The following is a 230,686-nucleotide window of genomic DNA, read 5'->3' on the forward strand; positions in this document are numbered from 1 at the left end:
CAAGCTGTCTTTTTTATTTCTATACCAGCATACTTTTCATACCACTACCAAAAAAACTACTTCTCAATGAAACCCAGTAAAAACAGTTAAATTTAAAAAAAACGTATTTTTTTGAATTTTTTTTGCAAAAATGCTTGACGCCGTATCAAAAATCCTTATAATACGCATCCACAACGACGCAACAAACATTCAAAATTGCTAGTTGACCACCTAATGCGGGAATAGCTCAGTTGGTAGAGCACGACCTTGCCAAGGTCGGGGTCGCGAGTTCGAATCTCGTTTCCCGCTCCAAATTCAAAAAAGCCACTTTACATTGAAGTGGCTTTTTTATTGCCTAAAAATCAATGACTTACCATTCATACTTCAAGATTTTTTCATTAATTTCAATGACCACTTTTCCTCAATTTGTCACACAAAAAAATCTGTGTGACAAAATTGTGCCAAATTTGTGCCAAGCCTAAAATTTTACTTTGAAATTTGTGACCCCGACCGTGAAATTATTGTTTAGTACTACTTTAAAAGGTACTAAACTGCTTTTTTATATGTGAACTAATTAGTCACAGCCTTAAATTATTAAAAAAACTATAGGTTATCTAAAAGTTTCTAAAACATTAGACAGTCTTTAAATAATTTGCTAGCTTAAAATCAAGCTATCAACTCCGAATTCTTCTATGACCATCAACAACCTCCTTGCCGAACTTAACCCAGCCCAGCGCAAAGCTGCCACCACCAATGCCCAAAACACCTTGGTATTAGCAGGGGCGGGTAGTGGTAAGACCAAGACTATTGTGGCTCGGGCTGCCTATCTCATTAGTCAAGGCGCCCCTGCCAACGAGATTCAGATTGTCACCTTTACTCGCCGAGCCGCATCTGAGATTGTTAGCCGTGTTGAAAACCATCTAGGCGCACAAGCCGAAGGACTACGAGCCTCCACTTTCCACACCTTTTGTTTAACTATTCTACGTCGCTATTCAAAAGTGTTTGGCTTACAAGGCTTTAACGTCATCGACCGTGATGACCAAGTTATGATGTTCAAGCTACTTCGTGGTAAACTCGAAGACAAACGTAATAGCCAAATCACGTCAACGGGTAAAACCATTACCTTTCAAAACAATCGTCAGCAACCCGTCGGTGAGAAGCTACCAAAGGCTAAAGAACTGGCTGACTTATACTCCTATGCCCGCAATACCCAAACCAAATTTGAAGATGCACTGTATAAGCAGCTACCTGACTATCAGCCAGTGATGGATGAGATAAAACTTATCATGGCAGGCTATCAAAAACAAAAGCAAGAACGTCACTATCTTGATTATGACGATATCCTAGAATATGTCGCTAAATACTTAAATGCTGATGAATGGTTATTAGAAAAAGTAACCCAAACGACCAAATATCTATTGGTTGATGAAATGCAAGATACCAACCCGTTGCAGTGGTTACTATTGCAACCTTTTATCGGACGCAGTCAATTATTCTGTGTCGGTGATGATGCCCAATCCATTTATGGCTTTCGCGGTGCCGACTTTCAAAACATCCATAGCTTCAAACAGCGGGTACCCGATGCCCAAGTGCTTACGCTTGACTTAAATTACCGTTCGACCCAAGAGATTTTAGACTTATCTAACTGGCTGCTTGATAGAAGTGAGCTACAGTATGAAAAGCGTCTGACCGCGCATCGCGGTAATGGCATTAAACCCGTGCTCTACAGCTTTGGCAATGAGTTTGATGAAGCACGATGGGTAGTAAAAGATTTACAGCACCGTTATAACAAAGGCACACCGTGGCATCATCATATGATTCTACTGCGTTCAGCCTTTTCAGGTAGACAATTAGAAAGTGCCCTGATTGAAGCGGATATCCCTTATATCTTTATCGGGGGTACTAAGTTACTGGAAGCCGCTCACGTCAAAGACTTAATCAGTATGCTACGAGTCAGCGTGAACTATTTAGATGAACTGGCTTGGATACGCTTTTTAACACTTTGGGATGGTATCGGTGATGCCGGCGCAGGAAAGCTCGTTAATGAGTTTTTAACCCAGCCTGATTTAACCGCTTGTATCGACATTCTAGATAAAAAAAGCAAAGTACCCAAACCTGCCATTGACGCGTTAAAGCAACTAAGCGAGGCACAACACTTACCTGAGAAAAGTATTGATATCGCCTTTGCGGCGTTACATGACCAATTGCAAAAGAACTATGAAAAACGCGATTGGGAAGCACGGGTACGGGACTTTGATTTGGTCAAACAACTGGCTAGACGCCATGATACGTTAGCGGATTTTATCGAAGCTTATATCTTAGAGCCCATTTCCCACAGTGAAGTCACTAGCCAAGACAATGAAGACATGGTGACACTCATTACCATCCATTCCGCCAAAGGGGCAGAGCGGGAAGTATGCTACATCATTAATGCGTCTGTTGGACAGTATCCCCATATGCGAGCGCAAGACAGCTTTGAAGAAGTGGAAGAAGAACGCCGTGTGCTATATGTGGCGATGACCCGCGCCAAAGATGAACTGATTATCACACGGCAAAACTTAAATACCTGGGCGACGAGTCGTGTGGATAGTCAAAACCGTACCATTGAAAGTTACTTCTTAAGTGAAGTACCAACTGATTTGCTACCTGATGATGCAGGAATGCGTTCGTTTACAAATAGAAGGGATAGCTTTGACAGTCATAGACCGCTAACAAATCGACCAATCATTGGGCTAGATTTAGGGGATGATTTTGATGGTATACCTTTTTAAAATATAACTTTATCTTAAATAAATTTAAAACCTAGTAAGTTAGATGCTATGAAGCTTATCGATAATATTAACAATTTATTTGGCAATGACATTAAATCACAATTAAATAATGGCTCAGAAAATCGCATTAAGATTGCTGCGTCTTACTTTTCTATTTATGCGTTTGCTGCTCTGAAAAATGAACTTGAAAAAGTTGAAAGCTTGCAGTTTATTTTTACATCACCTACTTTCGTCGCTGGCAATTCCATAGCAAAAAACCCAATAGAAAGTATGGTTGATAAAATTAAAAAGGAAAAGCGAGAGTATGTTATCCATGAATCGCTAGATGAAGATTTGCGCTCAAGAATCCGCCGAGAAAATAGCCTTTATGGTACTGCCTTTGAACTACATCTCAAAAATAAACTAACCCAAAAAGCGATTGCCAAAGAATGTGCCGACTGGATACGACGAAAAGCCATATTTAAGTCAAATCGCAGTAATGCGCCTATGCAAGAATTTTTGTATATTGGTAATAGTCTAGACAAATTTGCCTATATGCCTATTCAAGGCTTTACACCTGTTGGATTGGGCTATGAAAAAGGCAATGCCATCTCCAATATTGTCAATCGACTAGAAACCCCGTTTGCCGAGCAATATCTTAATTTATTTAACCAAATCTGGAGTGATACCAGCAAGGTAGAAGATATCACTGAATCTATTATTCGACATATCGCTTCGGTGTATCAAGAGAACTCACCAGAACGCATTTATTTTTTGATGCTGTATCATATCTTTAAGGATTTTTTGCAAGATATTAATGAAGATGTCTTACCCAATGATTTAACAGGTTTTCAAGAAACGCTCGTTTGGCAAAAACTGTTTAATTTCCAAAAAGATGCGGCAAAGGGTATTATCAACAAATTAGAAACTTATAACGGCTGTATTCTCGCGGATAGTGTCGGCTTGGGTAAAACTTTTACCGCTCTGGCTGTCATCAAATATTATGAACTACGCAATAAAAGCGTATTGGTGCTTTGCCCCAAAAAACTGGCTGAAAACTGGACAAATTATAATAGCAATGTGGTAACCAATTTATTTGCTAAAGATAGATTTAGTTATGATGTTCTATACCACACGGATTTATCCCGCACACGTGGCGAGACACTAGGTATTGATTTGTCACGAGTCAATTGGGGAAATTATGACTTGGTAGTGATTGATGAGTCACATAATTTTCGCAATCGAGAGTTTTTTAAGGATAAACAAACTCGCTATGACCGCTTGATGAATCAAGTGATTCGGCAGGGGGTCAAGACCAAAGTATTGATGCTATCGGCTACCCCAGTTAATAACCGTTTTAATGATTTAAAAAATCAACTCGCCCTAGCCTATGAAGGCGATAGCCAAAACCTTGATGCCAAATTAGATACTGAACGAGATATCGAGACGATTTTTAGGCGAGCTCAAGCCAGCTTTAACGTATGGGCAAAACTATCACCACAAGAACGCACCACATCGGCAATTTTAAACTTACTTGATTTTGATTTTTTTAAGTTATTAGATAGCGTCACCATTGCTCGTTCTCGCAAACATATCCAAAGTTTTTATGACACCAAGGATATTGGGCAGTTCCCACAGCGTCTCAAGCCATTATCGTTTAGAACTCACATTTCTACTTATCCAGAAGGCGATGAAAAAGCCGTCTCACTTAATGAGCTTTATCAAGATTTATCGCTTATTCGTATGGCGGTTTATGCCCCTGTTGGCTATATTTTGGATAGCAAGATTGCTAAGTATGAAGCGATTTTTGATACCCAAACGCAAGGTGGTGGTAAGTTCCGCCAAATTGACCGTGAAAAAAGCTTGCAAGCTTTGATGACGGTTAATTTGTTAAAACGCCTAGAAAGCTCTATTCATGCGTTTCGGCTGACTTTAACGGTGTTACAGACCAATATCAAAAATGTGTTATCTCAAATAGATGATTTTAAACAACGTAAATCCAGCCAACAAAAAAACAGCGATGAAGTTAGTATTTCCCTAGACTCAAGCTATAATTGGGGCTATGACGAAGATGAAAATGGCGAAAATCTGTATCCAGAAGATTTAATCGGTTCAAAACTTAAAATTCATCTTGAAGATATGGATTTACTGCGTTGGCAAGCGGATTTGTCCAGTGATTTGGTGATTATTGAAGGGATATTACGTTCTATTCTCCCGATTGATGAACAAGCCGATGCCAAACTCCAGCATTTACTTGAGCATATTACCCAAAAAATCGAAACACCTATCAATAATAATAACCGCAAAGTTATCATTTTTACTGCATTTGCTGATACCGCAGACTATTTATACAAGTATATTGCTCCCATGATGCTTGAGCGGTTTGGTATTCATACCGCTCTGATTACAGGTACTCATAATAAGTCCACTATTAAATCTATGCCAAATCGCCGTCACGGCTATGATATGCAAGGGCTTTTGACGTTATTTTCTCCCATTTCTAAGCAAAAACAAGCCATTTTCCCTGATGAAAGCCGTCAGATTGATTTATTAATTGCAACGGACAGTATCTCTGAAGGTCAGAACCTGCAAGATTGTGACTATCTGATTAATTATGATATTCATTGGAATCCTGTGCGTATCATTCAACGTTTTGGGCGGATTGACCGTATTGGCTCACCCAACCAAGTCATACAACTTGCCAATTATTGGCCTGACATTAGCCTTGATGACTATATCAATTTGCGTGAGCGCGTGGAAAATCGCATGGTGATTGTGGATATGACCAGTACAGGCGATGATAATATTTTGTCCGCCAAAGCCAATGATATCGCCTACCGCCGTGAACAACTGCAAAAATTGCAAAACGAAGTACTAGACCTTGAAGATGCTAATACAGGCGTTGCGATTACCGATTTGGGGCTCAATGATTTTCGCATGGATTTGCTTGCTTACTTGGAGCAAAATCCAGAAATAACCCGTTTACCAAAAGGCTTACACGCTGTTGTACCTGCTAGAGCGGACGATGGTCTGCCTGCAGGTGTGATATTTGTCCTTGAGTCACGACAAGGATTCAGCAAAGAACTTTCAAGTGATATAACCGCTAACCGTCTTTATCCCTATTTTTTGGTTTATATCACTGAAACAGGCGAGATTATTAACGACTATACCCAAGCCAAAAAGCTACTTGATAGAGCCCGCCTTGCTAGTCGTCATCTTGATAAACCATTACCTAGTGCCTATGAGGTTTTTAACGCACGAACCGATGATGGTCGCAATATGGCACATTATTCTAAGCTACTTGACCAAGCGGTCGCCAGTATCCAAACCGTGAAGGCGGAAAAGGATATTGACAGCTTGTTTAGCGGTATCACGACCAGTGCGTTAGTCGATGATGTGTCGGGAATTAATGATTTTGAGTTGATTGGGTTTATTGCGCTAATTGATGATACACCATAAGGAATGTTATTGTGTTATATCGTTATCCTGCTACTGCCAAAGTGGATAAAGTCATTGCCAAAAATAAATTCTATCAACAAGGCAATGCCACCCACCGTATCGAACGCTTATTTGTCGAGCAAGTCGAGACTATCCGCTGGGCGTACAAGTTATCCAGCCAAACGATTAACTTGTCCGATAGCGACACGGTCAAAGAAATCCAAATTTTTCAGATTCATAGCCGTGTAGCTGAGTTTGATACCGATATTTGTGAATTTATTGATAAGACCATCCCATCGCCGATTATTTTTGAGGTGCATTTTAGTCATCAAGTCAAGGTGATTGCCACTTATAAAAGAGTAAACCAAGCCGATAGCCAAAAAGTGGTATTGGGTAAGTATTATTCATCCGACTGGCTAGAAGTTAATGAGCGTCAAGATTTGCCTTTGGTGTTTAGCATTGCGGATTTGTACGAGTGGTTGATTGAGCGGTTATTGGCAGTGGATTTGCCCAAGGATTTGGACTTATCACCCATTGCACCCCAAGCTATCGCTCAGGCAAGCGTATCGCATGATACAATAGCGGATAAAATTGCGTATGCCGAAAAAGTAGCGTTGTTGAATAAACAAATTGGGGTGTTGCAAAAACGCATTGATAAAGAAAAGCAGTTTAATCGACAAGTTGAGATGAACTTGCAGTTGCAAGGGTTGCAGAAACAGTTAAACGAGTTCTTAAAATAATTTTGGAAAGCCCATGAGTATTAGTCAGATTATTCAGCAAATTACAGAGAATAGCCTTTCAGAACTGCAAGAAAGTGTTGATATTGAATGTAAACTTGCTGGGGGAAAAGATGGTAAAGGAGAGTTACCTAATAGTTTTTGGGATAGCTATAGTGCATTTGCCAATACAAATGGCGGTGTTGTGATACTTGGGGTCAAGGAAATTAAGCAAAACAACACTTTTGAAGTATCAGGTATTGAGCGAGTTCATCAAATCAAAAACGATATTTTTAAGACAGTTAATAACAAGAATAAAGTTAGCTATAATTTACTCACGGATAGTAATATTTTTGAATGGGATATTGAAGGAAAAACCGTTTTATTAGTTTCTGTTCCAAGGGCAACACGTAAACAACAGCCTATATTTTTAGATGGAAATCCTTTTGGTAATACATTTATTCGACAGCATGAAGGTGATTTTCGGCTACCTGATGAACAAGTCAAACGCCTAATTGCTGAACAAGTCAAAGACAGCCTAGATAGTGATATTCTGCCCAATTTTTCGTTATCAGATTTAGATTTAACATCACTACAAACCTATCGTCAACGCTTTACTAACTTTAATCCTACTTCGCCTTGGAATGATGATGATAACCAAAGTTTTTTGACTAAAATTGGTGGCTATTGCAAAAATCGTGAGACAGGAGAACAAGGTCTAACAAAAGCAGGACTTTTGATGTTTGGTCAACAGCAAGCTATTTCTGAAGTTTTTCCTGACTATATGCTTGATTATCAAGAGCGTGAATCTGATGATGTAGCTATTCGATGGATTGATAGACTTGTACCAGATGGTAACTGGAGTGGTAATTTATTCGATTTTTATCGCAGAGTATCTATTAAACTTACTCAAGATATCAAGATACCGTTTAAACTCAAAAATGGTGAGAGGCAAGACGATACGCCTATTCATATCGCTATTCGAGAAGCATTAGTCAATTCATTAGTACATGCTGATTATAGTGACAGAGCATCTGTTAAGATTGTTAAATACCCTAATAGTTTCTATTTTCGTAATCCTGGCTTGATGCGTGTACCTATTGAGATATCACTTCAAGGCGGAGAGTCTGATTGCCGAAATCGTAACCTACATAAAATGTTTCGTTTTATCAAAGCTGGTGAGCAAGCGGGTTCTGGTATTCCCAATATTTTAGCAGGTTGGCGAGCTTGTCATTGGCAATTACCATCCTTGTATGAGAAACGAGAGCCGAATTATCAGACAGTTCTTGAGTTAAGCATGAATGACTTATTTCCAAACGATGTCATGCAATATTTAGAAAATGAGTATGGTAAAGAATTTTTGGCTTTAAGCACTGATGAGCAAGCTATCTTAGCAACAATCTATCTTGAAAGTGAAGCAAATCATCAACGTCTAAAAACCTTACTACCTAATCATCCTGCTGATATCACCAAAATGTTACAGCACCTTGTAAAACAGGGTATGCTGGTATCTACAGGCGGAAGATGGGCAATTTATAGTTTGGCGAGTGATAATAGCTTAGCAGGTAGTGAAATAAGTTTGGCAGGTAACAACCCGAGCTACCCTAATAACGACCCGAGCTACCCTAATAACGACCCGAGCTACCCTAATAACGAATCAAGCTACCCTAATAACGACGCTAAAATTTTAGAAGATACTGACCTTATCAGTGTCGCTAACCCTGCTAGACGAAAAAAAAGACTATCTAACGAACAGCTTAGGGCAATTATCTTGCAACTTTGCCAGCATGAGTTTTTAAGCCTTGCCACTGTGTCAGATTTGATTTTAAGAACGAATCAAACCACACAAAACCATTTAACTGCTTTGGTAAAAGAAGAAAAAATTGCTAAAAAATACCCACAAAATACTCACCCAAGCCAAGCCTATCGCACGACTGATGAGGGGCTAGCATATTTAAAAACGCTAGAAAACAACCCACAACAAGACTTACTCATTTAATCCAAATAATACAATCAAAACCTTAAGGACTTACCATGACTGCTCTAAAAATGCACTCAACCAATTTAGTCGATAGCAACATCGCCCATTTAGCCAAGCTATTCCCCAACTGTGTGACGGAAAAGCCCAAAACCGATGATAATGGCAATGTGTTACGGGATAAAGATGGGCAAGTGGTGCTTGAGTTGGGCGTGGATTTTGAGTTGTTAAAGCAGGAGTTGTCGCATTCGGTCATTGATGGCAGTCAGGAGCGTTACCGCCTAGATTGGGTGGGCAAGCGTGAGGCTATTGTGACGGCGAACAGTCCGATTGCCAAGACGTTACGCCCTGTGCGTGGTGAGAGTGTGGATTTTGATACGACGCAGAATTTGTTTATTGAGGGGGATAATCTTGAGGCGTTGAAGCTATTGCAAGAAAGCTACTTGGGCAAGGTGAAGATGATTTATATCGATCCGCCGTACAATACCGGCAATGATTTTATTTATAACGATGATTTTGCGGAGGATACGCAGGCGTTTTTTGAGCGGTCGGGGCAGGTGGATGCGGATGGTAATAGGCTCGTGGCGAATACGGAGAGTAATGGGCGGTTTCATAGTGATTGGTTGTCGATGATGTATAGTCGGTTGAAGCTTGCTAGAAATTTGCTCGCTGATGATGGGGTTATTTTTATTTCGATTGATGACAATGAACAAGCTAATTTAAAAAAAATTTGTGATGAAATATTTTCTGAAAAAAACTTTATTGCAGATTTAACAGTTGTTAATAATCTCAAAGGCAGAAATGACAAAAAGTATATTGCAAGGGCTAATGAACGCTTACTAATGTTTGTAAAAAGTCAAAATTTTAGTGAGTATGGATTAGATTTAAGTGAGGATTTGAAAAAAGACTACAACGAACATGATGAAAAATTTGGTGCTTACAGATTGATTGAATTACGCAAAAGAGGTGGAGCGGATACTAGGGAAGAAAGACCTAATATGTATTATCCTTTTTATACAAACCCAAAAACTGGCGAAGTAAGCCTAACTATGGATGAAACTTTTAATATAGAAGTTTTACCCTATAAATCTAATGGAGTTGCTGGACGTTGGCGTTGGGGAAAATCCACAGCAAGTGATAATTTAAAAAGCTTAATTGCCAAGCCAGTTAGAAATGCAGACAAGTATAATGTTTATGAAAAAGACTATTTATTTGATAATGGAGAAGTTAAAAGAATTAAGCCTAAATCTGTAATGTTTGGAGCAGACTATTCAACAGATTCAGCAACCAAAATTTATAGAGCTTTAATGGGTAAAATTGATTTTACAAATCCAAAGCCAATTCCATTTTTGAAAGATATAATATTATATAGTACAGAGCCAAAAGAAAACGCTTTAATTTTGGATTTTTTTGCAGGTAGCTCAACTACAGCCCATGCCGTCATGCAACTGAACGCCGAAGACGGGGGCAACCGTAAATTTATCATGGTACAAATCCCAGAGGCAACCGACCCAAAATCCGAAGCCTACAAAGCAGGCTACCCAACTATCGCCGAAATATCCAAAGAACGCATCCGCCGAGCAGGGGTCAAAATCCGTGAGGATAACAGCGACAAGGACTTAACCCACCTTGACACAGGCTTTCGAGTTCTCAAAATCGACACCACCAACATGGCAGACATCTACTACCGCCCAGAAGACTACAGCCAAGACCTACTAGGCTCACTAGAAAACAACATCAAAGCCGACCGCACCGACGAAGACCTACTATTCCAGTTCATGCTAGAAACAGGCGTACCGCTCTCGCTACCGATTGAACGTAGCAACGTAGGCGGACACACCATTTACCAAGTCGGCGGAAACTCACTCATCGCAAGCCTAGACCACATCGACGCTAACATGATAAGCGAAATTGCAAAAATGAATCCGCTCAAATTCATCACCAGCGAACGAGCCATTGCCACCGACAGCGACAAAACCAACATCGTCGAACGCTTCAAGCAACTCTCACCAAAAACCGACGTGCGGTTTATTTGAAGGGGGAAAAAACATGAAAATCACCTTTAAACCCCTACCGTACCAGCTTGATGCCGTCAAAGCCGTCGTGGACGTATTCGCAGGACAGCAACAACTAGGTGGACACACTCGCTACACCCTAGACTTGGGCAATCAGCCGAAGTTAGCAAAAAATGCCCAAATGGGTTTTGACTTGTCCGACCCTGACCACACAAACGACCAAAAAGACGATAACGACGACATCAGCGTGGGATTTGCCAATAGCCCGCTTTTTGACATGGACGAAATCCTCAAAAATAGCCAAACCGTGCAAATCAACCAAGGCTTACCAAAATCCACCGAACTTATCACCGCCGATAACCGCCAAGGCAAAAACCTCACCCAAAGCCCTTTAAACCTTAATGTCGAAATGGAAACAGGCACGGGCAAAACCTACACCTATTTACGCACCATTTTTGAACTAAACAAACACTATGGCTGGTCAAAATTTATCATCGTCGTACCCAGTATCGCCATCCGTGAAGGCGTGAACAAAAGCATTAGCATGATGGCGGACGACCTACTGGCAGAATACGGCAAAAAACCCAGAGCCTTTATCTACGACTCCAAAGCCTTGCACCACCTAGAGAGCTTTAGCTCAGACGGTGGTATTAATATCATGATTATCAACGTGCAAGCCTTTAACACCATCAAAGAAGGGGCGAATAACGAAGCGTCACGCAAAATCTACGCACAGCTAGACGAATTTGGCTCACGCCGACCGATTGATGTCATCCGCCGTAACCGCCCTATTATCATCCTAGACGAACCACAAAAAATGGGAGCGGAGAAAACCTTACAGTCATTAGCAAACTTTAATCCGCTGTTTATCCTACGTTATTCTGCTACCCACAAACGTGACTACAACCTAGTCTATCGCCTAGACGCACTCGACGCTTACAACCAAAAACTGGTCAAAAAAATCACCGTCAAAGGCATCGAAGTCAAAGGCTTGACAGGCACACATGGCTATCTATACCTACAAGACATCATCATCTCAAACAAAGCCCCTGTCGCACGATTAGAAATGGAAATCAAATCCAAAAAAGGCGAGTTTCGCCGAGAAATCCGTAATGTGGAAAAAGGCAGAGATTTATTTGTTATTTCTAACGAAGCCGAACAATATAACGACCGCTACACCGTCACCAACATCACCGCCGACAGTATCGAATTTGCCAATGGTATCCGCCTGACTATCGGACAAGGCAACAGTAAACAAGGCACAGGCGAAGACAAGGATTTACGCCAAATCCAAATCCGAGAAACTATCCGCTCGCATTTAGATATCGAACAGCGACTGTTTCACAAAGGCATTAAAGTCTTGAGCCTATTTTTTATCGACGAAGTCGCCAAATACCGCCAATACGACAGCGAAGGCAACATGGTCAATGGCGACTATGCCAATATGTTCGTCCAAGCCTACAAGGACGAAATCGCACAGCGGATTGATTTGAACCTACAAAATGACCCTTACCAAGACTACCTCAAAGCCATCGATGCCGACAGCACCCACAACGGCTATTTTAGCCTTGATAAAAACCGCCACATGATAGACCCAAAAACCAAACTGGAAAAAGACGAAGAACTGGGCGAAAAAGTGCTAGTCGCTGACGACATCGATGCCTATGACTTGATTTTAAAGGACAAAGAATCGCTACTGGCATTCCCCGAACCGCTAGACAGCGACGAACAAAAGGCACGCAAAAACGTCCGCTTTATCTTTTCGCATTCCGCCCTGCGTGAAGGCTGGGACAATCCCAATGTCTTTGTCATCTGTACGCTTAAACATTCAGACAACGTCATCTCACGCCGTCAAGAAGTGGGGCGTGGTCTGCGGTTAGCGGTGGATAAATTTGGCAATCGCATGGACAGCGGTTATCTACCATTGGGCGAAGTGCAACGGCTTAATAACCTAACCGTCATTACCAATGAAAGCTATACTCAGTTTGTCGGCGAACTTCAAAAAGAAATGCTTGCCACCCTTGCCAATCGCCCAAGCAAAGCCAATCCGCAATACTTCACGGGTAAAACCTTGGTGAGCGAGCTTGGCGGACAGATGACGATTGACAGCACGACCGCCAATCAGATTTATAAATACTTGGTCAAGCATGATTATCTTGATGATGAGGATAATCTATTGGCAAAATTCCATGAAGATAAAGACAACGACCGCTTGCCAAAACTGCCAGACGATTTGCAACCGTTTGCCAATTCAATTCACAAAATCATCAGCAATGTGGTCAATCCACACGCCCTTGACGGTATGGTCAATAATGGTAATAAACCCAAAAACACCATCAACCAAGAAAACCTAAACCGCAAAGAATTCCAAGCCTTGTGGCGACGCATTAACCAAAAATCGATTTATCAAATCGGACTTGATAGCGACAAACTCATCGCCGAGAGCATTAGCGAAATTGACAAAGTCAGCCGTGAACGCAACAACCAGTTTGTCCGCTCACTTACCTATACTATCAAAACTGCAGGGCAACAGGATAATATCGACTACGAGAGCCTAAAACAAGGCGATAGCTTTGGGCAAGTACGCTCGAACCGTGAGCAGTACAACGTCAATGTCCAAACCCCTATCAAATACGACCTTATCGGACAAGTCGCTACTCGTACCCACTTGACCCGCCGTAGCGTGGTGGCGATATTAAGTAAAATTAACTCGGCGGTGTTCTCGCAGTTTAAATACAACCCCGAAGCCTTTATCAGCGAAGTCAGCCGTATCATCAACGAACAACAAGCCAAGCTAATCGTGCAAAACATCGCCTATGAACTGACCACCGAGCGATACGACAGCAATGATATCTTTGTCAGTAATTTGCCACTGTCGGACAAGGCGATTAAAGCCACTCGCCATGTGTGGGACTATGTCGAGACCGATTCGGATATTGAACGAAAATTTTTGGACGAACTCGAACAGCATATTGACGAAGTCGTGGTGTATGCCAAACTGCCCAAAAACTTTGAAATCCCCACACCGTTTGGGGGCTATAACCCTGACTGGGCAATCGCTTTTAATCAAGACAAAGTCCGTCATGTGTACTTTGTTGCCGAAACCAAAGGTAGCATGAGTGATGCCGATTTGCGAGACAGCGAAAAACACAAAATTGAGAGTGCCAAACTGTTTTTTGCCAAATTGCAACAAGCCCACCAAAACAATGGTGAGCTTGAACAAACCGATACCTTGGCAGGCGTAGCACAAATGCCCATCAGCTACCAAGTCGTGGATAGCTTTGACAGTCTCATGCAAATCGTTGGTAAAAAATAACAAATAGTAAATAACAATGAGGTGTAGGGGCGTATCGCATACGCCCTTAAAAAAATAGATAAAGACTGTGATAAAAAAAACAGCATAAAAAAGGATAAACGATGAGTTTTTTGGCAAAATCGGCAAATTTTGGGCGACATTTCAAAGAATCAGACGCTTGGCGACTGTTGCGAGCCGATAATGCTCCGTTTATCTTAGCCTTTATCGCCACCGCCTTTGAGACAGACAGCGAAATCAGCTATGCCCAAGCCAAGACTTTATTAGACAACTTTCTCACCGAAGCTCGTCTGGACGGCACTTGGCAGACCGAATCCAATGCCAGCAGTTATCTTAATGACTGGATAAACAAAGGTTGGCTCAGAGAAATGGATAACCGCATTACCGTCACCGATTCGACCGATAGGGTATTGCGGTTTTGCCAAAGTTTTGACGAGCGGATGATTAGCACATCGGCATCGCATCTGAGAATTGTCCAAGAGTCGGTGCGAGATTTGGCAGTCATGATGAGTGAAAACACCGCTGAACGTATCGCCATTTTAGAAAAACAAAAAGCCCAACTAGAGCGTCAAATTTCCGATTTGAACGCTGGCAATGTCGTCTATCTCAACGACTATGAAAAAAAGGAACGCATTCGAGAGATTTATCAACTAGCGTTTGGCTTGACAGGGGACTTTCGCTTACTCGAAGAAGAAATCCGCAAAATGGACAAAGACCTGCGAGTGCAAATGATTGACGACAATATGAGCAAAGGCGAATTGCTCCAAAAAGTCTTTGAGCAAGAAGACCTACTTGCTAAGACCGATGCTGGCAGTGCTTTTGACGGATTTTTTCAGTTGTTATCCGATGACCACCGCTTGACTGAGTTTACCGAGCAGATGCGAAGTGTGCTAAAAACCTTGGATAAATCTCAACTTGCCCCCCATCATCAGCAGTTTTTAAGCACCATTATCCCAGAGCTGACCCGTGAAAGTGACCGAGTTTTTCGCATTCGCCGCCGTACCGAAGAACAGCTAAAGTCCTACATCGAAAGCGGAGCGATGAGTGAAAATCATGCCGTTGATAGACTGATTGGACAACTTGAAAAACGTGCCATTCATTTCAAACAAACTCCAAAAATATTCGATACTGACACAAGACTTAGCTTAAAAGTCGGCAAAATGCCTTATTCTTCGCCTGACAGTATTCGACTAAAAGTCGCCGAAGAAAAACTCAGTTTAAGCGATATCAAAGAGCAACAAAACAACCGTGTATTGAGTCAAAAAACCCTTGAAAATCTAGATGCCGTGCAAACCACCGAAGTCGCCAAAAAACTGTATTCTGTTTTAAATCAACATGGAGCGATGAGCCTTGCCAATATCAGTAGTTATCTGCCCATCCAGTCAGGGCTAGAAGAACTAGTCGCCTTTATCCGTATCGCCAAAGCCGTGCAAGCCACCGACATGGGGCAAACCGAACCCATTCAAGTAACCGATAAATTGGGCAATCAACTACAAGCCACCATTCCCAAACTTATCTTGAGCAAAGACCACTTTCCCCATGACTTTGTCGATAATCCCATGAGCTTAAATTTATAACCCAAACCGATTAAAAAACAACCTTAAAAAATACGGAAATTCACACGGAAAATAGCAATGACAAACAGCTTTTTTAATATGGTCACTGGCAATAATAACCAGCCGTCCGATAATCAACCTATTTCTGTAACACAGCCAAATGATAGCCAATCTGATACCCTGATTGATAATAGCGTGATTGAAAATACGATAGAAAATAGCGGAAATATTGATACCGACACAAATACGAGCCAAAATAGCCAAGACAGTAGTGATATGCCCCATGATGCACGCCGAGCCTTGGTGTATCTATCGCAACAAGGCGTGGTACTCGCCAGTCAAAAACCGCAACTTTTTAATAACATCGTCCGCCATCAGAGCCGTATCCGCCGTCATTTATCTGAGCTGTATTGTAGTCTAATCATTGATGAGCATAGTGGCGTGGCATTTGTGGCACGTTCAGACTTTACCGCCGACAATCACGAGCATATAGCAGGGCTTGAAGACTTAGAGAGCGAAAGCGAACAACAAGAACTGGCAGATGAAGATGTTAGTTCCTTGATTCAAAAACGCACCTTAACCGTATATGACACCCTATTGCTACTGACTTTGAGAAAATACTACCAAGAAAGGCAAAATTTGGGCGAAACCGAAATTATCATCGATATCGAAAAATTAGAAAGCCTAATGTCGCCGTTTTTGCCCTTGACCGACCACGGCTCAAAAGACAAGAAAAAATTATCCAATCGGCTAGACCATTTTACCAAACAACACAAATTGCTAATTGCCAAACGTGCAACAAAGCACGACAGCAGTCAAGAACGCTATGAAATCACGCCCATGATACGCTATGTGGTCAATGCCAGTCTGTTACAGGCCATGTTGAATGAATATAAAGCCTTGGTCGGTGAAGATATGGCAGAAGAATCTCATGAAGCAATGAATGAAGATTTTGAACAAGAAAATCATATATCAAAGCAAGCTATTTTAACTCAAAAAAGTGAATCGATACCGCTATCAGACAAACAAGACAAACAAGAAAATATTCAAGAAAGCTTGTTCTAAATCAAGGGAATGGATAAAACCATAAAGAGAAAACCATGACAAACAATCTATTCGACTCATCACAGGCAGGGCAAATCAAACTTCGAGAAATATCCATGTTTAATTGGGGCTCATTTGCAGGGCTACACACCGCCCACATCGACCCAAACGGCACGCTGATTACAGGCGATAATGGGGCAGGAAAATCCACCCTTGTTGATGCTTTAATGGCATTACTCATGCCACCCCGTCAAGCCAACTTTAATATTGCCGCCGCCCAAAATGACAAATCCGACCGCACCATTTTGTCCTATATGCGGGGCAGTTATGGCCAAACGCATGACGGTGCGACCACAGCGACCAAATCCAAGCGTAATAAAAAAGTCATCACAGGGCTTAGGGCGTTATATCATCAAGGCGATAACGATGATAAGAAAAAAGATAAAAACAAGGGCAATGATATTACCTTGATTGGACTGTTTTGGGCGGACAGCAATGCCACCAGTGTGAGTGATGTCAGACGTATTTATTTGGTTGCCAATCATGATGTCACTTTACCAGACGTTTTAGCCGAATTTAACGAAAATTATGACCGTCATTTTCGCTCATGGCTAGACAACCAAAACATCAGCCATACCCAAACCTTTGATGCGTATCAGACCCTGTATCAACAAGTGCTGTGTTTGGGTAACAAAAATGCCCCCGCCCTGCTCTCTCGTGCCTTGGGGCTAAAAAAGATTGATAATCTCACCGACTTAATCCGTACTTTGGTGCTAGAGCCAAGCAACCTTAAAGATGACGCCCAAGGGATTGTAAAAGAGTTTGACACCCTAAAAAAAGAACATGATATCTTGCTTGATGCTCGTGAACAAGCCAAAAAACTTGAGCCATTACCCAATCTTGCCAAAAAATTGGAGCAACTCAAAAGCGATATCGCTCAACTTGAAACACTCGGAAAAGCCGTCCCCATTTATCACGCCAAACACGAACAGCGACAACTTGAGCAAGATTTAGCCGTTTTACAAAGCGACTATCATACCATTAAAAATAATATCGACGAAAATCAAACCCAATTACAGCAGATGCAAGAAAGCTCACAAAAGTACTATACCGAGTACATGAATTTGGGTGGGAATCGCATCGAAGAACTACAAAAAGAAATAGGCTATACCCAAAGAGAATTAGCTCGTATTAGCAAAAACGCATCAGCTTACCAGTCGTTATGCGAAAAATTAACGATAGCTAAAGATTTACAGCAAACTATCTTTGAACATCATCAACAGCAAGCGGTCAATGAGCAACAAAACCTTGAACATCAGCTAACAGAAGCACAAAGCGACTTTGGCGTGGTTAGTGGGCAATTTAGCTTGATTCAACAAGAATTTACCCATATCCAAGCCGAAGTCCAAGAAATTAAAGCCCGACCCAATTCCAACATTCCGCTTCAATTACAACAATGGCGAGATACACTTTGCCATGATTTAAATCTTTCTTTGGATAATACCAAATTTATCGGCGAAATGTTGGATATCAAAGGCGACCAAACCACTTGGCAAGGGGCGATAGAGCGAGCGTTGGGCGGACTGAGAACCACGCTATTAGTCGATAAAGCTGTGTATTCAAGCGTGACAAGCTACATCAACAGCCAACGCCACACAGGGCTACATCTGCGAGTGCAAGTCGTTGATAGCGATAACCGTCAATCAGCTGAATTTTTGCCAAATGGCTTTTTAAGAAAACTGGCATGGCGAGAGCATCCGTACCGAGAGTGGCTCAAAGGTTTTTTGAAAAAACACGATTTAACCTGTGTCGAAAGTACGCAAGTTTTGGACAATACGCCTTTTTCGATGACTATCAACGGCTTAATTCACAAAGAAAAAGGACGTTTTGAAAAAAAAGATATCAGCAAAATCGATGACAAACGCCAATGGCAACTGGGTTTTAATAACCAAGTGTTGTTAAATTCATTATTAGAGCAACAAGCGGATTTAAGAAATCAGCTATTAGGGCAAGAAAAACGGCTTAACCAATCTCGCCAAACCATGGAAAACATCAGAAAGCTAAAAGAAAATTGGCAAAAAATCCAAGACTTCACTTGGCGTGAGATTGATGTACCAAGCTGGCAACAGCAACTCGAACAGCAACAACAGCAACTGGCGATTATCGAAAATGCCCAAGGCGATATTGCCAAATTCAAACAACTTTATCAAGAAAGCAAAGACAGCATCGTCACTTTGACCCAACAAAGCCAAACATTAAACCGTCAAGAAGGCAAAATCCAAGAAAAACTCAATTATATCGAAACTAAAATTAGCCAGAACGCCCATTTGGCTAATCAAGCCATTAGCGAAGACACCCTTGCACAACTCGATAAACACAGCCAAAATCTAGCCGATAAATTCCAACTGGCAAGCACAATTCAAGCGAGTCTAGACAGTAAAACCAAACGTCTAAGCGAAGAAACCAACACCGCAGGGCGGATTATGGCAGGCTTTAAAGCCAATCCAAAATGGCAACCCATTAGTGCCGACTGGACGGATAATGAGCAAGGCATGGCGGATTTTATTGGTTATTATGACAAACTGGTCAAAGAAGGCTTGGGCAAACTCACCGAAAAATTTGAAAGCCGAATGAATAACAATCTCACCCAATCATTGGTCAATTTTAGAACCAAAATGAACACTGAGAAAGAACAAATCAAACAAGGCATTGAACAGGTCAATCAAGTGTTGCAAAAAACCGAGTTTCGCCCCAATACCTTTTTACGCCTAAAAATCAAATCCGAAAACTATGCCCATGTGGTTGATTTTAATAAACAATTAACGAATTTAATGGGATTGATGACCACCGAAGAACATGAAAAACGCTTTAAGCTATTAAGTGATATTAATGTGATTTTGGACAAAGCATCGAGCGGTACGACCGCCAACAATGTCGAGAGCCTAAGACTGCTAGACCCACGCTATCAGATGAGTTTTAATGCCGAAGAGTTTAAAACCGACCTTGACACAGGCGAAGAGCAAGTCATCGATGTTTTGAGTTCATCGAGTGGCAAATCGGGTGGCGAAAAAGAATCCTTTGCAGGCATTATCGTCGCTGCTAGTCTTGCCTATGTACTGACGCCAACAGGTGGCGATAAGCCCATTTACAGTACCGTGTTTTTGGATGAAGCATTCTCTAATACACAAGAATCCGTCAGCCGCCGTGTGCTTAATGTCTTTAACAAACTTAATATTCACATCAACCTAATTACGCCCTACAAAAATCTGAACCTAGCACGAGAAGCTGCTAATAGTTTGATTATCTGTGAACGTAATATCAACGAACATGAAAGCCAGATGACCGAAGTAACATGGGAAGAATATGACCAACAAAAAAACCAAACTAATCATCTAAAAAATCAGCTTGAAAACATGAATATACAAATACAAAGTATGACAACCTAGGATGGTAAAACATGACGGCATGGGGGAAGTTGCCAAAAGAAGTCGTTGATGAATTGAACCGACGTTATTGGCAAAATATTGGCAAATTTAAACAATTGTTAAAAGGAAATATGCCACAAAAAACTATTTTTCCAATCGTTGTACCTTTAAAACCGCCAACTTCTGGCAAAGTCATTGCTCAAGATACACAATCTTTTCAAGCGTTTGTCAAAGCTTGGCAGGCGTTTGAAGGTGATTATCCCAATCTTAAAATCCAATGGCAGACAAAAAATTTGGGATTTTTGGGCGAGCAGAAAATTCCCACAAAATTGATTATCAATGATTTACCTAAGCTAACAGAGATGTTGGGTCAATCAGCGACGCAGCGAATCAGCAGTTTGCAAGAAAAATTTCAACAATTGGTGCAATTAGGCAAGACTACTGACGTTCAAAAACGTATTTTTAATAACTTGATTAGCTATCTTGAAATGATAGAACCGCTATCAGATTTGCAAGTTATCAAGCTTACAAAACTTTTGCCACAACTAAAAGTCGCCATGGGTAAAGGAAATTACCTTAGGGCAATTAACATTGAAGGAATTGATACCAAATTTATCGAAAACAATTTAAAAGTGATAGAAATTCTAGCAGAAAGCTTATATTCCCCCACTCAGCAAACTATCGATAACGCATCGATTGCAGAATTTGATTTGCTCAACTGGTTAAGGTGTGAGATAAAGCCAAAAGATTGGCTATTCGTGCGACCGCTTTGTGAGCAATCAAAAACTGCATTGGCTAACTTACCGATTCTAAAGTTATCATCACAAACTTTATTGTCATATGAATTACCTGCCAAAAACATCCTTGTCATTGAAAATGAAATGCCTTGTTTTATGTTACCACATTTACCTAATACAATTGCTGTAGCTGGTGGTGGTAAAAACCTAACATGGTTAAAAGCAGAATGGTTAAAAACTAAAAAAGTCGCCTATTGGGGTGATATTGATTCTGAAGGCTTGGCGATGCTATCAGATGCACGTAGAAAATGTCCGAATATTCACTCCATTATGATGGATAAAACCACTTATGATTTGTATGAGAACAGTCGAGGAGATGAACCCATTTTTACCAAAAGTGTACCTGAGTTTTTGCGAAAAGAAGAAACCGAATTATTTGATTTTATCGCTCAACAAGAGATAAACCAAAGAAGGTTAGAACAAGAATTTATCGCTCAAGATTATATGATAGCTGAACTTCATAAATGGTTACTTACTAATATTTAAGCCATAAGCAAATTTCAACATTGCTATGAATAAAGATACTTCAAAATTTTTTTATTGGTATTATCTTTATTATATCTATTATAGACATTCTCAATTCCGGTCTATCAGCGGATTCGATAATCTAAAGATGTACAGATAGGAGAATTAAAATGTACAAATAGGATAAATAAAGACGTCAAATAGGTGAGTTAAAATGTACGGATAGGTGAAACCGGTGTACAGATAGGTGAAATGTATAATGATAAAGATTTAGCCGAAATATCATCAGAAATTCGGTACGATAATCAAGAAAATTGTTAGGCTTTGTAACCGATGCATTTTAAGATAGTTTATGATTTTATCCATAACGCTTTAGACTTCTATACTCTCACTAAATAGTTTTATAGCGAGTCAAGAAGTGGGGAATGAGCATAATTTTTATAAAAAAGGTGCAAACGAAGTTATGATTATTAAATCAAATACTTTGGTTGAAGCAGGATATGACCTGACTGAAGCTGAACAAGATTTAATGACATTAGCAGTCAATAAATTGCATCGTCTCAAGTCAGGTAGTCGGCGAGTAATGATTAGTGCTCAAGAGTTCGCTGCGGCTAATCGTGTCAATGAAGTTTATGCCTATCGTGCTTTAAAAGATACCGCTAAAATTTTAGGCGATAGAAAACTCAGATTTACCTTGTATATTGACAAGAATATTCAAGCAGAACATGATACAGATAAATTGACAGTGATTAAGCCTAATCACGATAACTACACCACCTTGCGTTCGGAATACAGTTGGTTGCAAGGTGTGATGTACCAGGACCAACAAGGCTTTATCATCTTAGATTTTTCTGATCCATTGAAGTTTTTGATTGAGAACACCAGCAAATCCTACACTCGTTACGATTTTATCAAAACAGTTGAATTTACAGGTTCTAGTAGTAAAAGATTATATGAGCTAATCAGCAAATGGAAAGATATTGGGAAAATTCCACCGATGACTGTTGAGGCGTGGAAAGATATTTTTGGTGTGTCAGATAAATACCCGAAAATTGCCGAGTTTCGTAGAAGAGTGTTAGATCCAGCCATAGAGCAAATTAATAAACAGGGAGATTATCACTTAACGCTTGAATCTCAACGAACGGGTCGAAGTATTTCTCATCTAGAACTAATAATTAAACAAAAGCGAAAAACAAATAAAGAAGAAAAGGCTGATTCAAAATGCATCAAACTACTAACAACTTCTCAAGCTCAAACATTTGCTAAAAAGTTAGCTAATGATAGCGGATTTGGTAGTAACTTTGCTCGTATAGGCGAATCATCTAATGATTTTTTAAGGCGTTTAATAGATGAATTACAGAGGGATAAAAATAGAGTATCTGACTATATGCCTTATTTAATCAAGCTTGGATTTAAATAATAAAAAAAGTACGATGATTACATCGTACTTTTTTTATGAGTTTAACAATCAAACCGTCTTAAAATCATTACCAATAAAGATTACCTGTCCAATGACTGAAAAATACCCATTTTCATCAATTTTAGTTTGTGGAACATCAAACAATGGGTATTTACTATTATCACTTATTAAACGAAGCCCATTAGGCAAACGTTGCACTCGACGTATAAATAACTCGGAGTTAATTAGCAGAGCATATATGCCACCATCAATCAATTGATTTTCCGATTTATTTACAACAACAATCGCATCGCTAGCAATTGTAGGTGACATCGTATCACCTTTATAAACATAGCCAACCAACTGCGAAATCTCCAAATCTCGCCCATCTAACCACCATTTAGGTAAAGGGAAATCTAAGTTTATAGGTTGATTTGCATTATTCAATAGATTAAGACTATTAATAGCCAAAGCATCAACGGTATTAATTTGAGCTAAAGATTCCCCACTTAATAGCGTCCATGGATGAACGTTATAAATTCTTGCTAAGTCAAACAAGTACTCAATTTTAGGTTCTCGAGTATTATCCTCTTGTTCCCAATCTTGTAATGAGCTTCTTGAAAAACCAGATGTATGTGCCGCTAATTGGACAACCTCATCACGTGTCAAACGAGCATTTTTTCTAGCTTGCTCTAAGCGAAGTGATAAATTTTTCATAAAAATAACCCTAAATAAGGTATTTTTATATAAAAAAATAACTTATTTTCGAATAAAAAAATGTTTGATATCAATAATTAAGTACCTAAATATAAAAAAATACCTAAAAATATTTAAAAATAGGTTGATTATATAACTGTATATAGGTATTATATCTACATCGGCAGTTGTTTAAGGATTTGATCTAGAAAAACAACCCGATATTAAGTAGAACAATCTAAGTTTAACCCAAAAAAACCTTTTTTTACAAGGAGTCTTTATGACCTTTACATATTTAACCACTGAGGAGCTAGCAGCACGTATTAAATATGACACTGCTACCATTCGAAATCAACTTAAAGATAGCGTACTGATTGAAGGCATTCATTATATACGCCCTTTCGGAGGCCGCAAAATACTTTATGTCTGGGAACAAATTGAGAAAGATATGAAAAAATCTTTTGCCAGTAATATCAATGCGATGACGTTGCAATAGGAGTAAGTATGGCAAATATACGCACGAGAAAAGGCAGCAAGTTTTTATTAGTCGACTTCATGTATATGGGTCAGCGTTGCCGAGAAACGACAAATTTAGAAGATAATCCTGCTAATCGTAAACGACTAGAAAAAGTTGTCCAAAAAATGCAAGCCGAAATTACGCTTGGTATATTTGATTATAAATCATATTTCCCAAAAAGTAATAGAGCTGAACTGATGCAATCGCTAAAAGAACGAGCAGATACCTTGGTTTCTGATACGCCGTTGTTCGGAGAGTTTGCAGAATTATGGTTTGAAGAAAAGAAGTTGGAGTGGCGCAAAGGCTACCAATACAAAATTCGAGTGATTTTAGATAAATACTTGATTAAGTATTTCGGTCAACGAGCAATTTCAGGCATACAAAGAGCAGATGCGTTAGCTTTCCGTACATCCCTCGCCAAAGTGATTTTCGGCAAAGCTAACAACACCTTATCTGCCGCCAGAATCAACTCGATTATGATGACGCTTAATATGATACTCGATGAAGCAGCAAAACGCTACAAATTCGAGAATACGATAGGTGATATCAAAAAACTTAAAAATACTAAGCCCGATATTATGCCGTTTTCGCTCAATGAGGCTTGGTTATTTATTGAGAACGTGCGCAAGGATTACAAAAATTACTATACCGTACGGTTTTTTACAGGTATGCGTACGAGTGAGATTGATGGCTTGCAGTGGCAAGACGTGGATTTTGATAAGCGTGAAATTCGCATTAGACGCGCTTTGGTAAATGGTGAATTAGGCGAAACAAAGACAGCAGATTCAAATCGTGAAATAGCTATGTCTCAATGGGTATATGAAGCCTTAAAAGCACAGCATGAAGTAACATTTGGGCGATCTCAATTTGTTTTCTGTGACAAAAAAGGTAATCCACTGGATTATCACAGCGTGAATCGAAGAGTTTGGGCTCCAACTTTGAAAATTCTTGGTTTGAAACATCGCAGAGCCTATGAAACACGGCATACAGCAGCAACACTTTGGCTAGCCGCGGGTGAAGATCCTACTTGGATTGCTCGTCAGCTAGGCCATGCTAACACAATGATGCTTTTTAAGGTGTACAGCCGTTATGTGCCAAATAATACAAGACGTGATGGTAGCGCATTTGAAGCACTTGTTGCGACAAGCAAACCCATGCAATCAACTAATCAAACAAATAACTGAGGGCATAATGATGGAATTTATTGATTTTCAAAACTTAATACACCAAGCTAATGAAAAAACTCGTAAGCATTTTATCACTGCTGAAGCGCGCGATTTAGGGAATAAACTTATTTTTGAATTTGGTATTACCGAGCATGATGATTTGGCAGACTTTTTAAAGGTTAATTCAAGTCTAAACGGTCAACGGGCAGTGAGAGCATGGGCACAGACCCAACTCTCACTACTAGACAGTGATGAAACAGAATATGAACGGTATCGTCAGCTACGTCGTTTATTTCAACAAACATTACAAGATTTTATATAAGGAGGCAGTATGCGTATCCATTTAGTTTCAAACTCAATGCTCAACGGTAGGTCACTACAAATGTGCCAAGATTATTGGAAACCATCTCAATATATGCAGTTAACGCCATATGAATCGCCTTTAAAACAGCATATTTATTATATCTGTCAGCATTATCAAGTGAGTTTTGAAGAGTTATATCACAAATTATCTTTGATAAAAGCTTACGCCCTAGATATACAATGTGATTGCTGTGGCAAAATGTATGAATTAGAAAATCCCTGCGATTTACCAAACCCTACATCATTGATAGGTTGGAGATGCACGGAATGCACATTGTTTAAAAATACAGGCGTTATACATTTAGATGAATTTCTAAGCCGTTTAGAGCCATATGACGATATTCCATTCTAAGATACTATTTATGTCAAAAATACCGTCAAACTTGACGGTATTTTTTTATTTCTAGATTAGAATTATCGGCAACATAAAATAACCAAACTTATTAAAAAAGATTTTTATACTCTTTTTGCTTTATTAAGAGATTTCACTATAATGTTAAAAATAACTTTAGTATCTGTTCACTCGTGGCTGCTATTACTTCTCATAAATTACGTCAATATTATTTATCATTACCACAAGATATAGGGCCATGGTATCAAATATATCATCAATATATTGTTATTAACTTGTTGCATACAGATTTAGAAAGCGAAATTCTTTCACTACTAAAAACGCCAATAATCTTTTATGTCGATGAATCAAAGAATTACTTTATACAAAATAATATTTTGTTTTATTATCTATTATATAGCCCAGAGTTTGGGATCATAATCCCGCAAAATTTGTTAATTAAACGATCTAAAGAAATCCATTTTGATTTAACTGAGATTTTCAAAGAACTAATAACAATAATCAAAAATCATCAAAAAAAATTACCCATAAAATCTATCTATACAGCAATTAAAAGCTTACTCCCACCAAATATATGCCAAAAAATGTTTCATAAAAATGTCTTTACTATTGAGCAGTATTGCCAGTTAATTGATATCTCAACAGCCACCTATAAAAGAGCAAGTTAATGTCTGCTAAAAGAACTAAACTGTCTCATAGCCTCGGTTTTAAAATTCTGAACGAAGAAGAAGTTCAATTATTAATTGAACAGATTTTTTTAAATGAAGGCTTGGTGATAGAGGCATTGCCGAAACCAACTATTGATAACCAAGGCTATATTATTTCACCGCAAAGCTGTCAAGACTTATTAAATATAATAATGATTGGGCAGAAAGCATTAACTCAATTTCCTTTGACAAAAGAAACATTAGAGCAGTTATCAGAGCCTGTAGCGATGCCTCCTCATTTGGCAAAAAGCCTAAAAAATAATAAAAACTTAAATAAGCAAATGGTCTTTTTGCAATTGCCGATACTACTTGAGCGAGAAAAATCTAATCCTAAACAATTAGCATGGCTAAAAATCGCTATTTATTTAACCTTAATGATGTATCGATTGGATAAGCCCAGTTATTACAAAGCGTTGAGTGTTCGTTTTAAGTTACCAATAACACGCTCACAGTCTGTTTATACTTGGCTCAAAGAAAAATTACCTGATATAAATGAAGGGTCAGATTTACACTTTGATACATTAATCGAGCATTTTAAAGTCCTATCAGAAACCATTACCGCTTCAGAAAAAAGCAAAAATCCCCAAAAAGACCAAAAGCAGAAACGCAACCAAGTGGGCCATATTGCCTTATATCTTGAGCTGATTACAGGCAAAAAAACCAAAAAAGCGGTCGATAAAGAAATAAAGGCATCTGAAGAACCTGTCCTATTCCCAAATAATGATAAGCCAGTTGCTTTTAGCTTGCCTTCTTTTATCAATAATGGAACGAAAGGCAATAATACCAATAATTTAGAAGTAAATATCCCAATAGATACCAATTTAGTCAAATACGAACCGCTAGATACAGAAAATAGTTCTCAATCTATTAAGCTGACGGCTTTTTCAGCCATACCTATCGAGTTGAATAATATTCGTCAGCCGATGTTTATTGAAGAGCTAGTAGACAATTTAGAGCCACCCATTGTTACCAGTATTTATACTTCAAATGATTTGGTCAAAAACTCTGCTCCCTTACAAATTAAAGATTTAAACTTAGCCCAGCATAGCATTAGTGCTAAAGAACAACACTTAGTCACTCATCCTTCGACCCTTACTCCAGCCAGTTACCAAGAAGTATTCGCCCGATTTGTTATTGATGCAGATATTTATCATAAAAACAAACAGCTAAAAAAATCAGAAACTGATGAAAAGAGCCTAGAAAAGTTACGACTGATTAAAAACTGTGCAAGTGTTTTTTTATTATCCATGCTAACGGCGACTTCTGTAAATTGGCTTATTCAGCCGAAAATTCTAAAAAAATCAAAGTTATTTGAGTTCGGTAAAAGACATGCAAGATTAGAGTTTGTGTTGGGTATTACCCGTCAAAAACTTGTCTTTCGCCAAAATAAATATGAAAATCAATATGATATTATCAAACTGCCATTGCCACAACAATTGCTCAATTACCTTGTCACGCTTAAGAAGTTTCCCACATCTGAAGAACTGCAAGTTTATTTATCATCGGTAAGGCAAGATTTGGGCATTACTTATCTGTCAAAGCAACGCATAGAGTCCAGCCTGCAAATCATTTTGAAAAACTATGTGCAAGGCTGTAATAGTCATATTGCGGATATACTCAGTCGTGTTCCACTCAATCAAGCTCCTGCGATGTACTACAGTAGCCATACCAATGAAGAACTCGTAGCATTTTACCGTCAAGCAGTGGTGTGGCTAAATAAATATGAAGCTTTGGATACGGGCTATATCAAGAAACAAGAAGATTTTACGACAGGTTCGGGCTTTGCTCTAAAAATTGAGTACGTCAAAGAGATTTTTGAAGATTTACAAAATTTAGTTTTAAAGGCACCAAGCACAATTGAGCTATTTAACCGCTATAGTGTCTATGTTTGGCTAATCTTTTGTGTATTGACAGGGGTACGACCCAATAATGCGATTAGTCATATTCACGACATCGATTTAACTGTTGGTTGGCTGATGATTGATGATAAGCCGAATAGAGCTGTAAAAAGCCATCGATTAATTCCGCTCTGCCAAGCACTGACACAGCATTTAAGGCTTTATCGCCAGTTTCTATCAGATTTTCGTCATCAGCATATTCATCAATCTAAGGTATCAAGAAAAATTGAAACCATTCTGTTTGAGTTACAACGAAGCGGGGATAAAGCAGAACATCATTTGCTAAATCTGATGGCAGAAAATGCTGATAAAGTTAGCTCAATACAACGCGGACAAGTGGCACAGCTTTTAAAAAATATCATAGAGTTATCGCCATACTGGACACGCCATTTTGTCAGAACACAACTTGAAAAACGCCAAATGCCGATGACTATTATCAATGAAATTATTGGACATGAACGTCATTTGCAACAAGCTTTGGGCGAATACTCAAGCATCAGTAAATCTCAAATAAAGCAGCAAGCCAAAATTTTTGATGATATAGCGACTGAGCTTGGTTTAACGTTAAGCGATAAAGATTTTGCAAATAAAGTTACTGAGCGATTGCGAGCGTTAAGTTTATGAAATTATCAGCCTTAACTTTTACCCCACGACTGCAATCCAGTCAAGAGAGTAGAAATCGTGTACCAGTTGTGAGTTTGCAAGAGTTGTTATTTGCCGACTTATGGCAACTTTGGGATAAACTTCAATTCAAAGACGGTTTCCGTGATAGCGGTGAAAGAAGTCAGAAAATTAATAAAAAAGAAATAGCCAAACAAAGACAAAAACTTGAAGACACACCCCAAGCTAAGCAAGCCTTTAACCGTAAAATATCTGAACTAACTGAGATTTATATTGGCTTGAACAAAAGAGGATATAAAGAATTTGTCAAACAAAGCTATGCACTCATTGATAAAAAATACAGCCAAAATTCAACCGTATATATAAAGGCTACCCAAATATTAACCGAGTTTGTCGTCAATAAAAATAAAAAAACACGGCTAAAAAATGGTTATTACCCACCACCTTTGACCATCAAAACAGGTACGAAACAAAATCCTTACCGAATTAATCCAGATTGGATTCGTCAAGGCAAAAAAATATCTCAAATTATCGCTTTGATTCTAACGCATTGGCAACATACCAATTTTCATCAAACCATTAATGACAGTCAGAAAAACCAACAAGTAGCTATGGGCTGGCTGGCTGTTTCAGGTATCATATTTGGCGGTATTAACGATAAAGAAATGCTGATAGGTTGGCTTCAGACACTATCGCAAGCTGAATGTTTATCTTTTATCGATTATCGAGTAATTGCTAATATTCGCTATTGCAATGAAAAATACGGCAATGAACGTGTTAGTGATATTAATAGCAAAAAATCGCTTATCTATAATTCACAGCAGATTTGTGTCGATTTGGTCAGTCAAATGTGGTTATTGACCGTGAGGAAAATACCAATTGAAGTTCGAAACAGATTGATAGAAATTGAACTTGAGCAATTGGTATTGCAAGCTTTACAGTCTGTACTACCTGAGTATTTATTTGAAGGGATAAAATTAAAATTTTTGTTGGATAATGCCAGTTATTATTGGGAGTTATTAGAGAATGTCAACATTGACCAAACTATGGTTGGTGTTTTGCAAGGTACAGAAAATACCGCAGGGTTATTAACATCACAGTTTAACGACTTGTTTTTCGATGCTTTTGAGTGTAGAAAGTTAGAGAAACTGTATAATTTGACGGATTTGGTAAGCTTAACTGCCAAAAAACAAAAAGTGCTGAGTGATGCTTCCATTGCTTTATCAGCCCAAATTCGTCATTCCGATTTAATTGATGAGATACGCCATATTTTTCGCAAAAAATATGATAAAAAAAGAACAGAATTAAAAGTTGGTGAAAAACTAACCCAACAACGTAAACTGGCATTGTATATTGAGGATTTAAACAGTTTGCTTATAAGATTTGACCACATAAGCGAACAGATCTTGATTAAATGGATAATTTCTTTATTTTCTGGCAAAAAACCAGTTAAAACAGATACAGCAGAAAAGTATCTTTCTTCAATAGGTTATGATTGGTTGTATTATACGCTTGGAGAAAACTTGCTCGATTGGGAGGAAGATGATTTCGAGGCTATTTATGAGCAAATACTAGACTTTAAACGCATAGGACTAGGCAATGAAGCGATTAACTATCCTGCGGGACGCTTGCAACAATTGCATGGTTTTACTCATAAAAACTTTGGTATTGTCAAGGTAGTTATCCCAGAAGCAACATCCGAGAAGAAGGTAAGGGCAGAATGGATTTCTTTCGCTCTCTATCAAGCGATTTTACAGCAAATACGCCTAAACATAGATTCATTAGAAGCAGATATGTTGTTATCGCTGTTTATCTTGCTGTATCGCACAGGTATGCGAAAGTTTGAACTGTTGGGACTCAAGTACAGCGATATCGAAAATTTGGACGGCGGACAGCCGTCAATCATTGTACGTCCTAACCAGCATCGACGGTTGAAAACAGATGTGAGTAACCGAAGAATTCCACTATATACGCTTTTGATGCCTGAAGAATTGCAGTTTGTTTTAGACTTTTTACAGTCAAATCGTAGTAATGATAAACATCAATTGGTATTCACCTTATCAAACAGTAAAGAACGACTGCCTAGCACCTTTATAAATAAGCTATTAGCCAACATTTTAGCTGATATAGACCCAAGAAAAATCGGTCATGTTGTCCACGGCTTTCGCCATACCGCCATTAGCAATATTAGCCTAATTCTCAATAGTGATAGTCAGCTGGCATCTACAGTGACAGGGGTTGATGAGCCACAAATCGGACAGATCAAATCAGAGTTACTTGGGCAAAATGAGTATAATCAATTTGGCTGGTATCTAGTGGCAGGTATTGCGGGGCATTTTTCGCCAGAACGTGGGCTAGAATACTATAATCACTTTGCAATGTTGTCGGCAACGTTTGAGATAACTAAAGCCAATCCCGCTATGCCAAGGACACTTATCAGTAATTTAACAGGTTTGAGTATTCAAAACTTTAAAGACAATGCGATTAACATTACCGATGAATATATCCACCTATCTCACTTAAGAAAATTATTGTATCGGCATTCATTGGGCTTAAAACACAGTCAACAACCCAAAAATATGGCTTTTAAAAATATACTAGCCGATATTTTTGATAATACAGCGAATTCATCGGCGGATTTATTCCGTCGATATAGTCTCAACAAGCTGATGACCATGCTACAGGATTTTAACAATGGGTTATCGAATTTAGAAATTAGTAGCAAAATCAAAATACCGCTGGATGATATTAAGTTGTTTAAGCAACGAGCCGAAGCTATTGCCAATATAAAAACGACAAAAAGGAGAAAAGCTAACAACAATGGTAGAAAAGTACGGCAATCTAAGCCCCGCTTTGTCGATACAAATAATCCCTATCTTCCCATGCAAAATTCGTTTCATATCGAACTTCGAATGTTGCATGAGATTATGAAGCGAGCGACAAAATTTCGCTTAAATTTTCCGCAAGACTGGCAATGGTTTATCACAGTGATAACGAATAGGGCCACCACTAGTCATGCAACGATAGCTTTTAAAGCTTCAAGTCAAGATTTGGTGGATTTTCTGCGTTTTATCATTATCGCCGAACAAATATTTACGCTAGAATGGTGTATGTATGCCCACAAACAGTCTTTATGGCCAAGTATCGCAAAAGGCTTTGAAGAATCAGAGCTTGGTCAAAACGATAATCAGCTAGACGCAGATAATCAGACTTTTGAAGATAGGGCAAAACTACTTCATCATAAATTAGATGATACACAATCAACAATTATCTTTGGGATTAAAGTCAAAAATCCTAGAATTAGCGAACCAAACAATGCTAATGAGATAAAAGCACCCTATAAATATATGTTTTCTCCATTATTGCGGTTTTTTACCCATATGATGCTCTTGCAGGATGAAACGAATTTTAGCTTAGAAGACTTAGATAAAATAGGTAAAAAATAAGGTAGCCAATTCTGAGAGTCAGTTAGTATGTCTTTCTCATAAGTACGTTAAACCAAACCTGTGAATTTTGACTGCGATTATCTTTTGTTAGCCATAAATTAAGGGTAGAAAGACCTAAATATTGAATAAGTAGTTGCCAACGAATTTCATTCATATGACAAAAAAAACGCTCATTATCATAGCGTTCACTGTCACCATATTTGAAAGAAGCGTATAAAACGCCATTCTTGTTGAGACAGTTTGATAGCTTGGCAAGTAGAGTAGTCAGCTCATTAAAAGGACAATGAAGTAGGGAGGCACATGCCCAAATTCCATCAAATTTTCCCTGCCAATCTGATGTAAGTAAATCTTCAAAGGTTAAACATTGCCACTCAACTAAGTTTGTTGAATCATGTGTTTTTGCCCACTCGATAAGCGGTTGACTGGCATCAATCGCCGTCACTCGATAGCCTAATTTGGCAAAATGAATTGCATCTCGTCCAGAACCACACCCTATATCTAATATTTTTTGACTGTCATTTGGCAATGCTTGTAGAAAAGGCATATACACCTTTGACATATCGACATTGAATGTTTGATCCACAAACGATTTTGCATGATGTTGATAATAGTCTAGAGTACTTGATGAAGCGGACATATTAGAAGTTTGGATTAAAAGTTAAATCAATGGATTCGAGTTTCTTGGGAGGTAGCCAAATCAGATCATTATTTTCAATCGCCATTTGATAAGCCCAAGCACCTACGTTCTGTGTTTGCGGTAAATTGGTAAAGAAATTGTGCGTCATTGCGTAATCGTGTATTTGAGAGCCGTGGGTGTGATTACGATCATTCCATTTTTCGAAAAAATCAGTGTGTGCCAAGTAGTCTCTTTTGGCATTGTTGCATTTGTGATCCGCTAGTACAAAATTATGAGCAGTGTCGTTGGGATATTTTGACCAAGGAATAAAGTGATCAACTTCGGCAGTTTTGGTAAAGTCGGTTAATTTACTGCCACAATAAAAACATCGATTATCTTGCAAGTCTGATAATAAAGGTAAAAATATACTTAAATTCTGACGCGACTCACCAAATAAAAACTGTTGTAAATCTATAATATCTGAAAATAAGGACTGATTATTCTTTCGAATAAATTCAGTCCAATATTGTTGGCATAATTTATTAATAATTACGCTGTAATGGGCAAAACAATAAGCAATACCCTGTTTTAATTCAATGCCATTCGTATGGGCGTGATAGTCATATAAAAACGTCGAGTGAATATTCTTCTCAGGCGTTTGCAAGTATTGAGCTGGATTTCGCTTGATGTTACTTGCTACCTTTTTTCTTAAGCCGTGCCACTGACTAGCCAATTTTACTTTAGCTTTATTGATATTGGGCTCGATGGTTCTTAACTCTATAATGTCTTTAATAACGGATGCTTGACCACCTGTTAACTGCTTTAAAATCTCACCATCTTGAACCTGTTTTGGTGCATAAGGTAAGCTTTGTGACCAGTATAATTGGATAAAATGATCAGCAAGATGGTGATAAGAAATAAAAAGGCAACGATCATCATTAACTGCTGATTCAATCGAAGAATTGACTAAAGACATGAGTAATGCAAACTTATAAGTCGCAGTGTAGCTACTCATTTCTAATAACCATTGGATGTATTTCAAAAACTGAATTTGAAAATCAAAACTGGGTATAGCGTTCATTTTTAAAGTTACGCTTGTATATAATTAATAGTTATATTTTTCACATCCTAATATATACATGAGAAATCTAAAAATGTAAATTTTATAATCAATGTAATTCATAAAATTGCACTAATATAAAACTATTTTAGTTCTAAATTAATTATCTTTTAATGCCAACTGTTTAAGTGCATAACGAATAATGCCGCTATGAGTTTGTCCATATTTATCCGCAAGCTCAACCAACAAATTATATTCATATTCATTTAAAGGTAGCGTATGTGATTTAAATTTGCGTGGTGCTTTTGGATTGATGGGAGAAGCGTTGTCTGAAGTCTGATTAGCATTATCAATGCCATTGATAAAATCATCTTCAGAAATGGGTGTGTCACTGGTACGACGTTTAATCATAATTTTAACTCCTGCATTAATGTTTTAAACTCAGTTGCCGCTTTGGCATTATTGGCTTCAATCACCCCTTTACCATCAGCTAAAACATCACGATAAATCTTTCTATCATGAATCACCGTAGATAAAGGTTTTAGTATAGGGAAGTCTGCTAAGTATTCATTGGCTTGTCCAATTTCTTTATTGGCTTTATTAGTTGGTGCAAGCGTTAATAAGCCATACGATTTTAACTTGTCATTAAAACTTATCGCTTGATCAATCACTTCCGTCAAATGGGGCAGGGTATCTAAATCAAGCTGAGATGGTCTAAATGGCACAATCAACATATCTGCTACTAACATCGCCGTGCGTAGTTCTTTGCTATCATGCCCTGCCACATCAACGACCACATATTCATAACGCTCATTTAAATCCTTGAGCGTACTTTTGATATCACCATAACGCTGAATACAGTGTACTTTTGGCAAAGTTGTTTCATCGCGATCGCGAACCCAATTGGCAGCGTTTTGCTGAGGGTCGGCATCCACCAATATGACATCACAGCCTTTTTGTGCTAAACCGCAAGCCAAGTTAATAGCAATGGTGGATTTGCCACAGCCACCTTTCTGACTGCCTAATAAAATAATCATAATAAATTAATCCACTAAAAAATATTTAATTTAGAACTAAATTAATATCATATCAATAGTTAAATAATGTTGTAATGCAACTGATTATATACTGCTTATAAAGTTAATCAAACATTTTTATAAACTTGGTGAGATAGAAATTATTTTTCTAGGTTATCTTCTATAATGACATAAGAAGGCTAATAAAAGGAATATTCATGCCACCATTATCTGCCCAACTTTGTGCGATGAGCTTTCAAGGCAATGCCAATAACGGTTTGCAGCAAGATGCGTTTTTCTTTCTTAATGACTGTTATCAAACGTCATTAGGGATTACTGAAGTTCAGACGTCTGAAGAGGCGTTTTGTGTGGCAGTTGCCGATGGGGTAGCGCATTCCAGTCTTTCTCAGTATGCAAGTCTTATTGCGGTCAAGGCAGTTAAAAGGCTTTGGAAAAGCTATCAGAATGGGCAAAATCAGTCGGTTGTAGTATCGATGCAATCAATCTATGAGCAAATTGCTAATGCACCAATCAAATATCGAGGTGCAATGACAACATTGGTATTGGCTTATCGGTTAAAGGATAGTGATGAAATTGTGATAAAACATGTAGGTGATAGTCGGGTTTATTTACAGCGATCTGATGCTATAACTAACAACGGCTGGCGATGTATTACCCGTGACCATAACCTACTGAATCAACTGGTTGACGACAAGGCTGAAGCGGAAGGTCGAACTACCGATTTTAGTGAATATAATAAACAAGGTATGGCAACGGCTTTATATACCATCACCGATTATTTAACCATTGATAGTGATGAGATTAGTAATCCAATGCCAAGCTATGATAGCCAAATGTTACAAGTTAAAGCCGGGGATTGCTTAACAGTGTGTAGTGATGGGGTGCATGACTTAGTGTCATGTGAAGAATGGTCCACGATTGATGGGCAGACAGACTTACAGGATTGGCTAAAAAATCTTCGCAAGCAAATCTATGTCTCACAAGGTCGGGCTTATGATAATGTCACAGTTATTGTCATAAGATTCTGTTAATAAAAGATGATAAATCGATGAGTCAGATTACCCAATTTTTACAGAGAAAAGTGTCTGATAATAAAGGACGCCAATTGGCCGATATTTGGGCATTTAGCGATTTTCAGTTGGAACACACACACAACTACATTCAATGGTTATTCCCGATTGATAAACCCAGTGCCAATAACCGTTATGCACCTGTATTAACAGAAAATGATATAGAACTTTGTCGTCAAGATATGAGGATACAAGAAAATTTAATTTTTTCCTTCAATATGATGCTTAAGTTTTGGGGCATTGAGCGACAAGACTGTCAGTTTATCTTGATAGCTAATCAACCTCAAAATCATAAATTATGGCTAACTCGCTATAACCATAATCAACTACGAATCAGCCGTGTGATTAGAAGTTTAGGACTACTTGGACAAATTCAACTGGCGAAAGACTTTCAGTATTTTGTGATTAAAACCGCTTACGATTCGCAAAAAGTCAGCGAAGAAACGATGCAAAATTGGTTGATAGCCTTTGATGCCAGTAGTGTTTAAAGAGGATTAAAATATGTTAGGCGCAATTATTGGTGATATAGCAGGCTGTGTCTATGAGCGAAGACCGCCTAAAACACCTGAATTTCCACTGATGCATCCATTTAGTCGCTATACCGATGATACAGTATTAACGATAGCAATTGCTACGGCTCTACTCGATAATACTTCTTACAATCAAGCGCTTTATCAGTTTGCAAGAGCTTATCCAAATCGAGGTTATGGCAGTACTTTTATTCGGTGGTTTACATCATCAAATCCCCAAAGCTATAACAGTTTTGGCAATGGTTCGGCGATGAGAGTTAGCCCAATTGGTTTTATGGCACAATCAAGGGAATGGGCATTATCAGAAGCTGAAAAGTCGGCCAGTGTTACCCATAATCATCCAGAAGGGATTAAGGGGGCGCAAGCCGTTGCATTGGCGATTTATTTGGCAAGGCAAGGAGCATCCAAGGATGAAATTCGTGAGCAACTTACCTTACAGATTGGCTATGATTTATCAAGAAGCTATGAAGATATTCAACCCACTTATACGTTTGATGTGACTTGTCAGGGGTCAGTGCCTGAAAGCATTATCGCGTTTTTAGCATCAGAAAACTATGAAGATGCGATTCGAAAAGCTATTTGGCTTGGTGGGGATGCGGATACGATGGCTTGTATCGCAGGGGGTATCGCTGAAGCTTATTATGGAGAGATACCTGAGTATTTGATGGATGAAGCGATGAAAAAGCTACCACAGCAATTTAAAGATATTATTACCGCTTTTTACCAAGCGATTTAAAAACAGATAATGTCATGTAAAAAGATAAGACAAAGAATCTTTTCAGATTAACCTGCGATATCACGATTCATTTCAATAAAGGAAGAAGAAACAATGCAGAATAAATATACGATTATGAGTGATATCTTTGTTGGGGAAAGTTTAAGCATTGCCAAATATGAGCCAAATAAAGTTGCTAATGGTTTAAACCATGCGACATTTTTTGTTGCTAGCAATGATATTGATGTGGTGGATTTACAGCGATATCGAGAACAAACTAAAACTGAATACCTCATTGCTATTAAAACTTCGAATAAATATTTCAATTGTTTAAACATTGCCGATAATATCATCGAATGCTTACCAAATGAAATTGAAATGGCAATATATGGTTTAGCATCTATATCGAGTAAATGTGCCTTTATCGGCATAGATTGGAATGATTTTGAAAAAGAAATATCTGGCGGGGGTGGTATTCAATTTATTCAAAGTCACGCTAATGGTGAGAACTGTGTTAATAAGGCTTGTAATGCATTAGCTTTAAGAATGCACCAAATCAAATCAGATAAACGATTAAAAAGTGTAATGATTAATATCTTTGCTGATACAAGTTTTGATTTTGAGAAGCAAGAAATTATTAACAAAATGACGATGCAAAATTTAGATGTTGACCAAGCTACTATTTATTATCAAATTAATTTTTTTGATGAGTTTGATTGGTGGCATAAGGGTGAACAAGGCTGTTTCATTTGTGAGTATCTGATATATTCAGATGAAGATGCTGATGCAAAAAGTTCCACTAATTCAACCCAAAAGGACAATTTAATGCAAGAGTATGTAAAAAGCCAATTTAGTAAAAACTAAAAGACGGAACGAGATATGAATAATCTAGAGCAATTAGCCCAATTTGCCGAGCATCTTAAACAAGCCGATGGATTACTGATTACAGCAGGGGCAGGGATGGGTGTGGATTCAGGTCTGCCTGATTTTCGGGGTAATCAAGGCTTTTGGAAAGCATATCCACCCCTAAAACACCTTGGTAAAAGCTTTGTGGATATGGCAACACCACAGCTATTTCATACTGACCCAAAATTGGCTTGGGGATTTTATGGTTTAAGGCTTAATACCTATCGTGCGGTTGAGCCACATCAGGGTTTTTATTTACTTAAAGAATGGTCAGAAACCTTACCGAACCTAACGCATGGCGCATTCGTGTTTACCAGTAATGTTGATGGTGAGTTTCAAAAAGTTGGCTTTGACGATGAAAAAGTGTTTGAGTGTCACGGCTCAATTCATTGGCTTCAATGCGTTGATAACTGTAAGCAAGATATTTGGTCAGTTGATGGTTATACGCCTGTGGTTGATGAAGAATATTGTCAATTAACCAATGATTTTCCACTTTGCCCACACTGTGGCGGTATAGCTCGTCCTAATATTTTGATGTTTGATGACTGGAAATGGCAAGCTCAACACCAATTACCTAAAGAATATCAACTTGAACAATGGCTGTTTAATGTCAAAAATTTGGCGATTATCGAACTGGGCGCAGGAACAGCTATTCCTACAGTACGCAAGTTTGCTGAAAGATTGGTTAGCTATCCGATTAATGAATCGGTAAGTTTTCTGCGTATCAATATGCGTGAATACCAAGTACCCAATAATTCAAATTGCTATGGCGTGGATATGGGAGCTTTGGAGGCTTTGCAAGTTTTAAATGAATTGAACACAAAATAAATTAATTGAGAAAGTTTATGAGCCAAGAAAAAGCTACTGTCAAAAAGATTAATGAGATCTTTGCATTAAATCCTAGAGTTCCCGAATATCAACGCCCTTATAAATGGCAAATTCGTCATGTTCAACAGTTGTTAAACGACCTGCTTATTCATTTTAAAGACAATAAAACATATCGGATTGGGACAGTTGTTATTCATGCAGAACAAGGTATGAATAATATTGTTGATGGACAGCAACGTCTTGTAAGCTTGTCATTATTTCTACATATTGTTGGTTGTCCACAAAAACTTTTATACGAAAAATTTACCCATAGTATTAGCCAGGTTAATATTCAAGAAAATTACTCATATTTAAAAAGTTATGTGATTGAAAATCTTTCCGAAGAAAATCAAGCAAAATTTGCTGATTATCTTTTAAATACTTGTGAGATGGTATGCGTAACATTAGAAGATTTAGATGAAGCCTTTCAGTTTTTTGATTCACAAAACGCTCGTGGTAAACCATTAGAGGCTTATGACCTATTAAAAGCCTATCATCTGCGAGAAATGCAAGATAAGCCAGAAAGTATCATTCATCAAAGCGTATCACAATGGGAAAAATCAGCACTCGCATTAGAAAATAGCCCAAATCTCGATAAAATTATTAACCAGTTACTTTTTAGGTTGCGACGTTGGCAATATGGACTTGAAAGCGAGGTGTTTACTAGTGAAAAGTTGGATACCTTTAAAGGAATTTCAGAACTAGACAGCAAAAAATTTCCATACTTATATGCCACGCTTTCCGCTACTGCATTATCTGAATTTGCCAAATCAAATCCGTTATTATTCCAATCCCATTTTTTGACCCAAGGATTCCAAACTAATCAGCCGATTATCAATGGAGAATGGTTTTTTACCTATATTGAGTATTACCGCAAAATTTATTTTGAACTCTTTAATGCTAAAACAGGTAAATTGTGCCAAATTAAAAAAATTAATCAGATTGATTTAGGCAAAAACCTTATTGATTTCTTGGATAACTATCATGGTAATTCACGAACGGGTGACCGTTATTTAAGAACACTATTTGAAAATATAGTATTCGCTTATTACGATAAATTTGGCGATAACCAACTTGAGAGCTTTATCAATAAAGCCTTTTGGTGGGTATATCGTTTACGCTTAAATTATTCAAGAATTGGTTACGTCACCATGGAAAATGAAGCTATTTCAACTAATAGCCTATTTAAGACGATAGAAAGAGCCTATAAGCCAAATATTGTTTTGCAGGTTGGTCGTGAGGGTTTTGAAAATAAATTTGACAATATAGATAATAAATTTAAAGAAATTTTTGGCATGGGAGCAAATAATGGGTCAAACTAAAACACTAAAAATCGGTGAGTTACTTAAAAGCGACCAGTACATAATTCCCATTTATCAACGTAACTATGCGTGGGGTGATACCGAAATCGAACTTTTATTGACGGATATTTATAATGCCATGTTACGAGCAGGTAATAAAAGCTATTATATTGGTAGTTTAGTAGTATCCAAACGTGAAGAAGGTGTGTTTGAAGTCATTGATGGTCAGCAACGTTTAACGACTTTGACGATACTTGCTAGTTTTTTAAAACAGAAGAATTATTCTTTCATGCCCTTTAATCAGAAAAACGTCAGTTTTGAATACCGCCAAGATTCTGATAACGCTTTAAATGACTTGTTCGCTGCATATTCATTAAAGGATGCCCTATTGTCTGCGAATTTTTTGCAAGCTAAAAAATCTATTGAAAAATATTGGCAAAATGATAAAGGCGAAGCCTTAACAAAATTTATCTTCAACCAAGTTGAAATTATTCGTACTGAAGTACCGGCCCAAACGGATTTAAATCATTACTTTGAAATTATGAACACCCGTGGTGAACAGCTTGAAAAGCATGAGGTACTAAAAGCTCGTCTTATGGGACATCTTAATAAAGAGGAACAAATACCCTTCGCCAAGATTTGGGACGCTTGCTCGGATATGAGCCGTTATGTAGCGATGGGTTTTGATAAAGGATTACGAGACCAGATTTTTGGGACTGATTGGCAGGTTATTCCCAATAATTTTTCTGTTATCCGTGATTTTTACATTTTAAAAGAACAGGCGGAAAAAAAGAGCCTTATTACTAATGAGCAAGAAGAGTTACAGCCAACAATTTATAATATTATCAATGGTAAATTTAAAGGTGATAAAGTACAAAGTCATGAAAAATCTGAACGCTTTAATTCAGTCATTGATTTTCCAAATTTTTTAATGCACGTTTTACGAATTTATCGAGAAAAAACAGCAGAAACCAAAGACAAAATACAAGCTATTCCACTCGATGAAAAACGACTTTTAGAGAATTTTAACTTTTTAGACCAAGCCAATCAGCAAGAAAACATTAAAGCTTTTGTGATGGTGTTATTGCAATGTCGATATCTATTCGACCGTTTTGTGATAAAAAGTGATACCACAAAATCTGAAGATGACCATTGGTCTTTACTAACTATTTATCCAAACAACTTGAGTGGAAAAAATACATTCGACTCTCACAATGATAATATCGTAATGCTTTTATCAATGTTTCATGTTTCAAATCCTTCAAGAATTTATAAAAACTGGCTATACGCAGTTTTGCGATGGCTATTTAAATATGAATTAAAATCATTTAACGCTATTGAATATATTCAATTTTTAGAAAATCTAAGTGATGGATATTATTTTGACTATTATGGTAAGGCAGAGCGTAATGCTGAGGACTTCTTTGATTTAATTTATGATAATGACTTTTCTACTGAGTCATTTAAATTAAACGAAACTAATACCGAAACTTTAAACTCTTTATTAAATTTAGGTACAGCCATACCAAACTTTATTTTTAACCGTTTGGATTATTTGTTGTGGAAAAATAAAAAGGGAAATTATCAAAAATTTCGTTTTACGTTCCGTAGTTCAGTAGAGCATTTTTACCCACAAAATCCCGATATTAAAAATAGGGATGAAGATATTCAAGGAGTCTTACATAGTATAGGTAACTTATGTCTCATTACTTCAAACATGAATTCCAAATTCACAAACAATATGCCGTTAGCAAAAAAAGCAAATTTTAGTAAAAGCGATTATAACAGTCTTAAATTATCACTAATGATGGAAGAAGCAGAAAGTTGGGATAGAAATACTATTGAAAGTCATGGTGGTGAAATGATTAACATTCTTAATTTAAAAAGTGAGCTTCAAGAGAGAGCTAAAGCATGATTGACATCATGGAACATCCAAGAGGTGAACGACTCATTTCCCTTTATCAGTATTTACCACGAGGTGAGCAAAATGCCAAAAGCTTAAGTGAACTCATCATGCAATTCAATCCAACTGGCGAAAAGACCAAAAGCCGAACTAAGTTGCTTGAAAATGATTTGCTTGCCTTATTCTCATTGCTAGGGGAAGCAGCCATTGTCCGTATTCCAAGTTGGTCCGCAGGCACAATTTCAGGTAAAACCCCAAAATATTACATCAATCCCAATCATGCCCTTGGCAACTTTGACAATGAGAATCTATTTTTTTGGGAAATGCTCGATAAATTCACTGCCAACTTTTTACCCAAAACCATTCATCAAACCCTTGAACAAAAAATTAGCACCGTTCGAGAGCAGCACCAAAAGCAATATCAAGCGAGTGAACTTGGCAAATGGAAGAATCATCTCATTACCCTACCAAGCATCTTACAAGCACCGCATTACGATAGCCAAATCCTAGCTGTTATTCATCAAGCCATCTTAAGCCAAAAAGTTTTGCAATTTGACTATCGAAAAAAATGGGAAAGTGACATAGAAACCAAAACACTGTATCCCGTAGGGCTAGTATTCATCGACAACATGGTTTATTTAACAGGGTTTTACACCATTGGTGATAGCCCAACGTTAAGTGAGAAAAAACAATTAGCCAATCACCGTAATTTTGCCTTAACTCGCATCTATGCTGCACAAGTCACTGATGAAACCATCCCAAACTGGGTAGAAAATTATAGTTTGGACAAACTTCAAAAGATGGGAAAACTTGAAATTCATGTGAATGACAAACCAGAATTGATACAACTGAAGCTAAAAATTAATGCCTATGCCTGTGACCATCTGCGAGAACGTCCGTTATCTGATGACCAAATTATTGAGCCGTTTGACGCTAATAATAAATTATTGACCGCAAAAGTAATGAACACTGGAAGACTAGAAGAATGGTTGATTGCAATGTCGCAATTGTCGGAAGTTATCGAACCTAGCTATATCCGCGAAAATGTCATTGAGCGTTTACAAGCAGGCTTAGGGCAATATGCATAAAAATGAACGCTTGTGACTATATACAACCCTGTATCAAGCAATTGAATCTTCTTCACCCTTACCACCTGTACCCAATGGGCTAGAAGATGAATTTGCTTATAACAGTATGACTTTTAGAAGTCAATAAATGAGCAAGTACTGTAATCAGCTAATCGAATCACGGTGATGACATGGATATGGGTAGAAATAACTTTCAAAACAATGCTAGACTTCGCAATAATAACACCCGTGAAAATAATGGTTGGTTAGTATTGTTCGGCATTATTGGCTTTATCATTCTGTTGTCTACTTGCTCATCAAAAGATGATAGTGATGCTTCACAATCTGATAGCAGCTATTCATCTCAAACTAATACAGAATCAGCTACCCCTGTTGTCGCTACAGAAAGCTATAATTGTAGAGTGGTGGGCGTTAGCGATGGTGATACCTTTACCTGTCTAGCAAACGGCACTAAACAAATAAAGGTACGACTTAATCAAATAGATGCGCCTGAGAAAAAACAGGCTTTTGGTACTGCGGCTAAAAATGCATTAGCAGGTTACATATTTGGTAAAACTGTTTTATTAAAGACATCGGGTAAAGACAAGTACGGACGTACAATCGCTGAAGTCTATATCAATAACAACAATATTAATAAAGCGATGGTAGCGGATGGCTATGCTTGGGCATACCGCGAGTATTTAAGAGATCAAGATTACCTACGTATAGAAGCACAGGCTAAATCACATACCGTTGGCTTATGGTCACAGCCCAATCCAACCTATCCAAGTGATTTTAGGCATAAAAAAACGTCAGTGAGCGCAGTACCACAGTCTATCCAAAAAACACAACGGTATGAAACGCCCAACATTCAAGAAAGGACTATTCAAAGCTCTCCTAGAAATGGCAGAAGCTGTGGTAATAAACGCTATTGCAAGGAGATGAATGATTGTGCAGAGGCTAATTTTTATTTAACACAGTGCGGTGTGAGTCGATTAGATGGTGATAGTGATGGTGTCCCTTGTGAGAGTATTTGTAATTAAAAGAGCGTTTTTCAGAAACTGTGTAACTGCCATTAGGGTTAAAGATACGGCTAAACTCTATCACCAAGCTCAATCGTAAACCGATTCAACGCTGAAGTCCAGTCGCGAATCGACATTGCCCACTTTTTAGACACATTGAGTACTGCCCAAAATTATTCTCTTTTAATATTAAATAAGCCTATCGAAAGGAAATCAGGAATAGTCACAGCTCACCAAACAACAAATTTAATAAGTTACTATTTGAATTTCAGCCCTGAAATTTTTTTATTTCATCAACCGTAAAAACTGTGGATTATCCACTTGGATTTGCAAATTGTTCTTATACTCTTCAATTGTGCCACGAGCACAGAAACGTTTGCCAATATGACCATCAATTTTACCGAAACGCTCTTCAAACCAACGATAATCGTTATCCCATACTAGTAGGGTTAAAGATTGATTCGGATAAGGCTTATCCAAATTTAGATAATGGCGATTCGATAAATGCTTAGTTTCTTTTAAAATACCGCAAGCCATCACAGGTTTACTGACATAGAAAGGGGCTTTAACCGCTTCAATTTTGGGTTCTTCAGCATGGGCTTGTAAGGTACCACCAATCAGCAATGTAGTACCTAGTAGTAGATGTTTTATCATTGTTTATTCCTTAATAAATAATCATTTTTCTAATATCATTTAGTTATTAATCTGGGATGGGCTTTTCATCTCAATTTGTGGCACACCCTTATAAGTATTAATCATTCCATCCACGCAGATGGGGCTACCTTCAAATGAAGTTAAATTATCAAACTTATCCACATTCGATGACCACACTAATACAGTCGCATCTTGATGCGGATAAGTATTACCTAGATTTAGATAGTAACCTTTGCTAAATTCTTTGACTTGAGCAACTTGACCACAAACAGTGGCACGTTCACCAATATGCTGTGAAGCCTGTTTCGCATTAATTTGACCATTACTTGATAGAGTAGGAGCGACTGATTTTTCGACGACTGGCTTAGGCTTCCCTATCACCACTTCAGATTTCGGCTCAGGGATAGTCTTGGTCACATTTTTAACTGCAGCTGATTTTTTAATATCCTTATTAATTAAATCTGTTTCAGGTTTTTCATTCATATGCAAATCTAATGTACTAGCATCTCCCTTATATTCACTATTTTGATTTTTTGACTTCGTAGATGAGTAACTTACATTCTTTGAGACTTGTTTAGTTATCTCGGAAGTATTATTAAAGTAGGTATTTGAGTGAGTTGACTCACTTACATTATTTTGTTTGAAAAGAGTATAAATAATAGTCCCTAAAACCAAGACTGTAATCAAACTAACAATAGCTAACTTAAGTTGATTTGATTTTTGTCTAGCTCGCAAATCAGCTTGTCTTTTTTCTTCCTCAGCTTTTTGTCTGGCCCGCAAATCGGCTTGCCTTTTTTCTTCTTCAGCTTTTTGTCTAGCTCGCAAATCAGCTTGTCTTTTTTCTTCCTCAGCTTTTTGTTTGGCCCGCAAATCGGCTTGCCTTTTTTCTTCTTCAGCTTTTTGTTTGGCTCGCAAGTCAGCTTGTCTTTTTTCTTCTTGAATTCTTCTTAATTCAGCTAAAATATTAGTGTTATTATCTTTGGGTTTTGTAGGTTCTGGGGTTGCAATAACCTCTTCGAAAGACGGGCGAGATTGATAAGCATTCAAACGTAGTGTTGCTTCTTGTTTATCAATGACATTCATTTGCCCCTTTTTAGAAACAGTTATTGAAATATTTGTATAAAGTGAACCATCTTGTTTTTTACCAGTATAAGGTTTATCCATTAGACCTTTAATACTTACCCATTTACCTTTCCATCTATAATTAGGCTTTTCATTAAGTGTATTAATTCCTTCACCCCAAATTGCCACCTTAAATATTTTCTTCCTCCAGTCTCCAAAATTAATAAATATATACGGTGAGCCGTTGGTTGCAGTCCCTTCTTTAACATAGGTAATTTGACCAATTACCTCCACTAGATTACCAATTTGGTCTACACATGCAGCAAAATTGGTAGCATCAATAACAGGGTAAGGACTGATGTAGCTAGTAACATCAATTGTGCCAGTAAATTCTCTAGTTGTAATAGTCGTTGGAACAAAACTACTATTACCTTGCACAAAGTTAAATAATGAAGGTATTTGGTCTAAGTTATTACTATTACAAATAGAAGCAAAATCTGCTATAAACTTTTTTAATCTAGGATAACTAGTTAATAAGCCAAAGGTTTGTGAGCTTGCTGGCGAAATAAAATCATTGGCTCTAAATACAAAGTTATCAAAGTCAGATTTTGTTTTTTTCCAAAGATTACTATCTTCAATTAAAGAAATAGTGGCTAACCAAACAACAATTAAAGAAAATCTATCGATACGCTCATTATATGGGTTGAGCTTCTGACGTAAAGGATGCTGGAAGTTAACATGCCCTGTTTCTGAACTTCCTAAGTTTTTTAGCGATTCCAAGTAAAGACCATCATAGTCTATTAATTTTATCATTTTACCATCATTAGATACCATGACGTTTCCTGTTTGAATATCGCCATGAGCTATCTTATTTTTCTCAAGATACTGTGATAAATTTAGAAGACTAATCGATAAATTAGTTAAGGATGCATTGTTGTTGAAATTATTTTCAAAAAACTCTCCTAGTGTGACACCTTCAGCCCATTCCATTTTTACAATAGGATAATGTTTACCATTGATACATATACCCTGCGCTTGGTAGTCAAAATCAACAAAAAATTCTTTTGATAATTTCTTTAATTGTGATGAAATTTTAGTATATTTTTCTTCGATATTAGGGGCTGGTCTGTGGAAACAGCGAACGGCATATTTTTTGGTAGAGCATTCAACTGTATAAGTAAGCGCAAATCCACCAGTAACAGGAATTGGGATGCCATATCCGGATTTTTTAACTATGCCATTTTTAAGTTCATTATCAGATAAACTGAGATGTGGGTACTGCATTACCTCAGTATATTCTTCCATTTTTGGATATATCATATCTATATTAGAGCCTTAAAACTGCAAATGTAGTATCATCAATATTCATAACTTTTAAGATACGACAAAATATCACGAAAAGTTTGAATTGCTCTTCTGTTACTGATATAAGAAACCTGCAAAGTAAATCTTCTTTAATGATTTGATTTTCAATCACTTTACTTATCCATGCAGCTAAAGCATCAGTTGCACAAATAGCTATCATTCGGTCTTTTTTATAAAATTTGACTTCTTTTAGTCTGCTTGATCCCAAATTATTAAAATCTAATTTTTTATTCCATTCAATATTCGATGATACGAGATAAGGGTCTTCGTTAAAATTTGGTATGTCAAATAATGGCTTATAACGATAATTCCCTAGATAATTTTTTTTAAAAAGAAAAATGAAACTATCTCCGATTAAAAAAAATCTATAGAATCTTTTTTGAGGTTTTGCATTTAAAATGATTTGTTGTATACCAACAAATGTTGCGAAGCTACCTTTTTCGAATCCTTCGGTCTGTAACCAGCTCATAGTTGCGAAATCATGTCTTGAAATATAACTTTTAATGCAAGAAAGTAGCCAATTTTCAGAAATATTTGTTTGTTCTTTAGTAAAAGATTTAACAAGTATTTGTGCCCACAACTTGGAGTTATATGAATTGCTTGCTCCATCACTTAAAGCGTAAGAATGAATAGGTGGCATTAAGTTAAAATACTGAAAGTCTTCATTACTATCAGCGTAGTTAAACTCTTTTGGTAAAGATAGGCTATTAAGTTTTTCAATCATCTTAAATTTGATGCTGTGCTCGTTCCAATATTAAAGAATTTAACAATATTTTCTGCATCTGCATTAAACATAAATCCTTTAGGATCATTTTCTACTTCATAGCCATAATCTTTTGCAAATCCAACAACTCTAATAGGAAGATTACTGGACATCCTAAATAACATTTTTGAATATGTATTGGAAACTTCAGTCTCTGATGATGGAAAAGAAATGGCTTTGCCCTGTAAAGTGCTTACATGTAAGTTAAATACGAGTACACTGCCGTCGTCAGTGCTAACATTTTTTAATAATTCTGTAATCACTTCAGGATTACCATCAGTAGATTCACCATCAGTAATATGTAAAACAGTAGGCGGATAACTGTCTCGATGATTATCACACCAAGTCGCTAACTCCTGAACGGCCAAAGTCAGAGCTCTAGTCATAGGTGTGCGACCATTTGCCTTAGGTTCAAACCAAACTGGAAATTTTACTGGTACTTCAATAATTCCACCTGCACCATCAGCAATTTTTTTCTTTCTATCTTCTATGCGTAAAGGGTTTTCATAAATTTTAGAAATGGGCTGAAGTACTTTATCTTGTAAATTAGGGGATAATGAATTACCAACAAAATCATGCCCATATCCTATAACCCCAATTTCAAAATAATCTCTCACACCTTCAGATTTTTGACATTTTTGTAGTAATCCTGAAAGTGTATTATTGAGAACGTCAGCTACGAATTGTGCTTTTGAAACTCCTGAAGCCATTGTATCTGACATAGATGATGATTGATCAACGATAAATAAAAAGGCTGAAGGAATATTACGAGAAATTGATTGTTGATATGCCATTTTAAATCCATCTAAAACTTAAGTTGAAAAAAGTTAACTTTAAAAATAGATTAAAATTTATATAAATTTTGCAATTTATTTTTGTAACAGAATGTTTGACTCATTTTAAAGCTTAGATTTCTAGATATTGGATAATACCTAAAAGAATTAAAATATATAAATTAATAGATTGATAAAACTCATACAATTACTAAAAATAAAATCATTTTATATTTTAAATTCTTGTAAATTACTGTTATTCTAATAAAAAATTGAAAACATTACAGCAATAATTTTAACTAAATTTATTATATAAATTTATAAGGTGGAAATAAATGAGACGTTTACCAGTTTACTTATTGTTAGATACTTCAGGGTCGATGCATGGCGAACCAATTGAATCAGTTAAAAATGGCGTGCAAACCTTATTATCAACATTACGTCAAGATCCATATGCATTAGAAACTGCTTATTTATCGATCATTACTTTCGACTCATCTGCTGACCAAATAGTTCCTCTAACAGAATTAGCTAGTTTCCAAGTCCCTAGCCTTACAGCATCAGGAACAACAAGCTTGGGAGATGCGCTTAGTTTATTAGCTAAATGTATTGATCAAGAAGTTCAAAAAACAACTCCAGAAGTTAAGGGAGATTGGAAGCCCCTCGTATTTTTGATGACAGATGGTTCACCAACAGATAATTGGCAAAGAGGCTTTGAAAGTTTAAAAGCAGTTAAAGCACCGATGATTATCGCATGTGCAGCAGGACATGGTGCAGATACTAGCGTACTTAAACAAATTACAGAGATAGTTGTATCCTTAGATACTGCTGATGCTAATACTATTAAAGCATTCTTTAAATGGGTCTCTGCTAGTGTTTCTATCGGAAGTCAAAAAGTAGATGCTGAATTTAAAGAAGTAGCTGGATTAAGCGATTTACCACCGCCGCCACCTGAAGTCAATATCGTACTTTAATTTAAAAAATATAATTACTTGGTATAGGGGAAATCCTAATGGCTGTTAGTCTAGCAAAAGGGCAAGGTTTATCACTTGAAAAAAGTAAATATGACTTGTCGAAAGTTACAATCGGTTTGGGATGGGATATTAAGCAAAAAAAAGGCTTTTTCGCGAATTTTTTAAACAAAGAAGATGATTATGATTTAGATGTAGTAGCCTTTTTATGCGACTCAAATGGCTTAGTTAGGAATTTGGGCTATGATGCAACAGGTAGTGCAACTTTAGCCGGTGGAGATGTTGTATTTTTTAATAATTTGCGACATCCTTCTGGCCAGATTTGGTTAACAGGTGATAACCGGACTGGTGAAGGTGATGGTGATGATGAGCAGATTATTGTAAACCTTAATCAATTACCGAATTCTTATCAAAAAATAGTATTTATTGTTCAAATATATAATGGAAGAGCGAAAAATCAACATTTTGGGATGGTTGAAAATGCTTTTATTAGAGCCGTTGATGCTCGAGGAGTAGAAATTTTACGATTTGATTTAAATATGACTCAATATGCAAATCAGCGTTCGATGCTTTTTGCTGAATTAATTCGTGAAAATAGTAGCTGGCGATTTAATGCTATAGGTCAACCAGATGCAACAGATAATTTTGTGGATTGGTTAAAACGATTTGTAGCATACTAAATTTTAAAATATAAGTAAAAATGTAAGGTGGATGAATGCGTCGTTTACCAGTCTATATATTACTAGACACATCTGGTTCTATGCGGGGTGAACCTATTCACTCTGTTAATGTAGGATTGCAGACATTGCTTAGTGCCTTGCGTCAGGACCCATATGCATTGGAAAGTGTTTATTTAAGCATTATTACATTTGATATTGAAGCAAGAGAACACTTACCGCTGACAGCACTTGCAGATGTGCAGTTAGGTGAACTTCAATCACCTAGCTCAGGGGCAACTTTTATGGGTGCTGCCTTAGAATTGCTAGTAAACAAGTTAAAAACTGAAATTATATATAATAATACTGATCAAAAAGGTGATTGGAGACCAATGCTATTTGTTATGACAGATGGTTCTCCTTCCGATGTATATGCGTTCGGACAAATGTGCTCAGAAATCAAACAATATAATTTTGCTAGTATTGTAGCTTGTGCTGCTGGTACAAAGGCAAAAACTGAGTTTCTGAAACAGCTCACTAATAAAATTGTTTTACTTGATAATATGGATGCCAATGCCTTCGCAACATTTTTCAAGTGGGTCTCTGCGAGCGTAACATCAGGAAGTATTAGTGCGGGGATCTCACAGCAGCTAGATCTACCCCCACCACCGGCTGAGATACAATTCGTTCTATAAAAAAATACTTAAAAAAAGGACAAACTCATGCGTCGATTGCCTGTGTTTTTTTTGCTTGATTGCTCAGAGTCTATGGTGGGCGAAAATATAGAAGAAATGCAAAAAGGCATGGATTCAGTTATAAAGTATTTGCGTACTGATCCTCATGCACTCGAAACTGTATTTGTTTCCGTTATTGGTTTTGCTGGTATTGTTAGAACCTTACTTCCTCTTATTGAGGTCTTTGCCTATTATCCGCTGACATTACCCATTGGTGGTGGTACGAATTTTGGTAAAGCATTAGAACATCTGATGTTTGAAATTGACAGGAATATTGTAAAGAGTACTGTGGAGAGTAAAGGGGATTGGAAGCCGATAGTATATATTTTCACAGACGGTAGACCAACGGATGACTGTGAAAATGCACTACAAAAATGGAATAAAAACTATAAAGACAAAGCAACACTAATAGCAATTGCCATGGGTGAAGGAGTAGACTTGACATTACTTCGAGCACTAACTGAACATGTTATGATTGCTAAAGACTTATCTGAGCCTGAGTTCAAAAAAATTTTTAAATGGATTAGTGCCTCAGTTTTAGCCCAAAGTCAAAGTCTTGGTACTGAGATGAGTACATTATTACCAAAGCTTGAAGAAGGACTTAGCTATTTAACTAAAGAATATAACAGACCTGTTGTGAAAGTAGATGACTTTAATCTAACTTTGACTGGTCGCTGTTCAAAGAAACACTCACCCTATCTTATTAAATACCAAAAGAACATGCTATATGATTTAGATGATGTGGGACTAAGCATGGCCAACTATCAATTAAAAGGCTGTTACCCGATTTCCGAAGATTATTTTAGTTGGTCAGATAACACTGTTATCGAAAATCAAGTCAATACAAATCTACTGCAGGGTACACCAATTTGTCCACACTGTCATGCCGACTCAGCATTTGCAGTTTGTGGATGTGGGAAGTTGATGTGTTATGACGGATTTTCAGAGTATGTGACTTGTCCATGGTGCCAAAGTTTTGTCAGTTTTTCACAAGGTGAGTCTGTTGGTTTTGATATCTCACGTGGTAAAGGTTAATTATTTGAAGTTAATTACAGCGAATTAATTATGTCACTTACTTTACAAAAAACGAATGCTGTTCCGCTGCATATACCATGTTCAATTGTTGAGTGGTTTAGTCTATTATTTTGTCAAACTAGCTCTAGCAATATTCAAATTTCTCCAAATGATGCAGAAAGCCTTAAAACATTAATAAATGATCCACTTGTATGGAATCAGCTACAAAACTTACTTCAATTAGTTATTCGGCAAGGCGAGTCAATTAATCTAAACATCTCTTCAGATAGCTTATTAGCAAAGACCGTCGCTAAAGGTTTTCAAAATACAGAAACTTTTTTTCATGTTTTTAATGATCAAATGAATATTGAATTTAATTCAGCAAACATAACTGAACCATTAAAAGATGCTGAACAATCAAAAAACTGCGTCAAAATAACAGTGCCCGTTACTCATAGTTCTGACAGAAAACAAATTTTTAGCTACTATCCCGTACACACTTCATTAGAGAGTATTAACGCGTTCCCAAACACAGATTGTTCGACTAAAAACCATTCACAATCTGCTAATAATAATAATGAGATTACAGATATTCAGCCTAAGACAAATAATGAAAGTATTTTAATTGATGTAAATAAACTTGAGTCAATCAATGCTAGTTTAACTGGCGAAACAGTCAGCCAGCAATCATCTACTTCAACAGAGACTAAAATTAAAAAAATGCCAAACTTTCAATTACCGAATGCTAAGGAAAAACAACCCTATAGCGCCACAATTAAATCTACAAACCCCTTAATAGAAACTTTAAAAATTTCAGATGTTAAGATTCCCGAAAGTTTAGGATTAATATTTGATAATAAAAATTTAACTATCAATGGTATACCAAAAGTTGCTGGGGAGTTTCCAATTCCTTTCCAGTATTTCACTTCTACAAACGAAATAAAATCAGATGTTTGCCTGTTAATTGTCAATCCTAATCCTCAGTCATTGTGGCAAAAAAATGAACCCAGTATTGATTTACCTTTTAGAAAAAATCATGAAGATAAAAAATATCTTTTACAGGCTAACTACTCATTGATTGGTTGTAGTAGACGTGGTCGTTCACATGAACATAATGGTACTTTTAGAGACGATGATTTTTTTGTAAGTCCTGTCGAAGATTTCAATGAATGGTCGATTATGATTGTTTGTGATGGAGCAGGTAGCGCTAAGTATTCTAGGGAAGGCTCAAGAATTGTTGTAAGAAAGGTAGGAGAAATACTGCAAGATCAATTAAAAACTTTAATTCCTAAAATAGATGAAGCTTTAGATACAATTAAGCCTCTACAATATGATGAAATTAGTCAAAAAGTTTATGAAGAAATTAACTTGCTATTAAATCCCTTACTACAACAAGCAATTAATGCTGCCATCGATGATATTGAATTAGAAGCAAAAAGGATTCAAGGGGAGTTTAAAGATTTTTCAACTACTTTACTAATCGGTATTAATCGACAACGTCCAAATCAAACGTTTATCACAAGTTTTTGGATGGGTGATGGTGCAATTGCTGTCTATTCAAAAGATAAAATTCGACTTATGGGTAAACCAGATGGTGGACAATATGCAGGGCAGACGAGTTTCTTAAGTCGTAATTTTGCCAACAACATGAACGATCGTATGCGTTGTGGTTTTTATGACAATGTAGAAGCAGTGATCATAATGACCGATGGTATATCTGATCCTAAGTTTGAAACTGATAATGGTTTAGCGAACCTTGAGTTATGGAACGATTTGTGGCGAGAAATACAACCAATGCTAGAAGAAACAGATGCTGATCAAAAGTTGTTGGATTGGATGCATTTCTTTACTCCAGGTCATCATGATGATCGCACTATAGCGATAATGAAACCCAAATCAAATACCACAAAAGGCTGTTCGACAGATGTATCAAAATCACAAGATTTAGTAGAACCAACAGTTACTACGAAAATCACAGAAGAAATAGAAAATAAAGAAAATCTGAATAATAGTTTAGAACATTTAGTCACAACTCCCAACCTTGAAACTGTTGAAAAAATAGATGAAACTCAGCAAGAAGTTCAAATTATAAATAGTGAAATTAGTGTAAAAGGAGACAACTAATGGCAGAAATTGTCACTTGTCAAACTTTTGACGGCAAAACAGTTCAATATGTTGATGAAATAATCGGTTCAGGTGCAATGAAGGATGTATATTTTTCACCTGACAAATCTTATGTTGTATGTTTTTTCAACAAAGAAAAAAATAATTTTTATAAAAATACAGCTGACTTTGAGCGCCAAAAAGACCGTTTGAAAGCCATTGTAGGCAATAAGTGGCAAAGTATTTTTGAAGGTATGGGTGGCGACTATTGGAAGAATATTTTCTGCTGGCCAAATGCTATGCTTGAGCATGGTGGGTTGCTTGGCATAGTTGCACCTACCTATCAACCTTATTTTTTCTTTGAGTATGGTTCGAAAAACAATGACTTTTTAGGTATTCAAGGCAAAGAAAAAGAGGGTAGATGGTTTGCCAGTGCCAGTAATCAAAATCGTTTTCTAGATATTAGAGAAAAAGGCAACTGGCTAAACTATGTCAAAATTTGCATTCTGATAGCTCGTGCTGTTAGACGCATGCATGCTGCTGGTTTAGCACATTCAGACTTATCTTACAAAAATATTCTTATTGATCCTGTGAAGGGTCAGGCATGTGTCATCGATGTGGATGGTTTAGTGGTGCCAGGAAAATATCCACCAGATGTTGTAGGTACACCCGATTTCATCGCGCCTGAAGTTGTTGCTACTTCTCATCTTAGTAAAGACGATCCAAATAGAATTCTTCCTTCGATTGCAACGGATAGGCATGCGTTAGCGGTATTGATTTACATGTATTTACTATATCGCCATCCACTACGAGGGAAAAAAGTACATGACTTAGATGACCCTCAGCGTGATGAAATGTTGAGTATGGGTGAGAAAGCTTTATTTATTGAACACCCAACCGATAAAAGTAACACGGTTAATTTCGATCAGCTAAAGAAAAGTGAGTTACCATGGGGTGACCCAAAATTGATACCGTTTACTGTTACTGGCCCCTATTTAAAAGAGTTGTTTTTGAAAAGCTTCGTAAATGCATTGCATGATCCTTCACAGCGTCCATCTGCCAACGATTGGGAGACTGCACTAGTGAAGACTGTGGATCTCATGCAACCTTGCCAAAATAAAGATTGCTCTCAGCAATGGTATGTATTTGATAATAGTATAAAACCCAAATGTCCATTCTGTGGAACTCCCTTTATAGGCAAATTGCCAATCCTTAATCTTTATTCATCTAAACGTGAAGGTAGCTTTAGACCAGATAATCACAGACTTATGGTGTGGACTGGGCAGTCTTTATTTCTATGGCATGTAAGCAGTCTAATTGCACCTAATGAAAGATTAGCAAGTAATCACACCAAAAGAGTCGGGTACTTCATTTTGCATGAAAATAGATGGTGGTTAGTTAATGAAAATATGCCAGAGCTTTATGATGTCACCAACAAGCGAGCTATTATAATAGGTGGAAAAGTAGAGTTAGTTGACGGTAAACAAATTCTTTTATCTAAACAAGATGGTGGCAGGCTTATTGTTGTACAGATGGTTGAAAATACCTAATTATTTCGAGGAATTGAAAAATGACACAAGTTCTAGTTGCAGGTGCTAATACTGGGTTACCAACAGATAATATTACAATCCGAATAATCAGTAGCAATCCAATCGATTGTGTAGCTTATCGTTTAACTAATAATAACAAAGTTCGTGGCGATGGCGATATGATTTTTTATGGTCAAATGCAAAGTGATGATAGAAGTGTTAATTATCGTGGTCATGAAACAGATTGTTTCTTTGACTTAGATTTACCCAAGCAACCATTCTCAATCGAAAAAATTGCAATCGCATTTTCAAGTAATATGTCAGTTGCACAGCTAGGGAATATTCAACTTCAAGTCATTCAAGGTAGTCAAGTTATTATTGAAAGTGAAGTATTGAGTCAAGGACGTTTAGAAAAGGCCTTAATTCTTGCTGAGTGTTATCGCAGGCAAGGTGCATGGAAATTTCGATTTGTATCGCAAGGATTTGATGGGGGATTAAAACCTTTGTCAGAACATTTTGGCGTTGAAATTGCTGAAGAGAGTTCTGCCAGGTCTTCTAATGCCAGTACAAGTTTGTCAACACCACCGGTTCCTCCAATCCCTAAACCAAGTGCAACTCTAACAACTGAGGTAAACAAATCTAGCCTCAATTTGAATAAGATTACTTTAACTAAAAATCAGTCAACTATCAATTTGGCCAAAAAGGATGATTTTGGCAAAATCTCAATCAATTTAAACTGGAATCAAAGATCAATATCCGATAAATCCAGTCTATTAGGTGGCATATTTGGTTCACAAAATTCTGGGATTGATCTAGATCTCGGTGCCTTTATTGAACTTTCAGATGGTGGTATGCAAGTAATACAAGCATTAGGCAAAAATTTTGGTAAATTTGATCAGTATCCATTTTTAAAGTTAAGAGCCGATGATCGTACTGGTTCTTCTATGGATGGTGAGTGGATAGATATTAATGGTAAGTACTGGCAAAATATTCGTGAAGTGTTGATTTATGCATTTATCTACGATGGTGTCCCTAATTGGAATCAGACAGATGGTGTTGTCACAATTCATGTACCAAATCAGCCACCGATTGAAACTCATTTGACCGAAGGTACAAATAGATTAGGGATGTGTGCGATTGCTAGATTGGTGAATGAAGCTGGCAGCATTAAGGTAGAGCGCATTAATCAATATTTTAGTGGCCATAAAGAAATGGATAAGGCTATGGGGTGGGGCTTTTCTTGGCGTGCAGGTAGTAAATAAGTTTTCATTTGTTGCGTTTAAATAGAAAGTGACCTTGAACAATGGTCACATAAAAAATTGTTCATCATTTTAATCATTATCAATAGTAATTAATAGGAAGATTATATGGCTATTTCACTAAATAAAGGTGGTAACTTATCACTTTCAAAAACGGATCCAAGCTTGAAAAAACTTTTAATTGGGCTTGGTTGGGATGAGCGTGCAACGTCTGGTGCTGAATTCGACTTAGATGCTAGCGTATTTTTAGTTACAGCAAGTGGTAAAGTTCGTGGTGACCATGATTTTATTTTTTATAACCAATTAAAATCTGCTGATGGAGCAGTGGAACATACAGGTGATAACCGTAGTGGTGCAGGTGATGGTGATGATGAGGCTGTCAAAGTCAATTTATCAATGGTTTCACCTGAAATTGATAAAATTGTTATCACTGTTACAATTCATGATGCTCAAGCGCGTGGTCAAAATTTTGGTATGGTAACTAATGCATTTATTCGTGTTGTTAATGATGAAACAGGTGCTGAGGTCGTACGTTTTGATTTGGCCGAAGATTATTCAGTTGAAACCGCTATGGTATTTGGTGAAGTATATCGTCACAGTGGTGAGTGGAAATTCCGTGCCGTGGGTCAAGGCTATTCAGGCGGACTAGCAGCTATGTGTAGACAATATGGCATTAATATTGGTTAAAGATATAAATACAGATAAGAAAGTGGTGTTTATCGCCACTTTTTTTATAAGTCTAATTTAATAGATAAGGTTAGGTTATGAGGCATTTTTATTTTGACATTATTTTTACGCTGGTCGCATTAAGTATTTCAGCATGGTGGGGATTTTCACATGGCGGTATGACCGCGATGTTTTCAGCTTTATTTATTACTTTAATATTAGCAGTGATGGAAGTTTCACTGTCATTCGATAATGCAGTTGTAAATGCTTCTGTACTAAAAAATTGGAATCAATTTTGGAAGACGATTTTTCTTACAGTGGGTATCTTAGTTGCAGTTTTCGGTATGAGACTGTTATTCCCAATTGTCATTGTCGCTTTAACTGCCGATATGAGTATGTCTGACGTAATCAATATGGCATTGAACCAACCAAAACTCTATTCAGAAAAGCTTATAGCGCATCATGCAGAAATATCTGCTTTTGGTGGCATGTTTTTACTTTTAGTTTTTCTAAATTTTATTTTTGACGAGCAGGAAGTTAATTGGTTTGGCTGGTTGGAAAGAAGTCTAGCGCGTTTTGGTAAAATTGATGCAATGAGCGTTTTTGTTGCTTTACTTCTACTAGTATTATCTCTTTTATTAGTAGAATCATCTAACAAGTATGCGGTACTTATTGCCGGAGTTATGGGTATTCTTGTGTACTTGGGTACTAATGTCCTATCTAGTTTGTTAGAAGGGGCAGACGATGATGATGAGTCTACACCAGAAGTTGAAGGAGAAGCTGTCGCTGGTGCAATTATGAAAGGTGGTATTGCAGGGTTTCTATACCTAGAAGTATTGGATGCCTCATTTAGCTTTGATGGAGTAATCGGCGCGTTTGCTATCACAAATGATGTAATTATTATCATGTTAGGTCTAGCTATTGGGGCTATGTTTGTTCGTTCACTAACGCTTTTTCTAGTCGATAAAGGTACTTTAGATGAATTTGTTTATTTAGAACATGGTGCTCACTATGCGATTGGTGCATTAGCGGTGATAATGTTACTTTCAATGAAGTTTCATATTCCAGAAATTGTTACTGGTTTAATTGGAATAGCATTTATTGTTTGGGCGGTATTAAGCTCAATTAAATATAAGAAAGAAAATCCTGAGGCTTAAATTGATATTGGGTACATTATAATTTAATACAGGTATGACATAGGCTTGGTAAAATATTAATCAAATGTCATGCTTGTCTTTAAAGTTATAAATTACAAGATATTAGATTTATATTCTAGATGCATATATATGCTTTCGATAGTATCACAGGGGCTATTAAAGTGACCTTACTTAGTGGAATAAAAGATAAATTTAATAATGTTAGGCAGGATAGAGCAAATAAGGCTGACTTTAAAAGGATGCTAATAGCTGCAGTGTCTGACGGTAAACTGACTGATAGTGAACTTAATACCATTAATCAATTAGCACAGCAATATAACATTGAAGAAGAAGACTTTCTCAAAATTAACGTCGAAGTCTATAAAGCTGCTTTTCAAGCAGTTGTCAGTGATGGAATTATTACTGAGGAGGAAGAACGCAATATTCAAGAAATCCAGAACGTTCTCATGGTTGATGTAAATCAAATTCCACAAGAGTTACAAATTATCGACTATCATCGCCAATTACGCCAAATTCAACAAGGTTATTTGCCAACATTATCTATAAACGGACTTATTTTAAAATCCAATGAAGTAACACACTTTTTAATTGAAGCAGGTTTACTAGAAGAGCGGGTAGTTCGACGTGGATATCAGGGTGGATCTGCTGGAGTCAATATTCGTGTCGCTAAAGGTGTGAACTTTCGAGTTGGTCAGCAAAAGGGCAGAATGATTAGTGAAACTGGAATCGTTGAGATAGATACTGGTAGTTTTGTGGTAACCAATCAGCGTGTCATGTTTGTCGGTAGTAAAAAATCATTTAGCTATCCATTTAATCAACTAATCGGCTATCAAGTATTTACCAATGGAATTGATATTAGTACCGCTAAAGGTGTCACCCGTAATTTGACATTTAAACGTAGCTACGACTCTGATGTTCTTCAACTCATTTTAATGCACGTAACTAGCAACTAAGTTAAATCTCTCAATATGTTACCTAAAAACAATGATGACATGAAATAATAACAAGGATAATTCTCATGCAATTGATTCGTGGTCAAAAGCTTAAACTATCAGACGTTTTAAACCCTCAGCAAAATTTTAGCTTAGAGGTTGAAACGCTAGCAGGACTAACACTGGATATCGCGTTATTTGGTTTAAATCATCAGGCAAAACTCAGTGATGAAGCCTACATGATTTTTTATAATCAACCTCAAAGTCCTTGCAGTAGCATTAAGCTAACCCAGAACAGTTCAAACCAAGTTTATTTTGATGTTAATCTTAGGACTTTACCTAACAGTATTGAGAAATTAGTTCTCACCATTACCATTGATGGCAATCAAGTCATGTCACAATTGCCAGTAACACCCATTAAGATTAACCAGCAATCAATCACAGTCGCAAGTTTTATCATTGATGGTAGTATGTTTCAGCAAGAGAAAGCCATCATGGTATTAGAGCTTTATAAGAAAGACGCCATTTGGCGAATGAGCGCGGTCGGTCAAGGTTTTAATGGTGGTTTAGCGGCATTGATTCAATATTTCGGCGGTGAAGTGGCTAATGAGCTACCTGTAACTATACCGCAAATTACTCCTACCGCAACTCAGCCATCTAAAATCGACCTAAAGAAAAAGCTATCCATACAAAAAGCAGAAAAAACTGGTAACGCGAGTATCATTGATTTAACTAAAAAATCATTAGTACAACTTGAAAAGAAAAATCTATTGGATCTACAAGCTCGAGTTGCATTGGTGCTTGATGCCTCAGGCTCCATGAATTGGCAATATAAAAATGGAGATGTACAGCAAGTGGTTAACCGACTGATGCCGTTAGCGATTAGCTTCGATAATGACGGTAGCTTTGAATGCTGGGCATTTGCACAATACACTACTCGACTTGATGATGTGAATTTAGACAATGTTACTGATTTTATCAACCAGACTCGACGAGGTTGGAAAAATTGGTTAGTTGGCTCAAGGATCAATGAGGAAATCCCCGCAATAGAGGCCGTCATCAATTATTATCAGCAGTTTAATGATGGCATCCCTGTTTACGTGTTATTTATTTCTGATGGTGGTGTAGGTAGTGGTAGACAAATGCAAAAGCTACTAACAGAAGCGGCAAAATTGCCTATATTTTGGCAATTTGTTGGTATTGGTGGACACAATTATGGCGTATTAGAGAAGCTAGATGATATGACAGGACGTATTGTTGATAATTGCAATTTTTTTGATTTAGACAGCCTTAATAGTATTAGTGATGATCACATATATGAACTACTCTTAGAAGAGTTTCCAATGTGGTTAACTGAAGCTAAGGAAAAACAAGTGATTCGATGACTGTTAACCGTTTAAAAAGTTTTAAAAGGTCATACTATTCCACGCGATGATTGTAGGGGCATCATAATCGCTAGAGTTTAGAAATCAGTTAGGGATATGAAAATAGAATTCAACTATAAAAATAGGAAAGCAAACAGTAATTTTAGTATAGCCAATGCAAATATCAGTTATCCTGATTATGCCAACTTTATTAATATTAGCTAAATCTAAGAAACTAAAAAGTAAGTAGAATTAAGTTAGAATTATTTTGGTTCTACTTGAAAACTATTTAAGAATTAAATTAGTGCATGAAGAAATTTTCAGAGATAGGTTGTTAAAAATGTTAAGTTAATAAATTCCCTACCTGAGCAAGGACGGATAGTTGTCTTACTAATGGGTGGAATAAAAGGTAAGACCTTATCGAAACAAAATCTTGAAAATGCGGATGTCATTATTGCTACAGGTAAATTTATCAGTGAGGGATTTGATTTACCGAGTTTAGATACCTTGTTTATCACACTGCCGATTTCTTGGAAAGGAATTGCCACGCAATATCTTGGTCGCATTGAGCGAAACTTTAATGGAAAAAAGCTGTTGCAAGTGTATGATTATGTGGATATCACTCACCCTGTACTCAATAAAATGTACCAACGTAGAGCAACCGCTTATAAAAAACTGGGCTACTTAAATAATATTAAAATGTAATTATTTTAGTTCTATTTATAAACCATTTTAATTTCAAATTAGTTAAATATTTTCTTAACTATATTCTGATTATTTACAATTTTTTTGCTTCAATTTATGATATGTCGATTTTTAAGGCAAATTTCGACATATTGTGATTTAGTGTCGATGGCGTCGACATAAAAATGTCTCGTGTCGATTTTTGGTACTATTTTCGACATCATATCGATATCTTGCTTAAAGATTGTATCAGAGCATTTAAAAAATCCTACCAGATAGGTAGCTAAACAATGGGGTAAGGAGCGTTTTAATACTCAAACCTTTATCATTCATCATCATTTAACTCTGTATCGCCTAGCAATGATTGCTGAGAGTCTAGAAACCTTTCTATGGTGATTAAGTTTAGAAATTATTTATTTTCATTCAACTTACTAGGCAGTGTCCCTAATTCAAAAACAGGATAAAAAATGTCAAAATGAGCTCACAGCAAAGCATTTTGGGTAGGTTCATTCGATGTTTGAATAACCCTCATCAAATTCATATTTTCTAAAAGTTGACTCGTTGAGAGAGATTGTTCATCCACACTTTCACCGTATTCTTTTTCAAAGAATTGGGAAAAAGCAGCCATATCCACATCTTTAACCGATGAAAATGGAACGGGCAGTTCATCGGTATGAATTAAAGCTGTCTGTTGAAAAATCCGTTGCAACTCTACTCTAGCGGTGACTTTTCGCTTATCTGAACCACTTTTAACATAGACATGCAAGTTTTTATCCATATATGGTTTACTCACACCCTCTGGGATGTGAACAAGCATAACCATGCCGTTAGGTAAATTAAAATTTTGAGTGGTAGGTGTAATAGGAGGACGCATATGGTCAGTGCTAGCATTTGAAACCAATTGGTTGATTCGACCAATATCCTCAATAGTCAATCCGGCAAGCGTGCCATTGTCATTGACACCAATTAATAGATAACCGCCTGCGCTATTGCTAAAAGCGACCATCTCTTGAGCAAGAGAATCAGAACGAGTGACATCAGATTTAAATTGATGTTGGCTATCTTCACCTAAGGCAATCAAATTTAATAAATCGCTAGTTTGTATCTAAGACCATCCAAAATGGAGTAGGGGAATCCACTCACATCTTATCAATTAACAAATATAGGCGTAAGACTTTTTTATAGAAGCTAAAATAAATAAGATAAATTTAAATTACAATTTAATAAAAATAAAATATATGAAGGAAATATAAGTAAGCTTTAGCCATAAACTATTTAAAAATAATTAAATATCTTAAAAAAATGGTAGAATAGTCATACAAAAAATTAGCTCATTTTCAGTGCCAATTTTAAGATTTCAAAAAATAATATATCTTAAATAATGTTAAAGTACAGACAATAAAAAAAGGCTAAAAGCCTTTTTTTATAATGCATAGCGTATAATATGATATAACGTAGATTGAAGCATTTTACGTTCCGCAACTTTGCCAAAGTCGGGTTTTTTTTTATCACTATGTGGCTAAATACTAACGGTTTAATTGTTGACCCAATTGCATCGCCATCGCGATATTATAGGCAGTTTTTTCAACATTCTGTTTTGCTAAAGCAAGTGCTTCATCAAGCGAGCCTAAAGTTTGAATACTGGGAATCGCTATTGTAAAACCATCGTCTTTCCAATGGCTGTGTGGGTCATCGACTACGCCACAAATGGCGATAACGGGCACATTAACTGCTTTGGCAAGTGATAGCACGCCTGATGCCACTTTGCCCATGGACGTTTGAAAATCCATTTTCCCTTCACCGGTTATGACCAAATCTGCTTGCTGAATCATTTGCTCAAGATTACTAAATTCACTTACCAACTGAAACCCGCCAGTCATTGTTGCCGATAAAAACGTCATTAACGCAAACCCCAAACCGCCTGCCGCACCTGCGCCTGCTTCATTACGATTATCGGGGAAATTTTGACGGCTAGCAATATTGGCAAAATGGCTAAGGGCATTATCTAAAATAACGATATCGTCTAGCGTCGCCCCTTTTTGCGGGGCATACACATGGCTAGCACCGAGTTTGCCACATAATGGATTGGTCACATCACAGGCGACGGTAATACTAATATCAGCGATTTTATCGTTAACTGCATGGTTATCAATGAACGCCAATGCCGCTAAAGCTTTACCACCTTGCACAAGCTCATGATGCTGTGAATCCAAGAAACGATAGCCCAAGGCCTTTAGCATACCTGTACCTGCATCATTGGTGGCACTGCCACCGATACCCAGGATAATATGTTTTGCGCCTTTATCAATCGCATCAAGTAGCATTTCACCCACGCCATAAGTGGTAGCGATACTTGGGTCTCGCTCTGCCTGTGTCAGTAGGTGCAAGCCAGCACAGCTTGCCATCTCAATAATGGCAGTTTGATTGGGCAGTAGCACATAGCTTGCCTCAATCGGGCGCATCAAAGGGTCATGTGCAATGATACTTTGCCATTCGCCAGACAGCGTTTCTTTAAGCGCCGCAGCCGTGCCTTCACCACCATCTGCCATCGGTATTTTAATCATGTCAGCTTCTTTAAAAACAGTGGTAAATCCTGTCTCAATGGCATCACATACTTCACTGGCAGTGAGACTTTCTTTAAATGAATCTGGGGCAATAACAATTTTCACGGTACTTTTCCTAAAGTTATTTTATGACAGGCTATGACTTAAAGTAGAATAATCGATAATAACCAGATAAACACCATACTGACGACACCTTGGATACCTGTAGCGACAGTATGGGCTTTATAGGCTTGTGGCACACTCATACGACTAAACTGACTGACAACCCAAAAATAGCTGTCGTTGGCATGTGATACGGTCATCGCACCTGCCCCAATTGCCATGACACAAAGCACTCGGCCCATATCACTGTCCATACCAATTTGCCCTAACATCGGTGCGACTAAGGCAGAGGTGGTTACCAATGCCACCGTGGTTGATCCTTGAGCGGTTTTGAGTGCCGCCGAAACGATAAAAGGCATTAAAATACCTAGACCTAAACTACTTAGCGTTTCGCCCAAATAAGTACCTACCGATGTGGCTTTTAACATAGCACCAAAAGCGCCCCCAGCCCCGGTAATCAACAGAATTGGCGCCGCTACCGTTAAGCCCTCAGCGATACTATCGCTAATTAGTTGACTTTTATTATTGCCTTTAATGAGTAAAAACGATAAAAACAGACCGATAAGTAAAGCAGAAAGTGGATGACCAACAAAGCCTAATAGTTGAGCCAATAATCCACTGCCCAATGGTTTAGAAGGAAATGCTACGATAGACGCCAGACATATCAATATAATGGGTACAATAATCGGTAAAAATGCCATCGTGGCTGATGGCAGCTGACCATATTGCTCACGCGCTTGCATCACTGCGGCTTTGTCAGTTGACATGAATGGATTGTCTGATTCAGGAATGGCCGTTAAAAAACGCTGGGACCATAACCAACCTGCGGTTACCGCCACTACCGAAACCAATAGACCCATACCGATGACTAAGCCAAGATTGGCTTCCAGACCAAGATTACCTGCGGCAGCAATAGGGCCGGGGGTTGGAGGTACAAAAGTATGCGTGGAATAAAGACCCGTTGCTAACGCAACACTCATAGCGACGTTGGAAACTTTTAAGCGGTTCGCCAATGATTCTTTTAGTGAATTTAAAATCACAAATCCCGAGTCGCAAAATACAGGAATCGATACCACAGCACCGACAATTGACATGGTTAGCGTTGGGAATCGTTCGCCAAGTAGCTTAATTACGGTTTCTGCCATCACGATTGCAGCACCCGTCTTTTCTAAAATAAGTCCAATAATTGTGCCAAATACGATGACCAAGCCAATATAACCTAAAATATTCCCAAAGCCCTCGGCAATCGTCTTAGGCACAGTGGCAATAGGAACTTGATAAAACAGTGCGACTAAAAATGCTGAAAGAATCAACACCAAAAACGGGTGCCATTTTAATTTTGCAGTGGCAACAATAATAAAGATAATAACAATAGCAAGCCAAAGTACAATCATCGGAACATCCTTTTTCCCATAGTTTCATGAGTTAACTGAGTTTATCCATCACATCAGCTAACTGTAGCAAATATGTACGAAACAATACCAGAACTTTTGACTGACATACCGTATTATTTCTAGAGGCAATTTTGGCGTATTGCGATAATTAATTTAACCGTGAAAAGGACTTTGACACGATGAACCAGCAAATAAAAAATCAGCACGACCTTAAACAGTATGAACAAAATTTTCCTTTAAACCTGCCTAGCAGCACCTATCAGATGCTATGTGAGAGCGAAGCTCAGTTTGGTGATAAAAAAGCCCTTACCTTTGTTTTGAATGCTACGCAATATCAAAACAGCACAAGCTATAGCTATCGGGAACTATTGGCATATATACGTCAAACGGCTAATATGCTTTATTCGTTGGGCGCCGATAAAGATACGGTCATCGCGATATTGTTACCAAATTTACCCGAAACTCACTTTTGTATCTGGGGCGGTGAGGCAACGGGTATTATTTTTCCGATTAACCCATTGCTTGAACCGTCTGTGATTGCTGGCTTATTAAATGAAGTCAAAGCAACGTTTCTGATCACGCTTGCGCCAATACCAAGCCAAGATAACAAGCCGCAGCTTTGGGACAAGGCCGTAGCGGTTGCCAAGCTTACCCCAAGTTTGCAGCATATCATTGGGGTGACAATTGCTCATCATGTTGCGCATCAACTTAATATAACCTTGCCAGATACAAGTAAAGAATTTGTACAGCAGTTACCACAGACGATCACCTATCATGATTTTTACACGGGAATGGCAAACCAGCCTAAAGATAGATTAATTAACCCCCGTACCATTGTGGCTGAGGAGCTATCTTCATTCTTTGGAACCGGTGGTACAACTGGCACGCCCAAAATTGCCATGCGCAATCATAAAAATGAAGTCGCCAATGTCTTGCAAGCACGGGCATTGTTTGGTGAAGACATGCTAAATCAAGGCAATGTCGTGCTGTGTGGACTGCCGCTATTTCACGTCAATGCCGTCATGGTCACAGGATCATTACCGTTATCGATGGGGGGTGAAATCTTACTGGTTTCCCCAGAGGGTTATCGCGGTGAGGGGGTGATGGCAAATTTTTGGTCAATTATTGCGCATTATCGCGTGAGTTTTTTTAGTGGTGTGCCCACGCTTTTTGCTGGATTATTAAATCTACCAGTTGGCGACCATGATATTGCTAGTTTAAAGCACTGTTTGTGTGGGGCAGCCCCGATGCCGATAGAAGTATTTAAGCAATTTGAAAAACAAACAGGGGTACAAATCATTGAAGCGTATGGTATGACGGAAGGCAATTGTGGTAGTTCAGCCAACCCAAGATTTGGGGAGAAGAAAATTGGTTCAATAGGGCTACGTTTCCCGTATCAGCCTATGCAAGTGATGATGCTTGATGATCATGGCAAGTTTGTGCGAGTTGCCAACACAGGCGAGGTGGGCAATATTTGTATTCGCGGCGATAATGTGTTTGTCGGCTATTATTTGGCGCAGCAAAATCAAGGGATTTGGGTAACTGACTCTGACAATCAAACTTGGTTTAATTCAGGCGATTTGGGCTATCAAGATGCAGATGGCTACTTTTTCTTGACGGGCAGAAAAAAAGAGTTAATTATCCGAGGTGGACACAACATTGACCCAAAAATGATCGAAGAGGTGGTTTATCAATATGACGGGGTAGCTGGCTGTGCTGCCATTGGTAAGCCTGATAGCTATACAGGCGAGTTACCTGTTTTATTCGTTGCCCCTAAGCCGGGTGTCAACTTAGATACGGATAAACTCATGCAATTTTGCCAACAAAACATTGGTGAAAAAGCGGCGATTCCTAAAGCCATCTACGTGATTGATGCATTACCCTTAACCGCCGTGGGTAAAGTATTTAAACCTGCACTAAAACGTCAAGCGACGGTAATGGCTGTCAGTGAATTACTACTACAACATCATATTAATGCTACCGTCAGCAGCAAAGACGACCCTACTTATGGGTTTATTGTGCTAGTCAAACTAGATGGCGATGCGTCGCATCAACCACAAGCCAAAACAGTGCTAGACCAGTTAGCCATTCATTGGCAGTGGGATGAATAGGTTTTTAACTGATCAAAGCAATAACCTGATTAAGCGATGGTACAAGACAAGCGGTAATATGTATGATTCATAGAAAATGTTAAGAAAACGTTAAATTGAAACGATTTCTATGAATCATACCCATCAACACATATCCTAAAAACTTGTCAAACAACCCTAGCCACTCATCTTCACTCAGCTTGATATTGCCTTCATGGTCGGTGCTTACAATAGATTGAGCAAGTTTGGCGGCAGGGTTCCACCAAGGGTTATAATGAATCACCGTGTCGGCGGCGGTCAGGTTTAGTCTCACGCCGCCTGCTTTTAGGCTAATCAAAAATACAGGCACTTGCCCCGATTGGAATGTCTCAATCGCCTCGCTACGTTTTTGGCTGACATATTATACCAAACCCAATAATTACAGTATTGCTCACGACGAGCAGTGAGGAGTATGGCAGGGGCAGGCGGTTATCGTGAACATGATATTTTGGTTTTAACTGAAACAGGCGCTGACAATATCACAGGCTTCGCCTATGGTCCTGCGCATAACATTATCAGTTAGCTTACTTTAGCATGACTTACTACCAACCAAGGGGAAACTAAATGACAACTTTTGCACTTTCACCCACTGCCGTAGCAATGCAACAACCAGCTGCCGAGCCGTATGTTAAAGATCCTGTGTTACTCAAAAAAGCCGCCAAAGCCAGTTTTATTGGTAACTTTGTCGAGTGGTTTGATTACGCATCGTATGGCTACTTTGCCACTGTCATCGCTAGCGTATTTTTTGCTAAAACCGATCCAACCGTCGCATTGATGTCAACTTATGCAATTTTTGCGCTATCCTTTATTGTCCGTCCGTTTGGGGGTATTTTTTGGGGACATATTGGCGATAAATACGGTCGTAAAACCATGCTGATCATCGCATCTGTGTTGTTTATCGCGTTGACAGTGCCTTTGTTTCATATGCTAAGCCTGGGTGGGTTTTTAACCATTGTGTTGATTCAACTGGTGTTCTCGCTGTTATTATCCGTCAATGACGGTACACTACCGGCATTTTTAAGTGAGATTTTCCCAGTCGAGGTGCGTTATTCAGGTTTTGCTTTCACCTTTAACTCAGCCAATGCGCTACTCGGTGGCACAACCCCCTTGATGGCAACTTGGTTAATGAGTAAAACAGGCAGTCAAATCGCGCCAGCTTGGTTATTGGTGATAGCAAGCGTAATTGCGCTGGCAGCAACGGTGATGTATAAAAAATCCGATAGTGTGTCTATTTTAGAAAAACGTTAGAAAAATAATCGATTAACCACGGTTATCAATAACCCCATCAAGTTTATTTAAGTTTTTTCCCAAAGTGGTTTTAGCCAACCTTGTTTGCTAGAATCACTTTTTTTATCCCCCATTTTTTAGGAATTGCCAGTGACTTGTAAATCTGCTTTCGCTACCAACCAATCCCCTAACACGCGCAATCATGCGACGATGGGTGGCTTGCAAGTCATTGCGGCGGCTATCTGTTGGGGCACGCTGGGTATCTTTACCACTTATCTACATCAACTGGGTTTTGATAGTGTGCAAATTGCCATTTTAAGAGTGGTGACCGCTGCTATGATGCTACTGATGTTATTGCCATCGTTGTGGACATCTATTAGGCAGTTGTCATTTGGCGAGATATTACAGTTGAGCTTGCAATCGTTGATTGGCGTGCTAGGCATGACGGTTTGCTATTTTATCGCGGTCAATTTTGTGGGGGCGGGCATTGCGGTATCGTTACTGTATACGGCGCCGATTTTTAGTTTGGTATTGGCATTTTTTTTATTAAAAGAACCGATAACAAAAAAATCATTTACCTTAGCTTGCATCGCGGTATTGGGCGTGGCATTGACAACGCTCAGTGAGAACTTTACGTTGAGTTGGGGGATGGTGTTTGGTCTATTGTCTGGGGTGTGCTATTCACTGTATGGCATTTTAGGAAAAAAAGCCTTACACAAACGCTATCCACCGACCTTGGTGTTTTTTAGCTCAGTGGTGATTAGTGCCCTAGCTTTATTATTCCTACCGATGACCTATCAAACCTATGCCAAAGCCTTCACCATGCCTGCCATCACTTGGTTGTGGGTGATGGGGCTCAGCCTAGTGGGTACCGTTATTCCGTTTTTCTTGTATATGTCAGCCTTGCACAAACTCCCTGCAACCAAAGCTTCGGTATTCACCGTGTTTGAGCCGTTTACCGCGATTGTATTGTCGATCGTATTACTGCACCAATCGCTCAATGGCATGCAGTACTTAGGGATGATATTAATCCTTTTAGCCACCCTCCTAAACTCTATCAAATTGCCCATGCAGCGTCATCGGCAATTGACAGAAGTCGATACTCAAGTCTAATAATAGCCTAACACTGTGTAAACATCCCTGATTTGGGCTTCACAATGATGATATCAATGCTCAATATCCTAATGTGGCACAGCCCTTGCATTCTATAAAACCATATATTTTTCATATAGTTAGATAGATATGGCTTGGCACTCAGTCCTTACCTTAGCTTTTGACACCCAACATGCGGGTGAGCATGCTCGCACCAATTTGGTACAACGCCACCACCAAGGCGCCTTGCGGGTACAAAAAGCCTTGTATCCTGAAAGCGGTGAGCAGCAAGGTATTTGTCATGTCATCATGCTGTATCCGCCCGCTGGCATCGCCTTAGGCGATAAGCTCGATATTGACATTGGCGTAAAACATCACGCCCACGCCGTGATTACCACGCCCGGGGCAAACAAATGGTACGGTAATTTACCAAGTTACACCCCTAACAAGCAAACCGATGATAGCCCATCAGCCAAAAAGAACCAAGAAACCAAAAAAAACCAAGAAACTCAAGAAAATTCAAATAGTTATGCTGTACAAAATGTCACGGTTTATCTGCAAGATGACAGCCGTTTTGAATGGCTACCGCAAGAAAACTGTTTTTATAACGCAAGTTTTGCCCATGCCACCAATCAGTTTTTTATCAGCCCAGCTGCCAGTGTTATCGCTTGGGAAATTAACCTGTTAGGGCGAGAGCATTATGGCGAGCGCTATAGTACAGGCGAGATGCGGTTATCAAATCTATTTTGGCGCGTGGATGAGCAGCCCAAATTGCTGCTTGCTGATACCTTACATCACTGTGCTGACCACGATTGGTTTGGCTCACCCGTGGGGCTAAATAACCATAGCGTCTTTGCTAGCTTATGGGTTGTGCCAAGCGTTGATGCGCAAAAACAGCTGATTGAATGGGTCAAGCAATTACGTTTATTTATCGACCACCATAGCTTGCCTGTCTCTTGCACCCAAACAGGGGAGGTGATGATTATTCGCTATTTGGGTGATGACGTTCGCCAATGTTTTGACAGTTTTGGTGCAGTCCGTGGTGAAATTCGCACTTTAATGTGGCAAAAAGCCAGTCATTTGCCCCGAATTTGGGCAACCTAGTGGCAGTGAAGGTCTAATTTTTAACACTAAAAAAATAATTGGAGTAACCCATGCATTTAACCCCCGCCGAAAAAGATAAATTACTCATTTTTACCGCAGGACTGGTTGCCGAGCGCCGCAAACAACGTGGCTTAAAACTTAACTATCCAGAAGCAATAGCCTATATCAGTATGTTGGTACTCGAAGGGGCAAGAGAGGGCAAAACAGTGGCACAGTTGATGGGAGAAGGCAGCACGTGGCTGACGGGCGAGGATGTGATGGATGGCATCGCCGAGATGATTGACGATGTACAAGTAGAAGCCACCTTTCCCGATGGTACCAAACTGGTGACTATTCACCAACCGATTGTGTAATTTAAACAGTATAAGGGGTAAACCATGAAAGTTGGCGAATATAAGCTAAAAGACCAAGCCATTATCCTTAATGAAGGGCGCGCCGTCCAAACTATTTTGGTCAAAAACACCGGCGACAGACCGATTCAAATCGGCTCTCACTATCATTTTGCCGAAGCCAATGACGCACTGGCGTTTGACCGTGACAAGGCGCTTGGGTTTCGCTTAAATATCTTATCAGGTACAGCAGTGCGTTTTGAGCCCGGGCAAGCGCGATCAGTTGAACTGGTCGAGTTTGGTGGCAACAAGGCGATTTTTGGGTTTGCTGGGCGGGTGATGGGGCAAGCCACCGCATCTGTGGATACCGCAAGTTTACCAAAATCACAAAAATCCGTACCCCGCCAAATGTATGCCGAGCATTTTGGCTTAACCGTGGGGGATAAACTGCGTCTTGCTGATACCGAGCTGTGGCTCGAAGTGGAAAAAGACTTTACCAGCTATGGTGAAGAGGTCAAATTTGGTGGTGGAAAAGTGATTCGTGATGGCATGGGGCAAGGGCAGCTCCCATTTGCTGAGGTGGCTGATACCGTGATTACCAACGCGCTTATTTTGGATTATACCGGGATTTATAAAGCCGATGTGGCAATAAAAGACAGCCGAATTTGGGCGATTGGCAAGGCGGGCAACCCCGATGTTCAATCCAATGTCACCATCGCCATTGGCGCAAGCACCGAGATTATTGCAGGTGAAGGCAAAATTTTGACCGCGGGCGGGATTGACACCCATATTCACTTTATCGCGCCACAGCAAGCGGAGGTTGCCTTAATGTCTGGGGTAACCACCATGATTGGCGGTGGTTCAGGGCCTGCCCAAGGCACGCTTGCCACCACCTGCACCAACGGCAAATACCATATCGAAACCATGCTCAAAGCCCTTGATGATATGCCCATGAACATTGGGCTACTAGGCAAAGGCAATGTCAGCTTGCCGCAGCCGATTATCGAGCAAATCGAAGCGGGCGTGGTCGGGCTAAAACTGCATGAAGACTGGGGCACCACGCCGCAAGCGATTGATAACTGCTTGAGCGTTGCCGAAGAGTATGATGTGCAAGTGGCGATTCATACCGATACGCTCAACGAAAGTGGCTATCTAGAAAGCACGCTAAATGCCTTTAAAGACCGCTGTATTCACACCTTTCACACCGAAGGCGCAGGCGGCGGGCACGCCCCTGATATTTTGCGGGCGATTGGCGAGCCGCATGTATTACCGTCTTCGACCAACCCCACGCGTCCGTTTACCATCAACACCATCGATGAGCATCTCGACATGCTGATGGTCTGTCACCATTTGAGCCCTGCGATTGCCGAAGATATCGCCTTTGCTGAGAGCCGTATCCGTCAAGAAACCATCGCCGCTGAAGATATTTTGCACGATTTGGGGGCAATCTCCATGATGAGTAGCGACTCGCAAGCGATGGGACGGGTGGGCGAGGTGATTATCCGCACTTGGCAAACGGCGGATAAAATGAAACGCCAACGCGGATTTTTAGCGCCCGATACAGTGAGCCAAAATGCGTCTAACATTGAGCTTCATGACGTCGACCCAGTGACCGAAGATACAGTGACAGAAAATGACAATTTTCGCATCAAACGCTATATCGCCAAATACACCATTAATCCTGCCATTACCCACGGAATTGCCGAGGAAGTCGGTTCGGTAGAAGTCGGTAAATGGGCGGATTTGGTGCTATGGTCACCCAAATTCTTTGGGGTCAAACCTGACACGATTTTAAAAGGTGGTAGCATCGCCGCTTATCCGATGGGCGATATCAATGCCTCCATTCCAACCCCGCAGCCGGTGCATTATCGTCCGATGTTCGCAAGCCTTGGCAAAGCCACCCACCAAACCAGTATCACCTTTGTATCCAAAATTGCCTTTGACAACAATATCCAACACAAGCTCGGCTTGCAAAAAGTGATTCGCCCTGTGCAGGGGATTCGTAACATTCGCAAAAAAGATATGCGGTTTAATAGCTATTGCCCCGAGATGTCGATTAACCCAGAAACCTATGAAGTGCGGGCGGATGGTCAGCTGCTCACTTGTGAGCCGTCAGCTGTGTTGCCAATGGCACAGCGGTATTTCTTATTTTAACCATTTGAATGTAGAGGCGTATCGCATATTCCCAATGCAAAGTTAGGCATTAAATGTATGGTAAAACAAAATATAACTATCAAAACTTGCGATGAATGCGGTAGTGAATTTTTTGAACAAGTTTCACCGATGTCAAATTTATGTCCTAACGGTTCACATCAACTTTATGGGTATGAAAAGTGCGTGCATGAATTAAAAAATGGTCGTTGTCAAAAGTGTGGTTGGAATGGCAACATTTCTGAGTATCTAGAGAAATTAGAAAAGAGTAACAATGGAAATTTATAACAAGCGAATCAATCCATCAGATTTAACCCAAAATCAGATTGAAAAATTAAAGCATCAAAAAGAAAAAGGAAATTATCTACAAATCGACTTTGACACGCGCCAGCGGTCACGCTTTCGTGCAACCCTGCAAAATGGTGAAGCGGTCGGTATCGACCTACCACGCACAGGTACGCTCAAAGACGGTGATGTGGTACAAAATGCGTCAGGCGACATCATACAAATTTTTGCCAAACCACAAACCCTCACCAAAGTCACCGCTGACAATGCTTTTGAACTGATGCGCGGGGCGTACCATTTGGGCAATCGTCATGTACCTTTGATGTTGGTTCAGCATGACAATGATTACGCCCTGTATTTTGAGCCCGATTATGTGCTTGCCGATATGCTGGTGAAGTTGGGCTTAACCGTGAGCGAAGTGGAACACGCTTTTGAACCCGAAACAGGGGCATATGGGCATGGCGGGCATTCACATGGGCATGATAATCGGTTAAGCCATGCATCAGACACGCAAAGTGCAATCATCGGCGATTTAACTAAAGCCACGTTTTTTTCATGAAAACGATGACAACAACATCGCACCTTACACAGACGGCGCCGCCACAACAATTGCTTAAGCTGATGATGCTGGCGTCGAGCAATTTGCCGATTGGTAGTTATACCTATTCCCAAGGCGTGGAGTCTGCCATTGAGCAAGGTTTTATCCATGATGAAGCCAGTAGTTTGGCGTTTTTGCAGGCGTATCAACAAGAGGTTTTACTCAATTTTGAACTGCCGCTGATGGCAAGTATGATGCAGCTGTCAGCGCAAACAACTCACCACAGCTTGGTGGATAGTCTAGCCAATTTTTATGGGGCAAGCCGTGATAGCCATGAGTTTTTATTAGAGAGTCAACAATTGGCGCAGGCATTTTGTGCCTGGCTCGATGGCGTGCTCGACCTTGCGATGCCACAAGATTGGATAGCGCAAGGCTATTTACCGTTATTCGCTCGCTTGGCGTATTTTTGGCAACTGCCGATAGCCGATAGCCTGACGACCTATGCGTTTGCTCAAATGGAAAATCTGACCTTAGCGATTGTCAAAACCTTGCCGCTGGGACAAATGGCGGGGCAACGTATTATTTGGCAATTGGGGCAAGTGATGGATGAACCGATTGCCAAGCTTTGCCAAACGCAAGCCAGCAAAGTCAAAACGGCATTAACAGCCATCAATCATCGGCAAGCGGTTGTGGGTAAGCTACAAGACATTGCGCCACAATTTTTACAAGCACAGCAGCATGCCCAAACATTACTGATTTTAATCAACCACTTGCAACTATCAGCGTCTGTACCGTCGTTGGCAGAATTGTCCTGTCATCATGAACAACAATATAGTCGTCTCTTTCGTTCCTAAAACCCCTGTTTTTAATACTACTCACAAGGAAACCCCATGACTGGCTTTACCCAAAAAACCCCAACCCAAGAGCCTCGCTTATCCCCGTTACGCCTTGGCATTGGCGGGCCTGTTGGCTCTGGCAAAACCGCTTTGACCTTGAGTCTGTGTCGCCGTCTCAAAGACGTGTACAACATGGCGGTGATTACCAACGATATTTATACCAAAGAAGATTCGGAGTTTTTGACCCGCCACGATGCCATGCCCGCTGAGCGGATTATTGGCGTGGAAACGGGCGGCTGTCCGCACACGGCGATTCGTGAAGATGCGTCGATTAATCTTAATGCCGTGGCCACCTTGCAAAACCGCTTTGACGGTCTTGAGCTGATTATCATTGAGTCGGGCGGTGATAACTTGGCGGCGACTTTTAGCCCAGAGTTGTCGGATTTGACTATTTATGTGATTGATGTGAGTGCAGGCGACAAAATCCCCCGCAAAGGTGGACCCGGGATTACCAAATCAGATTTGCTCATTATCAATAAAACCGACCTTGCGCCACTCGTGGGCGCGGATTTGTCGATTATGGACAAAGACGCCAAAAAAATGCGCGGCGATAAGCCGTTTGTGTTTAGCAACATGAAAACTCAAGACGGTTTGGATGACATTATCAAATTTATCCAACAACAGGGCATGCTAAGAGCGCTAGAGATTCCGTCACAGCCGGTACAACATTTACCAAGCTCAAGCGAAAATATGTAACAAATGCGATAAAATCAAGGAGACATAATGAAAACTTTAACCCAAAAAACAACCCAAAAAACGGCGTTGGCAACCGCGCTTTTTAGTCTTTCAAGTGTGGCAGTAGCGCATGTCGGTCATGGTTTAACCCATCATGTAGGTGCAAGTTCGGTGGATTTAATGGCTGCCGTCACCGCAGGGCTCATGCATCCTATCTCGGGTCTTGACCACGTGGTGCTTGCAGTTGGCATGGGCATGGTGTTTGCCCGTTACAAAAAACTGGGTTTGGGCTTGTTGGTGACAAGCTTATTGTTAGGATTTGCTTTGGTGCAACTAGCTCATGTGGCGATTGGCTCATCGATTATTGAAGGTGCGATTTTGCTATCGGTGGTGTTGACAGCGGTCGCAGTTTTGGCGCAGCGCACCAAGATAGCACAAGCCAATCAGAAAAGCTTTTCGCTCATGATGGCGATCAGCTTATTTGGTTTGACGCTATTTCATGGTATGGCGCATGCCGTGGAGATGCCAGTCAGTAGCGTGAGTCAAGGGTTTGGCTTAGGCATGATAACCGCGATGTCTGCCTTGTTTGCTGTGGGTGCAGGGGTGATGAATTGGGTAAAAGCACAAGCTCATGCGCATCCCAAGTTGTCTTGGCTACCTTCAATCATGGCGGCATTGGGCATGGCACTGGTATTGGCTAACTAGCGATTAACAACATTTTTGATAAAAAGTGCAAGCTGTCGGGCTTGCACTTTTTTTATGCAATAAATTGGATAATGTCATAAAGACATTGTCGATAAAGCGTTGTTTAGCATCAATCAATGCTAGGTGAATGCTAGAGCAATGCCAGATAAATGCCAGATGAATGGTAATAGTGCAAAAAACCATTACAGTTCATCAGATTGGTGAAATCGCTAAGGTCGCCAAAGTTTGCCCATTTTTTACCCAGGAGCAGCATTTAGCCAATGGGTGATTGTTTAAAATAAATTTTTTCAACTATACCAATTCAACCTTTTGATTTAATTGAAAAAATTTTCAAAAATAGCTTTAAATATGCAGATTGGCACACTAATTGAATTGTCACTATAGTCAGTTAAGACAACCAGCAACCGATAGCCAAAGCCTATCCGTTACGCTCTACCTTAAAACGGCAATCCAACTATTTTAGGAGTGACACATGTTAGACAAAAAAACCACCGAGCTAACCACGACTGAGCGTCAATTAAGCCGTCGTGCATTTGGCAGATCCTTGGTTGCCCTAGCGGTAACGGGCAGTATGATGTTGACAGGTTGTTCAAAACCGCAATCATCAAGTGATGCCAAACCAGCCAGTGGCACGTCAACCACTGCTGCCACCGGTAGTGCACCTGCCCCTAGCAATGGTGATACCATCAAAGTGGGTATCTTGCATTCACTCTCAGGTACCATGGCAATCTCTGAAACATCGCTCAAAGACACCGCGTTGATGGCGATTGACGAAATCAATGCCAAAGGTGGGGTGATGGGCAAAAAACTTGAGCCTGTGGTTGTCGACCCTGCGTCAGACTGGCCATTGTTCGCCGAAAAAACGCGCCAGCTGCTGACACAAGACAAAGTTGCGGTTATCTTTGGTTGCTGGACATCGGTTTCTCGTAAATCTGTGTTGCCTGTGGTTGAAGAATTAAACGGCTTATTATTCTACCCTGTGCAGTACGAAGGACAAGAGCAGTCCAAAAACATCTTTTATACTGGCGCCGCGCCCAACCAACAAGCCATTCCTGCAGTTGAATACTTGATGTCACCAGAAGGCGGCGGTGCCAAACGCTTTGTGCTATTGGGTACTGACTATGTGTACCCCCGTACCACCAATAAGATTTTACGGGCGTTCTTAAAGTCTAAAGGCGTGGCAGATAGCGACATTATGGAAGAATATACCCCATTTGGCTTTAACAACTACCAAACCATCGTGGGTAATATCAAAAAATTCTCAGCGGGTAAAAAGACCGCCGTTATCTCCACCATCAATGGTGACTCAAACGTCCCCTTCTACCGTGAGCTTGGTAACCAAGGCATCAAAGCGGCGGATATTCCTGTGATGGCGTTCTCTGTGGGCGAAGAAGAACTTCGCGGTATCGACACCACCCCATTAGTCGGACACTTGGCAGCATGGAACTACTTTGAATCGGTCAAAAACCCTGTAAACATCAAGTTTGTGAATGCTTATAAAAAATACGCCATTGACCACAAACTACCAAATGCCGATAAAGTAGTGACCAATGACCCCATGGAAGCCACCTATGTGGGTATCAATATGTGGAAGCAAGCGGTTGAAAAAGCGGGCTCCACCGACGTGGATAAAGTCCGTGCTGCCATGGCAGGTCAAAGCTTTGCCGCGCCATCGGGCTACACGCTAACCATGGATGCCGAAAATCACCACTTACACAAACCTGTGATGATTGGGCAAATCCGTGCCGATGGTCAGTTTGATGTGGTTTACAAAACCAAAGATGCCATTAAAGCGGAACCTTGGAGTCCTTATATCCCAAAATAAGTATTCCAAAATAAGCATCCCAAAATAAGCCTTTCCAATAAGCTTGAATGAAGTTAGCAATCGATGTTGTGACAGCCATACCGCGCATCAATACCCCAGCTGGTATGGCTTATTTTTTTGCCAAAATTTTACGATTTCACCTTTTATTGATTTAAACATTGATCCGTCACCCCACCAAACAGATGGACTAATCATAAAGACTAATCATACAAACTAAGGAGCGACCATCATGCTCAATGGTAATCATTCTCTCGGGCAGTTTTTGCAAAAAAGTAAAAAAATTGTGCTCGGCATGTCGCTAGCGACCACGATGGGCATTGCATTGCCAAGCGTGAGTAATGCACAGGCAAGTACCGCTTCGACCACTACGATAACCCCTACAGTAACCACAGCAGCGCCAACTAGCGCAGCCACAAGCACTACAGCCAGCGCAGGCGATGATATTCAAAAATTCGTAGCCGCCGATTTTGCGGGGCGTCAAGCCATGCTCAACAACTGGACAGGCACCAGCCAATCTTATGACAAACTGGTCGAACTGATTAACAAAGACGAGCTGTACCGTGATGATGCCGGCAATGTCTATACCCTAGAAAACACCGACCAACTCTACAGTTATCCTGCGCATACCTTGGTAAGCAATTGGCCAAGCGACCTAAACCAAGTCACGCTCAATAACGCGCTGCGTTCGGCGTTGACCTTAGGGCAAACCAAAGCCAAACTCAAATCCGACGATGCCAGCGAGCGTCTTAAAGCGGTGGATATCCTAGCTGACAATATCGCCACGCTCGATAAAAAAACCGTTGCCGATATTTATGCCAATGAAAAAGACAGTACGGTAAAAGCAGCATTGGCGCAACTGCAAGCGCGTATGGATTTGCAATCGGGCGATGAGATGACCCAGATTGCGGCATTAAAAACCTTGGCATCCAGTAACAGTCCCGATGTGTTAGCCGATATCGAAGCGATGGCAAAACAAACCAGCCATTCCCCTGAGCTCAAACAAGCCTTACAAACAACCCAAGACAAAGTCAAATCGCGTATCAAAGCCAGTGAGTGGACAGGACACGTGTTTTCTGGCTTCAGCACCGCCAGTATTTTGTTGTTAGCGGCATTGGGACTTGCTATCACTTACGGTCTATTGGGTGTCATTAACATGGCGCATGGTGAGCTCATTATGATTGGTGCCTATACCACCTATGTGGTGCAAAGTTTTTTTAAAAGCCATTTGGCAGGCTATGTCGATTGGTACATGCTTGCCGCGATTCCGCTGGCGTTTTTGGTGAGCGCCGTCATTGGCATGATTATTGAGCGGGTGGTGATACGTCCATTATATGGCAGACAGCTAGAAACCTTGCTTGCCACGTTTGGCGTGAGTTTGATTCTGATGCAGTTAGTTCGCATGATTTTTGGGGCACAAAACGTCGAGGTCTCCAATATTTCATGGCTAAGCGGCGCTGTCGCTTTGACCCCAAGCTTGATGTTGCCATACAACCGTATTGCGATTATCGGTTTTACCATTATCGTACTGTCATTACTGGTGTTTTTACTCAAATACACCCGCTTTGGTCTGTTTGTACGTGCTGTGACCCAAAACCGGCAAATGGCGCGTGCGGTGGGTATTCGCTCGGCGCGTGTCGATATGATGGCGTTTGGGCTTGGCTCTGGCTTGGCAGGTTTGGCAGGCTGTGCTTTGGCGCAAGTGGGCAACGTCGGTCCTGATTTGGGGCAAAACTACATCATCGATGCTTTCTTGGTGGTGGTGGTCGGCGGTGTCGGTCAAATTTGGGGGGCAGTATTGGCCGCCTTGGGTCTAGGCGTGAGTGGCACCGTGCTTGAGATTGGCATGGGTGCGGTGATTGCCAAAATTATTTTGTTGGTGCTGGTGGTGCTATTTATCCAAAAACGCCCACAAGGTCTGTTTGCCCTTAAAGGTCGCTTTGTCGAGTAATCATTGGAGAGTTAAAAAATGCGTATTTTACAATTATTTGCAGATAAACCAGTGAGTCGCTTGGCAATTATGGGCTGTTTTGCGGTGTTGATGGTGTTGCCTTGGTTGCATTTGCTGCCTGCTGATTCGGCGCTGCATTTATCCGCTTATTGGGTCACTTTGATTGGCAAAATCATGTGTCTGGCGATGGTTGCTTTGGCACTGGATTTGGTATGGGGCTATGCGGGGATTTTGAGCCTTGGGCATGGCTTGTACTTTGCCCTTGGTGGATATGCGATGGGTATGTATCTGATGCGCCAAGCATCAGGCAACAGCTTGCCGGAGTTTATGCGGTTTTTGAGCTGGGATAAAATGCCTTGGTTTTGGGCAGGCACAGACAACTTTGCTTGGGCGGCGATATTGGTGGTGCTGGTGCCGGCAGTGGTGGCTTTTATATTTGGGTTTTTTGCCTTTCGCTCAAAAATCAAAGACGTGTATTTCTCGATTATCACCCAAGCCATGGTGTTTGCCGCATCACTCCTATTTTTCCGTAACGAAACTGGGTTTGGCGGTAACAACGGTTTTACCGGGTTTAAAACCATCTTGGGCATGGACATTGCTGCTCCCATGACGCGCACCTTGCTATGTTTTGCCACGGCATTCGTGCTGATGCTTGCCTACCTTGGCTTACGTTATTTGATGCACAAGCCGTATGGTCGCGTATTGGGCGCCGTGCGTGATAGCGAAAACCGTTTGCAATACCTTGGCTACCGTACCCTATGGTACAAGCTATCTGCGTGGGTGTTATCGGCGATTATCGCAGGGATTGCTGGCGCGTTGTATGTGCCACAAGTGGGCATTATCAACCCCAGTGAGATGAACCCTGTCAACTCGATTGAAATGGCGGTCTGGGTCGCCACAGGTGGACGCGGCACGCTGATTGGGGCGATATTGGGCGCAGGTGTGGTAAATGCGGTGAAAACTTACTTTACCGTGGCATATCCCGAAGCTTGGCTATTGATTTTGGGCGGGTTGTTTGTGGTCGTCACCTTGTTTTTACCCAAAGGCATTATTGGTCTATTGGACAACATCACGCATGGCAAAAAAACGGTCGAGCCAAGCGTAAAAAATATGGAAACAAACCAAGAAATAAACATAGAAGCAAAAAAAGAATCTTAGGCGGCAGGGGCTTCAGGGGCGGCAGCGTCATGCTGACCGCCTGCAACCCAGTAGTTAGTTTGATTATACCTGATGACTAATACCCCATTAATAACACATCAAAGAGTCTGTTATGAATACAAATGATAATAATATCAATGACTTTGCTGAGACCAACTACGGACGGCTAAAGTCACAAGAAGCGGATTTTAGCAAAGGCATTGCCCTATATATGGAAGATGTCAGCGTGTGGTTTGATAAATTTCGCGCCTTAAACAGCTTATCTTTGTACATCAAAGAAGGCGAGCTGCGTTGTATTATCGGACCTAACGGTGCGGGTAAAACCACGCTGATGGACGTGATTACCGGTAAAACTCGCCCCACGGAAGGGTCAGTATATTTTGGACAAACCCACAATCTTGCCAGCATGACCACCGAGCAAATTGCCGAAGCTGGCATTGGGCGAAAATTTCAAAAACCCACGGTGTTTGAAAATTTTACCGTCATGGAAAACCTATTGCTTGCCGCACCCAAAGATAAGCGGGTCAAAAAAAGCCTGTTTAGCAAACTTGACCCAGATGCCCAAAATGCCCTTGATCAGACTTTAGCGACGATTCGCTTGGGCGAGTTTGTCAATAAACCTGCTGGATTGTTGTCGCACGGGCAAAAACAATGGCTGGAGATTGGGATGCTACTGATGCAGCGCCCCAAGCTGATTTTGCTCGATGAGCCAGTCGCAGGCATGACCGATGCCGAAACCGAACGCACCGCTGAGCTATGTTTGGAGCTCAAAAAAGACCATACCTTGGTGGTGGTTGAGCATGACATGAGCTTTATTGACACCATCAGTGAGCAAGTGACGGTATTGGCACAAGGGGCGATTTTGGCAGAAGGAACGCTTGCTGAAGTACAAGCCAACGACGATGTCATCGAAAAATATCTAGGGCGATAGGGGATAGCGATGTTAGAAGTAAACACAATCAATCAATATTATGGCGGTAGTCATATTCTGCGCGATGTCAGTTTGACCGCACCTGTGGGTGAGTGTTCTGTGGTACTCGGTCGCAATGGCGTGGGTAAAACCACACTGTTAAAGTGCCTGATGGGGGTTTTACCGATTAAATCGGGTCAAATTTTGCTCGATGGCAAAGACATCAGCAAATTATCGCCCGAAAACCGCGTGCGCGCAGGCATGGCGTATGTGCCACAGGGGCGAGATATTTTTTCAACCTTAACCGTAGAAGAAAATATCTTGATTGGCATGGCAAAGTTTAAAGGCAGCAAAGCCAAAAAAGTCCCAAACCATTTGTACGAGATTTTTCCTGTGCTCGATGAAATGAGCCAGCGCCGGGGCGGTGACTTGTCAGGCGGTCAACAACAACAACTAGCGATAGCAAGGGCCTTGGCCTCTGAGCCACGGGTGCTGATTTTGGACGAGCCGACCGAAGGGATTCAGCCATCGATTATCAAAGATATCGGACGGGTGATTCGTCGCTTGGCTGACCAAGGCGATATGGCGATTATTTTGGTCGAGCAGTTTTATGACTTTGCCGAAGAACTTGCCGACAACTATACGGTTATGGCACGGGGGCAAGTCATTGCCCAAGGCATGGGCGGTGATATGCCAGAAAAAGGCATCAGAGAGCTAGTGGCGATTTAGTAAATAGCCAACGATACGTGAGTTAGCTTTTAGCCAGATGGCTGTCATCTGGCTAAAAATTTGCTGATAAAAATTGATTTATCAAAATTGATTCATCAAAAAATGGGGATTACGCCCCATTAACGCTTATATCACTTTGGACTAATCATTTTTGATTAGTTACTTTTGATTAATCACTTTGGACTAATCATGGCTTTAGGTTTGACCCACTCATCAAATTGGGCGTCAGTCAATAAACCCAGTTCAACGGCAACTTGTTTTAAGGTTTTATTTTCTTTATAAGCAGTTTTGGCAATTTTTGCTGCATTTTCATAGCCGACATGGCGATTGAGCGCGGTGACTAACATCAACGAGTTATGTAGGAAATAATCAATTTTTTCTGTCACAGGCTCGATACCTATCGCGCAATGGTCATTGAAGCTGTCACAAGTATCGGCCAGTAAGCGAATCGATTGCAGCAGGTTGTAGCCGATGACTGGCATAAACACATTGAGTTCAAAATTACCCGAAGCCCCCGCCATATTGATGGTGACATCGTTACCCATCACTTGCGCGACGACCATTGTCATGGCTTCAGACTGGGTTGGATTGACTTTACCTGGCATGATGGAGGAGCCTGGCTCATTTTCAGGGATTCTAAGCTCACCTATCCCACATCTAGGACCAGAAGCCAGCCAGCGTACATCATTGGCAATTTTATTGAGGCTCGCTGCCAAGGTTTTTAGGGCACCTGAAGCAAAAACTTCAGCGTCTCTGGCTGCTAACGCTTCAAATTTATTGGGCGCGGTGACAAAAGGCACATCAGTCAACGCAGCTAGGGTTTGCGCGACCTGCTCGGCATAGTCAGGGTGCGCATTGAGTCCTGTACCGACTGCCGTACCGCCTAAAGGCAGTTCATACAGACCTTGTAGCGCGGCATTCAGACGAATGAGCGCATGATCTAACTGACTGACATAGCCGCTAAACTCTTGTCCTAGCGTCAAAGGGGTGGCGTCTTGCAGATGGGTACGTCCGATTTTTACAATGCCAGCAAACTGCTCGGCTTTGCTTGCTAAGGTATCACGCAGTTTTTGCACCGCAGGGATAAGCAGATAGGTAATCTGACGCGCCGCCGCTACCCGAATCGCGGTGGGAAAGCTGTCATTGGTAGATTGGGCATGATTGACATCGTCATTGGGATGAATCGGCTGATAACTACCTTTGCCTTGACCGACAAGTTCATTGGCGCGGTTGGCAATCACTTCATTCATATTCATGTTTGACTGGGTGCCAGAGCCTGTCTGCCAAACCACCAAAGGAAATTGGTCACGCAGTGCCCCGTTGATGATTTCATCGGCGGCCTGCACGATAAGGTCACGTTTGTCATCGCTGATACGCCCTAATTTGGCATTGGTGATGGCGGCGGCTTTTTTGACCAGTGCCATGGCTTCAATCAGCGGCTGTGGTAAGGTTTCGCCACCGATTTTAAAGTTATTGCGGCTGCGCTCGGTTTGCGCGCCCCAGTAAGCATCTATAGGGACGTTGACGGCGCCCATGGTGTCTTTTTCGCTGCGAAATTGCTGGGTATCGGTTTGGTTGTCGGTTGTCATTATTGTTCTCTTTTTTAGTGAATTTTTTGATTCTCTCATTATCAAAGTGGCTGGTTATCGCCACTTATGCACCAAAGCACAGGGTAAAGTTTAACAGAGTTATCGGCCATAAAAGTTTGACAATATGTGTCGTTTGTTATCTTTGTTAAAGTAAGCGGTAAAATGACGGGTGATAACGAAAGATAGTTAACATTTTATTGCGATATGTTGTTGAGCAATCGTTTACTATGAACGAAATTTTGCCAGCGTCGGTAGATTTTTGGCCTTTCGATACGCTTTGGGTTGACATCTAACATTGTATAAAACTTACCTAGCGGGTAGGTAGTAAAAAAATAATTAAATTAGCCATCGTTATCATTATTATTAAGATTATTAAGTAAATTTGACGGTATGAAAAAATCACAACAACTTCCAGATTTTAGTTCGGTTGGCACGCTATGGCGACCGTTTTTGTTTTTCTTGTTGCCTTTACTGCTGACCAACATCTTGCAATCGCTGTCAGGGACGATTAATACCATTTTTGTTGGGCAGATGCTAGGGGTACAGGCGATTGCCGCCGTGTCGGTGTTTGCCCCAGTGCTGTTTTTTTTGATGGCATTTATTATCGGTATCGCTTCAGGCTCATCAATTTTGGTAGGGCAGGCTTGGGGTGCCAAAGAGTTGGATTTGGTCAAACGAATTACGGGCAATAGTTTTGCAATTATTTTGATATTAGGGGTAATGATTGCGATTGCGGGCAGCTTGCTCAGTCAATTGATTATTGTGCAGATGGGCGTCCCTACTGAGATTCAAGTCTTGGCAAACCGTTATGCCAAATTGATGTTGGCAGGAAGTCCGCTACTGTTTTTATTTATCGCTTATACTTCGTTATTGCGCGGGGTTGGTGATTCGGTGACGCCCTTGTTTGCCGTGGGTATTTCCATTGTGATTGGTATTGTGGTTACGCCTGCGCTCATTCAAGGTTGGTTTGGGTTACCCAAGCTAGATATCCAAGCCCCTGCGATTGCGACTTTATTGTCACAGTTGTTGGTATTGCTGTTTTTGTTTTTTTATACCCGTGCCAAAAATCACCCCTTACAAATTGATACTCAATTACTCAAATATATACGCATTCAACCTGATATCGCGCGTAAAGTGATTCGGTTGGGGTTACCTACCGCGTTTCAGATGGTCACGGGTGCGATATCTGGCTTGGTAATTATTGGACTAGTCAATGGCTTTGGTACCAATGCCACCGCAGCTTATGGCGCAGTCAACCAAGTGTTGAGCTATGTGCAATTTCCTGCCATTTCGATTGCGATAGCGGCATCAATTTATGCCTCGCAAGCGATTGGCGCAGGTAAAGCGAGTGCGTTAAACTGCGTCACTCGCACTGCCATGGTGACCAATCTCATTATTACGGGTGGGTTGATTGTTTTGGCGTATCTTTTTTCCCGTTATTTGATGGCGATGTTTATCACGGTGGAAGGCGTGATTGTACTGGCGCAGCAGTTATTGCACATTGTGTTATGGAGTTTGCTTTTCTTTAGCAGTGGCATGATTTTTAGTGGCATGATGCGTGCGACGGGCATGGTGTGGCAGCCCATGTTTATCAGTATCGGCACTATCTTATTGGTAGAGATTCCCAGTGCGATTTTACTCAGTCGTCATTTTGGACTGCAAGGCATTTGGTGGGCGTATGTGGCGAATTTTATAGTGATGAGCGTTTTACAAGGCTTGTATTACCAATTTGTTTGGAAGAAAAAAGCGGTCGAGCGATTGGTGTAAGCAGTATTTATTTCAATCTGGCAAAAGTAAGCCATCTAGATACCGACAGCGACTATTGTCCAAAACCGCCGCATACGCTAAGCTTAGATAATGATATAGCGAGATTTTGCTGTATCATTATCTTGCGGCTGCAGCGCTTGACATCCCAACAAACAATCATACCAACAGGCAATCATGCGTATCTGACTTACCAGCTTGACGTCATCAAATGCGAGCATCGGTATTATTCGCTTGATTTAGCCGCTTGATAAAGCCTTGAATTCATTAACGGATTGCCGCAGTCAAGCCACATCCGATGACTGACAAATCTGATAGCTACCTAATCTATTGCCTAAGAGGCGCTTTTTTTCCAACCGGGTAAATGATAATTAAACGCCAGCGCGGCAATACGCAGCCCTGTGGTAGTGACGGTACTGATGAACATAATCACCCAAGCGGCAAGCGAGCTGTAAACCGCCAAAATCGCATACACCCAGCCGCCAACCAAGGCACACATGGCATACGGACGATGATCAAAAAACGCGGTGGGCATCTCACCGCAGGCAATATCACGCATCACCCCGCCAAATACCCCAGTAATAATCCCCATAATGACTGATACCGCCATCGGCATACCGCTTGCCAGTGATGCTTGTACCCCAGAGGCGACAAACAAGCCCAAACCTAACGCATCTGCCAATTGAATCGCCGCAGGGGTGATACGAAACGGACGGCGGCTATTGACTAGCATCACCACAATACAAAGCGCAAACACTAGCCATAACATCAGCTCTTGGGACACCCAAAAAAACGGTCGCCGCTCTAGCAAAATATCACGCAGCGTGCCACCCCCATACGCCGATAAAAATCCCAGCACCGCTACCCCAAACATATCCATACGTTTGCGCACGCCTGCCAAGATACCTGACAAGGCAAAAGCAATCGTGCCGATGACTTCTACGGCGATTCTGAGTGATTCACCCCAAGGTGCCAAATCAGTTAGCTGCATAGCATAAAAACCAAACAATTATAAAAAATCACATGATAGCATACCCACAAAAATTACCGCCTAGCAAAAACCCAAGGTATTTGCATTATCTTTGGTAAGACAATTGAACTATAGCAAAGCAATTGCCTAGGACTGGTCGATATAGACGGGAACGGATTATATGTCAAGAGCGGTATATGCCAAAAACGCTACAACCAAAAGCACGATATAAATGGACAGGGGATGATACAGTGAAGAACCTGCTAGATGGTTTGAGGTGGGTTGATTTTTAACTGTATGACAGTTGCTATTGCCAATAGCTCACCGGTGAGTCTTCAAGTTCAGCCAGAATTTTTCTCAGCCCATCTGACCAGTGTTGGCGGATGCTGGCAAAGTATTCATCGTTTTCATCAATGCGATACCCTTGTGGCATCTGTAGGCTGTCATTGTGATAGACCAACACATCAATCGGCATACCGACGGATAAGTTGGAGCGGATGGTTGAATCAAAAGAAATCAAAATGGCTCGCATCGCTGATTTGAGTGATGAATTATAATTCATGGAACGGTCTAAAATAGGCTTGCCATATTTACTTTCACCTAACTGGAAAAAAGGCGTATCGGTTGTTGCTCTGATGCAATTGCCTTCAGGGTAGATAAAATAAATTTCGGGGGATTGCCCCTTGATTTGTCCCCCCAAAATAAAACTGCTTCTAAACTTGGTATCCGTTTCTTGTGCGATGGTTTGGGCATGGATAGTGGTTTCTCGCAAGCACTCACCCACCAATTGCGCAGCATCATACAGGGTAGGGACGGTATGCAAATTACGCTCTTGCGCAAGTTTGATGGCGTTATCTAGTTTGGTAAATACCGCTTGTGACGTTGCCAAGTTGCCGGCGGTTTGTAGCACCAAAAACCGCTCGCCTTCAATGCCGTATTGATACATTTTGCGAAACATCGATATTTGGTCGACGCCCGCGTTGGTGCGAGTATCACTGGCGAAAATCATCCCGTCTTTAAGTCTGATACCCACACAATAGGTCATAGTTGTTCCTTTTTAGCAAATACTGGTTTAGCAAATATTGGTGAATCAATAGTGGCAAATTATTGCTGCGCTGCAAACTGCGCGTTAAGCTGCGGTATGTACTGGGGGCTTGTAGATACCATGACTTGACTATACAGTCGCTCGTCACCGCCCCCTGTTCGCACCCCGCGCACTGGCGCCGCATCGGCATAGTCACGCCCAAAGGCGATGTAGACATGAGAATTAGGGGTAAAATGTTGGTTAGAGATATCAAAGGTGTACCAATTACCTGCAAGCCAGACCTCTGCCCAGGCATGGCTTGCCATATGCGCTTGGGTTGCCTCATAAATATAACCTGATACATAGCGCGCTGCAATGCCTTTATCCCGTAGCAGTGCCAAAAATACATGGGTATGGTCTTGGCACACCCCAGCCGCCATCGCAAACGCTTGCTCTGCTGTGGTGCCGACATGGGTCACGCTTTTGGTATAGGGCATTTTATCGAGCAAGTCTTTTGCCAATGACTTGAGGATGGCTAACTGCGCATCAATGTCCTCACTTTGCAAAAACTGCTCAAGCGCGTCATGGGCAAATTCACGCATGGCTTCGGAGCATTGGGTCAGCTTGGTGGGTACGGCAAAAATCTGATACGGCACTTGCTGATTGTCAGGGATAAATAAGGTATCAGCGTTAATTTCTACTTCCCCAAAGGCTTGAATTTGCAAGTTGTTGTGCGGTTCGTGACGGCTTAGGGTGAGCCATTGGTTGCCAAAGCCGTCCGTTTGCATTTGTGCGACTTTAGGCAGCATCACTTGCCAGTTATGGATGGTTTGGTGGGGTAGTGTCATCGGCGTCATGCGGATGTATTGCACACTGCGTAAGGCAAGTTGCTCATAAAAATAATTGGTTTGGTGGCTGATTATAAGTCTCATTGTGCTCTCACTAACTGCTTATTTTTGTCAAAATGATGGTAGTCATCTAATAGATTTGGCTTATACACCTTGCTGTAAAATATTTGAAAACGCGCCCGATAGTGACTGAAAATCTTTGGGTTGATTAGACTTTAACAGTTGATTGACCAATCTATCCAGCTCACGCCAGCGTGTGTTCTCTGGCAAGGTATTAACAACTTCTTTAAGTTTTTGCACGCACTCACGGCAATCTTTTTTCATCAATATATGACAGTCGAGCGATTCAAAACACTGTCCAAGTTGCCAAAACGTGACCACAATCGGGTTTTCTTGTTGCATCGATGCATTGCAGGCATAGAGCTGTAGGCTGGCAGCGCGGTAGGCGCCTGTATTAGCTAACCGTTTGATGAGGTTATAGAGTTCAGCCGTATCTTTGCCAATAACGCCTTTGACGTCTTGGACATTTTGCTCGATAAAGCCAATGGTTTCAGGCACCTTTTTGTTGGCAAGATAGTCATATAGGGCATCGGCATCGGCTGAAATCGGCAAGCCAAGATTGTGCACGATTGCATCGACGTCTGTTTGGCTGCACTGGTCATTTGACAGCCGTGTAATGATTTGTTCATAGTAGCGTAAGCGCTCACTGTATCGACCTAGCCATACTAAATAGCTCGCTGTTGATAACAGTAAAATTAAGCGATTATGGTTGATATTTTCATACGCCAATAAAGTCAACGATTGCGATTTTCGTTCGTGGTTGGTTTGAATGGTGCCCAAATGAGCGGGACCTTGTTTGCCGCTGAGTTTGCCATTGACGGTATCGACCACCCAAGTGTCTTTTACCCCACCGCCTTGGGATGAGTTGACCACCAATGAGCCTTCGGTCATTGCCACTCGCGTCAATCCGCCTGGCACAATATCCACTGTGCCATCGCCATGTGACAATACAAAAGGACGCAAATCAATATGGCGCGGTGCGATGCCACTGGCAACCGCGGTTGGGTTGGTGGACAAGCTAATGGTCGGCTGGGCGATAAACCCTGCTGGATTGTCTAGTAAACGTTTGCGGTAAGCGGCAATTTGCTCTTTGCTTGACGTCGGTCCTATCAGCATCCCATATCCCCCCGAGCCCTGTGTTTCTTTAATCACCAACTCTGGCATATGGTCGAGCACATATGCCAATTCATCGGCATCACTGCATTGATAAGTTTGCACATTGGGTAAAATCGGTTTTTCACCCAAATAATATTCAATCATCTTGGGTACAAATGGATACAGGCTTTTATCGTCAGCAATCCCTGTGCCTGGGGCGTTGGTTATCACCACATTGCCTGCACGATACGCACTCATTAGCCCTGACACCCCCAAGATTGAATCGGGTAAAAACGCCAACGGGTCCAAAAATGGGTCGTCAATACGGCGATAAATCACATCCACTTGTACCTTGCCGCGTACCCCTTGGATGTAGACATGGTTGTTTTCTACAATCAAATCATAGCCATGCACCAAGGGCACATTCATTTCACGCGCCAAAAACGCATGTTCATAATAGGCACTGTTAAAACGTCCTGGGGTGAGCACCACGATTTGTGGGTCGTATTTGTTGGTGGTGCTTGATAGACACGCCTTTAACCGTTTTGGATAGTCCGCCACCGGCAACACCGATTGAGATTGGTAGAGTTTACTCAGTAGGGTTTGCGACACATTGCGGCTCTCGAGCATATAAGAGACGCCAGAAGGGGTGCGCAAGTTGTCCTCGAGCACACAATATTGTCCGTGCTGGTCGCGAATCAAATCAATGCCGCTGATATGGGCATAGACGGGTTTATCCAAGTTGATACCCAGCATCCACGGCTCGTAGCCACTGTTTTTAAACACAAACTCGCTTGGCACAATGCCTTCTTTGACAATCGTCTGTTCGTGATAAATATCATGGATAAATTGATTGAGCGCGCGAATACGTTGTTGGCAGCCTTTTTCCATCACTTGCCATTCTTGGATGTCAATGATGCGCGGGATGATATCAAAGGGTATCATGCGCTCAATGTTGCTGGCATCGCTATACACAGTGAAGGTCACGCCGCGGCGATAAAAAATATCCGATGCTTGGTTATTCAAACTAATTAACGTGTCTGAATTCATCTCTTGAAGCCAAGCACCTACCTGTTGTGCCGAGTGTCTATATTGCCCATCGGCGAGTTGCAGTTCATCAAATGCTTTGGCAATTGGCATTATTGGCTCCTTATTCATGACAAAAGATGAAATAGTTTTTGCCTCACGATGGCAGTCCTTTTCTTGACAGATTATTCTATAAATAACTTATTAAATAATTCATCAAGTTTCATGCCAAAAAAAACAAAGCGAAAGGCAGTTAAATAGTTGAAAAATAGATTAAAAATCGCTCAATTTTGCACCAAAATTAATCGAATTATTGAAGTTGGTGCAGTGTAAAACAAAAAATCTATGCCATAGGCGCATAAAAATCATGAAATGAACCAAATTAATGCAAGAGAAATATTTTGGTGAAAAATTAAACGGATATTTTTCTACTAAATTGTTGTTATATGAAAAATTTTTTTATTAAAAATTATTGCAATACATAATCAGATAATGAGCATACTAATAGCAATAGTCAATACCCAACTTGTACAATTCAAACAACCTGAAATAGTCGAATGCCGGCTTCGTTGCCCAATCGACGCTAAGGCTAGTGACTTAAAATATAGAAACAGTTAACACGCTAATCGTTTTTTATTAAGTTCTCCCCCAAAAAATCAATGAATAAGCGTATTTTTAAATTTAAAAATGCCCGATTCATGTAGACCGCATAGATTGATACGCTGCTAAATGGCTGCTCAAACAATTTGACCAGTCGTCCTTGCGCAATCTCATCCTCAATCAGCCATTCGGGCAATATCGCAGCGCCCATGCCTGTCAGCGCCATTTGTGCCATCATCACGGTGTTATTACTACTATTATAAGGTTTGAGTGTGGTTGCCATGTGCGTATAGTTGGGTAAAATCCCTGGCACGTCACTGAGCGTGTCTGCAGACGTAGGCGGTTCGTGCTGCGCAAGAAAACGCGGACTTGCGACATAATAAAAATCTATTTTACCGAGCGGTTTGACAATCAAATTATCTTGTGGCGTGTTGACCACCCGCAGGGCTAGGTCATAGCCTGCAGCAATCAAATCGGTGAAGCGATTTTCCAAATCAACTGTTAGCGCAATTTTGGGGTAATCTTGCTGGAATTTGGCAAGCAGATTGACAAAATAGGGCGTGGCAAACCATACCGGTGCAATGATTCGCAGTTTTCCTTCCGGCAATAAACTGCCATCATGCGCTTTGGTTTTTGCCTGCTGCAAAATATCTAGGGCGTGTACCGCTTCTGCGTAGTATTGTTGACCGACTTCAGTGAGGCTCAAATTACGGTTGTTGCGATGTAATAGCTTGGCTTGCACATAGGCTTCAAGGTGTTGTAAGTGTTTGCTGGTCATGGCAAGCGACATATCGAGTGCATCAGCGGCTTTGGTAAAACTGCCTTTTTCTACGATGGTGCGAAACACTTGCAAGCTTTTGAGCGTATCCATGCGTATCCTTAAGTGAGTTAATGCTTCAAGTGAATTAATGCTTGAATGCGTCATCTCAATTATCAACTGATAAGAAATAATATATCAATATTTTATGTGTTTTTCTCTTAATAAGATATCAATATAATGGCGTCATCACATATATTCATGACCGTAATTTTAGACTAATAGGAAACAACAATGAACAATGTTTCTCGATACAAACCTTATGTACTTGGCGTGCTTCGTATCGTACTGGGCTACACTTTTATGCTACATGGCATGGCAAAATTATTTGGGGTGCCGCATGTGGCCATGTTTGATGGCTTGCAATTGTTTTCGCTGATGGGCTTAGCAGGCGTGTTAGAATTGGTCGGTGGCGTGTTACTGATTTTGGGCTGGTTCACGCGTCCTGTCGCTTTTATTCTGTCAGGTCAAATGGCAGTGGCATACTTTATGATGCACGCGGGCATCGATAATTTTTGGTTGCCACTGCTGAACCAAGGGGAAGCCGCTGTGCTGTATAGTTTTGCTTTCTTATATTTATCTGTCGCAGGCGCGGGTGCTTTCTCGATTGATAATCGTGGACAAACTGTCAGTGCCTAGCCTAGTTAATAAAATTTTAGGTGATAAAAGTTTTAGGTGATAACAATAGGAGGTCGCCATGAAGGGTTTAACATTAACTGATGTATTCGGCGCAAGCATTGATACCCCAACGCTGCCGAGTTTATTTATCTCGCATGGGGCACCGACGATTGCGATTGAAGATACGCCATTTACTCAGGCACTGCATCAGCTCGGTGCAGCTTTACCAAAGCCAAAGCTTATCCTTATCATGTCGGCGCACTGGGAAAGTGGCGAGTGGCTGATCAACGCCAATCCAGCCCCTAGCACTTTACATGATTTTGGGGGCTTTCCTAAAGCGTTATTTCAAATCCAGTACCCCGCAGCCGGCCATACCGCGGCTGCGCAAAGTATCGCTAAGCAGCTAGCGCAAATGCAAGTGGCGGTTAAAGTGGTCGACAATCAACCATTTGATCATGGTGTCTGGACACCGCTGCTACACATGTACCCAAATGCCGATGTGCCAATCGTGCAGGTGTCATTGCCACACGGGTTTAGCCCCAGTCAGTTGTATCAGCTTGGGCAGTTGTTTGCGCCGCTACGGCAACAAGGCGTGTTGATTGTGGCATCGGGCAGTATTACCCATAACTTATACAATGTGCGTTTTAACAGCCAACAGATTGAGCCGCAAGCCAAAACCTTTAAATACTGGATAATAGATCAGCTAAAAGCCAATGACGAAACGATGTTTGATTGGCAGACGCATAGCTTGGCGCGCCACAATCACCCAACGCCCGAGCATTTACTGCCTGTATTTTTTGCGCGGGGCGCAGGGGATGTGATGTCGGTAGTGCATGAAAGCTTTGCTCACTACAATCTGGGTATGGATATTTATCGGTTTGATTAGTGGATAAAAAAGGCGAATTAACCGCAGTGAATTTGCCTTATTATCAATCTATCGCAAAATAAATCTGGCGCAAAATGAATCTAGCGCAAAAATGTATCAAACAAGCTTTATAAGGCTTCATAAGAATGTCATTTGTATGGCTTATAATTTTAGCACTTTTACCCAATATTGTAGCGGCTAAACAAACCTCAAAAAAAGCCATTATTCTAGGATAATGGCTTTTTTATGGCGATAAAAAAGTTTTGATAACTACGCCTTAGGGATTAAGTTGAAAATTGTTTACTTGTATGTAAAGGATTGTAGCTCGCCGTCAGCAACCCTGCTATCAATCCTCAATATCTGCTAAAATAACACAGATAATTTTAAACTACTGATAATCAATTATGGGTTTATTTCGTTTTTTTGAAAATCGTCTGGAAGTCTATCCAGAAGACAATTACAACCTACCAACGGATAATTTTTTGAAGTTTCTGTGGGCGTGTACCAAGGGTTTGCGGGGTTGGATTTTTGCCTTCATGTTCTTGACAGGCTTGATAGGCGTGTATGAGTCGCTACTTTATAAGTGGATTGGCGATATCGTCAACTGGCTGGGTGCTTATACGCCCGCTAATCTGTGGGCAGAAAAAGGCGATAGTTTGCTAATGATGGCGGCCGTGTTGGTGGTCAGCCCGATTTTGGTTGGGTTAAGTTCGCTGATTCATTTTCAGACCTTGCAAGGCGTGTTTCCGATGCAGATGCGCTGGCGTTTTCACCGTCAAATGCTCGGTCAATCCATGCAGTTTTATCAAGACGAGTTTTCCGGGCGGGTATCTGCCAAGGTGATGCAAACCGCGCTTGCGGTGCGCGATACCATTATGACCATTGCCGATATGCTGGTGTATGTATTGGTGTATTTTGTCAGTAGTGGCATTATTTTATTTCACCTTGATGGTTGGTTACTCATCCCATTTCTGTTATGGATGGTGATGTTCTTTGCCACTGTGGCGTATTTTATCCCCAAGCTTAAAAACTCTGCCAGTCGCCAAGCCGATGCGCGTGCCTTGATGACCGGGCGGATTACGGATGCGTATGCCAATATCACGACGGTAAAATTATTTAGCCACTCTCGCCGTGAGCTAACTTATGCCAAAGATGCGATGAGCCAGTTTTTGGATACGGTGCATGACCAAATGCGCTGGGTGTCCCGCCTTGAACTGGTCAATCATTTGATTAATGTGGTGTTGGTCGGTACTACGGTAGCCCTCGGTTTGTACCTGTGGTATTACAACGGCTTGAGCGTGGGAGCGATTGCGGCAGCGACTGCGATGGCGATGCGTCTTAACGGCTTGACCCACTGGATAATGTGGCAAACGGCGGCATTGTTTGAGAATATCGGTACCGTGCAGGACGGCATGAAAACCTTGTCAAAACCGCATACCGTGGTAGATAAGCCGAATGCTAGGGATTTACTCATCACCCAAGGCGAAATCAACTTTAGCCATGTCGATTTTAATTATGGTCGCAGTGGCAATAAAACCAATGACACCGATGCCAAGCAAAAACTACTCGATGATTTTAACCTTGAAATTAAGGCAGGTGAAAAAATCGGTCTAGTGGGACGCTCTGGGGCAGGTAAATCAACCTTGGTGAATTTGCTACTGCGTTTTTATGATGTCGATGGCGGCGCGATTTTGATTGATAATCAAAACATCAGCGATGTCACCCAGGAAAGCTTACGCCAACAAATCGGCATGGTCACCCAAGACACCTCACTACTGCACCGCACCGTGCGAGAAAATATTGCCTATGGTCGCCCAGATGCCACCGATGAGCAAATTATCAGCGCCGCCAAACAAGCGCATGCGTGGGAGTTTATCCAACATTTAAGCGATGCCAAAGGCAATGTCGGCTTGGATACCCAAGTCGGTGAACGAGGGGTCAAACTCTCGGGTGGACAACGCCAGCGCATCGCCATCGCCCGTGTGATGCTCAAAAATGCCCCGATTTTGCTGCTCGATGAAGCAACCTCAGCACTCGATAGCGAAGTGGAGTACGCCATCACTGACAGTCTTAACGATATGATGGCAGGCAAGACCGTGATTGCGATTGCTCACCGATTATCGACAATTGCGTCGATGGATAGATTGGTGGTGATGGATAGAGGGCAAATTGTCGAGCAAGGTAGCCATGCCCAGCTTTTAGCTCAAAATGGTGTATATGCCAAATTATGGGCAAGACAAAGTGGCGGGTTCTTGGGGGAAGATGATTAAATAAAGGTACGGCTAACTTACGCTAGATTTGATACCGCCCAACGGCAAGGGTGAATGGCAAGTCACAAAAGGGGTAGTTATAACTTTTCACTGGGTCTTATAATCAAGTGACTAAGTGATTAATTAGGACAATTGGCATGGAAGAACAACGCATCAATCTAAACGGCAAAAATGCCAAATACTATAACATCAAAAACCCCACCGCCAGCCAGACTGCCCATTTTTACGGCGGCAACGGCTTTGCCCTAGGCGTGTACGAGCCACTCTTGAGCGACTTAGCGCAACATCTTAATATCACCGCGCTAACCATGCGGGGGGAATGGTACGATAAACCGACCGCGGACAAAATGACTCGTGAAGAAGATGCGGATGTCTTAATCGAATTTTTGCAAAAAACACAGGACAAACCAATCATCGGTATTGGGCATTCACAAGGGGCAACTGCCACCACTATCGCAGCCGCCAAACGCCCAGATTTGTTTAGCGCGCTTTATTTGCTTGAGCCTGTCACCTTTACCAATCAGCAAGGTAAGCTTTATAGCCTGGTGCCACGTATGGTGAAAATGACCCGAGAACCCTTTAAAAGTACCCAAGTCAAACAAGCTGACTGGCACAGTGTGGATGCGTATTATCAATTTCTTCGCCGTCATAAAGCGTACAAACGTATCACCGATGAACACCTTTTAACCTATGCCACAAATAGTTTAGAGGCAGGTGAGCAGGCTGAACTCACGCTACGTTTTTCACCCAAGCAAGAACTCGCCAATTATTTTGGTACACCGCTGATTATGAAGCCATTACAACAGCTTATTGCCGACAACAAAGTGCCTGTGCAGTTAATCATCGGTAAGCCGTCAATGTTTATCAGTCAACAAGTGCGCCAAATGTGGGATACATTCGTGCCCAAGGAGCAAATGACGGTGCTCAATGACTATGGACATTTACTGCCACTTGAAGCCCCAGAATTATGCGCCAAGCTCATTTTTCAAAAGTTTAAGTTGACAAGCTAACATGACATTATTTGCCGCCAATCCCAACGAGAATTTGTTGCCATACGATGGCATTGTCAATGATTTTGGGCAGGTTTTTGACAACCCCGCTGATGAGCCCAATGCGCTTTATCAGCATTTTTTAACGCAGTTACCTTGGCAGCATGACGTTGTCACAATTTTTGGCAAAACCCATATCACCCACCGCCAAATCGTATGGATGAGTGAAAACGACTATCACTATTCTGGACAACGTAAGACGGCAACGCCTTGGACCGCGGATGTTTTGGCATTAAAACAGCACATAGAATTGCTAATGGTCGAGCAACATATGAGCGCAAATTTTAACGCCTGTTTGTTTAATTATTACCCCACAGGCGATGATGGTATGGGCTACCATGCTGATAATGAAAGCGAACTGGGCAATGAGCCCATTATCGCGTCTGTCTCATTAGGGGCAACCCGTAAATTTGTATTCAAGCACCGCATCACCAAGGAAAAAGTCGAGATTCCCTTGCAAAATGGACAGCTAATTGTCATGCGCGGGCAAACCCAACGTCATTGGCTGCACAGCCTGCCTAAGACCAAAAAAGTAACGGAAGGTAGAATTAATCTGACCTTCCGTCATATAGCGAATTAAATATCATTTAGCTATCGAGAAGCGCCTGCTAGCTATCGAGAAGCGCCTGCGCCGCAGCAATATCTAGAGTACCTTCATAAATAGCACGGCCTGTAATGATACCTTCAAGATAATCACTGTAGGGTTTTAGATTTTCGATGTCTTGTAAGTCCGTCACCCCACCTGAGGCAATCACCGGAATACCGCCTTCTTTTGCCAAGTTGACCGTTTGCTCGACATTGACGCCTTGCATCATGCCATCACGCGCAATATCGGTATAGACGATAGAAGATACGCCTGCATCGGCAAAGCGTTTTGCCAAATCCACCGCTTTGACATCGGTGACATTTGCCCAGCCATGTGTCGCTACCATGCCGTCTTTAGCATCAATACCCACAATGATATGACCGGCGAATTCTTGACACGCCTGTTCAACAAATTCAGGTTGTTCGACTGCTTTGGTACCGATAATAATATAGCTCAAACCCGCTTCTAGATAATGACGGATGGTGTCAAGGCTACGGATACCGCCACCGAGTTGAATGGGTAAATTTGGGTAGGCTTTGGCAATCGCGGTGACGACGTCTTTATGCACCGGCACGCCATCGAAAGCACCGTTTAAATCCACCAAATGCAGGCGTCGAGCGCCTTCTTTTACCCAGCGGCTTGCCATTGCAACAGGGTCGTCACTAAATACGGTATCGTCTTCCATACGCCCTTGTTTTAGGCGGACACATTTGCCGTCTTTGAGGTCAATGGCAGGGATAATTAAAGTTGGCGTAATTGATAACGTCGTCATGGGGCTGTCCTGTTGTCAGTTGGCGCAAATTGAGCAAGGTTGGTCAAAATGCGTGTCGCTAGAATTTGGCGATAATTTTACCGTATAATGCCAACTAAGGTTAAGATATTTTGCATGTGGGTATTAGCATCACAGGGGGAGGGGTAATGTTATACGTGGTGATAGCAGGGATTTTTATATTAGGGTATATGGCGATTGCCTTTGAGCATAACATCCATGTCAACAAAGCTGCCAGCGCGCTACTGACTGCGATTGCGTTATGGGTACTGCTGACCTTTGGTATCGATACGCTTGTTGCCAACCATTCGGTGACCGCCAGTCTTGCCAATCATCAAGATTCTTTGCATTTTGTCGGCGAGCAGTTACGTGAGCATTTGGCAGAAATCGCCGAGATTTTGTTCTTCTTGATGGGCGCGATGGCGATTGTTGAGCTGATTGATGCGCATGATGGCTTTCGAGTGATTACCGATAAAATCCATACCAAAAATGCCAGTAAACTACTCGCCATTATTACGATTATCACCTTTTTTCTCTCATCGTTACTCGATAACTTAACCACCACCATTGTGATGGTATCACTGGTATCAAAAATCATCGATGACCAAAAAATGCGATGGTATTTTGCAGGTCTTATTGTGATTGCGGCCAATGCAGGCGGCGCTTGGTCACCTGTGGGTGATGTCACCACCACCATGCTATGGATTGGTGGGCAGATTACCGCAACGGGCATTATGGCAAATGTGTTTATCCCAAGTATCGTATGTACGTTAATCCCCATGGGTTTGGTGATGATGCAGCTAAAGGGTCAAACCGTGACCGCGCCTGTACTGCCAAGCGGACAAGAATCTGACAGTGAATTGGCTAGCATGCCTATAGAGCAGCGTATCGAAAGCCTACGTGCTACCATCAAATCAAATGCCCAAGACAGTATCAGTCAAAAAACGCGCATGACAGTGTTACTGCTAGGCTTGGGTGCATTGGCATTTGTGCCAATTTTTAAAACCCTTACCCATTTGCCCCCTTATGTGGGCGTGTTGTTTGGCTTGGCAGTACTGTGGATGGTCACTGAAATCATGCACCGTCACCAAGATCATTATATCCGTGAGCGTATCGGGGTTGAAGGCGTATTAAGCCGGATTGATATTCCCAGTATTTTATTTTTCCTCGGTATTTTATTGGCGGTGGCAGCACTTGCGACTGCGGGCATACTCGGTGATGTAGCAAAATGGCTGGATGCTACTTTTGGCAATGTGTATGTCATCAATGTCATGATTGGCTTGTTATCCTCAATCGTGGACAACGTGCCTTTGGTGGCAGGGGCAATGAATATGTATCCGCTGACCACCGATGCCAGTATCGCGCAAGCGGCGGCAGCGGAAGCGGCGCGCCTTGAGCTGTTTCGTCAAGATGGCATGTTTTGGGAGTTTTTGGCTTATTGTGCCGGGACAGGCGGTAGCTGTTTGATTATCGGCTCGGCGGCAGGCGTGGCAGCGATGGGTATGGAGAAAATCCCCTTTATGTGGTACATGAAAAAAATCACTTGGCTTGCACTGATTGGCTATCTGGTCGGGGCAGGGGTGTATGTGCTGATTGAAACCATGATTCGATAATACGATAATTGGCTGCTATTGACATAATAGGCTATTCAATCATTAAACAAGGCGCAGATAAGCGCCTTTTTTTATGGACTGGTTTTATGGACTGGTGAGCGATGCTATCGCTTCAATGTAATTAGACTTGTGCTAAATATAAAAAGTCAAAATTTACCCCAAAAAGCTATTGATTTTGATAAAAATATGCTAAACTATTGCCCTTTTTGGTGTACCTAAACTTTGCTAAAACTGTATTTATACCGTTTTTTCAACTGTTTGGGTCTTTTAGGCTCTAACCACTGAACTAGATTCAATTGATTGCATTCACAGAGAGAACATTATGGTAGTTATCCGTTTACAACGCGGTGGTGCGAAAAAACGCCCATTTTATCAAATCGTGGTAACCGACTCACGCAATGCCCGTGACGGTCGTTACATCGAAAACATCGGGTTCTTTAACCCACTAGCGCAAGGTCAAGAAGTGCCACTACGCATCAACGCTGACGCTTACCAAGCATGGATCAACAAAGGCGCACAACCTTCTGACCGTGTTGCCGCTTTATTTAAAGCAGCTAGCAAAGCACAAGCAACTGCTTAATTTTTTATAAAAATTAAGTAGAGCGGACTTTAATATGGCAAAACAACCGACAGACTTGCATACCAATGAGGCTAACACATCGCTGTTTAAAATCGGCGAGCTAAAAAAGCCTTATGGCATTCATGGCTGGCTATGGGTATTTAGCTTTACTGAAGACCGTGAAGCGATATTTCATATGCAGCCTTGGGTCATCAATACTGCCATGGGTCAAAAGACCTTAACGGTAAAAAACTGGCGACAACAAGGTAAAGGCTACGTGGTACAACTTAACGAAGTACCCGACCGCAATATCGCAGAAACCATGTTTGGCGTGAGCCTGTGGGCAGAAAAAAACAATCTGTCTGAGCTTGCAGAAGACGAATATTATTGGTCAGATTTGATTGGTTTGACGGTGATTAGCCAGTCAGAAAATGTCATTTTAGGACGTGTAAAAGAGCTGTTTGAAACAGGGGCACATGCCATCATGGTAGTCGAGCCGACTGCCGATAGTGTAGATGGCGAAGAACGATTGATTCCTTGGCACAAACAGACCATTGGCGAGGTAAATTTAGCCAAGCAAACCCTGATGGTCGATTGGGGCAGTGATTATTAAACATTGATAAGTAGCATTGATGATTAACATTTGCGTATTCATCCTTGATGGGTGCCTAACGTTTATTCGATGTGAGTTGTCAATCAACAAGGCGTTGTTAATGCCAAGCTAAAGTGAGTGTAGCGTATGTTTTTTGCGGTAATAACCATTTTGCCCGAAATGTTTGCTAGTATTACTGATTTTGGCATCACTGGGCGAGCGCTGGCTCGCAAGCAAGCGGAAATCTTGCTGATTAACCCAAGAGACTTTACCACGGACAATTATCGGCGTATCGATGAGCGTCCGTTTGGTGGGGGTCCTGGCATGGTGATGATGGCAGAGCCGTTACAAAAAGCCATCGACTACGCCAAAACGCAAGCCAATGCGCGTGGTAAAACCTGTCCTGTGGTGTATTTATCGCCACAAGGCAAGACACTGAGCGAAAGCAGGGTGCTTGATTTTTGCCAATATGACGGCTTGATTTTGTTATGCGGTCGTTATGAAGGCATCGATGAAAGACTACTAAGTCAGTCTGTCGATATCGAGTGCTCAATTGGTGATTACGTGCTGACAGGCGGTGAATTGCCCGCGATGGTATTGATGGATAGTGTGATACGCCGATTGCCCAATGTAATGGGCGATGATTTATCGGCGCAGCAAGACTCCTTCGTGGATGGCTTGCTCGATTGTCCACAATATACCAAACCGACTGAATTTCAAGGGATGAAAGTGCCTGACGTGCTGTTGTCAGGGCATCATGCCAACATCGCCAAGTGGCGATTTATTCAGCAGGCAACACGCACCCAGTTAAGACGTCCTGATTTGTGGCAAGCCTTTGTGCCAACCAAACAGCAACAAAAATGGCTGACAGAAGCAGCGCAATCTGCTAAAGACAGCAACCCAGATTCATCCACTTGACGGATGCCCTAATCGTGTCGATTGCTATCAAGGCACATAAAATTAGCGGGGAGTATGCGCATTTGCTGACACCAACTAACTTTAGTCAGCTTAGCCTCTGTCCCCAGTGAGAGGAGAAAATCTCATGAGTAACAAACATCCTTTGGTTCAACAAATCGAAAATAGCCAGCTTAAGCAAGACGTACCAAGTTTTGGTCCTGGTGACACTGTTGTCGTACAAGTAAAAGTGCGTGAAGGCGACCGTGAGCGTCTACAAGCATTTGAAGGTGTTGTTATCGCTAAACGTAACCGCGGCTTAAACTCTGCGTTTACCGTACGTAAAATCTCTAGTGGTGTAGGTGTTGAACGTGCGTTCCAAACTCATTCACCACAAATTGCAAAAATTGAAGTAAAACGTCGTGGTGATGTACGCCGTGCCAAACTTTACTACCTACGTGACCGTTCTGGTAAATCAGCACGTATCCGTGAAAAACTGTCAGTGCGTAAAGAAGAAGCGCAAGCTTAAGGCTTTAACTGCGTTATTTATTATCTGCCTAAATGGGTTAGACTTTGATTGTCATGGTTTAATCAACACCAAAAAAGCAAAAACCCCAAATAAATCTATTTGGGGTTTTTTGTTGGCTAGCTTTATTCTTTTATTAATGGGCTAGTCATGATTAATTAAGCTATGCTCTTTGGTATCTTTCATACGAGTATAAACAATCAATGAAATCCCAATCATAATCGTCACATACAAGAAAAACCATTCTTCATGGCCTGCTTGCTTGAAGGACAATGCCACATACTCGGCTGTACCGCCAAACAAAGTATTAGCAATGGCATAGGGTAACGCCACGCCCAACGCACGAATATGCGCAGGGAACATTTCAGCTTTAACGACCGCATTAATTGACGTATAGCCTGTGACAATTATCAAACCAAACAAACATAACGCAAACGCCATCCACGGGTCTGTCGTGCCTGCCAAGGTGCTAAAAATAAAGTAAGTAAATAACACACCCATCACACCAAATCCCATCATCAGCGGTTTACGCCCGATTCTATCGGATAATGCCCCAGCGACAGGTTGCAAGAGCATAAAAATAAATAACGCAATAGCAGTGATTTGGGTCGCTGACTCTTTACTAAAGCCTGACGTGTTGACCAAGAATTTTTGCAAATAAGTGGTATAAGCATAAAATGCCAACGTACCGCCTGCGGTCAATCCAATAACCGTAAATGCCGCTTTTGGGTGTTCTTTAAATAAAGCCAATGCGCCGGATTTTTTTTGCGAACTACTGGTATCAACTTTATTAAAGGATTCTGTCTCAAGCAAGCCACGGCGAATATAAAATACAAAAAACGCCAACAAAGCCCCAATGACAAACGGAATCCGCCAGCCCCAAGCTTTGAGCTCAGCAGGGGTTAAAACTTGCTGTAGAATAATCAGAAGCACTAGCGCAATTAACTGCCCAGAAATCAGCGTAACATATTGAAAACTAGAGAAAAATCCGCGCTTGTCTTTACCCGCCATCTCGCTGAGGTAAGTGGCACTTGCCCCATATTCACCGCCTACACTGATACCTTGAATTAAACGAGCAGTCACCAACATAATTGGGGCAAAAATTCCAATACTGTCATAACTTGGGGTAACCGCAATCATCAATGAGCCTAAGCACATTAATGTTACCGATAGCGTAAGACCTGCTTTACGACCTTTCTTGTCCGCATAAACGCCCATTATCCATGCACCGATCGGTCGCATGACAAAACCCACCGCAAAAATCGCTGCGGCACTCAGTAATTGAGCCGTTTGGTTGCCTTTTGGAAAAAATACAGGGGCAAAATATAAGGTAAAAGCTGCATACGCATACCAGTCGTACCATTCGACCATATTACCTGCTGAACCGCCTAAAATAGATTTTAACCGTGTTTTTTGGTCAATAGTTTCAATCGATTGAGACATTGAAAATCCTTGTCATAGACTTGTTGAATACATGCTAAAGGTTATTTTTGCGCTGTCCAGCCTTTGGGGCGTTCATAGTCTTCATTATCCAAAAATTTATTGCGCTGCTCGGTAATAAATTTTTTGGCTTCTGGGTCAATCATACTTAAGTGATTTTCATTGATGAGCATGGTTTGGTGCTCTAGCCATTCGTTCCACGCTTTGGCAGACACGGTGTTTTGCAGTTCTTCACCCAGCTTGTTAGGGAACGGCGGTTTTGGCATTTTGGGTAGCTTTTGTTTGTATTTACGGCACATGACCATGTGGTCAGCGGGGTTATAAGTTTCCATTTGTTATCCTTTTAATAGTTGCTAGTCTAAATCGCTTGCATCGGCATAAATCCAAGCGGTAGCGCCACTGTCAAAGTGACCTTCCACTCGTGCGTAGGCATCGACTTCGTAGCGGTCGGCTTGGGCAAGCTCATCATCGGTAATGTCAAAAATCACACCTGCCACTTTGTCGGTTAGGTTATTGGTTTTAAGTAGTATCGGATGAAAACGTTTGCCACTTTTGGCGAGCACATCGTCATCAGTGATTTCGATTTCACCCAACTGGTAGCCAATGAGTTGGTCTTTACTACCTACCAGTGTACGCCCAAAGGTGGCAAGCTGTACATTTTCTTGTTGTAATGTGCCATACGAGAACAGTTTTGGCATATTAATGACCTAATTGTTCGATACGCTGACGCCCACGTTCAATCGCCATTTTGACTTGATTAGGCGCTGTACCGCCGATGTGGTTACGGGCATTGAGCGAGCCTTCAAGGGTCAAATATTCAAACACGTCCTCACCAATCAAGTCGCTAAAGCTTTGAAGCTCATCGAGTGATAATTCACTCAAATCCACGCCTTTTTGCACACCTAACGCTACTGCTTTACCCACTACTTCATGCGCGTCGCGGAAGGCTAAGCCTTTACGCACTAGATAATCCGCCAAATCGGTGGCGGTCGCATAACCTTTCATGGTCGCGGCACGCATATTTTCTTTGTTTGGAATCAAATTAGGCAGCATATCAGCAAAGGCAAGTAGGGAGCCGGTTACAGTATCTACCACGTCAAATAGCGGCTCTTTATCTTCTTGGTTGTCTTTGTTGTAAGCCAGCGGTTGGTTTTTCATCAAGGTCAATAGGGTAATCATATCACCAAACACGCGTGCCGCTTTACCCCGTACCAGCTCTGGCACATCGGGATTTTTCTTCTGTGGCATAATCGATGAGCCCGTGCAAAAACGATCGGGGACGACCACAAACCCAAATTGCGCTGACATCCACAAGATGATTTCTTCACTCATACGTGACAAGTGCATCATTAGCAGGCTTGCGCTACTGGCAAATTCAATGGCAAAATCACGGTCGGATACGGCATCCAGCGAGTTTTGGCAAATCCCTTCAAAGCCTAATAGCTGTGCGGTAAATTCCCGCTCAATCGGATAAGTCGTACCTGCCAACGCTGCGGCGCCTAGGGGCATTTGGTTGATACGTTTTCGACCATCAATCAAGCGCTCGCTATCACGCATTAGCATCTCAAACCATGCCATCACATGATGACCAAAACTGACAGGCTGCGCGGTCTGCAGATGGGTAAAGCCTGGCATGATAGTGTCGGTATGCTGGCTTGCCAAATCAAGTAAGCCCGTTTGTAGACGTTTTAACAATCCTAAAATAATATCGGTTTGGTCACGCAGATATAAACGGATATCGGTTGCAACTTGGTCATTACGGCTACGCCCTGTATGCAGTTTTTTGCCGACATCGCCAATAATAGCGGTCAGACGAGACTCCACATTCATGTGCACGTCTTCAAGCGCCACTGACCACACAAATTTGCCATCGGCGATTTCTTGTTTGATTTGGGTCAAACCGCCAACGATTTGGTCTTTTTCCGCCTCGGTGATAATCCCCGCTTTGGCAAGCATAGTGGCATGAGCAATCGAGCCTGCGATGTCTTGATTGGCAAAACGTTGGTCAAATCCGACAGACGCGGTAAATTCAGCGACAAAACTGTCGGTGGCTTCGCTAAAACGTCCACCCCACATACTAGATGTGCTAGAATCAGCGGAAATTTGATTGCTCATAATACGTCCATTTTTTGTGTAAGTGTGAAAGGAATAAAAACAATGAGATTGCTGGAGCTGTTATTTCCCTCTGCAAAATCTAGGGCTAGTATAGCAAAAACTGAGGATGCCTCACAAATTTCACTCAAGCGGATTAAAGAGCCGCTCACCAGCACCTTTTTCCTGCCCAATCTGAGCGAAAAACAGACCATCAAACTGTGGGCAAGCTATATCGCGTTTTATTCACTGGTTTCGATTGTAACGCTGTTAACTTTTACCCATGATATCAGTTTGATTATCCGTCATAGCATTGAAACGGTGGTGATTACTAGCTTAGTTGTGACGGGTGAAATGGTTTTTTTGGCGAATTCTGCCAAAAAATTCAAAGAATTTAATTGGCGTTCAAAACAAATCACCGCCTATCTGCTATCGACTTCGTTTATTATCGTGCCGGTACTGAGTTTGCTAGGTCGGTTGCTGTTATTTTTCACACTGGGCTATGAAGTCAGTTTAAATACGCTGATACTAGAAACCCTGGTGAATACTTTATGTGCCTTTTTGATGATAGCGGTGCTGCTCACTTTTTTTGAGATACAGTACCAAAATATTCGCCGCGCTGAATTGCGTAACCAACAAAAGCTCATCGAGCAAAACGAGCAGTTAAAGGCGCGTATCACCCCGCATTTTTTCTTTAATCTACTCAATACTATGCAATATCTGATAGAAACCGATGCGTATGAAGCCGAGAGAATGATTTGTCATATCTCAAATCTGTATCGGGTGAGCTTTGATGAGACACGTGAGATTGCGCTACTTGATGAGATGGAGCTATGCGAAAGCTATTTGAGTATCGAAAAATACCGTTTTGATAAAAAGCTGAAGGTAACCTGGCATTTGCCCGATGAAGATTTGCTCTATGACATGGTGATTACCTCGTTATCGCTACAAATAGTGATTGAAAAACTGATCGTACTGATTGTTGAAAACAGCACCGACTCCATTCACATTATTATTAGTATCGATTGGCAAAACGATGTCGCCAAAATTGATATCGAAATTGAGCTTCCGGCAACAACGTATCAGCTGATTTGTCAAGATATTCGCCAAAAACTGCAGTTTAATAGCCAAGTGGCAATTTTGCGTCAGTATTTTGGTCATGAAGCCAGTATTCACTTTGAATTATCTGGTCAATTGTTAATCACTCAAATTCGCTATCCCCTCAAAGATGTCGCAGCTTTTTAGCCCATTTATGTTGTTAGTCGGAATTGGCATAAAAAAGTCACCAATCTAACGCGGCATTTTACATTTTATTTAACAAACTATGATATATTAATTTGCATCTACTTAATAAAATGCGTTTATTAGTTTATCTAATCAGTTAAGCGCTATTTTATAAGGGTTTGATTGCTCATAAAGAGGTTGTGTTGGATTTGGCATAAGATTTTGAAGTACGTAAGATTTGTAGGGTTAAAGGCATGTGTTTTTGACCTCAAAGGAGCAAAGGAGTAAACAGTGAGAATTGTGATCTGTGACGATGAGCCACTAGCCCGAGAGAGGTTGGCACGTATCGTAAGAGAAGAGGGACATGAGGTAATTGCCCTGGCAGCCACAGGTATTGAGGCCATTGCAAAAGTCAAAGAACTCGCACCCGATGTAATTTTGTTAGACATTCGGATGCCAGGAATGGATGGTATCCGCTGCGCCCAAGAGCTCAATGAGCTTAATAATGCGCCCGCCATTATTTTTGTGACCGCGTATGACCATTACGCGATTGCCGCATTCAAAGCACACGCGGTGGGCTATTTGTTAAAGCCTGCCAACAAAGAAGAAGTGTTACAGGCGCTAGCGAGAGCGTCAACGCTTAGTAATGCACAGCTCAATGAAATCAGTCGATTGGAAGATCCGCTAGCACAGTCAAATCGTCAGCATATCGCGGCGCGTACCCATCGTGGTGTGGAGTTGATTGCGCTGCAAGATATTTATTACTTTACGGCTGACCAAAAATACGTGCAAATCCGTCATAAAGGTGGCACGGTTTTAATTGATGAAACGCTCAAAGAGCTTGAACAAGAATTTGGTGATGCGTTCTTTCGTATCCATCGCAATGCATTAATCAATCTTAACTACCTAGAAATGCTTGAAGCGATTGACCAAGGCCAGTACCAAGTGTGTTTCAAAGGTTTACCTGACAAGCTTGCCATCAGCCGCCGTCATTTGCCATTACTACGGGATAAAATCCAATCAATGTAGCGTAGGCTTTCGTATGTTTGCGTCTACTTCAATGAGCCGTAAGAGTAATTAGCCTGACATTTTGCTATACTGTTGCCTAACTCGCTGAATTACTGACAGATACCCATCTGACAAATGCCTAGCTTAGAGAGTTAGGCATTTTTATCGAATGCTAAAAAAGACACTGCTATGACTACGTTAACGACTTTAAATATCGCCACTCGCCAAAGCCCGCTTGCATTGTGGCAAGCCGAACACATCCAAGCGCGTTTGCAAGCGCTGTACCCAAGCCTGACCGTCAATCTAGTACCAATGGTCACTAAAGGCGACAAAATCCTAGATACCCCGCTGGCCAAAATCGGCGGCAAAGGGCTGTTTGTCAAAGAGCTTGAGCAAGCCTTATATGAAAAACGTGCCGATATCGCCGTGCATTCGCTCAAAGACGTACCCATGGTGCTCCCTGAAGGTCTGACGCTTGGCGCATATTGTGAGCGTGAGCAGCCAACCGATGCCTTTATATCAAATCACTATGAGAGTATAGATGCGTTGCCACAAGGCGCTAAACTTGGTACATCAAGTTTACGCCGTCAATGCCAAATCCAGCAATATCGTCCTGACTTAGAGATTATCAGCCTACGCGGCAATGTAGGCACGCGCTTATCCAAGCTAGATGCAGGTGAGTATGATGCCATTATTTTGGCAACCAGTGGTTTAACCCGTTTGGGGCTTACCGATCGTATTCGCCATGAAATTGATACGCATATCAGTTTGCCCGCGGTCGGACAAGGTGCGCTTGCCATTGAATGCCGAAGTGATGATACCGATGTGCTTGCATTACTAAAACCGCTCAATGACGAGACAAGCCGTCTATGCGTGATGGCAGAACGCGCCATGAATCGTCATTTGCAGGGTGGTTGCCAAGTGCCGATTGCAGGCTTTGCTACTATTCAAGATGGACAAATTCATTTACAGGGTCGGGTCGGCAGTGTGGATGGTAAAACCTTGTTAAAAGCCGAGCATCATAACGCGTTAGTTGATGACGTACGGGAGCCTGAGCAAATTGCCGAAGCCGTGGGCGTGGTGGTGGCTGAAGCGCTCATTGCACAAGGTGCGGACAAAATCTTGGCGCAGATTTATCAAGACCACTGATATTGAATGATACGCATAGCCATGCAATTTATCAATACCAGACCCGATCAGCGAGCCAAGGCACTAAGTCTATTTTTGCGCCAGCATGGCGTTACAGTGATTGAGCTGCCGCTGTTGGCATTGGTAGAAAAGCCGTTGACAGTGGCAGAGCGGGCAGTTTTACAAACGATTGACCGTTATCAAGTGGTGGTGCTAGTCAGTGAAGCGGCAGTAAAGTATGGCTTAGCAAGGCTTGCCACCTTGGTCAAGCTAACGGAATTGTCCAAAAAGATTACATGGGTTGCGGTGGGTGACAAAACCGCAAATTACTTTAACCAAACCTGGCAGCAGCTCACAGAGTTGCCACCACCTACCATTATTTTTCCTGATGAAAAACGCGCGCAAAACAATGAAGGGCTATTGAATTTGCCTATAATACAAGCGCTTGGCAAAGGCGATCATTTGCAGGTATGGCGCGGCATCGGCGGACGAGAATTATTGGCAGATACATTGGCGGCAAAAGGTGTGCAAGTACATTTGCTAAACTTGTACCAACGGGTTTTACCAAGCGCAACCACCCAAGCATTCGCGGTTTGGCAACAAACGCAGAGCCACAACCAACCCATCGTTGTACTCATCTCAAGTTTGACCGCCTGGCAAAACTGGCAACAACTAACAGCAAACACTAAAATGGCTGCCAGCTGTTATTATTTGGTATTGCAGTCGCGTATTGCAGAGCAAATGTTATTACAGCAGGCTAATCTTAACATAACTATCATCCCTGATTTAATGCCTGCGACAATTTTACACGCATTAACCCTTTGTCAATAGCTGCATGGCTTTCGGTTTAGCTAAGCTGTTTTGCGCTGAATCATCTACCCATGACAGCGTTTGCAGCGCTTGTTGCAGTGTTTGCGTCAGCCGCATACCCTGCTCAATCGTCAGCGTCATGGTGAGTGGGGTCAAAAACCAATGAAAATGGGTAAGGCTATGTTTGACAGTATCAGGGCTATCTAAGTTAACGTGCTGGATATTTAGCAGTTGCTCAGCTTGTAAGAAATCAAAGATAATCTGCTCAGCGATATTATATTCTGCTTCAAACGTCGTTTCTTGCTGCCAGGTTGCCAGCAGCGGCGCCCCTGTGTTTTTTGCCCCCTGTTGTTTTTTGACAAAGGCCAATGGTAAACACCACAGTCCACCCCAAATCCCAGTTTCAGGACGTTGTAGCCACAAGGTTTTGTCATCGCAAACCAGCTTTAACGCTAGCGAAAACTTAGACGGATTGGGCGATTTTTTACTTTTTACCGGATAAAAACTTTGCTTACCTTGGGCATTTGCCACGCAGTCGGCTTGCACGGGACACAGTAGGCAGGCAGGTTTGGCTTTGGTGCATAGCGTTGCCCCCATATCCATCATCGCTTGGGCGTAGTGCCCGCTATCACGGTTCGGTGTTAGGCGCTCGGCAAGTTGCCAAAGCGCTTTGGTTGTGGCAGTTTTGGTGATATCGCCGTCAATGCCAGCCCAACGGGTCAGCACACGTTTGACATTACCATCGCAAATCACCCCTCTGTCACCGCCATATTGGTCAGCTCTGACACCCATCGCCACAATCGCGCCTGCCGTAGATTGACCCACCCCTGAAATCTGCTCCCAGTGGGCAACCGTTTGCGGAAATTTACCAGTTCGCTCGATGATATCCACCAGCTGCTTGGCACCTTTATGCAGGTTGCGCGCACGCGCATAGTAACCCAGTCCTGCCCAATGCTCAGCGACTTGCTCCCAAGATGCGTTTGCCAAATCCTGCACCGTGGGAAAACTTGCCATAAATCGCTCAAAATAAGGAATTACCGTCGCCACTTGGGTCTGCTGTAGCATGATTTCAGATAACCAGACCGGATAGGGGTTTGGCGTGTCAAGCTGATGCTGCTGCCATGGCAAATCATGACGCCCGCTATGGTCAAACCAGGTCAAAATACGCGGTGCAAAGCTATTAAGCTCCGCTTCGGTATGCGCTTCGGTATGCGCTTCGGCATGATTGTGGCTTAAGTGCTGATTGGGACTTGGCATTGTTGAGGAGTTTGTATTCGGATGTGTGTTCAAAATTCACCATCGGGTTACTATCGTGATAGCTATATAAGACTTTCTAGTTGGGATTCAATAGTGACTGACAACAGACTTAATAAAGCTGCACTCAAACTGAGACGTAGGCATAAAAAAAGCAATATCATGATGGATATTGCTTTTGGGGCTAACGATGCAGCGGCTGTATGTTATACAAGATTGTCTTGCATAAACGCAATCATTTCATCCCAGCTAGCTTTTGCGGCATCGGCATCATAGCCCAAGTCGACGCCATTTTCTTCGGCGCGTTTGTCAGCATTAGGATTGGTAAAGCCGTGTTTGGCGCCTTCGTATACATCGACTGTGTATTCAACATCGGCGTTATCCAGCTCTTTTTTTAGCCCTTCAATCGCGTCCATGGACACCATGCTATCGGCTTCACCATGTGCCACCAACACTTTGGCGGTGAACTTGCCTTTTTGTGCCGGTTGTTTTGGGGTAGGGTTGCCGTGGAAAGTCGCCACTGCTTTAAGCGGGAAACCTTCACGCGCCATGTCTAAGGCAATTTTGCCGCCAAAGCAAAAACCAATTGCGCCCAGGCGGTTTGTGTCAACAGCTTCAAGGTCAGTAAAGTCATCCATAATGAGTTTACAGCGCGCCATCAACATGTCTTGGTCAGCGAGCATTTGGCTCATCCATTCATTGGCTTGGGCGGCATCTGTGGTCAGTTTACCTTCGCCATACACATCCATGGCGACAGCAGCAAAACCCGCTTCGGCTAAACGCTCAGTGACTTTTTGTGGGTGCTCAACGACACCCCACCATTCGGGCGCCACCAAAATCGCTGGGGCAGGGTTGTCGTGGCTCGCTGATTCTGGTAGACAGACATAGCTTTTGAGCTCCACGCCATCGGTGGTGGTAGATTCGAGTTGTAAAATTTGAATTGGCATCATGGATCCTTATGTTATGTTATCTTAAATGAGATTATTGATTTGCTATTGTTATAAAAGCGCTGGTTCACCTACTAATAGTGTGGCAAGTCAGTGCAACGGTTAATACAGGCACTACTGTATACTGAAATCATCGCATTTTCCGTTATAATACTGTCACTGTTTTATACAAGCCAAAAGTTGAAAACATAATGAGCCAATCTGTTACCTTACGCCCGCAATTTTGGGAGCAATTTTCGTTAGAACAATTGACCCAAGCTGAATGGGAAGCCTTGTGCGATGGCTGTGGGGCGTGTTGTTTGATTAAATTTAAAGATGATGACACCGATGAAGTTGAATACAGTGATGTCGCCTGTCGACTGCTTGATTGTGCCACAGGGGCTTGCCAGCATTACCCAACAAGGCGCGACTATGTGCCCGATTGCATCAGCCTAACCATTGATAACATTGGCGAGATGTACTGGCTACCGGCAAGCTGCGCCTACAAGCGCTTGTACTACGGGCAACCACTACCAAGCTGGCATTTATTACTTACTCAGGATGCCGCCGTGACACAAGCCATGATGCGCCAAAAAAATGTCAGCGTGGCGGGACGCTGTCAGTCTGAAACAGAGGTTTCTGAACTAGAGCAAGAAGAACGGGTGATTCATTGGATTCGCCAATAGCGCTTGGCTATTCAAGGCTTTACTAGCACTGAACAAGCTGATGGGTGAGTAAAATCAGCCAAAAAATACAATAAAATTAAGAAAAATACCATTGCAATCATCATGGGGTTAAGGTAAGGTAAAAAAATCTTTCGCCATATGAGGGTCTCGTCGGCTATGTCAGACGACAATTCGAGTTCACACCTGTCAAACAAACAGCAAGGCAGTAGCTGGTCACGCGGTCTGAAACGCTGGCTATCCACCGCCCCTGAAACCCGTGATGAACTAGTCAAATTGGTACATGATTCGCGTCGATTTTTGGCGCCCGACACTGTCGATATGTTAGAGGGAGTCTTAGATTTACCTGCTATTCAAGTGCGAGAAATCATGACCCCTGTCAGCCACGTTGCAGGCATCACCCAGCACCAAAACTTGCAAGATATCATGTCGCTCTATATGGAAACCGCCCACTCGCGTTATCCTGTATTTATCGATGACAACAAAGACACAGTGATGGGTATCTTACTTGCCAAAGATTTGATTCCGTTTTTGGTCGCCAAGGCGCAAGGTCAAAACATTGACCATTTCAATCTTGAGGCAATTGTACGTCAGCCAATTTATATCAGTGAAACTGCGCGTTCTGACAACCTGCTGCGTCTATTTCAAAAAAATCAAATTCATATGGCAATCGTCATCGATGAGTTTGGGGTGGCATCAGGCGTGGTGACGATGGAAGACTTACTCGAAGAAATTGTCGGTGATATCATCGATGAGCATGACGATATCGAAGAAGATACCGATATCAATCATATAGTGCCTGTGCCCAACCAGCTTGACACATGGATTGTGCAATCCATCACCTCAGTCTCAGACTGTAATGAACAGCTAGGTACCCATTTTGATAGTGAGGATGTCACTAGTATGGGTGGACTGGTCATGCAAGAGCTTGGCGAAGTCAATGAGGTATTGGGTCAAACCGTCTTTATTGACGATTGTCGTTTGACGGTATTGTCAGCAGATGGTCGATTTATCCAAGAAATTGAACTGGTTAAAGGGTATAATCAGCTCGACGATTAGTCCAATTACTTATGTTTGCAAAACCGTTTAACCCTAAAGGCAATACTCGCCAATGCGTCTTACTACCCAGTCCCTAAAAAAGCAACTTTCTGTACAATCTCATTACGATAGTGCCAAATCTGCAAATACCAAACAACCCCTGTTACCCAAACTGGTGCTGGCTTGGCTTGCGGGTGCGGCATTTGTCTTTGCGTTAGCGCCTTACGATTTTTGGCTAGTGGCACTGTTGTCGCCACTGGTACTGTATTGGCTATTATTGCCCCCCATGTCAAATTGGCGGGCGTTTTGGCTCGGTGAAATGTATGGCATGGGATTGTGGAGCGTAGGCGCGTTTTGGTTGTTTACCTCGATTCATACCTATGGTGATACCCCTACCTTGTTAGCCTTGCTGATGATTGGTTTTGTGGGCTTAGGAATGGGATTATTTCATGGCGCCTTGGCGGTCATTTTTAACCGCTTTGTGGCAAAACAGCCGCTAAGCTTTGCGTCATTATGGGTGGTACAAGAGTGGTTAAAAACCTGGCTATTTACAGGTTTTCCTTGGCTATTTGTGGGCTATGCTTATACAGCGCAACCTTGGCTGACGAGCCTTGCGCCAATTTTTGGGGTGTTGGCGCTGAGCTTTGTATCCGTGTTCTTCTCAGCCAGTCTGGTGGAAGCAGCGCGAAAAAAATACCGTTTTTTAATTCCCTCGTCTGTGATGTTACTGGCAAGCGTGGCGCTGTGGCTTATTGCCCCGCAATGGACGACCCCTAAAGGCACACCAAATCTGAAAGTTTCGTTAGTACAAGGCAATATTCCGCAGGACTTAAAATGGCTGCAAGAGTACCAAATCCAAACACTGGGTATCTATGCAGGCTTAAGTAAAACGGAATGGGGGCAGGACATCATCTTATGGCCAGAGTCGTCAATTCCGATGTTTCAAACCGACGCCATGCCCTTTATCAGCCAAATTGCTGCCCAAGCCCGCGAAAGCAATACCGCATGGCTCACCGGTATTCCGTATGTGGATGTCAATGAATACGACCCAAAAGTTGATAAGTACGAGCCATTTTACAACAGTGTGATTGCTTTGGGCGCCGATGCCAAAGGCTTATACAAGAAACAAAATTTGGTACCCGTGGGCGAATATATCCCGTTTGAAGGAATGTTAGATTGGGCATTACCAAACTTGATGGGCGGTACCATGAGTTTTCGCAGTGGCTCTGCGCACCAAGCACCCTTGCAAGTCAAAAACCACCCAGTTGGGGTGGCAATTTGTTATGAAGTCGCCTATCCTGATACCACCCGCCGCAATGCCAAAAATACCGACTTTTTATTGACTGTATCCAATGATGCCTGGTTTGGCACATCGGCAGGTCCATTACAGCATCTACAAATGGTGCAAATGCGCTCGATTGAAACCGGTCGCTGGTTTATGCGCGCGACCAATACAGGCGTGACCGCAATCATCAATGATAAAGGCAATATTGTTGCCAAAGCGCCAGCCTTTGAGCGCACGGTGTTACGGGGTGAAATTCAATCACGCGTTGGTAATACGCCATTTATGCGCTGGGGTAGTTATCCTATCTTGGCACTGGCAGCGCTATTGCTACTGATTAGTTGGCTGGTTCGTAAAACACGTTAAAAACCTTAGGTACAGTAAGGTTTTGTCACCAATTGCAAAAATTTAGTATATAATGGTTACAAAGTTCCGTATAATAGTTAAAAATTAGATTTGAATTCATTTAGATTCAACAACTCTTGCCCCAATGATTTACAGTGAGGTTTACGATGGCTCATCATGAAGTCGTGGAAAACAATGTCAAAAAAGAACTTAGTTACTCTTTAATTGGCGTTTTAGCGTTTCTAGGCGTGGTTTTATTAATCCTTATTTCAGCAATTGTTCGCCCCGCTGGTAACCACGTTGACGTTGCAAAACTCAATGCTGAAGTAGAAGCCAAAGCCGCCGCATCTGCTGCTGCCGCTGCCAAACCAGCAGGTTCGACGCCTGCGGCAACCTCACCTGCGGCGGGTGAAACCACCACCGCCACTGCCAATGCAGACACTGCAACAGGTCCAAATACCACGGTTGCCAGCCCAGACAATGCCTCTATGACGCCATCTTCTGCACCAAAGGCTACTGCAAAAACATCGACCATTGAAGCGCGTAATGCCTCAACGGCTGAAGCCAAAGCAGAGATTAAAGCCAAAACAGGTGACACCCCAAATATTGCACCACCTGTTGCCTCAGCGGTCAAATCTCAAGAACAATCAAAATAAGACATCGATACCTACATAAAAAAACCACGTTAGATGACGTGGTTTTTTTGTGCGCTAAGTCGTCACTGTCAAGCTTAAGCTTTTTGGTAAGTGACAAACTGATAACTCAACCCACTTTGCTCATCCGTGAATGTTTCACTTTCTGATGTTTTGACAAAATCACTGGTAATCTCTGGATAAAACGCCGCTGCGTTGTCAATCACAGTGTCGACCTGGGTGATTTCTAATCGATCACTAAACAGCAGGGCTTGTTGGAAGACTTTTTCGCCACCAATCACCCAAATCGTTTGCAAACCTTTACCATGCGCCAGCGATGAGGCTTGGGTCAGTGCGTCATCTAGGTTGTGCATCACAATGACGGCATCATCATCCACTTGGTAATCCAAGTTGGTGGTAATCACAAAATTGGTACGGTTGGGCAAGGGTTTTGCACCCATAGATTCAAAGGTCTTGCGACCCATAATCACGATACCGCCATTGGTATGTTTTTTAAAATGTTTCAAGTCCTCAGAGATGTGCCAAGGCAATTGATTATCTTTGCCAATGGCGCGGTTTTGGCTCATCGCCACGATTTGGGCAACTTCCACATTAGAATAACTCATGATTTATCCTTATTGTTGTGAGTTTTGGCATTGGGTTATAAGCTTATACAGAGACTTCAGCCTTAATTGTGGCATGGCTTTGATAATTTTCAATTTTTATATCGTTAAAATCAAAGGCAAAAATGTCAGTAATGTCAGGGTTGAGCCAAAGTTTGGGTAGGGCAAACGGCTCGCGACCAAGCTGCTCATGCACTTGCTGTAGATGATTGTTATAAATATGACAATCACCGCCCGTCCACACAAACTCACCGACGCCAAGCCCTGTCACATGGGCTATCATATGGGTAAGCAAGGCATAGCTGGCAATGTTAAACGGTACACCCAAAAACAAATCCGCCGAGCGTTGGTACAACTGACAAGATAATTTGCCATCGGCGACAAAAAACTGAAACAGGGTATGACAAGGGGGCAAGGCCACTTCATTGGCTTCTTTGGGATTCCAGCCAGAGACAATCAAACGGCGCGAGTTTGGGTTGTTTTTGATTTCATTCACCACCCAACTGATTTGGTCAAAACCATCTGAATGGTAGCTGCCGTCCGCTTTTTTGCTTGCCCCGAAGTTGCGCCACTGGTGTCCGTACACCGCGCCAAGTTCGCCCTCAGGCTTGCCAAAGCGGGCAGTTTGCTCGGCGGTTGCCCATTCATTCCAAATGCGTACCCCATTGTCCTGCAAGTATTGGACATGGGTATCGCCTTTTAAAAACCAAAGCAGCTCATAAATCACGCTTTTGGTATGGATTTTTTTGGTGGTCAGTAGTGGAAAACCCTCATTCAAATCAAACCGCATCTGCGCGCCAAAATAGCTGATAGTACCCGTGCCCGTACGGTCGCCTTTTTGTATGCCGTTATCTAGCACCAGTTTAAGTAAATCCAAATAGGCTTGTTCGTTTTTTGACGTAATCATGCGTGATGAGTTCCTTGGTTAGTTTTCTTTGTTAGTCCACATTCTTTTGACTGCCCCAATCGTAAATTTGGTTTTTATACGCCCAAATCAATAAAACCAAACCACCGATAATCATCGGTAGGCTTAAGATTTGCCCTTTTGTCATCCACCCTAATAAAATAAAACCTTGGTCAGCATCAGGTTGGCGGAAGAATTCGGTAATAAAACGTGCAATACCGTAGCCCATCACGAATAAGCCACTAACTGCCATACGCGGACGCGGCCGGCTGGCAAACCACCAAACCAAAACAAACAGTACCACCCCTTCAGTAAAAGCCTGATACAGCTGTGACGGATGGCGGGGGAGTAACAAATAATTGTTACCATCAATCATAAAGGTTTGCGCAAGACTTTGCAGGGCAGGGGATTGTTTGAGCAGTTCATTGTCTTCATTGACCGCTTGCGGGAACAGCATCAACCAGTTGTAACCACCATCAGACACGCGACCCCACAATTCGCCATTGATAAAATTGCCAATACGACCAAACAGTAGTCCGGTTGGCACGCAGGGAATAATAAAATCTAGCACATTCCAAATGTTCTTTTGGTATTTGCGGGCAAAAAATAGCATTGCGATAGCGACACCCAAAAATCCCCCATGAAACGACATGCCGCCTTGGTTGATTTTGAACAGATACATCGGATTGGCTAAAAATTCGCTTAATTGATAAAACAGCACATAGCCGATACGGCCGCCTAGAATCACGCCCATCGCCCCGTAAAACACCAGGTCAGCGACCATGTCGGCATTCCAGTCTGGGCGTGATTTAGTGCGATACCAAGCCAACGCATAAGCGGCAGCAAAAGCCAGTAAATACATCAGCCCGTACCAGTGGGCTTGGACAGGTCCCAAATGCAGAGCGACAGGATCCCATTGCGGGTGAGTTAAAATTAGTGGAAACATGGCAATTTAGTCATTATCGAAAATGCCAATATCATAGCAGTTTTGGCTTGCTTGGGCTATTTTTTGCTGTGCCCTTTTAGTTATTACCAGCGGCTATCGTTCTCACAAGGCTCGCCATTACAAGCGCATTTCAATGCCTTGCTGTGCCATAAACTGCTTGGCTTCCCCCACGGTATATTCGCCAAAATGGAAAATACTCGCCGCTAGTACCGCATCAACACCGCCTTGCAGCACCCCATCTGCCAAGTGTTGCAAATTACCGACGCCACCTGACGCAATCACTGGCACATTCACGCTATCTGTAATGCGCTTCATCAAGGCGATATCATAGCCGTTTTTGGTACCATCTGAATCCATTGAGGTCACAAGCAGTTCACCCGCCCCAAAACCTGCCATTTTGACCGCCCATGCCACCGCATCAATCCCAGTCGCTTTGCGCCCCCCATGGGTAAAGATTTCCCATTGATTATCCCCCACTTTTTTGGCATCAATCGCTACCACGATACACTGACTGCCAAAACGCGCTGCCGCTTCACCGACAAATTCAGGGTTAAAAATTGCCGCTGAATTAATCGATACTTTATCCGCGCCGGCGTTTAGCAAGTGACGAATGTCATCGACTTTACGCACCCCGCCGCCCACGGTCAGCGGTACAAATACGGTTTCTGCCATGCGTTCAACCGTGTGATAGGTGGTGTCGCGTCCATGATGGGTAGCGGTGATATCCAAAAAAGTGATTTCATCCGCGCCTTGTTCGTTGTAGCGCTGCGCCACTTCAACAGGGTCGCCCGCGTCTTTGATGTCGACAAACTGCACACCTTTGACCACCCGACCATTGTCAACATCAAGGCAAGGGATAATTCGTTTTGCTAACATATTCGATTTCCTTCTATAATAGCCGTAAGTTTATCAAATTTACTTTGCCATTACCGCAGTTTTATCGGTGTGCTGCGCTTCAAGGATGCCTTATGTCTGTATATACCCAGTTGACTGACCAACAATTTAGTGATTTTTGCCAACAATTTGGTGTGGATTTTGCCAAAGCCATACCTATCACACAGGGTATCAAAAACAGTAATTGGTTTATTGAAACAACCGCAGACAAAGCCGGCGAGCCGTCTTATGTATTTACCTTGTTTGAAGAACGCAAACCGCATGAAATTCAAAAAATGGCGATTATCCTAAATCGCCTAAAAGACCAGCTACCTGTAGCAGCACCGCTAGCCGCCAAAAACGGCGAGTTTTTGCTGTATTTTGACAACAAAGCCATTGTGGTGTCACCAAAACTCTCGGGCGGTCACCCGAAAGCAACCACACCTGATATGTGCCGTCAAATGGGCGAGGCTTTAGCCGTTCTTCACCAAACCTTGCAAACCTTGACCCCTGCACAAAACTATGGCGTTGAGTTATATCCTTGGCATCTGGTGCGTGACCGTGAAACCAAGTTTATGCCAAGCGATGAAGCCAAACTGATGAATGATATTTGGCAAGCGTACGAAACTGTAGCGAGCAAAAATTTGCCAACAGGTTTATGTCATTTAGATATGTTTGCCGATAACACGCTGTGGGATTTTAGTGATGAAACCCAGCCAACACTCACAGGATTGCTTGATTTTACCGAAGTCAGTGTTGAACATTTTGTGATGGATGTGGCGATTACCATGAATGATTTTTGCACCACTTGGGGTAACGCCAATGATGGCGAAGCGGTGAATTTTGATGACGCCAAGATGCAAGCGTTTTTACAAGGCTACGAGAGCAAACGCGCTTTGAGCGATGATGAGAAAAAGGCATTGCCAGTTATGCTTGCTATGGCGGGCGTGACGTTTTGGCTGCTGCGTTTGAATGTGATTTATTATAACCGTCAGCAAGGTCGTACGGGCGATAATATTATGGTGAAAAATCCTGATTTGATGAAACGCCTAGCCAGCTTTCATTGGGGGAAGGTTAAATAAGGCATTGCGGTGTTCTTATCGCATGGCATAATTTACCAAATCGTCAATAGGCACATTGGTAAAACAAATAGATTGGTAAAACAAGGACAAAAGAAAGCCCCGATTACGTTTGTCCTAAAAAGAATAACGCAGGGTTGGGGCGTATTCACTCTAATTGTTATACTATCTTCACTGTCAAATCCATGCTTACAGGACAATAGAAATGAACGATAGCAATCACTGGCAAAAACTTGCCCAATACCCGACCAACTTATTGGCAGAAACCCACGCCATCTATTTACAAAACAACGGCATCAACGTACAGACCCAGCTCGTTGATTTGATGGGATTGAACACAGGCGGTGTGCTATGGGTTGCCCCTGAAGATGTTGAGCAAGCCAAAGCTTTGCTTGATAATATCGATCACACCTCGCAACTAGCGGATGACGACTTGGTAGACAATAACTACTCAGCAAAATTGCAGTAGAAAGGAACCCTAATCACCATGTGCCAACTTCTGGGTATGAATTGCAACACACCCACCGATATTCATTTTAGCTTTGCGGGGTTTCGTCAGCGGGGCGGGCAGACTGATATCCATACCGATGGGTTTGGTATTGTATTTTTTGAAAAAAACCCCGACCCATCGCAGGGTAATCGTAAAGCTGGGATACGTCAATTTCACGATGACAAGCCAAGTTTCTGCTCACCGGTGGCGGATTTAGTCAACAGTTATCCGATTAAGGCGATGAATGTGATTTGCCATATTCGCAAAGCCACGCAAGGCACAAATTGCTTGGCTAACACTCACCCATTTGTCCGTGAGGTATGGGGCGAGGAATGGGCGTTTGCACATAATGGGCAATTACAGATGGATTTTATTGACCAGCTTAGCCCTGTGCCCACCCACTATCAGCCTGTAGGTACAACCGATTCGGAGATGGCATTTTGTTATCTGCTCAATCGACTCAAATCACAATTTAGTGAGCCGCCCAGTGACAAGGTGCTATTCCAGTCTTTGACCACGATTTGTCGTGAGTTATCGGCGTTGGGCTTGTTTAATTGTCTCATTAGCAATGGCGATTGGCAGTTGGCGTATGCAGGGAGTTTGCTATTTTTTATCACCCGTAAAGCGCCATTTGGTGAGGCAAAACTCGCTGACAGTGAGCTGGCGATTGATTTTAGTGAAGTGACTTCGCAGACCGATAAAGTGACCTTGATTACTACCATTCCTTTGACTTACAACGAACACTGGCAACAGCTGTATGTGGATGAATGTTTGATGTTTCGGGATGGTGATATTTTATTTAAAGATACCCCTGATAATCCGACCTGCTTAACCATTGAAGAAGGCATTGCCATCGCCCGCAAAGTAGGGGCGAGCTTATAATATGATAAAAGTCGCTTATTCTGATATTTTTAAATATGACGTTCCTGAGCGTCACCGTTTCCCTATGCAAAAATATCCGATGATTGCCGAGCGGTTATTGGCGGAGGGTACATTCACACCAGCCAATTTTTTTGCCCCGCAGCGATTGAGCGAAGACGAAATTCTCACCACACATACACAAACGTACTGGCAGCATCTAAAACACCAAACATTGCCCGCCAAGGACGCGCGTGCCATCGGCTTTGAGATGACGCCAAGGCTGGTTGAACGGGAACGTGTGATTGCCCACGGCACTTATGAATGTGCGTTATTCGCCAAACAATTCGGTGTCGCGCTCAATATCGCAGGCGGCACCCACCATGCGTTTGCTGATCATGGCGAAGGGTTTTGCGTGTTTAACGATGTGGCGGTGGCGAGTAATTTATTGTTGGCACGTGGACAGGCGACCCAAATTCTGACCGTGGATTTGGATGTCCATCAAGGCAACGGTACAGCGCATTTGATGGCAAATGAACCCCGGGTATTCACCTTTAGCATGCATGGCGCAAAAAACTACCCGTTTCGCAAGCAAGCATCCGATTTGGATATTGATTTGCCAAACGAGACAGGCGATGAGGCGTATTTAGCCATATTAATGGAGACGCTGCCCAGACTTATTGCAAAAGTGAAACCCGATATGCTTTTTTACCAGTCAGCCGTGGATGTGCTCGCCACCGATAAGCTCGGTAAACTTGCGCTCACCCGTGACGGCTGTGCCAAGCGTGATGCGTTTGTATTTAGCCAAGCCAAAGCCCATGGGATCCCAGTGGCGGTGGTGATGGGTGGCGGCTACTCAGAAAACATTGACGATGTGGTAGAAGCCCATTGCAATACCTTTCGCACGGCAAAAAGGCTGTATAAGTAATTTTAAAGCAATAAAAAGCCCTGTTACACAGAGCTTTTAAACTTACAAAGTTTTTAAAATACACCGTGGTTATGCTAATAAATGCACCAACACGTACGTTGATAATTAGGCTAATACTTTCTCAAGCGCTTGCTCAAAACGGCTGACGGTACCGTCAATATCCGTCAATTTATCCAGACCAAACAGACCTAAACGGAATGTTTTAAAGCTGTCGGGTTCGCCAACTTTCAGTGGGACGCCGCCTGCAATTTGTAAACCTTGGGCTGCAAATGCTGCACCTTTGTGCATATCATCACGGTCAGTGTAGACCACAATCACGCCGGGCGCTTGGTAGCCTTCAGCTGCGACGCTGATAATATTATGTTGATTGAGGACAGAGAGCATTTTTTGACCTAATTCAAATTGGGCGCTTTTGAGTTTATCAAGTCCAATCGCTTCGGCTTCTTTGACGGTATCGCGGAATTTGGTCAGCCCATCGGTTGGCATTGTCGCATGATACGCATGACCGCCATTTTCATAAGCGCGCATGATAGTGAGCCACTGTTTGAGATCGAGCCCAAAACTGGTCGATTCGGTGGCTTCCACTTTGGCAACCGCTTGTTCATTCATCATCACTAGCCCCGCACATGGCGTGCTTGACCAGCCTTTTTGTGGGGCAGAGATGAGCACGTCAATGCCCAACGCTTTCATATCAAGCCATGCACAGCCTGAGGCGATACAGTCAATGACCAGTAAACCACCGACACTATGTACCGCATCGGCAAGTTGTTTGATGTAGTCATCAGGCAGCATCAAGCCTGCCGCGGTTTCGACATGGGGGGCAAATACCACCGCAGGCTTTTTGGATTGAATCTCAGCGACAGCCGCCTCGATTGCCACTGGCTCAAACTGCTGTTGTTGCCCCATTGAATCGCTGTTGTCATCGATGTGTGCGGTCAGGACAGTCACATCATCCGTGATACGACCTTTTTCAAGGATTTGCGTCCAGCGAAAACTAAAAAACCCGTTACGGATGATGAGCACTGTTTGGTCAGTGGCAAGCTGGCGCGCAACCGCTTCCATACCGTAAGTCCCTGTACCCGGCACGATTGCCACCGCATCGGCGTTATACACGTTTTTTAAACTTGTGGACAAATCATTCATCACGGTTTGGAATTTTTTGGACATGTGATTGAGCGAGCGGTCGGTGTAGACCACAGAGTATTCTAATAAACCGTCTGGATCAATATCTTGGCGTAGCGCTGGCATGGGACTCTCCTTTAATATCGTTGTCTTTATCGCAAAATCGCAAATAAAATTAGTCTAGCAAAAAAGCCCTTTTAAAAAACAAAAAAATTGTAGAGCGGTTGTTAAAGTTTTTGTTATCAATGGCGCAGCATTAATGCAAAAACTGTCCGCAGCAGCGTTTGTATTTCTCACCACTACCACAGGGGCAAGGCTGCTTTTGGGTGACAGGCATGACCACTGTCGGATCCAAAAAATACCAACGGCTGGTACCATGGGTGGGAATATTCACAAAGGTGGATAGCTCATGATGGACGCCTTTGCTGTCTAAACCTTTGTTGTCTAAAGCAGCTAAATCCAAACCAGCGGAATGCACAGCTGATGCAGGCAAGTGAAAGTAGGCTTTAAACTCCACTTGTGCATGGCGTTTGCCAAGTTTTGCTAGATGGTTGATGACTTCAAGTCCTGCCCAGTCGGTCTGCTGTGCCCAGTCGCTAATTGCTTGTGTGTCGAGTAGCGGCTGCTGAAAAGGTGCGGTAGTGGCAACGATATACTCGACATGTTGAAGCACAAATGCCGCGTACCGAGCGCGCATTAGCTGTGCTGCGGTATCGGCGGTTTTTTGCCCCACATGCAGGGGCGCACAGCAATCAGCATAAGACAGTGTAGAGCCGCACGGGCAAGGTGACGTATGTATCATGTTAATGAATGTTCGGTAGGTTGATGGCGGTAGGCAAGATATTTTTCTTTAAAATAAGCCAACTAATCGGGTCTTGTAGCGTCTGCCAAAATACTTTAAACGGCGGGGCAAACACAATCAGGGCAGCCAACACGGCATATAAGCCCAAATACCAGCCTATTTGATCGAATTTAAACACTTTAAACGCAGTACCAAAAGATTTTTTGACACTCAGCCCTAACAGGTTGACGCTAAACATCTCATCTAACAGCAGATGAACAATGGCGCCAAACATCAAAAACAGTCCCAAAAACCAACTGATAACAGCGCCTTGCTTAAACCCATAAAAGCTGGCGTACACGAGGGTCATCGCCATAATCCCCAGATAGGGAATCGAGTGCACGATACCACGATGCACCGTCAATTTGCTATATAAATTAAACACACCGTAGCGCATTAGCAAATAAGATGCTAACCACAATCCTGCCAATGCCACCAACGAAAACTGCCCGACACACAAGATAACAATAAAAAATGCGCTCAACAGCGATACGACATTAAATCCTACGGTCGCGGGTACCGAGTGATCCAAATCAATATCGGGCAGCAAGCCACCAATGGTACCAGCCACTACACACATCAAATATTCAGGCGCGGTCAGCATCCCTGCTTTATAAATCACCAAGCCAGTGACGCCACTTGCGACAAAAGCGACGCTTATGTGGGTGTTAAAATTTGCCATAGTCTTCGCCCAGTTATCAAATAGCTTAAAATCAGCGAGTCAAAACTCAAGTGGTAAAATCCCGAGTGGTAAAATTTAGTGGCTAAAATCATGTAGCTCAAAACAGATAGCCAAAAATTATTTATCACATACGCAATTGCGCGCTTAATTATATGCTAATTTTGATGACAAAGCGTGAACTGAGCGCAAGGAAAATTGATTTTGTGGGGTGGGGCATGGGAAAAGCAAAACACTGTAACCTATGTAACCTAGGATGTGGCAAAGCAACATTACATACCAAAAACGCCGACTAGAAACAGACAGCAAAAACAAAAAAGCCATCGTCCGTCAGACAATGGCTTTTTTAAAATAAGTGGCGTCCCCACGGGGATTCGAACCCCGGTTACCGCCGTGAAAGGGCGATGTCCTAGGCCTCTAGACGATGGGGACGCAATCGCACGAGGTGCTCTAAGCAGACTTAATAGTGGTGGAGCTAAGCGGAGTCGAACCGCTGACCCCTTGCATGCCATGCAAGTGCTCTACCAACTGAGCTATAGCCCCATTTTTGGGAATTATTTAGACTGCTTTGCCTAAGAGTGCGCGTATTTTATTGAAAACTGATTTTGCTGTCAAGATGATTTTTGCCTAAAAACACAAAATTTTTACCCATTCTTGCTATAATGATGCCTGCTTAATGTTGCCTTCATATAACGACTGTAGATTAGTTATATTTTGTTGTTTTGTCTAAAATTATAAGGATAGCCCATGTGGTTGGTAAATTTTATTTTGCATATCGGTGATCATTTACAAGAGCTGGTCAACAACTATGGTAATTGGATTTATGCGATTTTGTTTGCCATTGTGTTTTGCGAGACGGGTCTGGTGGTGTTGCCATTTTTGCCCGGGGATTCGATGTTGTTTGCCGCAGGCACCATTGCCGCAGTGGGCGATATGAATATCTTTGTGCTGATTGGTTTATTGATTGTGGCGGCAGTATTGGGCGATTTTGTCAATTTTGAGATTGGCAAACACTTTGGGCAAAAGTTATTTTCCAATCCCAATTCCAAGATTTTTAAGCAAAGCTATTTGCAAAAAACCCACGATTATTATGAAAGATACGGCGGACGCACCATTATTATTGCCCGTTTTATTCCCATTGTGCGCACTTTCGCGCCGTTTGTAGGCGGTATGGGTAACATGAATTATGCCCAGTTTGCTCGCTATAACATCGTTGGCGCGGTATTATGGGTCGTATCTTTTACCACGCTAGGCTATTTTTTTGGTCAATTACCTTTTGTCAAAGAACATTTTTCGTGGATTATGATTGCCATTATTGTGTTTTCGGTGGTACCTATGGTGATTGAAATTATTCGCCATCGCAAGGATAAATAATTGAATGAGTCTTCAAAAATAACGCTAAATGCCAAAGTCAATCTAGCATTTAGCGTTGCCTTCCAAATTTATATTTTATCAGCCACCTATCATCGCTAGGATTCAATTTATAAAAATTTGATAGTCGGCTATAATAGCCGCTAATTTGAAATTTTTGTAAAATTGAGAAATCCATGACAAAAGTCCGTACCCGTATTGCCCCAAGCCCCACAGGCTTTCCCCACGTTGGCACCGCCTATATCGCGCTATTTAACCTTGCCTTTGCCAAAGCGCATGGCGGCGATTTTATTCTACGCATTGAAGACACCGACCAAACGCGCTCCACCGCGCAATCTGAACAAATGATTTTGGACGCCCTGCGCTGGGTCGGTCTTGACTGGTCAGAAGGTCCAGACGTCGGCGGTCCACATGCACCGTACCGCCAAAGCGAGCGTAAAGACATCTACAAACAATACGCCGAAGAACTACTGGACAAAGGCCATGCATTTCGCTGTTTTGCCACAGCCGAAGAGTTAGATCAAATGCGAGCCGAACAAATGGCGCGGGGTGAAACGCCAAAATATGACGGTCGCTATGCGAGCCTTTCCCGTGAACAATCGGACAAGCTCGCCGCCGAAGGCAAACCATTTGTCATTCGTATGCGTGTGCCAGACGAGGGTGTATGTAAATTTGACGATATGCTACGTGGGGAGGTCGAGATTCCTTGGTCACAAGTGGATATGCAAGTGCTACTCAAAACCGACGGTCTACCAACCTACCATTTGGCGAACGTGGTCGATGACCATTTGATGCAGATTACCCACGTCATCCGTGGCGAAGAGTGGATTAACTCTGCCCCAAAACATCAACTGTTGTATAAATATTTTGGTTGGGATATGCCAGTACTCTGTCATATGCCACTGCTCAGAAACCCCGACAAATCCAAACTATCCAAACGCAAAAACCCAACATCTATCACTTATTACCGTGATGCAGGTGTGTTGCCAGAAGCCTTGCTCAACTACTTGGGACGGATGGGCTACTCCATGCCAAATGAAGCCGAAAAATTCACCTTGGATGAAATGATTGCCAGTTTTGACATCAAACGGGTGTCGCTTGGCGGTCCGATTTTTGACGTGGAAAAACTCACTTGGCTCAATGGCGAATGGTTGCGTTCACTGTCACCCGAAGCCTTAAAAACCAAAATTCTCGATTGGGCAAACGACAGCGACAAACTTACCGCGATTGCCAAAGCCATTCAGCCACGCATTAACTTGTTGTCGGATGCGGTGAATTGGTCGGGCTTTTATTTCCAAAACTTGCCAACGATTAGTGATGTGGATTTTGAGCATAAAGTGTTATCCACTGAGCAAACCGTGGAGATTCTACAACTTGCGCAATGGCAGTTAGAAACCCTGCCTGTATGGACGGAGGAGCATATCCAAGCGGTATTGTCTGGTTTGGCAGGCGAGATGGGCATTAAGTTGCGTGATTTTATGTCACCATTTTTTATTGCCATCGCAGGTAGCAAGTCAAGCACGCCTGTGATGAATTCAATGTATTTGATTGGGGCGGATATGACATTGCAGCGCCTGCGTCATGCCATTGAGGTATTGGGCGGTGTCAGTAAGAAAAAAGCGAAAGAATTGGAAAAACGTCATAAAGCATTACCAAGCTTTTTGACCCAATAAGCTTAATTGTTTTGTATAAAAGTCCGTCGCTATGGCGGATTTTTTATTTTAAGGGAAGTAACCTAGGGTCATGCTAAATAACATGAATAAACCTAACAAAAATGGTATCATACCTAGCAAAATCAGATTCTAATTTTTACAATTTAAAGGTAATCATCATGGCAAATCTTCAAAACGAACTCGCCCAAGTACAGCATATCAGCGGTGAATTACACACCAATGCCCACGCCAAAATCGGTATGGTGGTAGGACGTTTTAACAGCTTTGTGGTAGAAAGTTTGGTCAGCGGCGCGATTGATACCTTACTGCGTCATGGTATCGCAGGTAGCAATATTACTGTCGTGCGTGTACCGGGTGCTTGGGAAATTCCACTGGCGGTTGCCCGTATGGCACAAACCGATAAATTTGACGCTATCATCGGTTTAGGCGCGGTGATTCGTGGTAGCACGCCGCACTTTGATTTTGTCGCTGGTGAATCTGCCAAAGGTTTGGGCGCGATTGGGTTGGATTATGACGTGCCTGTTATTAATGCGATTTTGACCACGGACAGCATTGAACAAGCCATTGAGCGCTCTGGCACCAAAGCAGGTAACAAAGGCTCAGAAGCAGCCATGGTCGCGCTTGAGATGATTAACGTATTGGGTCAAATTGACGCACAAATGGCTGGTGAATAAGGTAGCAATATGACTGACAATTCAACCCACACCTCACCAGAGCAGGCGAGTCAAGACAACGCCGTCAATTATAAAACCAGCCTGACCGCGATTCGTAAAGCACGCCGTTTTGTGGTGCAAGGGTTATATGAATGGCTGTTGACAGGCAATCCATCGCACGAAATCGAAGCGCATACCCGCAGTGAGAATGCCATGCACACCGTGCATTTGGGCTATTATCACGAGCTGCTGAGCAAAATCATTGAGCAAAGCGATGACTTAATCGCCTATATCGACAGCTTACTTGATCGTCCTTGGACACGTCTAGATAAAGTTGAGCAAGCGGTATTACTTGTCGGTGCGTATGAGATGAAGCAGCACTTGGAAGTGCCTTACAAAGTAGTGATTGATGAAGCGATTCAGCTCAACACCCATTTTGGCTCATCAGATGGTTATAAAATGATTCATGTGGTAATGGATAAAATCGCCAAAGACGCGCGTATGCCTGAAGTAGAGGCAGATGCCAAAAAAGCCAAAACAGAGGATGCGCCGCAGCCGCTATCGCAAGCGACCACTGAAGAAGAAAAATAATACCGTAAAGGGCGTACTCGCTACGTCCTTTTATGCTCGATACGGATGGCTAAGATGTCCGAATTTTCTTTGATTTATCAACATTTTCAACACTGTACGCGCAACAATCCTTTGACCCAAGTGGGTATCGGGGATGATTGCGCGATAAGCAGTATGCCAAGCGATTGCGAACTGGTGAGCTGTATTGACACGCTGGTTGCAGGTCGGCATTTTCCCTTATCAACATCCGCTTATGCCATCGGCTATAAATCGGTCGCGGTCAATTTATCCGATTTGGCAGCGATGGGGGCGACGCCCTATGCGATATTGCTGGGTATTAGCTTGCCCGCTAAGCTTGCACAGGATGACTGGCTCAAACCATTCGCCCAAGGTATCGCGGACATTTGCAACCGATTTGATGTCGAGCTCATCGGTGGCGATACCACCCAATCTAACACCTTAACCATCTCTGTCACTGCACTGGGTTTTGTGCCAACTGGGCAAGCTATTACCAGAGGGGGCACAAAAGTCGATGATATCATCTGTGTGAGCGGTGAGATTGGCTCAGCAAGTTTTGCCTTACAGCAGATTTTAAACGCTGAAAAATCTGAGCAGCACAATATCGCTTTACAACCAATCGCTTTACAGTCAGCACTCGATTTACCTGTTCCGCAAGTTGAGCTAGGGCAAAAATTACGTGGGTTTGCCCATAGCATGATTGATATTTCAGACGGGCTAGGGCAGGATTTGGGTCATATTCTAACCGCATCACAGGTGGGTGCGGTGGTCGATTTAGCCAATATTCCAACGCATCCACGATTACAAGCCTTACCAAATACTGAAAAGTGGCAACATCAGCTCAATGGCGGCGATGATTATCAGCTCTGCTTTACTATGAGCGAGCAAAATTTTGTCAAATTTAATCAACAGTTTTCGGATAAAATTTTTGCCATTGGCAAAATTGTCACAGAAAACGGCTTGAGGCTGACTTATAATAACCAACCAATTGAATTTTCGATCACTGGCTATCAGCATTTTTAGCCAAAGAACTCCCTATGACTCAACTGCATAAACCCGACGTCCGTAAAGCCAATGTTTGCCCGCCTTGTCCGCCAACCGCGAGCGTTTGGGAAAAGCTGATTTATTGGCTCGGTATCGGCTTAGGCTCAGGATTGCCAAAGCGCGCTGCTGGGACGTGGGGCACAGTGGGCGGGCTGGTGGTTGCCATTCCGATGTTATGGCTGGGTTTTTGGGGATTTTTGGCGGTTACAGTGGTGGGCGCTCTAGTCGGTAGTTATATCTGCGGTAAAACGTCTGATTTGATGGGTGTACACGATGACCCGCATATCGTATGGGATGAATGGGTCGGTATGTGGGTGTCACTTTTGCCAATTTTATGGCTGCATTTCTACGATGATGATTTATTGCAAGGTCATCAGTTAAGTTTACTGTTATTATATTTTGCTGCATTTGTCGCGTTTCGTTTTTTTGATATTCTAAAACCCTTTCCGATTAAATGGGTGGATAAAAATGTGAGCGGCGGTTTTGGTATTTTGATTGATGACATTTTGGCGGGGCTGATGGCAGGGGTTGTGCTAATAGTCTTTGTAAGTGTGCTCGTTACTTATGTTTAACCTGTTGTATCATTAAAATTAGTTTAAAAAAGAATAAGGAATTCCCATGACCAACTTAACCACCATCATCATGGCAGCCGGCAAAGGCACTCGCATGAAATCAAGCAAGCCAAAAGTCCTACAACCCTTAGCAGGCAAGCCTTTGCTACATCACGTACTCGCCACTGCCAAACAATTGGGTAGCCAAAAAAATATCATTATCTATGGTTTTGAAGGTCAACAAGTCAAAGATGCCTTTGCCGATGAACAAATTGATTGGGTCGAGCAAGCTGAGCAATTGGGCACGGGTCACGCGGTGCAAATGACTTTGCCGGTGTTGCCTACGGATGGGAAAAGCTTGATTTTATCAGGGGATGTGCCACTTATTGGCGTCGATACCTTAGAGAAATTGGCAAATACAGACAGCCGTTTTGCCATGCTGACCCTAAACTTAGCCAACCCGTTTGGCTTGGGTCGTATTGTGCGTGACAACAACCAAGTAATCGCGATTGTTGAAGAAAAAGATGCCAACGATGAGCAAAGAGAAATCACTGAAATCAATAGCGGTGTGTACTGTGTCGCCAATGATATTTTGCACAAGTACCTCAATAACTTAACCAATAACAATGCCCAAGGCGAATACTATCTTACCGATATCGTCAAAATGGCGGTAGATGACGGCATCGAAATCGCTACCGTATCGCCGACCCATCAGTTTGAAATCGAAGGCGTGAATGACCGTCTGCAGTTGGCAAATCTAGAGCGTACTTGGCAAACGCATCAAGCCCAAGCGCTAATGCAACAAGGCGTACATTTGATTGACCCAAGCCGTTTTGACTTACGCGGTTCGCTCAAAGTTGGCAAAGATGTGCAAATTGATATTAATGTCATCATTGAAGGTGACTGTGAGCTAGGTGATAACGTCAAAATCGGCGCAGGTTGTATCATCAAAAACAGCAAAATCGCCAGTGGCACTGTGGTGCAACCTTACAGTCTATTTGACAATGCGGTAGTGGGTGAAGACAACCAAATCGGACCATTTGCTCGGCTGCGCCCCAATGTGGTCACTGACAAAGAGGTGCATATCGGTAACTTTGTGGAGCTTAAAAACACCCAAATGGCAAGCGGTGCCAAAGCCAATCATTTGGCGTATTTGGGCGATGCCACCATTGGACAAAAGACCAATATCGGCGCAGGCACTATCACTGCCAATTATGATGGCGTCAATAAGTTTAAAACCGAAATCGGTGATGAGGTCAGAATTGGCTCAAATGCGGTGCTGATTGCCCCTGTGACCATTGGCGACCGTGCCACCATTGGCGCTGGTAGTGCCATCAGTAAAGCCTGCCCTGCCGAAAAACTGTCTATCGCCCGTGGCAAACAAGTCACGATTGAGGGTTGGCAACGTCCTGAAAAAAAATCTTGATATTTGAATTTTTGCCTAAATTTAACATATTCTTGCTTAATACCATAGACTTGCTTTATACGATAAAGCCGTTTGGTTAAGCAACAATAAAACAATCTAACGACTGTGTAAACGGGGGGATTGTTTTTCACAGCAGTCAAATTTGATTGCTCACACCAAAAACTGGATACTAAGGAACAGTTATGTGCGGTATCGTTGGCGCCATTCGTGCGCAAGACAATGTGGTAGATTTTTTAACCGATGGCTTAAAACGCCTAGAATATCGGGGTTATGACTCATCGGGTATTGCGGTGCAAACCAATGAAGGACTCAAACGCGTGCGCCGAGTGGGGCGTGTTGCCTTAATGGAAGCCGCTGCCAAAGAGCGCGGCGTGTATGGTCACACTGGCATTGGTCACACTCGCTGGGCAACCCACGGCGGTGTCACTGAGCCAAACGCGCATCCGCATATCTCGGGTGATTTGATTTCGGTGGTACATAACGGCATCATCGAAAACTTTGAAGCCGAGCGCGCCCGCCTTCAGCAAAATGGCTATCATTTTGAGTCACAAACCGACACCGAGGTCATCGCCCATGCAGTGCACCAGCACTACGTACAAAACGGCGGCGATTTATTCAAAGCGGTGCAAGCGGCGACCCAGCAATTTCATGGTGCCTATGCAATTGCGGTGATTGCCAACGATATGCCACAAAACATGGTGGTGGCGCGTATGGGCTGTCCATTACTCATCGGCTTAGGTGAGCATGAAACCTTTATCGCATCGGATGTCTCAGCAGTTGTCGCCTTTACCCGTCAAATTATGTATCTTGAAGATGGTGATATTGCCCAGTTGACGGCAGATGGCGTGGCACAAATGATTGACAAACAAGGCAATCCAGCGACCCGCAAAGCTACTACTTCGCAAGTGTCATTAGCGTCTCTTGAACTAGGGGCTTATAGTCACTTTATGCAAAAAGAAATCTACGAGCAGCCAAAAGCAGTGTCAGATACCGCCGAAATCTTTTTGGATGCCGGGTTTATCGCCAACAACTTTGGTGAAAATGCTGAAGCCGTTTTCAATGATATCGACAGTATTAAGATTCTTGCCTGTGGCACATCGTATTATGCTGCATCGACCGCCAAATATTGGTTGGAAAGTATTGCCAAAATTGCCACCGATGTCGAAATCGCCAGTGAATACCGTTATCGTGAGGTGATCGCCAATCCAAAACAATTGATTATCACCATCTCGCAATCAGGGGAAACGCTAGATACCATGGAGGCGCTAAAATACGCACAAGCCTTGGGTCACAAACATAGTCTATCCATCTGTAACGTGATGGAATCCGCCTTGCCTCGTGCCAGTGAGCTAGTAGTCTATACCCGAGCCGGTGCAGAGATTGGGGTCGCCTCAACCAAAGCCTTTACTACCCAGTTAGTCGCTTTATTTGGTTTAGCGGTGACACTCGGTCGTGTGCGTGGCTATGTGGATGACACTAAACTGGTCGAATACACCAATGCACTGCGTAGCTTGCCCAATGATATTCAATATGCGCTCAATCTTGAGCCACAGATTAGCAGCTGGTCAAGCAAATTTGCTGATAAGCCAAGCGCGCTATTTTTGGGACGTGGTATTCATTACCCGATTGCATTAGAAGGCGCATTGAAACTCAAAGAAATCACTTACATCCATGCAGAAGCCTATCCCGCTGGCGAGTTGAAACACGGTCCACTGGCATTGGTTGATGAAAACATGCCTGTAGTGGTGATAGCGCCAAATGACAGCCTACTTGATAAAGTCAAAGCCAATATGCAAGAAGTCTCGGCGCGTGGCGGTGAGTTGTTTGTATTTACCGATCTTGACAGTGATTTTTCCGATAGTGAAGGCGTACACGTGATTCGCACCCCACGTCATATTGGCGTGTTATCGCCTATTGTACACACCATTCCCGTACAATTGTTGTCTTACCATGTTGCGCTTGCCAAAGGTACAGACGTTGATAAACCCCGTAATTTGGCCAAGAGCGTCACGGTGGAATAAGCTAAGCTGACACAAAAAAACCGCTAATCGTTAGCGGTTTTTTTGTGGACAAAGTATTATGAAGGGTCATCATCATAGGTATAGTAGCTATTTGCGGTTTCATCAAAGCTGTCGATACGCTCAGGATAATTGCCTTCATTAAAGCGCTTTTCGTTATGGTCATGGGCGTGACGCACATCGTGATTGTAAGCAATTAACGCCTCGTTATTTGCCAAAAAACTATCAGGATTTGCCATGACCCACATTTGGTTAAAAACATCTGAGCGCGCCGATAAATTCAGTAACACGCCAGGTTCCGTAAAATAATAAAACTTGGATAATAGCTTAATCTGCCCATTTTCCAGTCGTCTGGCGATATGATACGCTTGTAAATCTTTTGGGTGTTTTAAACCCACCGCACCGACAATCGCTGCCAATGATTTAAGCGTATTTTTATGAAAATTATAGACCCGCTGTGCCTTATCAGGAATATGTAATGCCCGCTGACGATACGGGTCTTGGGTGGCAACCCCAGTTGGGCATTTGTTGGTGTGGCACGCACGTGATTGGATACAGCCTACCGCAAACATAAAGCCACGCGCGGAGTTACACCAATCTGCACCCAGTGCTAGCATGCGAGCGATATCAAAGGCAGAGATGATTTTACCACTGACACCGATTTTGATTTTGTCACGCACCCCCGCACCCACCAGCGTGTTGTGCACAAGCAAAAAGCCATCGAGTAGCGGCATGCCAACATTATCCATAAACTCAACAGGCGCAGCCCCTGTACCGCCTTCTGCACCATCAACCACGATAAAATCAGGGTAATTATCTGCTTCAATCATGGCTTTGACAATCGCCATAAACTGCCAAGGCTGCCCGACACACAGCTTAAAACCGACCGGCTTGCCCCCTGACAATTCACGCAGCTGTTGCCAAAACTGCACCATCTCACGGGGGGTAGTAAAGGCTGAGTGGCTGGCTGGGGAAACGCAGTCTGCATCCATCGGCACATCACGGGTTTCGGCAATTTCGGGGGTGATTTTTTCTTTGGGCAACACCCCGCCTTTACCAGGTTTTGCCCCTTGCGACAGCTTTATTTCAATCATTTTGACTTGCTCAATGCGCGAGCGTTCAGCAAATTTCTCGGGACTAAACGTGCCATCGTGATTACGGCATCCAAAATACCCGGTACCCAGCTCCCAAATCAAATCGCCGCCGTGTTTTTTATGGTACGGACTAATCGCACCTTCACCTGTATCATGAGCAAATCCACCGAGTTTTGCGCCCTGATTGAGCGCTTCGATTGCCGCGGCTGAAAGACTGCCAAAACTCATGGCAGAAATATTAAACACCGACATCGAGTAGGGCTGTAGGCATCGTTCACCGCCCACCAGAATACGAAAATTGGTTTCTTTGAGGGGATAGCTAAGGGTGGATTGTAAAAACCATTCTTTGCCAGACTGGTATAGATTTTCTAACGTACCAAAGGCATTGGTATCACTGACGTTTTTGGCACGTTGATAGGCAAGCGCACGCTGCTGGCGCGAAAACGGCACGGCGGCTTGGTCATCTTCAATCAAATACTGGCGCAGTTCAGGTCGGAACTCTTCCAATAGATAACGAATATGTCCCGAGATTGGATAGTTACGCAAGACGGCATGGTGTACTTGCATCAAATCATAAATGCCCACCACAAAGCCCACCAGACCAATCACTATCAGCCACCACTTGAGTAGCACAATCCCCAGGGCAAGGATAGCAAAGGCAATGACAAACACGCTGTAGCGAAACACAACGCCTTGCAAATAGGGCTCTTTATGGGTAGGGGTTACCGTGATATCAGTGCGCTTGTCAACCATGACAATCTTCCTTATCAGATAGGATCGCGGACAAAATGATCATCGCAAATTTGTTGTTATTTTAAATGTCGGAGGGGGTAATGCGATGGCAAAATGGTCAATCACTTGTCAGCAAGGTAGTGTGACAAGTGATTGTGTGATTAAAATTGTATGATTAAGCTTGAAGAGCAGCGGCGTGGTGCGCAAAATGGTCAGCGATAAAACTACTGATAAAATAGTAGCTATGGTCATAACCGTCCTGCATACGTAGCGTCATCGGATAATTGGCATCTTTGGCAGCTTGCGCAAAGAGCTCAGGTTTGAGCTGCTCAGCCAAAAACTCATCCCCGCTACCTTGGTCAATCAATAGCGGTAATTTTTTACCATGCGCAGACTGTTTCATCCACACTAAGCTATCGTAGTTTGCCCAGGTGCTTTGGTCATCGCCCAAATAAGCGCTAAAGGCTTTTTGTCCCCAAGGCACTTGTGACGGTGCGACGATGGGGGAAAAAGCCGATACGCTGGCATAGCGCTGGGGATTGCGTAGGGCAATCATCAGCGCGCCATGCCCACCCATACTATGACCAAAAATACTGCGCTGGTCACTGGCAGGGAAGTGCTGTTCGATGAGATTAGGCAACTCATCGACGATATAATCATACATCTGAAAATGCGTTGCCCAAGGCGCTTGGGTGGCATTGACATAAAAGCCTGCCCCTTGCCCCAAATCATAAGCGCTGTCGTCAGGCACATCGTTACCGCTCAAATCGACACCCCTAGGACTGGTATCGGGTGCCACCACAATCACGTTGTGACGACTGGCATACTCAGCAAACCCAGATTTTTGAATAAAGTTTTGCTCAGTACAAGTCAGCCCTGATAGCCAATATAGCACCGCACATTTTTGACCTGTTGTTTCAGTGGCTTCATGGGCGATAGCTTTGGGTGGCAAATAGATGGCAAATTTCATCTCCGTGTGTGTGGTCGCACTGGTATGCTGCCACACTTGTAGGTCACCACCGTGCAATTTATGCGATTCAATTTTTTTCATGGTGAATTTCCCATTCTTTATAATGCCAAGTTTGGTAATGGTTTAGTAATGCAATACTGAACGAATGGACTCACCTTTATGCATCAAATCAAATGCGGTATTGACATCTTCAAGACCCATGGTATGGGTGACAAAAGGTGCCAGTTGGATATCACCGTGCATGGCTTGCTCCACCATACCTGGCAGTTGTGAGCGACCTTTCACCCCACCAAATGCAGAGCCTAACCAGCGGCGACCTGTCACTAGTTGGAACGGGCGAGTGGCAATCTCTTGACCTGCAGCCGCGACACCAATAATCACGCTTTGACCCCAGCCACGATGCGCGCATTCAAGTGCCGAGCGCATGACATTGACGTTACCGATACATTCAAAACTGTGATCCACACCCCAACCTGTCATCTCAACAATCACTTGTTGAATGGGTTGGTCATAATCTTTTGGATTCACAAAATCGGTCGCGCCAAACTGACGGGCTAACTCAAATTTTTCAGGGTTGGTATCAACCGCGATAATGCGTCCTGCTTTGGCAAGTTTGGCACCTTGAATCACAGCAAGCCCAATACCACCAAGCCCAAACACCGCGACGCTATCGCCTTCTTGTACTTTAGCGGTATTTTTTACCGCACCTAGTCCTGTGGTCACGCCACAACCTAATAGACAGACTTGCTCAGGATTGGCTTCAGGATTGATTTTGGCAAGCGATACATCAGCAACGACAGTATATTCACTAAATGTCGAACAGCCCATGTAGTGATAAATTGGTTGACCTTGATAGCTAAAACGGGTAGTGCCATCAGGCATCACGCCTTTACCTTGGGTGGCACGCACCGCGACGCATAAGTTGGTTTTGTCACTTTTACAAAATAAACATTCACCACATTCAGCCGTATATAGCGGAATGACATGATCACCAGGTTGTACACTGGTTACTCCTTCACCGACTGCCATCACAATACCTGCGCCTTCATGACCTAAAACCGCTGGAAAAACCCCTTCAGGGTCATCGCCACTTAAGGTGAATGCGTCCGTGTGGCAAACGCCGGTATGGGTAATTTTGACGAGTACTTCACCTTTACGCGGTGGCTCAACGTCGATTTCGACGATTTGTAATGGTTGTCCCGCAGCGAAAGCTACCGCAGCACGCGATTTGATGGGTTTGCTAAAATCTAATGGCGCTGTGGCCGCAGTCATATCAGTCATCGGTTTATCCTTGTTATATTGGTTTTATTAAAAATGCCTTTGGTCGGCATTATAATATAACCAATTATCGCATGATTAAGCTCAAAATTGTAAGCAATTGGGTTTAATTAAATCATCATTAAAATTAAAAATTTGAATTGGATTTTTAAAAATATTTAACAATTGAAAAACGATGAAAAAAACGCCTATAGCTATAGACGTTTTTTCAATTTTGGTAAGCCATTAAGCAGGTTGTTTATCAGCTTTAACCACATTGATGAGGTTATCAACCACCTCTGGTTCTGCCAAGGTTGAAGTATCGCCTAAACCTTCAAATTCATGCGCGGCAAGTTTACGCAAAATACGGCGCATGATTTTACCGGAGCGCGTTTTCGGTAAGGCTTCGACCAGATAGAGCGAGTCTAAGTTGGCGATTGGACCAATCTCACCACGGACATGACGGTTGATTTCACCTTTGAGCATCTCGCTTGGCTCTTCGCCTGATTTTAAGATGACGTAAGCGGCAACGCCTTGACCTTTAAGCTCATGTGGCATACCGACAATAGCCGCTTCAGCGACGGAAGGATGCGATACTAACGCACTTTCAATCTCTGCCGTACCTAGGCGGTGACCAGAGACGTTTAAGACATCATCCACACGACCTGTGATCCAATAATGACCGTCTTCATCGCGCAGAGCACCATCACCTGTGAAGTAAGCGCCTGGATAGGTGCTAAAGTAAGTTTCTAAGAAGCGTTTATGGTCTCCCCAAATGGTACGCATTTGACCTGGCCAACTGTCTTTGATGATTAAGTTGCCTTCGGCAGCGCCCGTTAATTCAGCACCTTCGGCATCGACAATCGCTGGCTTGACGCCATACAGTGGATTCATCGCGGAGCCTGGTTTGAGATCAACCGTATTGGGGATTGGCGTCATCAAAATCCCCCCTGTTTCAGTTTGCCACCAAGTATCAACAATCGGACAACGACCTTCGCCCACCACGTTATAGTACCAGTTCCAAGCTTCAGGATTGATAGGTTCACCCACCGAGCCCAACAGACGTAAGCTAGAGCGGTTTGATTTACGGACGTAATCATCGCCTTCTTTCATCATCGCGCGAATGGCGGTTGGCGCAGTATACAAGATGGTAACGTCATGCTTGTCAACAATATGACCGATACGCGCCCAATCTGGGTACTGCGGCACCCCTTCAAACATCACGGTCGTTGTGCCATTAGCAAGCGGTCCATATACAACATAGGTGTGACCGGTGACCCAGCCCACATCGGCGGTACACCAAAATACGTCATTGTCTTTGATATCAAACACGTCACGGAAGGTGGATAGCGCATAGGTCAAATAACCACCGGTGGTATGTAACACGCCTTTAGGCTTGCCAGTTGAGCCTGAAGTGTAAAGTAAAAATAGCGGGTCTTCGGCATTCATTGGCTCTGGTGGACAGTCTTCAGAGGCATTGTCGATTAAGTTGTGATACCAAATGTCGCGGCGACCGCTCATTGGGATGGATTCACCGGTACGGTACACCACAATGACATTTTCAACACATTCGGTGCCGTCATAGTCTAGCGCACGATCCACATTTTGTTTAAGCGGCGTATGTTTACCACCACGCACAGATTCATCAGCGGTGATTACAATTTTTGATTGGCTATCGATGATACGGCTGGCTAGACTGTCCGTTGAAAACCCGCCGAATACCAATGAGTGAACCGCGCCAATCCGCGCACAAGCCAGCATCGCAACAGCCGCTTCAGGAATCATCGGTAAATAAATAGTGACGCGGTCGCCTTTTTTGACGCCTTTACGACGCAGTGCGCTACCAAGGCGGCATACTTCTGAATGTAGCTCTTTGTAGGAGATAATTTTATGAAGTGAGGGGTGGTCGCCTTCCCAAATAATCGCAGGCTTGTAAGGGTTTTCAGCAACGTGACGGTCAAGACAGTTGACCGATAGATTAAGCTCACCATCTTCAAACCATTTAATGCTAAAATTGTTTAGGTCATAATTGACGTTTTTGATTTTGGTGGGTTTTTTTATCCAATCAATCCATTCAGCGCGTTTTGCCCAAAACGCTTCATTGTTTTCCACAGATTCTTGATAGGTTTCGGCGTATTTTTGGGGAGTGGTATTGGCTTTAGCAGCAAATTCAGCGCTATGAGGGTAGCTCTTCATAAAACATTCCTTGTTATGACTCGTAGGTTGGTGGGGTAATACTCTAAATGGCTACGAACTGACAAACGGCTCAAATAGGTAGTGGGCTTAACTTCAAAAACAACATTTTCACGTTGATAAGCTAACATTGACAAGTTGGCAGTAACACGGGCTAGCAACACAGCGATAAAACGAGCCATCAATAAACGTCCGCTCACTATGAAAATGCAATACAATCTAATCCTTGATTCTAGAGTGCCTTTTCCTTAGTTTGGCAAAAAATCACAAATTTTGCAATGTTACTCAAGATATTTTAGGGATATTTTTTCCGATCTTGGGCAAATATCTTTATTGTAAGCAGATTCTCATTTGGTCTTTTACTTGATAAATAGCGGTCATCATGCAGCAACAACATATTTCACCAAATACTTCACCAAAGATTGACACGGTTCAAAATCACGCTGGGTCAACAAACGCACCGTCCACGTTTGCGTATGATGTCATCATCATCGGGGCAGGGGCATCAGGACTATTTTGTGCATTGACGGCGGGCAAGCGTGGACGGCGGGTACTGGTGCTAGATCATGCCAATAAAGCGGGCAAGAAAATCCTTATGAGCGGCGGTGGGCGCTGTAATTTTACCAACTATGACATTGAGCCTAAGCATTATTTAAGTAACAATCCGCACTTTTGCAAATCGGCATTGTCACGCTATTTAAATTGGGATTTTATTGGCATGGTTAGCCAGTATCAGATTCCCTATCATGAGCGTGAGCATGGGCAACTGTTCTGTGATAACTCTGCCAATGATATTTTGCAAATGCTACTGACTGAGTGCCGCGCCTATAAAGTAACTATTCAACTAAAAACCACCATCCAGCAAATCCAAGCGTTACCCGACAATACGGGGTTTGTTTTAACTGTCAATCAACCAGCTAGTCAACAGCCTCATCAACTAGCCAATCAAAAAAATAGCGAGCAAACCTTAACTTGTCACTCGTTGGTAGTCGCCACAGGCGGGTTGTCAATTCCGACCATGGGTGCGACAGGATTTGGTTACCAAGTAGCGCAGCAATTTGGGCATACCATTGTGCCAACATCGGCAGGACTAGTACCCTTTACCTTTACCGATAAGATTGGCGATGCGATTAAATCGTTATCGGGGGTTAGTTTTGAGGTCATTGCATTTAATGAGCGCATCAGTTTTAGGTTGCCCATACTATTTACCCATCGCGGTTTATCCGGACCTGCGATGTTACAGCTATCGAATTATTGGCACGTGGGCGAGCCGATTTTTATCAATTTATTCCCAAGCCTTGATATGGCAGTATTTTTAGCCGAGCAAAAAAAACAGCACCCAAAACAGCTGATTAGAACCGTGCTAAATGACCAGATAGGCGCGGCGACGCTACCTAAAAAAGTGATGACTACTTTGCAAAGTTTATTGTGGCAAGACATGGCTGAGACTGAGCTTGCCAATATTAAAGACGAGAAGTTAGCGCAGCTTGGTGAGCAGCTCAATGCTTGGCGTTTGACGCCATCAGGCACTGAAGGCTATCGTACAGCTGAAGTCACACGCGGTGGCGTTGCTACTGATAAAGTCTCTTCAAAAACCATGCAAAGTCAGTTACAACCGAATTTGTATTTTATCGGTGAAGTGCTCGATGTTACTGGTTGGTTAGGTGGCTACAATTTCCAATGGGCTTGGGCAAGTGGGTTTGTAGCTGGCGAAGTGGTTTAGCTATAAATATAAAATGAAAGAGGTTTAGCTATAAAATGGTTTAGTTTTGAAGTGGGTTAGGTATTGATGACCCTAAAAAAAATAGTTAAAAAAGGCATCAGCGAAATGCCTTTTTTATTTTAACCGATTTATTTTAACGCATTTACGTTAATCAAGTTTGGTGGGTGTTTAATGTTGGCGCGCAACCGGTTGTTGCAGCGCTTGAGGTAACTCAAGAATGGTCAGATTACTGGCGGCAATATCATCGGGACGTGCCACCACCAAGGCTTCAAAACCTGTGTCAGTAGCAATGCTATTGACCACATCGACACTGCCAATTTTTTCACCTGGGTTAGGTATATCACCGGTACCTGCTACGCGGTGGAGCCAAGCTTTTGGGCTGGCTTTAAAATATAACCGTGCAATGATTTCTTGACCTAAATAACAGCCTTTATCGTAATCAACACCGCCTTGTTGGTGTAGACGTAACTCTTGGGGTTGCCACAAGCCTGCGGTGGCTTTGACAATCCAGTAATTGCCTGTAGCAATACTCGCTTTTTGCCATGCTTTACGGTCAACATCGGTGTCAGTGCCATTCTCTGATTCGCTAAAACTAGGTACCCCATTGTCAACAACCGCAAAAATATCACGTGGGGCTGATAGGGTGAGTTTTGAGAACGCCGCATATTTTTTGATATGCTTAGCAAACTCATCAGCACAGTCTTGGCTGATGACGATTTGGTAAGCGTCATCCGCTATTTTTCTAATCCAAATACCCAACGCAACGCGCCCTTTGAGATTACTAATCGCGGTCGCTTGGAATTGGTCGCTGAGTTTGGTGACGTTGCAGGTTAATTGTCCTTGCAAGAATTTTTGGGCATCGGCACCGGTTATATCAAAGACGACGAAATCTGTCATGGTGGCTCTCTTTTTATTTGCTAAAAAAATTATGATCAAAGTTTTGCACAATTGGGCTCGGACTGCAATCATGCTTTACTAGGTTATGCTTGACTAAATGCTGGTTTAAGTCCTGCTTGTCTAACTACTGTTACTAGGTCATTTGTCAGAGGGTTTTCTGTGCTGGCTGATTACTATTATTGATGTGACTTATCGCGTACAATACATCACTTAACGACTGTTAAATTTTTTTTAAGATAATTGAGCGTGTGCTATGAGTTTACCTGCCTGTCCCCCATGCCCCAAGTGTAAAGAAAATTATACATACCAAGATGGTGATTTATTGATTTGCCCGATGTGTGGCTTTGAAGCAGAGCAGCAGGCATGGCAAGCGGGCGAAACCGAAGCAGCCAGCGAACAAATTATTAAAGATGCCGTCGGCAATGTGCTACAAGATGGGGATAGTGTGACGGTTATTAAAGACTTAAAAGTCAAAGGCGCAAGCACGCCCATTAAAGTGGGTACTAAAGTCAAATCCATTCGTCTGCTCCATGATGCTGCCGATGATCATGATATTGATTGTAAAATTGACGGTTTTGGCGCGATGAAACTCAAATCCAGCGTTGTCAAAAAAGCCTAGTTTGCGGAGGGTTTAGGCAATGTTTGGAGTTTTAAGCCTGCAACAGATATTGACACCCAAAGCTTATCTTTTTTTATGACATCCCAAAAGCTGTCACAATAAATTCAGTAGGTGATTGTAGAAAAATACGTTACAATAAGGCTATTTTTCTAAAAATTTAATCATATACTTTTTTGTTAGTAGGTAATTGTGACCGCCTTATCTCATATTCGTAATTTTTCTATTATTGCCCATATCGACCACGGTAAATCCACGCTTGCCGACCGCATTATCCAAATGTGTGGGGGGCTACAAGCACGTGAAATGCAGGCGCAAGTACTTGACTCGATGGATATTGAGCGCGAGCGCGGTATTACCATTAAAGCCCAATCTGTCACACTGTATTATAACCACCCAAACGGTGATAAATACCAGTTTAACTTTATTGATACCCCAGGGCACGTCGATTTTTCGTATGAAGTATCGCGTTCACTGGCGGCTTGTGAAGGCGCTTTACTGGTGGTTGATGCCGCGCAAGGCGTAGAAGCGCAGTCGGTTGCCAACTGTTATACCGCGATTGAGCAGGGGCTTGAAGTATTACCGGTACTCAACAAGATTGACTTACCGCAAGTGGATCCCGAGCGCGTGATTCAAGAAATCGAAGACATTATCGGGATTGAAGCGATGGATGCACCCCGCGTTTCTGCCAAGACAGGCGTGGGCGTGGATGATTTGCTACAAGCGATTGTTGAGCGTATTCCCGCGCCTGAAGGCGACCGGGATGCCCCTTTGCAAGCGTTAATTATTGACTCATGGTTTGACAATTATCTTGGGGTTGTGTCACTGGTACGTGTGCGTCAAGGCACGCTCAAAAAAGACGATAAAATCCATATCAAATCCACCAAAGGCACGCATATTGTGACATCGATTGGGGTATTTACCCCAAAATCGTTTGAGACCAATATTTTAGAAGCAGGCGAAGTGGGTTTCGTGATTGCCGGTATCAAAGACATTGGCGGCGCGCCTGTGGGTGATACCATTACCCTTGCCAAAACCCCAGATGTAGATAGCATACCAGGGTTTAAAAAGGTCAAGCCACAAGTCTATGCCGGTATGTTCCCTGTCGATTCGAGTGACTTTGAGGCGTTTCGTGAAGCGCTACAAAAACTGCAAGTCAATGACGCTGCGTTGTTTTTTGAGCCTGATACCTCTGATGCCCTTGGGTTTGGTTTTCGCTGTGGTTTCTTGGGGATGCTCCATATGGAAATCATCCAAGAACGTCTTGAGCGTGAATACGATTTAGATTTGATTACCACCGCCCCGACCGTTATCTACGAAATCAAAAAACGCAATGGTGAGATTATCCAAATCGATAACCCATCAAAAATGCCTGACCCAGGTCTGATTGATGAGTTTCGTGAGCCGATTGCGCGCTGTCACATTCTGGTGCCACCCGATTATCTGGGTAACGTGATGACATTATGTATCGAGCGTCGTGGTATCCAAGTTGATATGAAGTTTATGGGACAGCAAGTGCAGTTGACCTTTGATATTCCGATGGGTGAAGTGGTCATGGACTTTTTTGACCGTCTAAAATCAGTGTCACGTGGCTTTGCGTCACTTGATTACGGCTTTGAGCGCTTTGAAACAGATAAATTGGTGCGGGTGGATGTGCTCATTAATGGCGAAAAAGTTGATGCTTTGGCGATGATTTGTCATGCTGATCAAGCGCGCTATCGCGGTAATCAGCTGGTTGAAAAAATGAAAGAATTGATTCCGCGCCAAATGTTTGACGTGGCAATTCAAGCGGCGATTGGTAGCCAAATCATCGCCCGTAGCACGGTCAAAGCCATGCGTAAAGACGTACTTGCTAAATGTTATGGTGGTGACGTGTCACGTAAGAAAAAACTACTGTCAAAGCAAAAAGAAGGTAAAAAACGCATGAAGCAAGTGGGGCGTGTTGAGATTCCACAAGAAGCGTTTTTGGCGGTGTTAAAAGTGGATAACCAGTCGTAGAGGCAAGTATGGATTTTGATTTTAATTTGATTCTTGTCCCTGCGACCTTGATTTTGGGCGCTATTTGGCTACTGGATAAATTGGTACTAAAGCAAAAGCAAAGCAAAGGATTGGAAAAATCGACTGCGCCGGTGCGATGGGCGTATGATTTTTTCCCGATTTTAGCGATTGTGCTCGTAGTACGCTCGTTTTTGATTGAGCCGTTTAATATTCCATCATCGTCGATGGTGCCAACCCTGTATACGGGTGACTTTATTGCGGTCAATAAATACGCGTATGGTATCCGCTTGCCACTGGTGAATACCAAAGTGCTTGATTTAGGCGCGCCACAGCATGGTGATGTGGTGGTATTTCGCTATCCTGAGAACCCAAAAATTTATTATATCAAGCGGGTGATTGGCGTGGGTGGTGATACGGTGAGCTTTAACAACGGGCAGTTAAGCGTCAATGGTAAAGCGATTGCGACCACGCCAGCAAACTTTACTCCCGACCCTAAGATGACAGCGCAGCTCTATCCGCCAGGTAAAACTGAGACTGGTGAGCTTGTGACGGCTGAGCAAGCAGCGCAACTGGGCAATCAAGAAGAACAGACAGCCCAGTATATGCAAGAATCACCCAGTAGCGATCATCAACATTTGGTGCGCTATTTGGGTGACAAAAATTGGTTTCAATATGCCAGCTTTTTGCAGCAAGCCTCACCTCAATTGATGGCAAGCCAAGGTCAACAATGGCAACTAACAGTGCCTAAAGGACACTATTTTGTGATGGGCGATAACCGTGATCGCAGTGCTGATGGTCGTTTTTGGGGGTTTGTACCTGATGAGAACCTAGCGGGTAAAGCCGTGTATGTGTGGACGCACAAAGCCAGTGGATTAAGTTTGCCCACTTTTAATCGCAATGGCGCAATACACTAACCGCTTGCTTTAAAAAATTGGATATCAAAGCCTTTGTTGTTGAGAATATTTAATTAATTAAAGCTTACATTAACCTATCTTGAGCGATGGTAAGAGGAGAATACGGCATGAACCTACCCAGTCATCAGCGCGGCGCCAGCGTCACGGGTATCGTGATTATGATTGTACTCATTGTCGTGTGTGCCAAAATCGGTTTAGCTATTATCCCTGCCCAAGTCGGTCACTACCAACTCAAAAAATCGTTGGCATTTGAACTCAAAAAGTCCAATGACAACAAAGAAACTGTTAAAGAGTTTTTAGGTAACGTCAATTCCCAATGGAATATCAACGGTGTCAGCCAAAAGGCAGAAGATGTCGTGGAAGTGGTGGATAATACGCCAGGTGCGATGTCAGTGAAATTGAAATACGATGAAGCAAACAACTTTTTTGGTAACGTCGATATCGTCAATCGCTTTGAAGATACCATTAGCGCAGAAGATGCCAAAGTCGCCAAGCAATAGTTATTGAACTTGTAGCCCCAATCTTAAGTAAGTGATAGCCATATGATGATTTCACTGGCGAATACTTTTCTAACAATTTGAAGCAGATGAATTTACCAATCACTATCCCTACCTTTAATCTCAAAAAACTACCGCCACAAGTGCGTCAATTAACCGCACTGTTTTATCAAATGGGTTATCAGTTTGATAATGTAAATTTACCCATAATGGCACTCATGCATCGCTCATTTGATAGCGAACACAATTACGAGCGATTAGAGTTCTTGGGAGATGCATTGCTCGGTGTGATCATCGCAGAAGCCTTATTTTTGCGCTATCCCGACTATAATGAAGGTCGGCTCAGTCGCTTACGTGCGTCGCTTGTGCGCGAAGAAACCTTGGTGATTATCGCAAAGCAGCTCAATTTGTCAGATTATTTGATTTTAGGGGTGGGCGAGCGTAAAGGCGGTGGTCGTCAGCGCGCCTCAATCTTGGCAGATAGCGTTGAAGCCTTGATTGGCGCTATTTATCTTGATAGCCAAAATTTTGATACGGTTAAAGCTTGTGTGCTGGCGTGGTTTGAAGATTTGTTTGAAAAAGTGAAAGAACAAAAAGTGCTAAAAGATGCCAAAAGCCGTTTACAAGAGCTGTTGCAAGCACACCAACTTGCACTGCCACGCTATGAAGTGATCGAAACCATTGGCAATGCCCCCAATCAAATTTTTGTGGTCAGCTGCCAAGTCGAAATTATTTTTGACAATAAAACCGCCAAACCCATAGCGCCAACCCAAGCGTCAGTCACAGCCCAAGGTGAAAGTCGCCGTATTGCCGAGCAGCGCTGTGCCGAAGCCATGCTGACTAAAATCAGTGATTTGCTACCTCCGCTGCGCTAATTTGCCAACCTGCTATACTGTCAACACCCAAATTTGATGAAATGCTTACTGAAATTTGCTCAAAACTCTTCTACAATAATTTGTACCCTTTAAACCAATGTTGAGATCCCACTTTATGTCTAACCAAACAGACGCTACCCAACAAACAACCACTGACCCAGCTGCCGACAATCCATCAGCGGACAACAACCATGATGTTATCAGTCAATTCTTTAGTGGGCAAAGTGAAGCAGCACCCGCGCGTGCGGTGGATTTTCGCACGGGATATGTAGCCATTGTCGGACGTCCAAACGTGGGTAAATCAACATTGATGAATCATGTGTTGGGTCAAAAATTGTCGATTACCTCGCGAAAACCCCAAACCACCCGCCATCGCATTATGGGGATTTTGACCAACGAGCAACTACAAGCGATTTTTGTTGACACCCCGGGTATCCATAGCCGCGAAGTGCGCGCTATCAATGAGCGTATGAATAAAGCCGCAACCTCGGCTTTGGCAGACGTTGATGCGGTATTGTTTGTGATTGATAGCCTAAAATGGGTGGAAGATGATGAGCTGGTGTTTGCCAAAGTGCAAAATTTGGGTGTCCCTGTGATTGCAGTGATTAATAAAAGCGACACCATTAAGGACGAAGCTCAGCTGTTCGCGCTACTACAAAAACTGCATGATACCCAAGTATTTAGCGATATCGTGCCGGTATCTGCATTACGGGCGCACAACTTAGATGAGCTAGTACGAGTCATCGGTAAGCATTTACCGATTGCAGCGCCCATCTATGATGCAGAGCAAGTCACTGACCGTTCAGAACGCTTTTTAGCCAGTGAAATCATTCGTGAGAAAGTGATGCGCGCATCGGGCGAGGAGATTCCTTACGATTTAACCGTACAAATCGACACCTTCAAGGATGAGCCCGCACATCAAGACCCAAAAACAGGCAAATGGCGTAAAGCTGTGACCTTCATCGATGCCACGATTTTTGTCGAGCGGCAGGGTCAAAAGGTGATTGTCATCGGTGATAAAGGCGAAAAAATCAAACAAATCGGCATCGAAGCGCGCCAAGACATGGAAAAAATGTTTGATAAAAAAGTGATGCTGACGCTGTGGGTCAAAGTCAAAAAAGGCTGGTCAGATGATGAGCGTGCGCTAACGAGCTTGGGCTACTAAGCAATAAGGCAAATAAGCTACTATGCGCAATCAACTGCTAACAGGTTATATTCTGCACCAAAAGCCATATGGTGAAAACCGTAGTTTGGTTTACCTGTTTAGTGAAGAATGGGGCGTAGTACATGGTATCGGTAAAAAAAACTTACCGCTATTTGTCCCCATACAATTTTTTGGCAATGGTAAAAACAGCCTAAAAACCTTCAGTCAAAGCCAGATTTTGCAAAATCACATTACCCTCACAGGACAAAGCCTGTATGCAGGCATGTATCTCAACGAGATTTTGCAAAAACTATTACCTGTTGAAGAGCCGTTTGCTGAGATATGGCAAGCATATCAGCAGTGCCTGGCAAACATGGCAACGCTGTTTGTCGACCCAGCGCAATCGCCACATGACATGACCCGTTTAAAGTGGTATTTAAGGCGCTTTGAAAATGTATTGTTTGAACAATTAGGCTATGGGTTCGATTTTGCTAAAGATGCGTTAGGGGATTTAATAGTCCCATCGCAGCGTTATCAATACCAGCTACAGCAAGGATTTATGCCTGTTTTACCCTTGGATAAACCCGACATAGCATTAACAGGTGAGCAGCTGCTAACTTGGTATCAATGTTTGCAAGATGAAGCTAGCTTTAACCAAATGATGCAACAAGATTTTGAGTTAGCCAAACAATTGGTCAATAGCATCAGTGCCATGCACCGCCATTTGATGGATAATTTACTCAATTATCAAACCTTGCAAAGCCGAGAACTTTGGCAGCAGCTTACCCAATATCAATAAGCTTACTCAGTATCAATCATAGACAAAATGGGGCATGTCATGACCAGCAATCAACCCTTACTCGGTGTCAATATCGACCACATTGCAACGTTGCGTCAAGCGCGCGGCGTGGCGTATCCCGACCCTGTGGCAGGTGCGTTAATATGTGAGCAGGCGGGGGCGGATGGCATCACGCTGCATTTACGTGAAGATCGTCGTCACATTCAAGATGATGATGTTTATCGGCTTGCCAAAGTCATAACCACTCGTATGAACCTTGAAATGGCGGTCACTGACGAGATGGTTGCGATAGCCTGTGATGTTAAGCCAGCATGGGTGTGCTTTGTGCCTGAAAAACGCCAAGAACTGACCACCGAAGGCGGGCTTGATGTGATTGGTAATCAGCACAAAATAGCCAGTGCGATTCAACAGTTACATCAGGTCGGGACCCAAGTATCACTATTCATTGACCCAGAGTTGGCACAAATTGATAAAAGCATTGCGTTAGGTGCAGATGCCATTGAACTACACACGGGCGCCTATGCTGACTATTGTTTGCAACATGACCAAGTTAAAATTAGCCATGAAATCAGCCGTATCAAAACAGCCGTGACTCATGCCCACGAGGCAAAAGCAAGTTTACTGGTCAATGCAGGGCACGGTCTTACCCGTGACAACGTTGCACCCATTGCTGATATTGGTGGCATCCATGAACTAAATATCGGTCATGCCATTATTGCAGACAGTGTGTTTATGGGACTTAGCGAAGCGGTGAGCGCAATGAGAAAAGCATTTACAGCAAAAGCCTAGCTATTAGGGGCAATTAAATTGTTCAACTGAGTAGGGCTTATATTTAATAATGCCTGTTTTACTAAAACTTACCTTTAGTCGATTATCGACCTTACCATCTAAAGGGCAGTATTGAATATTACCCATATAACCAATGGGTCTAGCATTTTCTGGCTTAAAAATAATATAGTTGTTATTCAGCGAGATATTTGCCGTCAGCACCCCCCAGGACAAATCTAACGTAAGCTGATGATTGAGTTTGTCTACCGCTGCCTCATAGCTGTTATTGTTATTTTTATCGATAAAGCTAATCAGCTGATGACCGCCAGTTGTCACGCAAGCCAAGCTATCGCTAGCCACACAGGCGATGACAGGGTTTTGATAAATTAGCGCCTCTTGTTTTGCGCTGCTTAAAAAATTCATTAAGCTTGAAGCGGTGCTTTTTGCTTCCATTTGCTTTAAGCTGTTGGTAATAGTAATCGAAGCCATCGCTACGATGATAGATAAAACAGCCACAACGACAACTGTTTCAATCAAAGTAAACCCCTGTCTTTTTATTGAGAACACGTTGGTTTTTGCATTATTCATTCTATTCATTCATTCTATTAAAGCTACCAGTTAAGTGATGATGGGATAACACAATAAACGACTTTAGTTCATTATTATATAGAGTTTAAAAGAATTAACAAACAAATATTGAACTATAAGGTAAGGCTGGTGGCTAAAAAGTGAATGAAAGCGACTAAACGACTGATGTTATCAGGGAATGGAATGTCTATTCTAGATAGTAAGGTTTTCACAGGCTAAGATGGGTTTAAATGTTCAAATACGTATTGTTACTGGTCTAAAACATTATTAAGAAAAAAATGTTGTGACTGTAACGTAAATGTCTCCTTTATTTAGTAAGTGAATGTCACTAGAATGTATCATTTAGTGAAAGTATGAATTTAAGATATGGTAAATTTAAATAGACTGTATTAAAATCCTTCTCAAGATAAGTATATAGTTTTGATGTGTAATGTCGAATCATTATAATAGTTGTTGAATTCTTAGTATCGAGCGTAATTAATAAGCTTAGCTACTAAAAAATAAAAATATAACATATTGTGATGTTCGTGTAATATTGTGTAGCAATGTAAAAAAAAGAGTTGTAAACACAATTTTTAGGCGTTAAGCTATATTTAACAAGTTCATAAATTGCATGTGTTTTGATGTGTTATTTTGTGAATTAACTTTCAGGTTATTTTAATTTAAAATGAGCCAATCCTTTGGAGGACTTCTATGAAGCTAAATAAAATCGCTCTAGCAGTTGTTGCTGCAGCTGTTATGCCAGTAGCCGCTAACGCAGGCGTTACTGTTACACCTTTGCTACTAGGTTATCATTATGTAGATGGTATCAGCAAAACTGAAGACAAACAAGGCGAGCAATTCGCTGGTACTCACCAAGATAACGACTTGTACACTGGTGCAGGTATTGGTATCGAATTGACACCTACTATCGCACTTGAATTAGAGTACGGTGAAACTGATTCTGACGCATTAAATGGCAACGGCGATAAAGTTAACGGACATGAGTTTGAACAAAAATCATACTCAGGTAACTTTACTATCGGTACTGAAACCTTTAGTGGCTACACTAACAGCCCATTCAAGCCATATGTGTTAATCGGTGCAGGTCAATCAAAAACCTCAATGGCATTTGATGATGGCAGCAAAGCCACTTCTAAAGACACAATTGGTAACTTAGGTCTTGGTGCTTACTACCGTATCAATGACGCATTAAGCTTACGTGGTGAAGGTCGTGCGGTTTATAACTTCGATAACGATTGGTGGGAAGGTCTAGCATTAGCAGGTCTTAACGTGGTTCTAGGTGGTCACTTGGCACCAGCAGCGCCAGTAGTTGAGCCTACACCTGTTGAGCCAATCGTTGTGACTGATGGTGATGACGACCAAGATGGCGTGTTAAATAGCGTTGACAAATGCCCAGGCACCCCATTAAACGTTGTTGTAGATGCTGATGGTTGCCCACGTGAAATCGCACTTGACGATGCGTTGCGTATGGAATTACGTGTATTCTTTGACAATGACAAGACTGTCATCAAAGATCAGTACAAACCAGAAATCCAAAAAGTTGCTGAAAAAATGAATGAATATCCAAATTCAACAGCTTCTATTGAAGGTCATGCTTCAAAAACTGGTCCATCTGCGCGCTATAACCAACGTTTGTCTGAAGCACGTGCAAATGCGGTTAAATCAATGTTAGTTAACCAATTTGGTGTTGCTCCACAACGTATTAGCACAGTGGGTTACGGTTATGACCGCCCAATCGCAGACAACAATACTGCTGAAGGTCGTGCAATGAACCGTCGTGTATATGCTATCATCACTGGTAACAAATCTGGCACAACTGTTCAAACTAAAGACATGAACGTACAATAATTAGCCATTAATTAAAAAAAGCTACCCTCGTTGGTAGCTTTTTTTATTTTTATTATCAGCTATAAACTCAACTTAGATAAATTTAATCTATTTTTAACGATAAGATGTTATACTACCGCGTGTTTTAATTTCCCTTCCTAGCCGAATTTTCAAGAGCTATTTTTTTATGTCAGATTCAATCAAAAATCTTCGCAATATTGCGATTATTGCCCACGTTGACCATGGTAAAACTACTCTAGTCGATAAACTGTTACAACAATCAGGTACTTTTGGTGAGCGTGCCGCAGAAGTTGAACGCGTCATGGACTCTAACGCATTAGAACAAGAGCGTGGTATTACCATTTTAGCCAAAAATACGGCGATCAAATGGACCAATCCTAAAGACGGCGTTGAATACCGTATTAACATCGTCGACACCCCTGGTCACGCCGACTTCGGTGGTGAAGTTGAACGGGTGATGTCGATGGTTGACTGTGTGTTGTTATTAGTTGATGCCGTTGATGGTCCTATGCCACAAACCCGTTTTGTGACCTCAAAAGCATTTGCCCGTGGCTTAAAGCCAATTGTGGTGATTAATAAAATTGACAAACCAAGCGCACGTCCAGACTGGGTCATGGATCAGGTGTTTGATTTGTTTGATAATTTGGGTGCGACAGATGAGCAGCTAGATTTTCCCATCGTTTATACCTCTGCCATGAATGGTATTGCAGGGTTATCGCCTGACGAGCTTGCAGAAGATATGCAGCCATTGTTTGAAACCATCGTTAATGTTGTTGAGCCACCACAGGTGGATACGGAAGGTCCATTCCGTATGCAGATTTCAAGTCTTGACTATGATAACTTCAAAGGTTTGATTGGTATCGGTCGTATTCAACGTGGGTCAGTTAAAACCAATACGCCTGTAACGATTGTTGATAAAGAAGGTAATAAACGTAACGGCCGTATCCTACAAATCATGGGTTACCATGGTCTCGACCGTATCGAAGTACCTATGGCACAGGCAGGTGATATCGTCTGTATCACGGGTATCGATGCGTTAAATATTTCTGATACTATTTGTGATCCACAAAACGTGGAAGCTTTACCAGCGCTAAGTGTCGATGAGCCAACCGTATCGATGACTTTCCAAGTGAACAACTCACCATTTGCGGGTAAAGAAGGTAAATTCGTGACGTCACGCAATATTCGTGAGCGCCTAGAACGTGAGTTAATTCATAACGTGGCACTTCGCGTAGAAGATACCGACAGTCCTGATAAATTTAAAGTCTCAGGTCGTGGGGAACTTCACTTATCTGTATTGATTGAGAATATGCGCCGTGAAGGTTTTGAGCTGGGTGTGTCACGTCCAGAAGTAATTGTTCGTGAAATCGAAGGCGAGAAACAAGAACCCTTTGAAAATGTGATTTTTGACGTTGAAGAACAGCACCAAGGCGCGGTAATGGAGCAAATGGGCTACCGTAAAGGCGAATTGACCAATATGGAAGTTGACGGCAAAGGTCGTATCCGTATTGAAGCGGTAGTACCGTCACGTGGTTTAATCGGTTTTCGCTCTGAGTTCTTAACCATTACCTCAGGTACCGGTATCATGACCTCAAGTTTCTCACATTATGGTCCTGTGAAAACAGGCGATGTGGCAAAACGCCAAAATGGGGTGTTGATTTCTATGGTGAATGGTACTGTATTGGGCTATGCACTATTTAACCTTCAAGAACGTGGTCGTATGTTTGTATCACCACAAACTGAAGTCTATGAAGGTATGATTGTCGGTCAAAACTCACGTAGCGATGACATGGTAGTCAATCCAACCAAAGCAAAACAGTTGACGAACGTGCGCGCCAGTGGTACCGATGATGCGATTATTTTAACGCCGCCAATCATTTTTACCCTTGAACAAGCGCTTGAATTTATTGAAGATGATGAGTTGGTTGAAGTGACACCAAAATCAATTCGTCTACGCAAAAAATACTTGACTGAAAATGAGCGTAAACGTAACGGTCGTAAATAATAGCAGAGCTAAGCTATAAAAATTTTGAAAAAGCCTAACATTTATTTACAAAAAGCTTGTACCTGTTACAAGCTTTTTTAATTTAATCTACACGCTTGCAAAGCAAAGGTTTAAAATTTTACACAATTCCTTATGATGATAAGGGCTTTTTAGTCAACGATTGTAGCAATTATTTTGAAAGTAGGAGAAGTTATATGAGTATGATGTCAGAATTTAAAGAGTTTGCCCTCAAAGGCAATGTGATGGATTTGGCAGTGGGTGTCATCATCGGCGGCGCATTTGGTAAAATCACCACGTCGTTGGTAGAAGATATTATTATGCCGATTATCTCTGCGATTATGGGCGGCAGAATCGACTTTACCAATATGTTTGTGGTGTTAGGTGATGTACCTGCAGGCACCGCCATGACGTATGATGCACTTAAAAAAGCGGGTGTGCCTGTGTTCGCTTATGGTAATTTTGTCACCATCTTAATCAACTTTATTATTTTGGCATTTATCATCTTTATGTTGGTGAAAGCTATGAACCGCCTACGCCGTCAAAGCGAAGCGCAAGAAGCGGCTGCACCAGAACCTTCAGAAGAAGTACTATTGCTACGTGAAATCAGCAGTAAATTAAGTAAATAACGGTTTGTACTCACGCTGATAGATTAAAATTTCAGCCCATGTTATTTATAAATGAAAAAAAGCCTCCATGATAACTGGGGGCTTTTTATTGATTGCTAATCAATCCACCTTTTTTATCTATACATATTTATCAGTTAACGACAGTAAGGCAAGTTATGACAAAGCAGGTAATCGTGCTTGGTGCAGGGGTGGCGGGTGTCACCACTGCTTGGCAGCTTCGACAAGCAGGGTTTGAGGTAACGGTAATCGAGCGTGAAAGTAGCGCTGCATTGTCAACATCGTTTGCCAATGGTGGGCAAATATCTGTGTCACATGCTACGCCTTGGGCAAACCCTGATACACCCTATAAAGCGCTAAAATGGTTATTTCGAGAAGATGCGCCATTGTTGTTTCGCTGGCGTCGGTTGTTGGGTTTGTCGGGCAACGCGGGACAAGATACAGCCCCTGATAGGGCGCTGTGGCGGTGGGGTTGGCAGTTTTTGCAGCAGTGCAATGCGAAAAGTGCCGATGCTAATTTGGTGCAGATGGTCAATTTAGGATTATACTCTCGGCAAGTACTGGGGGAGGTTAGGGTGCAAACAGGCATTGATTATGACTGTCTGAAACGCGGTATTATGCATTTTTATACCGATCATGCTGAGTTTCAAGCAGCGATAGCACCCACTAAGCGGATGCAGCAATTGGGTTGTGATCGGCAAGTGATTAGTGTGGATAAAGCGATAGAATTAGAGCCTGCGTTAACTGGTATTGGCAAAGAATTGGTTGGGGCGACTTATACGGCACTTGATGAATCAGGGGATGCCCAAAAATTCACCCATCGCTTGGCCGCACTTTGTCAACAGCAAGGGGTAACATTTTTATTTAATACTGCCATTAAACGACTTATTTATCATAATCAACACATTGACGGTGTGGAAGTAATGTCCGTTGACAGCAAAGATAATGCCGCTTTGCCAGCGCAGTCACAGATACTGTCCGCGGATGCTTATGTACTGGCGTTAGGGAGTTATAGTCCTGCCTTAGTCAAAGCATTGGGTATCAATTTACCCATCTATCCTGCCAAAGGCTATTCAGCCACGTACCCCGTGTTGCGACCCGATGAGACACCTTATGTGAGCTTGATTGATGATGAGTTTAAGCTGGTGTACTCGCGCTTAGGCGATCGCTTGCGAGTAGCAGGAACGGCTGAATTTAACGGTTTTAACCTTGAGCTAAATCCCGTTCGTTGCCAAGCGATTACGCGGCGGGTGAGAGAAGTGTTTGGGGATGCGGTAGATTTGACCCAGCCAAATTATTGGACAGGGCTGCGACCAATGACACCGTCAAATGTGCCGATTATCGGTCGCGCGGTCAATCGCCAAGGACGTATTGATAATTTATATCTCAACACCGGACATGGCACTTTGGGCTGGACGCACTCGAACGGCTCAGCAAAAGCGATGGCTGATATCATGCAAGGACGTCAGCCACAAGTAAATTTTAACTTTGTGGGCTTGCAGGATTAAGGGATTGGGTTGGAATACTGGCAGATTTTGGAAAGGTCACAGTAAAGGTCGAGCCTTTGCCAACTGTGGATGTGATATCCAAGGTGGCATGGTGCTGATACAAGACATGCTTGACAATTGCTAGCCCCAAACCGGTACCCCCTGTCTCACGGCTTCGACCCGTGTCCACGCGATAAAAACGCTCGGTTAAGCGCTGAATATGGCGCTGCTCGATACCAATGCCATTGTCGGTCACGCTAAAACATACCCCCGCGTCACACTCATGCCAGCTAATACTAATCTCACCACCTTTTGGGGTGTATTTCATGGCATTGGTAATCAGGTTACTGAGCGCACTTCGCAGATAATCTTCATAACCCAAAATATGTAACGTGCTGTCGATGTGCAAATGAATCATATGGTCGTATGACTTGTTATACATCTGCGCATCGTCAAACAATTGCATCAGCATTTTGGGAATATCAATGTCTTTGGGCTCAGCAGGTTTTTCATCGTTCTCTAGTCGAGATAATAACAGTAAGTCATTGATAATGTTATTCATGCGCTGACTTTGCTGCATCATCTGAGTAAACGCGCGAGCAATACGCGGATCTAACTCAGGCTGTTCACTCAAAGTCTCCACATACCCCATGATGACGGTAAGCGGCGTGCGCAGTTCATGCGAAACATTTGCCACAAAGTCTTTTCGCATCTGTTCTAAATGCTGAAAACGGGTGACATCATAAATCAGCAGTAATTTTTCTTGCCCAAATTTGGTAATCTTGCACTGCACATAGCGCTCGATATTAGACGGGCTATGGATACGCACACCATCGGGATAGTCTTCAATGTGGTGATAATATTGATGAAAAAGCGGGTTGCGAATAATGGTCAACACATTGCGACCTTGGTCGGGCGCTTTAAAATGAAAAAGCCGCTCGGCAGAGTTGTTCCACCATTCGATACAGTCGTTTTTGTCAATCAGAATAATCGAGTCTTGCAATGCGCTCAGCGAGTCGCGCACTTTTTGCACTAGCGAAACGGTTTGCTGATGCGCCAATTTCTCTTGGCGATTGACTTGGTAGATATTACTGGCGATAACATTAAGATTGGGCTCAAATGCAGGCGGCGGCTCATCGGGGTTTTTGTTATACCACGCTTTGAACCGTTGTATCGACCATAAAAAATATAGCTGATACAGGCAAAGCCCTATCGCCAGTCCCCAACCCCAAAACCCTAATAGCCCGCCAATCAGCAGCCCGGCAACCCCAGCTGTTACGACAGGTGAAATGCTCGCCCACATATTAATTTTTCTAGCATCCATTGAGAAAGTTTACTATAGCGAAGTTGGGATAAGTTGGCAAAAATTTCAATACGATTAATTAGGCTATTGTTAATCGATTTTATTAGAAAAACGATAGCCTGTGCCACGTACAGTTTGGATATAGTCCGCAAACCCAAATGGCTCAAGCACTTTACGCAGGCGGCGGATATGCACGTCAATGGTACGATCTTCGACATACACATTGCCACCCCAAACTTGATCGAGTAGCTGGGTACGGGTATAAGCCCGCTCGGGATGACTCATAAAAAAAGCAAGTAGCCGATACTCTGTCGGTCCGATATCCACCGCTTTGTTATTGGCACTCACGCGCTGACTGGCAGGGTCTAGCGACAAGCCGCCCACATCAATGGGTTTTTCGCCTGACAATGCGCTACTACGGCGCAATACCGCTTTGATACGGGAAACCAATTCACGGGTGGAAAACGGCTTGGTGATATAGTCATCTGCCCCAGCGTCAAGTCCTTGAACTTTGTTATCCTCTTCGCCTTTGGCAGTGAGCATGATGATAGGAATTTCAGAGAGCATTTCATCTTTTTTCAGGCGGCGGCATAAATCAATGCCTGATAGCCCATTGGGTAGCATCCAATCTAACAAGATGAGGTTGGGACGATGATCGACTACCAAATGATGGGCTTGAGAGACTTCTGAGGCTTGCAAACAATCAAATCCTGCCATCTCTAGTGTGGTCACGATCATTTCTCGAATGGCAGGCTCATCTTCCACTACCAAAATAGTTTCATTTTTCATAAATTTCTCAAGCGATAAAAATAGGCAACTGTTTGTCAAAATAATTTTATGACAACAATATTACAATGCCCATATTACAACTTCAGAATATGACAAAAAAATGACAACGATAAGCTTTTATGGCTTTTATTTGTGGTGTTGTAAAAAATTCGGTGTTTGACTCAGTTTTTGATATTTAACACAGGTCGCATCACAGTTCAAAAATAAAATTTATCGGACCATCATTGCAACTGCTGACTTGCATATCTGCGCCAAATTCGCCTGTTTGCACAGCCCCATATTGCGTCTTGGCATACGCTACTATCTGGGCAAACAAAGCTTTGGCAGTGTCGGGCGCCATCGCGGGCTTAAAATCAGGACGTCTACCCGATTGGGTATTGGCAAGGAGGGTAAACTGCGACACTAACAGTAAACCGCCATTAACCTCTTGCACATTTTTATCCATTTTGCCTAGTTCATTTTCAAATACGCGATAGGTTAGGATTTTATCAATCATTTTTTGCCCCATCGCAAGCGTATCATCATGCCCAAGGCCAAGGTAAACAAGTACGCCGTGTGCAATCTCGCCGACGATTTGTTGTGGGTGAGGCGCTTCGCCAACTTCTACTTTGGCAAATTTCACCCGTTGTAGTACTGCTTTCATGATTTTTCCTATCCGTCAGTTTGAGCGTAAGCGTCTTAACTTAACAGCTAGCTTGTCGCTTAACTCGTAGCCCAATGTTTAATATACCGTGATTCTAAGGGGGATTTTGATTATAATAAGCCAACTTTAAAATGCCAATCTCGAGTAACTTATGACCTTGTTTACGACGTTACAATCGCTTGTCCCACAACAAAAAATCAGTGAAATCGCAGGTCGCCTTGCCCAAAGCCGTCATCCGATGGTGAAAAAAACCTTTATTCGTACCTTTGCTTCGGTGTATGGCATCAAGCTAGAGGAATATGCGCGCGGTAGTTTTTCTCAGTATGACAGTTTTAATGATTTTTTTACCCGTGAGCTCAAAGATGGCGCGCGCAAGATTGATGATGACCCAGATGCGCTGATCTGTCCTGCAGATGGCATGATATCGCAATTGGGGCAAATCGATAAAGACCAAATCCTGCAAGCTAAAGGCAAATCGTATGAAGTTGGGCAATTGCTCGCGGATTATGAACTTGGCAAAGCCATGCAAGAGGGAAGTTTTGTCACCGTATATTTGGCACCGACTAATTATCACCGCGTGCATATGCCGTTTGACGGTACCTTGGTAGAGACCATCTATGTGCCAGGACAGCTATTCTCGGTCAATAACGAGACCGCTGAAAACATTACCGATTTGTTCGCCCGTAACGAGCGCTGCGTGTGTGTGTTTGATACCGAATTTGGTAAAGCTTGCGTTGTGCTAGTCGGGGCGATGATTGTGGCAGGGATTGAAACAGTGGCCACAGGAAAAATCAAACGTAGTGATCGCGTGCAGCGTCAAACCCATCACATGACATTGAAAAAAGGCGATGAACTTGGGCGGTTTTATTTGGGCTCAACGGCGATTGTGGTATTACCAAAATCAGCGGGCATGGCTTGGGGCGCAGGTCTTTATAATTCAGTGCCGGTGACAATGGGTCAACGTTTGGGTACTTTTTTGCAGTAAGCTGTCAAGGTATTCGCTAAAAAAGGTAGCATAGGCTGCCTTTTTTATGGGGTGTTTTAGCCAATCTGCACGGTTGATTGCTCACATAAACTAAACGATAACGAAAAATATTTTAGGAAAATTTGTTTATAATAGCCGACTTATGATTTTTGCCTGCTTTTTTATTTAAATTGATCACTATGAACCTACCGCAAACACCGCAACCTCAGCCATCGCACGACTTAGACTATCCAACCGTTTGGATTATGATTTTGGGGTTGATTATTGCCATCGGCCCGCTGTCGATTGATATGTATTTGCCGGCCTTACCCAATATGGCACAAGATTTTGGCGTGGCAACGGCTTTTATGTCTAATTCGGTACCTGCTTATTTTGTAGGATTGGTGGTTGGGCAGTTGTTTTATGGTCCGATTTCAGATCGGATTGGGCGTATTAAGCCCTTGTATGTGGGCATGGTACTGTATGTGATTGCTTCGGTGATGTGTGCCACCACCACCAATGAATACGTGTTGTTTGTCTCACGAACGCTACAGGCGTTGGGCGCGTGTGTGGGAACAGTGGTGTCGCGGGCAATGATTCGTGACCGCTTGCATCCCAAGCAAATGGCAAAGGCATTTTCGCTAATGGTCCTAGTGATGGGGATTGCGCCGATTTTGGCACCAAGCTTGGGGTCGTTGCTGTTAAAAGTCGCCAGTTGGCGGGTGATTTTTTGGTTTTTGGCGGGGTTTGGTATTTTAAATATCGTGCTGACCCGGCTGTTTCTGCATGAAACCTTGACCGATGCGTTTCGCAACAACCGTCCGATGAATGACGTGCTCAGCCAATACTGGGATTTGCTCAAAGATACCCAGTTTAATTATCCTGCGATTGGCGCAGGGCTGCTGATGGGTTCGATGTTTGTGTATATCAGCGCCGCACCTGAGCTAATTATGGAAGGGTATGGGGTGACGCCGCAGCATTTTAGCTGGATTTTTGGCATGAATGCGGCAGGTTTTATTGGTTTGACACAGGTCAACCAATGGCTGGTGAACCGTTATCGTCTAGTCAGCTTGCTGCGATTTGGGGCGGTGATGCAAGTAATCGCAGCAGCGTGTTTGATGCTGCTAGGCTTAGTCTTTGGCACGCAAGCTTGGCTGCCGTTGGTGCTCGCCAGCATTTTTTGTTGTATTGCAGGATTAGGACTGACTCAGCCCAATTCAGGTGCCATTGCTTTGGCATTTCAAAAACGCCGCGCGGGCATGGCGAGTGCGTTGCAAGGCTCTCTTAACTTTGTCGTCGGTATTTTTGGCGGATTAATCTTAAATATCCTGCCCTTTAATCCCGTCGCCAAGCTAGGTATTACCATGTTTATGCTCATGACTATCGGCGCATTCTTGGTATTTCAAATCGACAAAAATCTTGATGTGGCGGATGTGGAGTAAGGGTTAGTCAAACCGATACACATCCATACCCAAACTAAAATGGGCAAAACTTTCATGCACGATGCTCATCTTTGAGCCTGCGCCGGCCGCAAAAAATAACGGCAATAAATGCTCAGGGGTGGGGTGATTGTGATGGGCAAATGGATGCGACCGCCAATCTAAAGCCGTTGGCATATGTTGTTTGAGTTGATGAATCAACCAATATTTAAATTCACGTGCCTCAGCATCCACCTCACCGCTATCAAACTGTACCTGCGCCAAATTATGGGTGACACTGCCAGAGCCGATGATTAATACTTGCTCTGCCCGTAGGGGCGCCAACAAAGCCCCTAACTGAAAACACGCATAACTATCAAAATGCTGCGGTAGCGAAAGCTGCACAATCGGCACATCTGCCTGCGGATACAAATGCACCAGCGGCGACCATACCCCATGGTCAAACGGACGCAGTCGATTGACCGATGTGCTAACGCCCAAACTCTGCAACTGCTGTGCCAGCTGCTCAGCAATCAGGCTATCGCCTTTGACAGGATAATCGATTGTATACAGCGCTTTTTGAAAGCCGCTAAAATCATGCCAAGTAGCGGGCGCCGCATTGCCATTGATTTCTAGATGCTGGCTTTGCCAATGCGCAGAGATGATGATAATCAAGCGCGGTTTTGGCAGATTTTGCCCAAATTTGTTCAGCGCTTGGGTAGTACGGTTGTTTTCGATAGCAATCGTCGGCGCCCCATGTGAAATAAACAAACTGGGCAAGGTATAAAGCTGGTACGGTGTTTTGGGTAAAAATGGCTGCAGGCTGATTGGTTGTTTTTCGGTTTTTTCCATCAATTTTCTTAAAGTTGCAGTGATAAATAGAAATGATAACGAATTAATAAGGATTAACTAAAAAGGATTAATAGGTTAAATAAGGGAAAAATCCGCAAAAACAAGCCATGTCAGCGATTTCATACATAATCAAACATAACAGGTTAACTGGAAAAAATTAAAAATAATCACCGCGGTGATACGGATGATGATGAATAATGGTCATAGCGCGGTACAGCTGCTCCATCAGTAGCACACGCACGAGCGGATGCGGCAAGGTAAGATTGGACAACGACCATTTGAATGTCGCATGGGCTAATACCTCTTTTGAAATGCCATCAGCACCGCCAATTACAAACGCCATATCATCACCCAGCTGCATGGCTTCGCCAACTTTAGCCGCTAAATCTTCGGTTGATAGATTCTTACCGCGGACGTCTAGGCAAATTAGTTGTTCGCGTTTACCTGCTGAATTCTTGGCTTGGTGCGCTTGCAGAATTAGCCCGCCTTCGGTAATGGCATATTTTTCAAGTTCGGCAGGCGAAGGGTTTTTGGCGCGTTTGCAGGCGGGGATTTCAACGATTTCGGTGCTGAGCATGGGCTGAATACGTTTATGATAGTCGTCAAATCCCGTCTGTACCCAAGCTGGCATTTTTTGTCCAACGGCTAAAATTCTTGCTTTCATGGGTTCCCCTCTGTTATTTTTTTGACCAATCTATGTCACTGTCTATGTCACTGTGATGATTCACCGTTAGCCATTGAATACTCATTACCGAAGCCAGTTATATTAAAGCTTAACTAAAACTTACATTAAAACTTGAAATGAACCATTATTAAAACCAACCATTTAAAAACGCTTGCAACGCACCCATATACAATGCGATGAAGCCTAAAGCAACCTAAGCTGAGCTAAAGCCTGAACTAAAGCTAAGCTGAGCAACAAAATTTTAACATGATTTTATCGCTATGATGGATAATACTTCCCCTAGCATTTAATGAAGGTGATAAAATAATTTGCATGACAGAGTTTAAATGATAAAAAAAGACGACAACAATATGAAAAATTGGCAAGATCCCAATGCCGCTGTTGAAGCAGCCAACTATGACAACCCAATTCCAAGCCGTGTACTGATTTTGCAAACCCTACTTGAGCGCGGACAAGCTACCCAACACGAGCTTGCGACGATTTTTGATTTGGATGATGACGAGTACGACGCACTGGGCAACCGCTTAAAAGCCATGCTGCGGGATGGACAATTAAGCCGTGATGCCGACGGTGGCAATCCTTACATTTATCGCCCATTGACTGAGAGCGATGCCGTGACTGGCGTGGTCGCTGCCCACGCCAAAGGCTTTGGCTTCGTTGTGCTTGACGATATGCCGGATTTGTTTTTGAATGAAACTGAAATGCGCTGGGTATTTCATGGCGATAAAGTAAAAGCCATCGCTACTAGCACCGACAACCGTGGTCGTATGATGGGTCGTGTGTTGTCGGTGGTATCCCATGCCCAGCTACAATATATTGGTAAACTTGCAAAAGATGACGATGGTTACTTTGTAGAACTCATTAGCCCAAACAATCATCAACCGATTACGGTGACGGAAGAAAACGTCGAAGCGCTACAACTCAAAATTGGTGACCCCGTTAAAGTCGATATCATTGACTATCCCACCCAGCATGAATACGCGACGGGGAAAATTACTGAAAGCTTGGTCGATGATAACGAGCGTGAGTTGATTATCAAAACCACGCTGCTAAATTACGATATTCCCCATGAGTTTAGCCCAAAAGTCATGCAACAAGTCGATGCGTATAAAGAGCCGACGCAAAAAGACTATCAAGACCGTATCGACTTACGAGCCTTACCGCTAGTCACCATTGATGGCGAAGACTCGCGCGACTTTGATGATGCCGTCTATGCCGAGAAACGTCGCGGCGGTGGCTATCGCTTGGTGGTCGCGATTGCCGATGTCAGTCATTATGTGACTGCCAACTCAGTACTTGACCAAGAAGCCTATGAGCGTGGTACATCGGTGTATTTCCCGCATTTTGTGGTGCCGATGCTACCTGAAAAACTCTCCAACGGGCTTTGCTCTTTAAACCCAAGTGTTGACCGCTTGTGTATGGTAGCCGACATCATACTATCGCGTAGCGGCAATGTGACCAGCTATGAGTTTTATCCAAGCGTGATGCACTCTCAAGCGCGATTGACTTATAACCAAGTCAATGATTATTTTGCCCAAGCGCAAGGGGAAACGCCCAAAGCCGAAGTGCCTGTCACTATCACCGGTAATAAAGCGGTCAAGAAATCGATTGATGTACTTTATGATTTGTACAAAGTGCTATTGGTCAAACGCGAACAGCGCCATGCGATGGAATTTGAAACCCAAGAGACTTATATCAAGTTTGATGAAGCCGGCAAAATCAGCGCCATTGTGGCACGGACACGTGGTGACTCGCATAAGCTCATCGAAGAGATGATGCTATTGGCAAATACCTGCGCGGCTGAATTTTCGCTCAAGCATGAATTGCCGGTTTTGTATCGCAATCATGATAGCCCAGAGGCGGAAAAAGCCGCTCGCGTCAGTGACTTTGTGAAGCATTTTGGTTTGTCATTTCCTGAAGAAAACCCGACACAGGCAGATTATCAGCGTATCATTGAAGCGACACGCGAGCGCCCTGATGCGATTAGTATCCATAGCGTGCTACTGCGCTCTATGCAGCAAGCCAATTATGCACCGACTAATATCGGACACTTTGGGCTGGCGTATGAGGAATACAGCCACTTTACCTCACCGATTCGCCGTTACCCCGACTTGATGCTACACCGTGCCATCAAAGCCAAAGTGACGGGCAAAAAAGCGCCGCTGCCAGATTGGTCACTAGAAGATGCGGGTGAACAGACCTCAATGACAGAGCGCCGTGCCGATGAAGCCAGCCGTTTTGTTGAGCAGTGGCTTAAAGCGCATTATATGAAAGACCATATCGGTGAAGCGTTTGATGCAGTGGTTACCACAGTGACCAATTTTGGCTTGTTCGTGACGCTTACCGATTTATTCATTGATGGCTTGATTCATATCTCGCATTTGGGCGAGGATTACTTTGTATATGATGACAAGGCGCAGCAGTTATTTGGTGAAAAATCAGGACTGGTGTTTGGACTTGGTGATAAAATCCGTGTCAAAGTCGCTGCCGTCAATATGGAGACCCAGCAGATTGATTTTGATTTGGTGGCACAGCTGGAAAAATCGTCATTTAATAATCGCGGTAAAGGCAAAAGTCGCGGTCAATCGCAAGCGGCCTCTAATTCTGTTCAATCCAATCCCAACGCGCTATCTAATCCTAACGCTCAATCTAAGCCAAATGAGAGCACCAGGAAAGCAAAAAGCGCTAACAATAAAAGTAACGCGCGCAACAAATCTCGTTAATAGAAAAAAGGGCAATACAATTTGCCCTTTTTTTATCGTTGAGACAAATACCTGCTAAAACAAAAAAACGTTTTTGACCACTTAATCTTAGCCACTTGATGCGCTTTAACCAGTCTTGCTTAGTGGTACTAGCAGCTAATACGTCAAGTTATTATTGCGTGGTTTTCTCTGCGCTTGCCAAGTTGTTGGATGAGGTCTTAGCGGCTTGATTCAAATCTGTTGTTGCCTTATCAAGCACTTGTTTAGGCTGCTCGCCAATCGATGAATTATCGTTTGATGCTATGGCTAAAGGCGCAGAGGCGGCACTACTACTGGCTTGATTGGATGCAATGACTTGCTGAGTACGATGTGATGATATTAGGTTAAAAATAGCGAGTGCGGTGATGCCTAATATCGCAAAAATAATGAGTAATTTTGGTTGCATGGGGGTTTCCAGTGTAGCGTCAATTTGGCTTACCAATGTCTAAAGCCTGACGTCTAAAGACTGTGGCCTAAAACGTCAAATCGGGTTTTGCTAGGACAAAAATTGACAGTCATGTCTATAAAAATTGCTAGGCTACCTTGGTGCAAAAATCATGCAAATTTAATCTGTTAATCTTTTAATGTCTAATCTAGTAGCAGACTGACTTCGGCACTAACCGGCAAATGGTCAGAGAGATTTGACCAAGGTTGTCCCTTATGCACCCAAGCACGGTGTACTTGTAGGTTACGCACATAGATACGGTCAAGGCTTAATACCGGAAGCTTGGCAGGGAAGGTAGGCAGTAGTTTGCCATGGTGAGTCAGCACGGCTTCTTGTAAATTAAGGTCACAGCCAAGCTTTTGACAGGATAATTTTTTCCAGTCATTGAAGTCGCCTGCCAATATCAGCGGCGTGGATTGGTCGATTTCGTTATTGATATACTGGCTTATCACCTCATATTGTTTTTCACGGTCATTTTCCATCAGATTTAAATGCGCACAAAGCACGATAATGGGCGTATGCCAGCCTTTGGGCTGGATTTCGCAGTGCAATACACCACGCTGCTCAAGGCGGCTCACTGTGATATTGACGTTGTGTTTGGGGTCAAGCGGATGGCGACTTAGCACCGCATTGCCATGATGACCGTGGTTATATTCGACGTTTTTGCCATAGCTGTTTTCAAGCTGTAAATACTCGCCAAACCATTCATGTTGGGACTGGTCGGGAAATTCATTGTATTTCACCACCCGTTTGAGATTTTGACCTTGGACTTCCTGCAAACAGATAATATCAGATTGCACTTGGTCAAGTGCAGCGGCGATGCCTTCCATTTTGACAAAACGATTGAGGGGTGACATGCCTTTATGGATGTTATAACTGGTGATGATTAGGCTGTTTTTTGGTGGTTGGGCGCCTGATACTTGGTTAGACACTATTTCGTTAGATGCTACTTGCTTAGGTGTTATTTTTTTAGGTGTTAGTGAGCGCATAATAAAATCACAATGATAAACATGGCATTATTTTAACGTGAAATTGTATGGCTGGCTTGTTTTGACAAAAAATTGTCACAATATAATGGTTGTCGACATTTATGTCGCAAACGCATGTAGTAAACCTATGTAGTAAAATGGGGTAGCTTTGCCAAGCATTGCGGTTTTTATGCTAAAATTTTGGGCAATGACGACTTTTACTCTCAATCATCAACGAGCGATAGAAATTTGGAAAACAGTATGACCAATGATGTAGAAAATCCGACAAAAAATTTGCACCTTGTTGAATTTAATCAGTTAGCGCTTGAGCGACTCAAGACGGCAATCGATGAGGCGTTGGCGAATGGACATGCGTTTTTGACTATGCTCGATGATGAAGCTAGGCTCGATAACAAAGCTGCGCAAGCTGATAGCCAAGTTAACGATACAAAACTCAGCAGCCAGCAAGCGCTCAATGATATCATCGCTTTTGACCATGTGAATTTAGCATTAGACCGCAGTTGGGGCTTGCTATCGCACTTAAATAGCGTGGTCAGTGATGAGCCAATCCGTGAACTTCACCATGCATTATTGCCCGCGCTTTCTGCCTACGGTACGGCGGTTGGTCAACATCTCCCGCTGTATCAACGCTATCAGCGTGTGGTGAGCGATCAGTCATTTTTTGAGCGTTTAGACCCTGCAAGACAACGCTCGTTGACATTGGCGCTACAAAGTTTTGAGTTATCCGGTGTGGGTTTGGGTGAGGCGCAAAAACAGCAATTTGCCACCCTTGCCAGCGAGTTATCTACGCTATCGGCTAAATTCTCCGATAACGTGCTCGATGCCACCCAAAGCTACTTTTTACCGTTAAGCGAATCGCAACTGGCAGGACTGCCTGAATCTGCGCTTGCCATGCTGGCAGATGCGGGTAACCGATACACAGAAAAATTCCCGGAGCAAGTATTGGCAACGCCTTATGTCGCGACACTTGATATCCCAGTCTATCTTGCGGTGATGACGTATGCCGATGACCGCGAGTTACGCGAAACCTTGTATCGTGCGTATGTTACCCGTGCCTCTGAATTGTCAGCGCAGCTAGAATTTAACAATGCCGATATCATGGCAGATATCTTGGCAAAACGCGCACAAAAAGCCCAGTTATTGGGCTATGATAATTTTGCTGAGTTATCGCTTGCCACTAAAATGGCGGACAATGTCGACACTGTAGAGCAGTTTTTACGGGATTTGGCAGACAAAGCACGACCCTTTGCCATGCAAGATTTAAAACAACTGCAAGTTGAAGGTTTAGCGTTTGGCATCGGTGATGAGGGCGATGAGGTGCGACCTTGGGATACGGCGTATCTGGCAGAAAAAGTTAAACAACGTCAATTTAATCTTTCGCAAGAACAAGTCCGTCCGTACTTCCCAGTGCCGACAGTCATCGCAGGCTTATTTGAGATTGTGCAAAAACTGTATGGCATTCAGATTGAAGATAAAACTGCAAGCACACAGCGCTGGCATGATGACGTGCGTTTTTATCAAGTTTTTAATGAACATCAGCAGCTTATCGGTGGTTTTTATTTTGATTTATATGCCCGTCCTGGCAAACGCGGTGGCGCATGGATGAGTGGCTTTCAAGCGCGTTATCAACACGATGATAGCGGTTATCAGCAGTTACCCGTTTGTTTTATGGTGGCAAACTTTAGCCCTGCGCCAACGGGTACACAGCGCGGCAAACCCAGCTTATTAACCCACGATGAAGTGTTAACCCTCTTTCATGAGTTTGGACATGGGCTGCATCATCTGCTCACTGAAGTGAATGTGGGCGATGTGGCAGGCGTGAATGGCGTCGAGTGGGATGCAGTTGAGCTACCCAGTCAGTTTATGGAAAACTGGGCATGGCACCCTGAAGGGATTGCATTAATCAGCCGTCATGTCGATACGAGTGAAACGTTGCCAGAGAGCATGCTACAAAGTATGCTCGCTGCAAAAAATTTCCAAAGCGGCATGCAAACCCTGCGCCAGCTAGAGTTTGCGCTATTTGATTTGTTATTACATGCCAAAACCCCAGCCCCCGATTATCCCCAGTTATTGGCGTTACTCGACAGCGTGCGTGCCGATGTTTCGATTATGCCGACCGCCAGTTATAACCGTTTTGCCAATGGTTTTAGCCATATTTTCGCAGGCGGCTATGCGGCAGGGTATTATTCTTACAAATGGGCAGAACTGTTGTCAGCCGATGCGTTTAGCAAGTTTGAAGAAACCAGTATTTTTGATAAAAACGCTGGCAAATCTTTCCGTGATAACATTTTAGCCAAAGGCGGTAGCCAATCTGCAAAAGCCAACTTTGAGGCATTTCGCGGTCGTGAAGCTCGTATTGATGCGCTGTTACGCCACTCGGGATTTTTAACCAGCAGCTATGATGAACTGCTGAGCGATGACACCGATAACGCCAATACCCAAGCTTGGTAACACGGTTGTCAAAATACAGGCTAGTAAAAAGAAGAAACTATGAGATATCAATCCAATCGCCCCAAACGTCAATTTTTGGCGGGGGTGGCTTGTCCAAGCTGTAAAGCACTGGATAAAGTTGTTCAGATTCAGCTATATCAGCCCGAGTATGATGAGTATATCGAATGTACGGCATGTGGCTATACCGAGCGTCGCCCAACACCCGATGATATCATTGAAATTCAGCAATCTAATCATCAGGAAACTGTTCATTATGGCGACGATAGCGCAGGTATTGTTAGGTTTAAATAAGCCAAGTTTAAGCGGTCTGGGTAAATTTTGATAAGGTTAACGAGTTTAAGCGTCCCTGATACAATTAGGGTGGTCAAAGTATGGCGTTCAAAGTAGGTTTTTGTCTCAAAAGTTGTTATTTTTGATTGCGGTTTGTTATAGTAACAAGCAAACGAATGTATACCATCATTTTCATGCCAGCTTGGCATATACATCCCTAGCATGAAATCGTACAGACATCTGATCCGCCCGACATGGATAGGGATATTGACCCAACATGAAATTATTTAGCCTAAAAAAAGACAATGACTCTATAGCCCCGACTAGCGAAGATGCCAATCCATCATCACAGCTGGCTGAAAATCCAACGACAGGCGTGTCAGATAATCCGTTGCAGCTTGATACAACTAATCAGCCGCAGATGCAAGCGACTAACTACCCAAACATACCTCCAGACACATCCCCAAACACGACAGCAATCAAAAATGCGTTTTCGCTAGATACCATTGATTTAAACCAGTTGGAAGACGAATTACTTCATGGCAAAACGGACTATACCGCAGATAACACAAAAGCGGCTGATACTGTCGCACCCAAAAAGCTGAGTTTTGATGATTTTGATTTAGATGAGCTACCCAGCGTTGTTGAACCCAACACCACTGTGACTATCGAAGACGCTGCCAATACGTCAACAGTGTCACAGCCCGTACCGTCGCAGACAACCGATAACGCGCTGATATTTGATATTGATAACCTACCGTTAGCAGCTAAGCCAGACCCAGACCTAGAACTAAGTCTAGAATCGGACACACATAATGCGCAACCACAGCCCATCTCACCACAAAGTAGTGATGAAAATAGTGATAAAAAAATTATCGAGACTATCGAGGCTATCGAAACGACGCCACCCGTTGTATTAACCAAAACAAAACCCGAAGTTAAAGCGGTTATCGCCCAGACGCCAAACCCATTTTTAAGACCGCCAAGTCAACCACTAGCGAAACGGACATTAAAAAAACGCAATCAACTTGGGTTGCTAGTGGGTGCAGGGTTGGCACTGGCTGCCTTGGCATGGTTTTTTATGGGGCAGTCAAGCGAGCCCAACAAATCCACCGCGCAATCACAGACGCAGACCCAAGCACACGCAATACCCAAAACTGCAGCGCCTATAGTAAAACCACAAGCTAGCGCTAGCTTGCCTGCCGCGTCAACCGTCGCAGCGGAGGCAACCACTAGCTCAGCCCATGCGACCGCAGCGCTACCGGCAATCACGCCAGAAGAAATTCTTACGCCGACACTACCTGAAGATCCGGCGCTTGCCAAAGAAGAGCTGAGTCGATTGTCAGAGCAGAGCGCGCAGCTAAAAGAGCAAGAAACCATGATGCAAGACCAGCTGCGTATGATGAATGAGCTGAGTAGTAAAAAAGAAGAGCGTATCCAGCTGCTAGAACAGCAAGTTGCACAGCTTGAACAGCAAAAAGCCGCCAACAAATAACCACCCACAAATAACAACCAACAAATAACTGGAACGCTAAGTAGTGCTGACCCAAGTCGATAAAAAAACCTTGTTTCAAGACCGCTATCAAGCGCTCATCATGCCCGTCCCGGTGTCAGGTATTTTTCGTCATCGCGCCTTACTTAAATACCAATCGCTATATCCTGAGCATTACACCGTTTACAAGCAAGCCTGTGAGCGTTCGCAGCTGTTGCTCGGTGATGTGTTACAGTTTACCCCGCAGCGTGATTTGGCGGGTATGGCAGTCGGTGGGGCGTTATCAAAGCCTCAGTTCATCGTGGATATGGCAATCACAGAATTTGCCGAAAATCCGCCGCATGTTGAGTATATCGTATCAGCGTTACAAAAGTTAGAGAAAATTGTGTTTGATTGGGGGCGGTATCAAGGTATTCGCCGTGTGGCAATATTGGCAAGTGATGAACTCATTTTGCCAAAGGATAAAAGTTTTGATGAAGATATTTTGCCACTGTTTGAAAAATATCTTCAGCCTGTGAGTAGTTTGAATGTGGTGGTTTATCGTTAACGCTATTAGTTTAAATAGTTTTCAAGATTTTATCGATGGCTACTCAGTGATTCACTGTCGCCATCGGCGTATTGCAAATAGTAAAATACCAACGAGGTCAAAACCTTCTTATTTCTTATTATCGGGCATTTTTTCTAATTACTGTAATGATGTTTTCATAGCGTTTGCCAAAATTTATCCCAAAAGAAACCGCTTTACCTTACGATAAAGCGGTTTTTAATTTTTGATAGCTACATTTTAATAAAACTATTCAGCCGCTGGCGTTTCAGTATCAGCAGATTCAGTTGACGCGATGGTTTGATCCACACCTTTCATGGTGAGTTTAATACGTCCACGGTTGTCGATGTCTTGTACCAGTACATTCACCGTTTGCCCTTCTTTAAGCACATCATTCACATTCTCGATACGCGCATCAGAGATTTGTGAGATATGCACCAGACCGTCAGTGTTAGGTAATACATTGACAAACGCACCAAACTCAACAATACGAGCCACTTTACCTGTATAAGTCTTGCCGACTTCTACTTCTGCCGTAATCGCCTCGATTTTAGCAATCGCGGCTTTGGTCGCTGCTTTGTTTTCACCAAAGATACGAATGGTACCGTTGTCATCAATATCAATCACTGCGCCTGTTTCTTCAGTCAGTTGGCGAATAGTTGCACCACCTTTACCAATCACGTCACGAATTTTTTCAGGATCGATATCAATCACCGCAAAGTTTGGTGCATGGGCGTTGATTTCTTTACGGCTGGTTGAAATGACTTCATTCATCGCATTTAAAATATGGATACGACCCGCATGCGCTTGGTGTAGGGCTTTTTCCATAATCTCTGGGGTGATACCTTCAATTTTGATATCCATTTGTAACGCAGTCACGCCATTGGCAGAGCCCGCGACTTTAAAGTCCATATCACCTAGGTGGTCTTCATCACCCAAGATGTCAGACAGCACGGCAAAACGCTCGCCTTCTTTAACCAGACCCATTGCGATACCAGCAACGGGCGCTTTTAGTGGTACGCCGGCATCCATTAACGCCAGTGATGCGCCACAGACCGATGCCATTGATGATGAACCATTGGATTCGGTGATGTCAGATACGATACGAATCACGTATGGGAAACGGTCACTATCTGGCAGCATGGCTTGTACACCGCGGCGTGCTAGACGACCATGACCGATTTCACGGCGTTTTGGACCGCTGTCACGACCCGTTTCGCCCACTGAGTAACTTGGGAAGTTATAATGCAGCATGAAGTGGTCTTGTTTGGTGCCCGCAAGGGTGTCAATCATGTTCACATCACGGCTGTTGCCAAGCGTGGTGGTAACGAGCGCTTGTGTTTCACCGCGGGTAAATAGCGCTGAACCATGCGTGTAAGGCAGTACGCCAACTTGGATGTCTAAGGCACGGACAGTTTGCAAGTCACGACCATCGATACGGGGTTTGCCAGACAAAATATTGTCACGGACCGTACGGTATTTTAGGGTCTCAAATAGCTCTTTGATTTGTGCCACGTTGTCGGCATAGCCTTCGGCTTCTGCGTCACCGGCTAAGGCTTCAATGGCTTGGTTTTTGATTTCATCAAGGCGAGTATAACGGCTGGCTTTTTCGCTGATGGTATACGCTTCTGAAATCGCTGCAGCAAATTGATTTTGTAGGGTAGTTTGCAAGGCTTCGTTGACAGCAGGGGCAACGAATTGGTTTTTTTGTACGCCAACTTCTTTGGCAAATTCATTGATGGCATCAATCACGACTTGTTGCTGGGCGTGACCGTATAGTATCGCGCCAAGCATTTGGTCTTCTGACAATTCTTTGGCTTCAGATTCGACCATCAATACCGCAGACGACGTACCCGCGACCACCAAATCGAGCGAGCTTTGTTTTAGCGCTTCATGGTTTGGGTTTAGCACATATTCATCGTTGATAAAACCGACACGTGCCGCACCAATCGGACCATTAAATGGCGCTGATGAAATTGCCAATGCCGCTGAAGTACCAATCATCGCTGCGATATCAGCATCTTGTTTTTTGTCTGACGAAATCACCGTGGCGGTCACTTGGATTTCGTTGAAGTAACCTTCTGGGAATAATGGACGAATCGGGCGATCAATGAGGCGTGAAGTCAAGGTTTCCATCTCAGATGGGCGACCTTCGCGTTTGCCATAGCCACCTGGGATTTTACCAGCAGCGTACATTTTTTCTTGGTAGTTGACGGTCAATGGGAAAAAGTTTTGACCCGCTTGCGCCTCGTCTTTTACCACAACAGCCACTAGCACAGAGACGCCGCCCATGTGGACGACCACTGAATTAGCTTGGCGTGCAATGCGACCTGTTTCTAATGTAACTTGTTGATTACCATATTGGAATTCTTTAGTAATGATATTAAACATAATGCGGTTTTATCCTTTGTGTGATGAATAGGGCGATTTAAGTTTTAGTAATAGCCCCTAACGTTTGTGTTCTTTTCAAAAAATACAAACGTTAGAAGCAATCTACCAATTCGCCTGATAGCAGCCTTAAATCAGCCTAAGTTAAAAAATACTTTAAAAAAAGTAAGTATAAACTGCAATTGTGCAGGCACAATGCGTTGTCTATTTTACCTAGTTTTGTGGCGAATCACCACCTTTTAACTGCGCTTTAACCACTAATAGCAAACGATGGGTAATGACTAAGCTAATAGTGAGGGTAAAAGTGAATAGTGAGGGTAAAAGTAAAAAGACAATTCGCTAAAAATATTGAACCCATAAAAAAGCGGCTACCCAAAAGCAGCCGCTGATTAAATAAAGCTCATAATGCGCTGATAGATTAGCGACGTAAGCCTAATTCGTTGATGAGTGCAGTATAACGGTCTGCATCTTTACGTTTTAAGTAATCAAGTAACGTACGGCGTGAGTTAACCATACGAATCAAACCACGACGGCTGTGATGGTCAGCTTTGTGTGCTTTAAAGTGTGGTTGTAAGTCATTGATACGTGCTGTTAATAATGCCACTTGAACTTCTGCAGAACCTGTGTCATTTTCAGAGCGTTGGAATTTTGCGATTACATCTGCGCGGTCTTGGTTAGTCAACATAATGTTTTCCTAGCTTTTTTAGCATAAAGTGAGAAGCCTAATCGGCTATCAGTTGAGACGATTAGTGTAAAAAAATCAGGATAACCACGCTTCTCAGTAGTTAACCGTCAAAAAGGAGCATTATTTTACCAAATATTGCCCAATAAAAAAACCCTAATTTGCATTAGGGTGTTGAATTTATTAAGGCTTTTAATAGATTTAAGCTTTCAACTTACTGATTGCCCGTAGGCTGTTTGGGTGTTTCGCTATGCAGACGGTCAAGCTGCTCTTGTGGCGCGGTGGTGAGTTTATCAGAAGTCACTTCATCCGCATCATTAGGCGTAGTATCGGCAACAAATGTCGCGTCAGGCGCTTTCTTGTCCATTTTTTCAATATCTGTCATGGTAGTTGGTTGCATGGCAATCTCCTTTTCTTATTAGCCGAGCTTATTTAGTCAATGCTTGGTCAATCGCTTCAGCAAAATCTGGAATATCTTCAGGTTGACGACTGGTAATCAAATTACCATCTATCACCACTGATTTGTCTTCAAACTGCGCACCTGCATTTTTTAGGTCAGTAGCGATGGTTTTGTAAGCGGTTAATTTTTTACCACGGGCAATTTCGGTATCCGCAAAAATCCACGGTGCATGACAAATCGCTGCAACAGGTTTACCGGCATTCATGAACGCTTTTACCATTGCTTGTGCATCGGTATTCGCTCGCAACACATCGGCATTGGCACCGCCACCTGGTAATACAATGGCATCATAATCGGCTGCGTTGGCTTCACCAATTAATAAATCAGCGGTAAAGGTGTCAGCAGGGTCAGTATGATTAAGCCCGCGTACTTGTTTTTGTGGTTGTGTGGTGATTAAAGTGGTTTGGTGACCTTTAGCTTTAAGGAGGTCATTGGTTTGGGTATATTCGACTTGTTCAAAGTCGGTATCAAGTAAAATAGCAATCTTAGCCATGGTAATTATCCTATTGTTTCATTATTTAAGTTAAAGATAGTTAAAGAAAAAAATTGTTGTTGTTATCGATTCATCTGTAAGGTGCGCGCTTTATTTTGAGATTATTATTTGATTTTTCTATTTGATTTTTAATTTATTAATTATATAAAGTTCTCTAAATAAACCGCTGTTTGTTCTTTATTAGCAAAGCTTGCTAAGCAAAGAAGCAAATGAATCAATACCACTAAGAATAAAGAAATCGCCGGATAAAAACTGCTAGCAAAGCGTCACGTTTTGTATCAATGGATAAAAAACGTACTCGCTTTGTGACATCACATCGCCCATTGAGCAAATTATGTGAACACAGCAAAAAATTAGCAAGATGGTAGGTTTACTGACTTACTGTGGCGGGTTTAAATTAACCAGCTTCATTGGTTGTAAACGACCATTGGGTTCAAGTAGTCCTGTACCCAAAAATTGCTGCTGGTCGTCAAACAAGCGAAACATTTGATTGGCGGTTAAGATGAGCTGCTGAGTTAACATGGTGGTCTTGACGTTTAAGCGTTGACCCTGTCGAATGCGCTTTGATTGGCTATCGTCTAATACTAAGCTTGGTAGTGAGTGAACGCAGGCATCCACTGCTAATAGCTTATCAAACCGCGCTGCAAAATCGAGCGCGGCAAAATCGGCTAAGGTGATGGCATTAGCAATCTCAAAATCACCCGTGCGTATCCGTCTAAGTGCTGTCAGATGTCCTAGCGTGCCCAGCGCTTTGGCAATATCTTCAGCCAGCACGCGCACATAAGTGCCTTTGGAGCAAGTAACGGTTAATTGCAATTGTTGGTCGGATAGGGGAGTGAGTGACAGCTCATAAATGGTGAGAGGACGTGCTGCTCGCTCCACTTCAATACCTTCACGTGCCAGTTCATACAGCTTTTTGCCGTCTTTTTTGAGGGCGGAGTACATGGGCGGAACCTGCATTATCTCACCCAAAAATTCCTCAGTGACGCTTTGTAACATTGCTTGTGTCACATGCGGTACAGGGCTCGTGGCAATTATCTCCCCCTCAGCATCCCCGGTATCAGTTTGCTCGCCAAGTTTGATAATCGCTTGGTAAGATTTGATGGCATCGAGTTGATAATGGCTAAACTTGGTCGCTTCTCCCAGACAAATCGGCAGCAACCCGGTTGCCATTGGGTCAAGGGTGCCTGTATGACCCGCTTTTTTACTGTCGTGCATATCAGATTTGAGCAAGTATTTGACTTTTGATACTACTTGCTGGGAAGTCATCCCTTGCGGTTTATCAATCAGTAAGACACCAGAGACGATGGATTTGGCTATTTTTGGTTGGGTCATCATGTTATGGATTTATCAATTCATTAAAAGTCGGTTCGAATCAGCTGCGAGTAATCTGCTGCGCTAATAGGGTGGTTGACAGAATACGGCTTTGACTTTGGGTTAATGTGCGCCCGTTGTTGCCACTGCTGCAAGCTATAGCGGTTATCAATCAATTGCTGGTCATATAGATAACTGGGGATATAGCCCGATAACAAGATACGATAATCAAATGGCAAAGGTTGGATATCGTCAATCAGCTCATAAATTGCCGTGGTACAGTTATTTACCAATGAATTATACCATGTCGGCTGCGTTTTTAAGGACTTGGCTTTCGCTAGATACGCAAGCAGCAGCGCTTGAATATGGTGTTTTGGCATATTGATGGGATAAATATAAACATCTTCATGACGGATATTACTACGGGTATAAATAATATCTTTTTCATCGGCAGCGATAATCACCAATTCAAACTTGCGAAAAAATCCACCCAGCGTACTAAATTGTTCATTGACTTCTTTGCGAATCTCGATAGATAACGCAAGCTGCTTTCCATCACTAAACCCAAAACTCACTAGCGTATGGGCAATGGCATCGCCCATCCAATAAGAGGCAATAAAATCAACCGTTTGCAGTTTTGCCAAGTCGTATTGCCTAGTTTCCCAGCGCGGCTGAAAATGGGTTTTATCTTGCCAATCAAAATTTCTAACATTGCTAATCGTGAGTGTGTTGCCATCACTGTCAAGCCGATAGTCTAACATTTGGGCAACTTCAGGGTTCCAATCCCGCTCATTGCTAGCTGACATCGAAAAAAAGCATGCAATGGCAATCGCCACCACCGCAAAAAAAATAAATAATAAAGACTGATGAGAAAGTAGGGGTGAAAATAGGGTTGGTTTGATGATACTGACCAAAACAGCGAGGGTAAAAAATACCCATACGCTAATCAGTGTCAGACTGACATATCTGCCTAAGGGCTGATGCGTCCATACAAATACCCCGACCCACAGGCTTGAGAGAATAATGACGATAAACTTAATGATACCCCAAAGTAACTGCATTCAACATCCCTGTTAATGACTCAAAGTGACAAATAGGCTTATCATAGCCTACAACGCATCAGTCGTCTGATGGCTGACCTTCGCTACTTTGTACCGCTTTAGAAATCAGATTCATCATATAGTTAGCGTTAGCTGTCACTTCATCATAGTGAAAGCGTAGTCGGGGCGTAGTGCGGGTTTTTAACAAATGACTGAGCTCAGTACGCAAAAAACCTGATGCTTTGTTGAGCACTTCTAAGCTCTCGGTATGATAATCTTTTGCCATGGCATCATCCATCGACTTTTCCATGATGGTGACATAGATATCAGCATAACCCAAATCTGGGCTGATTTTGACACTAGAAATGGTCACAAACCCAGTCAAGCGGGGGTCGTTAATCTCGTCACGAATCAAAACCGCTAGGTCGCGCTGAATTTGATCGGCAAGACGTTGTAAACGTTGATTCATTGGTAATCCTTTTTATGGTAAAAAAAGGTCTAATTAACCTAGATTAATTAGACCCCTTGGAAGGTTGCTAATAGCAAGCTGGCAGTATTAGGTTGTCAGCTTAGCTTATAAGGTACGTTTGACTTCATGAATTTCGAAGACTTCAATCTTATCGCCTTCTTTTACTTCATAACCTTTCACCGCTAGACCACACTCCATACCAGCGCGCACCTCATTAACATCCTCTTTAAAGCGACGTAATGATTGTAATTGACCCGTGAAAATAACTTGGTCATCACGCAATACCCGAATTGGCTTGTTACGGATGATATTACCTTCTGTCACCATACAACCGGCTGCATAACCAAAGCGACTAGAATGGAAGACTTCACGTACTTCTGCGATACCCAAGATTTGCTCACGATGTTCTGGCGCAAGTAAACCGCTCATCGCTGCTTTCACGTCATCAATCAACCCATAGATAACACTATAGTAGCGAATATCTAAGCCTGCTTCATCAGCTTTGCGTTTGGCAGCGCTATCAGCACGAACGTTGAAGCCTAATAATACCGCTTCACTTGATTCGGCGAGTACCACATCCGATTCGGTGATTGGACCGACACCCGATGAGATGACTTTAACTTTAACTTCATCGGTAGATAACTCATCAAGCGCGGTTAACAAGGCTTCTAGTGAACCTCGAACGTCAGTTTTAAGAATCAAATTAACGGAAGGCAGTTTTGCATCACTCATTTGGTCAAATAAGTTTTCTAAGCGTGATTTGGCTTGACGTTCAAGCACTTTTTCACGCTCACGAACCGTGCGATATTCTGCAACTTCGCGCGCACGTTTCTCATCTGAAACCACCATAAACTCGCTACCAGCCGCTGGTGTATCAGGCAGACCTAAGATTTCAACAGGAATTGAAGGGCCCGCTGAGGTGATTTTTTGACCGTTTTCATCGGTCATAGCACGAACGCGACCATAATATTCGCCAGCAAGTACCAAGTCACCTTGATTTAAAGTACCTTGTTTGACCAGTAGGCTGACCACTGCACCGCGACCTTTTTCAAGACGTGATTCAATCACCACACCTTGTGCTGCACCATCAGTAGCAACTTCAAGTTCCATCACTTCTGCTTGTAGGTTAATCACTTCAAGTAATTCATCGATGCCTTGACCTGTTAACGCAGAGACTTTGACTACCGGTGTGTCACCGCCCCATTCTTCAGGAACGACTTCTTTGGTGGTCAGTTCGTTGAGGACGCGGTCTGGATCGGCACTGTCTTTATCCATCTTGTTGATAGCCACGATAATCGGGGTACCCGCTGCACGCGCATGGTCAATCGCCTCAGCGGTCTGTGGCATCATACCATCATCGGCTGCGACCACTAACACCACGATATCCGTCGCTTTGGCACCACGAGAACGCATCGCGGTAAATGCGGCGTGACCTGGGGTGTCTAAGAAAGTAATAACGCCTTGGTCAGTCTGCACATGATAAGCACCGATATGCTGAGTAATACCACCTGCTTCGCCCGATGCCACTTTACTTGAACGGATTTTATCGAGTAGGGACGTTTTACCATGGTCAACGTGACCCATGATGGTAACCACAGGCGGACGCGCTTGCACGTTGCTACTTTTCTCGCCAACCGCTTCACGTAGTGAATCTTCAACTTGCGTTGAGCTGACAAGCACTGGGTTATGACCCATTTCTTCAACAAGTAGGGCAGCGGTTTCTTGGTCGATGGATTCGTTTTCACGGACCAACTCGCCCATTTTCATTAACATTTTGACGACTTCGCGTACTTTGATTGCCATTTTTTGGGCAAGTTCAGACACCACGATGGTCTCACCGATTTCAACGTTATGCACGATTTTCTCAACCGGTTTTTCAAATTTGTGTCTATTGGCTTGCGATGATTTTAGGCCGCGACCACGGTTCTTAATTTCTTGCTCACCTTCATCGTCACGGCGACGACGACGGTTTTTGTTGGCAGTGCTTGCGGTGCCGCGTTTAATTTCACGGCGTTCTTGTTCAAATGAATCTTCAAGCGCTGCGCCCACCAAACCTTCTGCCAATGGTTCATCTTTTTTGACAACCATCGTAGTTTCAGTATCGGTTTCGCTATATTTACTCGCCATTTGGCGCATTTGCTCAAGGGTACGCTGCTGAGCTTCTTCAGCGGCTTTACGGCGATTTTCTGATTCGATTTGACGTAAGCGTTCTTCTTCTGCTTCACGCGCTTTGCGTTCACTATCCGATTCTTTTTTCGGCGCAGGTTTTTTGTCAGCTTTTTTGACTTCGATTGCAGCGGTTTTATTGCCTTTTTTCACTACCACACTGGTAGTTGTGTGCTCTTTGGCAGCTTGACTACCACCACCTAAGTTAGCACGCATGGCAGCTAAAGTGGCTTGTTGACGCGCTTCAGCGGCTTGTTTGGCTTTGTCTTTTTCAGCTTGTTCTTGGGCGGCTTTTTCTTTTGCCAAACGCGCTTTTTCTTCAGCTTCTTTGGCCGCTGCTTCACGCAACGCTAGTTCTTCAGCGATTTTATTGGGATTTGGTTTATCAAATACCATTTTTTTGCGTACTTCAACATTGACACTTTTGGCTTTACCAGAAGTGCCTGTCACCCGCGCAGTAGAAGTGGTTTTGCTTTTTAAGCTAATGCGAGGTTTGTCATTTTGACCATGACTTTGTTGTAAAAAGCTGACCAGTTTTTGTTGTTCGCTATCGGTGACGATGTCATTGTCACCGCGCGCAGACAGCCCTGCCTTGACCAGTTGATTATTAATTGCTTCAACGGTCTTGTTGGTCATTGCTGCAAGTTCTTTTACGGTTTTATCTGCCATTCATACACCTTTTTTAATTAAACCATGATTCACGGGCTTTCATAATGAGCTCACCTGCGGTCTTTTCATCAAGACCTTCGATATCTTGGATATCAAAGATGGCTTGTTCGGCAAGGTCGTCGACGGTGATGACGTCACGTTCGGCAAGCTTGTAGGCCCATGCTTGAGTCATGCCTTCAAGGTTTAGAAGCTCTTGGCTTGGCTCTTTAATATTTTGTTGTTTGACCAATTCATCGGCAATTACCGCTTCTTTGGCACGTTCTTGGATTGCGTCGATGGCGTCATCATCCAGCCCATCGATATCATAAAAAGTCTCAGCAGGGACATACGCAACTTCTTCAAGTGAGGTAAATCCAATATCCACCAAGGCTTGTGCCAAATCTTCATCGACTTCAAGACGTGTGTAGAATAGGTCGCGATACACTTTGGTTTCTGATTCTTGTTGTGCATTGTACTCGTCTTCGAGCATCATGTTAAGACGATAGCCTGTTAATTCTGATGCAAGGCGCACGTTTTGACCTTGTGAGCCAATCGCACGGGCCAACTGATCGTTAGTGGCAAAGATGATATCTGCAGTTTTGGTATCTTCATCAAGAATAATACGATCGACATCCGCAGGTTCCAAAGCGCTAATGATGTACTGCACTGCATCATCCGACCATACCACGACGTCGATACGCTCGCCTTCAAGCTCTTGTTGCACGGCTTGGATACGGGTGCCACGCATACCAATACAAGCACCAACAGGGTCAATACGATGGTCATTGGTTTTGACTGAAATCTTAGCACGTAAGCCAGGTTGACGCGCAACATCACGAATTTCAATTATTTGCTCAGCAATCTCTGGTACTTCTTTTTGCATCAGTGCCGTCAGCATTTGTGGTGAGGTACGAGACAATACGAGCTGAGCACCACGGTTATCGCGATTGACTTGTTCTAAAATCGCATTGATACGACCTTTGATGCGTAGCTGCTCACGTGGCAACATTTTATCGCGTGGTAGATAGCCTTCGACATTATCGCCCAAATCAATGATGTAACCATCGCGCGCCGGTTTTTTGACTTCACCCGTAATCATCTCGCCGATACGATGTTCAAACGCATCTGCCACCAGTGAGCGTTCAGCTTCACGGATTTTTTGAATAATGACTTGTTTGGCTTGGGTAGCGGCAATACGGCCAAATTCAATGGATTCGATTTGTTCTTCTTTGACGTCGCCGATTTTCCACTCGTTTTCATCCAAATCGCTAATCGCTAGCTGACAGGCAGGCATTTCATGATCTTCATCTGCCACTACTGTCCAATAACGGTAAGTGTCATAGTCACCCGTTTTGCGATTGATATGCACGCGAACGGCAACTTCAGGCTGCTCACTATAAACTTTCTTTTTGGTCGATACTACCAAGGCTTGCTCAATCGCTTCAAAAATATCTTCAGGATTTAAGCCTTTTTCATTACTGACGGTTTCAACGACCGTTAAAATTTCTCGATTCATGTAATCACCTATAATTTAAGTCATTCTAGACTTTATTCTTTAAAATCTTGCTTTTAGCTAGAAAAAAGTTAGCTAGAAGACATAGCGTAAAAAAGGCGTTAACCCCAAATTTAAAAGCTAAAATTGGTAGACCAAATTGGCTTTATCAATATTATCAAGCTCGATGGTTAAAAGTTGGTCATTGACTTGATCATTTTCAGTTTTGACCGTCAACTGGCGCTCGTCAATATTGACCAATTCGCCTGTTACTTTACGGCGCTTATCACTACCTTGTCCAATCGCATGAATCAATCGTAAGCTGAGGGTTTGCCCCACATAGTCATGCAGCTGCTCAGCAGAAAAAAACGCGCGGTCTAAACCAGGTGAAGACACCTCAAGTAGATACTCGCCTGCAATCGGGTCGTGCAAGTCCAACACACCACCGACTTGGTGGGTGACCGCAGCACAGTCTTCAATGGTGACTTGTTTGCCTTCGGCACGGTCTTCAGGTAGGGCTTCAATATAAATACGAAGAAGAGAGCGTCGACCTTGTGGTACAAACTCAATACCCCACAAGCTCACATCACAGGCAGTTACTGCTGGCTCAATGATTTGGGTCAGTTCAGCAACTTTCGTTGATAGTTTCATGATATCCTTTAGAGTTGATTATTAACATCTTTGTTGATTTTAAAAATTGGCACATTACTAAAACGCAACCGCTAATTTAGCAAAACTTAAGTTTTTTCGAAACTAACAGATACAAAAAAACCCACAAACTAATTGGTGGGCTTTTAAATCAATAAAAGTGTGTCTAAATTGATTTTTCTAGTAATGATACCAAAGCAATGCTACTAGAAAAGTGGTAGCGGGGGCTGGATTTGAACCAACGACCTTCGGGTTATGAGCCCGACGAGCTACCAGACTGCTCCACCCCGCAACAATTTAGAGAGCGTATTATAGAGTTAGATATTAACCTTGTCAATAGTTATTTAAAATTAATTTAGTTGGTGCGAATGGAGGGACTCGAACCCTCACACCTTGCGGCACTACCACCTCAAGGTAGCGTGTCTACCAATTCCACCACAATCGCAAAAAACCAAACTACTTTAACCAAGCTGTTTTTTTTAAATAACAACACTCTAAAATAGACGCTGTATTCTAGGTCAAAACTACCAATAACGCAACATTTTTTTTAATAACTTATTTGGCAGGTGTAGGGCTTGCAGGCGCAGTATTAGTCGCTAGGCTGGTATCAAGGGTACGACTAGATACCGATTGCTGTTTAGCAAATACTGCCAGTGTCATACTGGTGATAAAGAAAATTGCTGTTAAAACCGCCGTCAAGCGCGTCAAAAAATTGGCAGAGCCAGACGCACCAAATACGGTTGCCGAACCCCCTGCACCAAATGAAGCGCCCGCATCGGCACCTTTACCATGTTGGACCAAAATCAGACCAATCATTGAAATCGCGACAATGATATGAACCACTAAAATTGCATTATACATACTTATCTCTACAAAACTTGATAGCACTGATGCCCAACAAGAACGCTGTCAGTGGCAAAAGTAAGAAATTTTAAATGGGTGATATTTTACCTTAAATTTAGGCAAACGCTTGAATAATTTGTGTAAAGTTCGTCGCGTCTAGTGATGCCCCACCTACCAACACCCCATTTACATTTGGGCATTGGGCGATTTCTGCAGCATTGTCCGCTTTCACGCTGCCGCCATACAATATCGGTGTGGTCGCTAAAGAGGCATCGATGTCCGTTAAAGTGGTGTTGATAAAGGCATGAATATTTTGTACTTCTTGTATGGTTGGGATTTTACCTGTACCAATTGCCCAAACGGGTTCATAAGCAATAATCAATCGCGATGCTAAGTTACCCAATTGGGTATTAGCAAATTCGGCGGCTAGTTGTTTAACTACCGTTAGTTGTGCTGATAGCACATCTTGGGTCTGATTTTGCTCGTACTGGTCTTGTGTTTCACCGATACAAAAAACAACGGTTAAATCATGTGCAAAGGCATGGCGGATTTTTTGGATTAAACAAGTGTCATCTTCATTAAAATATTGACGGCGTTCTGAATGTCCGACTAAAACGTAATTTACTTGAGCGTCTTTGAGCTGAGCACCCGAAACTTCCCCAGTAAACGCGCCTTTATCGGCGTGTTGTGCACATAAGTTTTGCGCAGCTAGCCCGATGTTGCATGACCCATGTTGGATGGCTTGTTGTGTGGTCGATAAATGTATAAAACTCGGCGCAATAACCACGTTACAGCGTTGCAGTGCATCTGCAGGTATCTGCTGCTGTAAATCGGTCATGAGTGCTGTGACAGTCAGCTGTGTGCTAGGATTCATTTTCCAATTAGCAATCACCCAAGAATTCTGCCAATTTGCTACATAATCAGATGCTTTCATAATGTCCCTGTCAATTGAGGTAAGTGGTTATCTATGAATTTGCAAAGTATAAATGTCAAGATAACATTAAAATATAAGTAACGCTATTTAACATATCATGATATAAAACATCACCAATTAAAGATATCAAGATATGAAAATAGGAGTATTTAAAATATCAGGCGTAAAATGGTAGGTATTATATAAGCAATTGCCGCGATTTGCCGAATAAATTATTGGGTTACGCAAAGTGAGGTGTTTGCAGAAGGGATAACATATGACAATCATTTTATGAAGGGTGATTGATAGAGATAAAATTCGATAACAAATTATTTATCGTTGAATTCACGGATTTGTCGAGAATGATTTGTTAATATATAAATGAATAGTTTACACTAGCAAACATTAGCCCATTTGAATCAATATTGAGGGAACGAGAAAAACAATGGCAGCATCACTTCCTGGTTTTGGTGGCATTGCGTCACGATTAGTGCATGAAGGACTAATTAGCGAAGCAGCAATGCAAAAAGTATTGGCAGAATCGCAGCAGCAAAAAATAAATTTAATCGCCTATGTGGTTGACAATAAATTGGCGCAACCAGACGCAGTAGCGTGGGTGATTTCGCGAGAATTTGGCGATCCCCTCATTGATTTGGATGCCATCAATGTCAACTATATTCCAAAAGAAGCGGTTGATGAAAAAATTATTCGCGAATTTAATATTCTGCCGATTTTCCAACGAGGTAGCCGCTTATTTGTTGCCATGAGCGACCCAACAAGGGTAGATGCTTTAGATGCGCTGCGATTTGGTACAAGGTTTAACGTTGAAACAGTGGTTGCCGAACACCACAAAATCAAATCACTCATCGAAAAAATCTTTGCTAGCTCTAATTTAGCTGATTTTGATGATATGGAAGGGGTGGAGTTTGATGAAACCCGCGCCGATGACGACAATAGTGCCACCAGTCATTTAGATGTCAATGATGAAGCGCCTGTCGTCAAGTTCGTTAATGGGATGCTCATCAAAGCCATTACCATGGGCGCCTCAGACTTACACTTTGAACCCTATGAAAAATCTTATCGCGTGCGTTTTCGTATTGATGGGGTGTTACAAAAAATGGCAAATCCACCGACGCAGCTAGCGGGTAAAATTGCTGCCCGCCTGAAAGTCATGTCACAAATGGACATCTCTGAACGCCGCGTGCCGCAAGATGGTCGTATCAAGTTAAAAATTTCCAAGGATAAGGCGATTGATTTTCGTGTCAACTCACTGCCAACCTTATTTGGTGAAAAAATCGTACTGCGTATTTTAGATCCATCATCAGCGATGCTTGGCATTGATGCACTCGGCTATGAGGCTGACCAAAAGCAACTATTTATGGATGCGCTGGCAAAACCGCAAGGGATGTTATTGATTACCGGCCCTACTGGTTCGGGTAAAACCGTCTCCTTGTACACCGGTCTTAATATCTTAAACACGGTTGAGACCAATATTTCCACTGCAGAAGATCCCGTTGAAATTAACCTTGAAGGCATCAATCAGGTCAATGTGAATAATAAAGTTGGCTTGACCTTTGCCAGTGCGCTCAAATCATTCTTGCGTCAAGACCCTGATATTGTGATGGTCGGTGAGATTCGTGACTTGGAAACCGCTGAAATTGCTGTCAAAGCTGCCCAAACAGGGCATATGGTGCTGTCAACCTTGCATACCAACTCAGCGCCAGAAACCTTAACGCGTCTACGTAATATGGGGGTGGCATCTTTTAACATTGCCACCTCAGTTAATTTGGTAATTGCACAGCGCTTAGCACGTCGCCTGTGTAAATCCTGCAAAAAACCGACAGATGTGCCAAAAAATAGCTTGCTTGAAATGGGTTTTACGGAAGAAGATTTGGCAGATCCCAGCAATGTCATTTATGAGCCCGTTGGCTGCGCTGAATGTCGCGATGGCTATAAAGGACGTGTTGGTATTTATGAAGTGATGAAAGTGACGCCTGAGATTGCCCGAATTATTATGGAAGACGGCAACGCTATTGAGATTAAAGATGCTGCCTTAAAGCAAGGGTTTAGAGATTTAAGGCGCTCAGGTATTTTAAAGGTTCTACAAGGCACGACCAGTATCCAAGAGATGTATCGAGTTACTAGCGAATAGTGCGTTTTTAATCCGTCTTTATTGAAGATTAGTTGAGATAGTAAGGGGTTAAGGGTATGGCAAAAGTCCAAACAGAAATGTTATTAGACTTTGTCTATGATGGGGTCAATCGCCGTGGCGAGAAAGTCAAAGGCGAAACCACCAGCCGCAATATTGAGCTGGCAAAGGCGCAACTACGTAAGCAGGGCATCCAAGTCAAGACGATTAAGAAAAAACCTAAGCCCATTTTTCAAATGAAAAAAAGCATCAAGGCAATTGATATTGCTATCTTTGTGCGTCAGTTGGCTACGATGATGAAAGCAGGTGTACCCCTTACACAGTCGTTTGAAATCGTTGCAGATGCGCTCGATAACCCCTCAATGAAAGAGTTGGTGCTTAGTGTCAAGTCAGAAGTGGAATCGGGGAGCACCTTTGCTGCAGCGCTGCGCAAACATCCCAGATATTTTGATGACTTGTTTTGTTCATTAGTAGAGGCAGGTGAGCAATCAGGTGCGCTTGAAACCATGCTTGAGCGTGTCGCGACGTACAAAGAAAAAAGCGAGCTACTAAAAGCAAAAATTAAAAAAGCTTTGAAATACCCGATTGCGGTTATCGTGGTGGCGATTATCGTTACCATTATTTTGCTGGTCAAAGTAGTACCGGTGTTTGCTGATTTATTCAATTCATTTGGCGCAGAGTTACCCGCATTTACCCGAATGGTAGTCAATATGTCGGAGTGGATGCAAAAATGGTGGTGGTTATTGCTATTTAGCATTGCAGGCGCTGTCATTGGCTTTTCTGAAGCTAAAAAACGTAGCAAGCCCTTTAATGATTTTTTAGACCGACTTACCTTAAAATTACCAATCTTTGGCAATATTGCTTATCAAGCGGTGGTTGCCCGTTTTTCCCGCACTTTATCTACCACTTTTGCCGCAGGTGTGCCGCTGATTGATGCGTTAGATTCAACCGCTGGGGCAACCAACAATGTGGTGTTTTATAATGCCACGCAAAAAATTAAAGGCGATGTTGCGACGGGTCAACAGCTGCAGTTTTCGATGCGTTCTACCAATCTTTTCCCGAGTATGGCTATCCAAATGGTCGGTATTGGTGAAGAGTCAGGTAGTCTAGAGGAGATGCTTGATAAAGTGGCGACTTATTATGAAAATGAAGTGGATAACGCCGTAGATGGGTTAACAAGCCTGATGGAACCGATGATTATGGCTATTTTGGGGGTGCTGGTAGGGGGTCTGGTGATTGCCATGTATCTACCAATTTTCCAAATGGGCTCGGTGGTGGGCTAAATACGATGGGGATTTTTTCAGATTTTATGTTGTTATTACAACAGTCGCAATGGCTGACGTTGATTATCGTAGCTTTATTGGGATTATGCGTGGGCAGTTTTCTCAATGTGGTGATTTATCGCACGCCTTTGATGATGGAGCAGCAGTGGAAGAACGAATGCCAGCTATTGCTCCATCCAGAAACCGTTATTGACAATCATGAATCCATTACCTTAAGCAGTCCTGCTTCTCGTTGCCCGCATTGTGGGCATTCAATACGTTGGTTTGAAAATATGCCTGTTATTAGCTGGCTACTGCTAAGAGGAAAATGTAGTCAGTGTCATAACGCCATTAGTTATCGCTATCCGCTTGTGGAAATCATCACCGCTATTTTGTCTGTGTTGGTGGTGATGAAATTTGGCGTCACTTGGCAAGCGCTGGCAGGATTAGCACTCACATGGACATTAGTGGCTTTGACAGGCATTGATTTTGATACCCAGTTGTTGCCTGACCGATTTACATTGCCGTTAGCGGGATTAGGATTATTCGTCAATGCCTTTAGCTTGTTTGTCAGTCCCACAGCGGCTATTTTTGGCTATGTGTTTGGGTTCTTATGCTTGTGGATTGTCTACCAACTGTTTTTGCTGATTACGGGCAAGCACGGGATGGGGCATGGCGATTTTAAATTATTAGCGGCTTTGGGGGCTTGGCTAGGGCCTTTGATGCTACCCTTAATTGTACTTTTATCTGCGTTTGTCGGCTCGGTTGTGGGTGTAATATTGATGAAGCGATCTGGTGAAAGCAAACCTTTTGCTTTTGGACCTTATATCGCGATTGCCGGCATGATAGCGCTTTTGTATGGGCAACCAATAATGTCGTGGTATCTAGGCAAAATGGCATGAAGTCATTTATGGGTCAATTATCCGTGAATCAAGGAGGGATTGCTATGTTGGTAGTGGGGCTTACAGGTGGCATCGGTAGCGGCAAATCACAAGTGAGCCGTTGGTTTGCTGAGCATGGAATTGTCATTATTGATGCCGATGTATTGGCACGTGAAGTCGTTGCCAAAGATTCGCCAACGCTAAAAAAAATTGTCGCCAAATTTGGTGACTGGGTGATTGATGAGGCAGGTGAGCTTAATCGCCGTGCTATGCGAGAGCATGTGTTTGGTAGTGCGCAAGCGTTAATGGATTTGGAACAAATCACCCATCCTGCCATTCGCAGCCGTGCCAAAGAATTACTAGCCTCTGCACAGTCGCCCTATGTAATTTTGGTAGCACCCTTACTGTTAGAAGCCTCCGAAGCGGGATTAGCCAATCTGTGTGAGCGAGTCTTGGTGGTTGATAGTCATGAATCCTTGCAGATTGAGCGTGCTAGTCAACGCGATGGTCAAACACCTGAACGTATTCAAAATATCATGGCAAATCAACTGTCGCGTCATGACAGGCTCAGGCAAGCTGATGACATAGTTGATAACAACGGTAGCTTAGACGATTTGTATTTAAAACTTGAACAGTTGCACCAAAAATATTTGGCAATGGCAGGGGTTAATTAGCTTTAACGATAAAAAGCCGTCTGATTAAGACGGCTGTTAAGATTGCGACAAGTTAAATTATGATTTTACCGATGAGCGTTGACGAATCGCGGTTAGCGTATCATCAACTAGTAAATCACCGTTCAAAAATACATCCTGCAACAAATTATTTTGCTCAGCAAGCTCATCTTCACGCAGCGTCATATAACTACCCTGACGTTTGACCAAGGCTAAACGCCCGCGTTTGCTGCGTTTGCTCACACTGGTAATCGGGTCTTTATATACATCTCGCCAAAAACCGTCCACCCGTGCACTGCTGGTCTTCATGGCAAAATTCAAGGTATCGCGGTTGACTTGTTGCAGTAGTCCGCCACCCATCCCAAAGGTGATATTGTCACTACTAAATCCGGCTTTAATCACCGCATCAATAATTTTACCCATGCTGGTGGGATTAATACCATCCCCTTGGATGAGTCGCACATAGCTAGGCAGTAGCTTATAGCCTTTTGAGTTGGTGGTGGTGCCAAATTTTGCTGCAAGGCGCTGCAGGGCTTCACGAACCACTTTAATCGGATCGCCACTATCAGGGCGAATGACTAACGTGCCCCCTGTTTGCGCCACTTTTTCTTTTAGCTCACCACCCCAAATATTATCAATGGCATTCCATAAATCGTAGCTATCACTCACCACCGCAAAGGTTTTACCTTCACCGCCAAATTTGGCAATCATATTGCCATAGGCATCTGCTTCATGCTCACGACCCCAAGTGGTCATGGTGCTATGTTCTGCTGCAGGAATGGAAAAAGCCGTCATGTCATTTTGCATACCATACCAACGATTGGCAGCCACGATCGCACTTAAGGTATCTGTACCGGAAAAATTTACCAAGTGGGCAAGAGCGCCAAGCGCAGCTGATTCAAGGCTAGACACCCCACGGGCGCCAAAATCATGCAATTTAAACGGTAGATTATTTAAGTTATCGGCGGATTTTTCCAAGCCTGCTTTGATGATTTGTTTACAATAATAAGAAAGGCTTGCCACAGTGCTAGGATACCAAATAGCACGCAATAGCGTGGTTTCGATATAGCTCGTCAACCAGTAAAACTCAGGGTCGGTATTCACCACCTGACACAATACTTGACCCGTTGGCACCACCATACCTTCTGGTATCGCTTGAATGCGGAGTGGTAATAGACCGCCATGTTTGGCGACTAATTGTCGCCAGCCTGCCTCATTAAACGGTACGCCATGAGCAGCAAGTAGCACTTTGGCTTCGTCTATATCAGCGTGAGTAATGGGTTTGGTAAGATACTGTTTTAAAAAAGCTTGTAGACCAAAAAATAGCACATTTTCAAAGTTGCTATTACCGCCACGCGCTTCAATATAGCTAGATACGTACTCGGTATTTGGTGGGTACTGCAGCCAATGCGACGTCTTATAGCTATCGGTATTTAAAATAAAATTGTCAAAATTTTGACTAAACATCACAGAACTCCTCTGGTGATTGCTTACGCAGGTTAAACCAAACCGTCTATCAGTTTGGCGGGAAAAAATCAGAGACCCACCATTTTACAAATAATGGCATAATGGTCTTCAAACAGTTTATCGGCTTTTAATTCAGCCAAGGGTAGCCAAAACGCTTTTTTGGCATCATCGCCACCTTTCACCGACGGTAAGCCTTTGGGGTCATTTTTGAGCACAAAGTAAAACGCTTGGGTGATGGTGCGACCACGAGCTGAGCGATACGGGTCATCAAAGGTGTGTTGACTATGGCGTGAACCGCGCAGAACCGCTTCAGGTACTTTTAACCGAGTCTCTTCACGTAGCTCACGAATACAGGCGTCAAATAGTGTCTCTTTAGGGTCAATAAAGCCACCAGGCAATGCCCATAGCCCTTGACCTGGCATACTACGACGCTCAACCAATAAGATGTGTCCTGATTGAATGACCACGGCATCAACAGTCATAAAGGTGGGTGGGTAGGGGCTTGATTCCCATTGTTTTTTGTATTTATCAATGAAGCCAGCCTCTTCGTGTAGGCGTTTATATGCTTCGGTCTTTTTAAATGCCTTCATGACATCGGTTGTCGATTGCGGTACCGTATCGGTTAACGGATCGGCACCCAGCAAAAAGCCTTCACGGATTGGCGTGGCAGACAACTCATGAAAATTGGGCACAGCCACTGACTGCCAATTTGGGAAAAGTGACAAGTAATACGATGAGCTGTCTTTTGAATGCCCAATTAGACCAATATTGGCGTTTAAATCGCCGGTAACCGACTTGACGCAGTGCTGCACGTATTGAAGCCACTTGGTGTCATTGTATAAGGCGTCATCCAAACCGACACAATGAATACGCTTGGCATCTTTTTTGTCAAAAGCGCCCAAAATCATTTGGCTACGTGCTTCGACACTAAAGCTATTGCGGATACTACTTGGCAAATTGGCAGAGCCAATGAGCATAATCACATTTTCAGCAAGCTTTAATGCTTCATCGACAACCGATTTATGACCTAAATGAAACGGCTGAAAACGCCCGATAAACACCAAATAATCATATTGATAGCCTTTTTTATTTTTGGGTGTGCTAAAACGCCCTTTATCCTCGTTAAAGTCGTTTTTAGTAACCGTGATAGTGTCAGTCGTGTTATTTGGCATGACGCAAACTCCTTGCGAATGATAACGCCCTCGGTCTATCCAATAGCGTTTTGGTGATAAAGTTCGGTGACAAAGCATGTTTTTTTAACTATCTTGCCTAAACTTTCAACCAATGCCAAGTTATTTTTGGTTAAAGATGATTGCTCGATTGAAGTTTTAGCTTACCTAAAAAATATTGTGACAACCCTTGATAAGCCAAACAACCACCCCCAATAAAATCCGAGTAAATTACTCAAGTTTATGCTAAAATATGGGTAAAAATTGATGACAAGCTAGGGTGACATATGAGCGATACAGAAAAAACCACAAATATCAAAATTACCGATTCAGCGCAAGGTTATCTGACTGAGTTGTTGGCAAAACAAAATACTGACGGCATAGGCGTACGTATTTTTGTTGAACATCCAGGCACGCCGCGAGCAGAATGCTGTATGTCATATAGCCAGCCAGATGAACACAATCCTGACGATTTAAAATTGGATTATGAGACATTCACCGCTTATATAGATACCCCGTCTATTCCTTATCTTGAAGATGCGGTGATTGATTACAATAAAGACCGTTTTGGCGGTCAATTGACATTCCGTGCGCCCAACTCAAAAGTGCCAAAACTGGGTGAAAATGCGAGCCTAGAGGAACGTATCAATTACGTGTTGTCTTCAGAAATCAATCCAAATCTAGCGGCGCATGGGGGTAACGTGCAATTGGTGGATTTGGTACATGAAGAAGGGGTTGGTATCACCGCCGTGCTCAAATTTGGCGGCGGCTGTCAGGGCTGCTCTGCAGTTGATATGACGCTAAAACAAGGGGTTGAAGTCTCGCTAAAACAGCAAATCCCAGAATTAACCCAAGTGATTGATGAGACTGACCATACGTATACTGCCAATGCGTTTTATAAGTAAGGTGAAGTGATTAGCAAGTTATAGTTAAATGAAAAGGGCGTTGCAAAACGTCCTTTTTTATTGATTAACATCTAATAATAAAAAACCCAGTGTAACACTGGGTTTTGGTTCGAAACATTTTTGAAGCATTGGCTTAGTCGCGGTCTTCAACAGCCACAAAATCACGCTGGGTGTAGCCAGTATATAACTGACGTGGACGACCGATTTTGTAAGGTGCAGAGTGCATTTCTAACCAGTGACTAATCCAACCAGAAGTACGTGCTAAAGCAAAGATTACGGTAAACATAGAGGTTGGAATACCGATGGCTTTTAGGATGATACCTGAGTAGAAGTCAACATTTGGATATAGGTTACGCTCTTTAAAGTACGGGTCATTCAAGGCGATTTGTTCAAGTTTCATCGCAAGTTCAAGTTGTGGATCTTTGATGCCAAGCTCGCCCAATACTTCGTCACAAGTTTCCTTCATCACTTTGGCGCGTGGGTCAAAGTTTTTATAAACACGGTGACCAAAGCCCATTAATTTCACTTCTTTACGTTTGACTTTTTCCATAAATTCGTCAACGTTGTCTACGCTGCCGATTTCATCCAGCATTTTAAGTACAGCTTCGTTGGCACCACCGTGCGCAGGTCCCCAAAGAGCCGCGATACCCGCTGCAATACAAGCGTATGGGTTAGCGCCCGTAGAACCTGCTAGACGTACAGTTGACGTAGAGGCATTTTGTTCGTGGTCAGCATGCAAGGTAAAGATTTTGTCCATTGCGCGAGCTAAAATTGGATTGACTTTATAGTTAACATCCGCTGGGGTTGCAAACATCATGTGTAAGAAGTTTTCAGCGTAGTTTAAATCATTACGCGGATACATGAATGGTTGACCATTGCTGTATTTGTAGCACATGGCGGCGATGGTAGGCACTTTAGCAATCAAACGAATCGCAGTGATTTCACGATGGTCTTGTTTGCTGACATCAAGATTGTTGTGGTAGAACGCAGATAATGCACCCATCACACCGACCATAATCGCCATCGGATGAGCGTCACGGCGGAAACCTTCAAAGAAGCGACGTAATTGGTCATTTACCATTGAATGTTTACGAACTTTTTCGTAGAAGTCAGCTTTTTGCTCAGCATTGGGTAATTCACCATGAATGAGTGCATACGCAACTTCTAAGTATTCGGCTTTATCAGCTAATTGGTCAATTGGGTAACCACGGTGTAATAAGATACCTTTATCACCATCAATGAAGGTGATTTTTGATTCAGTGGAAGCGGTTGACATGAAACCTGGATCGTATGTCCAAAAACCAGCTTGGGGTACGGCCTTAATATCGAGTACAGGATCGCCTAATGTTCCTTCAATGATAGGAAGCTCATAGTCCTGGCCATTGACGTGCAAGGTTGCAATATTGTCTTTCTCTGACATAAAATCCTCTCAGACGTGTAAAAAAAAGAAGACCTATACTTGCTCAAATGCGTAGGTGCATTTAACAAGGATAGGTGACTGCCCCGCCACACAGAGACGTGCAGGGCGACTTTAATAGCGAAAAAATAGCGAAAACCCAAAACTAAAACATATCTATATTAACAGCATTTTTGCCAAAAATGAAAGTAAATTTACGCCTTACGCGTACAAACATTTAGTTATAATTAACAGGAGTTAACTAAAACTATGCTCTATGCTACTGACATTGTATCAACCCTTAATGCGGTTAAATATCTAGATAGGTAAGTCTCAAAACGCGCAATATTATCAAATTATTTCTGAATTTTAATAGTGCGCTACAGGGGTTTGATAAAAGATGGTTTTTTTTCTGTTTTTGTTTGTATTTGTAATCAAAGACTCTTATAATTATAAAAATTTTACTGGTGGCTAGCTTTGTATTATTAATATTTGCTAAACATAATTTACTCTTTAGCTTTGTGATTTAACAAAATTAAAAAGTAAATTGTGGGTGGCTTTTTGTCGATTATTAGTTTGTAATTTATTAGTTTTTAATTGTGAGATACGATTAGGTTTGCGGCTAATAACTATCTATTATGTGAATAATCCAAAGTACGCTAGCTATTCCTTATCTTCGATTTACCTGTTTTTTGACAGGCTATGTGATTCATCAAATCCTGCAAGTGATTTGAAGTTCGTGCTTGATATTTTGGATATTGGCATAGCGATAACACAGGTAAGTTATAACTGCGAATAAAGGATGCCCGCTGTGAAAAGCAACCGACCGATTGACCTTCCTTTAAGCCAAGTAATTAATGTTAATTCAAAAAACCCAATTGCTTTGGCTTCAATTACCCACCGTGTTTCTGGTGTGGTGCTATTTCTCCTAATTCCTGTGATGTTATGGATTTTTCAAACGTCGCTTGCCAGTGCTGAAGGCTTTGCAGATATTTTCACCAACCCATTGGTGAAGTTTTTGGCTTGGATCTTTGTGGCTGCATTAGGCTACCATTTTGTGATGGGTTTCAAACATTTATTTGCCGACATGGGCATGAATGAAGAATTAAACAGTGGTCGCACTGCGACATTCATTGGCTTTGTACTTGCAGCGCTTTGGGTTGTGGGTTCATTTGTATGGGTGATGTTCTAATGAAAAGTGCAACAGGTTTAACAGGCTCAGGCTCTCGCGATTGGGTGGTACAACGTATTAGTGCGGTTGTACTGGCAGTTTATTCATTGGTGATGTTGGGCTGGTTCTTAACCCACCAACCAACGTTTGAATTATGGCAAGGCTTTATGCTAAGCCTACCGATGCGCTTATTTACGCTATTGATGATACTAGCATTAGTGGGTCATGCGTGGGTAGGGATGTGGACTGTATTAACAGACTACGTTAAGTCAAATGGTTTACGTTTTGTGCTGCAATCTGCCATGATTCTTGCAGTCTTGGTTTATTTATTTTGGGGCGTGATGATTTTCTTCTAAACATCCTGTTAGATAAATTTTGTTAACGTATTTATCGATTTTGACATCCAGGGCTTTTTAAGCATTTATGGGGATAGAATCGAACCATCATTTAGGAAATTAAAGCAATGGCAACAAAACAAGACAACACCATTAGCAATATTCAAACCTTAACCTTCGATGCGGTTATCGTTGGCGGCGGTGGCTCTGGTATGCGTGCGTCGCTACAATTGGCGCGAGGCGGTATGAATGTTGCGGTATTAACCAAAGTGTTCCCAACGCGTTCTCACACGGTCGCTGCGCAAGGTGGTATTGGCGCAAGTTTGGGTAACATGAGTGATGATAACTGGCACTTTCACTTTTATGACACCATCAAAGGTTCTGACTGGTTAGGTGACCAAGACGCCATCGAATATATGTGCCGTGAAGCACCAAAAGTGGTATATGAACTTGAGCATATGGGCATGCCATTTGACCGTAACGCAGATGGTACGATTTATCAGCGTCCATTTGGCGGTCATACTGCCAACTATGGTGAAAAAGCGGTACAACGTGCGTGTGCGGCAGCTGACCGTACAGGTCATGCATTATTGCATACGCTATATCAAAAAAATCTTGAGCAAGGTACAGAGTTTTTTATCGAGTGGATTGCGCTAGATTTGGTCAAAGATAGCAAAGGCGACATTAACGGCGTTATCGCGCTGGAGCAAGAAACAGGTCGTGTTGCCGTATTCCAAGCGAAAACAACTGTGCTAGCAACGGGGGGTGCAGGTCGTATTTTCGCTGCGTCTACTAATGCCTTTATTAACACCGGTGACGGTCTAGGTATGGCAGTGCGTGCGGGTATTCCACTACAAGATATGGAATTTTGGCAATTTCACCCAACAGGCGTCGCGGGTGCGGGCGTATTATTGACCGAAGGTTGTCGTGGTGAAGGTGCGTTACTTCGCAATAAAGATGGCGAAGCCTTTATGGAGCGTTATGCGCCAACCCTAAAAGACTTGGCACCGCGTGACTTTGTATCACGCTCAATGGACCAAGAGATCAAAGAAGGTCGTGGTTGTGGTCCACAGGGTGATTATGTGGTACTTGATATGACGCACTTAGGTGTGGATACCATCATGAAGCGTTTACCATCGGTTTATGAAATTGGTAAAAACTTCGCGAACGTTGATATTACCAAAGAGCCAATTCCAGTTGTACCGACTATCCATTACCAAATGGGCGGTATCCCAACCAATATTCATGGTCAGGTTGTCATGCCAGATCTTGAGGCAGGTACGGATGCGGAAGGTTTATACGCCCAGCAAAAAATCGTGAAAGGCTTATATGCAATCGGCGAATGTTCATGTGTATCCGTTCACGGCGCCAACCGTCTAGGTACAAACTCACTACTTGATTTGGTAGTCTTTGGTCGTGCAGCGGGTCAGCATATCATTGATGAGTTCCACGCCGCTGACCGTCATGACTATGAGCCCTTATCACCGCGTGTTCTTGACAAAACCTTGGCGCGTTTGAATGTGTTACAGCAATCTACTCAAGGGCTAAATGCGCAAGATGTGGCTGACGAAATCCGTCGTATCATGCAGCAACATGCAGGTGTATTCCGTACCCAAGCATCAATGAATGAAGGCGTACAAAAAATCTTGGCACTTGAAAGTAAGGTCAATAGTCTTCACCTAGCTGATAAATCGCAAGTGTTTAATACCGCACGTATTGAAGCGCTTGAAGTGGCTAACCTCTATGAAGTTGCCAAAGCGACAATGATTTCAGCTTCCCTGCGTCAAGAATGTCGTGGCGCGCACACCGTCGTTGACTACGAACGTGCGGCAGATGATGCGTATGCCCCGCTTGGTCGTAATGATCAAGAATGGATGAAACATACCCTTTGGTTCTCTGAAGGCAACCGTGTTATCTACAAACCTGTTCGTAAGAGCCCACTGACTGTAGACTATGTTGAGCCAAAAGTGCGTACATTCTAATTAATATTTTTTTGGTCTTTGCAAACTATTGTAAAGACCCTATAAACCAATACCATAAACGTGTGGAGTTTAGCATTATGAGCAGAGGTACTCGCACCATCGAGATTTTCCGCTACGATCCAGATAAAGACGCAGCACCCCGTATGCAGACATACCAAATTGAGCTTTTAGACTCTGACCGTATGTTATTAGACGTACTTGTCCGTTTGAAAAAAATGGACGAAACCATCAGTTTCCGCCGTTCGTGCCGTGAAGGTATTTGTGGCTCTGACGGTATGAACATCAATGGTAAAAACGGTCTATCATGTCTTATCAACATGAACACGCTGCCACAAAAAATTACTTTACGCCCGCTACCTGGTTTACCTGTCGTACGCGACTTAGTGGTAGATATGAACCAATTCTATGAGCAATATGAAAAAGTTCATCCGTACTTGATTAATGACCAGCCAGCGCCACCGACTGAACGTCTACAGTCACCTGAAGACCGCGAAAAGTTAAACGGTCTATATGAATGTATTCTATGTGCGTGTTGTTCAACCAGCTGTCCGTCATTCTGGTGGAACCCAGACAAGTTCTTAGGTCCATCTGCGTTGTTGAATGGTTACCGCTTTGTAGCAGATAGCCGTGATACTAGTACACAGGAGCGTTTAGCGCGTTTAGACGACCCATTTAGCTTGTTCCGTTGCCGTGGCATCATGAACTGTGTGTCAGTTTGTCCAAAAGGCTTGAATCCTACCAAAGCGATTGGTCACTTACGTAACATGCTTTTAGATCAAGCAGGTTAGTACCAAAATTTGGTGACAAAAAAGCTCTGTATCGACAGGGCTTTTTTTATTGGGATGTGATAAATTCATAGTAACTGGCTATCTATTAATTAAAGTAATAAATCATATCCCAATATCATAATATTTTTTATACCTTTTCAGCCTAATGAATGAGATAAATTATCATGAATTTTGTATAATATACGATAGGTATCTATAGGGAATATTCATTTAGATTTTCTAAGGAAGGAGAAAACTAACTTTCACATTACTCTTCTTTTACTGCCATTTGATAGCCATTTATATACACGCCAAGCGGCGTGAGTCGCTATATTTAGTAAATGAATGGTAACTATTACCTTAACAAAATTTTTTGTTAATTATAAAAATGCTAGGCTATTCCCTAAAATTTTTATTTCCACCTTTAAATACTACAGTAGAAAGAATCATGGCTAATCAAAACCAAACTTCTGTCTCATCTGCTCAGTTTACTGAACTGTCAGCAGATAACGCAGTCTATCTTGAATCACTCTATGAACAGTATCTTCAAGATCCACAAAGCGTTGATGAAAAATATATTCCTTACTTTGCGCAGTTTGCCAAAGATGATGATAAAAACGCCCTTCACCATACTATCCAAGACCAATTTTTGCTATTAGCTCGCAACACCACTGCCCACAAAGTTACCGCTCAATCAGCTGCAGGCGCCGTCAGTCCTTCTGAAATTCGCGAATTTGCGGACAACCAAATGGGCGTGCAAAAACTGATTACCAGTTATCGCCGTCGTGGTCATCGTATTGCTAATTTAGATCCTTTAGGACTCATGCCACGTCCAGAAGTTGAAGAATTGACTTTAGCCTATTATGGTCTATCTGAAGCGGATTTAGACACCGTCTACCCTGTCAGTGACCTAAATATCGGTAAAGATAAAGCCACACTGCGTGAAATTATTCAAGTGCTAGAGCGAGTTTATTGTAGCAGCATCGGTGCAGAATATTTCCATGTGACCACCGCCAAAGAAAAACGCTGGATTGAAAAATACCTAGAACAAAATCTTGGTTATGTCAAATTTGACAATGAAAAACGTAAATCTATCCTTGAGCGTTTGACCGCAGCCGAAGGGTTAGAAAAATACTTAGCGCGTAAATACACTGGTGTGAAACGTTTTGGTCTTGAGGGTGGCGAGAGCTTTATCCCGATGATCAATGAGATGATTCAGCGTGCGGGTGAAAACGGAACCAAAGAAATGGTTATCGGTATGGCACACCGTGGGCGTTTAAATTTATTGGTTAATATCTTAGGTAAAAACCCTAAAGATTTGTTTGATGAGTTTGATGGTAAAAAACAACCGACCGTGGGTTCAGGTGACGTAAAATATCACAACGGTTATTCATCTAACGTGATGACACCGGGCGGTGAAGCGCACTTGGCATTGGCATTTAACCCCTCGCATCTTGAGATTGTATCGCCTGTATTGATTGGATCAGTGCGTGCCCGTCAAGTCCGCCGTCAAGATAAAACCGGTGATGCCGTTTTGCCAATCGTGGTACACGGTGACGCCGCGTTCGCCGGTCAAGGTGTCAACCAAGAAACTTTCCAAATGTCACAAACCCGTGCGTATTCAACAGGTGGTACGCTGCATATTATTATCAATAACCAAGTAGGTTTTACCACCAGCCGCTTAGAAGATGCGCGTTCAACTGAATACTGTACCGACATTGCCAAAATGGTACACGCACCGATTTTTCATGTAAACGGTGACGATCCAGAAGCCGTGGTATTTATGGCGCAGCTTGCCCACGACTATCGCCAAACTTTCCATAAAGATATCGTGATTGATATGTACTGTTACCGTCGTAACGGTCACAATGAAGCCGATGAACCTTCAGCCACTCAGCCACTTATGTATTCGGTCATCAAAAAACTGCCAAGTACTCGTGAGCTATTTGCCAATAAATTGGTTGCTGAAGGCGTTATTAGCAAAGCAGAAGCTGTGGCATTTGAAGATGACTACCGTGAGTCACTCGATAAAGGCGAATATGTTGCTAGCGCCCTGGTGCGTGAGCCAAATAAAACGCTGTATGTAGATTGGACACCTTATATTGGTCATAAGCTTGAAGACAATTGGGATACGGGCGTTGATATCAATAAATTAAAAGCTTATGGTGAGAAAATGGCGCAAATGCCAGCAGGCTATGAGCTACAACGCCAAGTGCAAAAAGTGGTTGAACAGCGCAAAGCCATGCAAACCGGTCAAGAACCCTTGAACTGGGGTGCAGCAGAAACCTTGGCTTATGCGTCACTGGTCGAAGAAGGCTATCCTGTGCGTATCACGGGTGAAGATGTGGGACGTGGTACTTTCTCGCATCGCCATTCAGAACTGTTCAACATGAAAGACGGCAGTATGTATGTACCGCTTGCCAACATGAGTCCTAACCAAGCACGCTTTGATACCTTTAACTCATTGTTGTCAGAAGAAGCGGTATTGGCGTTTGAGTACGGTTACGCAACGACGGTACCTAATGCCCTAGTGATTTGGGAAGCGCAGTTTGGTGACTTTGCCAATGGCGCACAAGTGGTTATTGACCAATTTATTTCTTCAGGTGAAACCAAATGGCAACGTCTTTGTGGTTTGACCATGCTGTTACCACACGGCTATGAAGGTCAAGGTCCTGAGCATTCATCAGCGCGCCTAGAGCGTTACTTGCAGCTATGTGCTGAAGATAATATGCAAGTGGTAACCCCAACTACACCTGCACAGATTTTCCATGCCCTGCGTCGTCAAGTGGTTCGCCCAGCGCGTAAACCGCTGATTGTGATGTCACCAAAATCACTGCTACGTCATAAATTGGCAGTGTCAACGCTTGAAGAGCTTGCGCAAGGTCAGTTCCAAACCGTGCTTCCAGAGATTGACCAACTTGATAATAACCAAGTGACGCGTTTAGTGTTGTGTGGCGGTAAAGTATATTATGACTTGCTTGAAAAACGTCGTGAATTGGGTCTCAACCATGTGGCGATTGTGCGTATCGAGCAGCTTTATCCATTACCTGAAGCACGTATTTTGGAAGAAGTGGCAAAATATCCAAACCTTGAAGGCATTGTCTGGACACAAGAAGAGCCACGTAACCAAGGCGCTTGGTACTATCTAGCACCGCACTTATTCCGTTTGATTGCACCGCCAAAACCAGCGACTCGTCCGACCAAAGCCTACTTGCTTGAGCCAGTAGCTCGTCCTTCATCAGCAGCACCTGCCGCCGGTTCGATGCAAATGCACGTTGCCCAACAACAAAAAGTTATCAACGAAGCATTAGGTCTACCAAAGAATGAAGATTCGACCGAAGATAAGCTAGAAGCTAAAGCGGAAATCGCAGAAAAACAAGCGACTGACTAAGCGTTTTAAAGGATTAGTACCCAATAGATGTGTACTAATCCTTCTTGGTTTTTGGTATAGGCAATTGCGCCGAGTGCTAAGACAACAATGAATTTAACCCATTAAAAATGAAAGAATGTGAAATTAACTAGGAGTTTTCCATGAGTGAGATTAAAGTCCCCGTATTCCCAGAATCCGTTGCTGACGGTACAATTGTTGCTTGGAATTTTAATGAAGGCGACCAAGTAAGCCGTGATGCTGTATTGTGTGAAATCGAAACCGATAAAGTTGTGATGGAAGTGGTGGCACAAGCTGATGGCGTGCTTAGCAAAATTCTTAAACAAGTTGATGATACAGTGCTTTCTGCTGAAGTCATCGGTGAGCTGACTGAAGGCGCAACCGCGGCTGCACCAGCAACCCAACCTGCTGAAACCCAAGCACCGGCTGCCCAAGCTGAAGCCGCGCCTGCAGCTGCAGCACAACAAGCGCCTACCGCTCAAGCGACTTCTGAAGCAGATTATAAAGACCAAAGCCCAGCGGTTCGTAAAGCCGCGAATACCACAGGCGTCAATCCTGCAGACGTTGAAGGTTCAGGTCGTGGCGGCCGTGTAACCAAAGAAGACATGGCAAACCCAACCTTAAAAGCCAACAATGCAATTAAAGCAGACAACGGTCAAGTGGTTGCCAATGCAGTCGGTCAACGGGCAGACAAACGTGTGCCAATGACGCGTTTACGCGCCCGTGTTGCTGAGCGTCTGTTAGCCGCTACCCAAGAAACTGCGATGTTGACGACGTTTAATGAAGTGAACATGAAACCTATCATGGACTTACGTAGTGAGTTCAAAGAGCGTTTTGAAAAACGTCACGGTGTAAAACTAGGCTTCATGTCATTGTTTGTAAAAGCCGCTACTGAAGCGTTAAAACGTTTCCCAGCGGTAAATGCCTCTATTGATGGCAGCGATATCGTTTATCATGGTTATTATGATGTAGGTGTTGCGGTATCGAGCGACCGTGGTCTTGTGGTGCCGGTATTACGTGACACTGACCAAATGGGTATGGCAGATATCGAACGTGCCATTGGTAACTATGCGTCAAAAGCGCGTGAAGGTAAATTAGGCATTGAAGACATGACAGGTGGTACTTTCACCATTACCAATGGTGGGGTATTTGGTTCATTGATGTCAACCCCAATCATCAATCCACCACAAACAGCGATTTTGGGTATGCATGCTACAAAAGAACGCCCAATGGCGGTTAATGGCGAAGTAGTAATTCTACCTATGATGTACTTGGCATTGTCGTATGACCACCGTTTGATTGACGGTAAAGAAGCCGTACAATTCTTGGTCACTATCAAAGAATTGGTTGAAAACCCAGCGATGCTACTTCTCGATTTATAATGAAAAAAGCCTGTATTGGCAAAGGTTGATACAGGCTTTTTTGTTTAACAACTTTAACAATAACAACTCAAAATTTTGGTGAAGATTATGAAAGAAAGCTATGATTTGGTAATTATCGGTGGTGGCCCTGGTGGCTACGAAGCAGCTATCCGTGCAGGCCAATTGGGTATGAGCGTGGCTTGTATCGAAAAACGTATTAATAAAGGTGAGCCAGCGTTAGGTGGTACCTGTTTGAACGTTGGTTGTATTCCTTCGAAAGCATTGTTAGACAGCTCACATCGCTACGAAGCAACCAAGCATGACTTAGCCGACCACGGTATCACCACAGGTGAGGTGGCGATTGACGTCAGCAAAATGTTAAGTCGTAAAGACGCTATCGTTAAACAATTAACCGGTGGTGTGGCTGCATTGTTAAAAGGTAACGGTGCTGACTGGCTACAAGGTACAGGTAAATTACTTGATGGTAAAGGTGCGGATAAACAAGTTGAATTTACCCCATTAGATGGTTCTGCGCCTACCACTCTTACCGCTAAAAATGTGATTTTAGCCTCTGGTTCTGTGCCTATTGATATCCCTGTTGCCCCGATTGATAACGAATATATCGTTGATTCAACCGGTGCGTTAGACTTTACCGAAGTGCCTGCGCGTCTAGGCGTCATTGGCGGTGGTGTGATTGGTCTTGAACTGGGTTCGGTATGGCGTCGTTTGGGTAGTGAAGTGGTGGTATTTGAAGCCATGCCAGAATTTTTAGCAGCGGCAGACAAAGCCGTGAGCAAAGAAGCGGCAAAACTACTAAAAGCCCAAGGCATGGATATCCGTATTGATACCAAAGTTACTCAGGCTCAAGTAGAAAATGGTAAGGTACTTGTATCGTTTGACGCTAAAGGTCAAGCAGGACAAGAAACCTTCGATAAACTCATCGTTTGTGTGGGTCGCCGTGCTTATAAAGAAAACCTACTTGGCGAAAATTCAGGGGTAGAACTTACTGAACGTGGTTTGGTAGCGGTGAATGACTTCTGTCAAACCAACCTTGATGGCGTCTATGCAATCGGTGACTTAGTGCGTGGTCCAATGCTAGCGCACAAAGCGATGGAAGAAGGCATGATGGCAGTTGAACGCATTCATGGTGAAAAAGTTCAAGTCAATTATGACACCATTATTAGCGTGATTTACACCCATCCAGAAATTGCATGGGTAGGCTTAACAGAAGAACAAGCCAAAGAGAAAGGTCATGAAGTCAAAACAGGTCAATTTAGCCTAGCTGCCAATGGTCGTGCATTAGCCGCTGGTGAAGGCCAAGGCTTCATCAAAGTGGTTGCCGATGCCAAAACTGACCGTTTACTGGGTATGCATGTTGTGTCAGCGGGTGCAGGCGATATCGTTCATCAAGGCATGATTGCGATGGAATTCGTATCAAGTATTGAAGATTTGCAGTTGATGACGTTTGCTCACCCAACCATTTCTGAAGCAGTACACGAAGCGGTGCTATCAGCGGATGGTCGTGCGATTCATGCGATTCAACGTAAGCGCAAGTAACCTAGTTCACAGGCAACTTGGCTCACAAGTAACTTAGTTCACAAGCAAATGGGCTAATTAGCTTAGGTATCAATAGTTTGAATAAGGCAAGTGAGCTAACCTCATTATCAAATAGGTTAGCTCACTGTTGACCAAAATATTCAAAAATAATTTTAAAACAATGTAAACCAAAACCGAGAGGATAAATTCATGAATTTACATGAGTATCAAGCCAAAGAATTATTAAAAAGCTATGGATTGCCCGTACAAGAAGGTATCATCGCTAAAAATGGCGACGAAGCCGCCGCAGCGTTTGACAAAATGGCAGGCAACGCCGGTGCCGTGGTTGTTAAAGCCCAAGTACATGCCGGTGGTCGTGGTAAAGCGGGCGGCGTAAAAATCGCTAAAACGCGTGAAGAAGCCAAACAAATTGCGGAAGAATTAATTGGTAAAAACTTGGTAACTTACCAAACTGATGCTAACGGTCAACCTGTTAACAGCGTACTTATCGCCGAAGACATGTACCCAATCGCAACTGAATTGTACTTAGGTGCAGTCGTAGACCGTTCAGCCCGCCGTGTGGTATTTATGGCGTCAACTGAAGGCGGTGTTGAAATTGAAAAAGTTGCCGAAGAAACCCCAGAAAAAATCTTGAAAGTAGAAGTTGACCCACTGGTAGGCTTACAACCTAGCCAAGCTCGTGAAGTCGCTTTCAAACTGGGTCTAAAAGACAAACAAATCAACGAATTTGCCAAATTGATGACAGGGGCTTATAAAGCCTTTACCGAAAATGACTTTGCGTTGTTTGAAATCAATCCATTAGCCGTTCGTAAATCTGGCGAATTAGCCTGTGTTGACGCCAAAATCGGCATCGACTCAAATGCCCTTTATCGCCTACCAAAAGTCGCTGAACAACGCGATAAATCACAAGAAAATGAGCGTGAATTAAAAGCCTCAGAATTTGACCTAAACTATGTTGCGCTTGAAGGTAACATCGGTTGTATGGTGAATGGCGCTGGTCTTGCAATGGCAACCATGGACATCATCAAACTATATGGCGGTCAACCCGCTAACTTCCTAGACGTAGGCGGTGGTGCGACCAAAGAACGTGTGGTTGAAGCGTTCAAATTGATTCTTGAAGACAAATCAGTCCAAGGCGTACTCATCAATATTTTCGGTGGTATCGTACGTTGTGACATGATTGCTGAAGCGATTATCGAAGCGGTAAAAGAAGTCAACGTCACCGTACCTGTGGTTGTGCGTCTTGAAGGTAACAACGCTGAAAAAGGTGCGCAAATCTTACGTGATTCAGGTCTTAAATTAATTCCTGCTGAAGGTCTTTCTGAAGCCGGTCAAAAAATTGTTGATGCGGTTAATAATGCCTAATGAAGAAAGTATAGGTATGAGCGAGTAGGGCTATGTGCCCTACTGGTTAATCGTTTAAATCAAACATAAAAAGTAAAAGGAAAAACAATGAGCGTATTAGTTGGAAAAGACACTAAAGTATTAGTGCAAGGTTTCACAGGTAAAAACGGTACTCTACACTCAGAGCAATCAATTGCTTATGGTACCAACATCGTTGGCGGTGTTACCCCAGGTAAAGGCGGTACAACCCACCTTGATCGTCCAGTATTCGATACCATGGATGAGGCAGTAACAGCAACAGGTGCTAATGCTTCTGTTATCTTTGTACCCGCACCATTTGTATTGGACTCAATCGTTGAAGCGATTAACTCTGGCGTAAAATTGATTGTGGTCATCACCGAAGGCGTACCTACCCTAGATATGCTAAAAGCCAAACGTTACCTAGAAAACGTCAACGCTGACCTACAAGCCAAGGGCGAAGAAATCATCCGTATGGTAGGTCCAAACTGTCCAGGCGTCATCAGCCCAGGTAAATGCAAAATCGGTATCATGCCAGGTCACATTCACCAAGAAGGTAAAGTCGGTATCATCTCACGTTCTGGTACATTGACGTATGAAGCGGTGGCTCAAACCACTAAACTTGGCTTTGGTCAATCAACCTGTATCGGTATCGGTGGTGACCCAATCCCAGGTATGAACCAAATCGACGCATTGAAATTGCTTCAAGACGACCCACAAACCGAAGCGATTGTATTGATCGGTGAAATCGGTGGTACGGCTGAAGAAGAAGCAGCTGCATACGTCAAAGACCACGTGACTAAACCCGTTATTGGTTATATCGCAGGTGTCACAGCACCAAAAGGTAAACGTATGGGACATGCCGGTGCGATTATCTCAGGTGGTAAAGGTACAGCGGAAGAAAAATTCAAAGCCTTTGAAGAGGCTGGTATTGCTTATACCCGTGACCCTTCAAAAATCGGTGAAAAAGTAAAAGAAGTCACTGGTTGGTAGTCATCCGCTATTTTGACTAATCAAGAGCAGATAATCATTGGGTTATCTGCTTTTTTATTATCCGCTGGTGTTAGCAAACGCTGGTGTTAGCAAAATACCCTCAATCAATTTTAATAATGCGTTTAAAATATTCGGGCAGATAAAATATTTGCCATAAAAATATGTTAAGCTTGATGTAAACTATTTGAACAACTTATCTTATTAAGAGTCACTATGTCGAAAAAAATCACTCACGCTGTTATCCCTGTGGCAGGGTTTGGCACGCGTATGTTACCACTATCAAAAGCAGTGCCAAAAGAGTTACTACCGCTTGGCAATAAGCCTGCCATTCAATATGTCGTTGAAGAAGCGATTGCCGCAGGTTTAACCAATATTGTTTTGGTCAATCATGCGCAAAAAACTGCCATTGAAAACTATTTTGACATCAATAGCGAGCTAGATACCCAGTTACGGGGTAAAGGTAAAGCAGCGCTAGCAGATAGTTTAAACTGGCTACCTGCAGGGGTCACGGTTACCAGTGTGCGCCAAGGCAAACCGTTAGGATTAGGGCATGCGGTCTTGCAAGCCCGTGCCATTGTAGGTGATGAGCCATTTGCTGTACTATTACCCGATGTGATTTTGAACCCCTATAACACTGACTATACTCAGCAGAATTTAGCCTACATGCTACAGCAGTTTGCCAAGCAGCAGCATTCACAGATATTGGTTGATCCAGTGAAAGAAAGTGATATTTCTAAATATGGCATTGCTAAGCTAGCCAGCACACAAATGGTAGCAAAGTCTGAACAAAACCAGTCGTTTGCTGTGATGGGGTTTGTGGAAAAACCCAAAGCTGAGGACGCGCCTTCTAACTTGGCTGTCGTTGGGCGCTATGTGTTTAATAATGCTATTTTTGATTATCTAGCGAACACGCAGCCAAGTGTGGGGGGGGAAATTCAGCTGACCGATGCCATTGATGCGCTTATTAGCACGCAAGGGGTAGATGTGGTTAGCATGGTGGGTAACAGCTTTGATGCAGGTGATATGAATAGCTATTTACAAGCCGTGGGTTATTTTGCCACCCAATTGGGTATTGAAGCGTTTCAACATATAGCAAATTAATATAGGGTCATAGACGAATGTCAACCGATACAAGTGCGAATCGTACATGGCAAACACTGTCTACTCAAGCAGATAGTATGGCCACGCTTAATCAACTGTTTAGCCAACAATCCAATCGCGGCTTACAGTACCGCGTTGCTGCGTGCGACATGATCATGGATTTTAGTAAACAAAAAATTGATGAGGCTGTGCTCAGTAATTTAATCACCCTCGCAAATGAGCGTGAGTTAGCGCAAGAAATCCATCGCCTGATGACAGGCGAAATCGTGAATGATACTGAGCATCGTCCCGCATTGCATACCGCGTTAAGACAGCCGCAAGGCGAGCAGGTTTGGGTCGAAGGTGTCAATGTCATTGAGCAAGTGCATACCAGCTTACAAAAAGCGGAAAAGTTGGTGGAGCGGATTCGTAATGGGGTCTGGCGTGGTTATTCTGGTCAGGCAATGACCGATGTCGTGAATATCGGGGTCGGCGGCTCAGATCTAGGGCCAGTGATGGCAACAACGGCACTAAAAGAATGGACAGATACCCCTATCAGTGTGCATTTCGTCTCAAATATGGATGGCACCCAGCTAGATAGTTTGCTTAAGGTATTAAATCCGCAAACCACGCTGTTTATTATTTCGTCGAAATCATTTTCCACCATTGATACGCTGTCCAATGCCAAGACGGCGATGTCATGGTTGTTAGCCAGTCATGATAACAAAGCCACTATTTTGCGTCGTCATTTTATTGGGATTTCTACCAAAGCAGATAAGATGTCAGAATGGGGTATTCATGTCGATAACCAACTAATGCTCTGGGATTGGGTTGGGGGTCGATTCTCCATGTGGTCAGTGATTGGACTGGCGATTGCCATAAAAATTGGCATGCCCAATTTCTATGAGCTGCTAGCAGGTGCTTATGAGATGGATCGGCATTTTGCCACCGCCGATTTTGCTCAAAACATGCCTGTGTTGTTAGGGCTACTCGGTGTTTGGAACAGTACTTTTTTACACATTAACGCTCATACGGTGTTACCTTATGATGGTCGGTTATCTTTTTTTCCCAATTACTTAACCCAGCTTGAGATGGAGAGTAACGGTAAATCCGTCAATCGCCAAGGTGAGGCAGTGACTTACAGTACTTGTCCGATTTTGTGGGGCGATATTGGCTCCAATGCTCAGCATGCGTTTTATCAGTTGTTACATCAAGGCACACAGGCAGTCAGTTGTGATTTTATTGCGCCCATCAAACGCTACGCAGATGCCCAAACAATCAATAAAAATTTGCTTGAGCAGCACGGACTTTCGCTTGCCAACTGCCTAGCGCAAAGCCAAGTGCTCGCGTTTGGCAATGCCGCCATCAAAGACAGCAATAATGGTATGGATAAATTCAAGCATTATCGCGGCAATCAGCCGTCAACGACCATCCTACTCAAACAGCTGACCCCAAGAACATTAGGGTCATTGATTGCGCTGTATGAACACAAGGTGTTCGTTATGTCAGTCATTTGGCAGATTAACCCATTTGACCAGTGGGGGGTCGAAGTGGGTAAAGTGATGGCTAATGCAGTCTTTGATGCCTTGGTATCAACGCAAGAATTATCGCCGCAACAAGCGCAGCCATTTGATAGCTCAACCAATCAGTTGCTAAATACCATTAAAACAACCTTTGCAAGCTGATGATGGATAGGGATAAAAGAAGAAAACAATGACAAAAACTGTATATGTAATTGGCAGTACCAATGAATCAATCAATGCTTGTATTTTGCTTGCCACCCTTGAATACCAAGTCAGGCTATTGACCGATGACGATAGCCTTCAGCAGGTTATGAATGATTACCAGTTTGATCGGCAGATGGTGCTGCTGTGGCAATTGTACCAATCTCAAGGCAACATCATTACCCAACCTCTGCCAACCCATGACTTTTCAGCCTATGTCAGCGCAGATGATATTTGGTTGTTTGTCGATGGTGTGTCAGCGCACGCGCTTGACCAATTTGGCTCATTTCATTTTAACCCCACCACCCAGATTATCATCAGCGGTGTCAAAGCCATGGGTGAGATTGAACAATTCGCGCGCAAATTGACGACTACTTGGGTGTATTATCTTCCCTTTATTTTTATGAAAGATGGGGCGAATTTTAGTTCTTTTTTCCAAGCCGATTTGGCACTGATTGGCGAAAAAACGCAAGGCAGTAGCGCGCACAACAACATTTTGCTGTTTTTTATTGAAAAAAGCGACAAGCACTTTATTACCGATATCAAAACGGCGGAATTTGCGCGCAGTAGTATCATGGGAATGTTGGCAACACGCTTGTCTTTCATGAATGAAATGGCACGTCTCGCCGCCAGTGAACAGGTCAATATCAAACAAGTTGAGCAAATCCTTGGGCTTGATAAACGCATTGGTAAAGATTACCTCAAAGCGGGTTGGGGGTTTGGTGGCAAGTCATTACCGCTGGAATTGGATTTTTTGATTGATGGTTTTAAGCATAACCAAGTGGAGACGTCGTTGTTAGAGGCGGTAAAATCCATTAATGAAGACCAAAAAGAACTGATTTTCCGTGAATTTTGGCAATATTTTGATGGCTTTATCGAAAATAAAACGGTGATGATTTGGGGTTCAGGCTATCGTAATGGTACAGGACGCACCACCCATTCAGCGTTTCACCCACTCATTAAATTATTATGGTCATACAATATCAAGACGATTGTGTATGCCAACAATACCAAAGAAGAATTGTTAGAGTTATACGGTAATCATCCGCTGTTTTCATTGACTGACGATGCCTATGCGCCGCTTACGCAAGTGCAAGCGTTGTTTATTGTCAACTGGTCGCTACCAATCAAGCCAGATATCAATCGTTTAAATAACATTGCATTACCCATTTTTGATGCAAAAAATACGTTAACCGAACCACAAATTCAGCAGCTCGTTGGTTTTTATACGGGTATAGGCTGTAAAAAATAGGCAAAACAATGATAAATCAAAGCAAAAAAATCTTAGTGACTGGCGGCGCAGGATATATCGGCTCACATACATTAATTGAGCTAATTGCCGCAGGATTCACCCCTGTGGTGTATGATAATTTATCCAATAGCAGTCCAGCCTCGCTGGCGCGCGTCCAGCAAATTGTAGGGCAGTCCATTGAATTTATCGAAGGCGATATTTTGGACACACAGCTGCTTGCCAAAACCTTTGCCGCGCATGACTTCACTGCGGTGATTCATTTTGCAGGACTAAAGGCGGTCGGTGAATCGGTTGCCAAGCCACTTTGGTATTATCAAAACAATGTCGCAGGCACGCTCAATCTACTCGATGCGATGACCAAAGCCAATGTCAAAAACTTGATTTTCTCGTCATCAGCAACCGTGTATGGTGACCCAGAAGCCTTGCCGATTGTCGAATCCTCACCCCGTTCTGCGACCAATCCGTATGGGCAAAGCAAGCTAATGATTGAACATATGCTTGAAGACTTGGCAAAATCAGATAACCACTGGCAATTAATTTCACTGCGCTATTTTAATCCCATTGGTGCCCACCATACCGGAACCATAGGGGAAAATCCAAATGGCATTCCAAACAATTTGATGCCGTATGTCAGCCAAGTGGCAGTGGGTAAGCTGCCGCAATTAAGCGTGTTTGGCAATGATTATGATACCGTGGATGGGACAGGCGTGCGAGATTACATCCATGTGGTTGATTTGGCAAAAGGGCATGTCGCCGCTTTACAGTATTTGGAACACCAAACACAGCTCGGATTTGAGCCGATTAACTTGGGTACAGGTAAAGGAACATCTGTATTAGAATTGGTCAATGCCTTTATCAAAACCACCGGTCAGCCCGTGCCTTATAGCATAGCGCCAAGACGACCTGGCGACATTGCCAGTTGTTATGCCAGTAGTGATAAAGCCAAGCATCTGTTGGGCTGGCAAGCGCGATTTGATATCGAGCGTATGTGTACCGACACTTGGCGTTGGCAAAGCCAAAACCCTAATGGCTATGACGATTAAGCGCCCTTTTAATACTGGCGAATATTAACGAATATTAACGAATATTAACGACGGTTTTATGACCGTCTTTTTTATGGCTAGGTTTTATCAAAGATGAGCATTTTTATCATAAAAACCCAGTCAAGGTTATGATTTTACTTGACCCTAGGCTCGCTTCAGCGATAATAGCGGATTAGATAAATTATGATTTTTATTTGTTTTCACCCTAGCAATTGTTTAGCGAATTTCTTTTTTCTTACTGTCCCATTGAGCCTGTTATGACCATTAGCGCACCTGAATTTATCCATGAAACCGTTTTGTTAAAGGAAACGGTAGCAAGTGTGCTCAATGTAACTGTAGCGGCGCTAGAAACAGGAACCATCAAAAAAACGGGCACCTTTGTCGATGCGACATTTGGGCGCGGTGGGCACAGCCGATTGCTGTTAACTTATTTGGATAAAGACAGTCGTCTGCTCGTATTTGATAAAGACCCCCAAGCCATACAAACGGCGCAAGCATTGGCAGCCAGTGATGCGCGCGTGATAGTGATTCATGATAGTTTTGCCAAGCTGCAAGACAATCTGCAGCGATTAGGAATTGAACAGGTCGATGGGATTATGGCAGATTTGGGCGTGTCCTCACCGCAGCTTGATGACGGTAGCCGCGGCTTTAGCTTTATGCGCGATGGGGCAGTGGATATGCGCATGGATACCACCCGTGGCGAATCGGTTGCACAATGGTTAAAACGCGTCGATGAAACCGTGCTTGCCGATGTACTGTATAACTATGGTGAAGAACGACACAGTCGCCGTATTGCAAGGGCAATCAAACAAATGGAGCACTATGATTCTACCCTAGCGCTGGCAGAAACCATCAAACAGGCGCATCCCAATTGGCAAAAAGGCAAGCACCCTGCCACCCAAAGTTTTCAAGCCATGCGTATTTTTATCAATAATGAACTCGGTGATATCGATAGCTTCTTGGATCAATCGCTCATGGCGCTTAACGTAGGGGGACGCTTGGCGGTGATTAGTTTTCATTCGCTAGAAGACCGTATCATCAAGCAGTTTTTGCAAAAACACAGTAAAGGTCAATATCCTGAAGATGTCAATTTACCGATGCCACCCAAACGCCCCAAACTCCTGTCTAAACCTGAGCGTGTCGCGCCGTTGGATACGGAAATAAAAACCAACCCGCGCGCCAGAAGTGCTTGGCTTCGTTCCGCCACCCGACTGTAAAAGTGGCCGTTTTTGTAACATGATATTTATAATAAACAATAAAAAGCGATTGCATTAACCAAACTTAGATGGGTTGCGTTATAATGACTTGTTTTATCTTGATACCCTGCTCTTTGATATAAAAAGCTCTTTGATATAAAAATGCCAAAATCTCAGCCCCTGCCTCCCATGACAAGTGACCCCATGCCGAATGGTCGCGATAATCAAAATTCGCCGAAAAAAACGCGTCTTTTCTCCGCCAAAAATAAAGAAGTTACGGTAAAAAATAACACGACGATGAAAAAAAGCAGTGAAGGCTTGGGTGCCAGTATTAGCGAGATGCTTGATACCGAGTATCGCGGCGTTAGTCTATATACGGTTGCGATGATGCTATTAGTGATTGCGATTTTGTGGACAGGGGTGAGCGTCGTCGAGCAAATCCAAACTTATCACCAACAATATGGCGAGCTGCAAAAACTCAAAAAACAATTTCGCCAGCTGCAAATGGAACACCAACGTATGCTGATTGAGCAGCAAACTTTTAGCGCTACCCCACAAGTGACCAACCGCGCGGTGACTGAACTCAATATGTTTTACCCTAACTTGTCCGATCGTATGATTATTCACGACAACAAAGTCACGGTATTTACTAGTGACGCCAGCAGCAACGAGTCAAATACTCCAGCTATCAATCCAGAAACGCAGCATTGATGAGGCAACCGCGTGAATACTCGCAATAAAAAATCGATAACCACCAAAGTTGCCAATGCCATGTCAGGGCGACCCACCAAAGTGCCTGTGCTCAAAGTCACTGCCCCTAAAATCAATGCGTCAAAGCGTCGTAGTGGTGCCTCACGCCAAGGCAGCATCGAAGAAGATGCCATTCGCTTTAAGTCCATTTGGATAGCGATGGGGTTGGTGTTTGTGGCGATTTTTGGACGATTGGCATACATCCAAGTCATTAATAAGTCCTACTATCAAGGTAAAGGTAATTCGCTCATTACCACCATCAAAAAAGAGCCTTCTTACCGGGGTATGATCACCGATCGCAATAACATGCCGCTTGCGATTTCAGCCCCGTTGACCTCGGCGTACTTTAGTCCGCATGATTATGCGGTTGAATACTATGAGCTCAAAGCGCGCCAACAAGAATTGCAAAAGTCTAAACCGAGTAAATCAGTCAGTCGTGAGCTTGAGCGCGTTGCAAAACGCTTGCAGAACATGGATTTAGCCAAACTTTCGGCATTGACAGGCATTAGCGTCAGCGAATTTAAAAATGCGGTGCGTATCAATGACAACATCAATCTTGCCGATAAAGAGGCAATCAAAGCCGTATTGCCCACGGGCGCAGGGTCGCATTATTTTCCATTGATGAAAAATGTGCAACCTGAAGCAGCACAGCCGCTCATTGATGCCAATTTTGCTGGGGTCAGTACCGACACGTTTTATCAGCGCTACTATCCACAGCCACAGCCGAATGCCCAATTGTTAGGCTTTATGGCGCGTACCAATATGGCAGATGGCACGCACTACCAAGGACAAGCTGGGGTAGAACGCGTATTTAATGACATGCTATCGGGAAAAGATGGCGAAGTCATGGTCATACGTGATGCCAAAAACAACAGCATTAAAGAAATCGAACAAGTCAAACCTGAAGTCGCTGGCAAGGATTTACAATTAACCGTTGATTCACGGCTACAATATATTTTGTACCAAGAGCTTGAAAAAGTCGGGCGTGTGCAGCAGGCACGCTGGGCAGCGGGTATGATTGTCGATGTAAACTCGGGCGAAGTGATGGCGATGTCCAACTGGCCGTCGTTTAACGCCAATGACTTAAATAGCTTATCCAATGAAAACCAGCGTAACCATGCCTTGATGGATGTATTTGAACCAGGTTCGGTGATGAAACCTATCACCGTTGCCACGGGCTTAAAGTCAGGACAGTACAATGCCAACTCGCTGGTTAATACCAGTCCAGGTAGCATGGTGGTGCAAGGGCATACTATTCGTGACCATGGCAATTTAGGTACCATTAGTCTGCGTACCCTACTGCAAAAATCGAGTAATATCGGCTCAGCAAAAATTGCCCTTTCTTTGCCTGCCACCGCGATGAGTGATACGCAAAAAGCCTTTGGGTTTGGCGCAAAAACCAACCTAAAATTACCCGGTGAATCTGCAGGTCTAGTGCCAACGCCTGAGCAAAATGAAATCGCACGGCGCGCAACTGTGTCGTACGGTTACGGTCTACAAGTCACGCTGGCACAGCTTGCGCAAGCTTACAGTGTATTAGGTGCAGGTGGCGTGATGCATCCGTTGACGCTCCTTAAAAGTACCCGCGATAACGCGCTCAATAGCAGTAGTGCCAATAATGTCTCCGTTCCTTTTGCCAAACCTGCTGCCAAGCAAGTCATCAAAACCAGCGATGCTCTTACCATTGTCGATATGATGACGTCAGTCACTGAGCCTGGCGGTACGGCAACCTTAGCCGCTATCGATGGCTATCGTGTGGCGGGTAAAACAGGTACGGCAAGACGTACCAATCCTAAAGGCGGTTATTACAACGACCAATACCGCACCGCGTTTGTCGGTATTGCTCCTGCTTCCAACCCGCGTTTTGTGGTCGCCATTATGGTTGAAGATCCGCGTATTAACAAATTTGGTGGTTTGGTTGCAGCACCCGTGTTCCGCAGTGTGATGAAAGAAGCCTTGCGTTTGTATAATGTGCCGTTTGACAAGCCGCTATCGGGTAAAGAAACCACTGCCGCCAGCATCGAAAGTGTCAATGACTTATAAAAACCCTATGGAAAAAGCTATGATTACGTTGCAACCGATGATGTCTGCGCTATCGCTACCAGAAAGCGTGCGACAACTGTTAAACCCTGTCATGAATCAACCATTTGGGCAGTTTGTGGTCGATAGCCGTCAAGTGGGTCAGGGCGATGTATTTGTATTGCTAAAAAGTCAAAACGCGACCGACAGCCTCGATTTGGAAAAAGTTGCAGGTTATCTTGCCCAAGTCTCAGACAAAGCGGCGTTTGTGTTGTCAGAAATTGATGTATCCGCGATCCAGTCGCAGTTTATGTTGCCGATTATTTATTTGCCCACCATTCGTGATTTTTTAGGTTCTCTGATTCAAACCAGTTTGCAACAGCAACATCCCACCAAGTTACCGGCGGTCATCGCGGTGACAGGCACCAATGGCAAGACCACGGTAAGTCAACTGGTCGCCCAACTCATCAGTCAATCGGGCATCAAAACTGCGGTCATGGGCACGGCTGGTAATGGGGTTTTGCCAAATTTAACCCCAAGTACCCACACCACCCTAGAAGTGTTTAATCTGCAACATGCGATTGATGATTTTGCCAAGCAAGGCGTACAAGCCTTAGCCATTGAAGCCAGCTCTCACGGATTGCACCAGCAGCGGCTGCAAGGCGTACCCATCAATGTGGCGATTTTTACCAATTTAAGTCGTGATCATCTCGACTATCATACTGACATGGATGATTATGCGCAGGCGAAAGCGCGACTGTTTGATAAAGCACATTTTCCCACCCTCACTCACGCGATTATTAATTTAGATGATGAATTTAGTGAATTGATGATTGAGGCAGCCAACGCATCCCATTTAACCGTGTGGACGTATAGCTTGACCAATGACAAAGCCGATTTTTTTGCCAAAACCATCCTGCCAAGTTTGCAAGGGGGTGATTTGACCATTGCTCTTTCAAAAGCTGTCACGCCAGAAGGTGAATTAAGGGTGAACAGTCCATTGTTAGGGCGATTTAATGTGGCTAATTTGTTGGCGAGTATCGCAGGCGCCTTAGCGTTATCACAAAGTGCTGCGATGGGATTAAGTGTGGCGCAAATCCAAGCGGCAGTGCCAAAGCTTCGCGGCGCCACAGGTCGTATGGATCGGGTGCCATCGACCAATAGCTGTTTTATCGTGGATTATGCGCATACGCCAGATGCGCTAGAGCAGGTGTTGACCAGTTTAAAATCGCATTGTACGGGTGAGCTGTGGGCGGTATTTGGCTGTGGTGGCGACCGTGATAAGGGTAAACGTCCACTGATGGCGCAAGCAGGACTGCGCTTAGCTGACAAAGTAATTTTGACTGCCGATAACCCACGCAGTGAAGACCCCAACACGATTTTGAACGATATGCAAGCGGGCATGACTTGTGAGCAGCACTATCAAGCCATTATCGAGCCAGACCGTCAAAAGGCGATTGAATATGCGGTGCAACATGCCAAGCCTAGCGATATCGTGGTGATTGCAGGCAAAGGGCATGAGACCTATCAAGAAATCAAAGGGGTACGCCACGATTTTGATGATAAAGTAGTGGTAAAAAATGCCATTGACAAATTTGGCAAATAACCTAGCCTAGCATCATGAAAAAAATCTACCTAATCCGTCATGCCCAAAGCGAGTCCAATGCAGGGAAAGCAGTGCGCCCCAATCATGCCATCAATCTTACTGACGTTGGCAAGACGCAAGCGCAAGCATTGGCGGATTGGCTTACTGACCATATCAGCGAGCCAGTCACCGAGATTTTTGTCTCCCAGTATCTTCGCACCCAGCAAACGGCTCAGCCTTATCTACAAAGCACTAAGCGCACAGCCACTGTCATTGATGAATTGCACGAATTTAACTTTTTAGATTTTGACACCATCAAGGATTTGTCATTTGATGACATCCGTGTGATTGCCGATGATTTTTGGCAACAGCATTCTGCGCACCGAGCCAGTGAGGTGACGGACAGTTTTGAGCATTTCGTAGCGCGGGTACAAAAAGTGCGTGCGTATTTTGATGCCTTGCCCGATGGCACCTATCTAGTATTTACCCATGGCATGTGGATTGGCATGCTTATCTGGCAACTGCTACTTGGCGATAGCCCGCGTCTATATAACATGAAAAAATTCCATGAGTTTGAACTGGCAACGCGCCTCAAAAATTGCGAAGTGTTGTTGCTCGCTCCTGCAGGAATCAAGAAAGTATGGGTGCGCAATGATGGGCAAGATGACGAGATTCGCTAGTAGTAAACTATAAAGAGACCCCAATAAAGAGACCCGAATAAAGAGACGACAATGACTGCATATATTTGGCAATCTGCCAACTTAACCGAAGCAACGAAAAACCTAAATCCCAGTTGGCAAGGTGATTTTACCCAGACATCCACAAGAATTACCACCGACACCCGCAAAATCGAACAAGGTGATATCTTTTTAGCCATTAAAGGTGACAACTTTGACGGACATGATTATGTACAAACTGCCAAAGACAAAGGCGCGGTCTTAGCGATTGTCAGCCGTGCAGTCGAAAGTGACTTGCCGCAACTTGTAGTGACTGACACCAAACTGGCACTCGGCAAATTAGGTGCTTACCGCCGTGACCAACATCCCAATCTAAAAGTTGTCGCGATTACAGGCTCGAGCGGTAAAACCACCGCCAAAGAAATGCTTGGCAGTATTTTAAACCGTATTGCGCCGACACTTATCACTCGCGGCAATCTCAACAATGATTTGGGCGTGCCGATGATGCTACTAGAGCTGACCGATGACCATCGTTACGCTGTCATGGAGCTTGGCGCCAACCATGTCGGAGAGATTGCTTATACCACCCAGCTTGTCAAGCCCGATGTCGCTTGTGTGCTCAATATCGGCACGGCGCATTTGGGGGAGTTTGGCGGGCGTGATAATATCGCCAAGACCAAATCTGAGATTTATCAAGGATTAAGTGACACAGGTACAGCGATTGTGCCATTTGGTGATGATTATTTTGATACGCTACTCAATAATGCCCAACAATTTACCCAAAATATTCTCACCTTTGGCGAGCGTGACGTGTCCTTGGCAGATGCTGGCGTGGATATGCAACAAGCCAAAGAAATTGGCTTAACAGATGAAGACACGGTGCTACTGATGGGCGATGTGTTTGCCGATGATGTGGAAGTCGGTAATACCAGTGCCTTTAGCCTAAATTTCAATTTTGAAATTGATGAAATCGAGAGTCAAAACGTTACTTTAAACTTTGCAGGTGAACACAACATCAGCAATGCCTTAGCCGCCGCGGCCTGTGCGCAAGCCTTGGGGCTGTCGATTGAGGATATTGCCAAAGGACTTGATGCTGCCAAACCTGCCAAAGGTCGACTCAATTTCATTGAGTTTGGTAAACATACTTTAATTGATGACACTTATAATGCCAATCCCAGTGCCGTCGTTGCTGCCACGCAAGTATTGGCTAGCCAAGGTGCGCCAACCCTGTTGGTGTTGGGCGATATTGGTGAGTTGGGTGACGCTGCCCAAGAGGAGCATCGCAAGCTCGGTGAGACTATCGCCGCCTCGGGCGTGACTGCGCTGTATACGGTGGGGGAGCTAACGCCTGTTACTGTCGCGCAAGCGCAAGCATCCGGCATGCAAGCACAGGCTTACCCGGACAAAGCCACTCTACTTGCGGCGATCAAAGATAAGCTGGCGAGTAGTGATGACGCCTGGCATATCTTGTTTAAAGGCTCGCGCTATATGAGAATGGAGCAAATAATTGACGAGTTAACCCGTCAGCCATCCTAGCCAAAAACAGAGCTTTTATCAGCCATTTAATAAAAATTGGCTGATTTTTTGTGAATTTTTACTTAAAATAGTCAACTTTTCATGATGGGTTTTTGCTGATGAGGACAAGTGAGACAGTTTTTATAGACGTTTTTCATAGATAGTTTTCATAGCGAGTTTTCATTTATTTCATCATGATCATAATAGGGACATTGCATCCCTGTTTTACCCGATATTCCCTAAGGAGTCCACTCGTGCTATTGTGGTTATTTGAATGGCTAAGCCAGTTTTATTCCCCATTTTCGGCTGTGTCATCGCTGACCTTACGCGTTTTATTAGCGGTGCTGACTGCGCTGGGTATCAGTATGGTTTTTGGTGGACGCGTCATTGAACGGCTGCGTGCGCTCAAATATGGACAAGCCATTCGTAACGATGGTCCACAGAGTCACCTTGCCAAAACAGGCACACCCACCATGGGCGGGATTTTAATTTTAGGCAGTATTTTGGTAACCACGCTACTGTGGGCGAATCTAACCAATCCCTACGTATGGATTTTGATGGTGGTCTTGGTGATTTTTGGCGCGGTGGGCTGGGCAGATGACTGGCTAAAAATCAAATATAAAGACCCAAAAGGCTTGATTGCACGCAAAAAATATTTTTGGTTGTCGGTTGGCGCTTTATTTGTTGGTGTGTCCTTGTACTGGATTGCCAGTCAGCAGCCGCATGTGGCGACAGCTCACGCCATGCAAGATTTACTGATTCCGTTATTTAAAAACGTGTCAATTCCTTTCTCCGCTGTACCATTAGGTTTGGCGTTTATTATCTTTACTTATTTTGTGATTAATGGCACCTCAAATGCAGTCAACTTAACCGATGGTTTGGATGGTCTCGCCATTTTTCCTGTGGTGTTGGTCGCCGCAGGCTTAGGGGTGTTTGCTTATGTGTCAGGGGATTTTCGCTTTGCTGAATATCTCCACGTGCCCTATATTGCTTATAATAGCGATGTGACAGTCGTATGTGGCGCCATGGTTGGCGCAGGTTTAGGGTTTTTATGGTTTAATGCCCATCCCGCCCAAGTGTTTATGGGTGATGTTGGTGCATTAGCCTTAGGCGCGATGCTTGGCACCATTGCCGTGATGACGCGTCAAGAGATTGTGCTGTTCATCATGGGTGGTCTATTTGTGGCAGAAGCGGTATCGGTCATGCTACAAGTAGGCTCTTACAAACTTCGTAAAAAACGCATATTTCGCATGGCGCCGCTGCATCACCATTTTGAAGAAGGCGGCTGGAAAGAAACCCAAGTGGTTACCCGTTTTTGGATTATTACCATTGTCTTGGTTATATTAGGGCTGATGACGTTGAAACTTCGCTAACTTTGCTAAGTTCGCTAACGGCGCTTTGCATCAAATGGCATCTTTGGATGTCATTTTTTTTGTCTTTATTTATTTGCCCATGTGCAAAAAATTAAATATGCTATAATTTTTATATTTGCCATCCCTGCATCAACCGGCACATCACAGCAGCATCCGATGGCAGATTCAGCACTGGCATTAAAAATACCTGAGGCACTGCAACCAAAAATGGCTCAAGTGCATGAAGATATTATGATTTTGCAAAGTCTGATAGACGACTGATGTTGCGCAGTTACAGCGGGTTATCCGCTTTGGGTTTTTAACGGTTTTTTTTGAGATATTTATATGGTGGCATTCCCTTCGACATTTTCTGCAAATTTTCGCTGCCCGATTTGCCAAAGTCCGCTAAAGGTGGGTGAAAAAGTTTGGCAATGCACCGGTGAAAATGCGCAGCAGCGGCAACATGGCTTTGATGTCGCCAAACAAGGGTATGTGAATCTACTGCCGGTGCAAAATAAGCATAGCAAAAACCCTGGCGATAGTGATGAGTCGATTATGGCGCGGCGTCGTTTTCTGCAAGCGGGGTTTTATCAGTCGCTACAAGATGGGCTGTATGACTTTTGCAAAGGGCTATTATCCTCCCAACAATCAGTAAATTGGCTAGACATTGGCTGTGGCGAAGGATATTACACTGAGCGATTTTTACAGCTTAACCCAAGTAAATTAGTCGCGCTTGATATCAGCAAACCTGCCATACTCGCCACGGCCAAACGACTTAAACCAATTAGCACGACCACGCAAAAATATTGCTTAGTGGCATCTGCTTCGCAAGTACCATTGGCCAGTCAGGCTGTGAGTATATTGACCAGTATTTTTAGCCCGATTTTGGCGGATGAATTTCATCGGTTGGTCAGCGACCAGGGCTTTGTAGTGATTGCCAAGCCCGCCGTTAATCACTTGATTGAGATGCGTGACGGGCTATTTGAACAAATCGTGGCGCACGACTCAGACAAATTTATCGATGAATTAGCACCGTATTTTGCGTTGGTTAAGCAAACGCGGGTGGAAACAACCATTTCGCTTACCGCTACGCAGTTAAAAGATTTATTGACGATGACGCCCTATGCGTTTCGGGCGCAGCCAGCCAGACGTGAGGCTTTAATCGACCGTTGCCAGCAAGCAGGGTCAATGCGCTTTACAACCGATTTTATGATTTATGGGTTTCAAAAAAATTGTCTGTAAAAAAACGCCCGTCAGTGGGCTATTTTTTTACCTTACAAATAGCCTTAAGCGCGCGGATGATGCTGCTCATGCAGCTGTTGCAGTCTTGCCGTAGCCACATGGGTATAGATTTGGGTGGTTGATAAATCGCTGTGACCCAATAACATCTGTACACTGCGCAAGTCAGCGCCGTGATTAAGCAAATGGGTGGCAAAGGCATGACGTAAGGTATGCGGAGAAATTTCGCTGTCGATGCCGGCTTGCTTGGCGTAGCGTTTAATGACATACCAAAAGTTTTGGCGGGTCATGTAGCCGCCTTGTTGGGTCAAAAATACCGCTTGGCAGCGACTTTCTCGCCCGTTCTTCATGATACACAGTTGCGGTCGCGCCAGGGTCAAATAATCGGTCAATACATCAATCGCCACTTCGCCAAGGGGTACCAGCCGAGTCTTATCACCTTTGCCGGTAACCTGTAACCAGCCAGCATTGAGATTGACTTCACTTAACGATAAATGAATAAGCTCAGAGACACGTAGCCCGCACGCATAGAGCACTTCAAACATGGCTTGGTCACGCATGCCCAAAGGGGTCGATGTATCTGGGCTAGCGAGTAGGGCGTCGACATCACTTTCTGATAAATCTTTGGGCAGCGCGCGCCCAAGTTTTGGGGTCTTGATATGCTCACACGGGTTGTCATCACGCTGATTGGCGTTGATTTGCCATAAGAAAAACTGTTTGAGCGATGATAAGGCACGCGCTTGGCTGCGTGCTGTTTTGCCTTGTTTATAGAGCGCTGCTAGGCAAGCCAACACGTCACTGGCGTCCCAACGGGTGATGGCTTTGCTACAGGTGGTTTCGCACAGCATCAAGTCACGAATATAAGCATTGCGCGTATTGGTGGCAAGTCCCCGCGTGAGCAATTCTTGGCGAAACTGCTGAATATAACTGGGCTCATCATGAAGGTGTAAGGCTTTGACTTGGCGCGGTTGGCGCGCGGCGACTTGGGACATAAATGACTTGAAATCTCGAGATAAGGGGGCTTTTTTTTAACCAACTTTTTTCTTAATCCAGTAATGATACACATTGGCATACGGATCAGGGTTTTGGTGTTGTTGCGGATTGATGATGTCTTGCTGCTCGATAAGTTCATGCCCCAAATGACGACAAAAATTGGGGATATCGCGCGTGGTCGCAGGGTCAGTGGCGATGACATGAATCACTTCCCCTGACTGCGCTTTACGAACGGTTTTATGCAGCAGCATAATCGGCTCTGGGCAAATCAGCCCTTGGGTATCGAGTTGGTAATTGGCATCAGGCATGTTGAGTCTCTGTTTGTCGACTTTCTTGGATAAAATTAAAAAAACGGGTTAAATTGGCTTTAAACATAAACGCCACCCCAATCCAGGCGGCTAGGGCGACATAGCTACTGATGGCAAACAAGCCAAATCCCATACCGATACACAGCGCAAGCATGCTCGGCTGGCTTAAACGGTAACGGTATAAAATAAACGCCACATAGCAGGATAGGGGTATGGTCAGTCCAACAAGTCCGTAAGGCACCCAATGAAACAAAGTATAAATCGTTTGACTGTCCTTAAACTGTGACAAGCTCTTTAGGGTACCAAATAATAAAAATAGCGCAATTGCCAAATAAACCAGATAAATTGACCATTTATTGAGTCGCTGTGCGTGTTCAATCAAACCAATAACAGGGGCAGAAAAGCCTTTGGTCGTTGGCGTAGCAGGCGCATTTAATTGAGTCATAATAACAGCGCTCCTTCGCCACTTCTAAGCCAACTGCCAAGCAAAATCGCTGAGGCGATACTATCAATCGGCTCTTTGTCACTTTTGATTAGACCATATTCCCAAGCCAAATTTTTGGCTTCACGGCTAGTTAAGCGCTCATCCGCCAAAATAATCGGGCGTGGTCGATGCGCTTCTTCGAGCTGGTGTTTGAGCCTACGAGCAAATTTTTTGGCACGATTGCTAAGCTCAGATGCAGTGCCATCCATATTCAGCGGCAAACCGATGATGATGGTACTCACTTGCCATGACTCGATAAGTTTTAGTAATTCATTCCAATTGGGTTTGCCATTATCCATTTTAAACTGCATCAACGGGCTTGCGGTCTGGGTTAAAGTATTGCCCAAGGCGATACCCATTTTTGCGATGCCAAAATCAAGCCCCATCACCGTTTCGATAGTGTGGGTGTGATGGGTATCTTGCGCCATAGTCAGGTTAAGCATGCCCGATATCCGTACTCAGTTTGTTAAAATCAACGCCCAACTGCTGAGCGGCGACTTGCCAGCGAGTCTGATGGTCAATATCAAACAATAGCCCCATTGATGCCGGCAAAACAAACCAATCGCCTTGGTTGATTTCTTCTTCTAGCTGCCCTTTTCCCCAGCTGGCATGACCCAAACAAAGCTCAAAATGCTCAACGCCTTGGCCATTAGCGATACTTTGTAAAATATCCTTGCTAGTGGTGATACAGACGTTTTCGGTGATGGCAAACGAAGATACCCAATCGGGCTGTCCCGTATGGAGCACAAACCCAACTTCCGGGTTCATGGGACCTCCATCTAAGGGTAATTTTCGGTGCAAGTCGGTGATGGTCACATCAATATTTAATTCTTCAAACAATTTGGCAACGTTGCTGGTTTCGATGGGTTTGTTAACTACCAGCCCTAACGTGCCTTGTTGGTCTTGACGGCAAATATAGACCAAAGATTGATAGAAAATCCCGCCGTCAATATTGGGTGAGGCTATCAAAAAATGGTTGGTAAGATTTTGGTTTTTTGACATTCAGTGGCATACCTAATTAAAAGCGACTTAAGAGCGGCAAACATTAAAAACAATAAGCATTAAAAACGATAAACATTCAAAGCGTCAAGCAATGTTAAATTAACTGACACGGCGACTTGCTAGCAAACTGCGCGCGTGTTTGAGCGTGTCTTCGGTGATATTGACCCCGCCCGACATCCGCGCTAATTCCTGCACTTGGTCATCGCCCGACAGGGTTTTTAAGTGAGACTGCGCCTTCTCTTGCTGGGTCTTGTACACCAAAATATGCTGATGGGCTTGTGCCGCGACTTGCGATTGGTGAGTGATAGCAATGATTTGTTGTTCTTCACCCAATTCACGCAGTAATTCGCCCACCACTTGCGCCGTGCCACCACTGATACCCACATCCACTTCATCAAATACCAATAGCTGACGGGTAGTCGTTGCTATATCGGTGGTCGTATTACGGCAAACTCCTTGTGCATCAATGACTTGCATGATAAGGGCTAACCGTGATAATTCACCGCCTGAGGCGATTTTGTGAATCGGTTGCATTGGCATACCGACATTGGCACTAAATAGCAGTTCAATTTGCGATAACCCGATACTTTGCGGTTTATCAAGTGGGGTAAATTCAAATGCCGCTTGCACATTG

The 230,686-nt window shown here is 42.9% G+C and carries 197 protein-coding genes, 5 tRNA genes and 2 pseudogenes (1 of these 204 cut by a window edge); 133 read left to right on the forward strand and 71 right to left on the reverse strand.

The window, feature by feature from the left end:
• Positions 1-215 precede the first annotated feature (215 nt).
• From RT034_RS04500 to RT034_RS04555, 12 genes are all read left to right on the forward strand, one after another.
• Positions 216-291: transfer RNA gene (locus tag RT034_RS04500), tRNA-Gly, on the forward strand.
• Between the two features lie 380 nt (positions 292-671).
• The gene (locus tag RT034_RS04505) at positions 672-2,750 is read left to right on the forward strand and encodes an ATP-dependent helicase (protein WP_313014176.1); all 2,079 of its coding nucleotides are present in this window, start codon (positions 672-674) and stop codon (positions 2,748-2,750) included.
• 48 nt (positions 2,751-2,798) lie between these two features.
• On the forward strand, positions 2,799-6,188 hold the full coding sequence (locus tag RT034_RS04510; protein ID WP_313014179.1) for a helicase-related protein: 3,390 nt from the start codon (positions 2,799-2,801) through the stop codon (positions 6,186-6,188).
• Between the two features lie 8 nt (positions 6,189-6,196).
• Positions 6,197-6,907 (forward strand): DUF4391 domain-containing protein, encoded by a 711-nt coding sequence (locus RT034_RS04515; RefSeq protein WP_409566311.1) that lies wholly within the window; start codon positions 6,197-6,199, stop codon positions 6,905-6,907.
• Positions 6,908-6,920: 13 nt separating this feature from the next.
• A complete protein-coding gene (locus tag RT034_RS04520; RefSeq protein WP_313014183.1) occupies positions 6,921-8,882 on the forward strand; it encodes an RNA-binding domain-containing protein in 1,962 nt (653 codons plus the stop codon).
• Positions 8,883-8,917: 35 nt separating this feature from the next.
• Complete coding sequence (locus tag RT034_RS04525; protein ID WP_313014185.1) at positions 8,918-10,897, forward strand: site-specific DNA-methyltransferase; 1,980 nt, start codon at positions 8,918-8,920, stop codon at positions 10,895-10,897.
• Between the two features lie 13 nt (positions 10,898-10,910).
• Positions 10,911-14,192 carry a restriction endonuclease gene (locus RT034_RS04530; protein ID WP_313014186.1) on the forward strand — a complete coding sequence of 1,094 codons (3,282 nt, stop codon included), beginning with the start codon at positions 10,911-10,913 and terminating at the stop codon, positions 14,190-14,192.
• A gap of 101 nt (positions 14,193-14,293) precedes the next feature.
• Positions 14,294-15,766 carry a DUF3375 domain-containing protein gene (locus RT034_RS04535; protein WP_282842427.1) on the forward strand — a complete coding sequence of 491 codons (1,473 nt, stop codon included), beginning with the start codon at positions 14,294-14,296 and terminating at the stop codon, positions 15,764-15,766.
• Positions 15,767-15,823: 57 nt separating this feature from the next.
• Positions 15,824-16,810 carry a DUF4194 domain-containing protein gene (locus RT034_RS04540; RefSeq protein ID WP_313014190.1) on the forward strand — a complete coding sequence of 329 codons (987 nt, stop codon included), beginning with the start codon at positions 15,824-15,826 and terminating at the stop codon, positions 16,808-16,810.
• Positions 16,811-16,845: 35 nt separating this feature from the next.
• Entirely contained in the window at positions 16,846-20,235 is a 3,390-nt protein-coding gene (locus RT034_RS04545; RefSeq protein WP_076775506.1) for an ATP-binding protein, read from the forward strand.
• A gap of 11 nt (positions 20,236-20,246) precedes the next feature.
• Complete coding sequence (locus RT034_RS04550) at positions 20,247-21,497, forward strand: Wadjet anti-phage system protein JetD domain-containing protein (protein ID WP_076775504.1); 1,251 nt, start codon at positions 20,247-20,249, stop codon at positions 21,495-21,497.
• Positions 21,498-21,939: 442 nt separating this feature from the next.
• Positions 21,940-22,896 (forward strand): RepB family plasmid replication initiator protein, encoded by a 957-nt coding sequence (locus tag RT034_RS04555; protein ID WP_076775502.1) that lies wholly within the window; start codon positions 21,940-21,942, stop codon positions 22,894-22,896.
• 48 nt (positions 22,897-22,944) lie between these two features.
• Here the strand turns inward: RT034_RS04555 and RT034_RS04560 are convergent, their stop codons facing one another.
• Positions 22,945-23,592 (reverse strand): XRE family transcriptional regulator, encoded by a 648-nt coding sequence (locus RT034_RS04560; protein WP_313014196.1) that lies wholly within the window; start codon positions 23,590-23,592, stop codon positions 22,945-22,947.
• Positions 23,593-23,851: 259 nt separating this feature from the next.
• On the opposite strand from RT034_RS04560, the gene RT034_RS04565 reads away from it, so the two are divergent.
• The 7 genes from RT034_RS04565 to RT034_RS04595 all read left to right on the forward strand — a co-directional run bounded on the left by RT034_RS04565 (position 23,852) and on the right by RT034_RS04595 (position 32,641).
• Positions 23,852-24,067 (forward strand): hypothetical protein, encoded by a 216-nt coding sequence (locus RT034_RS04565; RefSeq protein WP_313014199.1) that lies wholly within the window; start codon positions 23,852-23,854, stop codon positions 24,065-24,067.
• 8 nt (positions 24,068-24,075) lie between these two features.
• Positions 24,076-25,272, forward strand: coding sequence for an Arm DNA-binding domain-containing protein (locus tag RT034_RS04570; RefSeq protein ID WP_313014203.1), 1,197 nt, complete (start codon positions 24,076-24,078; stop codon positions 25,270-25,272).
• A 7-nt stretch (positions 25,273-25,279) separates the two neighbouring features.
• Positions 25,280-25,576, forward strand: coding sequence for a hypothetical protein (locus tag RT034_RS04575; protein ID WP_313014205.1), 297 nt, complete (start codon positions 25,280-25,282; stop codon positions 25,574-25,576).
• Between the two features lie 9 nt (positions 25,577-25,585).
• On the forward strand, positions 25,586-25,969 hold the full coding sequence (locus RT034_RS04580; RefSeq protein WP_282842436.1) for a hypothetical protein: 384 nt from the start codon (positions 25,586-25,588) through the stop codon (positions 25,967-25,969).
• Positions 25,970-26,142: 173 nt separating this feature from the next.
• The gene (locus RT034_RS04585; protein ID WP_313014209.1) at positions 26,143-26,637 is read left to right on the forward strand and encodes a hypothetical protein; all 495 of its coding nucleotides are present in this window, start codon (positions 26,143-26,145) and stop codon (positions 26,635-26,637) included.
• Positions 26,637-29,198, forward strand: a complete 2,562-nt coding sequence (locus RT034_RS04590) for a site-specific integrase (protein WP_313014211.1) — start codon at positions 26,637-26,639, stop codon at positions 29,196-29,198. Before RT034_RS04585 ends, RT034_RS04590 begins: the two co-directional genes overlap by 1 nt.
• On the forward strand, positions 29,195-32,641 hold the full coding sequence (locus RT034_RS04595) for a site-specific integrase (RefSeq protein WP_313014214.1): 3,447 nt from the start codon (positions 29,195-29,197) through the stop codon (positions 32,639-32,641). Before RT034_RS04590 ends, RT034_RS04595 begins: the two co-directional genes overlap by 4 nt.
• A 22-nt stretch (positions 32,642-32,663) precedes the next feature.
• On the opposite strand, the gene RT034_RS04600 is transcribed toward RT034_RS04595, so the two are convergent.
• The 4 genes from RT034_RS04600 to RT034_RS04615 form a co-directional block, all read right to left on the reverse strand.
• A complete protein-coding gene (locus tag RT034_RS04600; RefSeq protein ID WP_409566305.1) occupies positions 32,664-33,185 on the reverse strand; it encodes a class I SAM-dependent methyltransferase in 522 nt (173 codons plus the stop codon).
• A 94-nt stretch (positions 33,186-33,279) separates the two neighbouring features.
• On the reverse strand, positions 33,280-34,338 hold the full coding sequence (locus RT034_RS04605) for an HNH endonuclease (RefSeq protein WP_313014219.1): 1,059 nt from the start codon (positions 34,336-34,338) through the stop codon (positions 33,280-33,282).
• Positions 34,339-34,476: 138 nt separating this feature from the next.
• Positions 34,477-34,728: a hypothetical protein gene (locus RT034_RS04610; RefSeq protein WP_313014222.1), complete on the reverse strand. Its 252-nt coding sequence runs from the start codon at positions 34,726-34,728 to the stop codon at positions 34,477-34,479.
• A complete protein-coding gene (locus RT034_RS04615; RefSeq protein ID WP_313014225.1) occupies positions 34,725-35,354 on the reverse strand; it encodes an AAA family ATPase in 630 nt (209 codons plus the stop codon). The genes RT034_RS04610 and RT034_RS04615 overlap by 4 nt, the downstream gene beginning before the upstream one ends.
• Positions 35,355-35,551: 197 nt before the next feature.
• On the opposite strand from RT034_RS04615, the gene RT034_RS04620 reads away from it, so the two are divergent.
• From RT034_RS04620 to RT034_RS04660, 9 genes are all read left to right on the forward strand, one after another.
• A complete protein-coding gene (locus RT034_RS04620; protein ID WP_313014227.1) occupies positions 35,552-36,385 on the forward strand; it encodes a PP2C family protein-serine/threonine phosphatase in 834 nt (277 codons plus the stop codon).
• A 17-nt stretch (positions 36,386-36,402) separates the two neighbouring features.
• Entirely contained in the window at positions 36,403-36,912 is a 510-nt protein-coding gene (locus RT034_RS04625; protein WP_313014229.1) for an opioid growth factor receptor-related protein, read from the forward strand.
• Positions 36,913-36,925: 13 nt separating this feature from the next.
• The gene (locus tag RT034_RS04630; protein WP_219300714.1) at positions 36,926-37,690 is read left to right on the forward strand and encodes an ADP-ribosylglycohydrolase family protein; all 765 of its coding nucleotides are present in this window, start codon (positions 36,926-36,928) and stop codon (positions 37,688-37,690) included.
• A gap of 93 nt (positions 37,691-37,783) precedes the next feature.
• Positions 37,784-38,533 carry a hypothetical protein gene (locus RT034_RS04635; RefSeq protein ID WP_313014231.1) on the forward strand — a complete coding sequence of 250 codons (750 nt, stop codon included), beginning with the start codon at positions 37,784-37,786 and terminating at the stop codon, positions 38,531-38,533.
• Between the two features lie 15 nt (positions 38,534-38,548).
• Positions 38,549-39,403, forward strand: a complete 855-nt coding sequence (locus tag RT034_RS04640; protein ID WP_313014233.1) for an SIR2 family NAD-dependent protein deacylase — start codon at positions 38,549-38,551, stop codon at positions 39,401-39,403.
• Positions 39,404-39,420: 17 nt separating this feature from the next.
• Positions 39,421-40,764 (forward strand): DUF262 domain-containing protein, encoded by a 1,344-nt coding sequence (locus RT034_RS04645; RefSeq protein WP_313014235.1) that lies wholly within the window; start codon positions 39,421-39,423, stop codon positions 40,762-40,764.
• Positions 40,751-42,658, forward strand: coding sequence for a DUF262 domain-containing protein (locus RT034_RS04650; protein ID WP_313014236.1), 1,908 nt, complete (start codon positions 40,751-40,753; stop codon positions 42,656-42,658). The genes RT034_RS04645 and RT034_RS04650 overlap by 14 nt, the downstream gene beginning before the upstream one ends.
• The gene (locus RT034_RS04655; protein ID WP_313014237.1) at positions 42,655-43,734 is read left to right on the forward strand and encodes a helix-turn-helix transcriptional regulator; all 1,080 of its coding nucleotides are present in this window, start codon (positions 42,655-42,657) and stop codon (positions 43,732-43,734) included. The genes RT034_RS04650 and RT034_RS04655 overlap by 4 nt, the downstream gene beginning before the upstream one ends.
• 170 nt (positions 43,735-43,904) lie before the next feature.
• A complete protein-coding gene (locus RT034_RS04660) occupies positions 43,905-44,756 on the forward strand; it encodes a thermonuclease family protein (RefSeq protein ID WP_284035305.1) in 852 nt (283 codons plus the stop codon).
• A gap of 264 nt (positions 44,757-45,020) precedes the next feature.
• Here RT034_RS04660 and RT034_RS04665 read toward each other — a convergent pair whose 3' ends face one another.
• From RT034_RS04665 to RT034_RS04680, 4 genes are read right to left on the reverse strand one after another with little or no spacing between them, the layout of a single operon-like run.
• Positions 45,021-45,389 carry a hypothetical protein gene (locus RT034_RS04665; protein ID WP_284035306.1) on the reverse strand — a complete coding sequence of 123 codons (369 nt, stop codon included), beginning with the start codon at positions 45,387-45,389 and terminating at the stop codon, positions 45,021-45,023.
• Between the two features lie 39 nt (positions 45,390-45,428).
• Positions 45,429-47,756: a protein kinase gene (locus RT034_RS04670; protein ID WP_313014242.1), complete on the reverse strand. Its 2,328-nt coding sequence runs from the start codon at positions 47,754-47,756 to the stop codon at positions 45,429-45,431.
• A gap of 22 nt (positions 47,757-47,778) precedes the next feature.
• Positions 47,779-48,540 carry a hypothetical protein gene (locus RT034_RS04675; protein ID WP_284034990.1) on the reverse strand — a complete coding sequence of 254 codons (762 nt, stop codon included), beginning with the start codon at positions 48,538-48,540 and terminating at the stop codon, positions 47,779-47,781.
• Positions 48,537-49,373 (reverse strand): vWA domain-containing protein, encoded by an 837-nt coding sequence (locus RT034_RS04680; RefSeq protein WP_313014247.1) that lies wholly within the window; start codon positions 49,371-49,373, stop codon positions 48,537-48,539. The genes RT034_RS04675 and RT034_RS04680 overlap by 4 nt, the downstream gene beginning before the upstream one ends.
• Before the next feature lie 314 nt (positions 49,374-49,687).
• Here RT034_RS04680 and RT034_RS04685 point away from each other — a divergent pair, with 314 nt between their 5' ends.
• The 12 genes from RT034_RS04685 (at position 49,688) to RT034_RS04740 (ending at position 62,442) form a co-directional block, all read left to right on the forward strand.
• Positions 49,688-50,326, forward strand: coding sequence for a vWA domain-containing protein (locus RT034_RS04685; RefSeq protein WP_313014249.1), 639 nt, complete (start codon positions 49,688-49,690; stop codon positions 50,324-50,326).
• Between the two features lie 38 nt (positions 50,327-50,364).
• Complete coding sequence (locus RT034_RS04690) at positions 50,365-51,003, forward strand: TerD family protein (RefSeq protein WP_284034993.1); 639 nt, start codon at positions 50,365-50,367, stop codon at positions 51,001-51,003.
• Positions 51,004-51,038: 35 nt separating this feature from the next.
• Positions 51,039-51,674, forward strand: a complete 636-nt coding sequence (locus RT034_RS04695; protein WP_313014253.1) for a vWA domain-containing protein — start codon at positions 51,039-51,041, stop codon at positions 51,672-51,674.
• A gap of 27 nt (positions 51,675-51,701) precedes the next feature.
• Positions 51,702-52,748, forward strand: a complete 1,047-nt coding sequence (locus RT034_RS04700; protein ID WP_313014255.1) for a TerY-C metal binding domain-containing protein — start codon at positions 51,702-51,704, stop codon at positions 52,746-52,748.
• 30 nt (positions 52,749-52,778) lie between these two features.
• Positions 52,779-54,851 carry a PP2C family serine/threonine-protein phosphatase gene (locus RT034_RS04705; protein ID WP_313014257.1) on the forward strand — a complete coding sequence of 691 codons (2,073 nt, stop codon included), beginning with the start codon at positions 52,779-52,781 and terminating at the stop codon, positions 54,849-54,851.
• Entirely contained in the window at positions 54,851-56,380 is a 1,530-nt protein-coding gene (locus RT034_RS04710) for a helix-hairpin-helix domain-containing protein (RefSeq protein WP_313014260.1), read from the forward strand. The genes RT034_RS04705 and RT034_RS04710 overlap by 1 nt, the downstream gene beginning before the upstream one ends.
• Positions 56,381-56,400: 20 nt before the next feature.
• A complete protein-coding gene (locus RT034_RS04715; RefSeq protein WP_313014263.1) occupies positions 56,401-57,621 on the forward strand; it encodes a TerD family protein in 1,221 nt (406 codons plus the stop codon).
• 105 nt (positions 57,622-57,726) lie between these two features.
• Positions 57,727-58,305, forward strand: a complete 579-nt coding sequence (locus RT034_RS04720) for a TerD family protein (RefSeq protein ID WP_284034999.1) — start codon at positions 57,727-57,729, stop codon at positions 58,303-58,305.
• Between the two features lie 77 nt (positions 58,306-58,382).
• Complete coding sequence (locus RT034_RS04725; protein ID WP_284035000.1) at positions 58,383-59,441, forward strand: DUF475 domain-containing protein; 1,059 nt, start codon at positions 58,383-58,385, stop codon at positions 59,439-59,441.
• Between the two features lie 161 nt (positions 59,442-59,602).
• Complete coding sequence (locus RT034_RS04730; protein ID WP_313014268.1) at positions 59,603-60,394, forward strand: hypothetical protein; 792 nt, start codon at positions 59,603-59,605, stop codon at positions 60,392-60,394.
• A gap of 65 nt (positions 60,395-60,459) precedes the next feature.
• Entirely contained in the window at positions 60,460-61,758 is a 1,299-nt protein-coding gene (locus tag RT034_RS04735; protein WP_313014271.1) for a VWA domain-containing protein, read from the forward strand.
• 372 nt (positions 61,759-62,130) lie between these two features.
• The gene (locus RT034_RS04740) at positions 62,131-62,442 is read left to right on the forward strand and encodes a hypothetical protein (protein WP_313014274.1); all 312 of its coding nucleotides are present in this window, start codon (positions 62,131-62,133) and stop codon (positions 62,440-62,442) included.
• Positions 62,443-62,902: 460 nt separating this feature from the next.
• On the opposite strand, the gene RT034_RS04745 is transcribed toward RT034_RS04740, so the two are convergent.
• The 3 genes from RT034_RS04745 to RT034_RS04755 all read right to left on the reverse strand — a co-directional run bounded on the left by RT034_RS04745 (position 62,903) and on the right by RT034_RS04755 (position 66,481).
• Positions 62,903-63,502, reverse strand: a complete 600-nt coding sequence (locus tag RT034_RS04745; protein ID WP_284035004.1) for an AlbA family DNA-binding domain-containing protein — start codon at positions 63,500-63,502, stop codon at positions 62,903-62,905.
• Between the two features lie 445 nt (positions 63,503-63,947).
• Positions 63,948-65,090 (reverse strand): glycerate kinase, encoded by a 1,143-nt coding sequence (locus RT034_RS04750; RefSeq protein ID WP_313014277.1) that lies wholly within the window; start codon positions 65,088-65,090, stop codon positions 63,948-63,950.
• Positions 65,091-65,128: 38 nt separating this feature from the next.
• A complete protein-coding gene (locus RT034_RS04755; protein WP_313014280.1) occupies positions 65,129-66,481 on the reverse strand; it encodes a GntP family permease in 1,353 nt (450 codons plus the stop codon).
• Between the two features lie 179 nt (positions 66,482-66,660).
• Here RT034_RS04755 and RT034_RS04760 point away from each other — a divergent pair, with 179 nt between their 5' ends.
• Positions 66,661-68,592, forward strand: coding sequence for an acyl-CoA synthetase (locus RT034_RS04760; RefSeq protein ID WP_313014283.1), 1,932 nt, complete (start codon positions 66,661-66,663; stop codon positions 68,590-68,592).
• A 139-nt stretch (positions 68,593-68,731) separates the two neighbouring features.
• Here RT034_RS04760 and RT034_RS04765 read toward each other — a convergent pair.
• A pseudogene (locus tag RT034_RS04765) lies at positions 68,732-68,965 on the reverse strand (helicase-related protein); the annotation flags it as partial.
• A 245-nt stretch (positions 68,966-69,210) separates the two neighbouring features.
• Here RT034_RS04765 and RT034_RS04770 point away from each other — a divergent pair.
• The 15 genes and pseudogenes from RT034_RS04770 to urtE all read left to right on the forward strand — a co-directional run bounded on the left by RT034_RS04770 (position 69,211) and on the right by urtE (position 84,182).
• Positions 69,211-69,858, forward strand: a complete 648-nt coding sequence (locus RT034_RS04770; protein WP_313014756.1) for an MFS transporter — start codon at positions 69,211-69,213, stop codon at positions 69,856-69,858.
• A 129-nt stretch (positions 69,859-69,987) separates the two neighbouring features.
• Complete coding sequence (locus tag RT034_RS04775; protein ID WP_313014287.1) at positions 69,988-70,950, forward strand: DMT family transporter; 963 nt, start codon at positions 69,988-69,990, stop codon at positions 70,948-70,950.
• A 129-nt stretch (positions 70,951-71,079) separates the two neighbouring features.
• The gene (locus tag RT034_RS04780) at positions 71,080-72,033 is read left to right on the forward strand and encodes an urease accessory protein UreD (RefSeq protein WP_313014289.1); all 954 of its coding nucleotides are present in this window, start codon (positions 71,080-71,082) and stop codon (positions 72,031-72,033) included.
• A gap of 50 nt (positions 72,034-72,083) precedes the next feature.
• On the forward strand, positions 72,084-72,386 hold the full coding sequence (locus RT034_RS04785) for an urease subunit gamma (RefSeq protein ID WP_313014292.1): 303 nt from the start codon (positions 72,084-72,086) through the stop codon (positions 72,384-72,386).
• A 24-nt stretch (positions 72,387-72,410) separates the two neighbouring features.
• Positions 72,411-74,516, forward strand: a complete 2,106-nt coding sequence (ureC, locus tag RT034_RS04790) for an urease subunit alpha (protein WP_313014294.1) — start codon at positions 72,411-72,413, stop codon at positions 74,514-74,516.
• Positions 74,517-74,573: 57 nt separating this feature from the next.
• Positions 74,574-74,801, forward strand: coding sequence for a hypothetical protein (locus RT034_RS04795; protein ID WP_313014297.1), 228 nt, complete (start codon positions 74,574-74,576; stop codon positions 74,799-74,801).
• Positions 74,788-75,357 carry an urease accessory protein UreE gene (gene ureE / locus RT034_RS04800; protein WP_313014302.1) on the forward strand — a complete coding sequence of 190 codons (570 nt, stop codon included), beginning with the start codon at positions 74,788-74,790 and terminating at the stop codon, positions 75,355-75,357. The genes RT034_RS04795 and ureE overlap by 14 nt, the downstream gene beginning before the upstream one ends.
• A complete protein-coding gene (locus RT034_RS04805) occupies positions 75,354-76,190 on the forward strand; it encodes an urease accessory protein UreF (RefSeq protein WP_313014305.1) in 837 nt (278 codons plus the stop codon). The genes ureE and RT034_RS04805 overlap by 4 nt, the downstream gene beginning before the upstream one ends.
• A gap of 36 nt (positions 76,191-76,226) precedes the next feature.
• Positions 76,227-76,928 carry an urease accessory protein UreG gene (gene ureG, locus RT034_RS04810; RefSeq protein ID WP_051500567.1) on the forward strand — a complete coding sequence of 234 codons (702 nt, stop codon included), beginning with the start codon at positions 76,227-76,229 and terminating at the stop codon, positions 76,926-76,928.
• Positions 76,929-76,955: 27 nt separating this feature from the next.
• On the forward strand, positions 76,956-77,612 hold the full coding sequence (locus RT034_RS04815) for a HupE/UreJ family protein (protein WP_313014310.1): 657 nt from the start codon (positions 76,956-76,958) through the stop codon (positions 77,610-77,612).
• A 571-nt stretch (positions 77,613-78,183) separates the two neighbouring features.
• Positions 78,184-79,437: an urea ABC transporter substrate-binding protein gene (gene urtA / locus RT034_RS04820; RefSeq protein WP_060996033.1), complete on the forward strand. Its 1,254-nt coding sequence runs from the start codon at positions 78,184-78,186 to the stop codon at positions 79,435-79,437.
• 310 nt (positions 79,438-79,747) lie between these two features.
• Positions 79,748-81,385 (forward strand): urea ABC transporter permease subunit UrtB, encoded by a 1,638-nt coding sequence (gene urtB, locus RT034_RS04825; RefSeq protein ID WP_409566312.1) that lies wholly within the window; start codon positions 79,748-79,750, stop codon positions 81,383-81,385.
• 18 nt (positions 81,386-81,403) lie between these two features.
• Positions 81,404-82,450, forward strand: a pseudogene (gene urtC / locus RT034_RS04830) (urea ABC transporter permease subunit UrtC); the annotation flags it as partial.
• A 205-nt stretch (positions 82,451-82,655) separates the two neighbouring features.
• Entirely contained in the window at positions 82,656-83,474 is an 819-nt protein-coding gene (gene urtD / locus RT034_RS04835; protein ID WP_313014313.1) for an urea ABC transporter ATP-binding protein UrtD, read from the forward strand.
• Between the two features lie 9 nt (positions 83,475-83,483).
• On the forward strand, positions 83,484-84,182 hold the full coding sequence (urtE, locus tag RT034_RS04840) for an urea ABC transporter ATP-binding subunit UrtE (protein ID WP_050325608.1): 699 nt from the start codon (positions 83,484-83,486) through the stop codon (positions 84,180-84,182).
• A 173-nt stretch (positions 84,183-84,355) separates the two neighbouring features.
• On the opposite strand, the gene fumC is transcribed toward urtE, so the two are convergent.
• Positions 84,356-85,771: a class II fumarate hydratase gene (gene fumC / locus RT034_RS04845; protein WP_313014318.1), complete on the reverse strand. Its 1,416-nt coding sequence runs from the start codon at positions 85,769-85,771 to the stop codon at positions 84,356-84,358.
• A gap of 390 nt (positions 85,772-86,161) precedes the next feature.
• On the opposite strand from fumC, the gene RT034_RS04850 reads away from it, so the two are divergent.
• Entirely contained in the window at positions 86,162-87,538 is a 1,377-nt protein-coding gene (locus RT034_RS04850) for an MATE family efflux transporter (protein WP_313014321.1), read from the forward strand.
• Positions 87,539-87,869: 331 nt separating this feature from the next.
• Here RT034_RS04850 and RT034_RS04855 read toward each other — a convergent pair whose 3' ends face one another.
• The 5 genes from RT034_RS04855 to RT034_RS04875 all read right to left on the reverse strand — a co-directional run bounded on the left by RT034_RS04855 (position 87,870) and on the right by RT034_RS04875 (position 94,029).
• Positions 87,870-88,526 carry a trimeric intracellular cation channel family protein gene (locus tag RT034_RS04855; protein WP_062333426.1) on the reverse strand — a complete coding sequence of 219 codons (657 nt, stop codon included), beginning with the start codon at positions 88,524-88,526 and terminating at the stop codon, positions 87,870-87,872.
• 286 nt (positions 88,527-88,812) lie between these two features.
• Positions 88,813-89,550, reverse strand: coding sequence for a proteasome-type protease (locus tag RT034_RS04860; protein ID WP_313014327.1), 738 nt, complete (start codon positions 89,548-89,550; stop codon positions 88,813-88,815).
• A gap of 59 nt (positions 89,551-89,609) precedes the next feature.
• Positions 89,610-90,461, reverse strand: coding sequence for a transglutaminase family protein (locus RT034_RS04865; RefSeq protein ID WP_159768062.1), 852 nt, complete (start codon positions 90,459-90,461; stop codon positions 89,610-89,612).
• 60 nt (positions 90,462-90,521) lie between these two features.
• Positions 90,522-92,672, reverse strand: a complete 2,151-nt coding sequence (locus RT034_RS04870) for a circularly permuted type 2 ATP-grasp protein (protein WP_313014333.1) — start codon at positions 92,670-92,672, stop codon at positions 90,522-90,524.
• A gap of 508 nt (positions 92,673-93,180) precedes the next feature.
• On the reverse strand, positions 93,181-94,029 hold the full coding sequence (locus tag RT034_RS04875; protein WP_313014336.1) for a LysR family transcriptional regulator: 849 nt from the start codon (positions 94,027-94,029) through the stop codon (positions 93,181-93,183).
• A 180-nt stretch (positions 94,030-94,209) separates the two neighbouring features.
• Between RT034_RS04875 and RT034_RS04880 the strand changes: the two genes are divergently transcribed.
• From RT034_RS04880 to RT034_RS04900, 5 genes are all read left to right on the forward strand, one after another.
• On the forward strand, positions 94,210-94,614 hold the full coding sequence (locus RT034_RS04880) for a DoxX family protein (RefSeq protein WP_313014339.1): 405 nt from the start codon (positions 94,210-94,212) through the stop codon (positions 94,612-94,614).
• Between the two features lie 58 nt (positions 94,615-94,672).
• A complete protein-coding gene (locus RT034_RS04885) occupies positions 94,673-95,479 on the forward strand; it encodes a DODA-type extradiol aromatic ring-opening family dioxygenase (protein WP_313014342.1) in 807 nt (268 codons plus the stop codon).
• A 383-nt stretch (positions 95,480-95,862) separates the two neighbouring features.
• Positions 95,863-97,728, forward strand: a complete 1,866-nt coding sequence (locus tag RT034_RS04890; protein WP_076774733.1) for an ABC transporter ATP-binding protein — start codon at positions 95,863-95,865, stop codon at positions 97,726-97,728.
• Between the two features lie 137 nt (positions 97,729-97,865).
• Positions 97,866-98,738, forward strand: coding sequence for an alpha/beta fold hydrolase (locus RT034_RS04895; RefSeq protein ID WP_313014347.1), 873 nt, complete (start codon positions 97,866-97,868; stop codon positions 98,736-98,738).
• 1 nt (position 98,739) lies between these two features.
• The gene (locus tag RT034_RS04900; RefSeq protein ID WP_313014349.1) at positions 98,740-99,357 is read left to right on the forward strand and encodes an alpha-ketoglutarate-dependent dioxygenase AlkB family protein; all 618 of its coding nucleotides are present in this window, start codon (positions 98,740-98,742) and stop codon (positions 99,355-99,357) included.
• Positions 99,358-99,385: 28 nt separating this feature from the next.
• On the opposite strand, the gene hisA is transcribed toward RT034_RS04900, so the two are convergent.
• A complete protein-coding gene (hisA, locus tag RT034_RS04905) occupies positions 99,386-100,135 on the reverse strand; it encodes a 1-(5-phosphoribosyl)-5-[(5-phosphoribosylamino)methylideneamino]imidazole-4-carboxamide isomerase (RefSeq protein WP_313014354.1) in 750 nt (249 codons plus the stop codon).
• Between the two features lie 146 nt (positions 100,136-100,281).
• On the opposite strand from hisA, the gene nhaD reads away from it, so the two are divergent.
• The 5 genes from nhaD to rplS all read left to right on the forward strand — a co-directional run bounded on the left by nhaD (position 100,282) and on the right by rplS (position 104,319).
• Entirely contained in the window at positions 100,282-101,745 is a 1,464-nt protein-coding gene (gene nhaD / locus RT034_RS04910; RefSeq protein ID WP_312534184.1) for a sodium:proton antiporter NhaD, read from the forward strand.
• 322 nt (positions 101,746-102,067) lie between these two features.
• Positions 102,068-102,325: a 30S ribosomal protein S16 gene (rpsP, locus tag RT034_RS04915; protein WP_007115987.1), complete on the forward strand. Its 258-nt coding sequence runs from the start codon at positions 102,068-102,070 to the stop codon at positions 102,323-102,325.
• Between the two features lie 34 nt (positions 102,326-102,359).
• Positions 102,360-102,917 (forward strand): ribosome maturation factor RimM, encoded by a 558-nt coding sequence (gene rimM / locus RT034_RS04920; RefSeq protein WP_313014362.1) that lies wholly within the window; start codon positions 102,360-102,362, stop codon positions 102,915-102,917.
• 126 nt (positions 102,918-103,043) lie between these two features.
• Positions 103,044-103,814, forward strand: coding sequence for a tRNA (guanosine(37)-N1)-methyltransferase TrmD (trmD, locus tag RT034_RS04925; protein WP_313014365.1), 771 nt, complete (start codon positions 103,044-103,046; stop codon positions 103,812-103,814).
• A 124-nt stretch (positions 103,815-103,938) separates the two neighbouring features.
• On the forward strand, positions 103,939-104,319 hold the full coding sequence (gene rplS / locus RT034_RS04930; RefSeq protein WP_007115984.1) for a 50S ribosomal protein L19: 381 nt from the start codon (positions 103,939-103,941) through the stop codon (positions 104,317-104,319).
• A 141-nt stretch (positions 104,320-104,460) separates the two neighbouring features.
• Here rplS and RT034_RS04935 read toward each other — a convergent pair whose 3' ends face one another.
• The 4 genes from RT034_RS04935 to argH are packed head-to-tail and all read right to left on the reverse strand — an operon-like array spanning position 104,461 to position 107,832.
• Positions 104,461-105,759 (reverse strand): MFS transporter, encoded by a 1,299-nt coding sequence (locus RT034_RS04935; RefSeq protein WP_313014371.1) that lies wholly within the window; start codon positions 105,757-105,759, stop codon positions 104,461-104,463.
• A gap of 41 nt (positions 105,760-105,800) precedes the next feature.
• Entirely contained in the window at positions 105,801-106,088 is a 288-nt protein-coding gene (locus tag RT034_RS04940; RefSeq protein WP_007115982.1) for an oxidative damage protection protein, read from the reverse strand.
• Positions 106,089-106,109: 21 nt separating this feature from the next.
• Positions 106,110-106,454 (reverse strand): gamma-glutamylcyclotransferase family protein, encoded by a 345-nt coding sequence (locus tag RT034_RS04945; RefSeq protein WP_313014374.1) that lies wholly within the window; start codon positions 106,452-106,454, stop codon positions 106,110-106,112.
• A gap of 1 nt (position 106,455) precedes the next feature.
• Positions 106,456-107,832 (reverse strand): argininosuccinate lyase, encoded by a 1,377-nt coding sequence (argH, locus tag RT034_RS04950; RefSeq protein ID WP_313014763.1) that lies wholly within the window; start codon positions 107,830-107,832, stop codon positions 106,456-106,458.
• Between the two features lie 81 nt (positions 107,833-107,913).
• Here argH and RT034_RS04955 point away from each other — a divergent pair, with 81 nt between their 5' ends.
• The 4 genes from RT034_RS04955 to RT034_RS04970 all read left to right on the forward strand — a co-directional run bounded on the left by RT034_RS04955 (position 107,914) and on the right by RT034_RS04970 (position 112,038).
• The gene (locus RT034_RS04955; RefSeq protein WP_313014377.1) at positions 107,914-109,092 is read left to right on the forward strand and encodes a histidine kinase; all 1,179 of its coding nucleotides are present in this window, start codon (positions 107,914-107,916) and stop codon (positions 109,090-109,092) included.
• Positions 109,093-109,362: 270 nt separating this feature from the next.
• Entirely contained in the window at positions 109,363-110,100 is a 738-nt protein-coding gene (locus RT034_RS04960) for a LytR/AlgR family response regulator transcription factor (protein ID WP_313014381.1), read from the forward strand.
• 168 nt (positions 110,101-110,268) lie between these two features.
• Complete coding sequence (gene hemC / locus RT034_RS04965; protein ID WP_313014385.1) at positions 110,269-111,228, forward strand: hydroxymethylbilane synthase; 960 nt, start codon at positions 110,269-110,271, stop codon at positions 111,226-111,228.
• A gap of 21 nt (positions 111,229-111,249) precedes the next feature.
• Positions 111,250-112,038 carry a uroporphyrinogen-III synthase gene (locus RT034_RS04970; RefSeq protein ID WP_313014387.1) on the forward strand — a complete coding sequence of 263 codons (789 nt, stop codon included), beginning with the start codon at positions 111,250-111,252 and terminating at the stop codon, positions 112,036-112,038.
• Here the strand turns inward: RT034_RS04970 and mutY are convergent.
• Both mutY and RT034_RS04980 read right to left on the reverse strand, forming a co-directional pair.
• Positions 112,021-113,274: an A/G-specific adenine glycosylase gene (mutY, locus tag RT034_RS04975; RefSeq protein WP_313014391.1), complete on the reverse strand. Its 1,254-nt coding sequence runs from the start codon at positions 113,272-113,274 to the stop codon at positions 112,021-112,023. The two genes, RT034_RS04970 and mutY, sit on opposite strands and share 18 nt — an antisense overlap.
• 203 nt (positions 113,275-113,477) lie before the next feature.
• The gene (locus tag RT034_RS04980) at positions 113,478-114,218 is read right to left on the reverse strand and encodes a dienelactone hydrolase family protein (RefSeq protein ID WP_007115153.1); all 741 of its coding nucleotides are present in this window, start codon (positions 114,216-114,218) and stop codon (positions 113,478-113,480) included.
• Between the two features lie 191 nt (positions 114,219-114,409).
• Between RT034_RS04980 and RT034_RS04985 the strand changes: the two genes are divergently transcribed.
• The 4 genes from RT034_RS04985 to RT034_RS05000 all read left to right on the forward strand — a co-directional run bounded on the left by RT034_RS04985 (position 114,410) and on the right by RT034_RS05000 (position 118,201).
• Positions 114,410-114,883 (forward strand): YcgN family cysteine cluster protein, encoded by a 474-nt coding sequence (locus RT034_RS04985; protein WP_313014395.1) that lies wholly within the window; start codon positions 114,410-114,412, stop codon positions 114,881-114,883.
• A 156-nt stretch (positions 114,884-115,039) separates the two neighbouring features.
• Positions 115,040-115,939 (forward strand): CBS domain-containing protein, encoded by a 900-nt coding sequence (locus RT034_RS04990; protein WP_007115151.1) that lies wholly within the window; start codon positions 115,040-115,042, stop codon positions 115,937-115,939.
• Between the two features lie 52 nt (positions 115,940-115,991).
• Positions 115,992-117,566, forward strand: coding sequence for an apolipoprotein N-acyltransferase (gene lnt / locus RT034_RS04995; protein WP_313014399.1), 1,575 nt, complete (start codon positions 115,992-115,994; stop codon positions 117,564-117,566).
• 146 nt (positions 117,567-117,712) lie between these two features.
• The gene (locus tag RT034_RS05000; RefSeq protein WP_313014402.1) at positions 117,713-118,201 is read left to right on the forward strand and encodes a hypothetical protein; all 489 of its coding nucleotides are present in this window, start codon (positions 117,713-117,715) and stop codon (positions 118,199-118,201) included.
• A 74-nt stretch (positions 118,202-118,275) separates the two neighbouring features.
• Here the strand turns inward: RT034_RS05000 and RT034_RS05005 are convergent, their stop codons facing one another.
• The 4 genes from RT034_RS05005 to hisF all read right to left on the reverse strand — a co-directional run bounded on the left by RT034_RS05005 (position 118,276) and on the right by hisF (position 121,526).
• Complete coding sequence (locus tag RT034_RS05005) at positions 118,276-118,803, reverse strand: dihydrofolate reductase (protein WP_313014404.1); 528 nt, start codon at positions 118,801-118,803, stop codon at positions 118,276-118,278.
• Positions 118,804-118,846: 43 nt separating this feature from the next.
• The gene (locus tag RT034_RS05010; RefSeq protein ID WP_313014406.1) at positions 118,847-119,707 is read right to left on the reverse strand and encodes a thymidylate synthase; all 861 of its coding nucleotides are present in this window, start codon (positions 119,705-119,707) and stop codon (positions 118,847-118,849) included.
• Positions 119,708-119,738: 31 nt separating this feature from the next.
• Positions 119,739-120,638, reverse strand: coding sequence for a prolipoprotein diacylglyceryl transferase (gene lgt, locus RT034_RS05015; RefSeq protein ID WP_201666324.1), 900 nt, complete (start codon positions 120,636-120,638; stop codon positions 119,739-119,741).
• 129 nt (positions 120,639-120,767) lie between these two features.
• Positions 120,768-121,526, reverse strand: a complete 759-nt coding sequence (gene hisF / locus RT034_RS05020; RefSeq protein ID WP_036600629.1) for an imidazole glycerol phosphate synthase subunit HisF — start codon at positions 121,524-121,526, stop codon at positions 120,768-120,770.
• A gap of 92 nt (positions 121,527-121,618) precedes the next feature.
• On the opposite strand from hisF, the gene RT034_RS05025 reads away from it, so the two are divergent.
• The 4 genes from RT034_RS05025 to RT034_RS05040 all read left to right on the forward strand — a co-directional run bounded on the left by RT034_RS05025 (position 121,619) and on the right by RT034_RS05040 (position 124,878).
• Positions 121,619-122,605 (forward strand): homoserine kinase, encoded by a 987-nt coding sequence (locus RT034_RS05025; protein WP_313014409.1) that lies wholly within the window; start codon positions 121,619-121,621, stop codon positions 122,603-122,605.
• 202 nt (positions 122,606-122,807) lie between these two features.
• Positions 122,808-123,071: a hypothetical protein gene (locus RT034_RS05030; protein WP_313014411.1), complete on the forward strand. Its 264-nt coding sequence runs from the start codon at positions 122,808-122,810 to the stop codon at positions 123,069-123,071.
• Between the two features lie 18 nt (positions 123,072-123,089).
• Positions 123,090-123,974, forward strand: coding sequence for a class II glutamine amidotransferase (locus RT034_RS05035; protein WP_313014414.1), 885 nt, complete (start codon positions 123,090-123,092; stop codon positions 123,972-123,974).
• 1 nt (position 123,975) lies between these two features.
• Entirely contained in the window at positions 123,976-124,878 is a 903-nt protein-coding gene (locus RT034_RS05040) for a histone deacetylase family protein (RefSeq protein WP_313014416.1), read from the forward strand.
• Positions 124,879-124,983: 105 nt separating this feature from the next.
• On the opposite strand, the gene RT034_RS05045 is transcribed toward RT034_RS05040, so the two are convergent.
• From RT034_RS05045 to RT034_RS05065, 5 genes are all read right to left on the reverse strand, one after another.
• Entirely contained in the window at positions 124,984-126,126 is a 1,143-nt protein-coding gene (locus RT034_RS05045) for an aminotransferase class V-fold PLP-dependent enzyme (RefSeq protein WP_313014418.1), read from the reverse strand.
• 130 nt (positions 126,127-126,256) lie between these two features.
• Positions 126,257-126,802 (reverse strand): YchJ family protein, encoded by a 546-nt coding sequence (locus tag RT034_RS05050; protein WP_313014420.1) that lies wholly within the window; start codon positions 126,800-126,802, stop codon positions 126,257-126,259.
• 1 nt (position 126,803) lies between these two features.
• On the reverse strand, positions 126,804-127,523 hold the full coding sequence (locus RT034_RS05055; protein ID WP_313014421.1) for a metal-dependent hydrolase: 720 nt from the start codon (positions 127,521-127,523) through the stop codon (positions 126,804-126,806).
• A 353-nt stretch (positions 127,524-127,876) separates the two neighbouring features.
• Positions 127,877-127,952: transfer RNA gene (locus tag RT034_RS05060), tRNA-Glu, on the reverse strand.
• Positions 127,953-127,987: 35 nt separating this feature from the next.
• A tRNA-Ala gene (locus RT034_RS05065) sits at positions 127,988-128,063 on the reverse strand.
• 204 nt (positions 128,064-128,267) lie between these two features.
• On the opposite strand from RT034_RS05065, the gene RT034_RS05070 reads away from it, so the two are divergent.
• From RT034_RS05070 to glmS, 8 genes are all read left to right on the forward strand, one after another.
• Positions 128,268-128,894, forward strand: a complete 627-nt coding sequence (locus tag RT034_RS05070; protein ID WP_050325648.1) for a DedA family protein — start codon at positions 128,268-128,270, stop codon at positions 128,892-128,894.
• Positions 128,895-129,067: 173 nt separating this feature from the next.
• Positions 129,068-130,564, forward strand: coding sequence for a glutamate--tRNA ligase (gltX, locus tag RT034_RS05075; protein ID WP_313014424.1), 1,497 nt, complete (start codon positions 129,068-129,070; stop codon positions 130,562-130,564).
• 158 nt (positions 130,565-130,722) lie between these two features.
• Entirely contained in the window at positions 130,723-131,238 is a 516-nt protein-coding gene (ribH, locus tag RT034_RS05080) for a 6,7-dimethyl-8-ribityllumazine synthase (RefSeq protein ID WP_007115135.1), read from the forward strand.
• A gap of 9 nt (positions 131,239-131,247) precedes the next feature.
• Complete coding sequence (nusB, locus tag RT034_RS05085) at positions 131,248-131,808, forward strand: transcription antitermination factor NusB (RefSeq protein ID WP_060994644.1); 561 nt, start codon at positions 131,248-131,250, stop codon at positions 131,806-131,808.
• 54 nt (positions 131,809-131,862) lie between these two features.
• Positions 131,863-132,828 (forward strand): thiamine-phosphate kinase, encoded by a 966-nt coding sequence (thiL, locus tag RT034_RS05090; RefSeq protein WP_313014444.1) that lies wholly within the window; start codon positions 131,863-131,865, stop codon positions 132,826-132,828.
• A gap of 14 nt (positions 132,829-132,842) precedes the next feature.
• Positions 132,843-133,421, forward strand: a complete 579-nt coding sequence (locus RT034_RS05095; protein ID WP_313014448.1) for a phosphatidylglycerophosphatase A family protein — start codon at positions 132,843-132,845, stop codon at positions 133,419-133,421.
• A 46-nt stretch (positions 133,422-133,467) separates the two neighbouring features.
• The gene (glmU, locus tag RT034_RS05100) at positions 133,468-134,826 is read left to right on the forward strand and encodes a bifunctional UDP-N-acetylglucosamine diphosphorylase/glucosamine-1-phosphate N-acetyltransferase GlmU (protein WP_313014450.1); all 1,359 of its coding nucleotides are present in this window, start codon (positions 133,468-133,470) and stop codon (positions 134,824-134,826) included.
• A 182-nt stretch (positions 134,827-135,008) separates the two neighbouring features.
• Positions 135,009-136,847: a glutamine--fructose-6-phosphate transaminase (isomerizing) gene (glmS, locus tag RT034_RS05105; protein WP_313014453.1), complete on the forward strand. Its 1,839-nt coding sequence runs from the start codon at positions 135,009-135,011 to the stop codon at positions 136,845-136,847.
• Positions 136,848-136,903: 56 nt separating this feature from the next.
• Here glmS and RT034_RS05110 read toward each other — a convergent pair whose 3' ends face one another.
• The 4 genes from RT034_RS05110 to acs all read right to left on the reverse strand — a co-directional run bounded on the left by RT034_RS05110 (position 136,904) and on the right by acs (position 143,093).
• Positions 136,904-138,691, reverse strand: coding sequence for an FMN-binding glutamate synthase family protein (locus tag RT034_RS05110; protein ID WP_313014457.1), 1,788 nt, complete (start codon positions 138,689-138,691; stop codon positions 136,904-136,906).
• A 154-nt stretch (positions 138,692-138,845) separates the two neighbouring features.
• A complete protein-coding gene (gene fghA, locus RT034_RS05115; RefSeq protein WP_313014461.1) occupies positions 138,846-139,721 on the reverse strand; it encodes an S-formylglutathione hydrolase in 876 nt (291 codons plus the stop codon).
• 42 nt (positions 139,722-139,763) lie between these two features.
• Positions 139,764-140,873 (reverse strand): S-(hydroxymethyl)glutathione dehydrogenase/class III alcohol dehydrogenase, encoded by a 1,110-nt coding sequence (locus RT034_RS05120; RefSeq protein WP_313014767.1) that lies wholly within the window; start codon positions 140,871-140,873, stop codon positions 139,764-139,766.
• A gap of 270 nt (positions 140,874-141,143) precedes the next feature.
• Positions 141,144-143,093 carry an acetate--CoA ligase gene (acs, locus tag RT034_RS05125; protein ID WP_313014464.1) on the reverse strand — a complete coding sequence of 650 codons (1,950 nt, stop codon included), beginning with the start codon at positions 143,091-143,093 and terminating at the stop codon, positions 141,144-141,146.
• 379 nt (positions 143,094-143,472) lie between these two features.
• On the opposite strand from acs, the gene RT034_RS05130 reads away from it, so the two are divergent.
• Positions 143,473-144,813 (forward strand): BaiN/RdsA family NAD(P)/FAD-dependent oxidoreductase, encoded by a 1,341-nt coding sequence (locus RT034_RS05130; protein WP_313014468.1) that lies wholly within the window; start codon positions 143,473-143,475, stop codon positions 144,811-144,813.
• Positions 144,814-144,981: 168 nt separating this feature from the next.
• Here the strand turns inward: RT034_RS05130 and ygfZ are convergent, their stop codons facing one another.
• Complete coding sequence (ygfZ, locus tag RT034_RS05135) at positions 144,982-145,710, reverse strand: CAF17-like 4Fe-4S cluster assembly/insertion protein YgfZ (RefSeq protein ID WP_313014472.1); 729 nt, start codon at positions 145,708-145,710, stop codon at positions 144,982-144,984.
• Between the two features lie 253 nt (positions 145,711-145,963).
• Between ygfZ and RT034_RS05140 the strand changes: the two genes are divergently transcribed.
• The 8 genes from RT034_RS05140 (at position 145,964) to pdxJ (ending at position 153,342) form a co-directional block, all read left to right on the forward strand.
• Positions 145,964-146,329, forward strand: coding sequence for a zinc ribbon domain-containing protein YjdM (locus RT034_RS05140; protein ID WP_313014476.1), 366 nt, complete (start codon positions 145,964-145,966; stop codon positions 146,327-146,329).
• Between the two features lie 189 nt (positions 146,330-146,518).
• Positions 146,519-148,324: a translation elongation factor 4 gene (gene lepA, locus RT034_RS05145; RefSeq protein WP_313014481.1), complete on the forward strand. Its 1,806-nt coding sequence runs from the start codon at positions 146,519-146,521 to the stop codon at positions 148,322-148,324.
• Between the two features lie 8 nt (positions 148,325-148,332).
• A complete protein-coding gene (gene lepB / locus RT034_RS05150) occupies positions 148,333-149,238 on the forward strand; it encodes a signal peptidase I (RefSeq protein WP_313014483.1) in 906 nt (301 codons plus the stop codon).
• A 107-nt stretch (positions 149,239-149,345) separates the two neighbouring features.
• Positions 149,346-149,738 (forward strand): DUF4845 domain-containing protein, encoded by a 393-nt coding sequence (locus tag RT034_RS05155; RefSeq protein WP_313014485.1) that lies wholly within the window; start codon positions 149,346-149,348, stop codon positions 149,736-149,738.
• A gap of 86 nt (positions 149,739-149,824) precedes the next feature.
• The gene (gene rnc / locus RT034_RS05160; protein WP_313014486.1) at positions 149,825-150,610 is read left to right on the forward strand and encodes a ribonuclease III; all 786 of its coding nucleotides are present in this window, start codon (positions 149,825-149,827) and stop codon (positions 150,608-150,610) included.
• 115 nt (positions 150,611-150,725) lie between these two features.
• Positions 150,726-151,775 carry a GTPase Era gene (gene era / locus RT034_RS05165; RefSeq protein WP_313014488.1) on the forward strand — a complete coding sequence of 350 codons (1,050 nt, stop codon included), beginning with the start codon at positions 150,726-150,728 and terminating at the stop codon, positions 151,773-151,775.
• A 22-nt stretch (positions 151,776-151,797) separates the two neighbouring features.
• Positions 151,798-152,553: a DNA repair protein RecO gene (recO, locus tag RT034_RS05170; RefSeq protein ID WP_313014492.1), complete on the forward strand. Its 756-nt coding sequence runs from the start codon at positions 151,798-151,800 to the stop codon at positions 152,551-152,553.
• A 39-nt stretch (positions 152,554-152,592) separates the two neighbouring features.
• Entirely contained in the window at positions 152,593-153,342 is a 750-nt protein-coding gene (pdxJ, locus tag RT034_RS05175) for a pyridoxine 5'-phosphate synthase (protein WP_313014496.1), read from the forward strand.
• Between the two features lie 3 nt (positions 153,343-153,345).
• On the opposite strand, the gene RT034_RS05180 is transcribed toward pdxJ, so the two are convergent.
• Positions 153,346-153,909, reverse strand: a complete 564-nt coding sequence (locus RT034_RS05180; RefSeq protein ID WP_313014499.1) for a pilus assembly FimT family protein — start codon at positions 153,907-153,909, stop codon at positions 153,346-153,348.
• Between the two features lie 693 nt (positions 153,910-154,602).
• Here RT034_RS05180 and RT034_RS05185 point away from each other — a divergent pair.
• From RT034_RS05185 to RT034_RS05200, 4 genes are all read left to right on the forward strand, one after another.
• The gene (locus tag RT034_RS05185) at positions 154,603-155,760 is read left to right on the forward strand and encodes an OmpA family protein (protein ID WP_313014502.1); all 1,158 of its coding nucleotides are present in this window, start codon (positions 154,603-154,605) and stop codon (positions 155,758-155,760) included.
• 166 nt (positions 155,761-155,926) lie between these two features.
• Positions 155,927-157,765 (forward strand): translational GTPase TypA, encoded by a 1,839-nt coding sequence (gene typA / locus RT034_RS05190; RefSeq protein ID WP_188875403.1) that lies wholly within the window; start codon positions 155,927-155,929, stop codon positions 157,763-157,765.
• A 194-nt stretch (positions 157,766-157,959) separates the two neighbouring features.
• The gene (mscL, locus tag RT034_RS05195) at positions 157,960-158,391 is read left to right on the forward strand and encodes a large conductance mechanosensitive channel protein MscL (RefSeq protein WP_036595296.1); all 432 of its coding nucleotides are present in this window, start codon (positions 157,960-157,962) and stop codon (positions 158,389-158,391) included.
• A gap of 92 nt (positions 158,392-158,483) precedes the next feature.
• The gene (locus RT034_RS05200) at positions 158,484-159,896 is read left to right on the forward strand and encodes a D-amino acid dehydrogenase (protein WP_313014512.1); all 1,413 of its coding nucleotides are present in this window, start codon (positions 158,484-158,486) and stop codon (positions 159,894-159,896) included.
• Here the strand turns inward: RT034_RS05200 and phoR are convergent.
• From phoR to dtd, 3 genes are all read right to left on the reverse strand, one after another.
• Positions 159,871-161,178 (reverse strand): phosphate regulon sensor histidine kinase PhoR, encoded by a 1,308-nt coding sequence (phoR, locus tag RT034_RS05205; protein ID WP_313014514.1) that lies wholly within the window; start codon positions 161,176-161,178, stop codon positions 159,871-159,873. The two genes, RT034_RS05200 and phoR, sit on opposite strands and share 26 nt — an antisense overlap.
• Positions 161,179-161,268: 90 nt before the next feature.
• Positions 161,269-161,967, reverse strand: a complete 699-nt coding sequence (phoB, locus tag RT034_RS05210) for a phosphate regulon transcriptional regulator PhoB (RefSeq protein ID WP_007115106.1) — start codon at positions 161,965-161,967, stop codon at positions 161,269-161,271.
• Between the two features lie 190 nt (positions 161,968-162,157).
• The gene (dtd, locus tag RT034_RS05215) at positions 162,158-162,610 is read right to left on the reverse strand and encodes a D-aminoacyl-tRNA deacylase (RefSeq protein WP_313014518.1); all 453 of its coding nucleotides are present in this window, start codon (positions 162,608-162,610) and stop codon (positions 162,158-162,160) included.
• 151 nt (positions 162,611-162,761) lie between these two features.
• Between dtd and asd the strand changes: the two genes are divergently transcribed.
• Together asd and RT034_RS05225 are read left to right on the forward strand one after the other, a co-directional pair.
• Entirely contained in the window at positions 162,762-163,595 is an 834-nt protein-coding gene (asd, locus tag RT034_RS05220; RefSeq protein ID WP_007115104.1) for an archaetidylserine decarboxylase, read from the forward strand.
• Between the two features lie 179 nt (positions 163,596-163,774).
• Positions 163,775-165,016, forward strand: coding sequence for a multidrug effflux MFS transporter (locus tag RT034_RS05225; RefSeq protein ID WP_313014522.1), 1,242 nt, complete (start codon positions 163,775-163,777; stop codon positions 165,014-165,016).
• Between the two features lie 3 nt (positions 165,017-165,019).
• On the opposite strand, the gene RT034_RS05230 is transcribed toward RT034_RS05225, so the two are convergent.
• The gene (locus RT034_RS05230) at positions 165,020-165,844 is read right to left on the reverse strand and encodes a DODA-type extradiol aromatic ring-opening family dioxygenase (RefSeq protein ID WP_313014527.1); all 825 of its coding nucleotides are present in this window, start codon (positions 165,842-165,844) and stop codon (positions 165,020-165,022) included.
• Between the two features lie 157 nt (positions 165,845-166,001).
• Positions 166,002-166,508 (reverse strand): 23S rRNA (pseudouridine(1915)-N(3))-methyltransferase RlmH, encoded by a 507-nt coding sequence (rlmH, locus tag RT034_RS05235; protein ID WP_007115101.1) that lies wholly within the window; start codon positions 166,506-166,508, stop codon positions 166,002-166,004.
• Positions 166,509-166,855: 347 nt separating this feature from the next.
• On the opposite strand from rlmH, the gene rnr reads away from it, so the two are divergent.
• A complete protein-coding gene (gene rnr / locus RT034_RS05240; protein ID WP_313014531.1) occupies positions 166,856-169,252 on the forward strand; it encodes a ribonuclease R in 2,397 nt (798 codons plus the stop codon).
• A gap of 151 nt (positions 169,253-169,403) precedes the next feature.
• Here rnr and RT034_RS05245 read toward each other — a convergent pair whose 3' ends face one another.
• The gene (locus RT034_RS05245) at positions 169,404-169,676 is read right to left on the reverse strand and encodes a hypothetical protein (protein ID WP_313014533.1); all 273 of its coding nucleotides are present in this window, start codon (positions 169,674-169,676) and stop codon (positions 169,404-169,406) included.
• 182 nt (positions 169,677-169,858) lie between these two features.
• Positions 169,859-170,647, reverse strand: a complete 789-nt coding sequence (locus tag RT034_RS05250; RefSeq protein WP_313014537.1) for an endonuclease/exonuclease/phosphatase family protein — start codon at positions 170,645-170,647, stop codon at positions 169,859-169,861.
• Between the two features lie 297 nt (positions 170,648-170,944).
• Between RT034_RS05250 and RT034_RS05255 the strand changes: the two genes are divergently transcribed.
• The 4 genes from RT034_RS05255 (at position 170,945) to RT034_RS05270 (ending at position 175,464) form a co-directional block, all read left to right on the forward strand.
• Positions 170,945-173,155 (forward strand): M3 family metallopeptidase, encoded by a 2,211-nt coding sequence (locus tag RT034_RS05255; protein WP_313014542.1) that lies wholly within the window; start codon positions 170,945-170,947, stop codon positions 173,153-173,155.
• Between the two features lie 39 nt (positions 173,156-173,194).
• Positions 173,195-173,446, forward strand: coding sequence for a YheV family putative metal-binding protein (locus RT034_RS05260; RefSeq protein WP_313014548.1), 252 nt, complete (start codon positions 173,195-173,197; stop codon positions 173,444-173,446).
• Positions 173,447-173,702: 256 nt separating this feature from the next.
• A complete protein-coding gene (locus RT034_RS05265; protein WP_313014550.1) occupies positions 173,703-174,920 on the forward strand; it encodes a hypothetical protein in 1,218 nt (405 codons plus the stop codon).
• 43 nt (positions 174,921-174,963) lie between these two features.
• A complete protein-coding gene (locus tag RT034_RS05270) occupies positions 174,964-175,464 on the forward strand; it encodes a hypothetical protein (protein ID WP_313014552.1) in 501 nt (166 codons plus the stop codon).
• A 246-nt stretch (positions 175,465-175,710) separates the two neighbouring features.
• On the opposite strand, the gene pnp is transcribed toward RT034_RS05270, so the two are convergent.
• The 14 genes from pnp to tpiA form a co-directional block, all read right to left on the reverse strand.
• Positions 175,711-177,852, reverse strand: coding sequence for a polyribonucleotide nucleotidyltransferase (gene pnp, locus RT034_RS05275; protein ID WP_313014554.1), 2,142 nt, complete (start codon positions 177,850-177,852; stop codon positions 175,711-175,713).
• A gap of 415 nt (positions 177,853-178,267) precedes the next feature.
• Entirely contained in the window at positions 178,268-178,537 is a 270-nt protein-coding gene (gene rpsO, locus RT034_RS05280; protein WP_219331997.1) for a 30S ribosomal protein S15, read from the reverse strand.
• A 208-nt stretch (positions 178,538-178,745) separates the two neighbouring features.
• The gene (locus tag RT034_RS05285; protein ID WP_128680788.1) at positions 178,746-178,931 is read right to left on the reverse strand and encodes a hypothetical protein; all 186 of its coding nucleotides are present in this window, start codon (positions 178,929-178,931) and stop codon (positions 178,746-178,748) included.
• 28 nt (positions 178,932-178,959) lie between these two features.
• Positions 178,960-179,484, reverse strand: a complete 525-nt coding sequence (locus RT034_RS05290; RefSeq protein ID WP_188875391.1) for a type 1 glutamine amidotransferase domain-containing protein — start codon at positions 179,482-179,484, stop codon at positions 178,960-178,962.
• Between the two features lie 378 nt (positions 179,485-179,862).
• Positions 179,863-180,822, reverse strand: coding sequence for a tRNA pseudouridine(55) synthase TruB (gene truB / locus RT034_RS05295; RefSeq protein ID WP_313014559.1), 960 nt, complete (start codon positions 180,820-180,822; stop codon positions 179,863-179,865).
• Positions 180,823-180,842: 20 nt separating this feature from the next.
• Positions 180,843-181,859 (reverse strand): Lnb N-terminal periplasmic domain-containing protein, encoded by a 1,017-nt coding sequence (locus RT034_RS05300; RefSeq protein WP_313014562.1) that lies wholly within the window; start codon positions 181,857-181,859, stop codon positions 180,843-180,845.
• A gap of 58 nt (positions 181,860-181,917) precedes the next feature.
• Positions 181,918-182,307, reverse strand: a complete 390-nt coding sequence (locus RT034_RS05305; RefSeq protein ID WP_007115084.1) for a ribosome-binding factor A — start codon at positions 182,305-182,307, stop codon at positions 181,918-181,920.
• Positions 182,308-182,412: 105 nt separating this feature from the next.
• Positions 182,413-185,142 carry a translation initiation factor IF-2 gene (infB, locus tag RT034_RS05310; RefSeq protein ID WP_239743410.1) on the reverse strand — a complete coding sequence of 910 codons (2,730 nt, stop codon included), beginning with the start codon at positions 185,140-185,142 and terminating at the stop codon, positions 182,413-182,415.
• A 13-nt stretch (positions 185,143-185,155) separates the two neighbouring features.
• The gene (gene nusA, locus RT034_RS05315) at positions 185,156-186,637 is read right to left on the reverse strand and encodes a transcription termination factor NusA (RefSeq protein ID WP_007115082.1); all 1,482 of its coding nucleotides are present in this window, start codon (positions 186,635-186,637) and stop codon (positions 185,156-185,158) included.
• Positions 186,638-186,754: 117 nt separating this feature from the next.
• The gene (gene rimP / locus RT034_RS05320; protein WP_050324873.1) at positions 186,755-187,264 is read right to left on the reverse strand and encodes a ribosome maturation factor RimP; all 510 of its coding nucleotides are present in this window, start codon (positions 187,262-187,264) and stop codon (positions 186,755-186,757) included.
• A 212-nt stretch (positions 187,265-187,476) separates the two neighbouring features.
• Positions 187,477-187,553, reverse strand: a tRNA-Met gene (locus tag RT034_RS05325).
• A gap of 68 nt (positions 187,554-187,621) precedes the next feature.
• Positions 187,622-187,706 (reverse strand) — tRNA-Leu (locus tag RT034_RS05330).
• A gap of 110 nt (positions 187,707-187,816) precedes the next feature.
• The gene (gene secG, locus RT034_RS05335; protein ID WP_050324874.1) at positions 187,817-188,122 is read right to left on the reverse strand and encodes a preprotein translocase subunit SecG; all 306 of its coding nucleotides are present in this window, start codon (positions 188,120-188,122) and stop codon (positions 187,817-187,819) included.
• A gap of 97 nt (positions 188,123-188,219) precedes the next feature.
• On the reverse strand, positions 188,220-189,038 hold the full coding sequence (gene tpiA, locus RT034_RS05340; protein ID WP_313014579.1) for a triose-phosphate isomerase: 819 nt from the start codon (positions 189,036-189,038) through the stop codon (positions 188,220-188,222).
• Between the two features lie 424 nt (positions 189,039-189,462).
• Between tpiA and pilB the strand changes: the two genes are divergently transcribed.
• Genes pilB through coaE form a run of 4 tightly spaced genes read left to right on the forward strand, consistent with a single transcriptional unit; the run spans position 189,463 to position 193,983 of the window.
• Positions 189,463-191,169, forward strand: coding sequence for a type IV-A pilus assembly ATPase PilB (pilB, locus tag RT034_RS05345; RefSeq protein ID WP_313014584.1), 1,707 nt, complete (start codon positions 189,463-189,465; stop codon positions 191,167-191,169).
• Positions 191,170-191,225: 56 nt separating this feature from the next.
• Complete coding sequence (locus tag RT034_RS05350; protein ID WP_313014589.1) at positions 191,226-192,449, forward strand: type II secretion system F family protein; 1,224 nt, start codon at positions 191,226-191,228, stop codon at positions 192,447-192,449.
• 26 nt (positions 192,450-192,475) lie between these two features.
• Positions 192,476-193,330 (forward strand): prepilin peptidase, encoded by an 855-nt coding sequence (locus tag RT034_RS05355; RefSeq protein WP_313014594.1) that lies wholly within the window; start codon positions 192,476-192,478, stop codon positions 193,328-193,330.
• Entirely contained in the window at positions 193,327-193,983 is a 657-nt protein-coding gene (gene coaE, locus RT034_RS05360; protein WP_313014599.1) for a dephospho-CoA kinase, read from the forward strand. Before RT034_RS05355 ends, coaE begins: the two co-directional genes overlap by 4 nt.
• A 57-nt stretch (positions 193,984-194,040) precedes the next feature.
• Here coaE and RT034_RS05365 read toward each other — a convergent pair whose 3' ends face one another.
• Together RT034_RS05365 and RT034_RS05370 are read right to left on the reverse strand one after the other, a co-directional pair.
• Positions 194,041-195,447 carry a nicotinate phosphoribosyltransferase gene (locus RT034_RS05365; RefSeq protein WP_096489427.1) on the reverse strand — a complete coding sequence of 469 codons (1,407 nt, stop codon included), beginning with the start codon at positions 195,445-195,447 and terminating at the stop codon, positions 194,041-194,043.
• Positions 195,448-195,515: 68 nt separating this feature from the next.
• Positions 195,516-196,619, reverse strand: coding sequence for a bifunctional nicotinamide-nucleotide adenylyltransferase/Nudix hydroxylase (locus RT034_RS05370; RefSeq protein WP_313014604.1), 1,104 nt, complete (start codon positions 196,617-196,619; stop codon positions 195,516-195,518).
• 284 nt (positions 196,620-196,903) lie between these two features.
• On the opposite strand from RT034_RS05370, the gene nfuA reads away from it, so the two are divergent.
• Complete coding sequence (gene nfuA, locus RT034_RS05375; RefSeq protein ID WP_036594945.1) at positions 196,904-197,521, forward strand: Fe-S biogenesis protein NfuA; 618 nt, start codon at positions 196,904-196,906, stop codon at positions 197,519-197,521.
• Between the two features lie 133 nt (positions 197,522-197,654).
• Here the strand turns inward: nfuA and gltA are convergent, their stop codons facing one another.
• On the reverse strand, positions 197,655-198,941 hold the full coding sequence (gene gltA, locus RT034_RS05380) for a citrate synthase (RefSeq protein WP_313014609.1): 1,287 nt from the start codon (positions 198,939-198,941) through the stop codon (positions 197,655-197,657).
• 778 nt (positions 198,942-199,719) lie between these two features.
• On the opposite strand from gltA, the gene sdhC reads away from it, so the two are divergent.
• From sdhC to RT034_RS05485, 21 genes are all read left to right on the forward strand, one after another.
• On the forward strand, positions 199,720-200,109 hold the full coding sequence (gene sdhC, locus RT034_RS05385; protein WP_071586266.1) for a succinate dehydrogenase, cytochrome b556 subunit: 390 nt from the start codon (positions 199,720-199,722) through the stop codon (positions 200,107-200,109).
• Positions 200,109-200,444, forward strand: coding sequence for a succinate dehydrogenase, hydrophobic membrane anchor protein (gene sdhD / locus RT034_RS05390; protein ID WP_036594948.1), 336 nt, complete (start codon positions 200,109-200,111; stop codon positions 200,442-200,444). Before sdhC ends, sdhD begins: the two co-directional genes overlap by 1 nt.
• 98 nt (positions 200,445-200,542) lie before the next feature.
• Positions 200,543-202,405 carry a succinate dehydrogenase flavoprotein subunit gene (gene sdhA / locus RT034_RS05395; protein ID WP_313014771.1) on the forward strand — a complete coding sequence of 621 codons (1,863 nt, stop codon included), beginning with the start codon at positions 200,543-200,545 and terminating at the stop codon, positions 202,403-202,405.
• A 77-nt stretch (positions 202,406-202,482) separates the two neighbouring features.
• The gene (locus tag RT034_RS05400; RefSeq protein ID WP_007115066.1) at positions 202,483-203,193 is read left to right on the forward strand and encodes a succinate dehydrogenase iron-sulfur subunit; all 711 of its coding nucleotides are present in this window, start codon (positions 202,483-202,485) and stop codon (positions 203,191-203,193) included.
• A 427-nt stretch (positions 203,194-203,620) separates the two neighbouring features.
• Positions 203,621-206,563: a 2-oxoglutarate dehydrogenase E1 component gene (locus RT034_RS05405; protein WP_313014620.1), complete on the forward strand. Its 2,943-nt coding sequence runs from the start codon at positions 203,621-203,623 to the stop codon at positions 206,561-206,563.
• Between the two features lie 140 nt (positions 206,564-206,703).
• Positions 206,704-207,942 (forward strand): 2-oxoglutarate dehydrogenase complex dihydrolipoyllysine-residue succinyltransferase, encoded by a 1,239-nt coding sequence (gene odhB, locus RT034_RS05410; protein ID WP_313014624.1) that lies wholly within the window; start codon positions 206,704-206,706, stop codon positions 207,940-207,942.
• A gap of 87 nt (positions 207,943-208,029) precedes the next feature.
• Positions 208,030-209,478: a dihydrolipoyl dehydrogenase gene (lpdA, locus tag RT034_RS05415; RefSeq protein ID WP_313014627.1), complete on the forward strand. Its 1,449-nt coding sequence runs from the start codon at positions 208,030-208,032 to the stop codon at positions 209,476-209,478.
• A 189-nt stretch (positions 209,479-209,667) separates the two neighbouring features.
• The gene (gene sucC / locus RT034_RS05420; protein WP_007115062.1) at positions 209,668-210,843 is read left to right on the forward strand and encodes an ADP-forming succinate--CoA ligase subunit beta; all 1,176 of its coding nucleotides are present in this window, start codon (positions 209,668-209,670) and stop codon (positions 210,841-210,843) included.
• 87 nt (positions 210,844-210,930) lie between these two features.
• Positions 210,931-211,833 carry a succinate--CoA ligase subunit alpha gene (gene sucD, locus RT034_RS05425; RefSeq protein ID WP_007115061.1) on the forward strand — a complete coding sequence of 301 codons (903 nt, stop codon included), beginning with the start codon at positions 210,931-210,933 and terminating at the stop codon, positions 211,831-211,833.
• A gap of 213 nt (positions 211,834-212,046) precedes the next feature.
• Positions 212,047-212,934 (forward strand): UTP--glucose-1-phosphate uridylyltransferase, encoded by an 888-nt coding sequence (locus RT034_RS05430; RefSeq protein ID WP_313014634.1) that lies wholly within the window; start codon positions 212,047-212,049, stop codon positions 212,932-212,934.
• Between the two features lie 17 nt (positions 212,935-212,951).
• Positions 212,952-214,598 (forward strand): glucose-6-phosphate isomerase, encoded by a 1,647-nt coding sequence (gene pgi / locus RT034_RS05435; protein WP_313014636.1) that lies wholly within the window; start codon positions 212,952-212,954, stop codon positions 214,596-214,598.
• 28 nt (positions 214,599-214,626) lie between these two features.
• Complete coding sequence (locus tag RT034_RS05440) at positions 214,627-215,889, forward strand: UDP-glucose 6-dehydrogenase (protein WP_313014639.1); 1,263 nt, start codon at positions 214,627-214,629, stop codon at positions 215,887-215,889.
• Positions 215,890-215,897: 8 nt separating this feature from the next.
• Entirely contained in the window at positions 215,898-216,932 is a 1,035-nt protein-coding gene (gene galE / locus RT034_RS05445) for a UDP-glucose 4-epimerase GalE (RefSeq protein WP_313014643.1), read from the forward strand.
• A 257-nt stretch (positions 216,933-217,189) separates the two neighbouring features.
• Complete coding sequence (gene rsmH / locus RT034_RS05450; protein WP_313014646.1) at positions 217,190-218,149, forward strand: 16S rRNA (cytosine(1402)-N(4))-methyltransferase RsmH; 960 nt, start codon at positions 217,190-217,192, stop codon at positions 218,147-218,149.
• 141 nt (positions 218,150-218,290) lie between these two features.
• Positions 218,291-218,839, forward strand: a complete 549-nt coding sequence (gene ftsL, locus RT034_RS05455) for a cell division protein FtsL (protein WP_313014650.1) — start codon at positions 218,291-218,293, stop codon at positions 218,837-218,839.
• Between the two features lie 12 nt (positions 218,840-218,851).
• Positions 218,852-220,921 (forward strand): peptidoglycan D,D-transpeptidase FtsI family protein, encoded by a 2,070-nt coding sequence (locus RT034_RS05460; protein WP_313014654.1) that lies wholly within the window; start codon positions 218,852-218,854, stop codon positions 220,919-220,921.
• 19 nt (positions 220,922-220,940) lie between these two features.
• Positions 220,941-222,503: a UDP-N-acetylmuramoyl-L-alanyl-D-glutamate--2,6-diaminopimelate ligase gene (locus RT034_RS05465; protein ID WP_313014656.1), complete on the forward strand. Its 1,563-nt coding sequence runs from the start codon at positions 220,941-220,943 to the stop codon at positions 222,501-222,503.
• Between the two features lie 14 nt (positions 222,504-222,517).
• Positions 222,518-223,162, forward strand: a complete 645-nt coding sequence (locus RT034_RS05470; protein ID WP_313014659.1) for a histidine phosphatase family protein — start codon at positions 222,518-222,520, stop codon at positions 223,160-223,162.
• A 51-nt stretch (positions 223,163-223,213) separates the two neighbouring features.
• On the forward strand, positions 223,214-224,695 hold the full coding sequence (locus tag RT034_RS05475) for a UDP-N-acetylmuramoyl-tripeptide--D-alanyl-D-alanine ligase (RefSeq protein WP_313014663.1): 1,482 nt from the start codon (positions 223,214-223,216) through the stop codon (positions 224,693-224,695).
• A gap of 233 nt (positions 224,696-224,928) precedes the next feature.
• Positions 224,929-226,047: a phospho-N-acetylmuramoyl-pentapeptide-transferase gene (gene mraY, locus RT034_RS05480; RefSeq protein WP_050324892.1), complete on the forward strand. Its 1,119-nt coding sequence runs from the start codon at positions 224,929-224,931 to the stop codon at positions 226,045-226,047.
• 324 nt (positions 226,048-226,371) lie between these two features.
• On the forward strand, positions 226,372-227,268 hold the full coding sequence (locus RT034_RS05485) for a putative RNA methyltransferase (protein WP_313014668.1): 897 nt from the start codon (positions 226,372-226,374) through the stop codon (positions 227,266-227,268).
• 44 nt (positions 227,269-227,312) lie between these two features.
• On the opposite strand, the gene xerD is transcribed toward RT034_RS05485, so the two are convergent.
• From xerD to recN, 6 genes are all read right to left on the reverse strand, one after another.
• On the reverse strand, positions 227,313-228,257 hold the full coding sequence (gene xerD / locus RT034_RS05490; protein WP_313014677.1) for a site-specific tyrosine recombinase XerD: 945 nt from the start codon (positions 228,255-228,257) through the stop codon (positions 227,313-227,315).
• 36 nt (positions 228,258-228,293) lie between these two features.
• Positions 228,294-228,566: a sulfurtransferase TusA gene (gene tusA, locus RT034_RS05495; RefSeq protein ID WP_219299542.1), complete on the reverse strand. Its 273-nt coding sequence runs from the start codon at positions 228,564-228,566 to the stop codon at positions 228,294-228,296.
• On the reverse strand, positions 228,559-229,011 hold the full coding sequence (locus RT034_RS05500) for a hypothetical protein (RefSeq protein ID WP_313014687.1): 453 nt from the start codon (positions 229,009-229,011) through the stop codon (positions 228,559-228,561). Before RT034_RS05500 ends, tusA begins: the two co-directional genes overlap by 8 nt.
• A complete protein-coding gene (ruvX, locus tag RT034_RS05505) occupies positions 229,008-229,493 on the reverse strand; it encodes a Holliday junction resolvase RuvX (protein ID WP_313014691.1) in 486 nt (161 codons plus the stop codon). Before ruvX ends, RT034_RS05500 begins: the two co-directional genes overlap by 4 nt.
• Positions 229,486-230,052, reverse strand: a complete 567-nt coding sequence (locus tag RT034_RS05510) for a YqgE/AlgH family protein (protein WP_007115043.1) — start codon at positions 230,050-230,052, stop codon at positions 229,486-229,488. The genes ruvX and RT034_RS05510 overlap by 8 nt, the downstream gene beginning before the upstream one ends.
• A 99-nt stretch (positions 230,053-230,151) precedes the next feature.
• Positions 230,152-230,686 carry the end of a DNA repair protein RecN gene (gene recN / locus RT034_RS05515; protein ID WP_313014696.1) on the reverse strand. Its footprint extends 1,172 nt past the window's final position, so only the last 535 of its 1,707 coding nucleotides appear in the window; its start codon lies beyond the right edge, outside the window; its stop codon occupies positions 230,152-230,154.

The sequence above is a fragment of the Moraxella sp. CTOTU48841 genome (assembly GCF_032061225.1).
Lineage (GTDB): Bacteria > Pseudomonadota > Gammaproteobacteria > Pseudomonadales > Moraxellaceae > Faucicola > Faucicola cinerea.

Excerpts from the sequence above, each read along its gene's own strand:
- RT034_RS04505 (WP_313014176.1), top strand. The coding sequence starts at position 672 with ATGACCATCAACAACCTCCTTGCCGAACTTAACCCAGCCCAGCGCAAA.
- RT034_RS04510 (WP_313014179.1), top strand. The coding sequence starts at position 2,799 with ATGAAGCTTATCGATAATATTAACAATTTATTTGGCAATGACATTAAA.
- RT034_RS04520 (WP_313014183.1), top strand. The coding sequence starts at position 6,921 with ATGAGTATTAGTCAGATTATTCAGCAAATTACAGAGAATAGCCTTTCA.
- RT034_RS04525 (WP_313014185.1), top strand. The coding sequence starts at position 8,918 with ATGACTGCTCTAAAAATGCACTCAACCAATTTAGTCGATAGCAACATC.
- RT034_RS04530 (WP_313014186.1), top strand. The coding sequence starts at position 10,911 with ATGAAAATCACCTTTAAACCCCTACCGTACCAGCTTGATGCCGTCAAA.
- RT034_RS04535 (WP_282842427.1), top strand. The coding sequence starts at position 14,294 with ATGAGTTTTTTGGCAAAATCGGCAAATTTTGGGCGACATTTCAAAGAA.
- RT034_RS04540 (WP_313014190.1), top strand. The coding sequence starts at position 15,824 with ATGACAAACAGCTTTTTTAATATGGTCACTGGCAATAATAACCAGCCG.
- RT034_RS04545 (WP_076775506.1), top strand. The coding sequence starts at position 16,846 with ATGACAAACAATCTATTCGACTCATCACAGGCAGGGCAAATCAAACTT.
- RT034_RS04550 (WP_076775504.1), top strand. The coding sequence starts at position 20,247 with ATGACGGCATGGGGGAAGTTGCCAAAAGAAGTCGTTGATGAATTGAAC.
- RT034_RS04555 (WP_076775502.1), top strand. The coding sequence starts at position 21,940 with ATGATTATTAAATCAAATACTTTGGTTGAAGCAGGATATGACCTGACT.
- RT034_RS04560 (WP_313014196.1), bottom strand. The coding sequence starts at position 23,592 with ATGAAAAATTTATCACTTCGCTTAGAGCAAGCTAGAAAAAATGCTCGT.
- RT034_RS04565 (WP_313014199.1), top strand. The coding sequence starts at position 23,852 with ATGACCTTTACATATTTAACCACTGAGGAGCTAGCAGCACGTATTAAA.
- RT034_RS04570 (WP_313014203.1), top strand. The coding sequence starts at position 24,076 with ATGGCAAATATACGCACGAGAAAAGGCAGCAAGTTTTTATTAGTCGAC.
- RT034_RS04575 (WP_313014205.1), top strand. The coding sequence starts at position 25,280 with ATGATGGAATTTATTGATTTTCAAAACTTAATACACCAAGCTAATGAA.
- RT034_RS04580 (WP_282842436.1), top strand. The coding sequence starts at position 25,586 with ATGCGTATCCATTTAGTTTCAAACTCAATGCTCAACGGTAGGTCACTA.
- RT034_RS04590 (WP_313014211.1), top strand. The coding sequence starts at position 26,637 with ATGTCTGCTAAAAGAACTAAACTGTCTCATAGCCTCGGTTTTAAAATT.
- RT034_RS04595 (WP_313014214.1), top strand. The coding sequence starts at position 29,195 with ATGAAATTATCAGCCTTAACTTTTACCCCACGACTGCAATCCAGTCAA.
- RT034_RS04600 (WP_409566305.1), bottom strand. The coding sequence starts at position 33,185 with ATGCCTTTTCTACAAGCATTGCCAAATGACAGTCAAAAAATATTAGAT.
- RT034_RS04605 (WP_313014219.1), bottom strand. The coding sequence starts at position 34,338 with ATGAACGCTATACCCAGTTTTGATTTTCAAATTCAGTTTTTGAAATAC.
- RT034_RS04610 (WP_313014222.1), bottom strand. The coding sequence starts at position 34,728 with ATGATTAAACGTCGTACCAGTGACACACCCATTTCTGAAGATGATTTT.
- RT034_RS04615 (WP_313014225.1), bottom strand. The coding sequence starts at position 35,354 with ATGATTATTTTATTAGGCAGTCAGAAAGGTGGCTGTGGCAAATCCACC.
- RT034_RS04620 (WP_313014227.1), top strand. The coding sequence starts at position 35,552 with ATGCCACCATTATCTGCCCAACTTTGTGCGATGAGCTTTCAAGGCAAT.
- RT034_RS04625 (WP_313014229.1), top strand. The coding sequence starts at position 36,403 with ATGAGTCAGATTACCCAATTTTTACAGAGAAAAGTGTCTGATAATAAA.
- RT034_RS04630 (WP_219300714.1), top strand. The coding sequence starts at position 36,926 with ATGTTAGGCGCAATTATTGGTGATATAGCAGGCTGTGTCTATGAGCGA.
- RT034_RS04635 (WP_313014231.1), top strand. The coding sequence starts at position 37,784 with ATGCAGAATAAATATACGATTATGAGTGATATCTTTGTTGGGGAAAGT.
- RT034_RS04640 (WP_313014233.1), top strand. The coding sequence starts at position 38,549 with ATGAATAATCTAGAGCAATTAGCCCAATTTGCCGAGCATCTTAAACAA.
- RT034_RS04645 (WP_313014235.1), top strand. The coding sequence starts at position 39,421 with ATGAGCCAAGAAAAAGCTACTGTCAAAAAGATTAATGAGATCTTTGCA.
- RT034_RS04650 (WP_313014236.1), top strand. The coding sequence starts at position 40,751 with ATGGGTCAAACTAAAACACTAAAAATCGGTGAGTTACTTAAAAGCGAC.
- RT034_RS04655 (WP_313014237.1), top strand. The coding sequence starts at position 42,655 with ATGATTGACATCATGGAACATCCAAGAGGTGAACGACTCATTTCCCTT.
- RT034_RS04660 (WP_284035305.1), top strand. The coding sequence starts at position 43,905 with ATGGATATGGGTAGAAATAACTTTCAAAACAATGCTAGACTTCGCAAT.
- RT034_RS04665 (WP_284035306.1), bottom strand. The coding sequence starts at position 45,389 with ATGATAAAACATCTACTACTAGGTACTACATTGCTGATTGGTGGTACC.
- RT034_RS04670 (WP_313014242.1), bottom strand. The coding sequence starts at position 47,756 with ATGGAAGAATATACTGAGGTAATGCAGTACCCACATCTCAGTTTATCT.
- RT034_RS04675 (WP_284034990.1), bottom strand. The coding sequence starts at position 48,540 with ATGATTGAAAAACTTAATAGCCTATCTTTACCAAAAGAGTTTAACTAC.
- RT034_RS04680 (WP_313014247.1), bottom strand. The coding sequence starts at position 49,373 with ATGGCATATCAACAATCAATTTCTCGTAATATTCCTTCAGCCTTTTTA.
- RT034_RS04685 (WP_313014249.1), top strand. The coding sequence starts at position 49,688 with ATGAGACGTTTACCAGTTTACTTATTGTTAGATACTTCAGGGTCGATG.
- RT034_RS04690 (WP_284034993.1), top strand. The coding sequence starts at position 50,365 with ATGGCTGTTAGTCTAGCAAAAGGGCAAGGTTTATCACTTGAAAAAAGT.
- RT034_RS04695 (WP_313014253.1), top strand. The coding sequence starts at position 51,039 with ATGCGTCGTTTACCAGTCTATATATTACTAGACACATCTGGTTCTATG.
- RT034_RS04700 (WP_313014255.1), top strand. The coding sequence starts at position 51,702 with ATGCGTCGATTGCCTGTGTTTTTTTTGCTTGATTGCTCAGAGTCTATG.
- RT034_RS04705 (WP_313014257.1), top strand. The coding sequence starts at position 52,779 with ATGTCACTTACTTTACAAAAAACGAATGCTGTTCCGCTGCATATACCA.
- RT034_RS04710 (WP_313014260.1), top strand. The coding sequence starts at position 54,851 with ATGGCAGAAATTGTCACTTGTCAAACTTTTGACGGCAAAACAGTTCAA.
- RT034_RS04715 (WP_313014263.1), top strand. The coding sequence starts at position 56,401 with ATGACACAAGTTCTAGTTGCAGGTGCTAATACTGGGTTACCAACAGAT.
- RT034_RS04720 (WP_284034999.1), top strand. The coding sequence starts at position 57,727 with ATGGCTATTTCACTAAATAAAGGTGGTAACTTATCACTTTCAAAAACG.
- RT034_RS04725 (WP_284035000.1), top strand. The coding sequence starts at position 58,383 with ATGAGGCATTTTTATTTTGACATTATTTTTACGCTGGTCGCATTAAGT.
- RT034_RS04735 (WP_313014271.1), top strand. The coding sequence starts at position 60,460 with ATGCAATTGATTCGTGGTCAAAAGCTTAAACTATCAGACGTTTTAAAC.
- RT034_RS04740 (WP_313014274.1), top strand. The coding sequence starts at position 62,131 with ATGGGTGGAATAAAAGGTAAGACCTTATCGAAACAAAATCTTGAAAAT.
- RT034_RS04755 (WP_313014280.1), bottom strand. The coding sequence starts at position 66,481 with ATGATTGTACTTTGGCTTGCTATTGTTATTATCTTTATTATTGTTGCC.
- RT034_RS04760 (WP_313014283.1), top strand. The coding sequence starts at position 66,661 with ATGAACCAGCAAATAAAAAATCAGCACGACCTTAAACAGTATGAACAA.
- RT034_RS04770 (WP_313014756.1), top strand. The coding sequence starts at position 69,211 with ATGCAACAACCAGCTGCCGAGCCGTATGTTAAAGATCCTGTGTTACTC.
- RT034_RS04780 (WP_313014289.1), top strand. The coding sequence starts at position 71,080 with ATGGCTTGGCACTCAGTCCTTACCTTAGCTTTTGACACCCAACATGCG.
- RT034_RS04785 (WP_313014292.1), top strand. The coding sequence starts at position 72,084 with ATGCATTTAACCCCCGCCGAAAAAGATAAATTACTCATTTTTACCGCA.
- ureC (WP_313014294.1), top strand. The coding sequence starts at position 72,411 with ATGAAAGTTGGCGAATATAAGCTAAAAGACCAAGCCATTATCCTTAAT.
- RT034_RS04795 (WP_313014297.1), top strand. The coding sequence starts at position 74,574 with ATGGTAAAACAAAATATAACTATCAAAACTTGCGATGAATGCGGTAGT.
- ureE (WP_313014302.1), top strand. The coding sequence starts at position 74,788 with ATGGAAATTTATAACAAGCGAATCAATCCATCAGATTTAACCCAAAAT.
- RT034_RS04805 (WP_313014305.1), top strand. The coding sequence starts at position 75,354 with ATGAAAACGATGACAACAACATCGCACCTTACACAGACGGCGCCGCCA.
- ureG (WP_051500567.1), top strand. The coding sequence starts at position 76,227 with ATGACTGGCTTTACCCAAAAAACCCCAACCCAAGAGCCTCGCTTATCC.
- RT034_RS04815 (WP_313014310.1), top strand. The coding sequence starts at position 76,956 with ATGAAAACTTTAACCCAAAAAACAACCCAAAAAACGGCGTTGGCAACC.
- urtA (WP_060996033.1), top strand. The coding sequence starts at position 78,184 with ATGATGTTGACAGGTTGTTCAAAACCGCAATCATCAAGTGATGCCAAA.
- urtB (WP_409566312.1), top strand. The coding sequence starts at position 79,748 with ATGGGCATTGCATTGCCAAGCGTGAGTAATGCACAGGCAAGTACCGCT.
- urtD (WP_313014313.1), top strand. The coding sequence starts at position 82,656 with ATGAATACAAATGATAATAATATCAATGACTTTGCTGAGACCAACTAC.
- urtE (WP_050325608.1), top strand. The coding sequence starts at position 83,484 with ATGTTAGAAGTAAACACAATCAATCAATATTATGGCGGTAGTCATATT.
- fumC (WP_313014318.1), bottom strand. The coding sequence starts at position 85,771 with ATGACAACCGACAACCAAACCGATACCCAGCAATTTCGCAGCGAAAAA.
- RT034_RS04850 (WP_313014321.1), top strand. The coding sequence starts at position 86,162 with ATGAAAAAATCACAACAACTTCCAGATTTTAGTTCGGTTGGCACGCTA.
- RT034_RS04855 (WP_062333426.1), bottom strand. The coding sequence starts at position 88,526 with ATGCAGCTAACTGATTTGGCACCTTGGGGTGAATCACTCAGAATCGCC.
- RT034_RS04860 (WP_313014327.1), bottom strand. The coding sequence starts at position 89,550 with ATGACCTATTGTGTGGGTATCAGACTTAAAGACGGGATGATTTTCGCC.
- RT034_RS04865 (WP_159768062.1), bottom strand. The coding sequence starts at position 90,461 with ATGAGACTTATAATCAGCCACCAAACCAATTATTTTTATGAGCAACTT.
- RT034_RS04870 (WP_313014333.1), bottom strand. The coding sequence starts at position 92,672 with ATGCCAATTGCCAAAGCATTTGATGAACTGCAACTCGCCGATGGGCAA.
- RT034_RS04875 (WP_313014336.1), bottom strand. The coding sequence starts at position 94,029 with ATGGATACGCTCAAAAGCTTGCAAGTGTTTCGCACCATCGTAGAAAAA.
- RT034_RS04880 (WP_313014339.1), top strand. The coding sequence starts at position 94,210 with ATGAACAATGTTTCTCGATACAAACCTTATGTACTTGGCGTGCTTCGT.
- RT034_RS04885 (WP_313014342.1), top strand. The coding sequence starts at position 94,673 with ATGAAGGGTTTAACATTAACTGATGTATTCGGCGCAAGCATTGATACC.
- RT034_RS04890 (WP_076774733.1), top strand. The coding sequence starts at position 95,863 with ATGGGTTTATTTCGTTTTTTTGAAAATCGTCTGGAAGTCTATCCAGAA.
- RT034_RS04895 (WP_313014347.1), top strand. The coding sequence starts at position 97,866 with ATGGAAGAACAACGCATCAATCTAAACGGCAAAAATGCCAAATACTAT.
- RT034_RS04900 (WP_313014349.1), top strand. The coding sequence starts at position 98,740 with ATGACATTATTTGCCGCCAATCCCAACGAGAATTTGTTGCCATACGAT.
- hisA (WP_313014354.1), bottom strand. The coding sequence starts at position 100,135 with ATGACGACGTTATCAATTACGCCAACTTTAATTATCCCTGCCATTGAC.
- nhaD (WP_312534184.1), top strand. The coding sequence starts at position 100,282 with ATGTTATACGTGGTGATAGCAGGGATTTTTATATTAGGGTATATGGCG.
- rpsP (WP_007115987.1), top strand. The coding sequence starts at position 102,068 with ATGGTAGTTATCCGTTTACAACGCGGTGGTGCGAAAAAACGCCCATTT.
- rimM (WP_313014362.1), top strand. The coding sequence starts at position 102,360 with ATGGCAAAACAACCGACAGACTTGCATACCAATGAGGCTAACACATCG.
- trmD (WP_313014365.1), top strand. The coding sequence starts at position 103,044 with ATGTTTTTTGCGGTAATAACCATTTTGCCCGAAATGTTTGCTAGTATT.
- rplS (WP_007115984.1), top strand. The coding sequence starts at position 103,939 with ATGAGTAACAAACATCCTTTGGTTCAACAAATCGAAAATAGCCAGCTT.
- RT034_RS04935 (WP_313014371.1), bottom strand. The coding sequence starts at position 105,759 with ATGTCTCAATCGATTGAAACTATTGACCAAAAAACACGGTTAAAATCT.
- RT034_RS04940 (WP_007115982.1), bottom strand. The coding sequence starts at position 106,088 with ATGGAAACTTATAACCCCGCTGACCACATGGTCATGTGCCGTAAATAC.
- RT034_RS04945 (WP_313014374.1), bottom strand. The coding sequence starts at position 106,454 with ATGCCAAAACTGTTCTCGTATGGCACATTACAACAAGAAAATGTACAG.
- argH (WP_313014763.1), bottom strand. The coding sequence starts at position 107,832 with ATGTGGGGTGGACGTTTTAGCGAAGCCACCGACAGTTTTGTCGCTGAA.
- RT034_RS04955 (WP_313014377.1), top strand. The coding sequence starts at position 107,914 with ATGAGATTGCTGGAGCTGTTATTTCCCTCTGCAAAATCTAGGGCTAGT.
- hemC (WP_313014385.1), top strand. The coding sequence starts at position 110,269 with ATGACTACGTTAACGACTTTAAATATCGCCACTCGCCAAAGCCCGCTT.
- RT034_RS04970 (WP_313014387.1), top strand. The coding sequence starts at position 111,250 with ATGCAATTTATCAATACCAGACCCGATCAGCGAGCCAAGGCACTAAGT.
- mutY (WP_313014391.1), bottom strand. The coding sequence starts at position 113,274 with ATGCCAAGTCCCAATCAGCACTTAAGCCACAATCATGCCGAAGCGCAT.
- RT034_RS04980 (WP_007115153.1), bottom strand. The coding sequence starts at position 114,218 with ATGCCAATTCAAATTTTACAACTCGAATCTACCACCACCGATGGCGTG.
- RT034_RS04985 (WP_313014395.1), top strand. The coding sequence starts at position 114,410 with ATGAGCCAATCTGTTACCTTACGCCCGCAATTTTGGGAGCAATTTTCG.
- RT034_RS04990 (WP_007115151.1), top strand. The coding sequence starts at position 115,040 with ATGTCAGACGACAATTCGAGTTCACACCTGTCAAACAAACAGCAAGGC.
- lnt (WP_313014399.1), top strand. The coding sequence starts at position 115,992 with ATGCGTCTTACTACCCAGTCCCTAAAAAAGCAACTTTCTGTACAATCT.
- RT034_RS05000 (WP_313014402.1), top strand. The coding sequence starts at position 117,713 with ATGGCTCATCATGAAGTCGTGGAAAACAATGTCAAAAAAGAACTTAGT.
- RT034_RS05005 (WP_313014404.1), bottom strand. The coding sequence starts at position 118,803 with ATGAGTTATTCTAATGTGGAAGTTGCCCAAATCGTGGCGATGAGCCAA.
- RT034_RS05010 (WP_313014406.1), bottom strand. The coding sequence starts at position 119,707 with ATGATTACGTCAAAAAACGAACAAGCCTATTTGGATTTACTTAAACTG.
- hisF (WP_036600629.1), bottom strand. The coding sequence starts at position 121,526 with ATGTTAGCAAAACGAATTATCCCTTGCCTTGATGTTGACAATGGTCGG.
- RT034_RS05025 (WP_313014409.1), top strand. The coding sequence starts at position 121,619 with ATGTCTGTATATACCCAGTTGACTGACCAACAATTTAGTGATTTTTGC.
- RT034_RS05030 (WP_313014411.1), top strand. The coding sequence starts at position 122,808 with ATGAACGATAGCAATCACTGGCAAAAACTTGCCCAATACCCGACCAAC.
- RT034_RS05035 (WP_313014414.1), top strand. The coding sequence starts at position 123,090 with ATGTGCCAACTTCTGGGTATGAATTGCAACACACCCACCGATATTCAT.
- RT034_RS05040 (WP_313014416.1), top strand. The coding sequence starts at position 123,976 with ATGATAAAAGTCGCTTATTCTGATATTTTTAAATATGACGTTCCTGAG.
- RT034_RS05045 (WP_313014418.1), bottom strand. The coding sequence starts at position 126,126 with ATGCCAGCGCTACGCCAAGATATTGATCCAGACGGTTTATTAGAATAC.
- RT034_RS05050 (WP_313014420.1), bottom strand. The coding sequence starts at position 126,802 with ATGATACATACGTCACCTTGCCCGTGCGGCTCTACACTGTCTTATGCT.
- RT034_RS05055 (WP_313014421.1), bottom strand. The coding sequence starts at position 127,523 with ATGGCAAATTTTAACACCCACATAAGCGTCGCTTTTGTCGCAAGTGGC.
- RT034_RS05070 (WP_050325648.1), top strand. The coding sequence starts at position 128,268 with ATGTGGTTGGTAAATTTTATTTTGCATATCGGTGATCATTTACAAGAG.
- gltX (WP_313014424.1), top strand. The coding sequence starts at position 129,068 with ATGACAAAAGTCCGTACCCGTATTGCCCCAAGCCCCACAGGCTTTCCC.
- ribH (WP_007115135.1), top strand. The coding sequence starts at position 130,723 with ATGGCAAATCTTCAAAACGAACTCGCCCAAGTACAGCATATCAGCGGT.
- nusB (WP_060994644.1), top strand. The coding sequence starts at position 131,248 with ATGACTGACAATTCAACCCACACCTCACCAGAGCAGGCGAGTCAAGAC.
- thiL (WP_313014444.1), top strand. The coding sequence starts at position 131,863 with ATGTCCGAATTTTCTTTGATTTATCAACATTTTCAACACTGTACGCGC.
- RT034_RS05095 (WP_313014448.1), top strand. The coding sequence starts at position 132,843 with ATGACTCAACTGCATAAACCCGACGTCCGTAAAGCCAATGTTTGCCCG.
- glmU (WP_313014450.1), top strand. The coding sequence starts at position 133,468 with ATGACCAACTTAACCACCATCATCATGGCAGCCGGCAAAGGCACTCGC.
- glmS (WP_313014453.1), top strand. The coding sequence starts at position 135,009 with ATGTGCGGTATCGTTGGCGCCATTCGTGCGCAAGACAATGTGGTAGAT.
- RT034_RS05110 (WP_313014457.1), bottom strand. The coding sequence starts at position 138,691 with ATGGTTGACAAGCGCACTGATATCACGGTAACCCCTACCCATAAAGAG.
- fghA (WP_313014461.1), bottom strand. The coding sequence starts at position 139,721 with ATGAAAAAAATTGAATCGCATAAATTGCACGGTGGTGACCTACAAGTG.
- acs (WP_313014464.1), bottom strand. The coding sequence starts at position 143,093 with ATGAAGAGCTACCCTCATAGCGCTGAATTTGCTGCTAAAGCCAATACC.
- RT034_RS05130 (WP_313014468.1), top strand. The coding sequence starts at position 143,473 with ATGCAGCAACAACATATTTCACCAAATACTTCACCAAAGATTGACACG.
- ygfZ (WP_313014472.1), bottom strand. The coding sequence starts at position 145,710 with ATGACAGATTTCGTCGTCTTTGATATAACCGGTGCCGATGCCCAAAAA.
- RT034_RS05140 (WP_313014476.1), top strand. The coding sequence starts at position 145,964 with ATGAGTTTACCTGCCTGTCCCCCATGCCCCAAGTGTAAAGAAAATTAT.
- lepB (WP_313014483.1), top strand. The coding sequence starts at position 148,333 with ATGGATTTTGATTTTAATTTGATTCTTGTCCCTGCGACCTTGATTTTG.
- RT034_RS05155 (WP_313014485.1), top strand. The coding sequence starts at position 149,346 with ATGAACCTACCCAGTCATCAGCGCGGCGCCAGCGTCACGGGTATCGTG.
- rnc (WP_313014486.1), top strand. The coding sequence starts at position 149,825 with ATGAATTTACCAATCACTATCCCTACCTTTAATCTCAAAAAACTACCG.
- era (WP_313014488.1), top strand. The coding sequence starts at position 150,726 with ATGTCTAACCAAACAGACGCTACCCAACAAACAACCACTGACCCAGCT.
- recO (WP_313014492.1), top strand. The coding sequence starts at position 151,798 with ATGCGCAATCAACTGCTAACAGGTTATATTCTGCACCAAAAGCCATAT.
- pdxJ (WP_313014496.1), top strand. The coding sequence starts at position 152,593 with ATGACCAGCAATCAACCCTTACTCGGTGTCAATATCGACCACATTGCA.
- RT034_RS05180 (WP_313014499.1), bottom strand. The coding sequence starts at position 153,909 with ATGAATAATGCAAAAACCAACGTGTTCTCAATAAAAAGACAGGGGTTT.
- RT034_RS05185 (WP_313014502.1), top strand. The coding sequence starts at position 154,603 with ATGAAGCTAAATAAAATCGCTCTAGCAGTTGTTGCTGCAGCTGTTATG.
- typA (WP_188875403.1), top strand. The coding sequence starts at position 155,927 with ATGTCAGATTCAATCAAAAATCTTCGCAATATTGCGATTATTGCCCAC.
- mscL (WP_036595296.1), top strand. The coding sequence starts at position 157,960 with ATGAGTATGATGTCAGAATTTAAAGAGTTTGCCCTCAAAGGCAATGTG.
- phoR (WP_313014514.1), bottom strand. The coding sequence starts at position 161,178 with ATGTGGGCGAGCATTTCACCTGTCGTAACAGCTGGGGTTGCCGGGCTG.
- phoB (WP_007115106.1), bottom strand. The coding sequence starts at position 161,967 with ATGAAAAATGAAACTATTTTGGTAGTGGAAGATGAGCCTGCCATTCGA.
- dtd (WP_313014518.1), bottom strand. The coding sequence starts at position 162,610 with ATGAAAGCAGTACTACAACGGGTGAAATTTGCCAAAGTAGAAGTTGGC.
- asd (WP_007115104.1), top strand. The coding sequence starts at position 162,762 with ATGACCTTGTTTACGACGTTACAATCGCTTGTCCCACAACAAAAAATC.
- RT034_RS05225 (WP_313014522.1), top strand. The coding sequence starts at position 163,775 with ATGAACCTACCGCAAACACCGCAACCTCAGCCATCGCACGACTTAGAC.
- RT034_RS05230 (WP_313014527.1), bottom strand. The coding sequence starts at position 165,844 with ATGGAAAAAACCGAAAAACAACCAATCAGCCTGCAGCCATTTTTACCC.
- rlmH (WP_007115101.1), bottom strand. The coding sequence starts at position 166,508 with ATGAAAGCAAGAATTTTAGCCGTTGGACAAAAAATGCCAGCTTGGGTA.
- rnr (WP_313014531.1), top strand. The coding sequence starts at position 166,856 with ATGATAAAAAAAGACGACAACAATATGAAAAATTGGCAAGATCCCAAT.
- RT034_RS05245 (WP_313014533.1), bottom strand. The coding sequence starts at position 169,676 with ATGCAACCAAAATTACTCATTATTTTTGCGATATTAGGCATCACCGCA.
- RT034_RS05255 (WP_313014542.1), top strand. The coding sequence starts at position 170,945 with ATGACCAATGATGTAGAAAATCCGACAAAAAATTTGCACCTTGTTGAA.
- RT034_RS05260 (WP_313014548.1), top strand. The coding sequence starts at position 173,195 with ATGAGATATCAATCCAATCGCCCCAAACGTCAATTTTTGGCGGGGGTG.
- RT034_RS05265 (WP_313014550.1), top strand. The coding sequence starts at position 173,703 with ATGAAATTATTTAGCCTAAAAAAAGACAATGACTCTATAGCCCCGACT.
- pnp (WP_313014554.1), bottom strand. The coding sequence starts at position 177,852 with ATGTTTAATATCATTACTAAAGAATTCCAATATGGTAATCAACAAGTT.
- RT034_RS05285 (WP_128680788.1), bottom strand. The coding sequence starts at position 178,931 with ATGCAACCAACTACCATGACAGATATTGAAAAAATGGACAAGAAAGCG.
- RT034_RS05290 (WP_188875391.1), bottom strand. The coding sequence starts at position 179,484 with ATGGCTAAGATTGCTATTTTACTTGATACCGACTTTGAACAAGTCGAA.
- truB (WP_313014559.1), bottom strand. The coding sequence starts at position 180,822 with ATGATGACCCAACCAAAAATAGCCAAATCCATCGTCTCTGGTGTCTTA.
- RT034_RS05300 (WP_313014562.1), bottom strand. The coding sequence starts at position 181,859 with ATGCAGTTACTTTGGGGTATCATTAAGTTTATCGTCATTATTCTCTCA.
- RT034_RS05305 (WP_007115084.1), bottom strand. The coding sequence starts at position 182,307 with ATGAATCAACGTTTACAACGTCTTGCCGATCAAATTCAGCGCGACCTA.
- infB (WP_239743410.1), bottom strand. The coding sequence starts at position 185,142 with ATGGCAGATAAAACCGTAAAAGAACTTGCAGCAATGACCAACAAGACC.
- nusA (WP_007115082.1), bottom strand. The coding sequence starts at position 186,637 with ATGAATCGAGAAATTTTAACGGTCGTTGAAACCGTCAGTAATGAAAAA.
- rimP (WP_050324873.1), bottom strand. The coding sequence starts at position 187,264 with ATGAAACTATCAACGAAAGTTGCTGAACTGACCCAAATCATTGAGCCA.
- secG (WP_050324874.1), bottom strand. The coding sequence starts at position 188,122 with ATGTATAATGCAATTTTAGTGGTTCATATCATTGTCGCGATTTCAATG.
- tpiA (WP_313014579.1), bottom strand. The coding sequence starts at position 189,038 with ATGAAAGCATCTGATTATGTAGCAAATTGGCAGAATTCTTGGGTGATT.
- pilB (WP_313014584.1), top strand. The coding sequence starts at position 189,463 with ATGGCAGCATCACTTCCTGGTTTTGGTGGCATTGCGTCACGATTAGTG.
- RT034_RS05350 (WP_313014589.1), top strand. The coding sequence starts at position 191,226 with ATGGCAAAAGTCCAAACAGAAATGTTATTAGACTTTGTCTATGATGGG.
- RT034_RS05355 (WP_313014594.1), top strand. The coding sequence starts at position 192,476 with ATGTTGTTATTACAACAGTCGCAATGGCTGACGTTGATTATCGTAGCT.
- coaE (WP_313014599.1), top strand. The coding sequence starts at position 193,327 with ATGAAGTCATTTATGGGTCAATTATCCGTGAATCAAGGAGGGATTGCT.
- RT034_RS05365 (WP_096489427.1), bottom strand. The coding sequence starts at position 195,447 with ATGTTTAGTCAAAATTTTGACAATTTTATTTTAAATACCGATAGCTAT.
- RT034_RS05370 (WP_313014604.1), bottom strand. The coding sequence starts at position 196,619 with ATGCCAAATAACACGACTGACACTATCACGGTTACTAAAAACGACTTT.
- nfuA (WP_036594945.1), top strand. The coding sequence starts at position 196,904 with ATGAGCGATACAGAAAAAACCACAAATATCAAAATTACCGATTCAGCG.
- gltA (WP_313014609.1), bottom strand. The coding sequence starts at position 198,941 with ATGTCAGAGAAAGACAATATTGCAACCTTGCACGTCAATGGCCAGGAC.
- sdhC (WP_071586266.1), top strand. The coding sequence starts at position 199,720 with ATGCCCGCTGTGAAAAGCAACCGACCGATTGACCTTCCTTTAAGCCAA.
- sdhD (WP_036594948.1), top strand. The coding sequence starts at position 200,109 with ATGAAAAGTGCAACAGGTTTAACAGGCTCAGGCTCTCGCGATTGGGTG.
- RT034_RS05400 (WP_007115066.1), top strand. The coding sequence starts at position 202,483 with ATGAGCAGAGGTACTCGCACCATCGAGATTTTCCGCTACGATCCAGAT.
- RT034_RS05405 (WP_313014620.1), top strand. The coding sequence starts at position 203,621 with ATGGCTAATCAAAACCAAACTTCTGTCTCATCTGCTCAGTTTACTGAA.
- odhB (WP_313014624.1), top strand. The coding sequence starts at position 206,704 with ATGAGTGAGATTAAAGTCCCCGTATTCCCAGAATCCGTTGCTGACGGT.
- lpdA (WP_313014627.1), top strand. The coding sequence starts at position 208,030 with ATGAAAGAAAGCTATGATTTGGTAATTATCGGTGGTGGCCCTGGTGGC.
- sucC (WP_007115062.1), top strand. The coding sequence starts at position 209,668 with ATGAATTTACATGAGTATCAAGCCAAAGAATTATTAAAAAGCTATGGA.
- sucD (WP_007115061.1), top strand. The coding sequence starts at position 210,931 with ATGAGCGTATTAGTTGGAAAAGACACTAAAGTATTAGTGCAAGGTTTC.
- RT034_RS05430 (WP_313014634.1), top strand. The coding sequence starts at position 212,047 with ATGTCGAAAAAAATCACTCACGCTGTTATCCCTGTGGCAGGGTTTGGC.
- pgi (WP_313014636.1), top strand. The coding sequence starts at position 212,952 with ATGTCAACCGATACAAGTGCGAATCGTACATGGCAAACACTGTCTACT.
- RT034_RS05440 (WP_313014639.1), top strand. The coding sequence starts at position 214,627 with ATGACAAAAACTGTATATGTAATTGGCAGTACCAATGAATCAATCAAT.
- galE (WP_313014643.1), top strand. The coding sequence starts at position 215,898 with ATGATAAATCAAAGCAAAAAAATCTTAGTGACTGGCGGCGCAGGATAT.
- rsmH (WP_313014646.1), top strand. The coding sequence starts at position 217,190 with ATGACCATTAGCGCACCTGAATTTATCCATGAAACCGTTTTGTTAAAG.
- ftsL (WP_313014650.1), top strand. The coding sequence starts at position 218,291 with ATGCCAAAATCTCAGCCCCTGCCTCCCATGACAAGTGACCCCATGCCG.
- RT034_RS05465 (WP_313014656.1), top strand. The coding sequence starts at position 220,941 with ATGATTACGTTGCAACCGATGATGTCTGCGCTATCGCTACCAGAAAGC.
- RT034_RS05470 (WP_313014659.1), top strand. The coding sequence starts at position 222,518 with ATGAAAAAAATCTACCTAATCCGTCATGCCCAAAGCGAGTCCAATGCA.
- RT034_RS05475 (WP_313014663.1), top strand. The coding sequence starts at position 223,214 with ATGACTGCATATATTTGGCAATCTGCCAACTTAACCGAAGCAACGAAA.
- RT034_RS05485 (WP_313014668.1), top strand. The coding sequence starts at position 226,372 with ATGGTGGCATTCCCTTCGACATTTTCTGCAAATTTTCGCTGCCCGATT.
- xerD (WP_313014677.1), bottom strand. The coding sequence starts at position 228,257 with ATGTCCCAAGTCGCCGCGCGCCAACCGCGCCAAGTCAAAGCCTTACAC.
- tusA (WP_219299542.1), bottom strand. The coding sequence starts at position 228,566 with ATGCCTGATGCCAATTACCAACTCGATACCCAAGGGCTGATTTGCCCA.
- RT034_RS05500 (WP_313014687.1), bottom strand. The coding sequence starts at position 229,011 with ATGACTCAATTAAATGCGCCTGCTACGCCAACGACCAAAGGCTTTTCT.
- ruvX (WP_313014691.1), bottom strand. The coding sequence starts at position 229,493 with ATGCTTAACCTGACTATGGCGCAAGATACCCATCACACCCACACTATC.
- RT034_RS05510 (WP_007115043.1), bottom strand. The coding sequence starts at position 230,052 with ATGTCAAAAAACCAAAATCTTACCAACCATTTTTTGATAGCCTCACCC.